This window comes from Chitinophaga rhizosphaerae (assembly GCF_003958645.1).
GTDB lineage: Bacteria > Bacteroidota > Bacteroidia > Chitinophagales > Chitinophagaceae > Chitinophaga > Chitinophaga rhizosphaerae.
The window spans coordinates 1-230,686 of the sequence record NZ_RXLO01000008.1; the positions used below are offsets into that span (position 1 = coordinate 1).

At 54.4% G+C, this 230,686-nt stretch carries 186 protein-coding genes and 1 other RNA gene (1 of these 187 cut by a window edge); 88 read left to right on the forward strand and 99 right to left on the reverse strand.

The window, feature by feature from the left end:
- Positions 1-172 precede the first annotated feature (172 nt).
- Both EJ361_RS18135 and EJ361_RS18140 read right to left on the reverse strand, forming a co-directional pair.
- Positions 173-604 (reverse strand): hypothetical protein, encoded by a 432-nt coding sequence (locus tag EJ361_RS18135; protein WP_126247064.1) that lies wholly within the window; start codon positions 602-604, stop codon positions 173-175.
- A gap of 136 nt (positions 605-740) precedes the next feature.
- Positions 741-1,208, reverse strand: coding sequence for a MauE/DoxX family redox-associated membrane protein (locus EJ361_RS18140; RefSeq protein WP_126247065.1), 468 nt, complete (start codon positions 1,206-1,208; stop codon positions 741-743).
- A gap of 387 nt (positions 1,209-1,595) precedes the next feature.
- Between EJ361_RS18140 and EJ361_RS18145 the strand changes: the two genes are divergently transcribed.
- Positions 1,596-2,774: a TlpA family protein disulfide reductase gene (locus EJ361_RS18145; protein ID WP_164714312.1), complete on the forward strand. Its 1,179-nt coding sequence runs from the start codon at positions 1,596-1,598 to the stop codon at positions 2,772-2,774.
- 56 nt (positions 2,775-2,830) lie between these two features.
- Here EJ361_RS18145 and EJ361_RS18150 read toward each other — a convergent pair whose 3' ends face one another.
- The 4 genes from EJ361_RS18150 to EJ361_RS18160 form a co-directional block, all read right to left on the reverse strand.
- Positions 2,831-3,736 carry an IS256 family transposase gene (locus tag EJ361_RS18150; protein ID WP_240646670.1) on the reverse strand — a complete coding sequence of 302 codons (906 nt, stop codon included), beginning with the start codon at positions 3,734-3,736 and terminating at the stop codon, positions 2,831-2,833.
- Positions 3,712-4,065 (reverse strand): transposase, encoded by a 354-nt coding sequence (locus EJ361_RS25900; RefSeq protein WP_240646671.1) that lies wholly within the window; start codon positions 4,063-4,065, stop codon positions 3,712-3,714. The genes EJ361_RS18150 and EJ361_RS25900 overlap by 25 nt, the downstream gene beginning before the upstream one ends.
- Positions 4,066-4,207: 142 nt before the next feature.
- Positions 4,208-5,044 carry a sugar phosphate isomerase/epimerase family protein gene (locus EJ361_RS18155; protein ID WP_126247067.1) on the reverse strand — a complete coding sequence of 279 codons (837 nt, stop codon included), beginning with the start codon at positions 5,042-5,044 and terminating at the stop codon, positions 4,208-4,210.
- Between the two features lie 224 nt (positions 5,045-5,268).
- The gene (locus tag EJ361_RS18160; RefSeq protein ID WP_126247068.1) at positions 5,269-5,715 is read right to left on the reverse strand and encodes a MarR family winged helix-turn-helix transcriptional regulator; all 447 of its coding nucleotides are present in this window, start codon (positions 5,713-5,715) and stop codon (positions 5,269-5,271) included.
- A gap of 473 nt (positions 5,716-6,188) precedes the next feature.
- Between EJ361_RS18160 and EJ361_RS18165 the strand changes: the two genes are divergently transcribed.
- The 3 genes from EJ361_RS18165 (at position 6,189) to EJ361_RS18175 (ending at position 12,932) form a co-directional block, all read left to right on the forward strand.
- Complete coding sequence (locus EJ361_RS18165) at positions 6,189-9,287, forward strand: SusC/RagA family TonB-linked outer membrane protein (protein ID WP_126247069.1); 3,099 nt, start codon at positions 6,189-6,191, stop codon at positions 9,285-9,287.
- Between the two features lie 11 nt (positions 9,288-9,298).
- On the forward strand, positions 9,299-10,909 hold the full coding sequence (locus tag EJ361_RS18170; RefSeq protein WP_126247070.1) for a SusD/RagB family nutrient-binding outer membrane lipoprotein: 1,611 nt from the start codon (positions 9,299-9,301) through the stop codon (positions 10,907-10,909).
- 76 nt (positions 10,910-10,985) lie between these two features.
- Positions 10,986-12,932: an AAA domain-containing protein gene (locus tag EJ361_RS18175; RefSeq protein ID WP_240646672.1), complete on the forward strand. Its 1,947-nt coding sequence runs from the start codon at positions 10,986-10,988 to the stop codon at positions 12,930-12,932.
- 200 nt (positions 12,933-13,132) lie between these two features.
- On the opposite strand, the gene EJ361_RS18180 is transcribed toward EJ361_RS18175, so the two are convergent.
- The gene (locus EJ361_RS18180) at positions 13,133-15,175 is read right to left on the reverse strand and encodes a TonB-dependent receptor family protein (RefSeq protein WP_126247071.1); all 2,043 of its coding nucleotides are present in this window, start codon (positions 15,173-15,175) and stop codon (positions 13,133-13,135) included.
- A 77-nt stretch (positions 15,176-15,252) separates the two neighbouring features.
- Between EJ361_RS18180 and EJ361_RS18185 the strand changes: the two genes are divergently transcribed.
- A complete protein-coding gene (locus EJ361_RS18185; RefSeq protein ID WP_126247072.1) occupies positions 15,253-17,448 on the forward strand; it encodes a B12-binding domain-containing radical SAM protein in 2,196 nt (731 codons plus the stop codon).
- Positions 17,449-17,450: 2 nt separating this feature from the next.
- Here the strand turns inward: EJ361_RS18185 and EJ361_RS18190 are convergent, their stop codons facing one another.
- Positions 17,451-18,779, reverse strand: coding sequence for a DEAD/DEAH box helicase (locus EJ361_RS18190; RefSeq protein WP_126247073.1), 1,329 nt, complete (start codon positions 18,777-18,779; stop codon positions 17,451-17,453).
- A gap of 323 nt (positions 18,780-19,102) precedes the next feature.
- Here EJ361_RS18190 and EJ361_RS18195 point away from each other — a divergent pair, with 323 nt between their 5' ends.
- Positions 19,103-21,055, forward strand: coding sequence for an LTA synthase family protein (locus EJ361_RS18195; RefSeq protein WP_126247074.1), 1,953 nt, complete (start codon positions 19,103-19,105; stop codon positions 21,053-21,055).
- 141 nt (positions 21,056-21,196) lie between these two features.
- Here EJ361_RS18195 and EJ361_RS18200 read toward each other — a convergent pair whose 3' ends face one another.
- The 3 genes from EJ361_RS18200 to EJ361_RS18210 form a co-directional block, all read right to left on the reverse strand.
- Positions 21,197-21,823, reverse strand: a complete 627-nt coding sequence (locus EJ361_RS18200) for a YceI family protein (RefSeq protein ID WP_126247075.1) — start codon at positions 21,821-21,823, stop codon at positions 21,197-21,199.
- A gap of 288 nt (positions 21,824-22,111) precedes the next feature.
- On the reverse strand, positions 22,112-22,924 hold the full coding sequence (locus EJ361_RS18205; protein WP_126247076.1) for a hypothetical protein: 813 nt from the start codon (positions 22,922-22,924) through the stop codon (positions 22,112-22,114).
- A gap of 52 nt (positions 22,925-22,976) precedes the next feature.
- Positions 22,977-23,954, reverse strand: coding sequence for a long-chain-fatty-acid--protein ligase (locus EJ361_RS18210; protein ID WP_126247077.1), 978 nt, complete (start codon positions 23,952-23,954; stop codon positions 22,977-22,979).
- 109 nt (positions 23,955-24,063) lie between these two features.
- Between EJ361_RS18210 and EJ361_RS18215 the strand changes: the two genes are divergently transcribed.
- The 5 genes from EJ361_RS18215 (at position 24,064) to bioB (ending at position 29,411) form a co-directional block, all read left to right on the forward strand.
- Positions 24,064-24,519, forward strand: coding sequence for a hypothetical protein (locus EJ361_RS18215; RefSeq protein WP_126247078.1), 456 nt, complete (start codon positions 24,064-24,066; stop codon positions 24,517-24,519).
- Positions 24,520-24,561: 42 nt separating this feature from the next.
- Positions 24,562-26,100: an acyl-CoA carboxylase subunit beta gene (locus EJ361_RS18220; RefSeq protein ID WP_126247079.1), complete on the forward strand. Its 1,539-nt coding sequence runs from the start codon at positions 24,562-24,564 to the stop codon at positions 26,098-26,100.
- Positions 26,101-26,340: 240 nt separating this feature from the next.
- Complete coding sequence (locus EJ361_RS18225; protein WP_126247080.1) at positions 26,341-27,195, forward strand: UbiA family prenyltransferase; 855 nt, start codon at positions 26,341-26,343, stop codon at positions 27,193-27,195.
- Between the two features lie 42 nt (positions 27,196-27,237).
- Positions 27,238-28,338, forward strand: coding sequence for a M42 family metallopeptidase (locus EJ361_RS18230; protein WP_126247081.1), 1,101 nt, complete (start codon positions 27,238-27,240; stop codon positions 28,336-28,338).
- Positions 28,339-28,397: 59 nt separating this feature from the next.
- Positions 28,398-29,411 carry a biotin synthase BioB gene (bioB, locus tag EJ361_RS18235; RefSeq protein WP_126247082.1) on the forward strand — a complete coding sequence of 338 codons (1,014 nt, stop codon included), beginning with the start codon at positions 28,398-28,400 and terminating at the stop codon, positions 29,409-29,411.
- 137 nt (positions 29,412-29,548) lie between these two features.
- Here the strand turns inward: bioB and EJ361_RS18240 are convergent, their stop codons facing one another.
- The 11 genes from EJ361_RS18240 to EJ361_RS25655 all read right to left on the reverse strand — a co-directional run bounded on the left by EJ361_RS18240 (position 29,549) and on the right by EJ361_RS25655 (position 41,487).
- Positions 29,549-30,709: a TlpA disulfide reductase family protein gene (locus EJ361_RS18240; protein WP_126247083.1), complete on the reverse strand. Its 1,161-nt coding sequence runs from the start codon at positions 30,707-30,709 to the stop codon at positions 29,549-29,551.
- Between the two features lie 30 nt (positions 30,710-30,739).
- Positions 30,740-32,158 (reverse strand): PKD-like family lipoprotein, encoded by a 1,419-nt coding sequence (locus tag EJ361_RS18245; RefSeq protein ID WP_126247084.1) that lies wholly within the window; start codon positions 32,156-32,158, stop codon positions 30,740-30,742.
- Between the two features lie 12 nt (positions 32,159-32,170).
- On the reverse strand, positions 32,171-33,013 hold the full coding sequence (locus EJ361_RS18250) for a DUF4843 domain-containing protein (RefSeq protein ID WP_126247085.1): 843 nt from the start codon (positions 33,011-33,013) through the stop codon (positions 32,171-32,173).
- 12 nt (positions 33,014-33,025) lie between these two features.
- Positions 33,026-34,486, reverse strand: coding sequence for a RagB/SusD family nutrient uptake outer membrane protein (locus EJ361_RS18255; protein WP_126247086.1), 1,461 nt, complete (start codon positions 34,484-34,486; stop codon positions 33,026-33,028).
- 12 nt (positions 34,487-34,498) lie between these two features.
- Positions 34,499-37,975, reverse strand: coding sequence for a SusC/RagA family TonB-linked outer membrane protein (locus EJ361_RS18260; protein WP_126247087.1), 3,477 nt, complete (start codon positions 37,973-37,975; stop codon positions 34,499-34,501).
- A 147-nt stretch (positions 37,976-38,122) separates the two neighbouring features.
- Complete coding sequence (locus EJ361_RS18265; protein ID WP_126247088.1) at positions 38,123-39,124, reverse strand: FecR family protein; 1,002 nt, start codon at positions 39,122-39,124, stop codon at positions 38,123-38,125.
- A gap of 77 nt (positions 39,125-39,201) precedes the next feature.
- Positions 39,202-39,828 carry an RNA polymerase sigma factor gene (locus EJ361_RS18270; RefSeq protein ID WP_126247089.1) on the reverse strand — a complete coding sequence of 209 codons (627 nt, stop codon included), beginning with the start codon at positions 39,826-39,828 and terminating at the stop codon, positions 39,202-39,204.
- 94 nt (positions 39,829-39,922) lie between these two features.
- The gene (aroQ, locus tag EJ361_RS18275; RefSeq protein WP_126247090.1) at positions 39,923-40,342 is read right to left on the reverse strand and encodes a type II 3-dehydroquinate dehydratase; all 420 of its coding nucleotides are present in this window, start codon (positions 40,340-40,342) and stop codon (positions 39,923-39,925) included.
- 16 nt (positions 40,343-40,358) lie between these two features.
- Entirely contained in the window at positions 40,359-40,919 is a 561-nt protein-coding gene (locus EJ361_RS18280) for a UbiX family flavin prenyltransferase (RefSeq protein ID WP_126247091.1), read from the reverse strand.
- 82 nt (positions 40,920-41,001) lie between these two features.
- Positions 41,002-41,325 (reverse strand): bacillithiol system redox-active protein YtxJ, encoded by a 324-nt coding sequence (ytxJ, locus tag EJ361_RS18285; RefSeq protein ID WP_126247092.1) that lies wholly within the window; start codon positions 41,323-41,325, stop codon positions 41,002-41,004.
- Between the two features lie 21 nt (positions 41,326-41,346).
- The gene (locus EJ361_RS25655) at positions 41,347-41,487 is read right to left on the reverse strand and encodes a hypothetical protein (RefSeq protein WP_164714313.1); all 141 of its coding nucleotides are present in this window, start codon (positions 41,485-41,487) and stop codon (positions 41,347-41,349) included.
- Between the two features lie 174 nt (positions 41,488-41,661).
- Here EJ361_RS25655 and EJ361_RS18290 point away from each other — a divergent pair, with 174 nt between their 5' ends.
- The 8 genes from EJ361_RS18290 to EJ361_RS18325 all read left to right on the forward strand — a co-directional run bounded on the left by EJ361_RS18290 (position 41,662) and on the right by EJ361_RS18325 (position 50,494).
- A complete protein-coding gene (locus tag EJ361_RS18290) occupies positions 41,662-43,035 on the forward strand; it encodes a UDP-N-acetylmuramate--L-alanine ligase (protein ID WP_126247093.1) in 1,374 nt (457 codons plus the stop codon).
- A 2-nt stretch (positions 43,036-43,037) separates the two neighbouring features.
- Positions 43,038-43,814, forward strand: a complete 777-nt coding sequence (locus tag EJ361_RS18295; RefSeq protein WP_126247094.1) for a 3'-5' exonuclease — start codon at positions 43,038-43,040, stop codon at positions 43,812-43,814.
- 71 nt (positions 43,815-43,885) lie between these two features.
- Complete coding sequence (locus EJ361_RS18300; protein WP_126247095.1) at positions 43,886-44,611, forward strand: polyprenol monophosphomannose synthase; 726 nt, start codon at positions 43,886-43,888, stop codon at positions 44,609-44,611.
- A gap of 9 nt (positions 44,612-44,620) precedes the next feature.
- Positions 44,621-45,508, forward strand: coding sequence for a DMT family transporter (locus EJ361_RS18305; RefSeq protein WP_126247096.1), 888 nt, complete (start codon positions 44,621-44,623; stop codon positions 45,506-45,508).
- Between the two features lie 95 nt (positions 45,509-45,603).
- The gene (locus EJ361_RS18310; protein ID WP_240646673.1) at positions 45,604-48,438 is read left to right on the forward strand and encodes a S9 family peptidase; all 2,835 of its coding nucleotides are present in this window, start codon (positions 45,604-45,606) and stop codon (positions 48,436-48,438) included.
- 228 nt (positions 48,439-48,666) lie between these two features.
- Complete coding sequence (locus EJ361_RS18315) at positions 48,667-49,314, forward strand: DUF6597 domain-containing transcriptional factor (protein WP_126247097.1); 648 nt, start codon at positions 48,667-48,669, stop codon at positions 49,312-49,314.
- A 92-nt stretch (positions 49,315-49,406) separates the two neighbouring features.
- Positions 49,407-49,874 (forward strand): GNAT family N-acetyltransferase, encoded by a 468-nt coding sequence (locus EJ361_RS18320; protein ID WP_126247098.1) that lies wholly within the window; start codon positions 49,407-49,409, stop codon positions 49,872-49,874.
- Positions 49,871-50,494: a DUF4230 domain-containing protein gene (locus tag EJ361_RS18325; RefSeq protein ID WP_126247099.1), complete on the forward strand. Its 624-nt coding sequence runs from the start codon at positions 49,871-49,873 to the stop codon at positions 50,492-50,494. The genes EJ361_RS18320 and EJ361_RS18325 overlap by 4 nt, the downstream gene beginning before the upstream one ends.
- Before the next feature lie 5 nt (positions 50,495-50,499).
- Here EJ361_RS18325 and EJ361_RS18330 read toward each other — a convergent pair whose 3' ends face one another.
- Entirely contained in the window at positions 50,500-51,219 is a 720-nt protein-coding gene (locus EJ361_RS18330) for a hypothetical protein (RefSeq protein ID WP_126247100.1), read from the reverse strand.
- 250 nt (positions 51,220-51,469) lie between these two features.
- Between EJ361_RS18330 and EJ361_RS18335 the strand changes: the two genes are divergently transcribed.
- Positions 51,470-51,799: an RNA recognition motif domain-containing protein gene (locus EJ361_RS18335; RefSeq protein ID WP_126247101.1), complete on the forward strand. Its 330-nt coding sequence runs from the start codon at positions 51,470-51,472 to the stop codon at positions 51,797-51,799.
- Positions 51,800-52,283: 484 nt separating this feature from the next.
- Here EJ361_RS18335 and EJ361_RS18340 read toward each other — a convergent pair whose 3' ends face one another.
- The 4 genes from EJ361_RS18340 to EJ361_RS18355 all read right to left on the reverse strand — a co-directional run bounded on the left by EJ361_RS18340 (position 52,284) and on the right by EJ361_RS18355 (position 55,851).
- Positions 52,284-53,609: a dihydrolipoamide acetyltransferase family protein gene (locus EJ361_RS18340; RefSeq protein ID WP_126247102.1), complete on the reverse strand. Its 1,326-nt coding sequence runs from the start codon at positions 53,607-53,609 to the stop codon at positions 52,284-52,286.
- Positions 53,610-53,648: 39 nt separating this feature from the next.
- The gene (locus EJ361_RS18345) at positions 53,649-54,896 is read right to left on the reverse strand and encodes a CinA family nicotinamide mononucleotide deamidase-related protein (RefSeq protein WP_126247103.1); all 1,248 of its coding nucleotides are present in this window, start codon (positions 54,894-54,896) and stop codon (positions 53,649-53,651) included.
- A complete protein-coding gene (locus EJ361_RS18350) occupies positions 54,893-55,327 on the reverse strand; it encodes an acyl-CoA thioesterase (protein ID WP_126247104.1) in 435 nt (144 codons plus the stop codon). Before EJ361_RS18350 ends, EJ361_RS18345 begins: the two co-directional genes overlap by 4 nt.
- 116 nt (positions 55,328-55,443) lie before the next feature.
- Positions 55,444-55,851, reverse strand: a complete 408-nt coding sequence (locus tag EJ361_RS18355) for a DoxX family protein (RefSeq protein WP_126247105.1) — start codon at positions 55,849-55,851, stop codon at positions 55,444-55,446.
- A gap of 349 nt (positions 55,852-56,200) precedes the next feature.
- Between EJ361_RS18355 and EJ361_RS18360 the strand changes: the two genes are divergently transcribed.
- The 4 genes from EJ361_RS18360 to EJ361_RS18375 all read left to right on the forward strand — a co-directional run bounded on the left by EJ361_RS18360 (position 56,201) and on the right by EJ361_RS18375 (position 63,403).
- Complete coding sequence (locus EJ361_RS18360; protein WP_126247106.1) at positions 56,201-59,269, forward strand: tetratricopeptide repeat protein; 3,069 nt, start codon at positions 56,201-56,203, stop codon at positions 59,267-59,269.
- Positions 59,270-59,277: 8 nt separating this feature from the next.
- Positions 59,278-60,903: a TonB-dependent receptor gene (locus tag EJ361_RS18365; RefSeq protein ID WP_126247107.1), complete on the forward strand. Its 1,626-nt coding sequence runs from the start codon at positions 59,278-59,280 to the stop codon at positions 60,901-60,903.
- Between the two features lie 35 nt (positions 60,904-60,938).
- Positions 60,939-61,856, forward strand: coding sequence for an HU domain-containing protein (locus tag EJ361_RS18370; RefSeq protein WP_126247108.1), 918 nt, complete (start codon positions 60,939-60,941; stop codon positions 61,854-61,856).
- A gap of 233 nt (positions 61,857-62,089) precedes the next feature.
- On the forward strand, positions 62,090-63,403 hold the full coding sequence (locus EJ361_RS18375; protein WP_126247109.1) for a hypothetical protein: 1,314 nt from the start codon (positions 62,090-62,092) through the stop codon (positions 63,401-63,403).
- 249 nt (positions 63,404-63,652) lie between these two features.
- On the opposite strand, the gene EJ361_RS18380 is transcribed toward EJ361_RS18375, so the two are convergent.
- Positions 63,653-64,555, reverse strand: a complete 903-nt coding sequence (locus tag EJ361_RS18380) for an SDR family oxidoreductase (protein WP_126247110.1) — start codon at positions 64,553-64,555, stop codon at positions 63,653-63,655.
- A 67-nt stretch (positions 64,556-64,622) separates the two neighbouring features.
- A complete protein-coding gene (locus EJ361_RS18385; protein WP_126247111.1) occupies positions 64,623-66,746 on the reverse strand; it encodes a prolyl oligopeptidase family serine peptidase in 2,124 nt (707 codons plus the stop codon).
- Between the two features lie 313 nt (positions 66,747-67,059).
- Here EJ361_RS18385 and pfkA point away from each other — a divergent pair, with 313 nt between their 5' ends.
- Both pfkA and pyk read left to right on the forward strand, forming a co-directional pair.
- Complete coding sequence (gene pfkA / locus EJ361_RS18390; RefSeq protein ID WP_126247112.1) at positions 67,060-68,040, forward strand: 6-phosphofructokinase; 981 nt, start codon at positions 67,060-67,062, stop codon at positions 68,038-68,040.
- Between the two features lie 10 nt (positions 68,041-68,050).
- Positions 68,051-69,544 (forward strand): pyruvate kinase, encoded by a 1,494-nt coding sequence (gene pyk, locus EJ361_RS18395; RefSeq protein WP_126247113.1) that lies wholly within the window; start codon positions 68,051-68,053, stop codon positions 69,542-69,544.
- Between the two features lie 75 nt (positions 69,545-69,619).
- Here pyk and EJ361_RS18400 read toward each other — a convergent pair whose 3' ends face one another.
- Positions 69,620-70,795, reverse strand: coding sequence for an MFS transporter (locus tag EJ361_RS18400; protein ID WP_126247114.1), 1,176 nt, complete (start codon positions 70,793-70,795; stop codon positions 69,620-69,622).
- Positions 70,796-70,872: 77 nt separating this feature from the next.
- Here EJ361_RS18400 and EJ361_RS18405 point away from each other — a divergent pair, with 77 nt between their 5' ends.
- From EJ361_RS18405 to EJ361_RS18415, 3 genes are all read left to right on the forward strand, one after another.
- Positions 70,873-72,228: an NAD-dependent succinate-semialdehyde dehydrogenase gene (locus EJ361_RS18405; protein WP_126247115.1), complete on the forward strand. Its 1,356-nt coding sequence runs from the start codon at positions 70,873-70,875 to the stop codon at positions 72,226-72,228.
- Positions 72,229-72,604: 376 nt separating this feature from the next.
- A complete protein-coding gene (locus EJ361_RS18410) occupies positions 72,605-73,381 on the forward strand; it encodes a glycosyltransferase (protein ID WP_126247116.1) in 777 nt (258 codons plus the stop codon).
- Positions 73,378-74,184 carry a polysaccharide deacetylase family protein gene (locus tag EJ361_RS18415; protein ID WP_126247117.1) on the forward strand — a complete coding sequence of 269 codons (807 nt, stop codon included), beginning with the start codon at positions 73,378-73,380 and terminating at the stop codon, positions 74,182-74,184. Before EJ361_RS18410 ends, EJ361_RS18415 begins: the two co-directional genes overlap by 4 nt.
- On the opposite strand, the gene EJ361_RS18420 is transcribed toward EJ361_RS18415, so the two are convergent.
- On the reverse strand, positions 74,124-75,350 hold the full coding sequence (locus EJ361_RS18420) for a DUF6807 domain-containing protein (protein ID WP_164714314.1): 1,227 nt from the start codon (positions 75,348-75,350) through the stop codon (positions 74,124-74,126). The two genes, EJ361_RS18415 and EJ361_RS18420, sit on opposite strands and share 61 nt — an antisense overlap.
- A gap of 137 nt (positions 75,351-75,487) precedes the next feature.
- Between EJ361_RS18420 and EJ361_RS18425 the strand changes: the two genes are divergently transcribed.
- The 3 genes from EJ361_RS18425 to EJ361_RS18435 all read left to right on the forward strand — a co-directional run bounded on the left by EJ361_RS18425 (position 75,488) and on the right by EJ361_RS18435 (position 77,838).
- A complete protein-coding gene (locus EJ361_RS18425) occupies positions 75,488-76,972 on the forward strand; it encodes a hypothetical protein (RefSeq protein ID WP_126247119.1) in 1,485 nt (494 codons plus the stop codon).
- Complete coding sequence (locus EJ361_RS18430) at positions 76,959-77,219, forward strand: hypothetical protein (protein ID WP_126247120.1); 261 nt, start codon at positions 76,959-76,961, stop codon at positions 77,217-77,219. The genes EJ361_RS18425 and EJ361_RS18430 overlap by 14 nt, the downstream gene beginning before the upstream one ends.
- A gap of 196 nt (positions 77,220-77,415) precedes the next feature.
- Positions 77,416-77,838, forward strand: coding sequence for a hypothetical protein (locus tag EJ361_RS18435; RefSeq protein ID WP_126247121.1), 423 nt, complete (start codon positions 77,416-77,418; stop codon positions 77,836-77,838).
- Here EJ361_RS18435 and EJ361_RS18440 read toward each other — a convergent pair.
- The 4 genes from EJ361_RS18440 to EJ361_RS18455 all read right to left on the reverse strand — a co-directional run bounded on the left by EJ361_RS18440 (position 77,835) and on the right by EJ361_RS18455 (position 82,904).
- Positions 77,835-78,854 (reverse strand): dipeptide epimerase, encoded by a 1,020-nt coding sequence (locus EJ361_RS18440; RefSeq protein WP_126247122.1) that lies wholly within the window; start codon positions 78,852-78,854, stop codon positions 77,835-77,837. The genes EJ361_RS18435 and EJ361_RS18440 overlap by 4 nt on opposite strands.
- 669 nt (positions 78,855-79,523) lie before the next feature.
- Complete coding sequence (locus EJ361_RS18445) at positions 79,524-81,902, reverse strand: 4-alpha-glucanotransferase (protein WP_126247123.1); 2,379 nt, start codon at positions 81,900-81,902, stop codon at positions 79,524-79,526.
- A 32-nt stretch (positions 81,903-81,934) separates the two neighbouring features.
- Complete coding sequence (locus EJ361_RS18450) at positions 81,935-82,549, reverse strand: hypothetical protein (RefSeq protein ID WP_205687042.1); 615 nt, start codon at positions 82,547-82,549, stop codon at positions 81,935-81,937.
- Positions 82,550-82,562: 13 nt separating this feature from the next.
- The gene (locus EJ361_RS18455) at positions 82,563-82,904 is read right to left on the reverse strand and encodes a hypothetical protein (RefSeq protein ID WP_126247124.1); all 342 of its coding nucleotides are present in this window, start codon (positions 82,902-82,904) and stop codon (positions 82,563-82,565) included.
- A gap of 205 nt (positions 82,905-83,109) precedes the next feature.
- Here EJ361_RS18455 and EJ361_RS18460 point away from each other — a divergent pair, with 205 nt between their 5' ends.
- Positions 83,110-84,024 carry a BPSS1187 family protein gene (locus EJ361_RS18460; protein WP_126247125.1) on the forward strand — a complete coding sequence of 305 codons (915 nt, stop codon included), beginning with the start codon at positions 83,110-83,112 and terminating at the stop codon, positions 84,022-84,024.
- Positions 84,025-84,092: 68 nt separating this feature from the next.
- On the opposite strand, the gene dnaK is transcribed toward EJ361_RS18460, so the two are convergent.
- The gene (dnaK, locus tag EJ361_RS18465) at positions 84,093-85,955 is read right to left on the reverse strand and encodes a molecular chaperone DnaK (RefSeq protein WP_449384906.1); all 1,863 of its coding nucleotides are present in this window, start codon (positions 85,953-85,955) and stop codon (positions 84,093-84,095) included.
- 259 nt (positions 85,956-86,214) lie between these two features.
- On the opposite strand from dnaK, the gene EJ361_RS18470 reads away from it, so the two are divergent.
- The 3 genes from EJ361_RS18470 to argS all read left to right on the forward strand — a co-directional run bounded on the left by EJ361_RS18470 (position 86,215) and on the right by argS (position 90,484).
- Positions 86,215-87,567 carry an OmpA family protein gene (locus tag EJ361_RS18470; RefSeq protein ID WP_240646674.1) on the forward strand — a complete coding sequence of 451 codons (1,353 nt, stop codon included), beginning with the start codon at positions 86,215-86,217 and terminating at the stop codon, positions 87,565-87,567.
- 117 nt (positions 87,568-87,684) lie between these two features.
- Positions 87,685-88,269 carry a porin family protein gene (locus EJ361_RS18475; protein ID WP_126247127.1) on the forward strand — a complete coding sequence of 195 codons (585 nt, stop codon included), beginning with the start codon at positions 87,685-87,687 and terminating at the stop codon, positions 88,267-88,269.
- Positions 88,270-88,375: 106 nt separating this feature from the next.
- A complete protein-coding gene (gene argS, locus EJ361_RS18480) occupies positions 88,376-90,484 on the forward strand; it encodes an arginine--tRNA ligase (RefSeq protein ID WP_126247128.1) in 2,109 nt (702 codons plus the stop codon).
- A 57-nt stretch (positions 90,485-90,541) separates the two neighbouring features.
- On the opposite strand, the gene EJ361_RS18485 is transcribed toward argS, so the two are convergent.
- From EJ361_RS18485 to lepB, 3 genes are all read right to left on the reverse strand, one after another.
- Entirely contained in the window at positions 90,542-91,417 is an 876-nt protein-coding gene (locus tag EJ361_RS18485; protein WP_164714315.1) for a tetratricopeptide repeat protein, read from the reverse strand.
- 165 nt (positions 91,418-91,582) lie between these two features.
- Complete coding sequence (locus EJ361_RS18490; RefSeq protein WP_126247130.1) at positions 91,583-92,068, reverse strand: cytidine deaminase; 486 nt, start codon at positions 92,066-92,068, stop codon at positions 91,583-91,585.
- Positions 92,069-92,175: 107 nt separating this feature from the next.
- Positions 92,176-93,345, reverse strand: a complete 1,170-nt coding sequence (gene lepB, locus EJ361_RS18495; protein WP_126247131.1) for a signal peptidase I — start codon at positions 93,343-93,345, stop codon at positions 92,176-92,178.
- Positions 93,346-93,511: 166 nt separating this feature from the next.
- On the opposite strand from lepB, the gene EJ361_RS18500 reads away from it, so the two are divergent.
- The gene (locus tag EJ361_RS18500) at positions 93,512-94,414 is read left to right on the forward strand and encodes a MerR family transcriptional regulator (RefSeq protein ID WP_164714316.1); all 903 of its coding nucleotides are present in this window, start codon (positions 93,512-93,514) and stop codon (positions 94,412-94,414) included.
- A 4-nt stretch (positions 94,415-94,418) separates the two neighbouring features.
- On the opposite strand, the gene EJ361_RS18505 is transcribed toward EJ361_RS18500, so the two are convergent.
- Genes EJ361_RS18505 through EJ361_RS18515 form a run of 3 tightly spaced genes read right to left on the reverse strand, consistent with a single transcriptional unit; the run spans position 94,419 to position 96,443 of the window.
- Positions 94,419-95,072 carry an alpha/beta hydrolase gene (locus tag EJ361_RS18505; protein ID WP_126247133.1) on the reverse strand — a complete coding sequence of 218 codons (654 nt, stop codon included), beginning with the start codon at positions 95,070-95,072 and terminating at the stop codon, positions 94,419-94,421.
- Positions 95,065-95,211 (reverse strand): helix-turn-helix domain-containing protein, encoded by a 147-nt coding sequence (locus EJ361_RS18510; protein WP_126247134.1) that lies wholly within the window; start codon positions 95,209-95,211, stop codon positions 95,065-95,067. Before EJ361_RS18510 ends, EJ361_RS18505 begins: the two co-directional genes overlap by 8 nt.
- A gap of 47 nt (positions 95,212-95,258) precedes the next feature.
- Positions 95,259-96,443 carry a sigma-54-dependent transcriptional regulator gene (locus EJ361_RS18515; protein WP_126247135.1) on the reverse strand — a complete coding sequence of 395 codons (1,185 nt, stop codon included), beginning with the start codon at positions 96,441-96,443 and terminating at the stop codon, positions 95,259-95,261.
- Positions 96,444-96,626: 183 nt separating this feature from the next.
- Between EJ361_RS18515 and EJ361_RS18520 the strand changes: the two genes are divergently transcribed.
- Both EJ361_RS18520 and cysM read left to right on the forward strand, forming a co-directional pair.
- Positions 96,627-97,436 carry a serine O-acetyltransferase gene (locus EJ361_RS18520; RefSeq protein ID WP_240646675.1) on the forward strand — a complete coding sequence of 270 codons (810 nt, stop codon included), beginning with the start codon at positions 96,627-96,629 and terminating at the stop codon, positions 97,434-97,436.
- Positions 97,433-98,317: a cysteine synthase CysM gene (cysM, locus tag EJ361_RS18525; RefSeq protein ID WP_126247136.1), complete on the forward strand. Its 885-nt coding sequence runs from the start codon at positions 97,433-97,435 to the stop codon at positions 98,315-98,317. The genes EJ361_RS18520 and cysM overlap by 4 nt, the downstream gene beginning before the upstream one ends.
- Before the next feature lie 143 nt (positions 98,318-98,460).
- Here the strand turns inward: cysM and EJ361_RS18530 are convergent, their stop codons facing one another.
- Both EJ361_RS18530 and EJ361_RS18535 read right to left on the reverse strand, forming a co-directional pair.
- Positions 98,461-99,444, reverse strand: coding sequence for a pyruvate dehydrogenase complex E1 component subunit beta (locus EJ361_RS18530; protein ID WP_126247137.1), 984 nt, complete (start codon positions 99,442-99,444; stop codon positions 98,461-98,463).
- A gap of 84 nt (positions 99,445-99,528) precedes the next feature.
- The gene (locus EJ361_RS18535) at positions 99,529-100,701 is read right to left on the reverse strand and encodes an acetyl-CoA C-acyltransferase (protein WP_126247138.1); all 1,173 of its coding nucleotides are present in this window, start codon (positions 100,699-100,701) and stop codon (positions 99,529-99,531) included.
- A 228-nt stretch (positions 100,702-100,929) separates the two neighbouring features.
- Between EJ361_RS18535 and dnaG the strand changes: the two genes are divergently transcribed.
- Complete coding sequence (dnaG, locus tag EJ361_RS18540; protein WP_126247139.1) at positions 100,930-102,933, forward strand: DNA primase; 2,004 nt, start codon at positions 100,930-100,932, stop codon at positions 102,931-102,933.
- A 47-nt stretch (positions 102,934-102,980) separates the two neighbouring features.
- On the opposite strand, the gene EJ361_RS18545 is transcribed toward dnaG, so the two are convergent.
- Together EJ361_RS18545 and EJ361_RS18550 are read right to left on the reverse strand one after the other, a co-directional pair.
- Positions 102,981-103,472: a dihydrofolate reductase gene (locus tag EJ361_RS18545; protein WP_126247140.1), complete on the reverse strand. Its 492-nt coding sequence runs from the start codon at positions 103,470-103,472 to the stop codon at positions 102,981-102,983.
- The gene (locus EJ361_RS18550; protein WP_126247141.1) at positions 103,469-104,263 is read right to left on the reverse strand and encodes a thymidylate synthase; all 795 of its coding nucleotides are present in this window, start codon (positions 104,261-104,263) and stop codon (positions 103,469-103,471) included. Before EJ361_RS18550 ends, EJ361_RS18545 begins: the two co-directional genes overlap by 4 nt.
- A 695-nt stretch (positions 104,264-104,958) precedes the next feature.
- Here EJ361_RS18550 and EJ361_RS18555 point away from each other — a divergent pair.
- Positions 104,959-107,922 carry a SusC/RagA family TonB-linked outer membrane protein gene (locus EJ361_RS18555; RefSeq protein ID WP_126247142.1) on the forward strand — a complete coding sequence of 988 codons (2,964 nt, stop codon included), beginning with the start codon at positions 104,959-104,961 and terminating at the stop codon, positions 107,920-107,922.
- A gap of 25 nt (positions 107,923-107,947) precedes the next feature.
- Entirely contained in the window at positions 107,948-109,237 is a 1,290-nt protein-coding gene (locus EJ361_RS18560; RefSeq protein ID WP_126247143.1) for a RagB/SusD family nutrient uptake outer membrane protein, read from the forward strand.
- A 219-nt stretch (positions 109,238-109,456) separates the two neighbouring features.
- Here the strand turns inward: EJ361_RS18560 and EJ361_RS18565 are convergent, their stop codons facing one another.
- The gene (locus EJ361_RS18565; RefSeq protein ID WP_126247144.1) at positions 109,457-110,635 is read right to left on the reverse strand and encodes a proline dehydrogenase family protein; all 1,179 of its coding nucleotides are present in this window, start codon (positions 110,633-110,635) and stop codon (positions 109,457-109,459) included.
- A 203-nt stretch (positions 110,636-110,838) separates the two neighbouring features.
- Between EJ361_RS18565 and EJ361_RS18570 the strand changes: the two genes are divergently transcribed.
- A complete protein-coding gene (locus tag EJ361_RS18570) occupies positions 110,839-111,615 on the forward strand; it encodes a FecR family protein (RefSeq protein ID WP_164714317.1) in 777 nt (258 codons plus the stop codon).
- 97 nt (positions 111,616-111,712) lie between these two features.
- Here EJ361_RS18570 and EJ361_RS18575 read toward each other — a convergent pair whose 3' ends face one another.
- The 3 genes from EJ361_RS18575 to recQ form a co-directional block, all read right to left on the reverse strand.
- Positions 111,713-112,027 carry a hypothetical protein gene (locus EJ361_RS18575; protein WP_205687043.1) on the reverse strand — a complete coding sequence of 105 codons (315 nt, stop codon included), beginning with the start codon at positions 112,025-112,027 and terminating at the stop codon, positions 111,713-111,715.
- A 78-nt stretch (positions 112,028-112,105) separates the two neighbouring features.
- On the reverse strand, positions 112,106-113,134 hold the full coding sequence (locus tag EJ361_RS18580; protein ID WP_126247147.1) for a sugar phosphate isomerase/epimerase family protein: 1,029 nt from the start codon (positions 113,132-113,134) through the stop codon (positions 112,106-112,108).
- A gap of 115 nt (positions 113,135-113,249) precedes the next feature.
- Positions 113,250-115,418: a DNA helicase RecQ gene (gene recQ, locus EJ361_RS18585; protein ID WP_126247148.1), complete on the reverse strand. Its 2,169-nt coding sequence runs from the start codon at positions 115,416-115,418 to the stop codon at positions 113,250-113,252.
- Between the two features lie 201 nt (positions 115,419-115,619).
- Between recQ and EJ361_RS18590 the strand changes: the two genes are divergently transcribed.
- Positions 115,620-116,003, forward strand: coding sequence for a VOC family protein (locus EJ361_RS18590; protein WP_126247149.1), 384 nt, complete (start codon positions 115,620-115,622; stop codon positions 116,001-116,003).
- Between the two features lie 237 nt (positions 116,004-116,240).
- The gene (locus EJ361_RS18595) at positions 116,241-116,933 is read left to right on the forward strand and encodes an alpha/beta fold hydrolase (protein WP_126247150.1); all 693 of its coding nucleotides are present in this window, start codon (positions 116,241-116,243) and stop codon (positions 116,931-116,933) included.
- Between the two features lie 68 nt (positions 116,934-117,001).
- On the opposite strand, the gene EJ361_RS18600 is transcribed toward EJ361_RS18595, so the two are convergent.
- From EJ361_RS18600 to EJ361_RS18615, 4 genes are all read right to left on the reverse strand, one after another.
- Positions 117,002-117,478 (reverse strand): DUF4920 domain-containing protein, encoded by a 477-nt coding sequence (locus EJ361_RS18600; protein ID WP_126247151.1) that lies wholly within the window; start codon positions 117,476-117,478, stop codon positions 117,002-117,004.
- Positions 117,479-117,643: 165 nt separating this feature from the next.
- Complete coding sequence (locus EJ361_RS18605) at positions 117,644-118,348, reverse strand: LytR/AlgR family response regulator transcription factor (protein ID WP_205687044.1); 705 nt, start codon at positions 118,346-118,348, stop codon at positions 117,644-117,646.
- A gap of 17 nt (positions 118,349-118,365) precedes the next feature.
- Positions 118,366-119,568 (reverse strand): DUF4407 domain-containing protein, encoded by a 1,203-nt coding sequence (locus tag EJ361_RS18610; protein ID WP_126247152.1) that lies wholly within the window; start codon positions 119,566-119,568, stop codon positions 118,366-118,368.
- Positions 119,565-121,079, reverse strand: coding sequence for a sensor histidine kinase (locus EJ361_RS18615; protein WP_205687045.1), 1,515 nt, complete (start codon positions 121,077-121,079; stop codon positions 119,565-119,567). The genes EJ361_RS18610 and EJ361_RS18615 overlap by 4 nt, the downstream gene beginning before the upstream one ends.
- Before the next feature lie 109 nt (positions 121,080-121,188).
- On the opposite strand from EJ361_RS18615, the gene EJ361_RS18620 reads away from it, so the two are divergent.
- Entirely contained in the window at positions 121,189-122,067 is an 879-nt protein-coding gene (locus tag EJ361_RS18620) for a carbon-nitrogen hydrolase (RefSeq protein WP_126247153.1), read from the forward strand.
- Positions 122,064-123,110, forward strand: a complete 1,047-nt coding sequence (locus tag EJ361_RS18625; RefSeq protein WP_126247154.1) for an agmatine deiminase family protein — start codon at positions 122,064-122,066, stop codon at positions 123,108-123,110. Before EJ361_RS18620 ends, EJ361_RS18625 begins: the two co-directional genes overlap by 4 nt.
- A 74-nt stretch (positions 123,111-123,184) precedes the next feature.
- On the opposite strand, the gene EJ361_RS18630 is transcribed toward EJ361_RS18625, so the two are convergent.
- A complete protein-coding gene (locus EJ361_RS18630; protein ID WP_240646676.1) occupies positions 123,185-125,665 on the reverse strand; it encodes a TonB-dependent receptor in 2,481 nt (826 codons plus the stop codon).
- Between the two features lie 522 nt (positions 125,666-126,187).
- Between EJ361_RS18630 and EJ361_RS18635 the strand changes: the two genes are divergently transcribed.
- The gene (locus EJ361_RS18635) at positions 126,188-126,388 is read left to right on the forward strand and encodes a hypothetical protein (RefSeq protein WP_126247155.1); all 201 of its coding nucleotides are present in this window, start codon (positions 126,188-126,190) and stop codon (positions 126,386-126,388) included.
- 63 nt (positions 126,389-126,451) lie between these two features.
- Here EJ361_RS18635 and EJ361_RS18640 read toward each other — a convergent pair whose 3' ends face one another.
- Complete coding sequence (locus EJ361_RS18640; RefSeq protein WP_126247156.1) at positions 126,452-127,753, reverse strand: hypothetical protein; 1,302 nt, start codon at positions 127,751-127,753, stop codon at positions 126,452-126,454.
- A 301-nt stretch (positions 127,754-128,054) separates the two neighbouring features.
- Between EJ361_RS18640 and EJ361_RS18645 the strand changes: the two genes are divergently transcribed.
- The 6 genes from EJ361_RS18645 to EJ361_RS18670 all read left to right on the forward strand — a co-directional run bounded on the left by EJ361_RS18645 (position 128,055) and on the right by EJ361_RS18670 (position 133,595).
- Positions 128,055-128,933: an acyl-CoA desaturase gene (locus EJ361_RS18645; protein WP_126247157.1), complete on the forward strand. Its 879-nt coding sequence runs from the start codon at positions 128,055-128,057 to the stop codon at positions 128,931-128,933.
- A gap of 416 nt (positions 128,934-129,349) precedes the next feature.
- Positions 129,350-131,239: a gamma-glutamyltransferase family protein gene (locus tag EJ361_RS18650; RefSeq protein ID WP_126247158.1), complete on the forward strand. Its 1,890-nt coding sequence runs from the start codon at positions 129,350-129,352 to the stop codon at positions 131,237-131,239.
- Between the two features lie 122 nt (positions 131,240-131,361).
- Positions 131,362-131,829 (forward strand): redoxin domain-containing protein, encoded by a 468-nt coding sequence (locus EJ361_RS18655; RefSeq protein WP_126247159.1) that lies wholly within the window; start codon positions 131,362-131,364, stop codon positions 131,827-131,829.
- 7 nt (positions 131,830-131,836) lie between these two features.
- Positions 131,837-132,352, forward strand: coding sequence for a DsbA family protein (locus EJ361_RS18660; protein ID WP_126247160.1), 516 nt, complete (start codon positions 131,837-131,839; stop codon positions 132,350-132,352).
- Between the two features lie 9 nt (positions 132,353-132,361).
- A complete protein-coding gene (gene trxA, locus EJ361_RS18665) occupies positions 132,362-132,661 on the forward strand; it encodes a thioredoxin (RefSeq protein ID WP_126247161.1) in 300 nt (99 codons plus the stop codon).
- 46 nt (positions 132,662-132,707) lie between these two features.
- Positions 132,708-133,595 carry an SMP-30/gluconolactonase/LRE family protein gene (locus EJ361_RS18670; protein WP_126247162.1) on the forward strand — a complete coding sequence of 296 codons (888 nt, stop codon included), beginning with the start codon at positions 132,708-132,710 and terminating at the stop codon, positions 133,593-133,595.
- 2 nt (positions 133,596-133,597) lie between these two features.
- Here EJ361_RS18670 and EJ361_RS18675 read toward each other — a convergent pair whose 3' ends face one another.
- Entirely contained in the window at positions 133,598-134,587 is a 990-nt protein-coding gene (locus tag EJ361_RS18675; protein WP_126247163.1) for an ABC transporter ATP-binding protein, read from the reverse strand.
- A 328-nt stretch (positions 134,588-134,915) separates the two neighbouring features.
- Here EJ361_RS18675 and EJ361_RS18680 point away from each other — a divergent pair, with 328 nt between their 5' ends.
- Positions 134,916-140,210: a glycoside hydrolase family 44 protein gene (locus tag EJ361_RS18680; protein ID WP_126247164.1), complete on the forward strand. Its 5,295-nt coding sequence runs from the start codon at positions 134,916-134,918 to the stop codon at positions 140,208-140,210.
- 157 nt (positions 140,211-140,367) lie between these two features.
- Here the strand turns inward: EJ361_RS18680 and EJ361_RS18685 are convergent, their stop codons facing one another.
- Positions 140,368-141,147, reverse strand: coding sequence for a hypothetical protein (locus EJ361_RS18685; protein ID WP_126247165.1), 780 nt, complete (start codon positions 141,145-141,147; stop codon positions 140,368-140,370).
- Between the two features lie 174 nt (positions 141,148-141,321).
- On the opposite strand from EJ361_RS18685, the gene EJ361_RS18690 reads away from it, so the two are divergent.
- The 4 genes from EJ361_RS18690 (at position 141,322) to EJ361_RS18705 (ending at position 144,718) form a co-directional block, all read left to right on the forward strand.
- Positions 141,322-141,960: a response regulator gene (locus tag EJ361_RS18690; RefSeq protein ID WP_126247166.1), complete on the forward strand. Its 639-nt coding sequence runs from the start codon at positions 141,322-141,324 to the stop codon at positions 141,958-141,960.
- Between the two features lie 127 nt (positions 141,961-142,087).
- Positions 142,088-142,921, forward strand: a complete 834-nt coding sequence (locus tag EJ361_RS18695; RefSeq protein WP_164714318.1) for a sensor histidine kinase — start codon at positions 142,088-142,090, stop codon at positions 142,919-142,921.
- Positions 142,922-143,014: 93 nt separating this feature from the next.
- The gene (locus EJ361_RS18700; protein WP_126247168.1) at positions 143,015-143,788 is read left to right on the forward strand and encodes a helix-turn-helix transcriptional regulator; all 774 of its coding nucleotides are present in this window, start codon (positions 143,015-143,017) and stop codon (positions 143,786-143,788) included.
- Between the two features lie 63 nt (positions 143,789-143,851).
- Positions 143,852-144,718, forward strand: coding sequence for an ester cyclase (locus tag EJ361_RS18705; protein ID WP_164714319.1), 867 nt, complete (start codon positions 143,852-143,854; stop codon positions 144,716-144,718).
- Between the two features lie 66 nt (positions 144,719-144,784).
- On the opposite strand, the gene EJ361_RS18710 is transcribed toward EJ361_RS18705, so the two are convergent.
- On the reverse strand, positions 144,785-147,898 hold the full coding sequence (locus EJ361_RS18710; RefSeq protein ID WP_126247170.1) for a chondroitinase-B domain-containing protein: 3,114 nt from the start codon (positions 147,896-147,898) through the stop codon (positions 144,785-144,787).
- Positions 147,899-148,099: 201 nt separating this feature from the next.
- Here EJ361_RS18710 and EJ361_RS18715 point away from each other — a divergent pair, with 201 nt between their 5' ends.
- Entirely contained in the window at positions 148,100-148,669 is a 570-nt protein-coding gene (locus tag EJ361_RS18715) for a pentapeptide repeat-containing protein (RefSeq protein ID WP_126247171.1), read from the forward strand.
- 30 nt (positions 148,670-148,699) lie between these two features.
- Here the strand turns inward: EJ361_RS18715 and EJ361_RS18720 are convergent, their stop codons facing one another.
- Positions 148,700-149,233 (reverse strand): OmpA family protein, encoded by a 534-nt coding sequence (locus tag EJ361_RS18720; protein WP_126247172.1) that lies wholly within the window; start codon positions 149,231-149,233, stop codon positions 148,700-148,702.
- Between the two features lie 566 nt (positions 149,234-149,799).
- Between EJ361_RS18720 and EJ361_RS18725 the strand changes: the two genes are divergently transcribed.
- A complete protein-coding gene (locus EJ361_RS18725; protein WP_126247173.1) occupies positions 149,800-150,567 on the forward strand; it encodes a MerR family transcriptional regulator in 768 nt (255 codons plus the stop codon).
- Positions 150,568-150,694: 127 nt separating this feature from the next.
- On the forward strand, positions 150,695-151,036 hold the full coding sequence (locus EJ361_RS18730) for a HopJ type III effector protein (RefSeq protein WP_126247174.1): 342 nt from the start codon (positions 150,695-150,697) through the stop codon (positions 151,034-151,036).
- Between the two features lie 2 nt (positions 151,037-151,038).
- On the opposite strand, the gene EJ361_RS18735 is transcribed toward EJ361_RS18730, so the two are convergent.
- The gene (locus EJ361_RS18735; RefSeq protein ID WP_126247175.1) at positions 151,039-151,953 is read right to left on the reverse strand and encodes a ketopantoate reductase family protein; all 915 of its coding nucleotides are present in this window, start codon (positions 151,951-151,953) and stop codon (positions 151,039-151,041) included.
- Positions 151,954-152,296: 343 nt separating this feature from the next.
- On the opposite strand from EJ361_RS18735, the gene EJ361_RS18740 reads away from it, so the two are divergent.
- Positions 152,297-153,403: an epoxide hydrolase family protein gene (locus tag EJ361_RS18740; protein ID WP_126247176.1), complete on the forward strand. Its 1,107-nt coding sequence runs from the start codon at positions 152,297-152,299 to the stop codon at positions 153,401-153,403.
- Between the two features lie 308 nt (positions 153,404-153,711).
- Here EJ361_RS18740 and EJ361_RS18745 read toward each other — a convergent pair whose 3' ends face one another.
- The 9 genes from EJ361_RS18745 to EJ361_RS18780 form a co-directional block, all read right to left on the reverse strand.
- Positions 153,712-153,933, reverse strand: a complete 222-nt coding sequence (locus EJ361_RS18745; protein ID WP_126247177.1) for a TlpA family protein disulfide reductase — start codon at positions 153,931-153,933, stop codon at positions 153,712-153,714.
- Positions 153,934-154,128: 195 nt separating this feature from the next.
- Positions 154,129-154,278 carry a redoxin domain-containing protein gene (locus tag EJ361_RS18750; protein ID WP_126247178.1) on the reverse strand — a complete coding sequence of 50 codons (150 nt, stop codon included), beginning with the start codon at positions 154,276-154,278 and terminating at the stop codon, positions 154,129-154,131.
- Between the two features lie 152 nt (positions 154,279-154,430).
- Positions 154,431-154,760 (reverse strand): nucleotide pyrophosphohydrolase, encoded by a 330-nt coding sequence (locus tag EJ361_RS18755; RefSeq protein WP_126247179.1) that lies wholly within the window; start codon positions 154,758-154,760, stop codon positions 154,431-154,433.
- A gap of 64 nt (positions 154,761-154,824) precedes the next feature.
- Entirely contained in the window at positions 154,825-155,823 is a 999-nt protein-coding gene (locus tag EJ361_RS18760) for a hypothetical protein (RefSeq protein WP_126247180.1), read from the reverse strand.
- A 457-nt stretch (positions 155,824-156,280) separates the two neighbouring features.
- The gene (locus tag EJ361_RS18765; RefSeq protein ID WP_126247181.1) at positions 156,281-157,147 is read right to left on the reverse strand and encodes a hypothetical protein; all 867 of its coding nucleotides are present in this window, start codon (positions 157,145-157,147) and stop codon (positions 156,281-156,283) included.
- Positions 157,144-158,109: a hypothetical protein gene (locus tag EJ361_RS18770; RefSeq protein WP_126247182.1), complete on the reverse strand. Its 966-nt coding sequence runs from the start codon at positions 158,107-158,109 to the stop codon at positions 157,144-157,146. Before EJ361_RS18770 ends, EJ361_RS18765 begins: the two co-directional genes overlap by 4 nt.
- Positions 158,110-158,342: 233 nt before the next feature.
- Complete coding sequence (locus EJ361_RS18775; RefSeq protein WP_126247183.1) at positions 158,343-158,897, reverse strand: SLATT domain-containing protein; 555 nt, start codon at positions 158,895-158,897, stop codon at positions 158,343-158,345.
- Between the two features lie 18 nt (positions 158,898-158,915).
- The gene (locus EJ361_RS26180) at positions 158,916-159,077 is read right to left on the reverse strand and encodes a nucleotide-binding domain-containing protein (protein ID WP_205687052.1); all 162 of its coding nucleotides are present in this window, start codon (positions 159,075-159,077) and stop codon (positions 158,916-158,918) included.
- Entirely contained in the window at positions 159,043-160,218 is a 1,176-nt protein-coding gene (locus EJ361_RS18780; protein ID WP_205687046.1) for an SMODS domain-containing nucleotidyltransferase, read from the reverse strand. Before EJ361_RS18780 ends, EJ361_RS26180 begins: the two co-directional genes overlap by 35 nt.
- A 425-nt stretch (positions 160,219-160,643) precedes the next feature.
- Here EJ361_RS18780 and EJ361_RS18785 point away from each other — a divergent pair, with 425 nt between their 5' ends.
- Positions 160,644-162,227 (forward strand): ISL3 family transposase, encoded by a 1,584-nt coding sequence (locus EJ361_RS18785; RefSeq protein WP_126247184.1) that lies wholly within the window; start codon positions 160,644-160,646, stop codon positions 162,225-162,227.
- A gap of 522 nt (positions 162,228-162,749) precedes the next feature.
- Positions 162,750-164,393 carry a recombinase family protein gene (locus EJ361_RS18790; protein ID WP_126247185.1) on the forward strand — a complete coding sequence of 548 codons (1,644 nt, stop codon included), beginning with the start codon at positions 162,750-162,752 and terminating at the stop codon, positions 164,391-164,393.
- Between the two features lie 243 nt (positions 164,394-164,636).
- Here the strand turns inward: EJ361_RS18790 and ssrA are convergent.
- The 4 genes from ssrA to EJ361_RS18810 form a co-directional block, all read right to left on the reverse strand.
- Positions 164,637-165,008: a transfer-messenger RNA gene (gene ssrA, locus EJ361_RS18795) on the reverse strand.
- Between the two features lie 38 nt (positions 165,009-165,046).
- The gene (gene rseP / locus EJ361_RS18800; protein ID WP_126247186.1) at positions 165,047-166,396 is read right to left on the reverse strand and encodes an RIP metalloprotease RseP; all 1,350 of its coding nucleotides are present in this window, start codon (positions 166,394-166,396) and stop codon (positions 165,047-165,049) included.
- 44 nt (positions 166,397-166,440) lie between these two features.
- Positions 166,441-167,604, reverse strand: coding sequence for a 1-deoxy-D-xylulose-5-phosphate reductoisomerase (locus EJ361_RS18805; RefSeq protein WP_126247187.1), 1,164 nt, complete (start codon positions 167,602-167,604; stop codon positions 166,441-166,443).
- A gap of 113 nt (positions 167,605-167,717) precedes the next feature.
- Positions 167,718-169,217 (reverse strand): GH3 auxin-responsive promoter family protein, encoded by a 1,500-nt coding sequence (locus tag EJ361_RS18810; protein WP_126247188.1) that lies wholly within the window; start codon positions 169,215-169,217, stop codon positions 167,718-167,720.
- A gap of 293 nt (positions 169,218-169,510) precedes the next feature.
- Between EJ361_RS18810 and rplU the strand changes: the two genes are divergently transcribed.
- The 5 genes from rplU to EJ361_RS18835 all read left to right on the forward strand — a co-directional run bounded on the left by rplU (position 169,511) and on the right by EJ361_RS18835 (position 173,123).
- Positions 169,511-169,840 carry a 50S ribosomal protein L21 gene (rplU, locus tag EJ361_RS18815; RefSeq protein ID WP_240646677.1) on the forward strand — a complete coding sequence of 110 codons (330 nt, stop codon included), beginning with the start codon at positions 169,511-169,513 and terminating at the stop codon, positions 169,838-169,840.
- 37 nt (positions 169,841-169,877) lie between these two features.
- Positions 169,878-170,156: a 50S ribosomal protein L27 gene (gene rpmA, locus EJ361_RS18820; protein ID WP_109697096.1), complete on the forward strand. Its 279-nt coding sequence runs from the start codon at positions 169,878-169,880 to the stop codon at positions 170,154-170,156.
- Positions 170,157-170,227: 71 nt separating this feature from the next.
- Entirely contained in the window at positions 170,228-170,626 is a 399-nt protein-coding gene (locus tag EJ361_RS18825; RefSeq protein ID WP_126247189.1) for a histone H1-like repetitive region-containing protein, read from the forward strand.
- Positions 170,627-170,701: 75 nt separating this feature from the next.
- Positions 170,702-172,384, forward strand: a complete 1,683-nt coding sequence (locus EJ361_RS18830) for a DNA polymerase/3'-5' exonuclease PolX (RefSeq protein ID WP_126247190.1) — start codon at positions 170,702-170,704, stop codon at positions 172,382-172,384.
- A gap of 7 nt (positions 172,385-172,391) precedes the next feature.
- Complete coding sequence (locus EJ361_RS18835; RefSeq protein WP_164714320.1) at positions 172,392-173,123, forward strand: PrsW family intramembrane metalloprotease; 732 nt, start codon at positions 172,392-172,394, stop codon at positions 173,121-173,123.
- Positions 173,124-173,323: 200 nt separating this feature from the next.
- Here the strand turns inward: EJ361_RS18835 and EJ361_RS18840 are convergent, their stop codons facing one another.
- The 3 genes from EJ361_RS18840 to EJ361_RS18850 all read right to left on the reverse strand — a co-directional run bounded on the left by EJ361_RS18840 (position 173,324) and on the right by EJ361_RS18850 (position 187,890).
- Positions 173,324-173,545 carry a PLDc N-terminal domain-containing protein gene (locus tag EJ361_RS18840; RefSeq protein ID WP_126247192.1) on the reverse strand — a complete coding sequence of 74 codons (222 nt, stop codon included), beginning with the start codon at positions 173,543-173,545 and terminating at the stop codon, positions 173,324-173,326.
- Between the two features lie 797 nt (positions 173,546-174,342).
- Positions 174,343-175,257, reverse strand: a complete 915-nt coding sequence (locus EJ361_RS18845; RefSeq protein ID WP_126247193.1) for a PorP/SprF family type IX secretion system membrane protein — start codon at positions 175,255-175,257, stop codon at positions 174,343-174,345.
- 18 nt (positions 175,258-175,275) lie between these two features.
- Complete coding sequence (locus tag EJ361_RS18850; protein ID WP_164714321.1) at positions 175,276-187,890, reverse strand: Calx-beta domain-containing protein; 12,615 nt, start codon at positions 187,888-187,890, stop codon at positions 175,276-175,278.
- A 394-nt stretch (positions 187,891-188,284) separates the two neighbouring features.
- Between EJ361_RS18850 and ahcY the strand changes: the two genes are divergently transcribed.
- Both ahcY and EJ361_RS18860 read left to right on the forward strand, forming a co-directional pair.
- On the forward strand, positions 188,285-189,613 hold the full coding sequence (gene ahcY / locus EJ361_RS18855; RefSeq protein ID WP_126247195.1) for an adenosylhomocysteinase: 1,329 nt from the start codon (positions 188,285-188,287) through the stop codon (positions 189,611-189,613).
- Positions 189,614-189,703: 90 nt separating this feature from the next.
- Entirely contained in the window at positions 189,704-190,435 is a 732-nt protein-coding gene (locus EJ361_RS18860) for a pyridoxine 5'-phosphate synthase (protein WP_126247196.1), read from the forward strand.
- Positions 190,436-190,510: 75 nt separating this feature from the next.
- On the opposite strand, the gene EJ361_RS18865 is transcribed toward EJ361_RS18860, so the two are convergent.
- The 7 genes from EJ361_RS18865 to EJ361_RS18895 form a co-directional block, all read right to left on the reverse strand.
- Complete coding sequence (locus EJ361_RS18865; protein WP_126247197.1) at positions 190,511-192,220, reverse strand: hypothetical protein; 1,710 nt, start codon at positions 192,218-192,220, stop codon at positions 190,511-190,513.
- A 12-nt stretch (positions 192,221-192,232) separates the two neighbouring features.
- The gene (locus EJ361_RS18870) at positions 192,233-193,003 is read right to left on the reverse strand and encodes an ABC transporter ATP-binding protein (RefSeq protein WP_126247198.1); all 771 of its coding nucleotides are present in this window, start codon (positions 193,001-193,003) and stop codon (positions 192,233-192,235) included.
- Positions 193,004-193,043: 40 nt separating this feature from the next.
- Positions 193,044-194,111, reverse strand: coding sequence for a type IX secretion system protein PorQ (gene porQ / locus EJ361_RS18875; protein WP_164714322.1), 1,068 nt, complete (start codon positions 194,109-194,111; stop codon positions 193,044-193,046).
- A gap of 172 nt (positions 194,112-194,283) precedes the next feature.
- On the reverse strand, positions 194,284-196,686 hold the full coding sequence (lon, locus tag EJ361_RS18880) for an endopeptidase La (RefSeq protein WP_126247200.1): 2,403 nt from the start codon (positions 196,684-196,686) through the stop codon (positions 194,284-194,286).
- Between the two features lie 205 nt (positions 196,687-196,891).
- On the reverse strand, positions 196,892-197,506 hold the full coding sequence (locus tag EJ361_RS18885) for a porin family protein (protein ID WP_126247201.1): 615 nt from the start codon (positions 197,504-197,506) through the stop codon (positions 196,892-196,894).
- A gap of 143 nt (positions 197,507-197,649) precedes the next feature.
- Entirely contained in the window at positions 197,650-198,615 is a 966-nt protein-coding gene (locus tag EJ361_RS18890; protein ID WP_126247202.1) for a hypothetical protein, read from the reverse strand.
- Positions 198,616-198,634: 19 nt separating this feature from the next.
- The gene (locus EJ361_RS18895; protein ID WP_126247203.1) at positions 198,635-199,930 is read right to left on the reverse strand and encodes a metallophosphoesterase; all 1,296 of its coding nucleotides are present in this window, start codon (positions 199,928-199,930) and stop codon (positions 198,635-198,637) included.
- Positions 199,931-200,176: 246 nt separating this feature from the next.
- Between EJ361_RS18895 and EJ361_RS18900 the strand changes: the two genes are divergently transcribed.
- The 9 genes from EJ361_RS18900 (at position 200,177) to EJ361_RS18940 (ending at position 207,869) form a co-directional block, all read left to right on the forward strand.
- Positions 200,177-200,863: a metal-dependent hydrolase gene (locus tag EJ361_RS18900; protein ID WP_126247204.1), complete on the forward strand. Its 687-nt coding sequence runs from the start codon at positions 200,177-200,179 to the stop codon at positions 200,861-200,863.
- Between the two features lie 43 nt (positions 200,864-200,906).
- Positions 200,907-201,728 (forward strand): ParA family protein, encoded by an 822-nt coding sequence (locus EJ361_RS18905; RefSeq protein ID WP_126247205.1) that lies wholly within the window; start codon positions 200,907-200,909, stop codon positions 201,726-201,728.
- Positions 201,712-202,617, forward strand: coding sequence for a ParB/RepB/Spo0J family partition protein (locus tag EJ361_RS18910; protein WP_126247206.1), 906 nt, complete (start codon positions 201,712-201,714; stop codon positions 202,615-202,617). Before EJ361_RS18905 ends, EJ361_RS18910 begins: the two co-directional genes overlap by 17 nt.
- The gene (locus EJ361_RS18915; protein ID WP_126247207.1) at positions 202,618-203,292 is read left to right on the forward strand and encodes a DUF5683 domain-containing protein; all 675 of its coding nucleotides are present in this window, start codon (positions 202,618-202,620) and stop codon (positions 203,290-203,292) included.
- Between the two features lie 21 nt (positions 203,293-203,313).
- Positions 203,314-204,030: a 4-hydroxy-tetrahydrodipicolinate reductase gene (gene dapB / locus EJ361_RS18920; protein WP_126247208.1), complete on the forward strand. Its 717-nt coding sequence runs from the start codon at positions 203,314-203,316 to the stop codon at positions 204,028-204,030.
- Positions 204,031-204,111: 81 nt separating this feature from the next.
- On the forward strand, positions 204,112-204,528 hold the full coding sequence (locus EJ361_RS18925; protein WP_109697139.1) for an RrF2 family transcriptional regulator: 417 nt from the start codon (positions 204,112-204,114) through the stop codon (positions 204,526-204,528).
- 455 nt (positions 204,529-204,983) lie between these two features.
- Positions 204,984-205,670, forward strand: coding sequence for a phosphoadenylyl-sulfate reductase (locus tag EJ361_RS18930; RefSeq protein ID WP_126247209.1), 687 nt, complete (start codon positions 204,984-204,986; stop codon positions 205,668-205,670).
- Positions 205,671-205,688: 18 nt separating this feature from the next.
- Complete coding sequence (cysD, locus tag EJ361_RS18935) at positions 205,689-206,594, forward strand: sulfate adenylyltransferase subunit CysD (RefSeq protein WP_126247210.1); 906 nt, start codon at positions 205,689-205,691, stop codon at positions 206,592-206,594.
- Between the two features lie 27 nt (positions 206,595-206,621).
- Positions 206,622-207,869, forward strand: coding sequence for a sulfate adenylyltransferase subunit 1 (locus EJ361_RS18940; RefSeq protein ID WP_126247211.1), 1,248 nt, complete (start codon positions 206,622-206,624; stop codon positions 207,867-207,869).
- A 77-nt stretch (positions 207,870-207,946) separates the two neighbouring features.
- Here EJ361_RS18940 and EJ361_RS18945 read toward each other — a convergent pair whose 3' ends face one another.
- The 4 genes from EJ361_RS18945 to EJ361_RS18960 all read right to left on the reverse strand — a co-directional run bounded on the left by EJ361_RS18945 (position 207,947) and on the right by EJ361_RS18960 (position 211,634).
- Positions 207,947-209,560, reverse strand: a complete 1,614-nt coding sequence (locus tag EJ361_RS18945; RefSeq protein ID WP_126247212.1) for a hypothetical protein — start codon at positions 209,558-209,560, stop codon at positions 207,947-207,949.
- A gap of 103 nt (positions 209,561-209,663) precedes the next feature.
- Positions 209,664-210,086, reverse strand: a complete 423-nt coding sequence (locus EJ361_RS18950) for a hypothetical protein (protein ID WP_126247213.1) — start codon at positions 210,084-210,086, stop codon at positions 209,664-209,666.
- A gap of 16 nt (positions 210,087-210,102) precedes the next feature.
- Positions 210,103-210,522, reverse strand: coding sequence for a hypothetical protein (locus EJ361_RS18955; protein WP_126247214.1), 420 nt, complete (start codon positions 210,520-210,522; stop codon positions 210,103-210,105).
- 155 nt (positions 210,523-210,677) lie between these two features.
- Complete coding sequence (locus EJ361_RS18960) at positions 210,678-211,634, reverse strand: NAD-dependent epimerase/dehydratase family protein (RefSeq protein WP_126247215.1); 957 nt, start codon at positions 211,632-211,634, stop codon at positions 210,678-210,680.
- A 218-nt stretch (positions 211,635-211,852) separates the two neighbouring features.
- On the opposite strand from EJ361_RS18960, the gene kdsA reads away from it, so the two are divergent.
- Entirely contained in the window at positions 211,853-212,674 is an 822-nt protein-coding gene (kdsA, locus tag EJ361_RS18965; RefSeq protein WP_126247216.1) for a 3-deoxy-8-phosphooctulonate synthase, read from the forward strand.
- Positions 212,675-212,798: 124 nt separating this feature from the next.
- Positions 212,799-213,197, forward strand: a complete 399-nt coding sequence (locus EJ361_RS18970) for a hypothetical protein (protein WP_126247217.1) — start codon at positions 212,799-212,801, stop codon at positions 213,195-213,197.
- Between the two features lie 93 nt (positions 213,198-213,290).
- Here EJ361_RS18970 and EJ361_RS18975 read toward each other — a convergent pair whose 3' ends face one another.
- Complete coding sequence (locus EJ361_RS18975; protein WP_240646678.1) at positions 213,291-214,100, reverse strand: DUF4382 domain-containing protein; 810 nt, start codon at positions 214,098-214,100, stop codon at positions 213,291-213,293.
- 131 nt (positions 214,101-214,231) lie between these two features.
- Positions 214,232-214,453, reverse strand: coding sequence for a PspC domain-containing protein (locus EJ361_RS18980; protein WP_126247218.1), 222 nt, complete (start codon positions 214,451-214,453; stop codon positions 214,232-214,234).
- 159 nt (positions 214,454-214,612) lie between these two features.
- Between EJ361_RS18980 and EJ361_RS18985 the strand changes: the two genes are divergently transcribed.
- Complete coding sequence (locus EJ361_RS18985) at positions 214,613-216,868, forward strand: aconitate hydratase (protein WP_262707080.1); 2,256 nt, start codon at positions 214,613-214,615, stop codon at positions 216,866-216,868.
- Positions 216,869-216,952: 84 nt separating this feature from the next.
- Positions 216,953-217,582, forward strand: a complete 630-nt coding sequence (locus EJ361_RS18990; protein WP_126247220.1) for an HD domain-containing protein — start codon at positions 216,953-216,955, stop codon at positions 217,580-217,582.
- Here the strand turns inward: EJ361_RS18990 and EJ361_RS18995 are convergent, their stop codons facing one another.
- The 8 genes from EJ361_RS18995 to EJ361_RS19030 all read right to left on the reverse strand — a co-directional run bounded on the left by EJ361_RS18995 (position 217,583) and on the right by EJ361_RS19030 (position 225,668).
- A complete protein-coding gene (locus tag EJ361_RS18995; protein WP_126247221.1) occupies positions 217,583-218,623 on the reverse strand; it encodes a DUF4421 domain-containing protein in 1,041 nt (346 codons plus the stop codon).
- Between the two features lie 33 nt (positions 218,624-218,656).
- Positions 218,657-219,145 carry a metallophosphoesterase family protein gene (locus EJ361_RS19000; protein ID WP_126247222.1) on the reverse strand — a complete coding sequence of 163 codons (489 nt, stop codon included), beginning with the start codon at positions 219,143-219,145 and terminating at the stop codon, positions 218,657-218,659.
- A gap of 18 nt (positions 219,146-219,163) precedes the next feature.
- Positions 219,164-220,162, reverse strand: coding sequence for a formimidoylglutamase (gene hutG / locus EJ361_RS19005; protein ID WP_126247223.1), 999 nt, complete (start codon positions 220,160-220,162; stop codon positions 219,164-219,166).
- Between the two features lie 44 nt (positions 220,163-220,206).
- The gene (gene hutI, locus EJ361_RS19010) at positions 220,207-221,409 is read right to left on the reverse strand and encodes an imidazolonepropionase (RefSeq protein WP_126247224.1); all 1,203 of its coding nucleotides are present in this window, start codon (positions 221,407-221,409) and stop codon (positions 220,207-220,209) included.
- A gap of 19 nt (positions 221,410-221,428) precedes the next feature.
- A complete protein-coding gene (gene hutU / locus EJ361_RS19015; protein ID WP_126247225.1) occupies positions 221,429-223,102 on the reverse strand; it encodes a urocanate hydratase in 1,674 nt (557 codons plus the stop codon).
- A gap of 26 nt (positions 223,103-223,128) precedes the next feature.
- A complete protein-coding gene (hutH, locus tag EJ361_RS19020) occupies positions 223,129-224,697 on the reverse strand; it encodes a histidine ammonia-lyase (RefSeq protein WP_126247226.1) in 1,569 nt (522 codons plus the stop codon).
- Complete coding sequence (locus EJ361_RS19025; RefSeq protein WP_126247227.1) at positions 224,694-225,200, reverse strand: MarR family winged helix-turn-helix transcriptional regulator; 507 nt, start codon at positions 225,198-225,200, stop codon at positions 224,694-224,696. The genes hutH and EJ361_RS19025 overlap by 4 nt, the downstream gene beginning before the upstream one ends.
- A gap of 78 nt (positions 225,201-225,278) precedes the next feature.
- Complete coding sequence (locus EJ361_RS19030; RefSeq protein WP_126247228.1) at positions 225,279-225,668, reverse strand: SET domain-containing protein; 390 nt, start codon at positions 225,666-225,668, stop codon at positions 225,279-225,281.
- Between the two features lie 89 nt (positions 225,669-225,757).
- On the opposite strand from EJ361_RS19030, the gene EJ361_RS19035 reads away from it, so the two are divergent.
- Entirely contained in the window at positions 225,758-226,639 is an 882-nt protein-coding gene (locus tag EJ361_RS19035) for a bestrophin family protein (protein WP_126247229.1), read from the forward strand.
- Between the two features lie 30 nt (positions 226,640-226,669).
- Positions 226,670-228,046 carry a magnesium transporter gene (mgtE, locus tag EJ361_RS19040; protein WP_126247230.1) on the forward strand — a complete coding sequence of 459 codons (1,377 nt, stop codon included), beginning with the start codon at positions 226,670-226,672 and terminating at the stop codon, positions 228,044-228,046.
- Between the two features lies 1 nt (position 228,047).
- Here the strand turns inward: mgtE and EJ361_RS19045 are convergent, their stop codons facing one another.
- A complete protein-coding gene (locus EJ361_RS19045; RefSeq protein WP_126247231.1) occupies positions 228,048-228,590 on the reverse strand; it encodes a histidine phosphatase family protein in 543 nt (180 codons plus the stop codon).
- An 84-nt stretch (positions 228,591-228,674) separates the two neighbouring features.
- Between EJ361_RS19045 and EJ361_RS19050 the strand changes: the two genes are divergently transcribed.
- Positions 228,675-230,686, forward strand: partial view of a S9 family peptidase gene (locus tag EJ361_RS19050; protein ID WP_126247232.1) — the 5' portion only. Its footprint extends 361 nt past the window's final position; the window shows 2,012 of its 2,373 coding nt (coding positions 1-2,012); the start codon lies at positions 228,675-228,677; the stop codon falls past the right edge of the window.

Below are 230,686 nucleotides of genomic sequence, written 5' to 3' on the forward strand. Positions count from 1 at the left end.
CGTCAAGCGGCTTACTGTATGGCTACCATGGCGCATCATCTACCTAATTTAGACAGATTTTTTCGCATTACTAAAGCCCTCGCACTAAAGTGCGTAGTTTTCAACTAACGGCTGGGACCAATAAAAATAGTGTCCCGCCCTAAATGGCGAGACACTAAATACAGAATTAAACTCAGGAAGGTTTGCAGAATACGGCAAAAATCTGAGCTCTCTGACCAGTGCGGAGAACACCATCCTTATCGATAAAGGTAAATGCCGGTTGAGCCGGAGTTGCACTAGGACAGGGGGAAGGATCAACGATAAGTTGAGCACAGCAGAAAACTTGGTTAAGTTCACCGCAGTTCAGACTAGCTGTATAAGACGAAGTAGTCAGACCAAGCAGCCCCTTGTTAACCTGAGAAGTCACATCAGCGTCGCAAACTTCCTGCTGGTTAAGCACGAAAGAATTAATTGCGCAAGTGGTCGGATCATAAGCAGGATTCAATTGGCTATAGCAGTGGGAAATAACTGCACGTTTAGCCACGGGTTCAGCCTTGGTAAAGGCGGTCAGACCGATTGCCAATACAGCAACAACAGCAAGAATGCTAACATTAAAGCGTTTCATAATGTTAATTTTTTTTAAAGGATTAAGAAATGATTATTGTCTGCCACGATTTAGGCTGTGGCAAGGCGCATCTAACGCCAGCCTTTGATGTACATCAGAAAATTTATTAGGAGAATATCGTAGATTGTAGATCGTATTAAATCGGCTGCTTGGTATATTCAGTATTCGCCGTACTCTTTCCCTTTTTGAGAATGCTCTCCATCCAAATCGCCAAGGCTGCCAATAAAGTGAAAACAGCATTAAAAACTAAGTGTACTTCCCAAGTCATCGCGGCCAATATACCGCCACAACTACAAGGCAAGTCATTTGCGTAGGTTAACATTATCCAAATATACCCTGTAAACATCGCCATTAGAAAAAAAGAACCCATCAAGGCAATCATTCTTGTTTTCCGAATAATCAAGCCAAGGGCAAGCAAAAGCTCTCCAACAGGAATAGCATAAGAAACGAATCCTGGCCCCCATTGCATAAATGGTGATTTATGTAGTTGGGAAAGAAATGTTTCATGATCCATTAACTTGTTCAATCCAGTATAAACAAAAAGAATAATAAATAGGGAACAAATAAACTGCTGAGCGATGTAAATGCGCCGTGTCTTAACCATAAATTGTTTTTTTGAACAAACGATGGGAATTGCTAAAAATATCTATTTATCACTAATGGTCAACTATCTCTTTTAGGTTCTCAATAATTGCGTACTCTTTCAATGATTATACCAGCAAATTAAAACAACATACGGCAACCCAATCGCAGTGTGGCTATTTTTTCAATTTTGTATCAAAAAAAATAAAATTTAATCCTCCATTATGCTCTCCTCAATTTCACCTGACACTTCCAATCTCCAAATTATAGATTAAAATATTCCCCCTTTTTTCAAATATCACATCTTAATATAAAGATTGGATAATCTTAATTTTACTACCCATTCAATCTGCAAAGATGTTTGGGTGTCATGAATTCCATTAAAAGTATAACTACAGCAAATCGTACCATGAAAATTAGAATTTTCTCCATGCTTTTTGTGACAACAATGTTTATAAGCATTAACCCTGTTTTGGCTCAAAAAATTTCAAATATCAATAGCCCATACTCGATTATATGCAAATTTTCAGGTCTTGCGAATAAGTCCAGCGTATTTTTAGTTTCGTCTGAAAATGATACATTAGGAAAAGCAACTTCAAAATTTGACTCAGTTTACTTCCATGGCACTTTGGAGCCTGGCGGGAGAATATTAAGAATCACTTTTGATTCATATACCTCTGCCAGCCCTACTGAGTATTTCTTTATTGACAACGATACAATCACGATTGAAGGTACGATGGGGGTCACATCTCCCATGTCTTCAAGTCCCATGCTACAACACATCGATATTTACGTTACGGGGAGCAACACCAATAAAGAATACAATAGCTATTTACGCGCAATTAATTCAACAAAACAACAATATCTCCAATTAAGATATAAGCGTAACAAAAGTAAAGATACCCTTGACATACTAAGCTTCGCCAGAAATAAATACTATGACGCAATCAGAAATTGGGCTAAGGGGAATCCACATTCAAAAATCATACCCTATATTTTACTAACAGCTCTGCGAGAAAATGATCAAGAAATTTATGCACAATTAGAAAACGATCTCCCTGACACCCAAAACATAAGTTATTATGAAAAACAAGCTTTAATGTTATTGAATGAATTGCACCGTGATTCAAAATTCAAGGATGGTTCAATATTAAGAGAGTTAGGTTTAAGGGATGTTCAAAACAATACATTTAACATTCTTCAATTAATCAATTCCCATGAATTCACACTAATTGACTTTTGGGCGTCATGGTGTGCTCCATGCCGAGAAGAAATACCAAATTTAAAAAAGGCATATCATGAATTAAAATATGCCGGTTTCAATATTGTAGGGATCTCTATTGATAAATCAGAAGAGAAATGGGTAAATGCCGTTAAACAAGACGGCACCCCTTGGCCTCACTTAATTTCAACAGACAATAAAAACTTAGTCGCCATTTTAGGCATAAATAGTATTCCAGCCTATTTACTAGTTGACAAAAAAGGGAGAATCATTGCTTACGATTGCCAAAATTGTCGCATACAGTCATTTGGGGGTAGCCTCAGGGGTGATAGTTTAATTAACAAAGTAAAACAGTTGCTTAACTAAAAGGCACTATCTCATTAACTGTGTAAGTTTCAAAAATCGGAGTTCTGTATTAGTACCTATAACTTGATTCTATTTTCAAAAATAGTTAAAAACTGATGGAGGACCACACCCCAGTTTCTTATTGGCATAGTCCATTTCTTTGTCACCTCTCTTAGCGCCAGGTACACCGATTTGAGCACAGCGTCATCCGTAGTGAAAGAGAGCTTGTTCTTAGTATATTTCCTAATCTTTCCGTTAAGGTTTTCAATCAGGTTAGTCGTATAGTTGATTTGACGGATCTCAATGGGGAAATCGAAGAAAACGGTCAGTTCTTCCCAGTTTTCCTTCCAGCTTTTGATTGCATAGCCGTATTTGCTGCCCCATTTAGCCTCAAAGCTCTCCAGAGCAGCCTCAGCTGCCTGGCGGGTATGCGCCGCGTAAATATCCCTCATATCCTGGGTGAACGCCTTTTTGTCTTTCCAGACCACATAGCGACAGCTATTGCGAATTTGGTGAACTACACAAATCTGGGTGGAAGACTGCGGGAATACTGCCCGGATGGTCTGGGTAAAGCCATTAAGGTTGTCGGTTGCCGTGATAAGGATATCCTCCACTCCACGAGCCTTCATATCCATTAATACGGACATCCAGTACGCCGCTGACTCATTCTTGCCCAGCCACATCCCCAGCACTTCCTTATAACCGTCTTTACGCAGCCCCACGGCTATGTAAATTGTCTTATTGATTACTTTACTATTCTCTCGAACCTTGAATACGATGCCGTCCATCCAAACGATCAGGCAAACGGGCTCCAAAGGGCGATTCTGCCAGGCTACGATGTCCTCCGCCACCCGGGAGGTGATCCGGCTGATGGTGGCCGTGGATAATTCGAACTTATAGACATCCTTAATCTGTTCCTCAATATCGCTTACAGTCATGCCTTCATATAAGGACACGATTACCTCCTCAATACCTTCCACCATGCTTTCCCGCTTGGGGACAACCGAGGAAAAGCGAAGCTTTGACGTAGGTTGCGAGCGAAGCTCAAAGGGTTAAAACTGGCGCCCCGGTCACGCGGAACTTTTATCTCTGCTTCCCAAAAACTGGTCCTAATCTTCTTCTTTCCATACCCATTTCGGGCATTAGAACTATCGGACTGCTCATTCTTTCCGTACCCTAAATGTACATCCAGCTCGCCTTCCAGCATTTTTTCAATAGCCCTTTTCTGGGTCTTGCCCAGGAAGTCATTGAGTTGCTCTCCGGTCTTAAATTGCTTCAAAAAATCGTCTGATAAAAAATCCTCTGCTTTCATTATTCTGTGTAAAGTTTAAAAGTAAAAAAATCGGAGCTCTTACGAACTCCGATTTTATATGTTTACACAGTTTTTGTTATAGTGTCTGCAAAGACAATTACACCTGTAAAAAAAGGCAGTGCAACCGCACTGCCCTTCACAATCATTTCACCAAACTCCTCACCACCCCCTCAAAAAACCCTTTCCCCTCCGCGATCCCCGGCAACGGGTCCGCCATGTTCTTCTCATACTCTATACTGCAAATACCCTTATAATTAATCTTTGCCATCGATTGCACGAAACCGGGGAAATTGATCACCCCGCGGCCGATCTCCGTAGGTTTCCCCTGGTTGGACGCCACCGTCACATCTTTGAGGTGCAGGTCGAAAATACGATCCTTATACAGCTTCATCGCCTGACCAGGCTCCTCTCCCGCCCGCATCGCATGCCCGATGTCCAGGCAAATGCCCATCCGCGCATCACGGTGCTTGATGAGGTCGTACACGTTCTTCGGGCCGGGGTACAGCTTGTCTTCCGGACCATGGTTGTGGATCGCCAGGCGGATGTTCGTCGCCTTGATCTTCGCCTCGGTGTAATCAAGCAGTTCGGGATTGGGAACGCCCACGATCAAAGGAACACCCACCTTCGCAGCATACGCGAATGCCTCATCCACCGCCTTTTCGGTTTTCATGTAAATCACACCCACGGCGTACACCTTGATGTCTGCCGCTTTGAACTTGCCCAGCACTTCGGCGATCTTCTCTTCCGAACTGTTCAGGGGCAGGTGGATGTCTTTCACGGAAATGTATTCGATCCCGGCGCGCTTCATCTGGGCGATCGCTTCATCCACACTGAACTTGGCGAAGGTATAACCCGCCATGCCCATGGGGAAACGCTGGCCTGCCGGCTTCGGCGCCGCCGCTACCGCTGCCAGGGGCCCCGCCGCCGTGGCGGCCAGTCCCAATGCGGTTTGCAACAGGAAGTTTCTTCTTGTAGACATATGTTTTGTTTGATTATTTTAACCCAATATGGGGATTTTCCGGGAATATTTCCGGGAGAAATGCGCTGGCAGGGCTTCCGGCGGCATTTCCATCGTTGTAAATGATTTTGAGGATTGTGTTTCCGGCAGGCTTTTACTGCCGGGGACCCAGGCGCTCACGTAAGAAACCGATCCCATGTACCGTACTTTCGCTCCAACGAAACACCTGGTTATTTATTTATCCCTCAAGCCAGGAGGTTCCGGCGCATTTTCATAAGCAAATCTCCCACCCGCTCCAGCTCCGACTTCGAAATATCCTTCTCGATCAGGCGGAAGAAATCGTCGAGCACCGGGTTAAACGCCTCCACATACTCCCGGCCGGCCTTCGTGAGCGCGATGATCTTGTTGCGCCGGTCAGACGGGTCCTCCCTCCGCACCACGAGCTTGCGCTTGCTGAGGTTGTCGATCAGCGGCGTGATGCTCGCCTTGTTCTTGATAAGCAAATTGGCGATCTCCTGCTGGTTCACTTCCTGCCCCCGCCAGAGCACCAGCAACAATTGTAACATCTCATACGTGATGTCATAATTCCCTTCCTTGATCTTTTTGGAAATGAACTGCCGCATGGCCGAACGAAGACTCGTGATCGCATCGAGCGCATTGCGGATGTGCTCAAATTCTTTCGATGGTATCATATCAAATTAAAGATAAGGACAAACTAGTTAAACATTAAACCGTCTCTGCTATTTCACTCCCACCTTACATCCTCGCACGTTAACAATCAATATTTTATACAATTCAGGGTTGAACGGATGGGTTTTCAAAGCCTAAAAGTAAACAGCGCGAAAGCAATTCGCAAGCATATGAAATAAAAAATAATCCACATTCATTGATTTCACCGGGTTTTGCGCTTATATTGGTATCGGAATCGCAATTCCGATAAGGAAAACGCTTTTCAACGGAAAATCATTCAGGTACGACAGCATTATTATCAAAATCAAATCGCTATTCCTTAACACATTGTAAAACAAACGGGAAACCCACGTCTGGATAACCCTTTGCCCAAAAAACGCGGGAACGGCAACCAATATAAATCGTGCAGCGAGCATGCAGTTCAGCTATGTCACTATTTGTCAACCAGTTATATCCTCTCACAAAATCAGCTACCATGAGAAAAATGCTCAGGCTATTAACGGCATTGTCGTTAATACTGTTTTTGCTGCCTGCCATCTCCCCGGCGCAGCAAAAAGCCATCACCGGCACCGTGCAGGGAGACGACGGCACACCCATGCCCGGCGTCTCCATTCGCATTAAAGGCACCACGCGCTATGCGCAAACCAATCCATCCGGCCAGTTCACCATCCAGGCGGCGCCCGGCGAAATGCTGGAATTCTCCTTCATCGGCTATGTCACCAAAGACGTGCTGATCGGGGACAACGCCACCCTCCGCATCATCATGGAAACCAGTTCCAGCGCTCTCGGCGAAGTGGTGGTCACGGCCATGGGCATTAAAAAGGAACGAAAGGCACTGGGGTATTCCGTGCAAGACATCAAGGCCGATGAACTGATGAAAAACAAAGACCCCAACCTCATCAATTCCCTCAACGGCAAGATCGCGGGCCTTAACATCACCAACTCCGGCGGCGCGCCCGGCTCATCCGCCTCCATCGTTATTCGCGGCGGCACCTCGCTCGAGCGCGACAACCAGCCCTTGTTCGTGGTAGACGGCATGCCGATCGATAACTCCACCGGCCAGGGAGACAACAGCGCCTTCGACGGGATGATCAACCGTTCCACCACCAACTCCAACCGCGCAATGGACCTCAACCCGGAAGACATCGAAAGCATTTCGGTGCTGAAAGGCCCCGCCGCCGCGGCCCTCTACGGCATCCGCGCCGCCAACGGCGCCATCGTCATCACCACCAAAAAAGGCAAAGACGGCGCCACGAGCGCATCCATCACTTCCCGGTACACCAACAGCTGGGTGAACAAACTGCCGAAACAGCAAAGCACCTTCAAGCAAGGCTCTTCGCTGAACGGCACGTTCACCGACCAGACCACCGTTTCCTGGGGCAAACGCTTCGAAGCGGGCGAAGAAGTGTACGACAACGTCCGCAACTTCTTCCAGCACGGCCAGGCGTTCGATAACAGCTTCACCGTTACCGGCGGCAACAAGAACGGCAACTTCTTCCTTTCCGGCTCCGCCCTCCGCCAAACGGGCATCGTGCCAACCACGGGCTTTAACCGCTCCACGGTCCGCTTTAACGGCGAACAGAAGATAGGACGGTTCACCTTCGGCATCAATTCCTCCTTCTCGCACGCCAACACCACCAAAACCCTCACGGCCAACGGGCTCTGGGACGCCCAAACCAACGGTGCGCTGGAAGGCGCGCTGGTATGGCCCCGTAACCGCGACATGCGGTACTGGCTCGATCCCAACGGCGCCAAGGTCCGCCTCCTGCCCGCCATCAGCCTCGATGCGAACGGCGACCTCGAAAACCCGAACTGGATCCTGCACCGCAACCCCCAGGGCGATAAAACCAACCGCTGGCTGGGAACGGCCTATGCCAACGTGAAAATCACCGACTGGCTGGATGCTACCTATCGCCTCGGTATCGATAATTACGTGACCCAGTTCTCCACCATCATTTCCCCCGGCTCTTCCGTGAAGGAAGCCTGGCTGAAAGGGATGATTTCCGAAACGGACAGGAACTATCAATACATCAATTCCAACTTCATGCTGAATTTCCACAAGAACATCGGCAGGGATTGGGACCTGAACTTCCTGCTGGGTACCACGGCGGAGGATTTCAAAACGAAATCCAATTCCCTTCGCGCCGAAAACCTCCTGCTGCCCAACAAATGGACCATCAACAACGCCGACCGCCGCGACCGCTACGCCCTGCAGAAGCTCGACCGCTCCAGGCTCGTGGGCGCTTACGGCGATCTCCGCGTTTCGTATAAAAACATGGTGTTCCTCAGCGCCACGGGCCGCAACGACTGGACGTCCACCCTCACGCAAGACAACTGGTCGTTCTTCTACCCCGCCGTGAGCGGCAGCTTCGTGTTCACAGAACTGATGGAAAAGAACAGCATCCTCAGCTACGGCAAGGTGCGCGCTTCCTGGGCCCAGGTGGGCAAAGTGGCGCCGGCTTACCAGACAGCCACTTACCTGAAAACCCCGGAACTGACCATCGGCGGCGGTTTCCGGAATGAATGGACGCGCGGCAACCCGAACATGAAACCCGAAACCACTACATCCACCGAAGTGGGTACGGAACTGCGCTTCCTCGGCAACCGCCTCGGCCTGGACGTAACGTATTACGTCAACAACAGCCGCGACCAGATCCTCCAGCCCCGCGTTTCCAATGCTACCGGCTACATCCTCAGCTATGTGAACACCGGCGAGATCGAGAACCGGGGGATTGAAGTATCCATCAACGCCAACCCTATCCGCAAAAAGGATTTCAACTGGGACGTGGCGCTGAATTTCTCCAAAAACAAAGGCACCGTGAAATCGCTCCCCGCCGCGCTCCCCATCCTTTACGTGACAGACGTGCAGGTCGGCAATGCGAAAGCCGCCTCGTTCGACGGCGGTAACTTCATGGGCCTCAGCGGCTCGCGCTGGCAGCACGACGAGAACGGCAACACCATCCTCGACTGGGATACCGGCCTGCCGAAAATCTCCGGCAATACCACCGAAAACGTGGGCAACCGCGAGCCCAACCTGCTGGGCGGTATCAACAACAGCTTCACTTACAAAAACTGGAACCTTTCCTTCCTGTGGGATTTCCGGCTGGGTGGAGATGTGTTCAACGGCACGGAATACATGCTCGTGAGCAACGGCCTCAGCACCATCACCGAAAACCGCGACCAGAACATCACCCTCACCGGCGTTTCCATGAACCCCGGCACCAACAAGTACGAGGCCAAAACCGCCACCGTAAAGGCTACGGAGAAGTTCTACCGCGAAATGTACCTGAACCATATCCCTTTCTTCGTGGAAAAAGTAAACTGGATGCGGCTGCGCTCGCTATCGCTCACCTATAACCTGCCGCAGGGCATGTTCTCCAACATGAAATGGGTGAAAAACGCATCGTTGAGCCTCAACGGCAACAACCTGCTGCTGTTCACGAACTACACCGGCATGGACCCCGAGACCAGCGCCGCCGGCGCGGGTGTGATCGGTTCCGGGTCTGTAGGCATCGATTACGGCGGGATCCCTTCCACTTCCGGACTGGGTGTTAGTTTACATGTTAAATTCTAAATCTGAGGGACATGAAAAAGATCATTTGCATTCTCACCATAGCCGCCGTTTCCTTCACCTCCTGTAAGAAATGGCTGGACATCAATCAAAACCCGAACGTTGGCCAGGAAGCGGACCCTACGCCCGAGCAGCGCCTTCCACCCATCCTGGCGCAGTTCGTAGACGGATATGAAAGCGCCGGCACCCGCGCCGCGCTCATCACCCAGCAGCTCGCCACCATTTACGTTAACAGCCTCGGCGCATACCAGATGAGCCGCTGGAACACTACCACCACCACCTCCATCGCCGGATGGCCCTGGCAGAGCTGGTACGTGAACACGGCCGTGAACATCCAGCCCATGATCGTAGCCGCGCAGAAAGTGGACGCCTGGCATTATGTAGGCGTAGGCAAGATCATCAAAGCCTGGGGATTCGGGTACATGGCCGATTATTACGGCATGCTGCCTTATGATGAGTTCGACGACCCGAAAGTGCTCACGCCCAAATTCGACGACGGCGCTTACGTACAAACGAAAGTGCTGGCCTTACTGGACGAAGCCATCGCCGACCTCCAGAAAACCCAGGGCGCCATCGCCCCCGCCCTTTCCAAAGGCGACTACCTGCATGGCGGCAACGCGGCCGACTGGATCAAGACGGCCTATGCGCTGAAGGCCCGCTTCCTGCTGCATACCTCCAAGAAAGCGGGCTTCAACCCGCAAGCCGTGCTCGACCTGCTCGACAAGGCCCCTAAAGCCGACGACGAGGGCGCCATCATGCAGTACGTAGACGAGTCGCCCGCCACTACCACCGTTCAGGCCGCGCTGCAATACGTGAACATCAACAACAACTATCGCCCTACGAAGCTGTTCATCGATTATCTCACCAACAATTACACCGGAGCACCAACCGGCGCCAACAACATCGAGGACCCGCGCGCCGCGCTCATGATCCCCAGTGCTTCGGACGTTAACGGTGTGCTGGTGCGCTCCGAAGGCGTGGATATGGCTTCCGATATGCCCAAATCCGGTCCTGCGGCGAGCGATGCCCGCTTCATCACCTTGCGGAAAAACCCCGCGGCCCCGAAGCCCGGCGATAAGATCGTGTCTACCGGCTCCTGGTACACCCAACGCGGCGGCAAAGGCCTGCTGATCACCAACGCCGAAATGCGCTTCATCGAAGCGGAAATGCTGTTCCGACAAGACAAGCGCGCGGAAGCGCTGGCTGCCTACAAGGCCGGCATCCGCTCGCACATGAATACCATGGGCATTGCCGGCACCACGATCGATAACTTCCTCGCCAGCACTTCCGTCGTGCAAAACGCGCAGGATATCACGATGAGCCACATCATGATCCAGAAATGGATCGCGCTGAGCTATTCCCCCGAAGCCTGGATGGACATGCGCCGCATGAATTTCTGCGCAGACGCCGGCGGCAATTACAACGAAGCCATGGGTGTATACAAAGGGTTCAAACGCCCGTCGCACGTCATGTCCGAAGGGTATCCCAACCCTACCGACTGGCCGCGCCGGTGCGCCGTTCCGTCGTATGAGATCAACTACAACATGGTCGAAGTGCTGGAAGCCAATCCCAATGCAGGCAACCCGACCTATATGGCGGAACCTGTGTGGTGGGATAAACCCTGACGCACGATGCTCCGCAATAGCAAAACGGCGCTCCCGGGACCGGGAGCGCCGTTTTGCTATTGCGAAAATGTTATGAATGGCTGATGGGTGGCCTTCGGGGATTGATTACCTTTGCGGGATGGATTATTTCAGCAGGCTCCGGCAGTTGTTGCAGCAGGAGAAGTCGGACGACAGGGAAAATTACCGTAAACTCACAGAAAGCGTATCCGTGGCCGAAAGGCGCGCTAACGGCCTTTCCTGGTACCCCGTGGCCATCCGCGGGTCCGAAATGAGCCGGGGCGATTACCTGACGGTGGAGATCGAGCGCACCACGCATCACGATGTGCCGCACCAGTTGCGTTTCGGCGCATCCGCCGTGCTGTTTTCGCAGCATGACCCGAAGGAATATCGTGCCGAGGGCACCATCGCCTGGCAAAGCGGCAACCGCCTGAAAATCACCCTGAAATCCGACGAACTGCCGGAATGGGCAGACAGCGGCAAACTGGGCATCGATCTGCTGTTCGACAATACCAGCTACGAAGAAATGTTCTCCGCTCTGCAGAAAGCGGAATCCCTCCTCGAAAAATCCACCGAAGGCCGCCTCGTGCGCGTGCTCACCGGCGCGGAAACACCCGCATTCGACGCATATCATCCACCGTTCACCTCCCAAACCCTCAACCCTTCCCAACAGGAAGCCGTTAATAAAATATTGTCCGCCAACGATGTGGCCGTGGTGCACGGCCCTCCCGGCACCGGTAAAACCACCACCATCGTACAGGCCATCAAGGCGCTCCTTTCCAACGACGATAAAAAGATCCTCGTAGTGGCGCCCAGCAATGCCGCGGTAGACCTGCTCAGCGAGAAACTCTTCGCCGAAGGCCTCCGCGTACTCCGTGTAGGCAATCCCGTTAAGGTCTCTGAAAAGCTGACGGACATTACGCTGGACGCACAGGTGAGCAATCATTCGTCTGTCAAGGAAATCCGCCGCCTCCGCAAGCAAGCCAACGAGTTCCGCAATATGGCGCATAAATACAAACGTAATTTCGGTAAGTCGGAGCGCGAGCAGCGGAAAGCCCTTTTCGCGGAAGCCCGCAACATCATGCAAAGCGTCGAAAAGATGGAACAGTACATCGTTTCGGACATTCTCGACAAAGCGCAGGTAGTGACCGCCACGCCGGTTGGCGCGCAGCATTACACCGTTCGCCACCTGCAATACGATACCGTGGTGATCGACGAAGCCGGCCAGGCCCTGGAGCCCGCCTGCTGGATCGCCGCGCTGAAAGGGAAAAAAGTGGTGCTCGCCGGCGACCATTGCCAACTGCCGCCCACCATCAAATCGGCAGACGCCGCGCGCGACGGCCTCGCCGAAACCCTGCTCGAAAAACTTGCCATCCGCCATCCGGGATCGGTGACCATGCTCGAAGAGCAATACCGCATGCACAATACCATCATGGGATATGCTTCCACCGCGTTTTACGACAGCCGGCTGAAAGCGCATCCTTCCGTGGCGGGGCACCTGCTGTTCGGCGAAGATGCGCCCCTGGCGTTCGTGGACACGGCGGGCTGCGGGTTCGATGAAAAGCAGGAAGGCACCAGCACCTCCAACCCCGAAGAAGCGGCGTTCCTGTTCCGACACCTGGCGGGCTTCGTGGAAACGTTGCTGCCGCATTATCAACCCGGCAACTTCCCCACAATCGCAGTGATTGCGCCATACAAGGAACAGATCGGTTTGCTGCGCGAACAGCTCGACCATCATCCCGGCCTCAAAATTTTCGGCGACCGGATTTCCGTCAATACGATCGACAGCTTCCAGGGGCAGGAGCGCGACGTGGTGTACATCAGCATAACGCGCAGCAATTCCGATAACAAGATCGGCTTCCTGTCAGACATCCGGCGGATGAACGTGGCCATGACGCGCGCGCGCAAAAAACTCGTGGTCATCGGCGACAGCGCAACGTTATCGAGACTGCCGTACTACGCGGGTTTCATCGCATACGCCGAAGCGAACGATGCATACAAAAGTGCGTGGGAATATATGGTATAAAAAAGTACCCGCCATGCTGCGGTGTAAACCTGGGCAGGGCGGGCGGTATATGTTGAGGCGGCCGGAGCCGCCGGGAGGTACCTGTGGGGATTGGCCCCAATCAAGTACAAGGCAAAGATACAGGCAAGTTGGATGCAACCATTGCAGCGACGCACTTTTTTAGGCACAACTTATCCAGCATATTTCCCGCCAAACGGCATTTACCTGAATATGCCGGGGTATTTTCCGGCAGGCGCTTTCCACCCATTCAATTTCACGGTAAAACCTGCGTAGAACGATCGTCCGGGAGCGGCGTTGTAGTACCGGCCGGCGGCGGCGTTGATGTCGTTGCCGAGGCTGTAGGTTTCGTTGAGGAGATTTTCACTTCCGGCGAAGAGGCGCCCCTCCCATCCCCGGCGCTTCAGCTTGTATTCGGCTTTGAGGCCGAGCAGGTTGAAGGCGGCGGATTTATCGGTATTGGCGTCGTTCATAAAGATATCATCGTTGTACAGCCAGGTGGCGAATACCGAGCACGCAGGACTGATGCGCACATCCGCCGAAGCGGTGAGCGCGTGCTGTGGCGTTCCGGGAAGGCGGTTGCCATTGAACGATTTGCCGGCCTGGGAAAATTCTTCGTACCGGAAATGATGGAAAGTCCACCCGCCACGAATCCCCAACACATCCAGCGGCTGATACGCAACGGCCACTTCCGCACCCTGTTGCACGGTGGCGCCGGCATTCACGAAGTAATCGGCGCCGGAGGCGTCTCGCCGCTGCACGATGGCGTCTTTCAACTGGAACCGGAACAGGCTCACGTCGTACCGGAAACGACTGTTGCCGCCGCGCGCCCCGGCTTCGTAATTCCATCCTTTTTCCGCCTGCAGATCGGTATTGATGACGCTGGTAGACGGCAGCAGTTCGGCTACCGCCGGCGGCGAGAAACCTTTAGACACTACGGCATACACGCTGGCCCAGGCGTTGAATCGTTTCAGGACGGCCAGTCGCGGCGCCCATTCCTTGTCGTATTGCGTGGTGAACCGGAACACCGGCGATTCCGAGACCCTGCGGATCGTAGTATTGGCGCTGTTCATGCTCAGGCCGGCGGTGAATACCCATCCGTCATCGAGCACCAGTTCGGACTGCGCGAAAAGGGACAGGAGGCCGTTGCGGATGCGATCGTCTGTCTGGAGGATGCCCGCTTCGCCGTTCTTATTCGCAGACACCCGTGTCCGGAAGTTCCCTGTTTGTCCTTCCGCGCCCGCCAGCACGCGCCAGGGCCCTTTTTTCCAGGTCACCACCGTGCGCGCCCCGGCGTGGGGCTCGTTGCGTTGTTCGTAATTCCGGATGGATGGGTTGCACAGCCCGCTCCAGGCGCCATACACGCCCACGGAGTGCTCCCAATGCTCGTTCCAGCGGTAAGCCCATTTCAAGCCGCCCCACAGCGTTTGCTGGTAAATAGCGGCATGTGCGCCTGCTGCGGATGGGAAAGCCCCTGCGGCAGGGCGCGCCTGCTTCGGATCGGCGAGAAACTGCGCCAGCGTAAGGCCGCCGGGCGTTTCGTAATAGAGATCGCCGGCCAGCAAATGTGCTTCTACGACAGCGCGTTCGCTCGCCTCCCATTTACCGCTCCAGCCCGCCACATAGCGGCGCATGTAGGTCCGGTCGCGGTACCCGCCCGCTTCCTGCCACGATGCCATGGCCTGCTGGCGGAACTTCGCACTGCCGAAAGCGGCGCTGGCCACTGCCTGTTGACTACCGAAACTGCCGGCCGAATACCCGGCGCTGAAGCTGTTTTCAGGGTCGAAGCGGCGGTCTCCCAGGAGAACGCCCCCTGTTCCGGCGCCGTACAGGCTGCTTCCCGGGCCTTTCAGCACTTCGAGGGAGGAAAATATGACAGGAGAAAACTGGTTAAGGTAAGTGTTACCGCCAGGATCGGTGAACGGCAGGCCATTATAATACATTTTGACGTTGCGGACGCCGAAGGGCGACCGCAGGGAGCTGCCGCGGATGTTCAACCGGTAACTCCCCGGCGAACGTTCCTCCATGCGCACGCCCGGCGCCGCGTTGAGCGCGGGCACGAGAGACCCGGGGGCCATCCGCTGCAAATCGGGTTCCCTGATCACGCTCACCGCCCCGGGAACGGTGGAAAGGTCACGCTGCTGGGCGTACCCCTGCACGGTATAACCGGGAAGCACCGTGGTATCCGTTTGTGCAGCGGCCGGTAGACCGAAGGCCATGGCCGCTATGATCATTTTTCTTTTCATAACTCGCAGCGCGTAAAATAGGAAAAATCCGGGTTTAATTATTTCGGGTTAATTTTGCCTTTTAAACGAATCCGAATTTGAGCGCACCCGTATTCCTTATAACGCCGCCTTTTACACAGCTGAACACGCCATACCCGGCCACGGCCTACCTGAAAGGTTTCCTCAATACCAGGGGCATCCCGTCCGTACAGGCAGACCTGGGCATCGAAGCCACCGTGGCGTTGTTTTCCAAAAGCGGCCTTTCCACCCTCTTCGCCCGCATTCCGGCCGATAGGGAACTGAGCCCCAATGCGGCGCGCATCCTCGCCCTGCAAGACGATTACGTGCATACCATCGACGACGTGATCTCTTTCCTGCAAGGCCACAACCCTACCCTGGCGCACCGGATCTGCAAGCGCGACTTCCTCCCCGAAGCCTCCCGCTTCTCCCAGCTCGAAGACCTCGGCTGGGCATTCGGCTCCATGGGCACGCAAGACAAAGCCAAACACCTCGCCACCATGTACCTCGAAGATCTGTCCGATCTTATCCAGGAATGCGTGGACGAGCACTTCGGATTCAGCCGCTACGCCGAAAAACTCGGCCGATCGGCCAACAGCTTCGATGAATTATACGAAGCCCTCCGCCAACCCCTCACTTACGTCGACGAAATCCTGATCAGCCTCCTGGAAGAACGGATGAAAACCATACAACCTTCCATGGTGGCTATTTCCGTGCCTTTCCCCGGCAACCTCTACGCATCCCTTCGCTGCGCACAATATATCAAACAACATTACCCGCAGGTGAAAGTGTGCATGGGCGGCGGATTCGCGAACACCGAACTGCGCTCCGTTTCCGACCCGCGCGTCTTCGAATTCTACGATTACATCACGCTCGACGACGGCGAAGCGCCCATCGAAAACCTCTACCGCCACATCACCGGCGAACTGCCGGAAAGCGACCTGAAAAGGACTTTCCTGCTGAAAGACGGGCAGGTCACCTATATCAACAACGCGTCCTGCAAGGATTATAAACAGGGCCAGGTAGGAACGCCCGACTACAGCGATTTCCATCTCGGCAAATACATTTCCGCCATCGAAGTCGTAAACCCCATGCACCGCATGTGGAGCGACGGCCGGTGGAACAAGCTCACCATGGCCCACGGCTGCTACTGGGGCAAATGCACTTTCTGCGACATTTCGCTCGATTACATCCGGCTGTACGAGCCCGTGGCCGCAGCCATGTTGGTAGACAGGATGGAAGAACTGATCGCGCAAACGGGCGAAACGGGATTCCATTTCGTGGACGAAGCCGCACCGCCTGCGCTCATGCGCGCGCTGGCGCTCGAGATCATCAAAAGGAAACTCACCGTGAGCTGGTGGACCAACATCCGCTTCGAGAAAAGCTTCACCCGCGACCTTTGCCTGCTGCTGAAAGCCAGTGGCTGCATAGCCGTGTCTGGCGGGCTGGAAGTGGCGTCTGACCGGCTTTTGGAACTTATTCAGAAAGGTATTACCGTGGCGCAGGTAGCGCAGGTGAACCGCAACTTTACCGAGGCGGGCATCATGGTACACGCCTATCTCATGTACGGCTTCCCCACGCAAACCGCCCAGGAAACCATCGACTCCCTGGAAATGGTGCGCCAGCTGTTCAAAACGGGCATCCTCCAATCCGCCTTCTGGCACCTGTTTACCATGACGGCGCATAGTCCGGTAGGCCTGAACCCCGAAAAATACCAGGTTAAACGTGTATCCGACACCGTTGGCGCCTTCGCCAATAACGACCTCGAGCATATCGACGACTCCGGCGCCGACCACGAACAGTTCGCGTTCGGGTTGAAGAAATCGCTCTTCAATTTCATGCACGGCATTTGCCTCGACGATCCTTTGCAGCATTGGTTCGAGATGAAAATCCCCCGCACCAAGATCCCGCCCGATTACATAGAAAAAGCCCTCCAGGAAGATGCGCTCGGCGCCCGCAAACCCACGGCCAAAGTGGTTTGGCTGGGCAAAAAACCGCAGGTGCAGACACTTACCAAATCGAAAAAAGGCAGTACCTGGGAAGTGACCTCCCTCACGTTCCAGACGCGCAAGGAACCGCTGAGCATCAGCGTGGGCAAGGAACAGGGGATCTGGCTGGCCGATATGCTGGAAAAGCTTTCGGTACAGGCCGCCACGCCCCTCACGCTAAAAGATGTGGAAGCGAGCTATAGTGCCGCAGGTTTGGAAGACTTCGAACTGTTCTGGGACAATAAACCCGTGAACACGCTGCATAAAGCGGGATTACTGCAGTTGTAGGATCAGCGTTTCTTCGGCCGTTTTTTCGGTTTGCCGTATTTCAGCTGCATTTTTTCCTTGTGGCTGACTTTCACGTTCACCTTTTTGTTCTTTTCCAGCTTTTCGTGGAACGCGCCGCCGCCTTCGGTGGTGCTGCGCAGTTTCAGCTTGATGTTGGGAACGATGACTTCCGGGATTTCGGATTTGATGAGGACCGTCGAAATCTCCACTTCGGCGGGGATCGCCTCCACCGGAACTTCGAACTTCATAAGCGTTTCGGCTTGCTGAAGCAGGGGCAATTCCTTTTCCGTCACGAAGGTAAGGGCATTGCCTTCCGCGTCTTTACGGCCCGTACGGCCAATGCGGTGGATGTAGTTTTCGGGGGATTCGGGCATGTCGAAGTTGATGACATGAGACACCTCGGCGATGTCGAGCCCGCGGGCCATGATATCGGTCGCAATCAGCACCCGGAACACGCCTTCGCGGAACTGGCGGACGCTGTTGAAACGGAAATTCTGGTCTTTGTTGGAGTGGATCACCCCCACTGCGCCCGGCATGTGCTCCGCCATTTTTTCGTAGAGTTCATCGGCCAGGGCTTTGGTAGACGCGAAAACGAGCACCTTGCTCATATCCGGCCGGTTCAGCAGCAGGTATTCCAGCAAATTGACTTTCGTATTGAAATTGGGGACGTGATAAACGGTTTGCCGGATGTTGGCCAGCGGCGTTCCTGCCGGTGCCGCCTCTATCACGGTGGGGTTATGGAAGAAATCGTGGATGATGGCGTCTACCTCGGGCGTCATGGTGGCGGAAAACATAAGGTTCTGCCGGCGAACGGGCAGCATGTCGAGCACACGGGTGAGCTGGGGGCGGAATCCGAGGTTCAGCATTTCGTCGACCTCATCGATCACGAGCCGCTTGATGCTTTTCATCTTGAGGGCGCCGCTGAGGATCAGGTCTACCAGCCTTCCCGGTGTTGCCACCACGATGTCGATTTTGCCGTCGGCCGCTGCCATCTGGCCTTTCATGTTCACGCCGCCGTAAAAACCGGCGGTTTCGACAGACATGTATTTGGTGAGTTGTTTCACGGCCGTGGTCACCTGTTCCACGAGCTCGCGGGTGGGAACGAGGATCAGCACCTGGGGATAGCGTTCCCGGGCGAACGACCACAGCCTCAGGCAGGGCAGCAGATAGGCGAAAGTCTTACCCGTGCCCGTTTGCGCGATGCCGCACACGTCCTGACCGGACATCACCACGGAGAATGCTTTTTCCTGGATGGTGGTGGGCGTGGTAACGCCCAGGTCTTCCAGGGCGTTCAGCAAAGGCTTGTTCAGATTTAAATCCTCGAATGTCATAGCCGGCAAAATTACGCCGATTCCTGCTGAAATCGGCATCCATCCGCGAAAAACACAATTCCTGCGGTGGAAATAGAAGGTATTACAATATTGAATTTCAATACTTTAACTATCTCAAACTGCATTCCGGAAAAAAAATCCGCCGTCCCGCATGATAAAAATATTACATTCGCCCACCCTCAGCGCGGCCGGCGAAGGCGAAAGCGTATCCGGGCGTGCGGGGAACAACTGTTTACATTTACAATCAACCTACAACTGACGTCTAAAACGCGCCACAGGAGCGCATATGCCATACTTTCAACCAAACTGATCCTTATTCCGCTATGAAATTACCAGGTAAAAACACATTTGGTTTATTGCTGCGCTTTGGCGGCATGATGTTATTACTTTCCTTTATCGTCCGGATGGCGCTGCTGATATGGTCGTGGCAGGATGCAGCCATCGGTTTCGCATCGTTTTTCCGCGTGCTGGGTTACGGGCTGCTGTTCGACATCGGGGTGGCGGTCTTTTTCAGCCTGCCATACGCGTTGTACCTCGTGCTGATGCCAGCGAAATGGAACGATACGTTCGTGAACCGGGCCTTTACGTATGTGGGGTTCTTCCTCACCACGCTCATCCTCATGTTCTCGTTTTTCGCGGAGTTCACGTTCTGGGAGGAGTTCGGGAGCCGTTTCAATTTCATTGCGGTGGATTACCTGATCTACACGTACGAGGTGATCAACAACATCAACGAATCGTACCCGCTGCCGGTCCTTATCGGCTCCATGCTGGCGATCACGGCGGTGCTGATGTGGACCTTCGTGCGGCGGGGCTGGTTCCGGATGGCGTTCAGGGGCCAATCGGCTTTCCTGCAGCGGGTCTCCGTGCTGGCGACCCTCGTGATCATTGCGGCGGTCTATGCTTTGTGGGTGCCCAATGCGCTCGCTGAAAACGGCAAGAACCGGTACCAGGACGAGCTTGCCAAAGCGGGTGTATATTCCTTCTTCTCCGCCTTCAAAAACAACGAACTGAATTACGAACATTTTTACCGGCTCATCGATAATAAGGAAGCCTTCGCCACGATGCGCCACCAGCTCGGCGATAGCCTTTCCACCTTCGACAGGAAGGATTTCTCCATCCGCCGGAGCATCAACGATAGCGGAGACGCCGTTCGCCCGAACGTCATCCTCGTGACCATCGAAAGCCTCAGCGCCGATTTCCTGGGCAGGTTCGGCAATACCAACGGCTTAACCCCCGTGCTCGATTCCCTGGCCAGGGAAAGCATCGTTTTCACGAACATGTACGCCACCGGAACGCGGACCGTCCGCGGGATGGAAGCCCTCACGCTCGCGGTGCCGCCAACACCCGGCAGCAGCATCGTGCGGAGGCCCGGTAACGAAAACCTCAGTACCGTAGGCGCCATTTTCCGCCAGCAGGGCTACGCCACCGGGTTCTTTTACGGTGGAGACGGGTTCTTCGACAACATGAACAAATTCTTCGGCAGCAACGGCTACGCCATTACGGATAAAGGGCGGAACATGCTGGTAGACGATGAGATCGATTCCGCCCGCACCACCATCCCCGATTCCCTCATCCACTTCCGCAACGCCTGGGGCATCTGCGACGAAGACCTCTATCACACCGTCATCCGCGACGCAGACGCCAGGCACGCCGCCGGCAAACCATTCTTCGATTTCGTGATGACCACCTCCAACCACCGGCCCTTCACTTACCCGGAAGGGAAAATCGATATCCCTTCGGGATCGGGGCGCGATGGCGCGGTGAAATATACCGACTATGCGATCGGGCAATTCCTCAAAACGGCCCGCACGAAACCCTGGTTCAACAATACCGTCATCATTTTCGTGGCCGATCATTGCGCCAGCAGCGCAGGCAAAAACGAAATCGACATCTCGAAATACCACATTCCCGCCATCGTCTGCAACCTTCCCGGCACAGGCGCCATGGAAATCGGGAAAATGTGTTCCCAGATCGATCTGTTCCCGACCCTGTTCTGTATGCTGAACTGGGATTATTCCAGCAATTTATACGGACAGAACGTCCTCAGCCCGAATTATACGGAACGGATCATGCTCGGCACTTACCAGAAGCTGGCGTATATGAAAAACGACCGCCTGGTGATCCTGAGCCCGCAACAGGTAGTGGAAACTTTCCGGTACAACAAGGCGTCCAACGAACAGGTGCCCGTGCCGGCCGACCAGCCGCTGGTGAAGGAAGCCATCGCCAATTACCAGACGGCCTACTACCTTTTCAAACACGGAGGTATGAAATTATAATACACCCAACCTACCACTGTTGCACCTTGGCCCGAACGCTTTATTTGGCGGTTCGGGCCTTTTAACTGCCCGTCTGATGCAATGCAAAGGCCCGGACCTCATCGGTCCGGGCCTTTGCCGTATGGGAATGTTTCCCGGAAATTATTTATTGGCTACCAGCTCCACGTCGATGGTGAAATCGTCGTAGATCGTTTTGTCGCCCAGGTTCTCGAAGAAGCTCTTGGAGCGGTACTTGATGTCGAATTTGGTACGGTCGATGGTGATGGTGGCTTTGGCGTTCAGCTGGCTGCCGTTCACGACTACGGTAGCGGGGAAGCTGATGGGCTGCGTGATGCCCTTGATGGTGAGGTTGCCGGTGATATCGTACGCATTGCCGGATTTCTTGTTGGCGGAAGTGATGGTGAACGTGGCGTTCGGGTGTTTTTCCACGGAGAAGAAATCATCGCTTTTCAGGTGATTGAGCAGGCGGGCGTTACCGTTGGCGTCTTTGATATCTTCCACGGTCATGCTGCGGGTATCGATGGTGAAGGAGCCGCCTTTCAGGGTGGAGCCGTCTACCTGCAGATCGCCGCCGGAGATGGAAATGGAACCGTTATGGGAGCCGGTCACTTTTTTGGCGAGCCAGGCAACTTTACTTTTGGGACCGTCTACCTTGAAGGCAACGGGGGCGGCTTCGTTTTTGAAGGCAGGAGCGTTGGACACGGGAGCGTTGAACGACATCAGCACGGCCGCGCCGCTGATAAAGAGGATGGTAGTAAGTTTACGCATGTGATGGTTTGATTTGTATGATCCAATATACTGCAGGATCGATAACTTTCACATTTGTTTTACAAACATTTCACATAAGTTTTACATTCTGACGGGTACTTTAGCGGCATGATCGTTCGCAGGTCTCCTCCGCCATTCTAAGGCCTGGCAATTTGCCGGTCTTTCATCCGCCCAAAAAAGCCCCTGAACGAACGGTCCTGTAAAACCCATTGCAACGCCTGACCCAGTGCAAAAGATATTCGAACCGTGGCGTACGAGCCGGTTCCCTCTCCCGGGGAACCGGTTTTTTTATGGCTGGTTGATATCGCCCAGGTTCACTTTCCGCCTTTCCTTGACGATGATATGCGTGGTATGGGTAAACACCTTGTCGCCGTTCCCGTATTCCAGGAGCATTTCCAGGGGCATCACCACCGGCGGGTACGATCCTTCGCGCCGCATCCGTTCGATCTGTAATTTGAAATGATCGGGCATGAGGGAATAACCGGGGAAAACGGAATGCGGATCGAGGGGGATCCATACGTAAGCCGTCACTTTCATATGCGAGGTGTTCACCACCCGCGGGTCGTGGCGCAGGTTCTGTGCTACATACTCCTCACAGGCCACGCCGGCGATCACTTTTTTGGACCCCGTGCGCAGGAGCTCGCTCAGATAGCCGATCTCTCCGGGGTAAACGGGCTCCATCCCCTCCAGCTCCAGCCTCGACTTGTCTCCACTCGCTACACCCGCCACACCGGCCAGTTTCAGCTGTGATTCCTTTTCAAAATCCCCGAAAAAATAATACTTCGTTCCCGTACTGCGGCTTTTGAGCTGGATGTTGAACGCCGCCTGGGTGCTGCTGTAATAAATGACGATGTCTTCCCCGCCATCTATCACCCGCTGGTTCCCCTGGAAAGCCTCGCTTTCCTGGTACACGGCCCAGTCGTATTCGTAAGCGGAATCGATGCTAACGGCCTCGTCGCCCCCGATGATCAGCGTGGGATCGGGCGTTGCGGGCACTTCCTCCGCGGCTTTCTTCTTTCCCGTAATTTTCTTCAAAAGCTGTGCGTGCGCGGAAAACGCGAGCAGCGAAACGAGCGCCGCCGTAATAATAGGTATTTTCATAGGTCCAGCGTAAGGCGCCGGAAAAATACTCATATTATTTTAAATCGCAATACTAACTCACCATGAGGCTGCAGCCGCGCAGGGCAGACCGGTCTAGCCGGCCGAGCACTTCAAAGCTGCCGTCTGCATGGATTTTGCCGATATCGTCGGTGGCGATGAAGGAGCAGGAATGGATATTGGCGAGATCGACGACGTTGATGACGCCGGCGGCGGATGCGGAACTGAGCTGGAAGGGATCGTTTTCGTCGCGCACGAGCACTTTCATCCACGGCGGGCAATTGAACACGCCGTTGCCTTTGGAATAGGCCTGGGACAGGAGCTCCGTCATACCATATTCCGCGTGGATGGCCGGGGTGCCGAGGCGTTCCTGCAGAAAGGCGTGCAGTTCCTGGCGGGTCCATTCTTCGCGGCGGCCTTTCATGCCGCCGGTTTCCATGACGATGGTATGGCGCAGGTCCATCCGGTGGTCCTCCGCGAAATCGAGCAATCCGAACGTGACGCCGATGAGCAGGGTGGGTTGCCGGCGGGCTTCGAGGGCCAGCAGGGTATCGGCGAGCTTTTCGTGCTCATAAAGGTAAAACCCGCTTTCGGGGCGGCGGCTGCGGCGGATCATGTCTTCCACCATATAAACCAGCGACGAATTTTTCCTTTCGAGGTAGGACGGCAGGAGGCCCAGTACTACGAAGTCTTCCACCGGCCCGTAAAACCTGCGGAAAGCGTCGAGAAAACTGCGTGTATAGAGGTCCGTATCCTTTACTTCGTGGCGGCTGTTGACGGTCTGGGTAGTGCCGCTGCTTTCGAAGGTGACGGCCGGTTCGAATTCGCCGGTCACGATGCGGTGGGTCTTGAAGAACGAAATGGGGAGATACGGTACCTGTTCGGGGGTGCTGACGGTGGAGGGGTCTACCTTCAGCAAGTCCACATAAGCCCTGTACAGCGCGTTACCGGCGTATTGGTGCCTGAAAATAGCAGGCACGAGGGCCATCGGGTCCTTTTCCGTAAATATCCTGGCGGCAAGTTCGTCCTTCATAGCGACGGCAAATTTACGAATCCCGGGCGTTTATGTAACAAACCATGCTGCCGCAGCGTTAAATAACCGGGCACTTTGCCTTTTGCCTAATTTAATGTACGTTTGTCATATGAAGAAAATCCTCATTCTCTCTGCGTTATCGCTCGTGGCATTCCTGGGATGTAAAAAGGATAAGGACGGCGGCACCAAGCCCATCCTCACCTTTAAATCCGCCACCACTCTCGACGTTCCCAAGGAGATGGAAGAGGTTTTGCTTTACTTCAATGTGAAAGACGGCGACGGCGACCTCGAAGGCAACTGGCACGTGGTGGAACTTTTCCATTATCCGGACCCCGAAAAGTTCGACGTCATGCCGCTTCCCAAACTGGAATCCCATAAAGGCACGAAGATCGATGCCGAAATGATCCTTATCCTGAGCGACGTGCGCCAGGGCAACTTTCTGCCTCTCCACTGGCCCGATCCGGTATATAATCCCGACACCGTTCAATACAAGATATTCGTGACCGATAACGCAGGTAATTCCAGCGATACGATTGTCACTCCCAAGATCGTTCTCCGCCGCTAAAACGTTGCTCGTGAATGACCGGCTTTCCGTACATTTACATTTATGAGCAAGATCCAGGAACTGCAATCCAAGATCGCCGAAGCACAACTCGGCGGAGGACAGGTACGAATCGATTCCCAACACAAGAAAGGCAAGCTGACCGCCCGCGAAAGGCTCACGCTCCTGCTCGACGAAGGCTCCTTCGAAGAGATCGGCATGTTCGTCCATAACCGTAACCGCGGCATGACCACCGACCAGGAACAGTTTCCCGGCGACGGCGTTGTAACGGGATATGGGACCGTCAACGGCCGGCTCGTGTACGTTTTTTCCCAGGACTTTACCGTATATGGCGGCAGCCTCTCCGAGCCGCATGCCCGCAAGATTTGCCGCGTGATGGACCTTGCGATGGAAAACGGCGCTCCCCTCATCGGTTTGAACGATAGTGGCGGCGCGCGCATCCAGGAAGGTGTGGTGAGCCTGGCGGGATATGCCGATATCTTTTACCGCAACACCCGCGCCTCCGGCGTCATCCCGCAGATCTCCGCGATCATGGGCCCCTGCGCCGGCGGAGCCGTATATTCCCCCGCCATTACCGACTTCATCCTCATGGTGGAAAACACTTCCTATATGTTTGTGACGGGCCCCAACGTCGTGAAGACCGTGACACATGAAGAAGTGACCAGCGAAGCGCTCGGCGGCGCACAAACGCACGCCACCAAAAGCGGCGTTACGCATTTCGCGTGCGCCAACGAAGTAGCGTGCATCCAGACGATCCGCGAGATGCTGTCTTACATCCCCCAGAACTGCGAAGAAACCGCGCCGTCGCTGCCATACGAACCCGGCAACGAATCGCGGCCAACACTCAATAATATCATCCCCGAAAATCCGAACCAGCCGTACGACATGAAAGACGTCATCGCCGAGCTCACGGACGCCGATTCTTTCCTGGAAGTGCACAAGGATTTCGCGGACAACATCATCGTCGGCTTCGCACGCATCGCGGGGCGCAGCATCGGCATCGTGGCCAACCAGCCCGCCGTGCTGGCCGGTGTACTCGACATTCACGCTTCCGTGAAAGGCGCGCGCTTCACCCGCTTCTGCGACGCTTTCAATATTCCGTTACTTGTACTGGTAGACGTTCCCGGCTTCCTGCCCGGTACCGACCAGGAATGGAACGGCATCATCACCAACGGCGCAAAACTGCTCTTCGCGCTGAGCGAAGCCACCGTTCCCAAGATCACCGTTACCACCCGCAAAGCTTACGGCGGCGCGTATTGCGTGATGAACTCCAAACACATCGGCGCAGACTTGAATTTCGCGTTCCCGCAGGCCGAAATCGCCGTGATGGGCCCGAAAGGAGCCGTGGAGATCATCTACAAAAGGGAAATCGACGCAGCGGCCGATCCGGAAGCGCGCATGAACGAACTGGTGGCCGAATACACCGAACGCTTCGCCAATCCCTACCTCGCCGCCGAGAAGGGATATATCGACGAAGTGGTGATCCCCGAAACCACCCGCGAAAAACTTATGAAAGGGTACGCCATGCTGGAAAATAAAGTGGCAGACATGCCGCGGAAAAAGCATGGGAATATTCCGTTGTAACGGAACCGGCCAAACGATATCTCCATCGCTCCCAAACCCGGGAGCGATGTGCTTTTCCACCCTACCCGGCCAAAATCCCATACTATGGAATTTAATCGGGGGAAGCATTTTGAAGGTTTGCCTGACGATACGGAATGGTTAAGTAAACGATTCCCTGCGATAATCATCGCCGTGACCGTTTTGCCGATTGGGAAATGCTCCGCATCGGAATTCTAACCCCGATTCCCTATTTTAGCGGCTATGTTTCGCGGATTTTTCAATTTCCTGTTGTTTAGCTCGATCTATATCGCCGGCGTGGCGCTGCTGATGGTTTGGGAAACGGAGGAAATTGCAGGCCTTTCCCTCGACCGCGGCAATTACTTCGGCTTTGTTTTCTTCTCCACCATTTGCAGTTACAATTTTCACTGGTACCTCACCCCCGGGTCCGAAAAGTATTCGGAACGGATCCTCTGGGGCCGGCGGAGGCGGCGGCTGCAGCTCATGGGCTGCTTGACCGGCCTGCTGGGCGCCGCCTGGTATGGGCTGCCCCTGCTGCATCACTGGCTGCCCGTCAGCGGCGCGGTGTTGCTCACTTTCCTGTATTCCGCGCCAAAAGTGCCCCACGCCACGTTCAGATGGCTGAAAAAGATCGCCGTGGGCAAAACCATTTTCCTCGCGTTCGTTTGGATGTACGTCACCACCCTCCTGCCCTATCTCATCGCCGACGCGGCCAAGCTGGACTTCTGGCAGGTGGCGCTGCTCTGCGTCTACCGATTTTTCATCATCTACGCCATCTGCATCCTGTTCGACCATCGCGACCGGGAGGAAGACCGGGCCGAAGGGATCCGCAGTCTCATCACCAGTCTCGAAGAACCCCATCTCGATAAGTTGTACTACGCTTCGCTCATCGTATCGGCCATCTGCGCCGTGGCGCTGGCGCCTGCGCTGCCGCTGTTCGTGCTGTTCAGTCTCCTGGCTGCCGTGGCCGTGGTATGGGGCGTGAAGCGATATGCGCAGACGCATCATTCCGATTACGTCTATTATTTCCAGCTGGACGGGCTCATGGCATTATCCGCCCTCATCCACGCCATGTGGCTGCTGGCAGGCGGCATTTGACGCGGATTGCTTACATTTGAAGGATATTTAACCTGAACAACAATGGCTAAAAAAACGAAATCGATACTTACGAAGGAATCTATGAACTTTCTGCGCACTTACCTCAACAACCCCTCTCCCACCGGGTTCGAGAAGGAAGGACAGAAACTCTGGCTGGAATACCTGAAACCTTATATTGATGATACCATCGTAGACGCGTACGGCTCGGCTGTAGGGGTGATCAATCCCGAAGCGGCTTTCAAGGTGGTGATCGAGGCGCATGCCGACGAAATTTCCTGGTTCGTGAATTATATTTCGCCCGAAGGGCTCATTTACGTGATCCGCAACGGCGGGTCGGACCAGGCCATCGCGCCCAGCAAACGCGTGAACATCCATACCGAAAAAGGCATCGTGAAGGCGGTGTTCGGCTGGCCGGCCATCCATACGCGCCTGCGCAGCGGCGACGGCAAGGAGCCCCAGCCCAAGGTAGACAACATTTTCCTCGACTGCGGCGCCCGCTCCCGGAAGGAAGTGGAAGAACTGGGTATCCATGTTGGTTGCGTGGTAACTTTTGATGATATGTTCGAGGAACTGAACTACGATTACTTCATCTGCCGCGCGCTCGACAACCGCATCGGCGGGTTCATGATCGCAGAAGTGGCCCGCCTGCTGAAGGAAAACAAGCAGCGCCTGCCGTTCGGCCTCTATATCGTGAACGCCGTACAGGAAGAAGTAGGCCTGCGCGGGGCGGAAATGATCGCCAAGCGCATCAAACCCAATGTAGCCATCATCACCGACGTAACGCACGACACCACCACGCCGATGATCAACAAGAACATCGAAGGCGAAATCAAATGCGGCGCCGGCCCCAGCATCACTTACGGGCCCGCGGTACACAACATCCTGCGCGACCTGATCATCAAAACGGCCAAAAAGGAAGACATCCCCCACCAGCTGCACGCCGTTAGCCGCAGCACGGGCACCGATACCGACGCCTTCGCCTATTCGAACGACGGTACTCCTTCGGCCCTCATCAGCATTCCCCTGCGCTATATGCACACTACCGTGGAAATGATCAAAAAGGACGACGTGGAGAACACCATCCGCCTCATTTACCAAACCCTGCTGAACATCACGCCGAAAACCAACTTCCAGTACCTGTAAGAAATTGGTGCTGGATATTTCATAATTGTTTCATAGGTTTGCCGCTAAATCCGACTAGTATGATCCGTCACGATTGGACAATCGAAGAGATAAAGGATATTTATAATACGCCGCTGCTGGAGCTGATGTTCCGTGCCGCCACCGTGCATCGCGAACACCAGGATACCGCGGAAGTGCAGGTTTGCACCCTGCTTTCCATCAAGACCGGCGGATGTTCCGAAGATTGCTCTTACTGCCCCCAGGCAGCCCGCTATAACACAGGTGTAGACGTTCAGGCGCTGATGCAGAAAGATAAAGTGCTGGAATACGCCCAGAAAGCCAAAGACGCAGGTTCTACCCGCTTCTGCATGGGCGCCGCCTGGCGCGAAGTGCGCGACAACCGCGATTTCGACCGCGTGCTCGATATGGTAAAAGGCGTGAACGAGATCGGCATGGAAGTATGCTGCACCCTCGGCATGCTCACCGAATCGCAGGCCCAGAAGCTGGCAGACGCCGGCCTCTACTCCTACAACCACAACCTGGACACCTCCAGCGAATATTACGGAGAGATCATCACCACCCGTACGTACGACGACCGTCTCAATACGCTCAACAATGTGCGTAAAGCCGGCGTAACCGTATGCTGCGGCGGTATCATCGGCCTGGGCGAGAGCCACGACGACCGTATCAACATGCTCTACACCCTGTCTTCCATGCCCGAGCACCCGGATTCCGTACCCATCAACGCCCTCACCCGCGTAGCCGGTACCCCGCTGGCGCACCTGCCCAAAGTGGAATTCTGGGACATGGTACGCATGATCGCCACCGCCCGCATCCTCATGCCCAAATCCATGGTCCGCCTCAGCGCCGGCCGTGCCGAAATGAGCGTTTCCGAACAGGCGATGTGCTTCATGGCAGGCGCCAACTCCATCTTCACCGGCGAAAAGCTCCTCACCACCAAGAACCCTTCCTTCGAGGAAGACAGTCTGATGTTCGAACTGCTGGGCCTCAAGCCCCGCCAAGCCTTCAAAGAGGAAAAAGCCGCCGGTTGCTGCGATCACGATCATCAGCACGCACACGCACATGCACACTAAGCATATCTATTAAATTTTGGAGAAGAGCCGCCCGCACAGGGCGGCTTTTTTTATGCCCGGAAAACAAAAAACCCGTTCCGGATAAACCGGAACGGGAAACTGAATGGACATCGTAGGGTTTCAATCAGCTGTATGACTCAAGGTAGCTGTTTGGTGAGTGCTTCCTCCAGTGCCGCGCCCCGAAGGTCTTTGGCGACGATCTTCCCCTGCGGGTCGATGAGGAAGTTGGCCGGAACGCCCCGGATGCCGTATAGCTTCACAGCCGCGTTGTTCCAGAATTTGAGGTCGGACACATGCACGAAATCCTGCAATCCGTCCTTTTTGATGGCCTCCTCCCAGAGGTCCTTGCGGCCCGGCTGGTCGAGGGAAACGCTGAGTACCACGAAGTTGCGGTCCCTGAACTTCTTAAAAGCCGCCACCACGTGCGGGTTTTCTGCCCGGCAGGGGCCGCACCAGCTGGCCCAGAAGTCCAGGAACACGTATTTACCCCGGAAATCCGTCAGGCTGACGGGTTTGCCGTTCAGGTCGTTCTGCGTGAAATCGGGTGCCAGTGCGCCCACAACAATGGTCTTTTTCTTGTACATGTTGCCGGCCATGCGCTTTCCGGCGGGGGAATTGCGCTGGGTTACGGGGAGACTGGCGAACAGGGGCTCCAGTTCCGCCAGGTCCATGTTATTGTGGACAGACAGCTCCTGCATGGCGAACATGGTGACGGGGGAATTCGGGTTCTTTTTGATGAAATCCCGGATGAGCCCCTTCTTGTCGTCGAGCGCCTTGCGGAACTTCACGTTCAGGGAATTCGCCAGTGCGGTGTCTCGCCGCTGCTCGTCGGTGGCGCCGCCCCAGATGCTGTTGATTTCCGCCATCTGGTCTTCGTAGGGCTGGAGGTGCTTTTTGTACGCCAGGTCCGCATCGTTCAGTTTCGAGCCTTTCACTTTGGCCGAAGCCATGTCGGACCCGGACGTAACGGTAATGGTGCCGGGCTCCAGGTACATGATCTTGCGGTCCATGCCCTGGCCCATGTTCTCAAGCCGCTGGCCGTCTTTGCTCAATGCGAGCATCATCAGTGCGGGTTCCATGGTGGTGCCTTTGAAGGAGAATTCCCCGTTCTTCAGCACCGCAGAATCGAGGAAACGCTCATCGCCTTCGGTGCGGTCGAAATACACGATGGCCGGGGCATTCAGCTTGCCGATCCTGCCTTTCAGCACAAATTTGCCATCTTGCGCCTGTACAACGGCGGGAATCAACGCCGCAGCGAGGATGGCCCAGGTTTTTGATCTTACGGTAATCAGGTCCATATTGTCGGTTTACTGTTTCGGTAATTGGTTTTATTCGCGGATGAGGATGTCGCGCGGAGCGCCGGGAACGCCGGTCACTTTTTTGATTAGTTCCCCGAACTGCCCAACGGCGGTGTTCAGGAAATGCACCTCCCCTTCTATCCCCGCTACCAGCAGGTTCCCGTTTTGCTCCACTTTCAGCATCGTGATGTCCTTGCCGCCAAACGTCGCGCTCAGCTCACGGATCTCTTCATTGAGCGGATTGTAGCGGTAAATCTTCCCGTTCCCGCTGAAGAAGAACACGCCCACGGGAGACACCGCCCATTTCGTGGTGGCCGTCACCAGGCTGTCTCCCCTGAATTTCTTCATTTCGCGGGCGTTGAAACGCTGCCTGCCGTCGCGCCAGTCGATCCCGAAACGCAATTGCATCGTTTTGCCGAGGGAGTCGCAGAAGGCGAAGATGTCGTTGTCACTGAATTTCTCCATGTAGATCAAATCCATCTTGAGGTTTTTGGGCACGAAAGCGGAGTCGAACACGGTGTAGGTGGTATCGAGATAAATGCCGGGCATGAAGCGCAGGAAACATTTCTTCTCCTTGTCGAACGCCAGGAAGTGAGACACCGCCTGCCCGCTTTCCGCCAGCTCCTGGAGCATTTGCGGCGCCAGTTTGTACCCGCCCGTCACCGGCACGCCGAAATACCCGTAATAGGTCCCGAAAGGCGCCGTTTCGAAGGTGCCCATGAACAGCTGATCGTTGATGATAGCCGTGGTAGTACCGTTGAGGTTGCGGAGGAAGTAATTCGATTTGGCCGTGGCCATGGGATCGTAGAAATTCTCCTTGAGCGTGCGCACCTGTTGCAGGGTGCTGGCATCAAGCAAAACGCCTCCATCGTCGCTGCCGGAGAAAGTGAGCCAGTACTGCGTGATCTGGTTCATGTAGAACTGGTTGCGCACGTATACGAGCTGCTGCGGCCCGCCGGGCAGGGTTTTCTTGTTGATGGCTTCGTACACGTCTGCCTGCAGGGAATTGTCGGGCTTGATGAACGACAGCGAAGAGGAATTCGCATCGCCGCTGAGCACGAGGGCGCCGCGCGTAAAGGCCGTCTGCCCGCTGATCACGAAATCGTAAAAGTATTTCTGCCCGGTATTGTTATCGGTCACTTTCAGCAACACCGTGTACCGCGCGGCGCCGAGGCCGTAAACGATCCGGAGTTCCCTGGTGAAATAATCGTCGGTCATGGCACGTTCGGGAATGTTGATCTTCCATTCGCAGGAATAATCGTTGGCACCGCTTTTCAGCGTGATCTTCGGCGCCACGATGAGGCTGTCGCCCGACATCACGTGGTACACCGAATCCAGCCCCGACATGAGGGGAGCCGGCACTTCCATATAATCGTAGTTGCCTTTATCCTTGTAACAGCCTGCGAAAACGGCTGCCACGCTGAGTATGAACAGGTATATCTTTTTCATGGCATTGCAGGGTTAGATGACCGGGTCTCCGTCTTCATCGGTGAAATAATAACGGCCGTCGGCCGGGTTGAGGGTGAGCACGAACTTTTTGGCGGTGTTGCCGCTGTGGTAGAATTCCAGCGTACCATTGGCGCCGGGTGTGATCACGTACCCTTCCGCCGGGTTCTCCGCCACCCAGGTTTGCGGGTTGGTGAGGAAGGAGCGGAAACGCCGGGTATGATATAGCACTTTCGGCGTCGCCTGCCAGTCTGCCCGGTCTTCGGTTAATTTGTTAGTACCGGAAACGCGGATGAACAGTTCATGTTTCACGCGGGAATATTCCCCCAGTTCGCCCTGCCAGATTTCCCACCACAGCGGTTTTTCCAGCCGGTTGGAGAAAATGATCTTGGCCGTGTCCAGCTTGGGGATGGTAGTCCCGAAATCGGCGGAAGGCTTCAGCTGGAGCATGAGCTTCACCGCTTTTTCGGCCAGCAGCGGATCGGTATTGTACATTACCACCGGGATGTCGAGCCGTCCGGAATCCGCCGGCAGCACATATTCCGCGGCCAGCGCCTTATAGTGGAGGCCCGCCTGGGCGGTGGTTTTATCGGCGATCAGCGCCACTTTCACCTTGCGCGCCGCACCGGTTCGGTTACCGGAAACGCGCACGGGTAAAAGGACCGTATCCGTCGCCAATTCGGGGAATAGCGCGAAGGAATAAATGACGCTGTCGATGCGCTGATGCGTAAGGTCGCTTTCCGCGAAATCGAAATAGACGCCATCGGCTGACTGGTACACCAGTTCCTCTTTTTTATCGCATCCTGCCAGCCATCCTGCAGCCAGCAGCCATATCGTGATGTTGGTTATTCTTTTCATACTTGTGCAGGTTTAACGGTTACCGTATGCAAGCTCATCGTCCGGCCAGGGGAAGACGAAAATCTGGGGAGAAGGCTGTATCGTATTGCCGCCCATGCCGGGCCAGGCGCGGTTCAGCCGTTTGTACATGTAGAAGATCTGTCCTTCGCCGAAGAACTCTTTCCTGGCGTCTTTCACAAGCTCGCCGAGGAACACGCTTTTCGCCGGATCGTTCAGCGGAACGCCCATCCCGCGCTGTTTCCGAACGGCATTGAGGTAATCCCATGCCTTGGCGGGATCGGTGTCGTAAATACTTTCCGCGGCGATGTAAAACATTTCGCTGAAGCGCAGCATGGGGATCATGAGCTCGTGGAGGTTCTTGTCGGCATTGCGGCTATATTTCTCCAGGCGCATGTAGCCGCCTGTTGAGCTGCTTTGCTGGCTGAACCATTGTTTGAAACGGAAATCTTCCGCGCCGGGGCCTCCCACTTCAAAGATCGTCCGCAACTCGCCGGGAGGCGTGTTGAGCGTGGTTTCGCCGTTACGCAGGCGGTCGAACAGCGGGTTGGTCATATTCGGTGCATACAGCCCGAAGAGCAATTCCTTGTACAAAATCCGGTCTTTCTGCTGATCGTCCGGGTTGAGGAAATCGGTCTGCCGCGTCCAGGGGAATTTATTCGATTCGATCACTTCCTTCGCCAGCGCCAGCGCCGCGGCATGATTGCCGGCGTAGAGCTGCACCCGCGCCAAAGTCCCCGTCACGGCGAAATAATTCAACCGGTGGCGGCGCTGCTGCAGGAACATCGGGCCGGAAACTTCCGTGGAAGAATCGGGCGTGGTATACCCGACTTTGTAACCGGGCTTCATGATGGGGTCTGCGGACCTGAGCAATTCCCGCGCCTGCGACAGGTCGCGGACCAAGGAATCCAGCGCCTGGCGGAGCGTATACACCGGCGTCGTGCTTTTGGAGAACGTCGTCACATACGGAATACCTTTCGCCGCAGGGCCCGCCACCGGTGCGGCCGCAAACTGGCGCAGCACGTCGAAGTGGCACCAGGCGCGCATCGCCAGCGCTTCCCCTTTGATAAGATCGCGCTCACCGGCGTCTAGCAACCCGCCGGAGCCATCGATGTGCTCCAGGATAAGGTTGGCATTGGCGATCACGTTATACAAGCCCGACCACACGCTCTTCTGGCGGTTGATGAAGTTGTTGTCCTTGTAATTGAAAAGCATCGTCTGGCGGAAACCAATCCGGTCTACCACGTCTACGAGGTAGTTCTGCGCTAGCACGTCGAGCGTACCAGCCGTCAGTTCCCTGCCGTACAATTCTTCCTTCACGCTGCGGCTATACAATCCGTTCAATGCATCCTGGTACCCTTCGCGGGTGGTAAACAGCAGGTCCATCGATACTTCCGACTTGGGCGACACGTCCAGCCATTTGCTGCAGGATGCGAGCGCCAGCATGCTACAAATCAGTATGATACTATATCTCATTGGGCGCATTTTTTAGAATCTGGTAGAAAGGGTGAATGTAATGCTCCGGGCAAACGGGTAATCGATCCCGCGTTCGGCCTTTACGGTAGACCAGTACGCCAGGTCGTTCATATTGGCCGACAGGCGCAGGTAATGCATCCGCAGTTTCTTGTAAAAGCCTGCCGGAAAATCGTACGACAGGAAAATGGATTTCAGCTCGAGGCGGTTCTCTTCCTGCACGAATCTCGACGAAGTCTGCGTGCTGCCCTGGTCGGCGATATTTTTGAAAAACGCGATATCCCCTGGCTTGATCCAGCGTTCCGACAACACGCGGCTGTCTACGTTGTAGCGCGGATCCGCATTCTCCACGCGGTCTACCAGGGTCTGGTTGTAGATATCACCGCCGAGCCGCGTCCAGAAGCGCACTTCCACCATAAACCCGCCGTAAACGATGCTGGTACCGAAGTTGCCTTCGAGCAGGGGCGTTTCGTCGCCTACGGGCATGATGTCTTTCACGTTGTAGTCGTAGGTACGGGTGCCGTCGGCGCGCAGGTAAATTTCCTTGCCCGTTTCCGGATCGATGCCGAGGGAGCGGACGGCGTAGATCGTGCTCATCGACTGCCCTTCCCTGAACCGCAGCAGCGGCACGGAGCGCAGTTCCGGTTTTTCCTGTTGCTGCTTGTCGATCTCGTCGTTGAAGCTCTTCAGCGCATTGGAAATCTTCGTGATCTCGTTGGTGTTGTGAACGAGGTTGAAGTTGAAGTTGACAGACCATTTGCGGCTGCGGAACGCGTTCATGCGGAGGAACACTTCGTAGCCCTTGTTCACCATCTCGCCGAGGTTCTCCTTGTATTTCGGGAAGCCGGTGCTGAGGGGAACGTTCACGTCGGCCAGCAGGTCGCGGGTATGTTTGAAATAGTATCGGGGCGCAAAGTAAATCCGGTCGTTCCACAGCGATGCTTCCATCCCCAGGTCGTAATTCTGCGTCCGCTGCCATTTCAGGCCGCTGTTGCCGTATTCCTTGAAAGTGGCGCCCACGCCGGTAGAATACCAGTCGCCGCCGTAATATTGATAAGTGGTGTTGGACAGGTAAGACGGGAAAGATACATCGCCCGTAAGACCGGTGGTGGCCCGCAGTTTCAGCTGGTTGATGAACGAATGGCCCTGCAGGAACGCCTCCTGGTGGAGGTTCCAGCCTACCCCCATCGACCAGAACGGTGCCATGCGCGAATCTGCGCCGAATTTGCTGGAGCCGTCCACACGGAACGTGGCATCGAGCAGATAACGGTTTTTGTAGGCGTAGTTGATCGTAGCGAATCCGCCCGCAAGCCTTTGCTGGCGCGACTCTCCTTCCGGATGCGCGTTCGCCTTGTACCGCCGTGCGAAGTTGATATCGTTGAAGCGGTCGTTCACGAACCCTTCGCCCACGGCTTCCTTCCTCCAGTAATCGACCGTCTGCATATTGAACCCGCCCGTTGCGGTGAAATAATTGCCGCCGATCTGCTTGTTGTAATTGAGGGTCACGTTACCGTCCCAATGCGATTCCTTGTCGGCCGCGTACGTGTATTGTCCCCTGTTTTTCAGATCGTCGCCCTTGTAGTCGTAATAATCATTGCTGAAAGGAGAAACGAACTGGTCGATGGATGATCCGCGGCGGATGAAGCTGATCTCCGAACGCACGCGCCAGTTGGGATTGAAGTTGTATTCCAGCGCCAGGATGTCCGTGAATTCGAGGTATTCGCTCTTGTCGAAATTACCGATGGTGGATTCGTACATCGGGTTGAGGACGGTAGAACTGATGACGCTGTTGGTTTCTCCGCCACGCGAATTCCACAGGTCGATCTCGCGGATGAGGCGGCCCAGGCTGTCGGTTTTCGGGTAGTAGGGATTCATGCGCACGTATTTCGAGAAGCTGCCGTACGGACTGTTCCGCTGGTTCACCTGTGTGATGGTAAACATGTTGCGGGCCATGAATTTATTGTTGCCCAGGTTGTAGCTCAGGGTGTTGGACAGGCTGTACCGGTCGCGCCCGGAACCTTTCATCACGCCGCCGTTGTTCTGGTAGCGCGCGTCCACCCCGTATTTCACGGTTTTGGTGCCGCCCTGGACGGATACGGAATGGCGCTGGCCCAGTTCCGTCTGGATGGGTTGCGACAGCCAGTAGGTATTTACGCCGGCCAGCACGTTGTTCCTTTTCCGGTAGTACTGTTTTTCCAGTTCGTCGGGAGCGTCTACGTCGTTGTTGGCGTACAGCCCTGCGAGGCGTTCGTATTCCAGTTTGTCTTTCGCGCCGAGCACGTTATAGGCCGTGAGATCGGGCGCCTGGATGTTGAGTTCGTAATTGTAGTGCAGCTCGAGCTTCCCTTCTTTCGGCGCTTTGGTGTAGATCACCACCACGCCGTTGGATGCACGGGAGCCGTAAATGGCCGTGGCAGCAGCGTCTTTGAGGAGCGTGATCGTTTCCACACGGTTCATGTCGAGGTCGAAAATGGCCTGTATGTTGGTCGGGTAACCGTCGAGGATGAAGAGCGGCAGATTGGTAACGCTGGCCAGCTGGTTGCGGCTGAGCACGTTGTCCGTATTGGCCGGAAGCGCGGTGGTGCCGCGGATGGAAATGTTCGGCAACGCGTTCGGGTTGGAGCCCGCCAGGTTGTTTTCGGCGATGCGGAACGACGGGTCGTACGCCTGTATGCTGGACAGGATGTTCTGCGGATTGAAACGCTTCAGTTCTTCGCCCGTGATCGTAACGGCGGAACCGGTGTAGTTGTCGCGCTTGATGCGCTGGTATCCCGTGATCACGACGTCTTTCATGGACTGCACGTCTGTGAGCAGTTTCATGTCTATCTGTGTGCGCTTGCCCACTTTCACTTCCTGTGCCTTGTACCCGATGAAGCTGTACACAAGCGTAGCGTTGGGCGGCACGTTGCGGATTTCGTACCGGCCGTCGTCGTTGGTTTTGGTACCGTTCACGGTGCCTTTAACGAGTACGGTCACCCCGGGCAAAGCGAGCCCCTGTTCGTCGGTCACCAGGCCGTGAACGGACGCCTGTTGCTGCGGGATGGCGTTGAGGCCTTGCAGCGCAGCGGCCCTGTCCGCCGAAGCAGCGGGCTGCGCGGCGGTAGTGGCGGGCGTTGCGGCGGGCGCGGGTCTGTCTTTCCGGTAAATGATGAAATCATTGCCCTGCGCCTGTTCCGCTTCGAGGCCGAAAGCGGCGAGGTAGCGGTTGATGTATGCGCTCACGGATTCACCGTTGTGCTGGGGCGGCGGCGGGTCGGCGAGTTGACTGCCGACGGTGTTGCCCATGTAATTGAGGCGCACATGAAGCTGCTTCTCCAGATTGGCCAGTACGCGCTTCAGCGGCTGTTTTCGGCTCCCCGTCTCCTGTTGGGGCTCCTGGTACGCAGGAGCGGGCTCCCTTTGCGGCAAGGTAAGTCGGGTGGCGGCCTGTGCGGCTACTGCCGTCAGGCACATCGCCAGCGTCAGGCATCGGCCGGCGTTGAATTGTCCCATAGCAATGTAGATTTAGGTTGGTTGTTTGTCCAATGTCGATTTCGGTCCATATCTCATCAGGCAAAAAAATCCCTGCTGCGCACCGCTGCATGCCGCGGGCGTAGTCCGGTTGCCCGGCGTTTTATATGTTCTGCTGATAATTTTCTTTTACTGTCCCCCTTTCCGGATCACGTAACTGTTTTTACCGTTTTCCGTGATGGTAATGTCGAACGACCGCGACAGCGTTTTGAAAAACACGTCGATATGATCGGTCGGGATGGTGCCGGTGAATGTTTCCTGCAGCATGGCGCTATCTTCCAGCTGTACCTTGATGCCGGTATTTTCTTCCAGTGCGAGCAAAACATCGGCCAGGGTTGCGTCCTGGAAGATGAGGCGTTGCTGCTGCCAGGCGGCGTAATGCCCGGGGTCTACCCGGTTGTTGGTCAGCTCCTTGCGCTCGGCAGACCAGGTGACCATATCTCCCGGCCGCATGGCGATGAGGGAGGTATCTTTCCGGTTGAGCTTCAGGTTTACCTTTCCGTTTTGCAGTACGACCTGTGTTTGCACGCGGCGGGTGTTGACGTTGAACGCCGTTCCCACCACCTGGATGTCTACATCATTTGTATGCACGATGAATTTCCGGTTGCCGGATTCATGTTTCACTTCGAAAAAAGCCTCTCCGCCCAGCCAAACTTCGCGGGCCGAATCGCCATCCCAGGAAACGGCATATTTAACTGTGGAATTTACATTGAGGCGGATCTCCGACCCATCGGGAAGCGAAATCGTCTTCACTTCGCCGAAAGCCGTGGATACGGTGTTGAACGCTTCTTTTTCCTTCCCGGGCAGCCATACGATGGCCATGATGCCGATCACCACGGCTGCGGCGGCCCAGGGCATCCAGCGCAAAAGGTTGTGGCGGCGCGGCGCTTCGTCTATCGAAGCCACGATCCTTTCCCAGGTTGCTTCCTGCAGATGGGCGGGCGGCGCGGCCTGTTGAGCGGCCGTTGTCAGCAGCCAGTCTGCCGCGGCCTGCATGGTAGCCGCGTGTTCCGGATGCCGGCGTGCCCAGGCTTCCCAAAGCTCCGTGGCGCGGGGGTCTTTTTCCAACACCCACTCCCGGAAGCCGGGCTGCGATAAGAAGTGTTCCAACGTGAAAGTCTGGTCGGCCATGATAATTACTTAACAGGTAAAGCAGGGATCGAACGAATTCTTAGCGCCGTTTCCCATCATTTTTCAAAAATTTTATGTCATCCCGTTCCGCCGTTCCCGAAAAAGGCCAATGCAAAAACGATTTTGTCGCTGTTATCTTTTAAATATTTCAGTGCTTTTGACAGCAATACGTAAGCGGAATTCACGGAAAGCGACATGATATCGGCCGTTTCGCGGGTATCGAGGCCATGATAATACCGGAGGTACAAAACTTCCTGCTGGCGCGGGGGCAGTTCCGCCATCACGCCCGCCAGGCGCGCACGGCGCTGCTGGTCGCTCTGTTTGCCGATAAGCTCGTCTTCGGGGGATGCGGACGGCGCGTCGTAGAACGCACCATCGTCGTCGGGCAGTACGAACTGTTTGCCGATGTGGCGGAGGATGCGCCGTTTGAGGCTGGAAAGCAGGTAGAACCGGATGGAGTCCGTGGCCGAAAGGCCGTTCCTCCCCTGCCAGATGCTCACGAATACGTCGTGGATGGCGTCTTGCACGAGGGTTTCATCCGCATGCACCTTCATCCCGTACCCGTAAAGCGGGCGGAAGTGCTGCCGGTAAATGTAATCCAGCGCAGCACGGTCGCCCTCCTTCACTTTATTCCACAGGTCCCGGTCTGGCAACCCGGCGTAAATACCGCCCGCCCCGATCATATGTTCGATACCATTGCTCAATGCCGTTAAAGATAAAAAGGGGATCGCTGGAATGCAAAAGAAAAGGCTCCCCTTTTGGTAAGAGAGCCCCTATATTACCCGAAATCAACTATTTTCAACGCTCCAGCAAAAACCGGAGCGCCAATTCATACCCTTTCATGCCCAAACCGGTGATCACGCCAACGGCCTGGCCGCCCGTTACCGACTTGTGGCGGAATTCTTCCCGGGCATAAATATTACTGATATGCACCTCCACCACCGGTGTATTGATGGCGGCGATGGCGTCGCGGATCGCGTACGAATAATGCGTGTATGCCGCGCCATTGAGGATGATCCCGTCGTATTCGAACCCGATCGCCTGCAACTGGTTAACGATCTCCCCTTCCACATTGCTCTGGAAGTAGGAAATATCTACCTGCGGGAATTTGGCTTTCAGGGTTACCAGGTATTCGTCGAACGAAAGCTTTCCGTAAATCTCCGGTTCGCGCTTGCCCAACAGGTTGAGGTTGGGGCCGTTGATGATGGCTATTTTCATGTGATGGTTTGATGCGTTATTCTCCCCAGCGGAACGTGTCCTGCTCCAGCCCGGCCAGGTCAATCACCCGGTCTACCACGGTAGCGGCCACGTCTTCGATGGACTGTGGTTTGGAATAGAACGAAGGCGTGGCAGGGCAAATGATCCCGCCGGCTTCGGTTACGGTCTGCATATTGCGGATGTGCACCAGGTTGTAGGGCGTATCTCTCAGCACGCAGATGAGTTTCCTGCGTTCTTTCAACACCACGTCTGCCGCGCGGGTGATGAGGTCGTTGGAGATGCCGCCGGCTATCCGGCCCAGGGTGCCCATCGAACAGGGGCAGATGATCATGGTATCGAAACGCCCGCTGCCACTGGCGAACGGTGCGTAAAAATCTTTCTGCGAATAAAACGGGAATGGCAACTGCTCGTACCCTTTTTCGTCCAGCTCGGTTTCCCAAACCGTTTTCGCGTTGTCGGTCATCACGATGGCCACCTGGTCTACCTGGTCTTTCATCACAGCCAGCTTCCGCAGGAGCTGCCGTGCGTAAACAGACCCGCTGGCCCCGGTAACCGCCACAACTATACGATGCTTCATGCAGCAAATCTACAAAAAACAAGGTCCTGTTAAAAAGCAATTACACTTTTCAACAGGACCATGGCGGTAAAAAATATTTTCTTTAGCTCATCTCTGCCAGTTCTTCCATGCGGATGGCCATATGGCTTTCGTCGTACACACATTCACCGTTGCGGATCAGCAACACCTGGGGCGATTCGTGCTCCACGCCGAACAGCTCGGCGATGCGGTTGCTGACGGGGCGGTAACGGATGAGGTCCAGGTAATAAAACTCCCACCCTTCGGGTGATACGGATCTTTCCAGCCGCGATTTTACCATACCACTGGTAGGGCAGCGCGTGCTGTGCTTGAATATCACCACGGGGTGGTCGAAAGACCGGTGCCGGATAGCTGCCAGCTGTTCTTCACTTTCCAACGTTGTCCACATAGCCCACAAAGATAAGGCTTACTAGCAATGCTTGCTTTGCTCGTGCTGCACTTTCGTGATTTTCATGGGGCAACCCAGCTTCTGGGAGGCACAGGAAGAAAACACGGCAGCCACCACTGCCATCACACAAAATATACCGAACATACGGCGTGCTGAACTCATAGTCTGCGTTTTAGTAATTAAACGAAATTTCATAGGCCTGGATTGTAGAACTTTGTGATGTGTATTTTGTAACGTTATTTTGCAAATATATACATTATATTAAAAAAAACAATCCTATGTGTTGCCGGCGGCATGGAAAGGATGACGAACGGCCCGGCACATGCACCTGAAATTATGGCAAATGTACATTTTATAGCAATAGGAGGCAGCGTGATGCATCAACTGGCGATTGCGCTGAAGACCAAAGGGTACCGGGTTACGGGGAGCGACGACGAGATTTTCGAGCCTTCGCGCACCAATCTCCGGCAGGCAGGCATCCTGCCCGATGCATTGGGATGGGACCCCGCCCGCGTAACGGCCGACCTCAGCGCCGTGATCCTCGGCATGCACGCACGGGCCGATAATCCCGAACTGCTGCGCGCCCAGGAGCTGAAACTGCCCATCTACTCCTTTCCCGAGTACATTTACCAGGAAAGCCGCAATAAAACCCGCGTAGCCATCGGCGGCAGCCACGGCAAAACCACCATCACCTCCATGGTCATGCACGTGCTCCAGCAATGCCGCCTCCAGTTCGATTACCTGGTAGGCGCCCGGCTGGAAGGGTTCGATCAGTCGGTCAACATCACCGATGCGCCGCTGATCGTTTGCGAGGCAGACGAATACCCGGCTTCCGTCATCGAAAAAAGGCCAAAATTCCACTTCCTGCACCCGCAGATAGCAGTTTTGAGCGGCATCGCCTGGGACCATATCAACGTTTTTCCCACTTTCGACAATTACCTCGAGCAGTTCGCCATTTTCATCCGGACGATGGAGCCCGGCGGACGGCTGATCTATAACGAAACCGACGATACCCTCCGCCGGCTGGTGGAAAAAGAAGGCCGGCACCTCGTGCTGGAGCCCTACGGCATGCCGGAACACGTCATCCGCAACGGCATTACCCGCGTACGGTTCGGCAACGCCTCCACCGACCTCATGGTGTTCGGCGGGCATAACCTCCTCAACATCCACGCCGCCCTGCTCGCTTGCCGGGCCCTCGGCATCGGGGATATCGACTTCCTCGCCGCCATCGCCACGTTCAAGGGCGCGGCAAAACGGCTGGAGCTCATCGGGAAAAGCGGGGAAACCGCCATCTACCGCGATTTCGCGCACGCCCCCTCCAAGGTAAAAGCCACCATCCATGCTGTGAAGGCCCAATACCCGGAACGCAAACTCATCGCCGTACTGGAACTGCATACCTACAGCAGCCTCAGCGCAGGTTTCATGAAAGAATACACCGGCGCCCTCGACCCGGCAGACGAAGCCGCCGTTTTCTACAGCGGCCATGCCCTAGAGATCAAACGCATGCCGTATCTTGCGCCAGATGTGATCCGCGAAGGGTTCGGAAGGAAAGACCTGCAGGTCTTCACCAACCGTGCCGACCTCGAGCAATGGCTCGACGGAAGGCAATATCCCAACGCTAACCTGCTGATGATGAGCTCCGGAGATTACGAAGGGCTCGACCTCGCAGGACTGAAAAAATATTTACCGGTTCAGAAACCTCAATCTTAATAATGTCTGCTTTACAACTTACCCGTCCCCTCGCCGTGATCGACCTGGAGACTACCGGCACCAACGTTGCCACCGACCGAATCATTGAAATCGCTGTCATCAAGGTGATGCCCGACCGCTCCGTGCAGCGCAAGGTAAAGCGGATCAACCCCCAGATGCCCATCCCCGCGGCCAGCACGGCCATTCACGGGATCAGGGACGAAGACGTGGCCGATGCGCCCACCTGGAAGCAGGCCGCCAACGAATTCCGCCAGTTCCTGGAACAGTGCGACATCGCCGGATACAACTCCAACAGGTTTGACATCCCGATGCTGGTGGAGGAATTCCTGCGCGTAGGGCTTACTTTCGATGTGAAAGACCGTCGCTTCGTAGACGTTCAGAAGATTTTCCACCTGATGGAAAAGCGGACCCTCAGCGCCGCGTACAAATTCTACTGCGATAAGGACCTTACCAACGCGCACAGCGCCGAGGCCGATGCCGTGGCCACTTTCGAGATCCTGGAAGCACAGCTGGAGCGGTACGCCTCCCTCCTGAAAGCCGACGTGGACGCCCTGGCACAGTTTACCAAGGAAGACGAGTACGTGGATTTCGCCCGCAGGATCGTGCGGCAAAATGGTATGGAAATATTCAATTTCGGAAAGTATAAAGGCCGGGCCGTTCGCGATGTCCTGAAATCCGAACCCCAGTATTACGACTGGATGATGAAAGCCGAATTCCCCCTCAACACGAAGGAGAAGCTGACCGAGATCTATCACGACATGATGCTAAAAAAACCATAAAAGTTTAGTTCGTACGGTAAAAAACCGGCGGATATTAACTATTTTCGCCATCCTTAAATCATTTCAGCTAATTGGAAAAATTAGTTATCATACCCACATACAACGAAAAAGACAACATCGCGCGCATGATCGAGACGGTCTTTTCGTTGCAGCAAGGGTTCCATATCCTTATTGTTGACGATGGCTCGCCGGATGGCACGGGCGCGATCGTCAAAGGTTTGCAACGGCAGTATCCGGGTCAGTTGTTCATCGAAGAACGGAGCGGAAAGCAGGGCCTCGGCACGGCTTATATCCACGGCTTCAGATGGGCGCTGCAACGCGGTTACCAGTTCATCTTCGAGATGGACGCCGATTTTTCGCATAACCCGAAAGACCTGGACCGGCTCTACGAGGCTTGCGCCAAAGGCGGGGCCGACGTGTCTGTAGGCTCGCGGTACGTGCCGGGCGGCAAAACGGAGAACTGGCCGTGGAACCGGGCGGTGCTGTCTTACGGCGCTTCGGTGTACGTTCGCCTCATTACCTGGATGCCCGTGAAAGACGCTACCGCAGGGTTTGTGTGCTACACCCGTAAAGTGCTGGAAACCATGGACCTGGGGGATATCCGGTTCGTCGGCTACGCGTTCCAGATCGAAATGAAATTTACCGCATGGAAGCTCGGTTTCCGGATCGCCGAAGTTCCCATCACCTTTATCGACCGGAAAGAAGGCTACTCCAAGATGAGCAAGGGCATAGTGAAAGAAGGTATTTTCGGAGTGCTGAAGATACAGTGGCACAGCCTCTTCGGAAAGCGCCGCTAATTTTGTGCAGTGAAGAAAGCGTTTTTAGAGTTACATCTCTCCGTATTCCTCGCCGGGTTTACGGGCATCCTCGGCAAACTGATCACCCTCAACGAGGGCATGCTGGTCTGGTACCGGCTGCTGATCACCGCCGTAACCATGTACGTCCTCTTCCGCTGGCAGGGGAAATTGAAAAAACTGCCGCTCCGCGACGTGGTGCGGATCGGCGGCGTCGGCTGCATCGTGGCCCTTCACTGGATTTTCTTCTACGGCAGCATTAAATACGCCAACGTCTCCATCGGCGTAGTCTGCTTCTCCCTCACCAGTCTTTTCACCGCTATTTTCGACCCGCTGATCAGCCGGCGGCGGTTCGACAAGATGGAGATGATCCTCAGCATGCTCACCCTCGCAGGCATCCTCCTCATCTTCCATTTCGATACGCAATACCGGACGGGCATCGTCCTCGGCATCATTTCCAGCATGTTCGCGGCACTGTTCACCGTGCTGAACAAAAAGCTGGTCGTGAAATACGACACCGCCAACATCACGTTTTACGAGCTGGGCGTAGGCTTCCTCGCACTCACGGCCGCCATGCCGTTCTACCTCCACGCCTTCCCCGTGGAAAGCCTGGTGCCCGGCCTCACCGATACCGTATACCTCCTGGCCCTGTCGTGGTTCTGTACGGTTTGGATGTACACACTGTCCATGAACGCGCTGAAAAAGATCTCCCCTTTCACCGTGAACCTCTGCTTCAACCTGGAGCCGCTGTACAGTATCCTCCTCGCCTTCATCCTGTTCCACGAAAACAAGCTGCTCCATGGCGGGTTTTACTATGGCCTGGGGCTGATCCTCCTTTCCGTGGTGCTCCAGATGCTCCGCGTGGCGCGCCAGGCAAAGCGGGCGCCGGCCGCACATTGACCGCTTATCATCATAGACGGGGAAACTTTCCCTGAAAGGCTTATTTTGCGGAAATCCTAACCAACTTTACGAACTAAAAAATACTGAACTGGCTTATGACCCGATCTGCAATGTGGCTCGTATCCCTCGGCCTATGGTGCACCGGCGCGATGGCGCAATCTAAAAAACCGCTGGACCACAGCGTGTACGACAGCTGGCAAAATATCGGCGTGAAACTCGTGAGCCCCGACGGGCGCTGGGCCGTTTACACCGTTACGCCCCAGGAAGGCGATGCCACCCTTTACATCCGCAACCTGCAAACCAACCGGCAATTCGCCATCGAGCGGGGCGCGGCGCCAGTGATCACCGAAGACTCCCGGTACGTGGTGTTCTCCATCAAACCACGGTTCCAGGAAACCCGGCAGGCACGCATCAAAAAAGCGAAGCCCGACGATATGCCCAAGGATTCCCTCGCAATGTTCGACCTCGAGACCGGCAAAACCATCCTCCAGGCCGCCAAAGTCAAATCCTTCAAAACACCCGAAAAAGGCAGCGGCCTCCTCGCTTACCTCGTTGAGCCCGCCAAAGACACGGCTTCGAAGAAAACACCCGCCAAACCGGCTCCCGCAGCAGATTTCGCGGATGCGGACGACGACGGGCCCGGTAAATCCGGCGGCGCCTCCACCGGCGATCTCATCATCGTTCAAACCGGCAAATCCCTCGTGCTCGATACCATCAAACATGTCACTTCCTACACTGTTTCCAAACCCGGCAACGCAATAACCGCAGTCGTAAACCCGGGAAAAAAGGACAGCCTCGCCCAACCCGGCATCCTGCTCTGGAACCCCGCCAAAAGGGAAAGGAAATTCATCTCCAAAGGGCATGGACAGTTCGCTCAGTTCGCGTTCGACGAAAAAGGCGAACAACTCGCCTGGACGGTGAGCCGCGACAGCGCCAAAGCCCCGGTGACGGTATACGCACTGGCCTTCTACGGTCCGGGCATGGACACGGCAAAGCTCGCCATCACCCGCGCCAGCAACGGCATGCGCGACAAATGGAGCGTTTCCGGGAACGGCAACATCGCGTTTTCCCGCAACGGACAGCGCATCTTCTTCGGCACCGCCCCCATCCCCAAGCCGAAAGACACGACTATCGTGGATTTCGAAGTAGCGAAAGTGGACGTGTGGCATTACCTCGACGATTACCTGCAACCCATGCAGCTCAAAAACCTCGACCGCGAACTGAAACGCAACTACACTGCCGTTTACTTCCCCGCAGAAAACCGTATGGTGCAGCTGGGAGACGATAGCATGGAGGATTTCAGATATGGTGACGAAGGAAATTCCGAATACGGGCTCGGTACCAGCGACAGCCACTCCCGCGTGGCGATGCAATGGACGGGCAAAACGAACAAAAACGCCTGGATGGTTCACATCCCCAGCGGCCGCAGGATGTCTGTCAAACAGGACCTGAACGGACAGATCTCTATTTCCCCCTCCGGGAAATACATCATCTGGTTCGATAACATGAACAGTCAATATTCCACCTACGATTTCCTCACCGGTTCCACCCGCATCATCAGCGCGGCGATTCCCGAGAAACTGACGGATGAAGAAAACGACGTGCCCGATTTCCCCTCGCCCTACGGCACTACCGGCTGGATGGAGAACGATAAATACGTGTATATCAATGACCGGTACGACATCTGGCAGGTAGATCCTTCCGGCAAGGAAGCCCCTGTCATGATCACGCAAGGCATCGGCCGCGCCAAGAAAACGGTGCTGAGAAACGTGAAACTCAATATGCACGAACGTTTCTTCGTACCGAAACAAACCCTCTTGCTGGAAAGCCAGGCGGATTCCACGAAGCATGGCGGTTTCTGGACGGTTCGCCTGCTCGACAAGGCTGCGCCCAAACCCGCAGTGAGCGGTCCTTACGCATTTACAGCCCCCATCAAGGCGAAAAACGCCAGCATGGTGTTGTACCAGCGCTCCTCCTACCAGGAATCCCCCGATGTTTTTGCGGGCGAGGAGCTGTCGACCGCCAAACGCATCAGCCGGCTCAATCCCCAGCAGCAGCAATACAACTGGGGCACGGCGGAGCTGTTTAAATGGAAGACTTTCAACGGACAGGAAACCGAAGGCATCGTGTACAAACCCGAAGACTTCGATCCTGCCAAAAAATACCCGGTGCTGATCTATTTCTATGAGAAGCTGACAGATGGATTGTATAGCTACCAGCCGCCGGCGCCCACGCCTTCGCGCCTGAACATCACGTTCTTCGTGAGCCGCGGCTATGTGGTGCTGGCGCCGGATATCCGGTACGAGAACGGGCATCCCGGGAAAAGCGCGTATGACTACATCGTTAGCGGCGCGGAAGCGCTGGCGAAAAATTCCTGGATCGACCGTTCCAATATGGCCATCCAGGGCCAGAGCTGGGGCGGGTACCAGGTTTGCTATCTCATAACGGCCACCCCCCTGTTCAAGGCGGCCTGGGCCGGTGCGCCCGTGGCGAACATGACGAGTGCGTACGGCGGCATCCGCTGGGAAAGCGGGATGAACCGGCAATTCCAGTACGAGCACACGCAAAGCCGCATCGGTGCTACGTTGTGGGACAAGCCCGAGCTGTACATCGAAAATTCTCCCCTCTTCCACCTCCCGAAAGTGACCACGCCGCTGGTGATCATGCACAACGATGCAGACGGGGCCGTGCCCTGGTACCAGGGGATCGAGATGTTCACGGGGCTCCGCCGCCTGGGGAAACCCGTGTGGATGCTCAATTATAATGGCGATGCGCATAACCTTATGCAGCGCCAGAACCGGAAAGACATCCAGATGCGCCAGCAACAGTTCTTCGACCACTATCTCAAAGGCGCCCCCGCTCCCAAATGGCTGAGCAAGGGCGTTCCCGCTACCGATAAGGGCCGCGATTGGGGGTTTGATGTAGAATAAAAACCCATTTTCATGAAGAAAGGGTGACCGGGCCGTGGGCCGGGGTCACCCTTTCTTCATTGATAGCAATACCCTTCAATTGTTATCGCCTCGTTAACTCGAAGATTTTCAATCTTTTCGACAAATAATAGAAAAATATCGAATTAAAACGCTTTTACATGTTGTTATTTATCTATATTTACATCGGTTGAAGTACCTACGGATGATTGAAAAATCGCAATTAGTCCTATGAACACCTATATCCTTAGTCCTAAAGACAGCCTCCATCCTTTCGTTCAGCGTTACATTGTGCTGGAGAACATCAGCTCCGCTACGGAGATCGCGAAAGCCAAACTATTTTCGGCCGGCAAACAGTACCTGGTATTTATCCGCCAGGGCGGGCTTGCTTTCAAACCGAACGACCATGCCGCTTTTGATTTGCCGGCAGCGGCCGTGACGGGGCCTTTTACCTGTGTGGTGAACGCACGGGTGACGGGGCCGCTGAGCGCCGTGATCGTGCAGCTCAATGCTTACGCCAGCCATCGTTTGATGGGCATCAGCATGGAATCCGTGACGAATTATTTCCGCGACCTGACACGTATCCCCGGCAATTGGGCACAGGTAACGGAAGACATCCGCCAGGCAACAGACATCCATACAATTCATCATATCCTGGACCAGGCGCTGGAAGGCCTGATCCCGCACCAGCAGTCTTCCTTGAAACAGGTGGATGAAATGGTGGATTACCTAATCGAACAAAAGGGAAAAGTCGCCATGATCGACCTCGCCCTTCGTTTCAAGACCAGCCGGCATACACTCGAGCGCCAGTTCATGGAAGTGACCGGGCTCACGCCTCAATTGTACAACCGCATTCTGCGCAGACAACGGTTTGCGTAACGTTTTTGACTTGTACGGAATATACAAATCGCCGGAGCGGACGCATCCGGCGTTTTTGTTTTATTTTAGTGCACCAAAAAACATCATAACCCATGCTACAACCTTTGGAAGCCACGAAAGGAAGTTACCGGATCAGTACAGATAAAGCACAGCTGCAATTGCCCGTTATCCACCGCTACCTCAGCGAAGACAGTTACTGGGCCAAAGACATTCCTGAAAACCTGGTGGCGACTTCCATCGAGAACTCGCTCTGCTTCGGCATTTACCGGCAAAATGAACAGGTGGGCTTTGCGCGGGTGATCACCGATTACGCTACCTTCGGTTACCTGGCAGACGTGTTCGTCTTGCCGGACCACCGCGGGAAAGGGCTTTCGAAATGGTTGATGGAAGTGATCGGCGCTCACCCCGGCCTGCAGCAACTCCGCCGCATGATGCTCATGACGCAGGACGCGCACGGGCTGTACGAACAATACGGCTATGCGCCGCTGGAACATCCGGGCTACGCCATGAGCAAAAGAGTGGGCGTTCCTTACACTGAATTGAAAAACAAAACGGCATGAAAAAAATCCTGACCTGGGCGGTCATCATCCTCTTCATCATCGGCATCTTCCTGCTGGGACGTTGCACCGGTTCCGGCAGCACCGTGAACGAGAAAGCGGTCAACAATGTGCTGTTGATCCGGGAGATCGCGGAACTGGCCAGCCTCGAGGTACAGGGGAACGCTTCTTTCAAGCAAAGCAATGTCGATAACAGCGGGGAATGGAGCGATAACCTCAAACGCGTGTTCGCCGAAAACACGGCCTGGGTTTCCGTTCCATATACTGCCAAATATGGCGTGGATACGGACAGTACCAACTTCAGCCTCACCGTTTCCGGGAAAACCGTCACCATCCGGCTGCCGCCGCCCAAACTGCTGAGTTTCGAGCTGCGGATGAACCAGATGGAGACATCGTCCCGCAAAGGCTGGTTCACGTTTTCGAATGATGAAACCTACACCGAAGTCCAGAAAAAACTCTACGATACCAACCGTTCGCAGCTCGAAGAAAACGTCATGTACCAGAAGCAAAGCATGAACAAAATCATCGCCATCCTTCGCAACTATTATACGCCGCTGGGGTACGAATTGAAAGTCAATTTCACGAACAGCTTAACGGACCTGGATACACCCGGACTGAAGTGAACGGACTATGCCGCGTGCTGCATGATATACTTTACCAGCAAGCGTTTGGCCACAGGCAGCAACGTTTCTTCCAGCGGGAATGTCATCCCGGTCTCCACCGTGTATACGGCAGGGTTAGGCAGCTCGCGGCGGTGGCGGATGAGGTCGGATTTGATGCTTTGCTGCGAGTTGGCGAGGCTGCGTGCATAGGTGCTGATAAACTGGGTGTGGATACCGCGGTATTTTTCGTCGGCCCGCTCGAAAATCGTTAAGCGGTACTGGTACACGTTGGTATGGCCGGCCCCTCCGTCCAGCAGCAGCATGTACCCTTCATGGCTATCGAGCGGAACAATGCCTACGGGCGCGATGTTCAACTGTACTTCCACGAATTCGTAGATTTCCGTTCCGCCCTGGATCACGGTGTTGATTTCGGGAACGGCGAATTGGATGATATTTTCCAGTTCTTCCATCAGTTCATCGTCTGCCACCAGTTGTTCGTACAGGACCTGGAGGCGCTGCATGTCTACCGCGGTGATGCGTTTGGGGAAGTGTTGCTGAAGGAACTGTTTGGTGTCTCTGAAGGCGACGAGGTTGTTGTAGTGGAAGATGACGTCGCCCAATTGCGGGTATAATCTGTTCTGGTCGAAACAACGGTTGATTTCCTGTAAATAAGCCAGCAAGGTATATTTTTTCAGCTCGAAATCGATGTATCCGTCGGCAAACCACGTTTCGCTCAATACTTTCATAGCCTTGACGATTAGATCCGTCCTACCTGAATTTACGGATTTTTTTTGGTCGGGGGGCGAAGTGCCCACGGAATAACTATTTTTTAACTAATATGTATATAATTCGATTTCTTACTAATATAAGTATCGCTTTTTCCACCTCCTCCATTGGGCCCGCTCTTGAAAATTAATTCCGGGTTCGTCGCTCAGAATATTGAGTTAATTACTTATCTTCATTCAGTATTATTTTTCATTTTTTAATTTTTTTATCATGAACATCTACGTAGCCAACCTCCACTACAGGTTGAACGATGAGGACCTTCACCAAATCTTTAGCGAATTCGGGCAAGTGACCTCTGCTAAAATCATTAAGGATCACGAAACCGGTCGTTCACGTGGTTTTGGTTTTGTCGAGATGCCGAATCAAGAGGAAGGCACTCAGGCAATGGAGCGTCTGAACGGTAGTGAAGTAGAAGGCAAACAACTGATGGTCAATGAAGCACGCCCGAAACAACCCTCCAATGGTGGTGGTGGTTTCCGCAACAACCGTCCTGGTGGCGGTGGTGGATACGGCGGTGGCGGACGCGATCGTCGTTATTAATAGGCTGATTAGTTTCTTATCGATCCTATACAAGGCTTCCCGGACGGGAAGCCTTTTCTTTTGTGCCCTATCCGGGAAGGCAATGCAGGTATGACAAGATTGCGCGACTTCTTCTGCTCCTGCCCGGTAAAATGCTCGCTGCATAAGGCTTTCAGCGCGTAAAAAATAAACGGGGCCCGTTCTTCCGGCGCTACCGCTGACTGCCAATCGTCATCCGTTTTCACGACGGCAACTTGCCCAACCATTCCTGCAAATGCCTTCTAACATCGAACATACCTCATCATAAAAAAGCGCGGAACATCCTTCCACCGTCCCAACTCCCCACCAATAAAAATACCATGACGAACGCTGTCAACCGTTCGCATTGACCACAAGCCACTATTATAAAAATGCGGGAAAGCCCGCCGATCCTTTGAACTGAACCCAAACAAAAAAGCGCGGCAGAAACAACGTTCCACCGCGCTTTCGCATGCTTTTTTCCTTATCAGAAACCCCTGGAGGGGTCGAAGTTTTCGAGTTCCGTAGCTACGGCGCTGAGGAAGGTAGAGCCCAGCGAACCGTCTACGATCCGGTGATCGTAAGACATCGACAGGTACATCATATGCCGGATGGCGATAGAATCGCCCTGTTCCGTTTCCACCACCACGGGGCGCTTCTTGATAGCGCCAACGGCCAGGATGGCCACCTGGGGCTGGTTGATGATCGGTGTGCCGGTAAGGCTGCCGAACGTTCCTACGTTGGTAATGGTAAAAGTACCGTCTTGCGTGTTTTCCGGTTTCAGGCGGTTCTGACGCGCGGCATTGGCGAGGCTGTTCACCTGTTTGGTGAGGCCTACCAGGTTCAGCGTGTCGGCATTGCGGATCACGGGAACGATGAGGTTTCCGGAAGGCAATGCGGTGGCCATGCCGATGTTAATATCTTTCTTCAGGATGATCTTGTCGCCATCCAGCGAGCAGTTCACCAGCGGGAATTTCTTGATGCATTTCACCACGGCTTCCACGAAAAGCGGCATGAAGGTGATTTTTTCCCCTTCGCGTTTTTCGAAGTCCTTCTTCACATTATCGCGCCAGCGTACCATGTTGGTAACGTCGCATTCAGCGAAGCTGGTTACGTGGGGGCTGGTGTGTTTGCTCCGTACCATATGGTCCGCGATGAGTTTGCGCATGCGGTCCATTTCGATGATTTCCACGTTTCCGCCGTAGCTGTTGGTGGCGGCCACGGTGGTGATTTCGCGGGAAGCGGGCGCCGGAGCGGCGGGGGCTTCGCGGATCACTTCGGGTTCCTGTACGTGGTTGCCGCGGTTGGCGATATAATCGAGGATGTCTCTTTTGGTAACGCGGCCTTCCGTGCCGGAGCCGGGGATTTTTTCCAGTTCCGCGAATGAAACGCCTTCCTGCTGAGCGATGTTGAGCACGAGCGGGGAATAGAAGCGGGCTTCGCCGGAAGCGGGTATAGCGGCGGGAGCGGGCTGCGGACGGGGTGGCGCGGTCTGGTACTGGGGCTCTGCGGGGCGGGGCGCTTCCGGCGCTGGCGCAGCGGCGGCAGGAGAAGGCGCAACCGTTGCACCTGCAGCGGTTTCCACCCTGGCGATCACCGTACCAACGGGCACCACGTCGTTTTCATTATAAAGGATCTCCGTGATCACGCCGTCCGCGATGGAGGGCACTTCACTGTCCACTTTGTCCGTAGCGATCTCCAGCACCGTATCGTCCACTTTCACCGCATCGCCCGGCTTCTTGTGCCAGCGAAGAATGGTGGCTTCCATGATGCTTTCTCCCATCTTGGGCATCACCAGTTCGACAATTGCCATATAAGTGATTGTTTTAGTAGATGACAAAAATAAGGGAATTTAACCTACCAGCCATTTTCGCAGTTCGTTCATAGCCGCCACGGTCGTCATCTCCGTATTGCGCGGCCGGTCGTACCGGAATTTATACAGCATGGTGCGGATGTCCCCCTTCCCTCCCACTGCGATCCAGACGCTGCCCACGGGCTTTTCGCCGGTTCCGCCATCGGGGCCCATGATGCCGGATACGGCCATTACGCAATCCACTTTGAGTACGTCGAGCGCTCCTTCCGCCATTTCGCGGACGGTTTGTTCGCTCACGGCGCCGTGTTGCCGGAGGGTTTCGGGGTTTACCTGTAACAGGTTGATTTTGGTTTCGTTGGCGTAGCTCACCACGCTGCCCTTGAAGTACCGCGAGCTGCCGGGAACGGCGGTGATCTGGCTGGCGATGCGGCCACCGGTGCAGCTTTCCGCCGTGCCGGCCGTAAGGCCTTTTTCGAGGAGGATGTTGCCGAGGATCTCGCCCATGGGCAGGTCCTGATCGGCCACGAGAATGTCTGCCACCCCTTTTTTCAGCGCCTGGAAGGCGTCTTTCATTTCCGCCGCGGCGGTTATTTTATCGGGTGCTTCGGTGGTGAGGCGTAATTTGAGCAGACCATAGCTCGGTAAGTATGCGAGTTTGATATGCGGGGGAAGCGCGGATTCGAAATCGCGGATCCTTTCTGCCACGAACGATTCGCCCATGCCGGAGGTGATGAGCGTATGGTGCAGCAACGCCGGTGTTTCGAAGCGTTCCTGCAACCTGGGGATCACTTCGTTCTCCATGATCCCTTTCATTTCGTGCGGCACGCCGGGCATGGACACGAAGATGCAATCGTTTTTCTCGAACCACATGCCGGGCGCGGTGCCCCGCGCGTTGGGCAGTACGGTGCAACTGTCGGGCACGAGCGCTTGCGCAACGTTGCGTTCCAGCACGGGCAATCCGCGGCTTTCGAAGATGCCCATTACATGCCGCAACGTCCCTTCATCCTGTACCATCTTTCCGCCGAAATATTCCAGCAGTACGGGTTTGGTGATATCGTCGGCCGTGGGGCCCAAACCGCCTGTGATCAGTACGACTTTCGATTTGGCGGATTCCTCTTCCAGCGCGGAAAGAATGGCGGGGCGATCGTCTCCCACGGCAACGCGCCGCTGTACCCAGATACCGGCATCGTTGAGACGCGTGCCCATCCAGGCGGAGTTGGTGTCAACTGTTTGCCCGATCAGCAGTTCGTCGCCGATGGTGATGATACTGGCCCTGATCCTGTTCATGAGCGGGATTCGTTTGCGTTGTTTTCGAAATAGGGTACGAGTTTTTCCCGGAGGATGTCGGGCATGTTCATGCGTTTTTTCGACTTCGCGTCGATGAACGCCAGTGTAACGGTGCCTACGTTCAGCAGTTCGCCGGCCTGGTTATAGAGCTCGGAATGGAACTGGATCTTATGATTGGGCGGGAGTTCTTTCAGTATAGTCTTAACCGTTATGACATCGTCGTAATACGCGGGCCGGAGGTATTTGACCTGGAGCTCGGCTACGGGCATGATGACGCCCTGTTCTTCGAGTTCGCGGTAGGTGAATCCCAGCTGGCGGATGGCGTCTGTACGGCCTACTTCGTAATAGAGGGCGTAGTTGCCGTAATAGAGGTAGCCCATCTGGTCGGTTTCTCCGTATCTCACGCGTATGTCTATCGTTGTGCTGTACATGATCCGTTGTTAAAAATCCCTGTAAATGTAGGGGATTTACGGTGGTAAAAAAAAGAGTTCCATGCGCCGGGGGCGCAGGAACTCTTGCGGATAAAGAACTTTCCGGGTAGGCGGGATCAATTGCCCAGCGCGCCGTCCAGCGAATATTTTCCGGGCCCGGCGATGAGCAGGGCGGTGAAACCGGTGAGGAACATGATGGCGAGCTCTCTTTTACCGACGGGGTCTCCGCCGTGGATCATGAAAACGATCACCACGAAGCAGATGATGAGGGGTACGGTGGCGAAGCGGGTGAGGAGGCCTACCAGCACGAGGGCGCCACAGAAAAACTCCGCGAAGATGGTGAGCCCGAGGGAAGCGGTTTTACCGATGCCGAAGGGGTCCGCGAATTTCTGCGCGTACGTCGAAAAGTTGACCAGCTTGGGCCAGCCATGTGTCATGATCAGCCCGCCGAAGAGCAATCGGAGCAACAACAGCGTCAAACTGATGCCGGAGTTGCTGTACTTGGTGGATAGCAGTTTTGCCATAGTTTTTGGTTTGATTCTTGATAAGAGTTCCCCTCGAAGAGAATTCGCTCAAATTTAGATAATCTTAATGTATATAACAATAAATGTCAAATTTAGCAGTCTCGCTCCTGCCGGGCAACTCGCATCCGGAATAGTTATCCACATCCGGCAGCTTATCCACATGCGGTAGATAACCTGCAAGAGGGAAAGTAAGCGCGATCCGGTATATTTGTCCCGTTTGTTTCCCTCATGACGTTGCCAACATCAGCCGGCCTCCCGAACCTTCCAGCGCAGTGCATTTTGCCACTCCTGTAATAATTCGCGGCCGGTGCCGTTTTTTCTAAAAATTGTCGACAATAATATCAAAAGCATGAAGCTATTCACCAGACAAAACTGCGCTTTTCCGGGCCTCCGCGTATTCCTGCTGGCCGCAGGACTTACCGGCGCCATCCCGGCCGGAGCGCAGCAAACCCGCATTCATACGGAACCGGATAAAACTTTCCGGGAAGCGCAGCAACTCTATCGGGACGGTAAATATGCCCTCTCTCTCCAGCTGTTCCGTAAAACCATCGACGGGATCGGCTATTTCTCCGAAACCAACCGCTCCCTGGTGAATACGGACGCACATTTCTATTACGCCATGTGCGCTCTGAAACTGCAGAACGAAGACGCGGAAAAGAAAGCCCTCGATTTCATCGACCGCTTCAACAATTCGCCCCGCGAACAAATGATCAGCTTCCAGCTGGCGCGGTACTATTTCCACCGCAACAAACTCCAGGAAGCCATCCCCTACTACGAAAAAGCTTCCATCGATAACCTTTCCAACGAAGAAATAGCCGACGCCAAATTCGAACTGGCCTATTGCTACTTCAACCTGAAAGATTTCGCGAAAGCCCAGCCCCTTTTCGCTTCCATCAAGGAAATCCAGGGCAAATACTACATTCCCGCCAATTACTATTACGGCTTCATCTCCTACTATAACAAACAGTATGGAGACGCCCTCACCAGCTTCCAGCGCGTGCAGCAGGAACCGAAATACGCCGCCGTTGTACCATATTACATCGCGGAGATTTACTATTTCCAGGGCAAGCGCGACCAGCTCATCAAATACGCCGAACCGCTCATCAAGAAAGGCGACATGTATTACGACGCGGAATTGAAACAGCTGGTTGGACAGGCCTGGTTCGAAAAGAAAGATTACGCCAAAGCCCTCCCTTACCTCGAAGAATATCACGAGAACGCGGAAGAAGTAAGGAAAGAAGATGTATACCAGCTTTCCTACGCCTATTATCAAACCGCCAACCTCGAAAAAGCCATCAAAGGCTTCAAACAACTGAGCAGCTCCAAAGACTCCCTCGGCCAGAACTCCATGTACCTGCTGGGCGATTGCTACCTGCGGACCGGCGACAAGCCCAACGCCCGCAACGCCTTCGCATTCAGCGCGCGCAACAGCTCCAACCCCAAACAGCAGGAAATCTCCCGCTTCAATTACGGCAAGCTGTCGTTCGAACTGGGATACCAGGACGCCGCCATCACCGAGCTCACCAACTACATCAATAAATACCCGAACGGCGAATACACCCGCGAATCCCGCGAGATACTCGTGCAGCTCTTCGCCAACACGAATAATTACAAAGACGCCATCACCCTGCTCGATGCGCTCCCGGAAAAAAGCCCGGCCGTGCTGAAGGCTTACCAGAAAGTTTCCTACGGCCGCGCCACCCAGCTCGTGAACGACGGCCAGCTCGCAGAAGCCGACCGTCTCCTCGGCATTTCGCTCCAACATAATTACGACCCGCAGATCACGCGGCTGGCGCAGTTCTGGAAAGCGGAAATCGCGCTCCGGCAAGGGCAGACCGACAAGGCCATCCCCGCGCTCCAGGCTTACCTCGGCAGCAGCGGCGCGCCCGTTTCCGGCGAGGCCAACGTGCAAACCGCCAGCTACAACATGGGGTACAGCCTGCTGAAAAAGGAACAGTACGCCAACGCGCTGCCCTATTTCGAAGCGGCACAGCGGACCAGCGGCCCCAACGCAGGGCGCATCACCAACGACGCGCTGCTCCGTGCGGCCGACTGCCACTACATGCTGCGCGACTTTCCCAAAGCCACCGCGCTGTACGAACAGGCGATCAGCCAGAACCAGCCCGGCGCGGATTACGCCACCTACCAGAAGAGCATCATCCTCGGTATCCAGGGCAAGCACGCCGAAAAACTGAACACCCTTCGCCAGCTTTCGTCCAAATATCCCGGATCCAGCTTCAATAACGATGCGGAAATGGAGATCGCGGATACCTACCTGAGCGACGAGCGATTCACAGATGCCATCCCCCACCTCAAAAATATCCTCCAACAGCACCCAGACGGGCCCAATGCCCCGAAAGCCTTGCTGAAACTGGGGCTCGCCTATTTCAACACCGACCAGGAAAAGACCGCCATGCAGTATTTCCGGGACGTGGTAGAGAAATTCCCCGCCTCCAGCGAAGCGAATTCCGCATTGCAGAACCTGCGCACCATTTATGTGGGCCAGGGTAAAACGGACGACTACCTCGCGCTCCTGAAAGCCGCCGGCAAATCGGTTAGCGCCTCGGCGGAAGATTCCCTCAGCTATGCTGCCGCCGAAACCCGCTTCAGCAACGGCGACTACACCGGCGCAGTTTCCGCCTTCAGCAATTACCTCCAGAAATACCCGAACGGCCAATTCGCGCTGCAGGCCAGCTTCTATAAAGCCGAATGCCTCTACAACGCGAAAGATTACACCAACGCTTTGCCCGCATATGAGTTTGTGTTAGGCCGCGGGAACAGTCCGTTTGCCGAACGATCCGCCCTGCAATCCGCTTACATGAATTATTACCAGGTGAAGGATTATAACAAGGCGAAGCAATACTACGCGCAACTGAAGAGCCTGTCCACCACCAAAGACAATACCCTGGCCGCTACCCGCGGATTGCTCCGCAGCAATTACCAGTTGGGGGCATGGGAAGAAGTGGCGCCGCTGGCCGAAGCGCTGCTGAGCGCACAGAACATTTCGACGGACGATCAGATCATCGGCCATTTCTACCTCGGCAAATCGATGCAGCAGCGCGGCCAGTTCGACGAAGCCATCAGCGAGTACAAGTTCGTGACGGGCCTTACCAAATCTGAAGTGGGCGCCGAAGCGCGGTATAACATCGCCAAATGCCATTTCGATAAAAACGACCTGGCGGCCGCTGAGAAAGCCGGGTTCGACGTGATCAAGATTACCTCCTCCTACGAGGTTTGGGTAGCGAAAGCCTACCTTCTCCTCGGTGACATATACCATCGCCAGAAGGATTATTTCAACGCCAAAGCCACTTACCAGAGCATCGCCGAAAACTGTCCCATCCCGGAACTGAAGGCCGAAGCCAGGGAAAAGCTGGCCAAATCGGAAGCGGAAGAAAAAGCAGGCTCTAAAATTAAATGAGGAAACACATGAAGCGCATATATATCGCACTCGCACTCGCCTTCCCGCTCAGCGCCGTTGCCCAGAAAGACACGCTGAAGCAGGAAACGATCGACATCATCTCGAAATACCAGCCCAAGCTGCCTAACGCAGCCAAGCTGAACCTGACGGCATCGCTGCCCAATGTGGACACGAGCCGCCCGCGCCTCGGGTACCAGGTACCGGCGCTGAACCTCTATTTCATGTACCAGCCCGTGCCCATCCGGCCGCTGGCGCTGGGAAAAGATACTTCGTCGCTCCAGCTCCAGAACAATTACGTGAAGCTCGGGTACGGCAACTACAACACCCCGCTCATCCATGCCGGGTTCGGGAGCGGCCGGAAAGACAAGTACAATTTCGGCGTACTGTTCAATTATACTTCGTCGAAGGGCGATATCCAGTACCAGGACGTGTCGCAGATGAACATCCTCGGTTCCGGTACCTATTTCACGCCGCTGTTCGAAGTGAACGCCAGCCTGGGGTACAACCGCAACCAGGTGTATTATTTCGGGTACGACCATGCCGTTCACCAGTACGACAAAAGCGATGTGAAGCAGGCGTTCAACGAAGTGGTGGCCAAAGTAGGACTGAAGAACAGGCCGCAGAACGATTGGGGCTTCCAGTTCCAGCCGCAGGCAGAATTCACCGTGTTCGGCGACAAGTACAAGCGGATGGAGAACACCTTTGTACTGAAGGCACCGATCCGCAAGCAGATCTTCGAAGATATCTGGCTGAAAGCCGAAGGATTGGTGGACCTGAGCGTGTTCAAGGAAGACAACAACGAGCAGATCAATAACAACATCGCCGCCATCCACCCCGCGGTGGAAATCACCAAACCCGGGTTCGTGCTGCATGCCGGCGCCAATCCTACCTGGACGAACGGCAAGTTCCACCTCCTCCCGGACATCGTGAACGAGTCGCACCTCATCCGCGAGAAACTCATCCTCAGCAGCGGCTGGATTTCCTACTTCCAGAAGAACAACTTCCGGAACCTCGCCTCGGAGAACCCCTGGTTCAATTCCTACGGTCCGGATATGCGCAATACCCGCATCGAAGAGAAATATACCGGCATCAAAGGCACGCTGGGCAATCATTTCAATTACAACACCAAATTCGGCGCCATATCCTGGTACAACCGGCAGCTGTTCGTGAACGACAGCACCGACGGCAAGAGCTTCTACACCCGCAACGAGGAAGAACTGCGCGCCTTCCAGCTGCATGCGGAAGTGGGTTATATCCAGGAAGAGAAGTTCCAGGCACGGGTGAGCATCGACTGGTATGATTTTAACAAACAGAAGACCGAGCTGAAGCCCTGGCACGTGCAGCCTTTCCGCGCCAGCCTGTTCGCCCAGTATACGTTCGGGAAGAAATTCCACCTGAACGCCAATCTTTATACCCTGAGCAGCACCTATTACGTGATGCGCAAGGAAGGGATGGACGCCATGGGCAAAACCAGGGCGGTGCAGGATTTGAACGCCGGAGCGGAATATAACGTGACGAAGAATTTCAACCTCTGGTTCAACGTCAATAATATGTTCAGTTCCAAGTACGAACGCTGGCATGGTTACCCCTCCTACGGGCTGAACGTGCTCGGCGGGGTGACCGTTAAGTTTTAATTGCGTAAACTTGCACTCAAAAGTTACCGGCCGCAATGCTCAAGCAATATATCACGGAAGTCCTTTTCAGGCAGCAAACCTGCACCGTTCCGCAGGTGGGCACCTTTACCATCCAGCACATCCCCGCGCAGTTCAGCATGGTGGACCAGACGCTGACGCCGCCCCGGCAGCAGGTGCAGTTCGACACCCGGTGGGACGATGACGGCTCGCTGCTCCGCTGGATCTCGCGGAAGGAAAACCTGCTGGAGCCGGTAGCGGCGCTGAAGCTGGACAAATACCTCCAGCAGTTCCGCGAATCGCTGCAGGCCGGCGACCCGCTCGACCTTCCCGGCATCGGCAACCTCCGGATCGACCCGCTGGGCCAGATCCGGTTTACCCCGCAGGAGATGCCCGACGCCTGGCAGCCCATCGGGCTGGAACAGGTGATCCGTTCGGAATCGGCGCCCCGCGTATTGCAGGGCACTACCGAAGTGGAGAACAACCAGGTGGTGGAACATATGTCTGCCGTGTACGAAGAACCCGAAAGCCAGGGACGCTTCCGGTGGTGGTGGGTGGTTTTGCCCCTGGTGCTCATCGGCGCCGGCGTGGCCGCCTGGCTGCTGAAAGACCAGTTCATGCCCCCGGCTCCCCAGCCCGAAGCGCCCAAAGCCGCCGTAGTTCCGGCCCCTGTGCCCGACAGCGTGGCCGCGGTGCCCGAGGAGCCTGTGGTTCCGGTTAACGATAGTATCTCGTATTATGTGGTGTTCCAGACTTACAAGGTCAAGCAGAACGCCGAGACCAACCTTAAACGGCGGCATAATTGGGGGTATAGCGACGTGGTACTTTTCTCTTCCGCAGATTCTACCCTCTATAAACTGGCCGTTCCCTACCGCTCGTTAAGGGCGGATACCACCGCGGCGATGGACTCCGTGGCCAGGCGGTTCCAGTCGAAAGATGTGCATATCGTTTATTAAAAAGCGTTTTTTGCGAATAAAAAAAGCGCCTCCGAAGGGGGCGCTTTTTTTGTGCCATAAGCAATAGTCACTAAACACTACTGCTCACTCCGCGCCGCCAATCCGGCATTTCAGGGATTTCTATTCTCACTACAGCCCCCCCTTCCATTCCCAAAATGATGCGGAGCGATACTTTTGCATAAACGTAAGTAATTACGTAATTACTTTCCAACAAGTCACCAACACCCCTCAAAATGAAGCTATTTCCAACATTCCTGCTCTGCTGCGCCATTTTCCTGGCGGGCTGTTCCAAGAGCAACAAATCCGGAGGCGAACCAGCGCCTTCAGAACCTCCTGCCGTTCGCGCACAGGGAACGCCGGTGGGGGATCCCGTCAAAAAAAATATCGGCGCCGCAGGCGGTACGCTCTTGTCGAAAGACAATACCCTGCGCATCGACATCCCCGCCGGCGCGCTGGCCGCCAACACCGAGATCAGCGTGCAGGCCGTGACGAACACCCTGCCCGGGAGCCCCGGCCCCGCCTACCGCCTCCTGCCCGAAAATGTCAAGTTCGCCAAACCGGTCAAACTAACTTTTCATTACACAGACCGGCATCTCGATAGCACTGGCGTAGATGCCCTGTTCATGGCCTTCCAGTCGGCCGACGGCATATGGCGGTTTATCCCTACAACCACGCTCAACACCACCGCCAAAACACTCTCCGTCGAAACCACGCATTTCTCCAGCTGGGCACCCTTTGCCATGTACTGGCTCCGCCCGGACCAGTCCAGCGTGGAAATTTCCAAATCAACCGGCGTATTTATCTACACATCCGTCGACAAGTATAAAGCCGGTTCAGAAAGTGCGCCCATCGCCATCATCCGTGAACGCGTGCTCGAAAATTCCAACAATATCCGGAACTGGCGGCTTACCGGCGCCGGCGTCCTCACTCCGGAAGACAGACATGCGTTTTACCGCGCGCCTGCTAAAGTACCCACGCCCAGTACCGTCACCGTTGCCGTTGATATCCACAATTTCATCCCGCCCAACTTCGCCCCCAACCGCGGCGCGGCGGGTAAACTCATCCTGCTTGCACGGATCAAGGTGGTAGACGATGTATACTTCTCCGGGACCGTGAACGGCTTGGAAATTTTCTGTATCGACCAGCACCATAAATACATTCCCGGCGGCTGGATCAACATTTCCGGATTGATCCGCACTAACCATGGGTTCTCCATCAACATCGAAAACGTTTCCCGCCCCATTGCAAAGGGGCAATACCAATGGTTTGCGCCAGACAAAGGCGGGACGGTCATGGGCGTCTGGGGCACCATCGCCGAACCCGTAACCATTACGGGCAAAACGTTCTACAATAAATGCGACGAAAACGGGACTGTAGAAGAATACATTAAATCACCAGGGTTACTGGTCATTCACGAAGTGGAAAACATCGGCGGCGTGGAATACATCAGGGGCGAATTGCGGGGCGAATTTTACCCGCAGATCAATTGCGGGCCAGGCACGCCACAACCTTTTGAACTAAGCTTCCGCACCAAAAATATACAATGAAATCAAACGCGCTGAATGATGGGGTATATACGCGATGGCGGCAGTAACGCTTCCATCGCTCAATTCAGAAGATGATAATTCCAAAACATCGAAGAGATGATCTACAGCCGGGCGATGTCCATCTTCCGGATTTTTCCTCCGAATTCTCCCCATCATATTCCGCCGCAGGAGCCTTTGCAGACACTGCGATGGAATCAACGAAAAACGAAGGGATGGCGCTTTGCCATCCCTTTTACTATCTGCGACTTTCTATTTCGATCTGATCTGCTCCACCACCACTTTCAATCCTTCTTCGAAACTATGCGGGGCATACCCCAGTTCCTTCACCGCTTTGTCGATCACGAAGCCTGTTTTGGCCGGTCGCGGTGCGGGTTGTTTGAAGGTGGATGCGTCCACTTTTTCGAGAAGACGCGTGTCCAGTCCAAGGTATCCTGCCACCTGCGTGGCCATATCGAACGGCGTGAGCATGTCTTTGCCGGACAGGTGGAAAACGCCTTCCGCCTTCTTATCGAGCATGAGCCGGATCCCTTCCGCCAGGTCTTGCACGAGCGTGGGCGTGCGCCACTGGTCGTTCACCACTTTCAGTTTTTTCTGCTGCTCGAGGTTGGATTTCACCCAGGTGATGATATTGCTGCGCCGCGGATCGTCTGCCAATCCATATACCAGCACCGTCCGCGCGATGCCCCATGGTGTTTTGGACTGTTTCACGATCCTTTCCGCCGCTACTTTGCTGGCGCCGTAATAGTTGATGGGATTGACGGGGTCTTCTTCGCTGTAAGGCCCCCCGAGCCCGTCGAACACGAAGTCGGTGGATACGAACAGGAAATACGATCCTGCCTTTTCCGCGCCCTGCAACAGGTAGCGCGTGGCGGTGACGTTCACCATCCAGCAGGCGTCTTTGTTGCGCTCACAATCGTCTGCCTGCGTCATGGCGGCGGCGTGCACGATCACATCGGGCTGATGCCGCTCTACCAGGCCTTTTACCGCCGATTCGTTGGCCAGGTTCACCGATTCGTAGGTGTATCCCGATTGCATGCGGAGGCGGTTGGGCCCGCGGCCGGTGGCGATCACTTCGTATTCCGGATGGCCGGCCAGCCGTTGAACCAGGTATTGTCCGAGGAGCCCATTGCTCCCAGTTATGAGCACTTTCATAATTCCAATATACAAAAACGCCGCGTAATGCGGTATTACGCGGCGTTTATTGATGAATGTGAATTGGTTACATTTTCTTCCCGGTGTTCACGTTGGAGAAATTCATCCCCAGGTTGTACATGGTGAACGACCAGATGTCGGTAGCCTCGTCGATGAGCTTGGACGTGGGTTTCCCCGCGCCGTGGCCCGCCTGTTTCTCGATACGGATCAGCACCGGGTTGGGCCCGCGATGGGCTGCCTGCAGCGCGGCCGCAAACTTGAAGGAGTGCGCCGGTACCACACGGTCGTCATGGTCGGCCGTGGTCACCATCGTAGCCGGATACGCCGTTCCCGCTTTCAGGTTGTGGAGCGGGGAGTATTTCAGGAGGTAGGGGAACTGGTCCGCCTTTTCGCTGGTACCATATTCGGTTACCCAGGCCCAGCCGATGGTAAATTTCTGGAAACGGAGCATGTCCATCACGCCCACGGCGGGAAGCGCTACCTTGAACAGGTCCGGACGTTGCGTCATGGCCGCGCCAACGAGCAGGCCACCGTTAGAACCGCCACGGATAGCGATCTTCGACGGGTTGGTATATTTTTCCTTCACGAGGAATTCTGCCGCGCCGATGAAATCGTCGAACACGTTCTGTTTCTTTTCCATCATACCGGCTTTGTGCCATGCCTCCCCGTATTCGCTGCCGCCGCGGAGGTTCACCACTGCGTAAATGCCGCCCTGTTCCATGAAGAAGAGGTTGGATACGGAGAACGCGGGCGTCATCGGGATGTTGAACCCGCCGTAGCCGTAGAGCAGCACGGGATTTTGCCCGTTCATTTTCAGGCCTTTGCGGTAAGAGAGGAACACGGGCACCTTGGTACCGTCTTTACTGCTGAAAAACACCTGTTTGGTTTCGTATTCGTCCTGGTTGAACTTCACTTCCGACTTACGGTACAGGTCGGATTTGCCGGATTTGATATCATATTTATAGATGGTCGGCGGCGCAACGAAAGAGGAGAAGGAGTAGAAGAACTGGCCGTCTTCCTTCTTCCCGCCGAATCCGCCGGCCGTGCCGATGCCCGGCAGTTTGATCTCGCGGTCTTTCTTGCCGGAGGGGTCGTACTGTACGATGCGGGTAGACGCGTCTTTCAGGTAGCTGGCGAACAGTTTGCCGCCGGCGGTGCCCACGCCCTGGAGCACTTCGGGTTGCTCGGGGATGATCAGCTTCCAGTTTTCCTTGCCGGGGTTCTTCGGGTCTACGAGCACCAGTTTGTAATTGGGCGCATCGTGGTTGGTGAGCAGCAGCAGTTTGTCGCCCACATTATCGATCACGCTGGGCTCATATTCGAACCCTTTTACCAGGAGCTTGAAATCGGTCTGCGAAGCGTCTTGCAGATCGCGGTACCAGACTTCGTTGCCGCTCGTGCCTTCGGAGGTGCTGAGGATGAGGAAACGCTCGTCTTCCGTAAGCCCTACGCCCGCGTTGCGGAGCGGATGTGCTTTATCGACGTACACCAGTTGGTCCTGGTCTTGCGTGGTGCCTACTTTATGGAAGTATACTTTATGGAATTCGTTCTTTTTTGACAGTTTGCTTTGCTCGTCGGGCGCGTCGTAGCGGCTGTAATAGAAGCCGTCGCCTTTCCAGGACAGGCCGGAAAACTTGATCCAGTCGAGTTTGTCGGACAGCAGTTGTTTGCTGGCCACGTCCATCACGAACGCTTCCTGCCAGTCAGACCCCGCTTTGGCGATGAGGTAGGCGGCGTATTTGCCGTCTTTCGAGAAAGAGAGGGCGCCGAGGGCGGCGGTGCCTTTGTCAGACAGTTTATTGGGGTCGATGAACACTTCGGGCGTGCCGTTCAGGCCTTCCTGGCGATAGAGCACGGCCTGGTTCTGGAGGCCGTCGTTCTTATAGAAATAATAATACTTGCCTTCGTGGAAGGGGGCGCCGAAGCGGGGATAATTCCAGAGGGCTTCGAGGCGCTGTTTGACCTGGCCGCGGAAGGGGATGGAGGCGAGGTAGTCCTGGGTGACGGAATTCTCCGCGTCTACCCATGCCTTGGTATCGTCTGCATGATCGTCTTCCAGCCAGCGATACGGGTCGGCGATAATGGTACCGTGGTAATTGTCTGTCGTGTCTACTTTGCGGGTTTCGGGATATTTGAGCGGTTGGTGCTGCGCCAGGGCGGTCCCTGCTCCCATCAACATCATCATACTCATGGCAACATGCTTATGGTTTAAATTTGTCATACGTATATTTTTATAAAATTCCTTCGTGTTTGTTTGATGGAAATTAAAAATTTAGTTATTTCATCGAATATCTGATAGGAAACTATTAAAAAATGTTAATTTCGTGCGCCCTTTATCGGGACCCACGTCTGGCAAAATACTATGAAATAACCATTACGCATGTGCCAGTGGTGTAAAAATTTGGATGGGTGATTGGAAAAACGATTTAGTAGGCGTAAAAAAAATTTATCAGGCGGCACGAGAATAGCAATTCGGGTGGCCAGGACAATATAGAAGATCACACATGAAAAAAGTGAACAACATCGCAGTTCTTACTTCCGGGGGCGACGCTCCGGGGATGAACGCAGCCATCCGGGCCGTAGTAAGGACGGGCATCTATCATCATTTGAATGTCTACGGGGTGATGTATGGCTACAAAGGGATGTTGACCGGGGAGATTTTTCCCATGGAAGGCAAATCTGTCGCCAATATCATCCAGCGCGGGGGCACCGTGCTGAAAACCGCGCGTTGCATGGAATTCTATCAGCCCGAAGGCCGCAAAAAAGCTTACGAGAACCTGAAGAAATTCGGGATCGACGGGCTGGTGGTGATCGGGGGCGACGGATCCTTCAAAGGCGCCCAGAAATTCAGCCAGGAGTTCGACATCCCCTGCATCGGTCTTCCCGGAACGATCGATAAGGACATCGCCGGTACCGATTTCACGATCGGGTTCGACACGGCGGTGAATACGGCCGTGGAAGCGATCGACAAGATCCGCGACACCGCCGATGCGCACGATCGCCTTTTCATCATCGAAGTGATGGGCCGCGACGCCGGGTACATCGCCCTTCACAGCGGCATCGCCACGGGTGCGGAGCACATCCTCATCCCCGAGCATAAAACCAATATCGACGACGTGATCGACAGCCTCACGGCCAACGAGCGCCGCTCCAAAATGGTGAACCTCATCGTGGTAGCCGAGGGCGACGAATTCGGCGGGGCAGACGAAGTGGCCCGTCACGTCAAGGAAAGAATGCCACAGCTGGACACGCGCGTGACCGTTCTCGGGCACATCCAGCGCGGGGGCTCCCCCACCTGCCTCGACCGCCTGGTGGCCAGCCGCATGGGCTACGCAGCGGTAGACGCCCTCATGAACGGCATCACCAACGTCATGGTCGGCATCGTCAACAACGAAATTCAATTCACCCCGCTCGATAAAGCCGTAAAAGCAAAACAGCAGATCGATCCGGAATGGTTAAAGATTGTCAAAATTCTCGCGAGTTAAATAAACGTCTATGAGTACAAAAGATCTGTCCAAATACTATCACAAGGAAATGGACAACCAGGCAGGTGCTTCGCATGCCAAACAAAAAACGAAGATTGTTGCGACCGTTGGTCCGGCCAGCGACACCTATGAGAAGTTGTTGGAACTTGTACAGGCAGGCGTCAATGTGTTCCGTCTGAACTTTTCCCACGGCAGCCACGAAGACAAACTGCGGATCATCAACTACATCCGCCAGATCAATAAAACCGAACCCTACAACGTTGCCATCCTCGCCGACCTGCAAGGTCCGAAACTGCGCGTTGGAGAGATCGAAAACAACGCCCTTCCCCTCAAAACGGGCGATATCCTCACCTTCACCACCGAAAAATGCGTGGGCACCATGGAAAGGATTTATGTTTCCTACCATGACCTCCCCCGCGACGTTCGCCCCGGCCAGAAAATCCTCCTGGACGACGGCAAGATCGAAACCGTGGTGAAAGAAATCACGCCCGACAACCTCATCAAAGCCGAAGTGCTGCTCGGCGGCATATTGTCCTCCAAAAAAGGCTTCAACCTTCCCGATACGAAAGTTTCCCTCCCCGCCCTCACCGATAAAGACGAAGTGGACCTCCAGTTCATCATCGACCATGAGTGCGATTGGGTGGCACTGTCTTTCGTACGCAACGTGAAAGACCTCGCCCTGCTGCGCAAGCGCCTGGCCGAGCGTAATTCCAAGATCAAGATCATTTCCAAGATCGAGAAACCGGAAGCGATCCAGAACCTGAAAGAAATTATCTGGGAAAGCGACGGCGTGATGATCGCCCGTGGCGACCTCGGTGTGGAATTGCCCGTTGAGCAGGTGCCCATGATCCAGAAAGACATTATCCGCAAGTGCATCCACCGTGCAAAACCGGTGATCGTGGCTACGCAGATGATGGAATCCATGATCGACCGCACCCGTCCCAACCGTTCCGAGATCACCGACGTGGCCAATGCCGTACTGGAAGGGGCAGACGCCGTGATGCTCTCCGGCGAGACCGCTACCGGCAACTATCCTACGCTCGTGATCGAGACGATGCGCAAGATCATCGGCGAGGTGGAAAAAGAAGCGATTATCTACAACCGCAACCTCATCCCTCACCGCCACTCCCCCACCTTCCTCAGCGACGCGCTGTGCTACAATGCCTGCAAAATCGCGGAAGACCTGGAGGCAGACGCGCTGATCGGCATGACGCAATCCGGCTACACCGGCTTCATGCTGTCTAGCTACCGCCCGAAATCCCCCCTGTTCGTCTTCACCAAAGAGCGCACGCTGGTAAACCAGCTGAGCCTCAGCTGGGGCGTTCGCGCATTCTATTATGGCGAAGAGGAAAGCCTGGACGATATCATCACCGACCAGATCAACATCCTGAAAGAGCGTGGATTCATCAAGGCAAACGATGTGGTGGTGAACACCGGCAGCACGCCCGTTAAGCAGCACCTGCCCACCAACATCCTCAAGATCACGAGAGTGCCCGAGCAGTAACCGGACACTTCACATAAAGAAAAATCCCGTTCCATACCGGAACGGGATTTTTTAATGCATTTTATTTTCTGCGGATCAGGCCCGCTGCAGCGAGGATTCCCGGTTATAGGTCAGCATATATACTAGGATGCCGATGCCGGTGAGCGCCAGGCCGGCGATACAGACACCCGTCCATTTCCCGATGCCCCACACCCAGAGCCCGATGCCGGAGCCGAGGGACGTGCCGAGGAAAGACGCCGTCATGAAAACGGTGTTCATGCGGTTGCGGGCTTCCGGCAACAGCGCGTAGATACGGGTTTGATTGGAGACGTGCACGCCCTGGAGCCCCAGGTCGAGCAGCACGATCCCCGCTACGATGCCCGCAATCGAATTGCTGAAAACCCAGCATACGATATAGGAAATAAATACCAGCGAAATACCGTAACCAATGGCGATGCGCGGGTTCTTCCGGTCGGCCACCCGCCCGATCAGCGGCGCTCCCAGCGCACCCGTGGCGGCTGCCAGGCCGAGGAGGCCGATCACGTCGCTCCCGTAATTGAACGGCGGGTTGCTCAGCAGAAACACCGACGTGGTCCAGAAAAGCCCGAAAACCCCGAAACAGCACGCGTTGATCACGGATGCTTCGCGTAATAAAGGCTGCTCTTTCATGAGCTGCCACACGCTTTTCATCAGCGCGCCATAAGTGCCCGTAAAGGCCGGACGGCTTTTCGGGAAAGAGCTCATCATCACCACCATCATCCCTACAGACAATGCCGCCGCGATCCAGAACATGGCGCGCCATCCGAGATGCTGCCCCACGAACCCGCTGATCGTCCGCGACAATAATATCCCGATCAGCAACCCGCTCATGATCACCCCGATCACTTTCCCCCGCTTCTGCGGCTCGGCCAGCGATGCGGCCATGGGGAGGATCAGTTGGGGCACGATGGAGGTGAAACCGATGATGAAACCCGTTATTTTCAGCATGGTGATGTTCATCGAAAGCGCCGCGGCGCCGAGGGCAGCAACGGCACAACCCGTCATGGCGAGGATCTGGCTGCGGCGCTCGAGCTTGTCGCCCAAAGGCACGCAGAACAGCAGGCCGAGGGCATAGCCCATCTGGGTGAAGAAAGTGACCTGCCCGGCGTTGGACTCGGTGACGTTGAATTCCCGCGCGATGAGGACCAGCAGGGGTTGTGCGTAGTAAATGTTCGCAACGATCAGGCCGGTGCAGATGGCCATGACCGTAATATTCCATTTGCTCAAAGACATGTTCCGTACGTTCAGGGCGCAAAGGTACGGCATTCGCACAAAACCGGCCGCCGGGCAAAAATTCTTATCTTTAAAGTATGAGTTTCGAGAGCAAATACCCCTACAACGGAGAAACCATCGCGAGCTATCCGGCGCATACGCCCGAACAACTGCAAGACAAACTGAAGGCCGGCCATCGTGCTTTCCAGGCGTTGCGGCAGGCCGGTGTGGCGAAGCGGGCGGAATGGATGCGGAAGGTGGCGGAATTACTGAACGAACAAGCCGACCGGCACGCTGAGCTCATCACCCGTGAAATGGGGAAAACACTCAAAGAAGCAAAGGCCGAAGTGTTGAAATGCGCATCCACGGCCGAATATTACGCGGGTAACATCGAAAATATGCTGGAGCCGAGGATCATAGCGTCCAATGCGCGCAAGAGCTACGTGGCTTTTGAGCCGAAAGGGATCATCCTCGCCATCATGCCCTGGAATTTCCCGTACTGGCAGGTGTTCCGGTTTGCCATTCCCAACCTGCTGGCGGGCAATGCCGCCGTGCTGAAACATGCCAGCAACGTAAGCGGCTGCAGCCTGGCGATTGCCGGGGTGTTCCTGGAAGCGGGGTTCCCGGAAGGCGCGTTCCAGTCGTTACTGGTAGCTTCCAAAGATATCGGGCCCATCATCGCCGATCCCCGCGTACAGGGCGTTACGCTGACGGGCAGCACGCCCGCGGGCATGAGCGTGGCCTCCCTGGCCGGGAAACACCTCAAGAAAACCGTGCTCGAGCTCGGCGGCAGCGATCCGTTCATCGTCCTCAATGACGCCGACCTCAACACCGCCGCCACCACCGCCGTGAAAGCCCGCATGCAGAACGCCGGCCAATCGTGCATCGCCGCCAAACGCTGGATCGTCGATAAAAGCATCGCGGAAGATTTCACACAGCAAGTACAAAGTCTTATCACCTCCCTGCGCCAGGGCGACCCCTTCCTCCCCGAAACCGACCTCGGCCCCATGGCCCGCCCCGACCTCGCCAAAGCGCTCAACGGCCAATTGCAAAGCACCCTCTGGCAGGGCGCGGAATTACTCGCAGGCGGCGAGCAACATAATGCCAATTTCGCGGCCACGCTCCTTTCCGGCGTAAAACCGGGTATGACGGCCTTCGACGAAGAAACCTTCGGTCCGCTGGCGGTGGTGATCACCGCTAACGACGAGCAGGATGCCATCCGCCTCGCCAATAATACCCCCTTCGGCCTGGGTGCCTCCATTTGGACGAAAGACCTCGAAAAAGCGGCCCGCCTCGCTCCGCTCATCGAAAGCGGGAACGTGTTCGTCAATGCCATGGTGCGGTCAGACGCGCGGCTGCCTTTCGGCGGTATCAAGCATTCCGGCTACGGGCGCGAGCTTTCCATCGAAGGGGTGCATGAGTTCCTCAATATCAAGACGGTTTATATCCAATGATCCGTCAACAGGACTGACTTTTCGACTTCCCACATTCGTAGTATTTCGTTTAATATTATCTAGTTCCGCTATTAAAGAATAGGGGTACTTCCTATATTTGAACGTCTTAGAGACAGAACCTAACATTATGCATTCGATCGATGTAACGGCACGGGCCAACACATCAATTTTACAGGGCCAATTTCCCCCAGGCCATGCCAACACCGGAAGCCTTGGTTACACGGGCTTTCGCGAAATCAACGGGCACGGATGCCCGGTGGAGTTCTCATGCTGTCAATCTGTTCGGTGAACTAAAACTTGATCCCGCGCGCGAAAGGCCCGCGGAAGAAACACACATTTATTATTTGGACCTGACGATCGAGCTGTGAATAAAAACATGGAAACAGACATGCTGGAACTGACCAGGTTACCGTCCCATTTGAACCTAACTATTGCTGGAAACACGGTAACCTCAAAATTTGACCTCATCATTCCCTGCTGCAATCCGCCGGAAGGCTGGGTAGGGCAAATGACAAAAGATTTCCGGGAACTGCAGGGGCTGATGCCCGGCACGGAAATCAGGCTGATACTGGTGAACGACGGGTCAGTCCGCAACATGCATACCGCGCTGTTGCAGGAACTGGCACTCCGGATTCCCGGCGTCCGCATCATCGACCACCCCGTCAACCGCGGAAAAGGCTACGCATGCCGATTAGGCGTTGCCGTTAGCGACGCGTCGTACATCGTTTGTACCGACTTCGATTTTCCGTTTGGTGTAGAGGCGGTGAAACGGGCTTTCGAACAATTGCTCGAAGGTGCCGACGTGGTAGCCGGCGCGCGCGGAAGCCAGTACGTGGCCATGCTGCCGCCCGCGCGGAAAATGATCACGCGGGTAAACCGGCTCATGAACCGCTGGCTGTTGCAGCTGCCTGTTTCCGACGCGCAGGCCGGCCTGAAAGCTTTCAATAGCCGCGGCAGGATGGAGTTTCTGTCTACCCGCATCGACGGCTTCCTGTACGACAGCGAGTTCGTCAAGCGCGCAGGCCGCAACAAAACGCTGAACATCCGTTCCATTCCCATTTCCTGCCGGCCAGACATTCAGTTCTCCGATTTCCGGAGTACCGTGTTGCTGCGCGAATTCGTTAACTTCATGGGCCTGCTTGTAAAAAGATGAAAAAGATCCTGATCAGTGTAGACGTCGAGGAATTCGATATTCCCGAGGAGTATGGCCAGCGCATCCCGCTGGAAGAGAAGCTGCGCGTGAGTGAAGCCGGTGTGAGAAAAACGCTGGACCTCTTCGCGGAGTGCGGTGTGCGGGGAACTTTTTTCATCACCGCTTTCTGGGCGAAGCATTTCCCCGAACTGGTCCGCGCAATCGCGGAACGCCACGAGATCGCATCGCACGCCTACTATCACGACCGTTTCGAAAACCCCGACCTGCTGGCCTCAAAGCTTGAACTGGAAAGGATTTCGGGCCGGCCGGCAATCGGTTTCCGGATGCCGCGGCTCCAACCTGTAGACCTCGACGCGCTGTATGCCGCCGGTTACCTGTACGACGCCTCGGTGAACCCCACCTGGCTGCCCGGGCGGTACGATAACCGGCATGTTCCCCGGCAGGTGCATGCCCTGGGGCCGATCTGGGAAATGCCGACTTCGGTGACGCCGCGGATGCGCATCCCGGTTTTCTGGCTTAGCGTCAAAAACATGCCGCTGTGGTTCTCGCAAACCTGTGCCGCCAGTATTCTCAAAAAAGAGGATTATTTCAGCTGCTACTTCCACCCCTGGGAGCTGGAAGATATCGGCCGGTACAAACTGCCCGTGTACGTGAAACGCGCACGCGGTCCGCATTTGGTAGAAAAGATGCGCCGGTGGCTGATCTGGCTGGGCACGAAAGGAACTTTCGTTTCTCACACGGATTACCTCCGCGAAACGGGCCTGCTCACGGGCACTACCGTAACTTCCGGCGGAAAGGCATAATCGTTCCAGTACGCTTCGGCCTGTTCGGCCGTCAACTCGCCATCGAACGTAACGATGCGGTAGCGCTGTGTATAGGATTGCCCGGGCACGAGGGGCCAGGGTTTGTTTTTCGTGGGACTGAAGTTCGCGAATACCTGTCCGCCCTGGTCGTTTTCCGGCCAAACACGGAGGGGTTGCGGGGAATTGAAGTTCTGCGGACAGGAGAGCACGAGCAGTCCCCCGTTCCCGGCTTTCAGCGCGCCCTGAACGATGAACCAACGCGCCAGCGAGCCATCTGCCTGCTTGCGGTCTTTCCCTTCAGACGTCAGCACTGTACTGTTCGCAGGATTCCATTCTTCTGCTCCGCGGATAGCAAATCCGCCGCCATAGCGGTATTCGTTGAGCGTGACCGGCGCGGCGGAGGCACATTGGAGGGTGGAATTATAGTCCCACACGAAATGTTCGTCTGCCGTGTTGTAGACTTTTATTTCCAGCAGCTCCGTCATGGCCGTCCGATCGGGGCTTCCGATCACGACGTGGTCCTGCATTTGCCGGAATCCGCCGAATACGTTGCCGGCAGTCAGGGAATTCTGCGGGGAAGACACAGGGCGCACGGTACCGGAGCGTTTTTTCAGGTTCCAGAAATCGACCGTTTGGCCTTCGAATTCAGTGTCTGTCCAGGGGCTCCAGATGCCGAGGTGATGGTAATGATCTTTGGGATGGATGTTGGTGAGCGATTTGCCTTGCGGCGTGAAGGCGGGATGGATGAAGCCTCCGCGGCGGAAAGCCGTATCGGCGCCGGCTGGCGGTTCCATGATGGCGGCGCGGTAATGCAGGACGGGATGCCCGCCACGGGAAATGGTATATCCGCCGTCTTCTTCCTTATATGTGATTTGACGCTTGTTTACAGGCACGTCCACTTTGCTTTTCAGCAACACGAGATCGAAAGTGCGCTCCGCACCCGCAGGCAGATCGTTCCGCAGTTGCCAGGCGATCTGGCCATCTTCCTGCTGAACGTTTTGCTCCACCTTCTTCCCGTTTTCCACGCTCACCAGGCGGTACGCCTTCCCCGGCTCCGCCTCAAACGGCACCTGGATGATCGTCTGGTGACGGTTTACGGCCCCCGCTTTTACGGTGATGCGCGCCACCACTTGCGAAGAAGCCCTGTGGCCGAATAAAAAGGCCATGCAGCATAGGACATAATACGGTTTCGCCATATTACAAATGATTATTATAAGATAAAAATACACATTCCGCCCGACAATCACAATAACTGGAATTAGTGTAAATTCGGAGTGCAATTGAACCCCAAAACCCCTCATCCATGAAAAAGGATAAAATCATCGTTTCCAATCGGAAGGCGCTGGAAAAGAAGTACGGCGCCAAGCTTCCTGCTTTTCTGCAAGACCTGGAAGACCTGAAAGCCGCTGACAAAGCGCGTGGCCTGAGCACCGAGATCGTGTTCGTGGACGACGCCAGGGTCATGAAAACCTACAAGGTCACGGCCGTGAAGAACGAGGCAGACGCACGGCAGAACAAACGGGCCATAGACGGGCTGTACAAACACTTCCAGCCCGATTACATCCTCATTGCCGGCGCGCAGGACGTAATCCCGTTCCAGCCGCTGAAGAATCTCGTCCACAGTCAGGACGACGAAGACGCCATCGTTCCCAGCGATCTGCCGTATGCCTGCGACAAACCCTGGTCAGACGATCCCGGAAAATTCGTGAGCCCCACGCGGGTGGTGGGCCGCCTGCCCGACCTTCCCCGCGGGAAGGACCCTAAATATTTCCATTCGCTCGTCCGCGATGCTATTACCAGTAAGCCCGGCAACCATAAAGATTATCTTAACTACCTGGCCATCAGCGTGTACGAATGGCGCCTGTCTACCGAAGAAAGCGTGCAGAACATCTTCGGCAACACCGAAAAACTGCACCTCTCCCCTACAAAAGGCCCCCGCTGGACACCTACGCAGCTCAAGGCCAAAACGCATTTCATCAACTGCCACGGCGCCCTGGAAGACGGGAATTATTACGGTCAGAAAGGCAGTAATTATCCCATTTCCCATACATCGGGATGGCTGGAGAAAAAAATCGCGAAAGGCACGGTGATGGCGGCTGAATGCTGTTATGGCGCGCAGTTGTACGATCCGGGCCTCACGGATTCCGGTTACCCGAGCATGGCGTCGCAATACCTCCTGCAACACGCCGTTGCGGTGGCGGGCAGCTCTACCATCGCGTACGGGCCAACGGAAGGCCAGGGGCTGGCGGACCTTATCACGCAATATTTCATTATTAACGTACTGCGCGGCGCTTCCACAGGGCGCGCGTTCCTGGAGGCGCGACAGCGTTTCCTCGATGAAATGGGCCCTACGCTCGATCCGTACGAGATCAAAACTTTGTCGCAATTCTATCTTTTGGGCGATCCGTCGCTCGTACCGGTAAACGTTCCTGCTAAAACGTGCGATGTGCGGGAGAACCGGCGGGAAGGTCTGCAGGCCAAAGGCCTCATGCTCGCACAGTTCCTCGCCGTGCCGAAAGCGCTGCCGGTTACTGAAGAGCCCGCCAGCATCAAGGCGCTCGTCAAGGCACATAAATTTCCCGGAAAAGCCACCAAGAAAGTTTTCGTGATGGAAGGCGGCCCTGCTCCCCTGGCCCGCGGACTACACGCCAAGGGGATGGGCGCACCCGTGAAATTTCACGTATATTCGGCTTCGAAGTTTCACGGCAAGTTCAAGGAAACCAATGTGTTGGTGGTAAAAGAAAGGGCCGGACAAATCCTTGGAGAAAGAACATATGTCAGAAGATAAACGTGAAAAACAGCAAAAGGTAAAAGGGAGATTAACGCTCCGGACCTTTGCAAGGAATACCAAAAGCGAAAGCCTGGGCGTGTACCTGGAAACGGCAGACGACTGTTTCCTCATACGCCCGGCTTCCGGCAATCCGTTTGAAAACCCCCTCGCCAAGCTGGCCGGCAAGTACATCGAAGCCACCGGGCGAAGGAGCGCTTATGTCTTTTTCGCGTCCAAATGGCGCGAAATCCCCGATCCGGACTGATGCCTCTCCAACTAATCCTGTTATTTCCGCTGGTGTAATCGCATGCAACCAAAAGGGCAAAACGGGTGTCCTTTATATAAACAAATCTGTCGCCATGATCCGCCATTCTAACTCCTGGTCGACTGTTTGTTTACTTGCAGTGCTTTTTCTGTGCACAGCGCCCCTGCAGGCAAACAGTCAGCAAATCAATCGCCTCATGCAGCAAAAAACCGCTGCATTGCCCGGCACTTATTGTATCTCGTTCAAATCTTCCCTCGGAACGCTTCGCTACATGCTGCATATCGACAGTACGAGCGGGATGTTTTTTTACGGGAAGATGGAAAGTGATCCGCGGTATATCACGAAGCGCCGGGACTTCTGTTACATCAAGGGGATCGTGACGCCTGGAAAGCGGTACGATTTCATCATGAAACCCGATCTGCAAAACGGCTTGCCGTACGAGCTTCCGTGTAGCCCGTACGAGTGGCTGCTGAACAACAAGGTGTATTTCTCGTTCCGTGAAGAGGGGATCATCAGCGGCTACATGGTGGTGCGCAATGAATTCAGTACGCCCAATTTCAGTTTTTCGGGCATGAAACAGGCGTTGCCGCAAGACGGTAATCTTACGAGGAGAGACTAACGGGTGCGGGTAAGCACAGCGCCCGTTCCGTTTCGGTCTGCATAGTAGATGACGCCGTTTTCGATGCGGACGCCGGTAGCGATATCTTCCGCGAGGAGGAGCGGCCCGTCCATGTCCACAAAATCGAGATAAGGGAGAAGGTGCGCAACGGCGGAAGTGCCTACGGTGCTTTCGTTCATGCTGCCGGTCATGACTTTCATGCCGCGTTGTTTGGCTTCGAGGATCATCCTGCGGGCGGGCGTGATGCCACCGCATTTGGTGAGTTTGATATTGATGCCGTGGAAATAGCCATGGCACCGGGCTACGTCTTGCTCCACGATGCAGCTTTCGTCTGCGATCAGGGGCAGGGCGGATTTTTCGAATACTTTCATCATACCGTCCCAATCGGCCGCGGGCATGGGTTGTTCGATAAACTCGACGCCCAGGCTGCGGAAGGCTTCCGCGTTCCGGAGGGTTTCATCCACGCCCCAGGCGCAGTTCGCGTCTACCCTGAAAACGGCACCGGTGTGCCGGCGCAGTTCCCGGATGATGGCGATATCGTCTTTCGTTCCCAGTTTGATTTTATAGATCGGCCAGGGGAATTCCTGCAGCTTGCGGACCATATTTTCCACCGTATCGATGCCGATAGTATAGTCGGTCATGGGGTTGAAGGAAGGGTCGAGATGCCAGACTTCGTACAGTTTCTTGCCGAGTTGCTGGGCGTGAAGATCATGCGCGGCGAGGTCGAGGGCGCAGAGGGCGAACATGTTGTTTTTGAGCCGGGGGAACATTTCGTCCCAGAAATCTTCCGGTGTATCCAGGGTGTAGCTTTCGATGAAGGGGCGATGGGCGTTGAGGGCGTCCATCAACATAGGTACGGTGATGTTGTAATAGGAATTGTCGGCTGTTTCGCCGAGGCCACTGAAGCCATTCTGCGAGAGTTTGGCCACGAGGAGCGGTTGAACGTCTTTGCTTTTCCGGGAGATGGTAAATGTATGCCGGAATTTGAGTTCAAAGGGATATAATGTCAATTCCATAGGATAAATATACGGCGGAAAGTTTCATTTTTTCATCCATTCTGGAAGGGCTTGAAAGGGTGGTTGAAATAATGCGAAAGTGGGAACGGACAAGCGGAAAACCGCTCCCCATTTCTTCGAACCCTGCTTTGGACGGGAGTTTCCGGTACTCAGACCGATAAACAATTGCTGATGACCGATGCTGTTTCGGCGTGTATGAGGCAGGGTTGTAGAAAAAATTCCACTATTCGGTATTCGGAATGTTGGGGCTGATCCCTGGTTGATGTGAAATGGGTCAACGACTGGCAATGCGGTATTATCGTTTTTTTGCGATCAAAAAGCGATTATCATATCCCGCGTTCCAGAGGCAATCGCCTGAAGTTATCTTATGGCCTTCGGGATGGAAATAATCATCGCTTCAGGTACTACTTTACCAATCATTACAATCGCGTTCGCTAAGCAACTCCAGGCTTTGTTGCCAGGGCGATTATTTGCCGATTCAGCGAACCGGTCGCATAGATCCTTCATATTACATCGATTGATTAATGGGAAAGGATGGCTTGCTGGCGATTATGACAGGTAAAAATCCGGATATCCCGCAGTTGTGTAGAGAAGGTCATTATGCTGGCTTCATCGAAGAAGTTCATTTTCCTGTTCTTAAAGTCAGTTGCGGTGCTCGCGGCCATGGGGTCACACCGCACGCCCCGCTTCGCTGATGAGGCGATGCACCCTGCCGCGGAGGGACGTTGCTTCCAGCAGGGATTCCAGGGGCAGGGGCATCCGGTAGCGCCAGTACCAGGGAAGGATGGCGGGAACATTGATCCGCTCCTGCGACGGGTCCTCCGGGTGCGGCAGTGAATCGTCGAGCGAAAGCCAGTCCTGCAGTTGCAGGATGCACCACATCGCGGGCGACTGCAATTGCCTGCGGATGGAGGGCTCCCGGTCGGTGGGGATTTCGCTTCGTAGCGTGCCCATATCATGCGTGGACGGCGTAACGACCGATAAATAAGGCGCGTCTGACGGTGTCCGGCCGGGATATCGGGGCATGCGGTCAACCTCCAGCCCCAGGATACCCAATGCAGACATTACTTCCGGAACACTGTGAGGGATCAGTCCCAGGTCTTCGCCGCACACCAACATATCTGTGGCGCTGGTTAATACCGGCAATTTATGCAGGGCGGATTGCTTCCAAAGTTCATCGTGACGATGGAAAAAGAAATCGTCCGACAACCGGCGCAAACTGGTTTGCTCCGATTCCGGTAGTGCCTGGAACGAAAGCGTGTCGGCCATCCCGAACCGGGGATGGAATTTATCAGGTTCCGGCTCCAGGAAAAGTACGTTGGCGGCTAACTGGCGAAGCGCGGCGGCGAACGTTGGTTTTTCCCCGGCAAAAGGTTGCGCCTGTTTCAGGCGGTAGAATCCCGGGGACTGAGGCTCGAGATATTCGGATTTCAGCCGGTCTGCCTCATGTCCAAACAGGGCAGAAATGACGCCGTCCGTGATATACGGCCTGCAATATCTTTCCCGCGAAAACGGAATACCCAGGTCCGTGATTTCGGACGCCGTCAACGGAAGGGACGGTTCGAAATATCCCAGCAGGGGGCTTGCGGCATTGCGGGGCACCTGCCAGAGGCGGAAGAACCCCAGCACATGGTCTATCCGGAAGGCGGAAAAGTATTGGGCCATGTGTTGCAGGCGGCGTTTCCACCAGTTAAAGCCGTCGGCTTCCATCTGCTCCCAGTTGTAAGTGGGGAATCCCCAGTTTTGCCCTTCGGTTGCGAATTCATCGGGCGGTGCGCCTGCCTGAACGGCGGTATTGAACAAACCGGGCTGCTCGAGCACGTCTGCGCTATGTAAAAACATACCGATGGGGAGGTCTCCCTTCAGCGCAATCCCTTTCGATCGTAATATGGCTACCGCGGTGGTGAGCTGCTTGTGGAGATGGTATTGCACGAAGCGGTAATACCCCTGATCGCTCGTTCCATCGCGCCGGCAGCAAAAATTCGCGTATGCCGGTAGCCAATGTTCCTGCGTTCGTTCCCAGTCAAGATAGGCCGCGTCCGGTGTGAACATGCGGTAGAATCCACGCAATGCGGCTTCCTTAAAGGCAAGCGTGGCTTCGTAATCCATTTCGGGAAGATCGAGTCGCTTTTGCTGCTCCGCATAGCCCCTCACCTTCCCGATCGCCGGGAGGTGCATATAAATGGGATGAAGGGCGAAGGCGGATACGGCGGCATAGGGATATGAATCCTGCCAGGTTTTGCTCCAGGTGGTATCATTGACCGGAAGCAATTGAATCATCCGGATACCTGCCGCTGCGGCCCACTCCGCCAGCAATGGCAGATCGGCGAATTCCCCGCAGCCCAGGCTCTTCCCCGAACGGAGCGAGAACACAGGCACCGCAACACCCGCACCTTTCCATGGCTGGAGCGGGAAGCGGGCGAACCCATCATCTATCGAAGCAGCGCCTTCAGAATAATACGTCCTGTTTTCACCGGGCTCCCATTCCCAATCGTCTTCCGACCCGGAAACACAATATTTATAAGCAATTGCCATCTGGACCGGCAATTCCACTTCCACCGAGAAAACCCCGTCGTTGCCTGCGAACATCTCCACCGCGAAATCAGGAGCCCAATTGCCGAGGGGCGACACATTCCCGATCAGCCAAACTTTCTTTTCAACCGGCAATAACGGCGCCCGTACCCGGAACCGATGCGAGCCGTTTCTACCTGGATTTGCCGCTACAAGCCCCTGCCTCGAAAAAAAAACATCCCTGAATGGCGCGCGCATCCACGATTCCGCCTCATTACCGGGGAAATGGAAGGTGTCGTGGATCGAGTAGGTATTTAGGTCTTGCGGAAAATTAATCTCCCGCAATGATGTTTCCTCCAGCCTTCCGTTCGAAAGGATGGCATAACGATATGTTATAAACAGGCCTTCCCATTCCAGGGTTAATGCCCACGTTTGCGGATCAACGTAATCCATGACCAACCGCTGCCCGTTTTCCAGGCAGAGGACCAATTGCTGCCCCCAGGAGGAAGCGAAGCGGACATAGAAACGCAGGGTCATGCCCGGAAATTACAAAAAAACGGTCATTCCTCTCACGGCCAATCCGCCCGCTCCCGCGGCAGGAAGAAACCGAGAATGCAATTCGGATTGCGGATACAGATTTGCGCATGGGTCTTATCGTAAATTCCGGCGCCCTCGAAAATTGGTTTTCCTTCCACGAAAACGCCCCGAACGGAATCATAAGGAGGGGATCTTTCTCCTTCCATTGCAGTGTGCAGGTACTCCAGCACATCACAATCGAGATTCCGAATTAAAAGATCCCGCGTAGCACCTACCGATTTATTTGTAGAAAGCAATTTACCAGAAAGCTGGTTGTCTACATGTAATTCTTTATGTGCCTCTGCTACAACCCTGAGGCATTTCTTATCAGTTAAATCCAGGCAATTACCTAACCGCAACACGGCGCCCAGCACGGCTGGATTTTCACAAACCGCTTTCCCAGGCGGATGCCGGGCAAATTCAAGCGCCCGCTCGAAGTTGTTTTGCCAGAAGTAATAGCCATGCCCCAGCCAGTCATAATCATTCTCACTTTTCCACAACATTTCACGACCAGAAATCACCGCGTCGCAAACAAGCTGACTACAACCATGAAAACCAATAATGAGGCCCGGTTCGGCCGTATATAATTCCCGAAGCGTCACAAACAATGGATTAATTTAATTATACCTGAGCGCCGTTTCCCGAAATCCTGTTCATTCGCTGAGAATACCGGCTGCCTTTCTTCAAAGCTTCCTTTAACCACTTGCGGTGATAAGCCCTTAGTTTTTTACCCCGGACAGGGTCATATGCTTCGTTGGCTGTATATTCTTTCAGCCCTTGTTCCAATTTCTGTCTTATCTCAAGACGTTTCCGTTTATCTTCCGCGGTTGCGATTGTGCCGTCGATATAACACCAGTATTCCTGGTGCATCTTTAAATAAGCCCGGTCATACAATAACAATCGGCGCCTTTCCATCATCGAAGCCCACAAAAAATTAAAATTTTCATCGTTCGAATAATACATCGTTCAAAGTTTTAAATGTTAACAATAGCCGATCAGATCGAAGCTTTGAAAACTTCAACCCGAATCGCGTCATGAATCATTAACCATTGGGAAGCGGGGAACAGCAGCAGCGTGGGTTACAATACAATTATAATACTCAATATAGGGAGTTTTGTGACACAAAACTTTTCTAAAACAAAATTCTCTTTTTGTCGTTCTTAGGAACATGATCCGACCCCTCACCTTCTGCGTCCTGCTCGCTTTCGGCTGCTCCAAACCTGCCGACCGCGCCACGCCTCCCGGCCTCCGCGAACACATCGTTCTGCCATCCGCTGCCAATTCAAATATCAACGCTTACAACGATCCGAACTACGCGTATGTTGTCCCCGACAACATACGCCGCAACCAACTCCTCGTCTTCCTCCCCGGCACCGGCGCCGAGCCTAAAAACTACCGGAAATTCATCCGCCTCGCCGCCGAAAAAGGATATCACGCCATCGGCCTCATGTATCCCAACGAACCCGCCGTCAACGAGCTCTGCGCCGGCTCTGCCGACATCACCGCCCATTCCCGGGCACGACTCGAAATCATCGACGGCACCGACCGCCACCCCGGCGTATCCGTCGATCGCACCAACTCCATCATCCAGCGGCTGACCGATCTCCTGCATTACCTCGACCAATCATTTCCCGGCGAAAACTGGGCGCAATTCCTCAACGGCAATCAGCCCGCCTGGGAAAAGATCCTCGCCGCCGGGCACTCCCAGGGCGCCGGCCATGCAGGCGTGATGGGAAAGCAATATCCCCTCCGCCGGGTAATCCTCTTTTCCGGCATAGACTACCTCTCCAACGGACTAATCCCCGACTGGGTGCAAAACACCACCCGCCATAATATTTACTATGCGCTACATCATGAAAAAGACGAGCTTCTCGACATCTCCATCGTAAAATCCGGCTGGGCGCACCTCGGCATGGCGCCACCCGTTTCCGCCGACGCAAGCATCCCGCCCACGGCGCACACCCTCACTACCACCGCTACACCCGCGCTCCTGCTGCCTTTGCGCTTCCACAACATGACCGCCGTGGATGTTTTCGCGCCCGCCTCCATTGCAGATAACGCCTGGTTGCATTTCCTGCAATAAAAACTTCCCAACATAAAAAAAGCCCGGACGCTTTCGCATCCGGGCTTTTCTGTTATTCGTAATAGTCTTTATTTCACTTCTTCGAATTCCGCGTCGGTCACAGTATCACCATTGGTCCCTTGCTGACCGCCCTGCTGTTGCTGGCCTCCCTGCTCAGGTCCGCCATTGGCGCCACCCTGTGCCTGGGATGCCTTGTACATTTCTTCGGAAGCGGCCGTCCATGCAGCATTCAGCTCGGCGGAAGCAGCGTCGATCTGGGCGATGTCCTGGGTTTTGTTTGCGGTACGCAGTTTCTCCAGGGCAGCTTCGATCGGGGCTTTTTTATCGGCCGGGATCTTGTCGCCATACTCCTTCAGCTGTTTTTCGGTCTGGAACACGAGGCTGTCTGCCTGGTTGATCTTCTCGATCTTCTCGCGTGCCGCCTTATCTTCCGCTTCGTTGGCCTTGGCTTCGGCTTTCATCTTTTCGATCTCATCCTTGTTCAGGCCGCTGCCGGCTTCGATACGGATGTTCTGGGATTTGCCGGTGCCCTGGTCTTTCGCAGTTACGTGCAGGATACCGTTGGCGTCGATGTCGAACACCACTTCGATCTTGGGCACGCCGCGGGGAGCTGGCGGGATATCGTTGAGGATGAAGCGGCCCAGCGTCCTGTTCTGGCTGGCCATGGGGCGCTCGCCTTGCAGTACGTGGATTTCTACGCTCGGCTGGCTATCGGCCGCGGTAGAGAACACTTCGCTCTTTTTCGTGGGGATGGTCGTATTGGCCTCGATCAGCTTGGTCATAACGCCGCCCATGGTCTCGATACCGAGGGAAAGCGGGGTCACGTCCAGCAGCAGCACGTCTTTCACCTCACCGGTGAGAACGCCGCCCTGGATAGCCGCACCTACTGCCACTACTTCGTCGGGGTTTACGCCCCTGTTCGGCTTTTTGCCGAAGAATTTCTCTACTACTTCCTGGATGCGGGGGATACGGGTAGAGCCGCCCACCAGGATCACTTCGTCGATCTTGCTGATCTCGATACCTGCGTCGGCCAATGCTTTGCGGCAAGGCTCCAGGGTCCTTTCCACGAGGCTGTCACTCAACTGTTCGAATTTGGCGCGGGTGAGTTTTTTCACCAGGTGTTTCGGCACACCGTCTACCGCAGTGATGTAAGGCAGGTTGATCTCGGTCTCCTGGGAAGAAGACAGTTCGATCTTCGCCTTTTCAGCAGCTTCTTTCAGACGCTGCCAGGCCATCGGGTCCTTATGCAGGTCTACGGCTTCGTCTTTCTTGAATTCGTCTGCCAGCCAGTCCATGATCACTTTATCGAAGTCATCGCCACCGAGGTGGGTATCGCCATTGGTGGATTTCACTTCGAACACGCCGTCGCCCAGTTCAAGGATAGACACGTCGAAGGTACCGCCACCGAGGTCGAACACGGCGATCATGCTGTCGTGATGTTTCTTGTCCATACCATACGCCAGTGCGGCGGCGGTAGGTTCGTTGATGATACGGCGAACGGTGAGGCCCGCGATCTCGCCGGCTTCTTTGGTTGCCTGGCGCTGTGCGTCGTTAAAGTAAGCCGGAACGGTGATCACCGCTTCGGTCACTTCCTGGCCGAGGTAATCTTCAGCCGTTTTCTTCATTTTCTGAAGGATCATGGCCGAGATCTCCTGGGGAGTGTACAGCCGTCCATCTATATCGATGCGGGTAGTGTTATTGTCGCCCTTTACCACTTTGTAGCTCACGTGGCTCAGTTCATTGGACACTTCGTCGAAATGACGGCCCATGAAACGCTTCACCGACATGATGGTGTTAACGGGGTTGGTGATCGCCTGGCGTTTGGCGGGATCGCCCACCTTTCTTTCTCCGTTCTTTAAAAAAGCAACGACGGACGGGGTGGTACGGCGCCCTTCGTCATTTGCGATAACTACCGGTTCGTTGCCTTCCATTACAGCAACACAAGAGTTGGTAGTTCCTAAGTCAATACCTATGATTTTTCCCATAATGATAATATTCTCCTTTGTGAAACAGTGTATCCCGGAAAACCGGGCTTGTCTTCCCTGGACAATGATTATGCCAACGGCAGGCAATATGAAAATATGTCAGTTTCCGTCCAACAGCTTTGTATAACGAATAAAAAGATGTCTTCCCTAATAGAACACAGTCAGGTGTTTTTTGTTTTCAAATACGTACACAACCGACATTCATATGAAAAAAACCATGTTCCGGTGGGTCATTTGCGTCATGACCGCCCTGCCCCTCGTTAGTGTTGCCCAGCAATCCGACCCTCCCCCTAACCCGCATGGCAGCCTTTTCGGCGGCGGCGGTATGAACTACAGGACCTTCTCCGTCGGCATCAACGGCGGCATCACCGCCCCTTCCGTCCTCATCGGCGGCAGCAACGATTTCACCAAATCGCTCATCAGCTACGGCTATGGCGCTTATGCCAAATGGCAGCTCCTCCATTTCTTCAGCCTCCGGGCCGATTATATGGGCGGCCGGCTCAAGGGCGACCAGAGCCGCGAGCTCGGCAACGGCGCCAATCCCAACCGGGCGTTCTCGTCTTTCGAAACCCGCCTGAAATGGACCGCCAGCCTCAGCGGCGTATTCAACTTCGCCTCCATCAACTGGGCCTATAAAAAGCCCATCGCACAATTATACGCCTCCGTTGGCGGCGGCCTCGCCGGCTACAGCCCCCGCGTTACCCCCGGCGGCGGCACGGAGATGGAATACAAGACAGACGGTAATATCAAGGAGCTCATCATTCCCGTGGGCGCCGGTATCAAGTTCAGGCTCAATGACTTCATGAACCTCGATCTCGGTTATACCATGAACTTCCTCGATGCCGACAACCTGGACGGCTATAAATACGGCCCCTCCAAAGACCGCTTCTCCTACGGATACGCCGGCCTCGAATTCGCCATCGGTTCGCGCACCAAACCGCAACTGCAGTGGCATAACGGGCCCGCCGTCATGTACGACGACCTTGTGGGCCAACGCGACCAGCTCCGCCGCGAGCTCGAAGCAGAAAAAGCCAACAATGAAAAACTGGCCGCCGACCTGGCGCAATTGCAGAAAGACAGCGACGGCGACGGCGTTTCGGACGTATTCGACAAATGCCCGAACACGCCATCGGGCGACAAGGTAGACGGCGCCGGCTGCTCACTGCCAAAACCGGACACCGCACGGCCCGTTCAGGTCATAATTACAGACGACGATCGCCGGCTCGTGAAAAACGCCATCGACAACCTAGAATTCGCCACGGGAAAATCGGATATCAGTCCTAAATCCTTTACTTCGCTGGACCAGGTAGCGTCGCTGCTGGTGCGTAAAAACCTTAGCCTCAAACTGGCAGGCCATACGGACAATACCGGTAACCGCACCAAAAACATGGCACTTTCGAAAGACCGTGCCGAATCGGTAAAATCCTACCTGGTGTCCAAAGGCGTAAACCCCAGCCGCATCGAAGCCACAGGTTACGGCCAGGATCAGCCCATCGCTTCCAATAAAACCGCCGCGGGCCGCCAGGCGAACCGCCGCGTAGAATTCACCATCTATTAAAAAACAGGTTTCTAATATAGTGACGTCCTGACAAAAGCCCTTCCGGTAACTCCGGAAGGGCTTTTTTTCGCTCCGGCATGTATTTTGTTACACCAATCCTGCCAATTTTGACATATTATGAAAAAATCCATTTTCTTATTCCTGACCATATGCCTGCTTAGTGTTGCGGCGCAAGCGCAACAAGTGAAATTTGGTATGAAAGGCGGTTTAAACGTCGCCAAAATCACCAACATCGACAATCGCAAATCACGTCCTTCCATCTATGTCGGCGGTTTTGCCCGGGTAGGGATCAACGAGCAGTGGAGCATTCAGCCAGAACTGGTATACTCCGGCCAGGGATTCAAGATCGACCCTCCCTTCTTTGATACCTACACGGAAGCCGTTAACTACATTAACCTGCCTGTCATGGCGCAGTATCACATCATCCCCGAATTTTACCTCGAAGCCGGTCCGCAGATCGGATTCAAAGTAGCGGCGAAAATTAAGAACGACGGCAATTCCCACGACGTCGGCGATGCGTATAAAGGCGTCGATTTCGGACTGGGGTTCGGTCTCGGCTATGATTTCGACTTCGGCCTTGGTGTGGGTGCGCGCTACAACTTCGGCCTCACCAACGCAGCCGACACCGACAAAAAACATGCGAACTCCGTTGCGCAGTTCGGCGTAACGTACACGTTCGGCAATTTCCGCATTAAAAAATAGTAAAGGCATTAGCCTGTAAAACCCGAAGCAGCGTGCCGCAAGGCCGCTGCTCTTTTTTTTGCCCTTCCGAACCGTTACCTTTGCCCTCTACCATCAATTGATATTCATGAGCGTAGTTGCTTCCATTAAACAGGCCGCCGCAGAAGCGGTACAGGCGCTGTACCAACAGCCTTTCACCGCGGCCGACGTTTCTGTCAACACCACCAAGCCCGAATTCGAAGGCGAGTATACCATCGTCGTGTTCCCTTTTACCAAGTTCAGCCGGCAAAAACCTGAAGAAACCGCCGGGGCCATCGGCACCTGGCTGGCGGAGCACCATCCTGCGCTCGTGGCCGGTTTCAACGTTGTCAAAGGCTTTCTCAACCTCTCCGTTCACGACCAGTTCTGGACCAGTTTCGTGCAGAACGCGCATCATAATACCAACGTGGGCCAGCAGCCTGCCAACGGTAAAAAGGTGATGGTGGAATATTCCTCCCCCAACACCAACAAACCCCTTCACCTGGGGCACCTCCGTAATAACTTCCTCGGTTTTTCCGTGTCTGAGATCCTCAAGGCCAACGGCTTCGAAGTGGTCAAAGCCAACCTCGTGAACGACCGCGGTATCCATATCTGCAAATCCATGCTCGCATGGCAGCTCTTCGCACATGGCGATACGCCGGAATCCACCGGCAAAAAGGGCGACCATCTCGTGGGCGATTATTACGTCCATTTCGAATCCATCCTCCGCGACCAGGCCGAGCCGATCATTTCGCGCGTGCTGGAAGGGAATTTCGGGGATTTCGAAGGCGAACAGGTGGAAAAGCTCATCAAACTGCACGCCGCACTAAACAAACCTGAATTTAAAGCCAATGTGGAAAAGGCGGAAAAACTCAGGCATGACATCAAAGCCCTCGCCCGCACTGCTTCCGCAGAAACCAAAGAAGTTGTATCAAGGATAGAAAAAGGCGATTTTTCCGATTTTGAAGGGGAAGACAAGGCCCGCGCCAAATCCCTCCACCAGGAACTGACACCCGCCATCAAAAGCGACGAAGAAAAAGCGGACAAAATCCATGACGACATCAAGGAACTGTCCCGCAACCGGACCGAGATCATGCAGCAGGCCAAGATCATGCTCCAGCAATGGGAAGCCGGCAACCCGGAAGTGCGCGCCCTCTGGCAAACGATGAACAGCTGGGTGTACGAAGGTTTCGAAAAAACCTACAAACGCCTCGGCATCGATTTCGACAAAATGTATTTCGAAAGCAATACGTACCTGCTGGGGAAAGACGTGGTGGAAGAAGGCCTCCGCAAAGGCGTGTTCTTCAAAAAAGCCGATAACTCCGTGTGGATCGACCTTACCGCCGACGGGCTCGACGAGAAACTCGTACTCCGCGGCGACGGCACATCCGTTTACATCACGCAGGACATCGGCACCGCGCGCCTCAAGTACGACGATTACCACATGGACCAAAGCATCTACGTGGTGGCCGACGAGCAGAATTACCACTTCAAGGTGCTGAAACTCATCATGCAGAAACTCGGCGAACCCTCCGCCGACGGCATCGCTCACCTTTCCTACGGCATGGTGGAACTGCCGCACGGGCGGATGAAAAGCCGCGAAGGCACGGTGGTAGATGCAGACGATCTCGTGGAGGAAATGGTGAGCACCGCCGCCAAATACACCGAAGAGCTCGGCAAAGTGAAAGATTTTACGGAAGAAGAACTGCGCGAACTCTACGAAACGATCGGCCTGGGCGCCATGAAATTCTTCCTGCTGAAAGTGGACCCGAAAAAGAAAATGGTATTCAACCCGGAAGAGTCCATCGATATCCATGGCTTTACCGGTCCGTTCATTCAATACAGCCACGCCCGTATCCGGTCGATCCTGCGCGAGTTTTCCGCGGAAGACCTCGCTGCATTGGCTTCCTATCGCCATAACGATGCGCTGCTCCCCATGGAAAAAGAGCTCATCAAGATCAACGAGCAGTTCGGTGAAGTACTGGCGGAAGCCGGCCGCGAAATGAGCCCTTCGGTGATCGCGAACTACGCGTTCCTCCTGGCGCAAACTTTCAACTCGTTCTACGCGAAAAAGGAAAGCGGAAAATACACCTATTCCGTCCGGGACGCGGAAAACGAAGACAAGCGCAAGCTGCGCCTGCAGATCGCTTCCCTCACGGCCAATACCATCCGGCAGGCCATGAAGCTCCTCGGCATCCGGGTACCGGAAAGAATGTAGGAAAAGAAACTGACGAAATGTCAATGACGCAACTGTCATTGACATTTCGTTCCCCCGTTAATGTAACTGAAGCGCCTGGTCGCAGATGCGTTGCCCCTTCACCACTTCCCCCGAACAGATATAGGATTTACCGAGCATGAACATCGCGAAGGCGTTCTGCGGCTGGAGCACGAGAATACGGTTCCATTGCATGGCAGCTTCCGCGTAGCTTTGCTTTTTGAAGTAGGCATGGGCCAGCTGCTGCATGATGCGGATATCTGCGCTGCGCAACTGGAGGGCTTTTTGAAGATTTTGAATGGCGTCGTCGTAAGCTGCCTGTTGAAGGTAGGCGATACCCAGGTTTGCATAAAGGTCCGCATCGCCGGAAGCTCCGTACCTGGCTGCCATTTCAAATGCGCCGGCGGCGTTTTTGTAGTTTTCCATATTAAAATGCATCATTCCTGATTCCAAATATAAATCGGCAGACGTACTGTCTGTCTTCAGTGCTTTTTCGTAAATTCTGAGGGCCGCGGCGTAATTTTCTTCCTGCGCGTACAGTCTTGCCAACCGGCGGCTGAGGGCGGGTTGACGGGGATCTTCCGCCAGCGACCGTTCCATGGCCCGGATGGCTTCCCTGGCATGATCGAGCGCGGCGTAGCTCATCCCGATGATAGCATACATGCCCGGCGCGCCCTGCTCCTGCGCGCGCATGGCCCAGGTAAGCGCATCTTCCCAGGCCCCCTGCTCGAAACTCACTTCCGCCATTCCCGCCAGCGCCGAAGGCTCTTCCGGCACCTCTTTCAACAAATCGAGATACCGCTGCCGCGCCAGCTCGCCATCACGCCGCAGCCGGTACAGTACCGCCAGCTGAAGGTAAGGTGCCGCATACTTCCGGTTGGCCCCGATCGCCGCGGCAAAACATTGCTCAGCTTCGTCCAGCCTGCCTTCCAGCATGCATTGCTCGCCTTTTCTGTATAATTCCGAAGCGCGGTCGCCCCCGGACGGAGGCACCGAAGCGGCCACTGGCTGAAACGCCGGGCCGGACAGGCATAGGATAAGGATACAGCGGTATAGGAACATGGTTCAATGTGCTTAGGCACTGAACCAAATATATATAAATTATTTCATACTTTTTGCAGAAAATGATAAAGGCATGAGGTCGGCGCTGTCTGCCACTACAATTACCTTTCCGGAAAGCCCGCCGAGGATGAGTTTGATGGGTTGGTGGAACCGGGCCTGGTATTCCATGAGCGTTTGCCGGCAGATGCCGCAGGGCGCGATGGGCTCCACCGAGGGCGCCAGCTCGTTGTCGTAGCTCACGGCAATCACCAACACGGGCACGTTGGGATGCAGGCCCGAAGCCACGGAAAGCACCGTCCGCTCCGCACAGATACCCACGGGATAGCTGGCGTTTTCCTGGTTGGTGCCGGTCAGCACTTCCCCATTCTCCAGCAAGGCGGCCGCCCCCACCCGGAAGCGGGAATAGGGCGCCCAGGCATCTTTCGTGGCGGTACGTGCCTGCCGCAACAACGCGGCATCTTCGGGCGGAAGCGCGCTGATGTCTGGATATGTTTCAAATTCTATGATGTGCCGGGTCGGTTCCATGATCGGGAGTTTGCGTAAAAAAGGCAGTCGCGCTGCCGGCTCCGAAAGTACATTTTTTTCGGGACGGTGGCGCGACTGCCGTTATAATCAACTGTGTATGAACGTTTTTATTTAATGGTACGGAACAGGCGGCTCCAGCGTATGCCGTTTTTGCCGTAGCTCATCCAGATCATCCAGGCTTTGCCCACGATATGATCTTCCGGAACGAAGCCCCAGTAGCGGGAATCGAGGGAACGATGGCGGTTGTCGCCCATCATCCAGTAATAGTCCATTTTGAAGGTGTAGTTGCTGGCGGCCTGACCGTTGATATAGAACTGGTTGGGGCCTCTTTCTTCCAGCTTGTTGCCTTCATAAACCGCAATAATACGGCGGTACATCTCGATGGAAGCGCTGTCCAGCTTCACCGTGGCACCTTTCTTCGGGATGTAGATGGGGCCGAAATTATCGATGGTATACTTGAAATTCGAGGTATCGTGCGGCCATACGTCGGGAGAAGCTTCTTCGTACACGTAAGGCGTAACGCCGGTAACGGCGGAGCCGAGGTTTTCGACGGATTTGGCTTCGGAGGGCGTCATGTTAAGCACGTTCCCGGCCGGCGATTCTTCGATCCCCAGTTCTTCGAGGCGCATGGGGTTGATGTTGCTGCCGTCCCGCGTTTGCACGGTGTAATACCGTTCGCCTGCGGGCGGCGGGGTTTCGGCTACGCCGTTAACGACGATAACGCCGTTGCGAATGGCGAGGCTGTCTCCCGGAATACCCACACACCTTTTTATATAATTCTCACGTTTATCTACTGGCCGGGAAATGATGTGATAGGAATTCCACACGAAATCGCGGCCGTTTTTGCGCACTTCGTCCGAATAGAACCCGCTTTCCTGGATTTCCAGCGCCACGGTGTCTCCTTCGGGGAAGTTGAATACCACAACGTCGTTACGTTTGATATCGCTGAAACCGGGCAGGCGGCGGTATTTCCACTGAACGGCCTCGGAATAGGCCTTGGTATATTTCGTGAAAGGAAGGGTATGATGGGTGAAGGGTACCGCCAGCGGTGTCATGGGGATGCGCGGGCCGTAGCTAACTTTACTTACGAAAAGGAAGTCGTTGACCAGCAAGGTCTTCTCCATGGAAGGCGTAGGGATGGTGTAGGCTTCGAAAATGAAGGTACGGATCAACGTTGCCGCGATAATGGCGAAGATAGCCGCATCCAGCCATTCCCGCACTGCAGACTTCTTTTTCTTCGGCTGGCCGTCCTTCTTCTTCCAAAATACCAGGTTCATGCGTAGTGTTTTAGTTTATTTTATCAACAAATATAATATTCTGTTAATTGTCAGCTGTTTTTTCTGAAGATAAAGTTTTCTTAAAAAAATACCACGTAAGTTTCGGTTTCAAAACAACGGTTGAACCACTTTATTTCTATTTTTGTTTAATTCTATATCCAGAACCTTGAACAGCTTCACGATAAAAGACATTGAAAGCCTCACCGGCATCAAGGCGCATACCATTCGAATATGGGAACAGCGCTACAATGTGCTTCGTCCCAAGCGGAAAGACACGAACCATCGCGTCTACGACAACGGCGACCTGAAGCACATCATGCGTATCGCTTACCTGTACCGGCATGGTTACAAGATATCGAAGATCGTGGGAATGTCGGAGGAAGAGATCAGGCAGCTTTCGCTGGAGGAGACCGGGCATAAGGGCAACCACCTGCACCAGGTCTACATCAACCAGCTCGTGGAAGCGATGATCGACTTCGACCAGATCCGTTTCGAAAAAATCTTCCACAACGTCTTGCTCCGCATGGGCTTCGAACAGTGCATCCTGAAGGTAATTTATCCTTACCTGGAGCGCATCGGGCTGCTATGGCTCGTGGATTGCGTGATCCCCGCACAGGAACATTTCGCCGCCAATATCATCCGGAAAAAGCTGATGGTCGCCATCGACGGGCTCGATATCCCGCAATCCTCCGCAGAATGCTTCATGGTGTTCCTCCCCGAAGGTGAATGGCACGAAATCCCGCTGCTGTTCATGCAATACCTGCTGAAGAAAAACGGCTGCACGGTCGTGAATTTCGGTGCAAACGTACCCCTGGAGGATCTTTGCTTCTATACCGACCGCAAGCAGGTAGACCAGATCTATACCCACATCATCACCAATTTCCCGCAGCGCGCGCTCGATAATTTCGTGAAAGACCTCGGCCGCCTGTTCCCCACTATCCCCGTCACGATTTCCGGCCCGCAGATCGCACGCATCTCCGTTCCCTTGCCCGAAAACGTGAAAACGCTGCTTTCGATGGACGAAGTGCTGCAATACGCCCGCCGAAAGCCCGTAACTACTTCGTCCTGAGGCTTTACAACAGATTTTTTTCCAGAATGTTACTGATTTCCTGCGCGCGGTTCATAATCATGAAATGCCCGCCCTTGACGATCGTGTGCGTAGGGGTAACGTAGCGCCGCGGGAACGGCCTGTCCGAACTGCCATGGATATGGACGATACCGGGCGGCATCCATTCGTTGTTCCACTGCAGGATGGAATTCAGCGCCCAGCGCATGTACCGGAGGTCTTTTTTGCCGAGGTAATCATTGAGCAGCAACCGCTCTTCCGTGCTCTGGCACTGCATGAATAGCTGTACGATGAAGCGGCGGTTGGTGAAAAGCAGCCTGTCGGGCAGGCTGTGCAAAACTTTCCGCGCGAAGTTGTTGTAGTATGGCGGCAATTCCTGCCGGTTTTTGACGCTGGAGATGAGCACTACCTGCCGCACCGGCAGCTGCCGGGCGATCTCGATGCTCATCATGCCGCCGAAAGAAAGTCCGACGAGGATGGGTTCCGGGTGCAGGATCCTCCGGGCCATGCGCCCGGCATATTCGCCGATGGGCTCATCGGCGTTGAGGGGCGGGATCCACGGAAGGTAATGCACATCGTAATCGGCCGGGAACACCAGCCGTTCGAACACCCTTTCGTCGGCGCCCAGGCCACTGATCAGGTATATGTGTCTTTTACTCATCCCCGTCGGCAGTTTTGCGGATGCCGTAACGTTCCATCTTGTTGTAAAGATGGCTCCGCTGAATGTCTAGCGCATGTGCGGTTTTCGTCACGTTCCATCCGTTCTTTTGCAACATGAATTCGATGAATATCTTTTCCACTTCGTCCCGGAAATCGTGCAGCTTCGTTAAAACGAGCAGCTCGTCATTCAGGTAGTGGCTTTTTTTTTGTCGTGATTAGGCACTACGTAATTTTCTACATCGTCTGCCGTGATCGTTTTCCCGGAGAGGATCACCAGTCTTTCCACCACGTTCCGCAGTTCGCGGATGTTACCCGTCCACTGATGGTGCTGGAGCGCCTTCATCGCGTCTTTGTCTGCCGTTTTGCGGGCGATGCCATATTCGGCGCAAACGAGGTCGAGGAAATGGTCTACCAGCAGGGGTATATCGTCGCGGCGGTCGTTGAGCGAGGGTACATGGATCAGGATCACGCTGAGGCGGTGGTAGAGGTCGAGGCGGAAGTTCTTGTCTTCCACTTCCTTCAGCAAATCCTTATTGGTGGCTGCAACTACACGAACATCCACGCTGATCTCCTTATCCCCGCCCACTCTTGTGATCTTACCTTCCTGCAAGGCGCGCAGCACTTTGGCTTGTGCGCTGAGGCTCATATCGCCGATCTCGTCGAGGAAAAGCGTTCCGCCGCTGGCTTGTTCGAATTTACCGATACGTTGCTTCACGGCGGAGGTGAACGAGCCTTTTTCGTGGCCGAACAGTTCGGATTCGATGAGCTCCGACGGGATGGCGGCGCAGTTTACTTCTACGAGCGGGCCGTTGGCGCGGTTGCTGTATGCATGGATCCAGCGGGCTACGAGCTCCTTGCCGGCGCCGTTTTCGCCGGTCACGAGCACGCGCGCATCCGTGGGCGCCACTTTATGGATGGTTTCCTTGATTTTGGAGATGGGCCCCGATTCGCCGATCATTTCCTGGGTCTTGTTCACTTTCTTGCGCAGCGTTTTCGTTTCGGCCACCAGGGTGGTTTTGTCGAGCGCGTTGCGCAGCGTGATCAGCAAACGGTTCAGGTCGGGTGGTTTGGAGATATAGTCGAACGCGCCTTTCTTCACCGCGTCTACCGCCGTATCGATATTCCCGTGGCCGGACACCATGATGATGGGAACGTCGGCGTTGGTTTCGCGGGCTTTTTCGAGGAATTCGAGCCCGTCCATTTTCGGCATTTTGATATCGCACAGCACGGCGTCGTAGGTTTTGGCCTGGAACATCTTGAAGCCTTCGGCTCCGTCGGCGGCTTCGTCGATTTTATATCCTTCGTAGCTGAGTATCTCGGTGAGCGTTTTGCGGATGCTCTTTTCGTCGTCGATGATCAGAATGTTGGCCATAAGATTGTCTATATTTTTGAACAGGGCAAAAATAACGGAAAACGGCCGATGTAGCACAATTCACTTACTTTAAACGGCAGCGGAACAAAAAAATGTACCCTGACGGGCGTTTTAGGCAAATAAAGTCTACCAATCTTGTCGGTTTTATCAGTAATTTTAGCCCGACACAGGTAACAAAACGTTATGATGCACCAACTACTCGAATTATTGAAACAGCGGCACGCTGCGGCCGGCGCTGTGCCATATCCCAGTTCGGAAGCCGTCTGGCAGTTTTGCAGCGACCTGATCAGCTGGATGTTTCCGGAGCATACCGGCCGGGTGCTGGACGATGCCGCCATCGAGCAGTACGCGGTGCGGCTGGAAACGCAATTGAACGATCTGCTGCAGCATATTTCGGCGCAATTGCCCGAAGCGCCGCCCGCAGTGGGCCGACAGTTCATGGAAATGGTGCCGGGCATATATGCGGATTTGACGAAGGATGCCGAGGCCATTCTCCAGGGAGACCCCGCCGCTACGTGCCTCTACGAAGTGATCCGGGCGTACCCCGGCTTCTCGGCGATTGCGGCATACCGCGTGGCGCATGCGCTCCACCTGCTGGAAGTGCCCCTCCTGCCCCGCGTCATCACCGAATACGCGCACGCACGTACGGGTGTCGACATCCACCCGGCGGCGGAGATCGCGCCGTATTTCTGCATAGACCATGGCACGGGGATCGTGATCGGTGAAACCACCGTCATCGGCCCCCATGTTAAAATATACCAGGGCGTTACGCTCGGCGCATTGAGCATCGACAAATCGATGGCACGCGCCAAGCGCCACCCCACCATCGAAGAAGGCGTGGTGATCTACGCAGGCGCCACCATTTTGGGTGGAGACACCATCATCGGCCACCACAGCGTCATCGGCGGTAACGTGTGGCTCATCAAGTCGGTGGACCCTCATTCCAGGATTTATTACAAAGCAGACGGCAGTATTAAAGTAATCGAACAATGAGCACAGTACTGGATTTAGTGGGCAACACACCCATGGTTGCCCTGCAGCGCATCCCTGAAAACCCGGACGTTACGATCTACGCCAAGCTGGAAGGCACCAATCCCGGCGGCAGCGTGAAAGACAGGGCGGCCTTCGGCATGATCAAGGGGGCGCTCGACCGCGGCGAGATCCGCCCGGGCATCAAACTCATCGAAGCCACCAGCGGCAATACCGGCATCGCGCTGGCCATGATCGCGAACCTTTTCAACGTGGAAATAGAGATCGTCATGCCCGAAGACGCCACCCGGGAGCGCGTGCTTACCATGGAAGCCTTCGGCGCAAAGGTCACCCTCACCCCGAAAGAGCAAAGCATGGAAGGCGCCATCGATTATGCGCACGCACAGGTGGCGAAAGGCGGCTATCACATGCTGAACCAATTCGCCAATCCCGATAATTACGGCATGCACTACCGCACCACCGGCCCCGAAATCTGGCGGGACACCCATCACGGCATCACCCATTTCGTGTCGGCCATGGGCACCACAGGCACGATCATGGGCGTTTCCAGGTTCCTCAAGGAAGTGAACCCGGCGGTGCAGATCGTGGGTTGCCAACCAACCGACGGGAGCAAGATCCCCGGCATCCGCAAATGGCCGGAAGCTTACCTGCCCAAGATTTTCGAGCGGCAGCGGGTAGACCGGACCATGGATATTTCAGAAGCGGAAGCCCGCGAAATGACCAACCGCCTGGCGAAAGAGGAAGCCATTTTCTGCGGCATGAGCAGCGGCGGAGCGGTAGCGGCGGCGGTAAGGCTCGCGGGCGAACTGACCAGCGGCGTGATCGTGGCAATTATCTGCGATCGCGGCGACCGTTACCTCAGTACCGACCTTTTCGGCAAATAATTCAGCTTTCTATATCATCAACCATCAATCTCAATCCGGCCGCGCCTCATACCGGGGGCGCGGTCTGCGTTTCCGGGCGGGGTAAAAAAAAGCTGCGCCCCGGTGTGGAGCGCAGCTATGATTATGCACTGTAAAGTTGACTTTTACTTTTTCATGTACATCACTTCCTTCACCAGCTTCACGGTACGCTCCACGTCGGGGAGGTACAGTTTCACGAGGTTGGGCGCGTAGTGCATGGGAGCGTCTTGCGCGGTGATGCGGCGGATGGGCGCGTCCAGGTAGTCGAAACCTTCTTTCTGGATGCGGTAGGAAATCTCGGAAGAAATGCTGGAAAACGGCCACTGCTCTTCCACGATCACCAGGCGGTTGGTTTTCTTAACCGATTCCAGGATGGTGAACCAGTCGAGCGGACGGATGGTGCGAAGGTCGATCACTTCGGCCTCGATACCTTCTTTGGCCAGTTCTTCGGCGGCGCCGAGGGCTACTTTCATCATTTTGTTGAAGGAAACGATGGTCACGTCCTTACCGGCGCGTTTGATATCCGCTTTACCGATGGGGATGATGTATTCTTCTTCCGGAACTTCGCCCATATCGCCGTACATCTGCTCGGATTCCATGAAAACCACGGGATCTTCGTCGCGGATAGCGGCTTTGAGGAGGCCTTTCGCGTCGTAAGGGTTAGACACGGACACCACTTTCAGGCCGGGGATGTTAGCGTAATAATTTTCAAATGCGGTGGAGTGTTGCGCACCCAGCTGACCTGCGGAACCGTTGGGGCCGCGGAAAACGATGGGGCAGCCAACCTGTCCGCCAGACATGGCCAGCATTTTGGAGGCGGTGTTGAGGATCTGGTCCAGCGCCAGTACGGCGAAGTTCCAGGTCATGAATTCCACGATCGGGCGGAGGCCGTTCTGCGCGGCGCCTACGCCGATGGCGGTGAATCCCAGCTCGGCGATCGGCGTGTCGATCACGCGGCGGGCGCCGAATTCATCGAGCATTCCCTGGCTAACTTTATAGGCACCGTTGTATTCTGCCACTTCCTCTCCCATCAGGAACACCCGTTCGTCACGGCGCATTTCTTCCTGCATGGCTTCTCTTAAGGCTTGTCTGAAGGCTATCTGACGCATTTGATTCTTTACTATATGTTTAATGATGTTCCTTTTTGAAAAGGCAGGGCAAATTTATCGTTTGTTTCCCAAAAAGCAAAGGAATTAGATTTTCTCTATGACCATTGCGCTGGCGCCGCCGCCTCCGTTGCAGATCCCGGCTACGCCGTAACGGCCGTTTTTTTGCTGAAGGATGGACGTGAGCGTGACCATGATACGGGCGCCGGAGCAGCCGATGGGGTGCCCCAGGGCAACGGCGCCGCCCCAAACGTTGAGCTTCTCGTTGGGAATGCCCAGGTCTTTTTCATTGGCCAGCGCCACGCAGGAAAACGCTTCGTTGATCTCCACGAAATCCATCTGCCCGATGTCCAGCTTCGCCTTGGCTAGGGCTTTATTTACGGCTTTCACGGGCGTGGTGGTGAACCATTCCGGCGCCTGGCTGGCGTCGGCGAAGCTCACGATGCGCGCTAACGGCTTGAGGCCCAGCTCTTTCACCTTTTCCCCGCTCACCAATACCACGGCGGCGGCCCCGTCGTTGATGGCGGAGGCATTGGCCGCCGTCACCGTCCCGTCTTTCTGGAAAACCGGCTTCAGGGTAGGGATTTTATCGTAGTTCACTTTTTTATACTCCTCGTCCTCGCTTACGGTCACCGGCGATTTGCCGCCTGTTGTCACGGGAACGATTTCCCCGGCGAAATACCCTTTCTCCCAGGCTTCCGCGGCGCGTTTATAGCTTTGGATGGCGTATGCGTCCTGGTCTTCGCGGGAGATTTTATACTCCGTGGCGCAGATTTCGGCGGCGTTGCCCATGTGGAAATCCTTGTAGGGGTCCCACAGGCCATCGCGCAGGATACCGTCGATCACGGAACCATGCCCGAGGCGGTAGCCGTTGCGGGCTTTATCGAGATAATACGGGATGTTGCTCATGGATTCCATGCCGCCGGCCACTACGATGTCGTTATCGCCGAGCAGGATGCTTTGGGCCCCGAGCATGATGGCTTTCATCCCCGAAGCGCATACCTTGTTAATGGTGGTGCAAGGAACGGTATTGGGGAGCCCTGCGTAGAGGCTCGCCTGGTTGGCGGGCGCCTGGCCGGTATTGGCGCTGATCACATTGCCCATATATACTTCCTGCACCTGTTCTTTTGCGACGCCGGCACGCTCCAGTGCAGCTGTTATGACCGTAGCACCCAAAGTAGTGGCGGGAACGGACGCCAATGCGCCGTTGAATGCCCCGATGGGGGTCCTGGCTACGGATACGATAAATACTTCTTTCATAACTTGATTTTCCGAATGTTTTGGTGGAATCTGACAAATATACCGATTTACGCCACCGCCGCCAAAAGGCGGACCGTCCCGAAAAATTGCGTTAAGTTTGCATTTGGTTCATTGCTGAAAATTTTGCCCGGCCGCCTGAAAAACTTTCAAAAATCGAAAGGCCATTTTGACGATTCCGTAGCAAAATCTTTAGTAATTTGATAGACGTTCGATAACAGCAGACCGGCATTGATCTCCCAAAACACCATACAAACCATCCTCCACCGCATCGATATCATCGATGTGGTAGGCGCATTCGTGAAACTGAAGAAAAGAGGCGCCAACTACATGGGCCTCTGTCCTTTCCACAACGAAAAATCGCCCTCATTCACGGTTTCCGGCACCAAGGAAATCTATAAATGCTTCGGCTGCGGCAAAAGCGGGAACGCCATCAACTTCGTCATGGAGCACGAAAAGTACTCCTATGTGGAAGCCATCCGGTGGCTGGGGCAGCGCTACCAGGTGGATATCGAGGAAACGGAGGTCAGCCCCGAAGTCAAGGCCCGGCAGCAAATGGCCGACAGCCTCTTCATTATCAACAACTTCGCGCGGGATTATTTCGTCAAAACCCTTTTCGAGACCGATGAAGGCCAGAACGTAGGCCTTTCCTATTTCGAAGAACGCGGGTTTTCGGAAGAGATCGTCCGCAAATTCCAGCTGGGGTATGCGCTGAACCTGCGGGAGGCTTTCGTCCGCGAGGCGCAGCACAAAGGCTATAACCTGGAATACCTCCAGAAAACGGGCCTCGTGACCGTCCGCAACGATCAGCCGATCGACAACTACCGCGGCCGCGTCATCTTCCCCATCCACAACCAGAGCGGGAAAGTGCTCGGGTTCGGCGCGCGCATCCTCGTCAAATCCGACCGCGCCCCCAAATACATCAACTCCCCGGAAAACGATATTTACGTCAAAAGCAAGGTGCTGTACGGCACCTACTTCGCCCGGCACGCCATCGACAAGCTCGATGAATGCCTGCTGGTGGAAGGCTATACCGACGTCATCTCCCTGCACCAGGCCGGTATTGAAAACGTGGTGGCCTCTTCCGGTACATCGCTCACTACCGACCAGCTGCGGCTCATCAAGAAATACACCAACAACCTCACCATCCTCTACGATGGCGACAACGCCGGTGTGAAAGCCGCCCTCCGCGGGCTGGACATGGCCATCGAAGAAGGCCTGAACGTGAAACTCGCGCTTATTCCCGATAACGAAGACCCCGACAGCTACGTCCGAAAGATCGGCGCGGAAGGCTTCCGGCAGTTCATCGCGGATAACAAGCAGGATTTCATCCTCTTCAAACTGCACGTTTCCATGAAGGAAGCGGGCAACGACACCACGCGCAAATCGCAACTCGTGAACGAGATCGCGGAAACGATCGCGCGGATCGATAAAGTCGAGGATTTCACCCGCCAGCAGGATTACATCCGCCAGTGCAGCCAGTTGCTGAAGATCGACGAAGAAAGGCTGGTAGACCTGGTGAACAAATTCATCCGCGAACGCCTCTCCAAACAGGCGCTCAACGAACAGAACGGCAACAGGAAAAAAGGCGGGTTCGATGCGCCGCCGCCGGAAGGCGACGGTCCATCCCTGGCCGAAATGTACCCCGAATACTTCCCCGACGGAGCGGAAGCCCCGGCCGCGTCTACCGAAAATATTTTCAATACCTCCGAACGCCAGGAGCGCGAGCTCATCAAGATCCTGCTGCGGTTCGGCGACAAAATGTTTGACGAAGAACAGCATACCACCGTGGCGGATTACATCTTCCACCTTCCCTACGATTTCGAATCACTGTCCGAAAACGAAATCGTGAAACGCATCCTGCGGGAATACAAGGAACATTACGACCAGGGCTCCATCCCTGACAAGAAACTATTCCTTTACCACCCAGACAACGATGTGGCGCGCAACGTGGCCATCATCCTGGAAGACAAGGAAGCCGAGCTGAGCGCCGCCTGGAGAGAACGTTTCGAGATCAAGACCGTCTATGGCGACGATGCTTTCCGGCGCGATACCGTGAGCACCACCAATTACCTCATCATCCGCAAAATCCAGAAGCTGATCGCGGAAAACCAGGAGGAAATGCAGACGGCGACCGACTTCGAGGCGCAGATCCGTTGCCTGGAGATGGACAAACATCTCAAGCAGATCATGAAGGAACTGACGGAAACGGTTGGCACGGTGATCTTCAAATAAAAAATGCAGCCTTTTCCGGCTGCACTTTCCCATTATTTTTCAAGGAATTATTTCCGTTCCCAGGTTTCGAACGTGAAGGCGTAGGCATGCTTTTCGTCGGCCGGGTGTTCCTGCGCATGCACGCGCTTCCATTCCATCGGGTTGATGTCGGGGAAATACGCGTCGCCCTCTACCGTGGTGTGGACGCGGGTGAGGTAGATGCGCTGGATCTGGGGCCAGGCCTGGTTAATGACTTCCATCCCCCCGATCACGAAGTACTCTTTCGCATCGTCCTGCCTCGCCAGCGCGAGGGCGTCGGCCAGCGAATGCACGACAGACACCCCGCTGGGCGCGTAGTCCGTTTGCCGGGTGATGACGATGTTGTGGCGGCCCTTGAGGGTGGCGCCGCCGAGGGATTCGAAGGTTTTACGGCCCATGATGACCGGGAAACCGTAGGTGGTATTTTTGAAGAACTTGAAATCGTCGGGCAGTTTCCAGGGAAGCTGGTTGTTGATTCCGATGACGTTATTCTCGGAAGCGGCTACTATTACGGAAATCATACGGCTACCGGGGCTTTGATGTGAGGGTGCGACTGGTAATTTTCCAGGGTGAAGTCTTCGAATTGGAAGGAGAAAATGTCTTTCACTTCCGGGTTGATTTTCATCGACGGCAGGGGGAACGGTTCGCGTTCGAGCTGGAGGCGGGCCTGATCGAAGTGGTTGTTGTACAGGTGAACGTCTCCGAAGCTGTGCACGAATTCGCCCGGCTGGAGACCGCATACCTGTGCGATCATGAGCGTCAGCAGCGCGTAAGACGCGATATTGAAGGGAACGCCGAGGAAAACGTCGGCGCTGCGCTGGTAAAGCTGGCAGCTCAGTTTGCCGTCGGCCACGTAGAACTGGAACAGGCAATGGCAGGGACTGAGGGCCATATCCGGCAGGTCGGCCACGTTCCAGGCGTTGACGATGAGGCGGCGGGAGTCGGGGTTCTTTTTGATCTGGGCGATGACGTCGCTGATCTGGTCGAACGTTTTACCATTGGCGCCTTCCCAGCTGCGCCATTGTTTGCCGTAAACCGGGCCGAGGTCCCCTTCCGCGTTGGCCCATTCGTCCCAGATTCTGACCCCATGCTCCTGGAGGTAGCGGACGTTCGTATCGCCCTGAAGGAACCATAAAAGTTCGTAAATAATGGATTTGAGGTGCAGTTTCTTGGTGGTGAGCATCGGGAAACCGGCCTGCAGATCGAACCGCATCTGGTAACCGAATACACTCCGGGTGCCGGTGCCGGTACGGTCCGTTTTGTCTGCCCCGTGATCGAGAATATGTTGAAGAAGGTCTTTGTACTGTTGCATAGCTTCTGCAAACTTAATGGTAAATGGAGAATTAACGGCCAGTTTTCTCCTGACATATGTGGATAAATGGCTGAAGCAGGACAGCAGGGCGATACAAATAGCGGGATGGAATAATATAACGGAATCCTCCCACATAAACAAATCTCGTTTTTCATAAATTTCGTTAATCTGCGAAGGTGCGACTTGCCCCGTCGTGTTACAACAGATCGAACCGAAAAACTAGCAGTGATTCCGACATTTAACCAGTTGAAAAACAGCACTTGGAACTGAACCCGAATATGAGCATCACCATGTAATGAAAAACAGGACCTGACAAGCAGCTGAATCGAGCCAGGGGCAAGACAATTACAGCACCGATGTATGTAGAAGAAAGGCCATATCACGTGAAGCGGGCAGATTCCCGCGCACTGTAGACGCAGGTACGCAATGATCAAACATGCAAAAGCATCCGGACCGGAAAACAGCCGACGTTAACCCGCCGGCATCGCGCCATTAAGTTCCGCGATTTTATCGCGCGTGCGAACGCGTGCGGAAAACTGTTTGCCCTATCGCCTGCCTGCCCCGAAATCGTTTTTATCAACCTCTAAATCTATCGAATCATGCTTCAACGCGCCACTGATCCTTAGCAGCAACGCCAAGTAACGTACGACCTTATCAACCTCCCATCATTTCTCTAACCTCTAAATCGCCAGAACATGCATTTCCTTAAACAATGTACCTGGCTGCTCCTCCTGCTTTGCAGCGCGGTTTCCGCGTACGCCCAGCAGCGTGTAAGCGGCCGCGTTACGGACAATGCGGGCAATGGACTGCCCGGTGTTACCGTCCGTATCCAGCATACCAACCGCGGGACCGTTTCCGATGTACAAGGCCGCTTCGCCATCGATGCGCCCGCCGGCAGCACGCTCGTATTTTCCTTCACGGGATACAAAACCGTTTCGCAGGCAGCTTCCGGCAGCGCCATGGCCATTACGCTCGAAGAAGACTTCGCCAATCTCGATGAAGTCGTGATCACCGGCCTGGCCACCAGCGTGAAGCGCAGCAACCTCGCCAATGCCGTGGCCACCATTTCCGCGAAAGAACTATACGGCATGGCGCCCGCCCAGACTTTCGACGCCGCGTTGAGCGGCAAGATCCCCGGGGCGCTCATCACCGCCAACTCCGGCGCGCCCGGCGGCGGGATGTCCGTTAAAATGCGCGGGGTAACGTCTATCTTCTCCAACAGCCAGCCGCTGTACGTGGTAGACGGGATTTTCATCAGCAACGTCTCCGTTCCCGCAAGCCTCAATATCATTACCGCCGCTTCCCGCGCCGGGAACGAGCAATACCAGGATAACCCCTCCAGCCGCGTGGCCGACATCAACCCGGACGATATCGAAAATATCGAAATACTCAAAGGCGCTTCGGCCGCCGCCATTTACGGCTCCAAAGCCGCCGCGGGCGTGATCATCATCACCACCAAAAAAGGCCAGGCCGGCCGGACCATCGTGAAGGCGCGGCAGGACGTGGGGTGGACGCAGGCCCGGAAGCTCCTCGGCATGCGGCACTTCACCGAACAGACCGCTTTCGATAAAGGCGGCGCGGCGGCCAGGGACGCCTTCATCGCCGCGAGGAACGCCGGCAAGCTGTACGATCATGAAAAAGAAATGTACGGCGAAAAAGGCCTCCTGCTCAATACGAACGTGAGCGTTTCCGGTGGGGACGAACGCACCGGGGTTTTCTTCTCCGCCAACCGGAAAGACGAAGACGGCATCATCAAAAACACCGGCTATTCCAACAACTCGCTGCGCCTGAACGTAGACCACAAGCTCAACAACCGCATCTCCGTAGGGTTGCGCGCCACGTATATGAAAACCTCGGCCGACCGCGGGCTTACCAATAACGACAACAACTCCGTCAGCTACGGCGTTGCCCTGTCCGCCGCGCCGGAATACGTGCCGCTCCTGCCCGATGCGAACGGTAATTACCCCATTCTCGTGGGCGCACAAAACCCCATCGAAACACGCGACAAAATGCGGAACAACGAAACCGTGAACCGCGTGATCACCGGCGGCGAAATCAAAGTGCAGCTCCAGGAAAGCCAAAAAAGCAACACCCGGCTCATCGTTCGCGGCGGGGTCGATTTCTTCCATCTGAAAACGGAAGCCATCTTCCCCCGTTCCCTTCCGTTTATGAAAGACAACCTGGAAGGCGCGTCGATCCAGGGGAATACGAGCAACCTCAACTCCAACCTCGCCGGCATCCTCGTGAACCAGTTCGCCGCCAACAACAAACTGAACTTCACGACGTCGCTGGGCGCTACGCTGGAAACCAATTACCTCGACCTGATCATCGCCACGGCCACCAACACCACGCCGCTGCAGACCAACGTAGACATGGCCGCCAACGCCGCGTTGCAGCAGTTCCGCACCAAGTACCGCGACAACGGTATTTTCATCCAGGAAGATGTGCTGATCATGGACGCCATCACGCTGGGCGTGGGTTTGCGGTTAGACCGTTCTACCAACAACGGCGACTGGAAGAAATACTTCGCGTTGCCCAAGGCTTCCGCTTCGTGGAACATCGCCAAGATGCCATTCTGGAAGATGCAGCTCATCAACAGTTTGAAACTCCGCGCCGCATATGGCCAATCGGGTAACGTGGCGCCCTATGGCGCGCGGTTCCTGGCAGCGCTTCCCAACAACATCGGCGGGAACGGCGGTGTGCTGGTGGATAACCAGCTGGGGAATCCCGACATCAAGCAGGAAAAACAGACCGAATTCGAAGCGGGGCTGGACGTGAGCTTCCTGAACGGCAGACTGACGCTGGAGGCAACTTATTATAACAAAAACATCTTCGACCTCCTTATCCGCCGGAACCTCCAGCCATCCACGGGCTTTACGGCACAGTGGCTGAATGCGGGAGACCTCAAGAACACGGGTATCGAGATCGGGATCGGCGCCCTGCCCGTCAACAAGAAAAATTTCCGCTGGAACACCCATGTCAATTTCTGGAAAAACAAATCGAAGATCACCAAGCTGCTGATCCCGCCCTTCCCCATGGGCGCATTCGGCAACTCGCTAGGCAACTTCTATATCGAAGAAGGCAAATCCGCCACCCAGATCATCGGTACGCTGGGCGCCACGCCAGGCATCGGGGTACTGGGGAATTCGGAGCCCGACTTCCAGCTGAGCACGCTCAACGAAATCAATTTCCTCCAGCGTTTCAACCTGCGGTTCATGCTGCATTGGAAAAAAGGCGGCGACAACATCAACCTCACCCAGCTGCTGAACGATCTGAACCAGACTTCGCCGGATTATGACGACGACAAGAACGGCAATGGTATCAAGGACGGAGACGACCGCAACACCGCATTCGGAAAGGGTGAAGCGGCAGGTTTCGTGCAGGACGCGTCTTACGTGCGGGTCCGCGAGATCGGGTTGTATTACGAACTGCCCATCCCGCGCAACAAATACATTACCGGCGTGAACATCGGGGCGTCGCTGAACAACTGGATCACCTGGACGAAGTACAACAGCTACGATCCGGAATCCTCCAACTTCGGCTCCAACACCCTTTCCACCGCCACTTCGAGAGGAAGCAACGGCCTTTCTTCCGGCGTGGAAGTAATGCCCTACCCCGCCTCGAAACGCGCCACTTTCCACGTGAACGTAACGTTCTGATTGTTTCATCCGAAAAGAATTCAACATGAAAAAGCATCTGATCATAATGTTGGGATCGCTCATCGGCCTGGCCGCCTGCCAGAAAGGAGAAATCCCCAACCTCAACAGTCCCATCGTGGACGACGCCATCCGCAACGGCACCAAGGTCAAACTCGACAACCTCATGGTGGGGCTGGAATCCGGCACGCGCAACAGTCTTGCCACCTATTACGACGCCATTGGCCTCATCGGCCGGGAAATCTACCGGATGTCTGCCTCCGAGCCCCGGTATACCAAAGAGCTCATGGGCGATGGTGCGCTCGACAACAATACGTTCTACATCACCAATCCCTGGGCCGCGCGCTACCGTGTGGTACGCCAGGGAAACATCATCCAGGAAGTGATCGCCAACGCCACTTACCTTTCCGACGCGCAGAAAAAAGGCTATACCGGTTACACCAAAACCATCATGGCTTACCAGTTGCTCATGAACCTGAACATGACGTATACGAACGGGATCCGCACGGACGTGAAAGATCCGAACAACATCGGGCCCATTAAGGGTTACGCGGAATCGCTGGCGGATATTGCGGCGTTGCTCGACCAGGGCAAGGCAGAACTGACCGGCGCGGAAATCGCGTTCCCGGTTACGATCGGCACCAACATCAACGCCGCGAGCCTCGTCAGGTTCAATCGGGGTATTGCGGCCAGGGTGGCTATTTACAGGCAACAGTGGGCGGCGGCGCTGACCGCGCTGAACGAGTCGTTTTTCGATCTGAACGGTGATTTCTACATCGGATATTACCATTCCTTCAGCAACAAATCCGGTGACCAGCTCAACCCGCTCTTCCTGCCGCAGAACACGACTTCCGGCGAGTTCAGGGTGGCAACGCCGTATTATGCCGCTGAAATCAAGGCCGGCGATGACCGGATCGGCAAAGCCACGCTGCGCACGGAGCCCGCGTCTCAGCTGGGGCTTGTCAGCAACCGCGATGTGTGGATCCATAAAGGCAACGAAGCGCCGGTGTACATCATCCGGAACGAGGAACTGATCCTGATCTACGCCGAAGCGAAAATTCAGCTGAACCAGATCCCCGATGCCATCGTGGCCCTGAACCGCCTTCGCGTCGACCATAACCTGACGCCATATGCAGGCAGCATTACCCAGGCCGCGCTCATCACCGAAATGCTGTATCATCGCCGGTATTCGCTCTTCGCCGAAGGCCACCGGTGGATAGACATGCGCCGGTACAACAAACTGGGCGAACTGCCCAATCCCCGGCCGAACGATAAAGTGTGGGACAAATTTCCCGTTCCGCTGACGGAAGGGAACTGATTTGAGGGAAACAGTGAAAAATAAAGAGGGCGCCCTTGCTAGGCGCCCTCCCTTCTTTTACATGGCAAAAGAATATAAGTATGGTTTCCGTTTAACGCCGCCTGGGTACGGGCGGTCAGTTATGTGTAAGACGTACCATATCTCCCGAATGTTACAGGTGGAGCGGAAATAAAAAAACCGCTACCCGGAGGAAGCGGTTGTCTTTTCACGACAAATATTTTATAACCCCCTGCGTTTCATCTCTTTACGGATCAAACCCAGCTCGCGGCCCATTTGCCCGGCGATGGAAGTGTTTTCCTGTGCGCGGCGGATGAGGTACGGCATTACGTCTTTCACCGGGCCGTAAGGCAGGTATTTGGAGACGCGGTAGCCGGCATGGGCGAGGTTGAAAGTGATGTTGTCGCTCATCCCGTAGAGTTGGGAGAAGCTCACGCGGGGCGAATGATGCGGGATTTTCTTTTCGTCCATCAGGCGGGCGGCCAGCATACAGCTGTCTTCGTTATGCGTGCCGATGAACAGGCCCAGCGAATCGACGCGGTCCAGGCAGAAGGTCAGCGCTTCGTTGTAATCTTCGTCTGCGGAAGGTTTGTTGGGCTGGATGGGCGATTCGTAGCTCAGTTCTTCCGCGCGTTTGCGTTCTTTTTCCATGTAAGCGCCGCGCACGAGCTTGGCGCCGAGGAGGTAACCATTGGCTTTGGCGAGATCGAACGATTTTTTGAGGTATTCCAGCCTGTCGTGCCGGTACAGCTGGAAAGTATTGTAAACGAATACGTTATCTTTATTGAAGCGGCTCATCATTTCATCCGTGAGATCATCAACCGGCTGCTGGACCCATGATTCTTCGGCGTCTACGAGCACGGCGATTTTCGCTTTGGCGGCGGCGGCGCAGATGGTGCGGATGCGTTCGCGGACGCGGTCGAATTCGGCTTGTTCGTCGGCCGTGAGGGTTTCATCCGCATGGATTTTTTCGAGCAGGCTGAACCGTGCGAAACCGGTGACTTTGATGGGGAGGAACGGGATGTAGGGTTTGCCGGCGGCATATTGGATGGCGCGCAGGAATTCGGGGACCGCCTTATCGTAGTTTTCTTCGCCTTCGAGGGCTTCCACGCCATAATCGAGCGCAACGCCGACGCCGAAACGGCCGAGGGCTTCTGCGGCGTGAACGGCTTCCTCGAGGGATTCGCCTCCGCAGAAATGGTTGAAGATGGTGCGCTTGATGAGGCCTTTCACAGGCAGGTGGAGCTTGAAGGCCAGCGGTGTGGCGAAGGCGCCGAATTTCACCAGCCAGGGCTTGCCGATATTGCTGAACAGAAAATTCGCTCTTTTCAATTCCTTGTCCGACATATGCTCGAAAGCAATGGCTGTATTCTCAAACGATAAGGGTAGCTGTTGTTCCATGGCCCGCAAAGTTAAGGGGAACGATCCCTTCTAAAAAAATCCGTTTTTTCTTATGATCAATTTCTGACATACAAGAACGGGAGCCAGCAAGGGTTCAGCCGAATTTTTTACTATATTGTAGCCGGGACGTACACCAAATCTTTTTATTCCCAACCATGAGTGCACGAATCAAGCAAAACAGACGGCCACGATTTCCACTGTATATGAAAAGGCGGCGCAACTGGCAACCTGTTGCCCTCGCGCTGATACTCGTCATGCTCATAACCGGAGGCGTGTTTTATTACCTGGCCGGCCGCCACCAGCGGAGTTCCGCCATGTTGCAGGCCGGCATCCGGTATACGCTCTACCAAAGCCGCTACGGGGAAAGGAAAGCGATCCGCCTGCCAGACAGTACGTTGGTCATCCTCAATTCCCGTTCCCGCCTCTACATGCCATCCGATTATCCCGGCCGCCGAGAGCTGGTGCTCGACGGGGAGGCGTTTTTCTCCGTGCCCCAGGGCCCGCAGCTCACGGTTTGGACAGACAAACTCAAGACCATAACGCCCGGCGCCACTTTCCGCCTGCATAGCCTCGAATCCCAACAGGGCGCCTTCTGCTATGTGCTCAGCGGCTCCGCCCATGTCCGCAAATCGTACCACTCCCCTTCCGACAACCAGCCGGAAGACCTGGTAGCGGGCCAAAGCGTGCTCGCCAACAAGATGATCGACCTGATGGAAAAGGAGACTTTCGAGCTGGAAGAGCAGAAAGACTGTCTCAATAATCGCCTCGTGTTCCACAATACACCACTGCCTGCGGCGTTAAAGAAGATGGAAGACTGGTATGGCGTGGAAATGGAAGTGAAAGGCAATCGCGGCGAGCCATCCCGCAACATCACCGGCGAGTACAGCAAAGAAACCCTCCGGGAAATGCTGGAAGCCCTGCAAGACAGTATGGGCTTCACTTACCGGATCACGCGTGACAAAGTCGTGATTAAATTCTGACAAAATCCATATCCTCTGGAAAAAAGCCCCGGTATAAGGGGCCATAAAAAAGGGTGACGATGCAGATCGTCACCCTTTGTATTTTTTATGACCGGTACTACCATTCGCGCTCCTCGACCGGCAGGTTGCGGATAAAATTATCGAACATATCGCCGTCGTAGTCGCTATATGCGCCATAAGCGTTAATGATATAACCCTGGATACCGTCCGTGTTTTCCAGCAGGTACAACACCGCCGCATCGTCCGGGTTGGATTCGCCTTCGAACCGGTAGGTGCGGATGATCTTCACCCCTTCTGCGCTGAAGGTGCGCCCGGAATCCGTGTCCAGCAGCTTCCCGTCTTCCATGAGCCGCAGTTCATGGTCTACGCCTCTTTCCTTCAGCACTTCCATTACGTCTGATAGCGTTGTCATGTTTTGTCCTGGATTTGTGATCATATTGCGATGGATTTGTAACGCTTATAAAAAACAAAGGGCCGGTCCAATTGTTCGTCAGCTCAGTTCCATACCCACACGTTTCAGCAGTTCGAGCGTTTTGCGCACGCCTGCGTCTTCCGCGTCTTTCATCCCTTCGTATTCGATGCCGATGTATCCGGTATATCCCGCCGCTTTGACAATTTGCAGCATTTTTCTGTAATCCGTTTCCGTTTCGTTGCCATTGGCATCAAAATCATGGCTTTTGGCGCTTACGCCTTTGGCGAACGGCATCAGTTCCGTTACGCCCATGTAACGGTCGTATTCTTCGATGCACTTGGTGGCGTGCCATGCTTCGGGGGTATTGTCTTTCGGTTGGGACCGCTCGATGCAGAAGTTGCCGAAGTCGGGCAACGTGCCGCAACCCGGTTTGTTCACGCCTTTCATTACATCCGACAGCCAGCTGCCGTTGGAGGAGAATCCGCCATGGTTTTCCACGATCACGCCGATGTTGAAATCTTTCGCGAAATCGGTGAGTCGGTCGAGGCCGTCGATGGCGGCTTTCTTCACTTCTTCCGCCGTGCCGTGGCCAGCTGCGTTAACGCGGATGGAGTGGCAACCGAGGAACTGTGCGGCTTCCACCCATTTGTAGTGGTTTTCCACGGCTTGCGTGCGCTTTTTGGGATCGAGATCGCCGAGTTCGCCTTCGCCGTCGCACATGATGAGCACGGAGGTAACGCCGTTATCGTCTGCCCGTTTCTTCAAATCGGCCAGGTAGTTTTTGTCTTTGGCTTTGTCTTTAAAGAACTGGTTCACGTATTCCACGCCGGTGATGCCGTAATCTTTTTTCGCTTTTTCGGCGAAGTCGAGGTTGGACATTTTACCGGAAAACAGGGCGTTATGGAAGCTCCATTCTGCGAGGGAAATCTTGAAGAAGAGGTCTTTCGCCGTGCCGGTGGCGCCGGTGCTGTCTGCCTTTGCGGAGTCTGCGTTGCCGGAGGTGCCGCCGCTGTTGCAGGCGGTGAGGAAAGCGGGCCCGAGGGTAACGCCGGCCGTGAACATACCGATCTGGCGTAAGAAATGTCTGCGGTTCGTGGATGATGACATGGGTGTTAAGATTTGAAGTATTGAAACAGTAAAGACTACACGTTAAACTCCGTGAACGTGGAAGTATCAAACAAATTAAGCAAAAAAAACAGTAAATCAAACCGTCTTTCGGGGATCAGGCCTGTTCCTGGAGCCAGTAGTAATAATTGACGACGGCGCGGATTTCGCCGTACCCCACTTCATCGCCCAATTGTTCCCTGATGCGGGTAAGCCCCTGCGCGCCGGCGTTTTCGACGGCCCGCAGGATCCAGGCGAGGCGGCCGCTGTCGGGCACCATTTCCCGGATGTCCAGCTCCCCTTTCCGGATAAAATCGGCGAGGTGGCTTTCTACGGTGGAAACCGCGAGCCCCCTGCGCGCGGCGATCTCTTCCACCGCCATGCCTTCCTGGAACAACTGCAGGCTCGCGCGCTGGCTGTTGCCCGTCTCGGGCTTCGGTTTGCGGGGCTTGACGGCCTTTCCGGCCTTGAGGTGCATCTGGCTCTGGAGGCCGTGGCGCTGGCAATATTGCATCATGGCATCGAGGAAAGGTCCACCGTATTTGGCGAGCTTCACTTCCCCGAAACCCGAGATCCGCGCCAGTTCCCCCATGCTCTGGGGCAGCCAGGAACATAGTTCCGCCAACGTAGCGTCGGAGAAAATGATATATGGCGGCACACGCTCCTTTTCCGCCAGGCTCCGGCGCAACTGCTTCAGTTCCGCCAGCAGCAGGGGTTGCGGAATGTCGCCGGCATTGCGGGAAGCCCCGGATTGCAATGCATTCCCCTGCGGAGCGGCCACCTGGGCCGTCAGTTGCACCTGCACTTCGCCGCGGAGCACGCTCCAGCTGGTATCGGTGAGGCGGAGGAGCGGATATTCTCCGGTCGACTGCCCCAGGAACCCCAGCTGCATCAGCTCGCGGGCATATTGTTTCCATTGGTCTTTCCCGATGTCTTTCCCGATGCCGTAGGTTTTGATTTCCTGGTGCGCTTCGCGGACGCCGGCGCCGCCGCGCAGGAAATCCACGACGTAATTCAGCCCGAACCGTTCCTGGAGGCGGTATACGGCGCTCAGCAGCTTTTGTGCGGCTACCGTGCCGTCGGCCTTTTCGTACTGGCCCTGGCAGATATCGCAATTACCGCATGCGTCGGGGGATTCTTCACCGAAATAGCGCAGGAGGTATTGCCGGCGGCAGGTGATCGTTTCACAAAGACCGGCCATTTGTTCCAGTTTGCGGAGCATGACGGCGGATTGTTCTTCGTTACCGTCCACGCTGGCAAACCGCTTCATCTTGAAAACGTCTCCCGCGCTGTAGAACAGCACGGCTTCGGAAGGGAGGCCGTCGCGCCCTGCGCGGCCGGTTTCCTGGTAATATCCTTCGATGTTTTTAGGCAGGTCTACATGCACTACGAACCGTACGTTGCTTTTGTTGATCCCCATGCCGAAGGCGATGGTGGCCACCATGATGCGGATATCGTCGCGCAGGAACCTGTCCTGCCGCTCTTCGCGCACGGCCCGTTCGAGGCCGGCGTGATAGGCGGCGGCGGAGAAGCCTTCGGCCTGAAGGTCTTCCGCGAGCGATTCGGTGCCGGAGCGCGACAGGCAATAAATAATACCGCTATCGTCCGGGTGCTGCCGGAGATATTCCACCAATTGCTGGTAATGGTCTTTTTTCGGGCGAACGCTGTAATGAATGTTCGGCCGGTTGAAGGAATTTTCGAATACGGCGGGGTTGCGGAGCCGGAGTTTGTCGAGGATGTCCTGCTTCGTGATCCCGTCTGCCGTGGCGGTCAGCGCGATCACGGGTACGCCGGGGAATTTGTCTTTCAGTTGCCCCAACGCCAGGTATTCCTGCCGGAAATCGTGGCCCCAATGGCTGATACAGTGCGCTTCGTCGATGGCGAACAGCGCTACTTTCAGCGTGGCGAGCCATTGCATGAAATTGGCTTCGCCGATCAGCCGTTCCGGCGCCAGGTACAACAGTTTTATCTGTCCGAGCTGCATCATCTGCATCACGGTTTGCTGTTCTGACATGGACTGGGTGGAGTTGAGATAGGCAGCGGTGATCCCGTTCTGCCGCAGCGCGTCTACCTGGTCTTTCATCAGGGCGATGAGCGGGGAAACGACGATGGTGACGCCTTCCAGCGCCAAAGCAGGCAATTGGTAGCAAATGGATTTACCACCGCCCGTAGGCATTAATACCATCGTATCTCCCCCATTCAGCACGTGCTCGATGATAGCCTGCTGATTATGACGGAATTGCGTATAACCGAAATGTTGTTTCAGAAGCGCGAACAAAGACTGCATACCCGACTAAAATTTAGCTTCCGGGCAAATATAGGATAAAAGGATGTGCATAAATTTAACATCAACAACCATACACGGAAAGAAAAATTCTTTATATTTAGAACGAGAGTCGAAGCTACTTCAATACTAAATCGAAAAGCAAGAAAGCAAGACTGATACAACTAATACAACTGTCGCACTAATTACCCAAACAGAGAACTTATGGAACTGCTGGCACCCATTCCTACACTGGCTACACCATCACTCCAGGAAACGGTAGACTTTTATGTTACCGTGCTGGATTTTACCTGTAAGGCGCTGGACGAACAATGGAAGTTCGCGTCTATCCAGAAAGACAAGGTCACCATGCAACTGGTGCATCCGCAGGCGAAATATCCTTTCGGCAGCTCTACACCTTTCGAAGAGCCCGTTTTCACCGGTGAAATCTATATTCATATGGATGGGATCGATGAATTGTGGGAGAAGGTGAAAGACCGTGCGGAGATTTGCTTCCCTGTTCAGAATTTCGATTACGGCATGCGCGAGTTCGGGATTTACGACAATAATGGTTACCTGATCCAGTTCGGACAGCAGATCAGCGCGTAAAATCCATGATGGAAGCGGCGAAAAAAAACCGCAGCGGATCCGCTGCGGATATTATCCATTAAGACTCACATTCCTTCTGCTCCGTAGGGTTTTCGAAAGGACAATGCGTTTTTTAGATGGAAAATAATGTATGTTAAGCGACGATAATCAATGTGTTGAGGAAGACAGATTCAGATTTACATAAATATAGTTAAATTCGTTGACTCGCATACATTTTTTTTAAAACCCCGCTTCCGCATGAAACCTGCCCTCATCTTACTACATGGCGCACTGGGCGCTGTACGGCATTTCGACAATATCGCATCTGTATTGGAAGACCAGTACACTGTTTACCGTTTCAACCTGTACGGGCACGGTGGTACGCCGTTGCCGGAAGCCCCCCTCCGCATAGAAGCCCTCACGGGCCAGCTGATCGACTACATCCGGAGCCAAAACATCGGCCCCGCGGCAGTTTTCGGCTACAGTATGGGCGGCTACATCGCCCTGCAGGCCGCCATCCAGGCACCTGACACCATTTCGCGCATCCTTACGCTCGGCACCAAGTTCGACTGGACGCCCGAGGTGGCCGCCAAAGAAGCCCGGACGCTCAACGCCGACTTCCTCCGCGAAAAAGCCCCCGCGTTCGTCAGCCAGCTCGCCGAATTCCACGGCCCCTCGGCCTGGGAACCGCTGCTGCCCGCCACCGTAGGCCTCATGGAAGCCCTGGCCCAACACCCCCTCCTCACCCCGGAAACCGTTACCATGGCAGACATTCCGGTGCGCCTCATGGTGGGCGACCGCGACCATATGGTGAGCGTGGAAGAAACATTAGGCATCTTCCGCAGCCTGCCCAACGGCTCCATGGTGGTGCTACCCGACACGAAGCACCCCATCGAAAAAGTGAACAAAGCCGTGCTGATCTGGGAAATCAGGTCTTTCATGACACTGTAACGGCGGCGCAGGGGTAAAAAAAAGGCGCTCCCGGCCGGGAACGCCCTGTGCATCCGCCGGCACGGCATTTATTTTACGACCACCACCCCGTCGGCGATGATCACGATGTCTTTCTTCGGTGCATTGATCTTTTCGATCTCGGCTTTGCTTTTGCCCGCGTCTTCCGCGTAATGGCGCAGTCTTTCCACGGAAGTTTCCGTCACTTTCGCGTTGCCTTCCAGCACCACCGTTTTGCCTACGATGTTCTGCGGCATGAAAAACGCATAATCCGTGAATTTCACCATCACGGCTTCACCGTTTTCGCGCTCCAGTTTCATGAAGCAGCCTTTCTTTTTGCACACTTCCACCACTTTGCCTTCGATCTTGCCGGTGTAGGAAGTGTCTGACCCGATCTGCTTTTCGAGATCGTTCAGCGCCACAGCGCCCTGTGCGTCAATGGATTTGCCGTAGGTAACGCCGGGTGCGGCAGGTGCGATCCGGGTTTGGGCCTGTGCCCCGCCGGCGGCCATGAGCGCCGCGGCTAACAGGAAAAGGACTTTTCTCATAAGGAAGCTGATTTACGGTCCTCAAATATACGGTACAAAATCCGCGCCCGAGACATGGTTATTTTTTAATTTATGAACGGTTATAATATATATTTGTAACGTGGGAACCGACCCACCGGATACACCATCTGAAACGGGCGTTCGCTTTGTCGGCGCCCGTATTTTTTACGCCTCCCCGCTGATCTTCCCTACCGCTTCGGCAAAGGCCGCGCCGATGGGAATGTCTGTATTGCCCACATAGACGCAGTTCCGGTCGATGCGGTCTACCCGCGCATTGGCCACAATGTAAGACCGGTGTACCCGGGTGAACTGGCCTGCGGGCAAAAGGTCCAGCGCGTCTTGCATGGAAAGGCGGCTCAGCAGCTTGCGATCGCCCAACACGAATTGCACGTAATTGCCGGCGCTTTCCACGTAATGGATGTCCTGGAACGCGACTTTGCATTGCTCGTACCCGCTTTTTACGAAAATGTAATCCTGCGGTTGGGAAACGGCGGACGGTTTGTCCTGCTTCAGCAGCAACAGGCTGTGCGCTTTATTGCAGGCTTTCAGGAAACGTGCGAGGGAAAAGGGTTTCAGGAGATAATCGATTGCGTCCAGTTCAAAACTTTGCACGGCATGTTCGGAATACGCCGTCGTGAAAATGGTCATGGGCGGCTCGTGGAGGCCCGACAGGAAATCGAGCCCGGAAATATCCGGCATTTTGATATCGAGGAACAGCAGGTCGATTTTCTCGCGGCGCAGGTAATCCATGGCTTCGAAAGCGTTGGTGAACGAACGTTTCAGTTCCATGAAAGGGACCTTCTCCGCGTGCGCGGTGATCACCGAAAGCGCCACGGGCTCATCGTCTATCGCTATGGCTGTCATTTTCATATGCACAATTTACGATTTCAGGCTTTATGGAGTAACAGCAGCCTCCGCGCGGAAGCCCAGAGTTTGCGGAAGCTCCGTCCATCGGCCCGTTCCCACTCCTCCACCAGTTTTTCCGATTCCCGGCGCCGGGCGAATGCCGTCAACCCGAAAATATGGTCCATCACTTCCTTGTCTGCCGCTGCCGCGCCTTCCGTAAAATGCTGTTGCAATTGCTTTTGCTGTGTGGCCGACAGTTCGGATTCGTTGATACTGGACGCCGTGATAGCCGCCAGACGGGCGTCGTACTCGCCTTTGGGCATCATGAGCTTGGTTAACAGCGGCATGATCTCGATGAGGGTAATGATGAACACGATGAGGCGGTACCGCTGTCTGAGCGGCGGTTTTTCTTCCGTGAGCGTATTGAGCGCCTCCACCTGCGCAAGAAACCCGTCTGTCAACGTAGCGCGGTAAGCGGATTCGCGGGTGCTGTCGTCTGCCTGGATGACCGCCAGTGCTGCCAGCGGACCTTCGCGGAGGGTAGCGGTCTCGGACCTCAATTGCCGCAATTCGTCTTCGGCTTTCAGGTATTCGTTCCGTTTCACTTTCGCGATGGCGTATTCGCCGATTTTCCCGGAGCCGCCGGTGCCGTCGGTTTCGCGGATGTAGGCGTCTTTGTAATCCTTCACCTGCTTTTCTCGGTCGGCCAAGGTTTTGTCGAGCCCCGCCAGCTGCGTGCGCAGCCGCGTGGTACGTTCCGAATTATAGGCGGTTTGCTGTTTGCGGAAATCTTCCATCTTCTTTTGCCGGTCTACCACCATCTGCGCCTGCACGTCTTTCTGGAAAAGCATCAGCACAACGGGTTGGGAGATGAACAGGCCGATGGTGATGGCGAGGATGAGGCGGAAGGCCACGGGCAGTACCTGCACTTTCCCGTTGCGCTGCATGGCGGCGATGAGGCTCCTGTCGATACACAGTACGGCGAACCCGAAAAACAGGGCCAGTCCGTAATTGAGCAGGTCGTCTTTCACGACGGTGGAGAAAAAATACCCCCAGGCCAGGGTGGCGAAAAGGGCGGTCACGAGCACCGCCAGGCCGATGATGCGGTACCTTTCGCGGTCTGCACGGCAATCTGCCAGCACGTCGGGGTCTGCGGCGGCGAGCCACCACAGGAAGCGGCTCCATCCATCGGGTTCTTTGCTTTTCACCGGCCGGTGATCTTGTTGTTGCGTGGTGTCGGTCATGCTGATGGAGCTATTTTTTCGGATTTGAGGGTCAGGTGAACGAAGAATTCCGACGCTGTTTCGCGGATAGACAGTTCATGCCTGCCGGGATAAACATGCTCCAGCCGTTGGCGGACGTTATTGAGCCCGATGCCGAGGCTGTTGCGTTCCGGATCGTTTTCCCTTTTGGGATGGAGGCTGTTGTAGGCATCGAAATAGATGTGATGATCGTCGCACGAGAGCGACACCACGATCCACGACCTGTTTCGCAGGCTTATGCCGTGTTTGAAGGCGTTTTCCACGAACGGGATGAGGAGCATGGGTGCGATGGCGTGCTCGCAGTTGGCGTCCTGGATATTGACTTCGATCTTGATGTCGGGCGATTCCTGCGTGCGCAGTCGTTGCAGGGCGATGTAGTTCTGGAGGTAGCCTACTTCCTTGCTGAGGTGGATTTTCTCTACCGTGTTTTCGTGGAGCATGAAGCGCATCATGTCTCCCAGCCGCTGAATCCCTTCGCTGGTGCGGCCCGCCTGTTCCTGGAGGGCGGTGCCGTAGAGGGTGTTGAGGGCGTTGAAAAGGAAATGAGGGTTGATCTGGGAGCGCAAAAAGTCCAGATTGGCGGAAGAGCGACCCAGTGCTTTCTCCAGGGTCAACACCTCATTTTTTTGGCTGAGCGTGGCCCAGGTGAGCCACCAGGCCAACGGCGGCACAATCAGCAGCTGGCAAACAAATATCAGGAAATAGAATGCCGACATGTTACTGATATTGGTGGACGCGTCTGCCAGTACGCAGGCCAAAACATAAGTAACGAGAAATACCATGATGGCATTGGGAAGCAGCTCTTTCCAGTGGCGCTCCTTGCGCAGCAGGGGGCCGAAAAAGCGGCGGCTGATAAAGTAATAGGCGATAATATAACAGCCTCCTGACCAGAAAATGAGATTGGTGCGGGCGGGGCGCCTGTCGAGAATGAAAAAGAAGGTAGCTGCGAGCCAGATGATGATGAGGATGATCATGTCGACCGGAATTTTGATACCGGCGATGCGGCGGCCGAGGCCGTTTTCGGCGCCCGCTAGCACGAGGGATTTTATCCCGCTATAAACGGCAAACACGACGAGGCAGACGAAAACGATGATCATGGCACGGCCGGCGCACCAGTTATGAAAAGCCCGGACGCTGGAGAAATCTGTACGGTAACCGAATTTCCAGCTTTCCGCGACCATCAGCAACAGGAAGCCGCCAACGGCCGTCCCCCCCGCAATGGCAATTCCCCTCCAGTACCGGTGATGTTCCAGGAACTGGGGCATGGCCCTGAAATTCAGGAGCAGGAATCCGCCGTACAGGGCGGTATAGGTGAGCAGTCCCGGCCAAACCGAATGCAGGAAATGATCATAGGGTACACCATTCTCGTTATATAACCAGGAAAGCCCGGAATGCCGCCCGTCGTAAGAAAGTACAGGGAAAAGGATCGTGAGCAATGCCAGGAGGTAAATGCCCGTGGCCACCCATATTTCCACCTTTTGTAACTTATTCATGCAAGATTTCTTTGATGCAATATTAACAAAGCCGCGCCGTCCCATTTCGTAAATGGGATGAAAAGTTGGGATTATGGGACGAACCTGTCTTTTTTATAACTTTGCGCCCATGTCTAAAGTAAAAGTCGGCTACGTTCAGATGAGCTGTTCCGCCAACAAGGCGGACAATCTTGCCAAAGCCATCGAAAAGGTCCGGGAAACCGCGGCCAGCGGGGCGCAGATTATCTGCCTCCAGGAACTGTTCACTTCGCTGTATTTCTGCGATGTGGAAGATTACGGGAATTTCAAACTGGCAGAGCCCATCCCCGGCCCTTCCACCGAATCCCTCGGCGCGGTGGCCAAAGAGCTGGGCGTGGTGATCATCGCATCGCTGTTCGAAAAACGGACGGAAGGCCTCTACCACAACACCACCGCCGTGCTGGACGCCGATGGTTCCTATCTCGGCAAATACCGCAAAATGCACATCCCCGACGATCCGGCGTATTACGAGAAGTTTTACTTCACCCCCGGCGATCTCGGCTATAAAGTCTTCAAAACCAAATTCGCCACCATCGGCGTGCTCATCTGTTGGGACCAATGGTACCCCGAAGCCGCGCGCATCACGGCGCTCATGGGCGCGCAGATCCTTTTCTACCCCACCGCCATCGGCTGGGCCACGAACCAGGACGAAGCCACCAATACCGAGCAATACAACGCCTGGCAAACCATCCAGCGCAGCCATGCCGTCGCCAACGGCATTCACGTGGTGAGCGTGAACAGGACCGGTTTCGAGCAAGACGGGCTTATGAAATTCTGGGGCGGCTCGTTCGTAGCCAACCCCTTCGGCACGGTGCTCCACCAAAGCTCGCACACCGATGAAGAAAACGTGGTGCTGGAGCTCGACCTTTCCAAAACAGACCGCTACCGCACGCATTGGCCTTTCCTGCGCGACCGCCGCATCGACTCCTACCAACCGATCACCAAACGCTATATAGACGACGAACAATGATACAACCTACGCCCCGGGAACTGGGTTACTACTTCCCGGCTGAGTTCCATCCGCATACCGCCACCTGGCTGAGCTGGCCCCACAAGGAAGCCAGCTGGCCCGGAAAGATCGATACCATCTTCCCGCATTACAGCCGTTTCATCAAATACCTGGCAGACAGTGAACTGGTGCGCATCAATGTCCACGGCAGCGCCATGACCGCCTTCGCTGCAGATCACCTGCTCCGCGCCGGCGTGAATATGGATAACGTGGAGTTTTTCCAGCATCCCACAAACGACGCCTGGTGCCGCGACCATGGCCCCGCGTTCCTCATCAACCCCAACGCCGAAAAGAAAAAGGCGGTAGTAGACTGGAACTATAACGCCTGGGGCGGGAAATATCCTCCCTTCGACCTCGACGATGTGATCCCCACCCGCATCGCCCGCCATTTCGACCTGCCGCTTTTTGAGCCGGGTATCATCATGGAAGGCGGATCGGTGGAATTCAACGGGAAAGGGACCATCCTCACCAGCACCTGCTGCCTGCTCAACGAAAACCGTAACCCGCACCTCAACCGCGAACAGGTCGAAAAGTACCTGCACGATTTCTACGGCGCCGACCAGGTGCTTTGGGTGGACGAGGGCATCGTGGGCGACGATACCGACGGGCATATCGACGATACCATCCGTTTCGTGAACGAAGACACGGTGCTGACCGTCATCGAATCCGATAAAAACGACGAGAACTACGAAATCCTCCAGCAGAACCGGCGCCAACTCAAAGCCATGCGCCTGCTGAACGGCAAGCCCCTCAACATCGTGGGACTCCCCATGCCGGACGCGGTGATCTGGGAAGACCAGCGCCTGCCCGCCTCCTACGCCAATTTCTACATCGCCAACAAATACGTTATTGTTCCCACTTTCCAGTGCAACAAAGACGAGCAGGCCCTGCGCATCATCGCCGACTGCTTCCGCGACCGTGAAGTGGTGGGGGTAGATTCTACAGACATCATCTGGGGCCTCGGCAGTTTCCATTGCCTGAGCCAGCAGGAACCTGCGATTTAACGCGCTTAATTATTCCCAATAGAAAAGGGCTGTATCATCCTCTGATACAGCCCTTTTCCTTTATTCGAACATGCTTATCTGTATTTGAAGCGGTACGCAACGGTAGCGGTGAATTGCCGCGGCGGGATCGGGTTGATGCTGTAGTTTTCATGCACCAGGAAGTTGTATTCGTTGGTGATGTTGGACAGCTTCGCCATTACGGAGAATTGTTTCCAGCTGTAGCCGATGTTCAGATCGAGCGTGGTGTAGCCGTCGACATTGAACATACGGTCGGGTTGCGCCGTGGTATTGTTCCAGCCCACGTTGCGATCGCCGGTGTAGAACGCCATCACACCGAATTTCAGGCCTTTCGCGGCGCCGTTCTGCAATGTGTAGAAAACGCTGGCGTTGGCGGTATGATGCGGATTGTTCACGAGGCGGTCGCCTTTCAGGAGGTTGCCGTTGGTTTTGCCTTCGGCGGGAGAAATGGCTTTGGACACGAAGATGTCATTATAGCTGTAACCTGCCACGATATCGAGCCCTGCAACGGGATGGCCCGCTAAATCAATTTCAACTCCATTGCTGGTGGTACCGCCGATGAGCTCCTTCATATTGGCGTCTCCGTTGATTTGTCCGTCGCGGGTATAAGTGGCCACCTGTGCGAGGTTGCTGTTCCTGATTTTGTAAACGGTCAGGTTGGCAGACAGTTTGCCGGCAAAGAAATCGTTCTTCACGCCCGCTTCGTACTGATCGATGATCGAAGGTTTGAGGGCCTCTTTATTCAGGTCGTACCCGGAGTTGGTGGAGAAGGAATTGCTGTAGCTAACGAACAGCGCCGTGGTGGGGATAGGTTTATACACCACACCGAAACGGGGCGAGAAAGCGTTGCTGTATTGGCCTTTGGTGAAGGTTTCCGCGCCGGTCTTGTACACTGTTTTCCTTTTTGCCTCGTTGCCGATATAGCTCCAGCGGATGCCGGCGAGCACTTTCAGTTTTTCGGAAATGCTCACCAGGTCTTGCACGTACCCACCGAACCGGGAAACGGGCAGCCTGTCGCTCTCTCTGGCCGTAGCCATCGGCATGTCCTGGCGGCCGGGCTTTTGACCGAGGTCGCGGAAGCTGATTTTGTCGTACAGGTTTTTGTTGGTGCCGTAAGCGCCTTCGTAATCCCAGGCAGTGGTATTGTCAGTCGTATATTTATCTGCATCTACGCCTGCAAGTACGGTATGTTCAACGGAACCTGTTTTGAACTTACCGGTGAGGTCGATCGTTGCGCTCACATATCTTTCGTCGTTAAGTGCTTTACCGAGGGGGCGGTTCAGCGAATCATTCGCGAACTGCAGTCTTTCGATGGAGTAATAATCCCTTTTATATTGTTGGAAAGCCACGTTGCCGTTGATGCTCCAGTTGCTGTTCAGCTGATGCCTTACGGTAACGCCCGCGGTGGCCTGCTGTACTTTGGAATACTGCCAGGACGTGCCGAAGAAGGTGTTCCGCGGAACGTCTACGATGGATTTGCCATTGTTGGTACCGATCCCGAAGTCGGGCGTGTAATCGTGTTTCAGGTAATCGCCCTGCACGATGATTTCCGTGCGGGGAGCCACTTTGAAGAGCAGGGAGGGGTTCACGTAGTAGCGTTTGCTGCTGACGTGGTCTCGGAAGCTGCCGGCGGATTCGTAGGTGCCGTTAACGCGGTAGGCTACTTTGCCGCTAATGGGGCCGTAGATATCGAAAGCAGGTTTGTAGAGGTCGTAGCTGCCTACGCGCATGCTCACTTCGCCACCGCCTTCGAATTTGGGCTGTTTGGTGACGAGGTTCATCACGGCGCCGGGGGCCACCTGTCCGTAGAGGATAGCGGCGCTGCCTTTGAGCACTTCCACGCGCTCGAGGGAGCTCATTTCCGGGAAAGTGCCGGAGTTGACACGTGCGCCGTTTTTGAACATATTGTAGCTACCGAAACCGTAACCGCGGGCGGAGAAGGTTTCCTGGGTGCCGGCGCGCGTGGCGGCGAGGTACACGCCGTTCACGTTTTTCACCACATCGCTGAGGCGCTGGGCCTGCTGTTCGCGGATGGTAGCCTGGCCGATCACGGTTACCGCCTGGGGAAGGTCCATCACGGGGATGGGCAGTTTGCTCAGGTTAACGGGACGGTCGTTCTGGGTGCGTTTGTCGGAAATCACCACTTCGGAAAGCTGGTGGGCCGTTTCTTCCAGCGAAATGCTGATTTCTGTGCCCTGTTCACCGGTGATGGTGATCTGTTTTTCAACAGGCTTGAGGCCGACAGACGATATGAAGAGGGTGTAAGTTCCGGGTTTGAGGTTGCGGAGGGAGAAGGACCCGTCTTCGCCGGTGGTGGTGCCGCGGTTGAGTTCGCGCACCACAACGGTTACGAAGCCGGCGGGCTTGCCGTCTGCGGTGGATACATGTCCTTTGAGGGAACCTTTGGCGGGGTTTTCTTCTTCAGATAAAGTGGCTGCCGTGTCGGAAACCGCTGCTGCCATATAGTAGGTTGATCGTGCTGCCGCCGTGTGTGCCCCAAGGGCGCCGGCGAGCATCAGGAGGTAAACTTGCTTCATTTGCTCACGCTGAATTTTTGCAAAGAACAGCCGTTTTAACGGTTATACCCGATCGGATCGGGAAATCCATTTACGCGATCGGGAAAAACTTTGCTTGTGAGCGCATTTCAAATAACCCGCTGAATTTCAAACATCCACATCCGTAAAATCGTTGTTGCCCAATACTTCATTCCCGATTCGAAATTTTCTATCATATTGACTATCAATTAGTTACCGTTTTTACTATTCATGGGTCCTACAGCGGGAGAACGCCTTTCCGGGGAAAATGGGTGTTCCCGTTTGGGCCGGAATCCGGCAGGAGATGACACACTTGCCCGGAGCTCATGTCAAAATTTCCCCATCCGTTCCCGTTCGTCAAATCCTCTTTTCCCAAATCGGATACTGATCGGGAAAGACAATTTCCCCGGATGAACGTCTTTTTTCAACCGATGTAAAAAAGTGCCGGCAACTGATTTTTAAAATTCTTTGGGATTTTTTGGCACGCCCATTGTTTGTATTTCCATGAACCAAACACAAAGAGTCATGAACAAGATCATCATCGCAGCTTCCGTTTTGGGCACCGCCGCCGCCGGCATTTACTGGTATATGAAAAACCGCCAGCGCGCAGACGCCGCCATCGACGATATGAAGAAAGCTGCCCGCAATGCATACGACCGCGTCAGCAGGAAAGCGGCAGAGGCCAGCCATAAGGCAGACCGTAAGGTTAGGGAGCAACTTGCATAATTCTCTCAACACCATTATATACCAAAAGGGCCGTCATTTTTAAAATGACGGCCCTTTTGCTTTTTAAAGCGATCCATAGCTTCTTCTGTCTCGCACCCGGAATTCCCCGGTGACTTTTTTCACCGGAGGGCTGCAGCTCGTGAACCTGAACATGCCCACGCTGAAGTTGCCTTCGATGTATTTCACGCCATTCAGCGTTTCGATCTTCGTGATCCGGATGCTGCCGGCGGCGTTGATATCGTCCCCGGAAATGCAATGGGTATACACCGTATTGTAGAGCAGCTTCCCGGCTTGGGAATAATCTTCTATATAGACATATCCTTGCATGTTCATATTGTATGTACCGACGCCGGCGCCTTTCGGCAGGTAAAGCCCGAAGTGGGCCGCCGTACCCGTAAAGCCGCCGATCAGCATAATATCTTCCCCGTCTTCTTCGAAAAACCAGTGCTGTAGCGTATTATAATCGGCACCACCATTGGTTCCGTAGAAATAGGTATCCTCGTAAATCCGTATTTTTTTGAAAAGGATCGCTTTGCCGGTGGCGCCCCTGCCGGGGATCATACCGGCGGGGATGAAATTGTGGATTTCCACGCTAACGGTCACGGGGTTCGGATCGGGCACTTTCGCGGGAGCGTTGTAATTGGCCAGGAATGGCTTGGCATCGGGCGTAATCGTTCCGCCGCTATTGACTTTCCAGTTCCTGACGTTTTCCGTGCTTTGCAGCACTTTTTCCCGTGCGATCTCCACTTCGTCCTGGTTCAGGCTACTGAGTAAAAAATCTTCCGTGACATGGACAGACAGCAGGGTCGATTCTTTGGGTTTGAGTGCATTCTTGATCGCCGTGAGCCAGAACATGGCGAAGGGCGCCCAGTCGGAGAAGTGACCGGTCTGAATGGTGAGTTTTTTGGCCGTTCTGTCCAGTTGCGTTTTGGGCAACATGCGCCAGATGCCGTCTTTGGCCTGATAGGCCATGAACAGCGCTTCTTCGCTGGTGCTGTCGAGGTCGGAGGCGTTGTAGGTAAATTCCAGCGTCAGGGGTTTGGCGAATTTGACGCCTTCGGGCCGGAGCCTGTAGGCGATACCCGGGCTACCTGGCAGGGTGTTGGAAATGGGTTCGACGGAAAACTGCGTATTGGCGGCGAGAGCGCCGGCGGGCACGGTAACTTTCAGTTTGCCGTCGGCCGAGACGATGTTCCCGCCTGCGGCGCCGATGTCTTTAGTGACGGGAGCGCCGAGCGAGGTGCCGGCGGGGCGGACTTCACCTTTTGGCGCCTGGGGCTGAGGGGTTACATTATCTTTATTTTTTTCTGAAGTGCAGGCATACAGGAAAAGTATGGCCAGCATGGGAACGATGATCCGTTTCATGTCGGGGTAAAATAGTTATGAGCTGTGATGATGATGAATTCCAATGCAAAGGTACTTTTGCGGTACATGACCGGCAATCGGCGATGGTACGTAAATTCAGCGATTCAGTAATTCTACTGATCTGCAGTTCTTGCCATTTGCTTATGGTAAAAATGGAATGATGCCCGGTTGATCGGAATCAACAACTCTTTATAAGATTTCCATCCTACACCGCCCAAAAAAGTTAAGACAATGTTAAATTCACCTACCTCCGTTGACCGAAATCATTGCGGATTAATAAATCACCCCGTACTTTTGACAGATGAATACCACCATTGCTCCGAATAAGAAAGCGGGGACCAACTGGCTGCACGAGATGGACTTCATTGGGATGCACCTCGTGCCCTTTCTCGCTTTCTTCACGCATGTAACTGCTTTCGACTGGATTTTGTGCGCAGTGCTCTATTTCGTGCGCATGTTCTTCGTAACCGGCGGATATCACCGATACTTCTCGCACCGATCGTATAAAACTTCCCGTTTCTTCCAATTCCTGCTGGCCTGCGGCGCGCAGAGCAGCTTCCAGAAAGGGGTGTTATGGTGGGCCGCCAATCACCGCGTCCATCACAAACATTCCGATACCCCGGAAGACCCCCACTCCGCCAAGATCTACGGCTTCTGGCATGCCCATATCGGCTGGATCATGGACAAGGAACACAAGGAAACCCGTTATGACCTCATCAAGGATATGAAGCATAAAGAACTGTTCTGGCTGAATAAATACCACTTCGTTCCACCGCTGATCCTCGCCGTTGTCGTGTACTTCATCGGCAACAAAGTGAATGGTGCGGGTTGGTTCGACTGGTCGGCCGGGCTATCCACGCTTTTCATCGGGTTCTTCCTCAGCACGATCCTGCTGTTCCACGGTACCTTCACCATCAACTCGCTCATGCACAAATGGGGCAAGCCCCGCTATAAAACCGGCGACGAATCCAAAAACAGCCTGATCCTCGCACTCGTTACGCTCGGCGAAGGCTGGCACAACAACCACCACTATTACCAGCGCGCTACGCGGCAGGGTTTCTATTGGTGGGAGATAGACATCACGTTTTATATCATCAAGATGCTCGGCTGGTTCGGCCTGGTGTGGGATATTCACGGCGTGCCGGAAAAGGTCAGGGAAAACAATAAAGTTTCGGTATAAAAACGCTTTGCAAAATAATGAAGCCCCTCCGGCCGGAGGGGCTTCATTATTTTAATCCGTTTCATCCGGCAGATCGAAAAAGCGGATCGTTCCATCTATGAACATGCCGGCGAACCGGCCGAAACTTCCGCTGGGCGGGCGGCTGGTACATTTGGCATGGAGCGATCAGCAAACAGCCCCTATCTGCAATGAAGTAGCTATACTGTCACCTGAAAATCCATGAATTCCTTCCGAAATTTTTGCTTCATAAATAATTTACCGAATTGAATTGTCAGACGGTGACGGAAGCAGTGGAGAGATCGCATCCATCCCTTCAATATCATTCGCCAAACGATCAATAGTCCCATCCGAACGCCCCATAAATTCCTACGCAACTTATCCTCCATATTCCCTTCCCTTTGATTAAATTAGCCTATATGCAACGTTTCCTGATCCTGCTTTTGCTGATAGCCGCCACCGGCAAGGCGCAGCAAACCCAAAAGCCACCGCTCCACGGCCGCCACTGGATGGCCATTACGGGTAAACCCCTCGCCGCCACCGCCGGCGCCGCGCTGTTCCAACAGGGCGGCAATGCCGTAGATGCCGCCTGTGCCATGCTGGCGGCAACCTGCACCATGTGGGACGTGCTGAGCTGGGGCGGTGAAACGCAGGCGCTCATCTATCATCCCAAAACTGGGAAAGTGATCGCCATCAATGCCCTGGGCGTGGCGCCCACCGGGGCTACCGCAGCGTTTTACAAAGGAAAGGGATACGCCTTTCCGCCGGAATACGGCCCCCTTTCCGCCGTAACTCCCGGAACCCCCGGCGGTATCTGTCATATGCTGTCTTACTACGGCACCAAAAGCCTCCGGGAAGTACTGCGCCCCGCCATGGAAATGGCCGCAGGATACCCCATGGAAGCACAAACGGCCAACAGCATCGAACGCGGGAAATCGTGGATCAGGCAATGGCCCTACAGCGAAAAGGTTTTCCTCACCCATCCCGGCCAACCCCGCGAGGCGCCGGAAGCGGGTGAGATTTTCGTGCAGGCCGACCTCCTGGCCACCCTTCAAAAAATGGTGGATGCGGAAACCGCGGCGCTGCGTGCAGGTAAATCCCGGAAAGAAGCCATCATGGCCGCCTTCAACAGGTTCTACAAGGGAGATATTGCGCAGGAATTCGTTCGGGGTGCCCGCGAACAGGGAGGCCTCATCACGATGCAGGACCTCGCCAACTGGAAAGTGATCGAAGAAGAACCCGTCCACATCAACTACAAAGGCATCGACGTCTACAAACTCCGCGAATGGACGCAGGGCCCCACGATGCTGCAAGCCCTCAACATCCTCGAAAACTTCGATCTCAAGGCGATGGGATACAATTCCCCGCAATACATCCACACGGTCTACCAGGCCATGAACCTCAGTTTCGCCGACCGCGATTTCTATTACGGCGACCCGTACGGAACGCTGAAGCCCCCCATCCGCGGGCTCCTCAGCAAAGCCTATGCCCGCCAGCGCGCCGGCACGATCGATCCGCGGCAGAACGCTACGAACGTCATGCCCGGAGACCCCTACCCTTTCCAGAACGAACGCAATCCCTGGAAACGCTTCCTCGACCTTCGGCCCGCATTGTCTGACACCACACGACAAAACCCGCCGGGGCACTTCGTCCCGAAACACGACGCCGTCGCCCATCAGCCATGGGACAGTGCGTACCACCACCGTCTCTGGCGCGGCACTACCAGCGTGGAAGCCGCCGACGCGGAAGGATGGGTGGTCAGCATCACGCCCAGCGGCGGCTGGCTGCCCGCCTGCATCGCGGGCCGCACGGGAATAGGCATGAGCCAGCGCGCACAAAGCTTCGTACTCGATTCGGCCATGAACCCTTTCAACGTGATCGCTCCCGGCAAAAGGCCGCGCGTCACGCTCACGCCTTCCATGGCGTTGAAAGACGGGAAACCGTTCCTTTCCTTCGCCGTGCAGGGCGGCGATACGCAAGACCAGAACCTGTTGCAATTCTTCCTCAATGTGGTGGAATTCGGGATGACGGTGCAGCAGGCCACGGAAGCGGCGAACGTTAACAGTAACCAGCTGTGGCTGTCGCTGGGCGGAACGGCGGTGAAAGACAGGGTCCCCCGGGCCGGGAGCATCCTCGTTGCCAGCGCCACGCCAGACAGTACGCGCCGCGCGCTCGAAAGCATGGGCTACGTACTTAGTTTCGCGGCGCGCACCAGCGGCCCCATCAACGCCATATTCTTCGATACGCTGCACCGTTCCATATGGGGCGGCAGCAGCAATCATGGCGAGGATTACGGTATCGGATGGTAGTTTCAGGCGGCGGGAACGGACAGCACGCTCCCACCGTCCGGAAAACACACCGGTATGCTTTTTGGGCGTACCTTTGCAGGGATTTGTAAAACCCGATTTCCTGTCACAAAAAACCACGCGGTATGTTATCGATCGGCACCCCGGCACCGGATTTTAATTTGTATTCAACACCCGGCCAGCGGTATACACTGCAAGACTTCCAGGGAAAGAACCTCATCATGGCCTTCTACCCGGCAGACTGGAGCCCGGTTTGCGGCGACCAGATGTCGCTCTACAACGAAATGCTCCAGTTATTCCGTAAACAGAACGCAGCGATCGTGGGGGTTTCGGTAGACAGCAAATGGTGCCACCAGGCCTACACGCAGGCGCGCAACCTGCACTTCCCGCTGCTGGCGGATTTTGAGCCGAAGGGAGCCGTCGCCCAAGCGTATGAGGCGTACGACGATAAGGAAGGCCAATGCCATCGGGCATTGTACGTGATCGACGGCAACGGCATCATACGCTGGAACTTTTTGTCGCCCCCTGCTGTTAATCCAGGAGCAGACGGGATTCTCGATGCACTGGAAAAAATTCAGGCTAAAAAAATATAAACTGTCTATGGCAAAACTCACACCACCGGCCGGCCCGCAAGATCATGCACGGGGTAAGGAAGGAGCGCCTGTTACGCTCGTGGAGTATGGCGATTTTCAATGTCCGCATTGCGGAAAGGCTTTTCCCGCAGTGGAAGACATCGTTAAAAAAATAGGGCCCGGATTGCGGTTCATCTTCCGTCATTTCCCCCTTTCCGAATCCCACGCCATGGCCAAACCCGCAGCCATCGCCGCGGAAGCCGCCGCCCGGCAGGGAAAGTTCTGGGAAATGCATCACGGCATCTTCCAGAACCAGGCCATACTGTCCGCCGAAACCCTCTTCGCCATCGCGCAACATATCGGCCTCGACCTCGAACAATTCCGGAACGACATACAGGATACGGCATTGGAAGACAAGGTGGACGCGGATTTCGAAAGCGGCGTAAGGAGCGGCGTGAACGGTACGCCTTCATTTTTCATCAATGGACAAAAATACAACGGCAGCTATGACGAAGAATCGCTCATGGCTTCCCTCACTTTTTAAACGCAGGTTATGAGCGCATTTAATGATCTGATCCAATCCGAACAACCCGTACTGGTAGATTTCTATGCAGACTGGTGCCAGCCCTGCCACGCCATGACGCCCGTTATCAAGGAAGTAGCGCAGGCGGTGGAAGGCAAAGCGCGGGTAGTGAAAGTGAATATCGACAAGAACCAGCAGGCCGCCAGCCATTTCAACGTAAGCGCCGTGCCCACTTTCATCATTTTCCGGAAAGGGGAAGTGGTGTGGCGGCATGCGGGGATGATCGACAAAGGGAGCCTGCTCCGCCAGTTGCAGGCCGCGTCTGCATAGGAAAGGTTTCCGGTTTTTCGTATCTTGACGGAAATACGGATTCCACATGAAACTAGCCGCCTTTTTCTTACTGGCAGCCCTGTCTGCCAATGCCCAGTCCGACTCACTGCACCTGCTCGTGGCAGACGGCGCCAAACCCGTGCTCATATCCCATCAGTTCAAATTCACGGAAGGCCCCGCGCCCGACCGGAAAGGCAATATCTACTTCACCGACCAGCCGAATAATTCCATCTGGAAATACGACACCAAAGGCAGGCTCAGCCTCTTTTCCGGCAATAGCGGCCGCGCCAACGGGTTGTACGTCGATAAAAAAGGGAACATCCTCGCCTGTGCAGACGCAGATAACGAGCTCTGGTCGTTTTCCCCTAAAGGCGTGCATACCGTGTTGATGGATAACTTCGAAGGGAAAAAACTGAACGGCCCCAACGATCTCTGGATCCATCCCAACGGCGACATCTACTTCACCGACCCTTACTATCAACGCAGCTACTGGACGCGCCAAAAGCCCGAGATCGACGCCATGCGCGTGTACCGGCTGCCCAAAGGCGCCAGCGCACCGGTAATCGTGGCAGACGATATCGTGAAACCCAACGGCATCGTGGGCACGCCAGACGGAAAGTACCTCTATATAGCCGATATCGGCGGGGATAAAATTTACAGGTATGAAATTTCGGGGGACGGAACACTCGCCAACCGCATACTTTTCACCCATAAAGGCGGTGACGGCATTACGCTCGACGAGCGCGGGAACCTTTACCTCTGCGGCAACGGCGTATTCATTTATAACCCGCAGGGCCAGCAGATCGGGCATATCGACGTCCCCGAAAAATGGACCGCCAACGCCTGCTTCGGCGGCAAAAAAAGGAACATACTTTTCCTCACCGCATCCACAGCGGTATATACCGTTGCAATGAAAGTAAAGGGAGCGGAATAAATTTAGGACGGCAGGAACCAGATCCCCTTCGACGGCAATGCCACGAAAACGGCATCGCCCTTCTGGTATTTCGGCGCAGTGGTGCGAACGGTGAGCAGGTTGCCCGGCACTTCCACCACCACATCGTGATAGCTGCCGCCGAACATTACATCCTTCACCACACCTTTGATGGCCTCGCTGCCGTCTTTCGCGAAACGGAACTGCTCCGGCCGCACCACCAGGCTGCGCCCGTTCACGACGATCCCGGGCATGAGGGCAAACACTTTCGCCTTGTCGGGCGGAAAGAGTTGAAAATCGCCCAGGAGCCCCGCAGCATAAGCATCTGCGGGCTTGCTGTACACCTCCGCCGGACTGCCCTGCTGTACGAACTGCCCGTCGCGGAGGATAATGAGATGGTCTGCCCAGGGCAGTACATCGTCCGGGTCGTGGGAAACGAGGAGGCTCGTGATGCCGAATGCTTCGCCCAGGTCGCGGATCACGGATTTGAGGATGTGAGTATGAATGAGGTCGAGGTTGGAATAGGGCTCGTCCAGCAACAAAAGCTTCGGCTTGGTGACGAGCAGCCGCGCGAGGGAAATACGCTGCTTCTCCCCGCCGGAAAGCTGGTCGGTCTTCCGTTTGAGGAGATGGCTGATCCGGCAGATGTCGAACAGCCGGGTGGCCTCGTCGTCGGTCAGCTGGTTGGCATACGCGAGCAGTTCTTCCACCCTGTAATTATTCCGTAGCTCGTAATGTTGCGAGAGGTATGCGATGCCGGGGTGGCCGGGAATCAATTTCCAGTCCGGCCCCAGTACTTTCTCCCCTTCGAACAGGATGGTGCCGCCATCCGGCTGCACCCATCCCGCGATCATCCGCAGCAATGTGCTTTTTCCCGATCCGGAAGCGCCCATCACGGCTACTTTCTGTCCACGCTCCACTTGGAAAGACAAAGGCTGCAATTCGAATCCCAGCTTGTCTTTCCTCGATATATCAGAAACTTGTAAAAACGTCATAATCCCTAAAATTGCCGGCCGGTTACTGCAAAGCGCGTTCCATTTCCGGAACATAAAGAAAAAACATTTCCGCGAATTGGTCTGACCGGCTTTTGGGAAGAACGCTAACGAATGGAGGATCAATCCATTACGAATAACGGATACCTTCAACCGCAACATCCTTCGCTTCAGGACTATCTGCATATGTTTCAGACATGAATATCGACACCCCGGCGGAAGCCCCTGAATTGCCCCCTTCAATCCCCGTAATTTGCATTCGACTTTTTTATTATACCTAACGAGATCCGTGCCGTTCCGCGGAACGATTTATTGACCTCAACCATCTCTCATGAAACCATTCTGCTCAATTGTGGCGTGCGCCGCCATGATGCTGCTTTCCAGCGTACGATCATCCGCCCAGGCCACGCGAAACGTCCGTTTCACCATCGATGCATCCGCTCCCAACAGGAAAGCCATCAGTCCGCTGGTGTACGGCACCAACGACCATTATCCCTATGCACCCGCCAAACGGATGGGCGGCAACCGCATCACCGGCTATAACTGGGAAAACAATGCCAGCAACGCCGGCGAAGATTGGGTGCATCATAGCGACGACTGGGTGCCGGCACAATGGAACACACCCGGGAACCAGTACGATGTGCCCGGTTCGGCGCTCAAGGCCTTCCACAACCAATCGCTCCAGCAAGGCGCCTATTCCCTGGCCACCTTGCCCATGGCGGGTTACGTGGCGAGAGACAAAAACGGCACGGTCAGCGAAAACGAAACTGCACCGTCTAACCGCTGGGTACCGGTAGTAGCCCGCAAACCCGGCGGGAACCTGTCGCTCACGCCCGATGTGAATGACAATGCGGTGTATGTGGACGAGGAGCTGCATTTCCTCCTCGATGCTTATGGCCGCAGCAATACCGCCACCGGCATCAAAGGCTATTCGCTCGACAATGAGCCCTGCCTCTGGACCAGCACCCATCCCCGGCTGTTCGGCACCACCGGCGTGTCTGTCAATTACCTCATGAACAAATCTTACGAAACGGCGGAACTGATCAAGGAAATGGACCCCTCGGCAGAAGTGTTCGGCCCTTCGCTCTGGGGCTACACCGCTTATCAGAACCTCCAGTTCGCGCCAGATTGGGACCAGGTACGGGGCAATTATGAACTGTTCGTGCATTATTACCTCGCCAACATGCGCGCCCGCAGCCAGGCAGCGGGGAAACGCCTGCTCGATGTGCTCGACCTGCACTGGTACCCGCAGCAAAACCGCGACTTCGGCAACATGAGCCCGTTCGACGACGAAAACGACGATAATTCCGTACTGGGCCGCATTTCCATGTCGCGCGGACTGTGGGACGATACCTACCAGGAAAATTCCTGGGTGAACGACGCCTCCAACGGACAGATTTTCCCCGTGCTGCCCAAACTGAAGCAAATGATCGCCGACTTCTATCCCGGTACCCGGCTCGGGATCACGGAATACAGTTACGGGGGAACGAGCCATGTTTCCGGCACCGTTGCGCAGGCCGATGCGCTGGGCGCTTTCGGGACGGAACAGATCTATTTCGCTTCGTATTGGGGCGCGGTGATCGGCTATATCAAAAGCGGGTTCGACCTGTATTGCAACTACGACGGCAATGGCGGAAAATTCGGCAACACTTCCGTCAAAGCGCAAACAGACAATCGCGCGGTGAGCGCGGTGTACGCTTCCGTGAACGCCTCCGGCGACGAGTTTCTTCATACCATCGCCATCAATCGCAGCATGACCGATACCGTGGTGGCGACCGTGGCTTTTTCGGGAGCGCGCCAGTACAGGAGCGCGTCGGTATATGTGGTAGACAGGAATAGTCCCGTGGTGCGCAGGATGGAAGATATCCGTACCGTGGAGAACAATTCCTTCCAGCTGAAAATGCCGCCCATGACGGTGTACCACCTGGTGTTGTCAGAAACCGATCTTACGGTGTACCCCTACATTACGGACCTTACCATTGCGCCGGCCATCGGTTATTCTGACGGGAACGCCCGGTTTACCGTATCCGCCACCATTACCGATTCCGATAACGATATGCGCCCGCCGACGATCGACCTGAGCTCTCTGGGAGGCAGTGCTACAACCCCGCTCGTGCGCAACGGCGATCAGTATTCCATCCAGTATACCGTACCCGCCAATACCGCTTCCGGCATGAAAATGCTGACCGTTTCCGCCGCAGATGCTGCGGGGCATAGCGTATCCGGGAATGTCACCTACCGCGTGATCCGCGAACTGCCGTCTACCGACATCTGGAACGGTGACGCGATCCGCGGCGGCGAGGGCGAACGCTTCAACGACGGCAGCGATCAGACGGCCGGAACGCAAATCATCGAAAGGCGGGCCACGGGCGGCAATACCGGTCCCGGCAGTTTGTACATGCGGTTCAAGCACGATCCCAATTACTGGGGGCTCATGACCTGGCGCATCGATCCCAATGCCGGCGGTGCAAGGGATGTGAGCGAATTCGGGTATCTCGAATTTTACATCCGTTCCAACGCTCCGGAATATGCAGACATAACATTCAGCGTGAGAGACGCCAGCGCCAACATGAACGTTTCCAACAGCGTGAACCTCAAGGCCAACGGCTACATTTCCTCCTTCCACCCCACTCAATTCACGAAAGTAAAAATCCCCTTCTCCGACCTGTTCACCGGCTCCGGATTCGACCTCACCCGGCTGTGGCAGTTCAATTTCCTTGTCAATTCCGCGCAGGATGGTTTTGATGTATGGATAGACGATGTGCGCGCCCTGCCGTACGACAACCCCACGGTACAACCGGTCCTCAGCGATGTGCGGATCAACCCTGCTGCGGGTTTCGCGGATGGCATCACCCCGGTCCAGCTCAGCGTGCTGGCCAGCGATCCGAACAACGACCTGGCCTCCGTCACCGTCGATCTTTCCCCGGTCGGCGGCGCCAACAACCAACCGCTCCTGCTGGTGAACGGAAGATACACGGCGAGTTTTACCGTGCCGGCCACAACGCCTCCCGGCCCCCGTTCCTTCCACATCACGGCAACCGACCAGAAAGGGAACACGGCGCAGATTAAGGTGGATTATCTCGTATGGGGCCGCGCCTCGTCTGACGTGATCTGGGATGGCGACACCAAAAATCCCGGCATCGTCCACAGCACCAGTAACAACGCTTCGCTGCTCGTGGTACGGCCCACCGGCGGGAACAAAGGCCCGATCAACATGTCCGCGCATATCGAGCCGAACCCGGAACCCTTTGCCTATGTATTCTGGGACCTGGCGCAGGACGTAGACGCCCGGATGGTCGACCTTCGCCAGAAAAGATACCTCAACTTCAGCATCCGCTTCCCCAATACCGCCGGCCTCGGCAATTTCGATCTGCAGATTTTCCTGAAAGACCGCTTCGGCGGCGGATCGAATGCCGCATTCCTGCTGCGCGACAAGTACCTCACACAATTGTCGGGCAATTATCAGCAGGTCCGCATCCCGCTCGCCGATATGGTGAATGGCGCTGAGATCGATCCGTCGAAAGTTGCGCTCATCGGATTCTTGTCGGAACAGATGCCCAACAGCGGCGTGGATTTCCAGGTAGACGATATTTACCTGAGCGGCAGTCCCGTAGCGGATGTAGAAATCGTAACGCAGCCTTCCGCATGCGGTAACAACGGCCGGATCGAAGTGAAGAAGGTGGTACCCCCATCCGGTAATTACCAGTATTCCATCGGCGGCGCGGCGCAAGCCAGCCCTGTTTTCGAAAACCTCCAACCCGGGCAGTTCGACCTGCGGATCACCGGGCCGGATAATTTCGTGTACGTGGAAACGGTGGTAATCAGCGGTGGACAAGGTTTGCAGGGAAATATCCAGGTAAATGACCAGGCCGGCGATATCGATCTGACCATCACCGGCGGAAGCGGGAATTACATCTTCGCCTGGTCGAACAACGCTACTACAGAAGACCTGACAAACGTACCTTCCGGCGATTATACGGTGAATGTGAAGGATAACGTTAGCGGATGTACGTATCATGGAACGGCGAAGGTTACGCGCCAGCAGGTTGTACTGTTCACCGTGAAGAACGCGCAATGTTTTCCCAACGGCATCATTACCGCCACAGTAAGCAACGGTAGCGGCGTATATCAATATTACATCAACGGGAAAGCCAATCCGAACGGCATCAACAGTAACATTTTCGGACAACTGGAGCCCGGTGTTTATACCATTCGCGTCACGAATGCGAATGGATTCGATTATTCCCAGGCTGTGACGATGGGCGGAACGCTGAACGACCTCCTGATCACCCAAACCATCGATCACCGCTACGGCAATATCGATATTACGATTACCGGCGGCAGCGGGAGTTACCGGATCAATTGGGCGCATGGGTCTACGGTGGCCGACCAGTCCGGCCTGGCGTCCGGGCAATATCATATCGAGGTGACCGACCGTACCACGCAATGCGCGACGGCCATGACGCTTACCGTAACGCGTACCGGCCCGGACGTGACTTTCACCGCTACCGGCGCCTCCTGCAACACAGGCGGTACCATTACCGTCAGCACCACCGGGGCCAGCGCGGCGCCGTACCAGTATTTTATCAATGGGCAAGCCAATCCTGCCGGCATCAACCAGCCTGTTTTCCGCAATTTGCAGGCGGATTTCTATGAAGTCAGGATCACGGGGGCGAATGGTTTCGAGAAGAATGAACGGGTGGAGGTAGACGGATGGATGAACGATATGGATGTGACATCGCAGATCGATCAGACTACCGGCGCGATCGATGTGACCGTGACGGGTGGCAGCGGCAATTATACCTATCGCTGGTCTACCGGCGCCACCACGCAGGATGTTAGCAACCTCGCTACCGGCGATTACTGGATGGAAGTGACCGATGCATCGGCTGGATGCGTGACCAGGAAAGATTTCCGGGTGACGCGGCCCGTCCATCCCACGATCACCTTTACCGTTACCAACGCCAACTGTGGCGCGAACGGCGTGATACTCGTGAACCTCAGCGCCGGAACTCCTTCCGATTTCCGGTATTTCATCGACAACAGGGAAAACCCCGCGGGCCCCGCCAACCGGGAATTCCGCCACCTCGCACCGGGCAACTATGCCATCCGGGTGACCGGCAGCGGCGGATTCTCGAACACGCAAACCGTTACGGTAGCCGGTACGGTTAACCGGCTGGTGATCATCGGCACGGCGGACGAAGACGGCAATATCAACATCAGCGTGAACGGCGGCAGCGGGAATTACCAGTACTTATGGTCCGATAAATCCACCACCGAAGACCTCGAGCAACGGGCGCCCGGTTTATATACCGTGAACGTCACCGACAAGGCAACCGGCTGCACGGCACAATTCAGCATCCTGGTGGCTGCGAGCCGGGAGTCTCTGTGGATTTACCCGAACCCTGCCCTGGAGGGTTTCCGTGTCAAATACGTGATCCCCGAATCCAGTAAAATGGAATTGACCGTAACGGACCTTTTCGGCCGCGTGACGTACCGGCAGGTACTCACCGAATCGCAGGGGAATATCTATGTTCCGGCAACGAAACTGCGCTCCGGTATGTATTTCGTGCAAGTGAAATCCGGGAAGCATAAACAGACAAGGCCTGTTATCATCGCCAAATAAATGGATAGCGTAAAAAGTAAAAGGCCGGTGCAAATACCGGCCTTTTTTTGTGGGGCAATGAACGGATTTATGAGAGGTTGCGGCATAAAAAAAACCGCCGTTGCCGGCGGTTTTTCTCACACACTACAGGTTTAATTCCTGATTACCCCTGATATTGTTAACCGCGCTCGCGGCCACGGCTATTCTCGCTTCCACGGCTGCCGGGCTCTGTTCTGCGGTCGTTTCCACGGTTCCCGTTATTATTGTTCCACTGGCGTTCTGCAGGGCGGTTCGGCGTTACTTCCCGGCGTTGTTCGGCGGGGCGGTTTGGTGTTACCCGGCGTTCCGGGCGATTGTTGTTTTGATTCCATTCGCGGCGTTCTGCAGGACGGTTGTTATTATTATTCTGGTTCCATTCGCGGCGGTTATTGTCGCGATCGTTGTTTCGTTCGTTGTCGCGTGTCCATTCGCGGCGGTTGTCGTTATCTACCCGGCGCTGTACGGGGCGGCTGTTCCATTCGCGGCGTTCTTCCGGGCGGTTGTTCCAGCGGTTGTTCCATTCGCGGCGATCGCCGGGCCGGTCTCGCCAAACGATCTGCGTATAGTTGTTCCGGTAATGTGAATACTCCCTGCGGTAGCGTTTATGGAATCTCCAGGGATCGCGCTGGTTGATCACCACCTTGTAACCCCGGTAGAAGTCGTAATATCCATAACGGGCCGGCAGATAGCGGGTATGGACCCATCGGCCGAAGTCGAAATAGATGTACGTTTGCGTCGGGATGTAATAGTAAATGTCGATATCAGGAAGGTAATAGTACTCCGCGTAGTCGTAACCCACGGGGCCCCAGGCGGGCTGAATACCAAGGTTGATACTCACGTTCACCTGTGCCGAGGCGGGAGACGGGGTAGAGGCCGTAAAAGCGGTCATCACAGCCAGGATGAGAAAAATCCGTTTCATACATGCTGGTTTTAGTTCTTGTTAATTAGACGTTGTAAATGCGATCAGGTTTACGCGTTACAACAGGTTTAACATATTGTATGGTAATGCATATTTGATGCCAGAACAGCTGTAAACGGGAATTCTTTCATATCTCCCGGGAAACCATTAATATTACATATCTAATCGATTCGCATGAACCGCATTACTATCGCACTGGTAGACGATCATCCGGCCATTCTCAATGGTTTGCAAATGATTTTGCAGGGTTTCCCGGACGTTTCCGTGTCGGGGGCCTGGCAGAACGGCGACCAGTTGCTGGACGGTTTGCAGGCCGGTGCACCGGAGGTCCTTTTCCTGGACATCCAGTTGCCGGGGCAAGACGGGTTGGCGCTGTGCCGGCGGGTTTCGGCCGATTTTCCGGATACGCGGGTCATCATTTTCACGAATGTGGAAGATAAGCATACCATCCGTACCGCATTTCAGAACGGTGCGGCAGGATACCTGCTCAAAACGGCCGGCAGCCGCGAGATCCGCGAAGCGATCGATGCCGTGCACGCGGGCGATCAGTATGTACATGGAGAATTGAAAGACCAGATGTTCCAGCAGATCATCCAGCGGAAACCGAGCCGCTACGCACCTTCCCTCACGCGGCGCGAAAAGGAAATACTGGGGTTCATCGCCCAGGGAAGCAGCAACCAGGACATCGCCGACAAGCTGTCTCTCAGCGTGCGCACTATCGAAAACCATCGCTATAACCTCATGCAAAAGCTGGATGTAAAAAATACCGCCGCCCTGGTAAGAAAAGCCATGGATCTGGGGCTCGCCAGCTAGTACATCTTCCTGTTTCCGGTTCCTCTCCTCCATCCCGGGTAAGTAAAACTACTCAGTTTTAAATACGAGTAATACATCGCAAAAATCCGTTTGCGTTGTCAGGTAGTTTTGAGGAAACTTCATGACCATGTTGCTTGTAGAAAAGAAAGCTCCCCTTCTCTTACAAACCATGATCGCCGGACTGCTGGCGGCATCGCTGCTATTGCTGGCCTTCACCGTTCACCCAAACGGCGCATCCGGCGGAATGGCCGTCCTGCTCGCGCTGGCAGCCGTGACCATTACCGTTCTGTTGCTCCGCATGCCGGGTGAAAAACAGCCCGTTGCCGCGGTTCCCGACCGGGAAGCGGAAGTCCGCTTATTGCAGGAGCAGGCTTTGCAGGCGGAATTACAGGCCCTGAAAGCGCAGATACAGCCTCATTTCCTCTTTAATGCCCTCAACCGGGTAAACGCCAGCCTTCCTGCCGAGCAGGAGGCGGCCAGGGAGCTCATCGCGCAGCTGGCCGATACGTTCCGGTATGCGCTGAACTCCACCCGGACGGATCTGGTGCCCCTGGGCCAGGAGCTTTCCTTCCTCCGCGACTACCTCCAAATCGAACAACACCGCTTTTCCTCCCGCCTGCAGGTTGAAATAGACGCGGCGGCATCGGTTCAGGGAATGCGCATCCCCCCGATGCTACTGCAACCGCTGGTAGAAAACGCCGTAAAACACGGGATCGGCCCCTGTATCAACGGCGGCGCCATCACCATCCGATGCGCCCGGTATAAAAACAAACTTCGCTGTACCGTCAGCGATACTGGTGCCGGCTTCTGCGGCCCGCTCGATCAAATCATGCTCGGCTCCGGCATAGGGCTCCGCAACACCGCCCTGAGGCTGGAGAAACTCTATAACACCCCGCTGCAGGTAGAACGTAACTCCGGCGGCGGTCTCCAGTTCATGTTTGATATCCCCATTCAACCCTGACATGTAAGCAGACATCGTGCTTCCGGCGACCGAACGGCTATACTCCGTACGGTCGCGTTGTTTTTAACCGACCGGATTCCGTACTTTTAAGGCATGACCATCCGGAAGTTCCAGCCCTCGGGCACCCTTGCGCCTTACATCAGCGAGTACCTCCTGATCGAAAGCGACGCGGACATCCTCAACCAGACGATCCCCGGCACTTCGCTGGTGCTTTCGTTCCGGTTCAGCGGCCGGATCGTACAGGAATCGGACGGTAAATCGGAGGTTTTGCCCGGTTCCGTTATCAGCGGATTGCGAAAGAACGCGCGGGGTTTCCGGTACGAAAAAGGAACGTTCAACCTCCTGGCCGTTTTCCGCGAAGGCGCTATTCATGCTTTTACCCGGGTGCCGGCGCATGAGCTGTTCGGGCTGAGCGTAGATACGCAGGATATTTTCCCTTCCGCCGAAATCAGCGCGTTGCAGGAACGGCTGGCCGAAGCGCCCGGGCATCCGCAGCGGCTCTTGCTGCTGGAAGCATTCCTCCTCCGCCAACTCACCCCAATCCCGCAAGACGGATTGATCCTGGAAGCGGCGTCCCTGATCAAGCGGCAAAACGGCAACCTGCGCATCAAATCGCTGGCGGAAGCCCTGCACATCAGTCAGGACCCGCTGGAGAAGCGGTTCCGCGCCAGAATCGGCGCTACACCCAAGCAATACGCGGCGCTTGTGCGGCTCAACGCGCTCGTCGGGCGTTACCACGACACCGAATCGCTCACACAGGCCGCCTACGAAGCGGGGTATTTCGACCAGTCGCACTTTATCCGCGATTTCAGGCAGTTCACCGGCCAAACCCCGAAAGCATATTTCAGCGTTGCCCGCGGTTGGTAAATCAATGATTTTTTACAATTTCTCCCGCGGCGCCGCAGGTAGTTTTGTGAAAAATTCAAGATGATGACTACCATACTTTCCGCAGCCAGCCTGGCCCTATCAGTTTCCCTCAGCCCGGAAACCGCTCCCATACAACATTTCCCGTCCCCCGCCATCGAACAAACAGATAATGGCACCGCACAGCGCAACAAGCAGGCAGTACGCCAGCTCTTCGAGCGGGTGATCAATGAGCGGCATTTCGCCGACATGCCGAAATACGTGGCGGACGAATACACCGGCCCTTCCGGACTGAAAGGCCCTGCAGCCTTTGAAGCCGCCATCGCAGGGCTGATCCGTTCCTTCCCCGACATCCGGTGGCAACTGCTGGAATTTATCGCGGAAGGTGATAAAGTGATGGTGAAATGGCAATGGGAAGGCACGCACCAGGGCGATTTCCAGGACATTTCCGCCACCGGCCTCCACATCCTCCACAACGCCATTGCCATATTTACGCTTAAACATGAAAAAATCGTTGATGGATTTTTGTTCAACGACAGGTTGGGATTCCTGCAGCAGCTCCGGCAACTGCCCGCCGATGAATCGCAGATCCGTGCGAAAAACCAGCCGGGGGAAGTGCGCTTCGTTGACCATTTTACCGTGCCCGCAGCAGCGAAAAAGGCGTTCCTGGAGCGTGTCCGCATTAACCGGGATTTCATCAAAACCCTGCCGGGATTTTTGGAAGATGAGCTGCTCGGCCATACCGCCGCCAATGGCGATCTCATTTGCTTCACCACCGCGAGGTGGAAAAACGCGGAAGCCCTGCAGGCCGCTAAAACCGCCGTTCAGCAAGCTTATCAGCAAGAAGGTTTCGATCCGGCGGCCTTCATGCAAAAACTGGGGATCAGGATGGAAAGAGGCGTTTTCGAACCGATAGCTAACACCGCCCGATAAACTTTCCCAAAACAGGACAGGCGGCCCGGAAAGAGCCGCCTGTCCCATATTCCATCGATCTCAACATCAATACTTCATGATCGCGCGAACGGTTTTTACCACACCGTCAGACACATGCAGGAAATAGATGCCATCGATCTGTGAAGAGAGGTCCAGCTGCACCTGCGTGGCGCCCTGGCCCTGGGGGATCACCGTTCTGGCCACCTGGTTGCCCATCCGGTCGATGACCTGGAACACATAGCCCCGGTCCTTTTTGTTTTCCAGTTTCACGGTAACGGGGCCGCGTGTAGGATTGGGGAAGATCGTGATACCGATAGGGTCTGCGATCAACCCGATCCCCAGTACGAGAATCCCCTGTTCCGCCGAGGCGGATTCATACAGTGCGGAACTATCTGCCAATGCGCGCACCGTCACGATCCCCGTGGTCGTGAGTTTCAGGGAGTTTCCGTTCAGTATCCCACCGCCATCTACCAGCGCAAAACGCACCGGCATACCGATGGAGCTGGAGGCCTGCAGTTGCACGGTCTCGTATTTCAGGCGGGGAGCGATAGGCGGGAAATGGAGGGTTTGTATGCCTTTGAGAACGGTAAACGTCTGCACCGTGTCTGCCGGGAAATAATTGTCGGACCCGGCTGCGGAGGCTTTCACCGTCACCGTTCCAGGCCCCGTGAAAGTGAGCTGCGAGCCCTCCAGCACCGCGGGCCCTTCCACCAGCGAGAAGGTAACCGGCAGCCCGACCGTAGATTCGGCCACCAGTTGCAAGGGCGCAGTTCCGTACCGGCGCTCGCCGATGCTGTCGAATACGATAGCCTGCATCCGCCGTTCGAACAGCTCCCATTCCGCAAACTGCGTGTTGCCTTCTCCGTTATTTGCCGTCATGTTGAAGCGATAGTAAACATAGGCTTTCGTATTGCCCGGAACATCGAAGGAGCGCAACTGTCCGCGGCCGGAGAATGTTTCGCCGGCACGAACGTCGAGCGTATCCCAGTTCAGGGAATCGTTGGAGCCGAGGAGCGACCAGTCGCGGGGATCGCGGGCGGGGCGGTCGTTCCCGGAAGTGATCGTGTAACGCACAACGATGGCGGGTTCCGTTGATTTGTACTGTACCCAGAGTGCCGTGCGGCCGCTGCGGTAGTATTTGGTGCCGGGATTGTTGTCGATGAGCGAAGGCAGGTCTTCCGTGGGTTTGGAGGTATTCGGGTACTGACCGGAGATCGTTCCGCCGTTGTCGGTAATGTCGATATTACCGATCCTTACCTTGATGGCGGACGCGCCGGAAATGGCTATCTCGCCCGATGCGTTGAGGGCTTTGGCCGTTATGGAATAATTACCCGCGGCCGGCCCGTACCACCGCAATGCGTATGGCGCCGTGCTGTCTGTCCCGATCAGCGTCGTATCTGCGTAGAACGACACCGACATAATGCCGCCCAGGCTATCGGAAGCCGTAGCCGCCAGCTGGATATATACCGGCGAAACGAACACCGTTCCTGCCGCCGGTGAAATCAGTGAAACATCGGTACCGCGCGGGTTCACCGTCACCAGGGATTGCGCAACGGCGGACTCACGGCCCTTCCGGTCGAATGCCTTCACCGAAATGCTGTGTTGGCCGTAAACTGCCGTCCAGGCGAATGCAAAAGGCGCCGATGTATCCTCCCCTATCTTCACCCCATCCACAAAAAACGCGACTTTATCGATCGTATCGGAAAATGAAATCGCGGTCGCCTCGATGGAAACAGTATCGCCGGCTTTGATCAGCGCACCGTTAACAGGAGCCGTAATGCCGGCACGCGGCCCGTCGCCGCCGGCGAGATAGCCGACCATGGTGCTATCCAGCGGAATGGCTTTCACCGGCGCAATGGAAAACTGATCGGCGCCCGCGTCCATAGGGGATGTACGGGGCTGACCGTCCAGATCTACCGTCACCAGCGGATAACCGGCGCCACCTTTCCCGATGGCAGGACTATTCTGCACCAGGTGCCAGATGCCGTTCGCATCCCGCTCCAGTAGCGGATTTTCAACGGTATACGAAGTATCCGGGAAAATACCGGCCGGCACGTTGTACAGGATGTTCCCCAGCCAAACCGAGCCCGTACTGGGACCGGCGATCTGCAACGCATCGAAAGTACTGTGCTGAATGATATTGTAAGCGCCGGTGATGTAAGTAGAGCCCAAACCATCCGTGCGCGCGGCCTGGCGGATATTCTGCGCGTTGCCGTTGAGCGTGTTGAACGCGATCAGGACCCGGTCTGGCCGGTCGTGAGAGGTCAGCGCCCCGCCTTCCGACACTTCCGCACTGCCGTTCCCGATATTGATGGCGATGCTGCAACTGTCGAAATAATTGGAATGGATGGTATGATCGTCCCCGAAAATGCGGATGCCCGGCGTTTTGATGAAATAGTTGCCGTACACCTGGCAGAAATTCCCGTGCCGAAGCGTAAACTGCGCGGGATTGTTGCGGATGGTATTGTAGCGCAGCGTTACGTGCGACGCCTTCACCGAAATCCCCTCATTTTCCCCATCGCATTCTTCGAAAAGATTGTACTCCACCACGCTGTGGCTCGAAGAAAGGCTATACCCGCTCAACCCGAACTGGATCGTTTCGGAACCGTTGCCACCCCCGGGATATTGCTTGTAGAAATAGTTGTGATGCACCCAGATCCGTTGCGCCACCTGGCTGCCGCCGTTGCCCGAACCATGGATCGATACGTATTGGCCCAGGCCGCGCTTGTTGCGGAACGTGCAATACGACAGCTCATGATCGTTCCCCTGGATATTCAGGTTATCGCCTTCGCCGGGCGTCTCGTAGACATTGTGCATGAGGCGGACGAAACCGGTCCCCTGTGCGGTAGACGATTTTCCCGCCGCATGGCGGAATATAAACCCGGTGATGGTAATGTAACGGGCAGGGCTCAATACCTGGAACCCGCCGGCACCATTGATCTCCACACCACCCACGGTTTCCGCCGCGATAATGATGGGCTGCGCTGCTGTGCCCTGGCGTTTGACGGTAATCGTACCGGTTGTGGTGTATACACCGTTTGCCAGCACGATCACGTCGCCGGGAACAGCAGCGTTGATGGCGGACTGCAAAGCGGAAATAGACGTCACGCGAATAATGGCAGCGTGCAATACCGTGTGCGCCCATAAAAACAGGACGACGAGGGGTAAAATTCTTTTCATAAGTGGAAGTTTTCAATAACGTGAATCAATGCAATCGTTTGCAATTGTAAATAACAGTAAAAAATGGAGGTGAAGTGATAGTTTTTTCACAGGAATTGACGGTGAATTGACGGAATTAATGGGAGGATTTGCCGGCCGGCAAGCGCAATGCGTAAGAAATTCCACTACATGATGAGGTGGAAATGATTAATTTTCAGGGATATGGAAACCGAATTTTACGATCAGGCTTTCGAGCGGCAGGACTATCGCGCGCAACCGCTCCCGCCCGGTGAATACGAGGCATGTACCTTCCGGAGTTGCGATTTTTCCGAGAGTTCGCTCATCGATGTCATTTTTATCGACTGTACCTTTTCCGGCTGCAACCTTACCCTGGCGAAGATCAAGGGAACGGCGCTGCGTGGTGTGAAGTTCCAGGACTGCAAACTCCTGGGTCTCCGGTTCGACGAATGCAATTCCTTCAACCTGTCGTTCACATTCGAGCGATGCACGCTCACCAGTGCCTCCTTCTTCGGCCTGAAAATCAAAAAAACGACGTTCGCCCATTGCCAGTTGCGTGAAACGGATTTCACGAACGCCGATCTCACGGGGTCCGCATTCCCGCATTGCGACCTGCTGAACGCGGTTTTCAGCAATACGATACTGGAGCAGGCAGACTTCCGCACGGCAGAGCATTACCTTATCGATCCGGAGCGGAACAAAATCAAAAAAGCGAAGTTCTCCGTGCCGGGTGTACTGGGGTTATTGGGGAAATACGATATTCATATCTCATAAAAAAGCAGTCCCGCGGGACTGCTTTTTCATTTATTTGCTTTCAGGTTTGACGTCGTATAGGATCACGAATTCGATGCGCCTGTTTTTGGAGCGGCCGTCTTCCGAATCGTTCGTTGCGATGGGGTGGCGCGATCCCAGGCCCCAGGTTAGCAGCCTGTCGGCCGAAACGCCGTCTGCGGTGAGCTGGTTCTTTCCGCTCACGGCCCGTTTTTCGGACAGGTCGTTATTGATCTGGTCGGTGCCGGTATTGTCTGTATAGCCCGTTACCAGGATCTTCGTTTTGTCGAACTTGTTCAGTACTTCCGCAAACCGGCCAAAGGTGGGCTTGATTTCATCTTTCAACTGGTCGGAGTTGGTGGCGAACATCACGTTGTTGGGGAAGATGACTTTCAGGCTGTCGTTCAGGATGGAAACATCCGCTTCGTTCAATACTTTCTTCAGCTCCTTGTACTGCTTGGTCATATAAGCATGGGAAGTCCCTTTCTTGGACGCCGCACAGGAGGTTAACAGTGCCGCCGCTACGAAGAACAGGAGGCTTCTGAGATTAAAAGCAGGTAAGGTCATATGCTTGCGATTTTGGGCACAAATTTATGTAAATCCCCAATAATCAATCAGTTATAGCAATAAACAACCATATGACGAGGTAATTACATAGGTTTCCTTTTCAATACCAGATCTTCGTTTCCGGCCCATCCGCCGAAGACTTGCCGGCTGGGGGAGGCGGCCATGAGGTTGGGGCTTTTATCCTGCGTGCAGGCGATCACGGGGATGCCGGGGCCGGGAAATATTGCGCATTTTCGTGACCGCATGACGGGGCGCCTTCATCATCGAGGCCGGTAACGAGCACCAGCACCGTATCCATCGGGCGGGTGATGACCGGCCGGCAATAGGTGAGCGCGGCAAAGTTGTTGGTATGTCAGCTCTTCGGTAAGATGCGCGACGGCGGCGGCGAACACGACCATCTTCGTACTGATGACGGGGCAATGGGAAGGCCATCGGCGAAAAATTATGTCCGCCTCGCGCAGGGTATCAGCCTATCGAAAAAAGTTTTTTTAAAAAAACCGGCGCCGGGGCTTGACTCTCCCCTTACGTCATACCCTATATTTGCCCGAAAGGTATAAATCCAAACGATGGACAAATATTCCGTAAAAAAGCTCTCCAGGCTTGCGGGCGTAAGCGTGCGCACCTTGCACCTGTACGACAGGATGGGCTTGCTCGAACCATCGGTCCGTACCGAGGCCAGGTACAGATTGTATGGTGAAAAGGAATTGTTGCGATTGCAGCAGATCCTTTTCTACCGGGAGCTCGACTTTCCGCTTAAAGACATCCTTGCGATCCTGGAAGACCCCGCGTTCGACCTGGAACAGGCGTTGGAAGACCACCGCAAGGCGCTTTTGGCGAAAAAGGAAAGGATAGACACATTGGTTGGTACCATCGACAAAACATTGGTAACACTTAAAAACAAATCCATGTTACAAGTAGAAGATTTATACGATGGCATCCCCAACGAAAAGATGGAAGCATACCGGGCCGAGGCCATGGCAAAATGGGGGAAAGACACGGTCCTTTCCGCCGAAGAAACGCTGCGCGGCTTCAGTAAGGATGAGATGAAAGTCCTCCAGCGCGAGCTCACCCGCATCAACGACCGCCTTGCCGAACTGATGGGCACCGATCCGAAAAGCGCTCCCGTGCAGGAATGCATCGCCCGCCGATTTGCGATCATCCTGAAACTGAGCGGCGGCAAGATCGAAATGGAGAAACTGGAATACTTCCGCAAACTCGGCGAACTGTATGTGCAAGACAACCGCTATACTCCGGTGAACGGCATGCCCAGCATGGAGCTGGCACAGTTCATGAAGGAAGCGATGGACCATTATATTGCGCAGCAATCTGCCTGATCGTTACATCCGAAAGCCGCAAACGAATGTTTGCGGCTTTTCAAATTTATTACGGCAAGGTTCGGTTATTCCAGCATATTTCCTCAATTTTCTATTTTTGCGATCCAACTCATGTAAACTGATCATCATGAAACAACAAACCGATACATTGCTCCAACAGCTGAAATCCAATGCCCTTGCGTTTAAGGACGTGATCGCATTCATCGAATCGCATTACCTGCACCAGCCTACCGCTTTCAAAAACGGCGAAGCTTCTAACGAAGCTACCCAGAACCAGGGCAGCGCCAAAGTATTTTCATTCGCAAAAATAAACGGACTCGGGAAGGAAGATACCCTGCAGTTGTTCGCGGAACATTACCAGGCGGTGCTCAGCACGCCCGGCGGTACCGATCACCAGAACATCCGGCAGTTCATGCAGCACGGATGGGCAGGAATCGTGTTTGAGGGAGAAGCGCTGACCGCGAAATAAGCTTAAAGATTGATCTCGGATTTCAACCGGGTGAGTTCGCCCAGCAACCGCGTGGCGCTTACTTCGCCGGCCTTTTGCATATCGTCCGCCATCTTTGCGATGGCGAGGTTCAGGGTGTCGATTTCGGTGGGCCGGTGATGCCGGATATCCTGTAAGGTGGAGATCAATTGTCCGTCAGACATTTGGCTGATGGTGACCACGCTATCCACCACTTCTTCCTCCCCGATCTCCACACCTTTCGCCCGGGCAACGCCAACGCACTCCCCGATCACGCGGCGGGCCAGCGCCATCGCTTTCTCATTTCGGTGAAAAAGCCCGTTATCTGTTTCCAGCAAAGGGCAGATAGAATTGAAAACGCAATTGGCGATGGCCTTTTTCCAGATGATCGGCTGCATGTTGCGCTCGGCGCGGAAAGGAAAAACAGGTGTATCCAACTGCGCCGTCAAATCCGCCAGCCTTGCCCCGCTTCCCCGGATCGCCCCCACCGGCGATGGCGCCACCGGTTTGAAACGGAGCCCCCCATCGTCCGCAAACTGGCTTGTAGCAAATAAAACGCACCGGTACAAATCCGTAAACCCTTCCTGCAGAAACGGCATTTCCACTTCCAGCCCGTTTTGCAGCAGCACCACCGGCGAATCCCCTGTCTTACACTTCAAAGCCCTGGCCAGCGCAGCATTGCCGAACGATTTGTTCGTCAGCACCACGATCCCGTCGAGTACGGGATGGTTCTCGAGCGAGTCGATGACCACGGGATATTCCAGTTGCGCTCCCGGCGTTTTCACCCGGATAAGCCGTGTTTCCCGCTGCTGATCCGGGGTACTTCCCCGCAGGAGCACTACGTTCCTTTGATGAATCCCGAGCGCCACGGCCAGTACCCGTCCGATGGCGCCAGCCCCGATGATGAATATGTTTTGCATGATCCGGTGTTTTGATGCCTCAAATGTCAGCCGTTATCTTCAACCCGAAGGATGGCAGATGCAACAATTTCCGGCAGATCAGTTGGCCTTTCTCCACTTATCCCCACTTAGCTGTTACAACATCAATCCCACCATGAACTAACCGTAAATCAATGTTTTAATCGATTCCATAAAAAGTGTACTTTTATTTATAAACCTAATTATACTGCTGACATACTGCTGTCATAACCCGATCTGAAATTTGTTTCATCAAACAGAAAAACCCATGAAACAGACTGTTCTTTTCCTGACGATTGCTGTTTTTGCCCTTTGCGCAAAGGCACAAACCCAAAAATCCGACAATATGTTTACTGTAAAGCCCTTCAAGGTAAATGTCCCGCAGCCGGTGCTGGACGATCTCCAACAACGCCTCCGCCAGACCCGCTGGCCCGATGCACCCGAAAACATCGGGTGGAATTACGGAACGGACCCCGTTTTCCTCCAAAACCTCGTGAAATACTGGCAAAACGGGTATGATTGGCGCAAACACGAAGCTGCCATCAATGCCATCCCCCAGTTTACCGTGGAAATCGACAGCATGACGATCCATTTCCAGCACATCAAAAGCAAAAACCCCAACGCCAGGCCCCTCCTGCTCGTACACGGGTGGCCCGATTGCTTCTACCGCTTCCACAAAGTGATACCGCTGCTGACCGACGATTACCATCTCATCATCCCATCCATCCCCGGGTTCGGATTCTCCGGGCACGCGGCCAAAACGGACGACGGATCGGCGAAGATTTTTGCTACGCTGATGAACGAGGTGCTGGGTTACAAAACCTACTTCGTAGCGGGTGGGGATGTGGGGCAAGGGATCGCCAAATCGCTTGCCAACCTGTACCCGGACAATGTTGCGGCCATCCACCTGTCAGACGTTGGGTATCCGAACGGTTCGGAAGACTGGAGCCAGATGTCGCCGGCAGAACAGCAATTTGGCCAGTTCATCCAGGGCTGGTGGTACCGGGAAGGCGCCTATGCCATGTTGCACGCCACCAAGCCGCAAACGCAGGCTTACGGGCTGAACGATTCCCCCGCCGGGCTCGCCGCCTGGATCACGGAGAAGTTCAATACCTGGCGCACGCCGGACGGCTCCATCGAAGATCATTATTCGAAAGACGATCTGCTTACCAACATCATGATTTATTGGGTGACGCAAACGATCAATTCTTCGATGCGCACGTATGCGGTCGACAATCCACAAGGGCTCGCCTCCAATAATAAAGTGAATGTGCCTACCGGCGTGGCGATTTTCCCGGGAGACGCACCCACGCCGAAGGAATGGGCGGAACGGAGGGTCAACCTCAAACGGTTCACCAAAATGGATAAAGGCGGCCACTTCGCCGCGTTGGAAGTACCGGAACTGTGGGCCAATGAGCTGAAAGCATTTTTCAATAGTACCGGCGGAAAATAAATCATTAAAAAAGCAGGCCCGTGCAGCGGGCCTGCTTTCTACTTTTCTTCCTTCAAGAAGCGTCCCTCCAACCGGAGTTCCGGCGGCGGGACGCTTTTATTACTACACAACCGGCATAACGGTTACAGCAATTTCCCGAGATATTCTTCCAGTTCAGCACCGCGCCATCCAATTTTCAGGAGACTGCCCTGCTTATCGATCAACATCGTGGCCGGGATGGCTTCCACGTTGTAATCTTTCGCTACCTGGCTTGTGGGGCCGCTTTCGCCGGTCAGCTGCGGCCAGGTCAGCTTGTCTTCCGCAACGGCTTACAGCCATTTGGCATTGTTTTCGTCGATGGAAATGGAAACGATCGAGAGGCCCTTATCTTTGCATTGCTCGTTGAGTCTGGCCATACGCGGGTTTTCCTCGCGGCAGGGTTTGCACCAGCTGGCCCAGAAATCGATCGGCACATATTTGCCTTTGAAGTCGGCGAGGTTGTGGAAATTGCCGTTTTTGTCGATAACAACGTAGCGGGGCGCCTGCGTAATGCGATAGCCATCCTAGAAAAGCGTTTTGGAAAGTTTGTCTTCATCACTCACGATCACCGTCAGGTTGTTAGGGCCCGTAATGCCGGCCTTCTTCGCCAGCTACATCCACAGCTTTTCAAAGCCCGGGGTATGCCAGGCGATCGTAGCGCGGCAAGTTGGCAATGCAGTAGGAGCACCAGTGCGCCCAAATATCGATCACCACCATTTTCCCTTTATATCGGACAGGCGGACGGTTTTGAATTTTTCGTTCTTCGCCGCAAAGTCAGGTGCGGGCTTACCTTTATCCAGCACTTCGTAACGGGCGTACAAAGAATCGATATACTGGCGGGCTGCCGGGGATTTCACGGCACTCTGGAATAAGAAGTGAAGTAGTCTACCATTACAATCACTGCAACTTCACCAATCCTAAATAGAAAATCTTCAGGAACAGGCAAATTATACAACAAAATGGACCTATAATATTGAAGTCGAACGAGTTGACCGCAAATCGCAAATATTCAAAGGTCGTCGTACTTTTTGGCGTTCCCCTTTGCCCTTTCGACTGGATACTTCAGAGCGTTTTTTCTAATTTTTCCGATTACGATTTCGTTAATGTCAAAATCGTATTTATCTGCTAGTTGCAGAGCGTAAGTAAGAATATCAGCTAGTTCCTCTTTTACTTTTTCACGGTCTGCATCCTCAGCATTCTTCCAGAGAAATAATTCATTGAGTTCACCCGCTTCAATGCTTAACGCAAGTGCAAGATCTTTTGCATTGTGAAACTGGCTCCAATCACGCTCCTGATTGAACTGTCTGATTAGATTTATTAACGAATGCCAATCACTCATAGCTAAGACTTTAATTTATATGTCATTAAAAAGATTCCAAAAGTCACCTCACAGCCTTACCATCCTATCGAAATTCCAAAAAATATCTCCTCTTGTGATGAGCATAATGCCATGCAAAATAGTCTTGTGTAATTTCATTGTAGTATGCACAGGTATTTTGATCGATTCCCTCAATGTATTGTCTGACTGTTTCAGTAAGCGGGCTTTTTCGGACAGACACTACCTTTCCATTGACAATACTTATATATCCCCTTTCATACAGTTCATCGCAGCCCAATTTACACAAAGGCATAACGATAAACCTGTTGATACGCTCTTCGTGCGAACAATTCGCACGTCTTTTAATATGCGCCGTCACAAGCAATGAAACCGGAAAGATTTTATGGCAAATTGCACATGTATTTTCGATACGGTTGTAATGTAAAAGATAAGTAAGTAAATCATGTTCCTTTCTAGCAACAACGGTGGTAATACGATCTGTTTTGGGTAAACGCTTCAACTTATCCTCAGCTTGCGACTCACTGCCTGAAACTTCATCTGTTCCTCCGTTAAGTTCCTCCAGGCCCAACTGCTCGAGGATGAGCCTGCTTTCTTCCTCATATAATACGTTGAAACCCTGGATATTTGCGTTGGGTTTATTCCCTTTAATCATATTAAAATCCTCAACACTTATATCCAGTTCATTAACATCGGTGAGAAAATACATACATTCCCAGGTAGATGGCACATCTTCCCCATTGTCTTTCCATAACTGAAATGCAGCCTTCTTATTACGGATGGTTAAGGTAACGGTCCCGGAATAAAAAATACGTCTTTCCTTAGCAAAAAAAGCGATATCTCCCGGCATGATCCGTTCCCATTTTCCTACATTGATATCCTTGCTTTTAGGCTCCACGCCCCAAACACGACATTTGCCGTCCGGGTAAATCTGCGCCAATTCAAATTGCTGATCCGGTGTCAGGAACCGATTGATGCTCGAAAGCGGTACGTCCTTAAGTACCGTATCCCGAAAATGTTCATAAGCCAAGGCATCACGGCATGGCTGCAGAATAATCTTGGTCATCCTTTCTGTTGATTTTGATGCGCTAAAAATAGGCAGGTCAATAGGAAATCCGGTCGCCTGTTTTGGGGATCCAATATTTGAGATCGCTTAGGGGAGGTACCGGTTTACCGATTCGTTGATCAATAATAAAGTTAAGCAAATAATCGGATTGCAACCTCTCGGGCGACATAAGTAAAACAGAAAAGGCAGTCCTCAACGAACTGCCTTTAATTTTTTGATTCCATCAAGTTTGGGATCAGGTGGAGCTGAGGAGCAGCCAATCGAACTCTTGGTTGAATTATTAAAGTTATTTAAAAGTATTAAATACTGATTTTCAGATATTATCTGGTTTATGTGCCTAAACCTGATCAACTTTGGATCACTTCTATTATAAAAGCTTTTATTGAAGTGGGATATGTTTAACTTTTTATTGACGGTCATGTGTTACTTAGTGTTGATGTGTTTTGCCATTATAGATCTATTTTGTATGCTTTTTCATATACTCCTCCTCAAATCCCTCAACTATCTGTGTTGCAGGCAAGTTTTTGGGCAATGAAAAGTTTGAATGCTGCATGGTTACACGCGAAAGGCTAAATCGATACCTCCCAACATTTAGAGAAGGCTTAAAACGTTTGAAATCAGTACTAAGGTCAATATCCGAAGTTATTTGGAGCTTACTTAGAATATCACTAATCGATGGGATCATTATCTTTTTTACCAATACATCAACAAATTCGAAATATATTTCAGGCCACATATAAACCTCTACCGAGGGCATTATATCTACTCCTGGGATACAATTCCTGAAAAGTTCAAATACCTCACTGGCTATCAACATAGCTTGTATTCCATCTGATTGATTTATGGCGTAGATACCATTTGAAAAACTGTAAGTAGAAGAAAGGGCAGCTTTTTGTTTTGAACAACCGGTCATTTGCTGATGTAAAACATCAAATGCAGATAACTTCTCCGATAGTACTTCTAAGGGAAACCCTTTTTGATCGAGAGATAACAAATCAGCTATTAGTTTAGGTTTATGTTGTATTTTGTGAGAAACCAAGTTTTCATAATCTTGTCCATATATTTGTGAGCAAATCTGTAAGATTTTGTCCATGTATGAATCTACTGCCAGATACCACATCAAAACCGATGAATACCTTTTAATACCATTCAAAACAACAGTTTCTGATTTTTCTAGCACCTGCAAGTTTTGGAGCGTATTATAGTATGCATCCGTGGCAAGTAAATCATGAACGATCAATAGAGGGAGTGAGCGGTCACCATCTATAATATGGAGCATCGCCCTCATGTAATCATTTTTCCTAAAATTTTCCAGCGTTCTCATTTTCCTCTCGGTTTTTGTTTTTCATAACTGAATATTTTCAAGATTACCATCATTTTTCGGTATGCGTTATGATTTAACCTTGATAGCGGTTTAAAATTATCCTTTACCAGTTTGTCAATATGCTGCAAATCCGGATAGGCACGATAACAATTATCAACGTCAACATATAAACTATCCAATGATCTCTCCCCCGGATATTTGTCTAATGTTTCCTTTAGGGGAACAATGAGGTTAGAATATACATTTGAGAAGAACGTAACATTACTGTGCGGTTTCCATTTTTTGTAGACATTGATACACTCGTGTTTTACGCTATAATCAACTACCTGTAAAGTCATCAGACTTCTTTCTAAAAAACGTTCTATTTCAAATTGGCTGTTTCTGAATACTTCTTGTCTATCGTTCAGTAAATTTGTAAAAAGCTCCATGTTTTTTATCGCCCCTTCTTCCATATCTTTGATACTACCAATGATTTCAAAGACTTTGGTCACTGCTTTAGTTTTTAACCTCTTTTTGCCACACCTGACATAGTGGTTAAGAAATACCGAGTAATCGATTTTTTCCAGAAAATAAAGATGTGCAATTATCTTTAGCTGGAATCCCGCTGAATGTATTTCCACAATAGACGGGGCCTCAATTGACTCTTTCACTACTTCATAATTTTTTCTGCACTCCTGGGCGAAGTTGTACAATAGGAGGTTTACTGATTGCCGGTAAGTTTTTCTTACTCGCCAGGCATTGATCCGATTGATTGTCCAATTGGTTAAGATACCAGCGCCAAAAATCAAAATGGTTATGATAATGGTATATGAAGTGTTTGCATCTACTCCTGTATAGTCCTGCATTGACTTAAAAAACAAACGAATGTGATTGCTTGGAAGGTTATCAGTTGATGTCGGAGGTTTTGCAGAAACCATGATTTTATGTAAGGTATCGGCAATAGGCTTTTGGGGGAAATTCATAGATGCTGTTTAATTGTTGTATATTTCTTCTAACTGTTTAATTCTATCTTCAGAGCCTTGCGTATTATATTAATTTTATAAATTCGTGTTGAAAGCATTAGAATTGGGGTGGCTGTCTGACCTCCTCTTTTCTCTTAACTTATACATATATCTACCGAACAAAACAAGAGGTCTATATACGCGTAGATAATAGTACAATAAAAGAAATTCGCTCTGGTCGTAACAAAGGAGATCTATGATTTTCTCAATTGCTCAGGCAAAAACTTATCGATTTCCTCATCCGAAAATGTAAATTCTTCCTGTTTTTGAAGAGCGATCGAAGCCTCATTGTATGCTTTGCTAATAGTTTTCGGAGCCCCCCGGTATGTGTTTACAAGTTGTTCATTCAGCTCGTCCCTTCTTTGTTGAAGTAATGGAATGTCCTTGTACCCGACTTTAATGTCTACCAATAAAGAGAGGAATTTTTCCCTAATTTCGAGTATGTTCAACGCGGCTTGTTTGTGTTTCTCCGCTAAGGCTAGTAAGTTAAAATCTTTTGAATATAATGTTAGCCCGAGCAGAATTGTTGAAAACAATGCAGCAAGGAATTGAAATATCTTTCCGTCTCCGAATACTAATACCAGGATACTCGTTGTTGTTGCGGCGGATAGTATAATCTCTGCAAGTTTGAAACAATCACTTCTGGTTTTAAGAAGGTCAGCGCATTTCTCATGTGTTTTATGGGCGTAAACAACTCTCCCATATACTTCTCTTATTTGGGATTCAAGAATATCATACTGTTCTTTCATAGTATTGTGTGTATATAGTTATTCGGAAATTGGTACATCAATTGTGTCTCGAGCCACTACTACGTCATCCTTGATGATATAACATTCGACAAAATGGCTTCCCCTAAATGTAGTGGTTTCAATCCTTGTGAATGAACCGTTGTCATCAATAATCTGGCCCCTGATATTGTTTCGTTTTATTGCTTGCCCCCCCCCTGTTGGTCACTTTCCATTTGACGGTATAAGGATGCGGAACATCTATTCTTTCAATGTAGAATTTTAGTGACTTGTTTGGCATTAATCTTATCTTTTTAAAAAGATATTCCCGCAGCAACCCATCACGATATCCATCTTGTTTGATTTCACAGTCGATTTTAAGATCGTAACGAATATCTACAGGGTAATATGCTTCGATGAACTCTTCGGTATCAGTGTAATGCAAATTAATTGCTCTTGCCTCTTTTTCTTCATCTTGATATTTAGGAAAGTCGTTCCCAAAAATATCCCGCCATTTATTGTGTTTTGTTTTATCAGAAGCTGCTTCAATGGCTTGATCTGCCAGATCAAGTGCCATTTTTGCTTTCTTTTTAAATGACTTTCTTACTTTAACACGTTGCTTACTGCCAAGTGCGCCATATTCCTTTTGGTCCTTGGGTTGATCATGCAAGAACTTAAAAAAGTTACGGCACATTTCATCATAATAATCATAACTCTTTTCATCGAAATACGCCGTGGATTTTAGAAAATTATATGCCAGAGTATCGATCAAAAGTCCACCCATGTTAACTCCATGCTTATTTTTCCAAGACCTGGCCATTTTACAAAGTCTGCGAAGATTTCGATTCTTATTAGAGTCGAATTCGACCATCGCATCTATTTCTTTTCGTGGTTTCGTAACTTTCCAAGTACCATCCCCATATGTATCCGGATACGTGTAATCTTGATCTTCTTCAATAAAAACGGGTTGAACATCTATATGGGCATCCTTGAAATTTACAGTTACGACGCACCTGTCCACTTTAATGTCAGAGGAGGCATATGTATTAGAAATGGCGGATTTGGTATCTTGAAGTAACTTGACTTGCCCTCCCGCTTTGTTATAAGTTGCCCATTTTGACGCGGGAATAAAATAAAGCATATCTAGATCCGAAATGCCATTGATACCTGTATATCTACCATAAGAGCCAACTTGCAGACTATTTGCCGTTTTGGAATCTGTGTCGCGAAAACATTCATTAAGTGCTTTGGTAATCCGTCCGTAACGATAGGAGATATTTTCGGCTTTTATTTCTTCGATTTTAATATTTGATAGGAAACTTTTAAATACTTCGGATGTTTTCATTCTTGAGAGGTTAATTCATTCCACCAATGGTTTGCCTTGTAAGGTGTATTTTTGGACGGCTCAATGTAATGAAAAAGTTTCACCTACCTAAATTTAGTCGCTTATTTTATAGGTCTTTCTGCAATCTGCATCTGCCAGATGGCACCAGGTGCCTTGAAACCACATTTCGCACCATTCACCCGGAGACAATAGCAATATTTCATCAGGGTGAAGTGTAATTGCCAGGTTTGGTGGTGAGATAGGTTTTGGATAGATCAGGAACCGGGAAGTAATTCGCACCGTAACCCGCAAATGCTTTCCACGGCGTACCGCGCGGTAAACCCATTTTTTGGGGTCGTTATGCTGGAAATTTCGGAGAAAGTGGTTCTTCTTCAATTTTGGTGGTAAATAAACGATAGAAGTCCCTGGTATTCGTTATCCGTATAATGAATGCCACAAAAATAATCTTCAATCCTAAGGATCCCTTTCGGGTTATTTCTGTAGATAACCAAATCGATAGGTTAAATATTTATGTTCAGAGTAAACGGAAAAGCAGCCACTGTCCCAATTGCCTGGAGGCTTCTTCTAGGACCCACAGTTATTATACCAGAAAGTTTATGGATTTACCTTCCTTTGGGAAGTCCACTACAATATTCTTGAGGGCACGTAAATTTTACTGTCGTACTGATGAATGTCCATTCAAGGTATTTACAGAAAGATTTAACGATCATTTCGAACCATATAAGCGATTAACAAATCGGCTTAGTGAAACTTTATTGAAAATTGCCCTGGAAGCTGGTGGAAAGTCAGGAGAACGCATTTGCAGACAGTGTTCGATCGGTATCAGTGACAGCACACTGTTACGCATTATTTATAATGCAGATTTACCGAATTGCAAAGAAGTTATTGCGCTGGGAGTTGATGACTGGGCGATAAAAAAGCGTGACCGTTACGGTAGTATCCTGGTAGATCTCACCACAAATAAACCTATCGCACTACTTGCCGACAGAGAAGAAAATACGCTTACAGCTTGGTTAAAAGATAGACCGGAAATACAGATCGTATCCAGGGACAGGTATGGTAATTATCAGCGGGCAGCGAGTAAAGGTGCTCCACAGGCTGTTCAGGTAACCGACAGATGGCATCTTTTAAAAAATCTGGGAGAAGCTGTCCGAAAAGTCATCGATCGTGAGCATGCTTCCATGAAAAAAGTTCGTACAGTGTATAAGGAAACAAGACAGGCCAAGATTGAACCACCAAAGAGTCTTGCTTCTGAACGCCAGCATGAAAAGTTCAGGGAGGTCAAAAAAATGCTCAATGAAGGTGTTTCTATCAAGGAAATCGCCAGAACTTTTAAAATGAGCCGTATAACAATAAGGAAATACAGGTATTGTGAGGAACTTCCAAGGAGAAATTACCCCAGTCCTTCTGGATTGGAAAAGCATCTGACCTACATAAAAGAAAGGTTAAAAGAAGTGCCTGAACTTCAACTGAAACAGTTACTTGCTGAATTGACAGACAGAGGATATCCTGGTGCATATAGCACACTTTCAGACGGACTAGCCAGATATGGCTTTGCGCTAGGTAAGAAAAGGGGCAGAAAAACAATACTACCGTCCAATTTGGCACTATGGAGGCCATCAAAGACATCAATGCTATTTTTCGGAGATAAGCAAAAATTGACCACGCAAGAACAGGATATACTTGAGGGATTGTGTAAACAGTCAGTGACACTGAACCAAACCAGAGAGATAGTAGTACAATTTCGCCAAATGATGCTGAAGGAGCGCACTAGTGCTGGATTGAAAGAATGGATATGGAAGGTAGAAAACTCGGCTATACCAGAGCTAAGAGGATTTGCTAATGGACTACTGCAGGATTTTGAACCTGTAAAAAATGCATTCGATTATCCATGGAGCAACGGACCGGTTGAAGGGAACGTAAACAAGCTCAAAACTATTAAACGACAGATGTATGGCCGCTCATCACTGAATCTCCTAGAGAGAAGGCTAGTGTTGACACCATCATAACCACCAAAATTGAAGAAGAACCAGAAAGTAGCCCCCTTATTACGGGGCAAAGTGGCCACCAGAATGGCTACCGGATGCGGTGATATTATTCCTTTCCCCTGAACAAATATACCTAAAATCACTGACTACCTCTGGCTACCGGTTAGCACATTCCAAAAACCTGCAGCATTTCCTATACAAACCAATTTTTGCTGGCAAAAGCCCTTTTTTGATCAGTATTGTCAGAGAAATTTGCCCCGGCCTCAAATAAAGCGCTATAAGCACATGCAAAAACCCCAAAGCCCCTTGGTGTCAGCCCCTGTGACTTCGTGATTCTGGCAGGCTTATTTTGGCTTTATTTCAAAACATCGAAGCTTGACACTACAAGTAGAAATCGTGCTCAAATGGTAATTAATGGCCACTTTGCTCCGTAATTGGTGATCAGTTTAAACCGAAGAGGGGTGTAAGGTAACGCTAACAAAAAATGGCGAATGTGGCGAACTAAATTCGTAGCTTTAAGTATGCTATTAATCTGTAAAGAATATGGTAGCAGATTTATATATTCGGGTCAGCACTGAAGAGCAAAAACTTACTGGTTTCTCCCAACGTTACCAGGAGGAAATACTAAAATCCTATTGTGCAATTCATTTCCTAACTATTGGTCGAGTTATTTTCGAAGATTACTCAGCAAAAACTTTTGACCGCCCGGCCTGGAAAGCACTTCTCAACGCCTATCGCACCTACAAGCTGCCGACACCCCGCTTATTACTAGTCACCAAATGGGATAGATTTAGCCGCAACACTGCCGAAGCCTACCAAATGCTGGGGAAATTATCCAAGCTTGGCGTGGAAGTCCGCGCTATTGAACAGCCCGTGGATATGACTATTCCTGAAAACCAAATGATGCTGGCGTTTTTTCTTGCCGTACCTGAGGTGGAAAATGCTCGCCGATCGCTCGAAATAAGAAAGGGGCAACAAAGAGGCATAACAGAGGGTCGATGGATGGGCCTGGCGCCGTATGGTTACGTCAACAAGTTGGATACTAAAGGCACTAAATACATAGAACTGATAGAAATGCCATCTCAGATCATACGCTTCGCTTTTCAACAGCTATCTACGGGAATCTATTCTGTAACCGAAGTCTTCCACCATGCAGTGGATTATGGTTTTAACAAAAGCATTAATTGTTTTTGGAGGGTTATTCGCAATCCGGTGTACTGCGGTAAAATAGCGGTTCATAAAAGTGGCCTGGCCTATACAGTTCCCGGGCAACACGAAGCTGTTATTTCCGAAGAATTATTTCTAAAAGTGCAGCAGATCTTAAACCGAAAAAAGTTAGTGACTAGAAATACTATTACAAAAGATCTACTACCATTCCGAGGTTTACTACTTTGCCCTGTATGTAACCGGATTTTGACAGGAAGTGGATCAACTGGAAAAAGTGGAAAAGTTTACTATTACTATCACTGCCATTCGCTGTGCCATGTGCGATTCAAGGCACAACAAGTCCACGAACATTTGGAAATGTTTATAGGCACCTTACATCCTACCTCAATATTTAACCAACAATACAAAGATTTAGAAAAGCAACTATCAGCCCTGCAGTTAGAGAAACATCTTCTCGCCAATGGTAAAGCCCTGAAAAAGGTCGAAGCATTTAAACAAAAGCTTCAACGCCTCGACAAACTTCTGCTGGAAGGAGCAATTGAACTGACTCACTATAAAATATTAAAGCAGGAATGTGAAGCTGAGTTTGCGATTGTAAAAGATGCGTTTGCGATATCGTCTTCGAATCTGGAACATATGCGTCAGTTACAAAATCAAAGCACTCCTGGTTTAGGCAGACTAGGTGAACTTTACACCAGTTTAAATGCCGAAAAGAAAAAGAGGCTGGTTTCCTGCTTATTCCCCTTTGGATTAACATATACACCGAACTACTTGGTCTTAGGAGAAATAGCTGAAAGTCTTCAAATCATCTTCGAAAAAAATGGATCATCAGGGCAAAGTACTCAGCATCATCAAATTATAAACCCATCAATTTTTGAAGTGGAAGATGCAATAGATAGCACTATACTCAGCAAATTAATAACGGCAATTCAAGAAAGCGACTCCCATATACAACTTAAACAATCAAGGGAAATTGCTTCATTTTTTCTAACCATCGCGCAAATGACGTTAGATCTATGATACATTAGTGGTGTTCGAATCCACTATTGATGGTAGTTCGACTTTCCCTTCAAGTCCCAATCATAACACCCATATAATACCATTATGAATATATAATTACCATTCTTCGGAATTTACATATTACAATACTAATCTGTATAATAGATTAATTACCAGTTACATTTGGTGGAATCTCAAGCATTATTGGGCAAAAAAAATATCTATCCCGTTAAGAGATAGATATTTAAAGGAAATTATATTTCCAGGTGGAGCTGGCGGGAGTCGAACCCGCGTCCAAACATATTCCCGGAAAGCTTTCTACATGCTTATTTCCTTATTGCTTTTTCGAGGCCTGGCAGGAACGGAACAAACCAACCTTGCCCTTATCCGTTAAGTTTTTCGTTGCACACTCACAGAAACCATGTGCACTTATCCATCTGTGGTTTTGATTCAGCGGCGGGAGTCGCAGTAGGACACAATTCCGGCGGCTATAATGGGTACCTAATCTGATTAGGCAGCCATGGCGTAGTTAGATTCGCCAATTAAAGTTTGGGTATTCAGATTTACGTGCTAATTATCCAACGCACGACATGCTTACACTTTCAAAGACCTATGCTGTCAAAACCGGTCAGCCCCGGTATTTTTGCTCTGCAAAGATACGAATAATTCCTGATTTATTTTCCGGTGATCGCTCGCCAGATATCCAAACCGTTCGCATACAACAGCAAACCGAACAATAACACCATCCCCACGATCTGCGCATACTCCATGAACTTCTCGCTCGGCTTGCGGCCCGTAATGATCTCATAGATGAGGAACAACACATGCCCCCCGTCCAGCGCGGGTATCGGGAGAATGTTCATGAACGCCAGGATGATGCTCAACAGCGCCGTCAGCGTCCAGAAACTCTGCCAGTCCCACTCGGACGGGAACAGGTTCCCGATGCTCATGAACCCGCCCAGCGACTCACTGGCCTTCACTTCCTTGGAAACGAAAATCAAACGCAATTGCTTCACATAGTCTACCAGCGTTTCGATGGCCGTTGTAAAACCTGCCGGGATCGCCTCGCCGAATGTATAATGCTTCGTTACGAATGTAAGATGCCTGTCAGGGAAAACATTCACGCCCAGGTACCCCGCAGCCGGGATCTTAGCACTTTTCACGAGCGTATCCGCCCCACGTTTCACTGTTACGGTCACCGTTTTACCGGAGTCCTTCACCACCAATTTCGATATCTCGTGGAAATAATGCACCGGCTGGTCATTGATCGCCAGAACGGTATCCCCGGCCTGCAATCCCGCCTTGAATGCGGGCGTCTCCTCCTTTTTCACTTTCGAAATAACGGTATCGATCACCGCCGGCAGGCGGACTGCCGCGATGGCCCCTTTCTTCTTGATCGTACCGCCCACAAATCCGGCTTTAATGTGCAAGTCGATCTGCTTTCCGTCGCGGATCACCTGGATGGTTTTGGCTTCGTCGAGGATGACGCCTTTGGTGATATCGCGAAAATCTTCCTTCTTTTCGCCATCCACTGCAATGATCATGTCGCCTTCCTTCAGCCCGATGCTGTAACCCACCGAATCCGTATGGATACCGTATTTCACATTGTCGACCGGCAGGATCTGCTCGCCCCAATGCCAAAGGATCATCGTATAAATCAGAAAACCCAGTACCAGGTTCACCGTCACCCCGCCGATCATGATGATCAGGCGCTGCCAGGCCGGTTTGGACCGGAACTCCCAGGGTTCCGGTGGCCGGTTCATCTGCTCCTTGTCCATACTCTCGTCGATCATCCCGGCGATCTTCACGTAGCCGCCCAGCGGCAACCAGCCGATGCCGTATTCCGTATCGCCTTTCTTGAATTTGAAAAGGGAAAACCAGGGATCGAAAAAGAGGTAGAATTTCTCCACTTTCGTTTTAAACAGTTTGGCCGGGATAAAGTGCCCAAGTTCATGCAGGACCACGAGGATCGATAAAGAAAGGAGCAACTGGCCTGCCTTGACTAATATTGCGGTTGTTTCCATGTATTTGCTTGAAAAACCAGGTATTTTTTTGCGAATGTAAGTAATTAGGTCAGGCTATGTATCAATTCTGCGGCATGATCGCGGGCAGCTGTGTCGGCCTGGTAATATTGCTGTAAAGTCGGCTTCTCGACGAAGGGCACCTTTGCCATCGTTTCCTCGATCACCTCCGTCATTTGCAGGAACCCGATCCTGTTTTTCAGGAAAGCGTTCACCACTTCTTCGTTGGCAGCGTTCATAACGCAGGCGGCATTACCGCCCTTGCGCAGCGCCTCCATGGCGATCGCCAGGTTGCGGAACGTTTTTACGTCGGGCTGTTCGAAGGTCAGGGAAGGATAATTCTTGAAGGAAAACCGCGGGAATTCGTTGACCAGCCTGTCCGGATACCCCATGGCATACTGGATGGGCAGTTTCATGTCTGGCAATCCCATCTGTGCTTTGATGGACCCGTCGGCGAATTGCACCATGGAATGGATGATAGACTGCGCATGGATGATCACCTCGATCTGGTCTGCATGCAAACCAAACAGCCATTTGGCCTCGATCATCTCCAAGCCTTTATTCATGAGGGTGGCCGAATCGATGCTTATCTTGGCGCCCATGCTCCAGTTGGGATGCTGCAGGGCGTGGTCTTTCTTTACGTTGATGAGGAAATTCGTCTTTTTGCCGAGGAACGGTCCGCCGGAAGCCGTCAGGATCACCTTTTCCACTTTGGAAAGCGGTTCGCCCTGCAGGCATTGGAAAATGGCGGAATGTTCGGAATCCACCGGGATGAGGGGAACGTTTTTCTTGCGGGCGGTTGCCATGACGATGTCTCCCGCCACCACAAGGGTTTCCTTGTTGGCGAGGGCCACGGGCGTGCCCTGCTCCAGGGCGCTCAGCGTAGGCGCCAGTCCGGCGAAGCCTACAACGGCAGACAGCATCAGGTCGATGGAATCCCATGCGGCCACTTCCACCATGGCGGAAGGGCCCGCAAACACTTTGATCCCCTGGTCGAATAAAACGTCCTTCACTGCGGCGTACTTGGTTTCATCGCCGATCACTACGGCATTGGGCCGGTGCTTCAGCGCCTGCTCGATCAGCAGCGCGTCGTTCGATTGTGCCGTCAGCACTTCCACTTCGAACAGGGCCGGGTGGGCTTCGATCACTTCCAGCGCCTGGCGGCCGATGGAGCCCGTAGACCCGAAAATGCCTATACGTTTTTTACTCATGATCAGATTGAATCTCTCCTTGCGTTTAAATTTAAAGGTTTTTTCAATTGCGGCGTGCGAAAAGGGCCGCCCCGCCTGTTCGGCGGGGAAATTAACCTGGGAAATGCCGTTTGTCAGCGGCCTTCCAGGTATTTGCCCAGCTCGTCCGCGATGGTACGGTCGTTGCTGAGGCGGGGCACTTTGTTCTGCCCCCCCAGTTTTCCGATGGATTTCATATAGTCGATAAACCCGTTCTTGCGTACCGGCCTGATTTTCAGGGTTTGCAGGATATTGCCGGTCAACAGGTCGTTATAATAAATATTCTGCTCCTGCATCGCCGCGTCTACCTCCTGCGCAAAGCCGTCGAGGTTGCCGGGCACGTCTTCGAACTCCACGAACCACTCGTGGTAAGGCAGTTCACCGTTCACCTGGATTTTGGGCGCAACGGTGAATTCGGTGATGCGGACGCCGTGGCGGCCGGCCACGCCCATAAGGCTGTGCTCCACTTCCTCGCCGATGACGTGTTCGCCGAAGGCGGAAATGAAATGCTTGGTACGGCCGGTTACGACGATACGGTAAGGGTTGCGGGACACGAACTTCACGGTGTCTCCTATATTATATGCCCACAATCCGGCATTGGTGCTCACGATCATGGCATAATTCACCCCTGTTTCCACGTCTTTGAGGGAAATACGGGTGGGATTGGGCGAAAAAATCTCCGCCGCAGGCACGAATTCGAAGAAGATGCCGGCGTTGGTGTTGAGGAGAAGGCCCTCCTGCTGCTGGGTGTCCTGGTAGGCGAAAAAGCCTTCGGACGCGGGAAAAGTTTCGATGGTGGTCACTTTCCGGCCGATGGAATCCATCAGTTTGGCGCGGTACGGCTCGAAGTTGACGCCGCCGTGCACGAGGAGGTTGAAGTTGGGGAACAGTTCGCCGACAGGCTTGCCGCTCCGGGCGATCAGTTCGTCGAAATACATCTGCATCCACGGCGGAATGCCGGAAATGAGGCGCATATCCTGGTGGATGGTCTCGTCCACGATCTTGCCCAGCTTGGTTTCCCAGTCTTCGATACAATTGGTTTCGTAGGTGGGGAGCTGGTTGGTACGGAGGTACCGGGGGATCTGGTGGTTGGCGATGCCGCTGAGCCGGCCGGTGGGGATGCCCGCGATCCTTTCCAGTTCGGGGGAGCCGGAAAGGAAGATGAGCTTGCCGTCGAACGCCGACGCATCGCCCGTTTCCACGACGTTGCAGAAAACGGCGTTACGGGATGTATTAAAGTGGTGATCGATCGATTCCTTGGAGATCGGGATGTATTTAACGCCGCTGGTGGTGCCCGACGTCTTGGCGAAGTACATGGGCAGGCCTTTCCAGAGGATGTTGTGGCGCCCTTCCTTGATTTTCTCGATCCAGGGCCGGAACTGCTCGTAGTCGCGGATGGGAACGGCCTGTTTATATTCCTGATAGGTGTGAATATTGTCGAATGTATGCTCTTTCCCGAACTCTGTTTTCCTGCCCGTCTTCAGCAAATCCTGGAGGATGGCCTCCTGGTCTTCCGCCGCCCGCATCATTTCCTTCTTCACCTTTCCGGCGATAATGGAAGCAAATGGTTTGGCCAGCAGTGATTTAAACTTCATGCCCCGTTATTTTAATGATCAACGTAAGTAACAAATGTATAAAAATTGTCCGCAAGTTAAGCGTTTTTAGAACCGGCCACTGGCGGGGCTTGCGGGGTGTAAAGCGGCAGGTGGCCTGCGGGTGCGGGGGAAGGGGGATATGTATACAATTGTTAAAAAAAACTAAAATTGTAAAAAGTGCGTATCTTTGATATGTAATCTACTATTTTTCAAGCCTGTAAAAACCCATGCCGGGTGAACAGGCACTAAAATTGCAGGAATTGTTTTGTTGATTAAAAAACAAAGTAATACCTTTGCAGGAAATTATTTTTGGAAATACTATGTTCGCAGTTGTAACAATCGCAGGTCAGCAGTTCAAGGTGCAAAAAGATCAGGAGATCTTCGTTCACCAACTGGCTGGTAACGTCGGAGATAAAGTAGAATTTGCAGAAGTTCTGCTGACTGACAACGACGGTAAGATTACCGTAGGTACTGATGTAAAATCAGTGATCAAGGCTGAAATTCTGGGCCATGTGCAAGGTGATAAGGTGATCGCCTTCAAAATGAAGCGCAGAAAAGGCTTCCGGAAGAAAGTGGGCCACCGTACCCATTTCACCAAGATCAAGATCAACGAAATTGCTTAAATTCATATTGACTAAAAGTTTCTAAAGTTATAATACAATGGCACACAAAAAAGGTGAAGGTAGTGTAAAGAACGGCCGGGATTCCCAAAGCAAAAGGCTCGGGGTTAAAATCTTCGGCGGTCAGGCAGCTGTAGCCGGTAACATCATCATCCGTCAGAGAGGCACCGTGTACCATGCTGGTTCCAACGTAGGTATCGGCAAGGACTTCACGATCTATGCGCTGACCGACGGTGTGGTGGAATTCAGGAAAGGTCGCGAAAACCGCACTTTCGTTTCCGTTAAATCATTTGACACCACTGCGCAGGCGGAAGCCTAATTCAGCGTAGTGTTTGCCATAAAGTTTTTTTAATACCCAATTTTAATTACTAACCCAAAATTCAAAAAACAATGGCAACAATTAAGAAAGCCGCTGCTAAAAAAGCTGCTCCGAAAAAAGCTGCTGCTAAGAAAGCCGCTCCTAAAAAAGCTGCTGCTAAGAAAGCTGCTCCTAAAAAAGCCGCCGCCAAGAAAGCCGCTCCTAAAAAAGCCGCTGCCAAGAAAGCTGCTCCGAAAAAAGCTGCTGCTAAGAAAGCTGCTCCTAAAAAAGCCGCTGCTAAGAAAGCCGCTCCTAAGAAAGCCGCTGCCAAGAAAGCTGCTCCTAAGAAAGCCGCTGCCAAGAAAGCTGCTCCTAAAAAAGCCGCTGCCAAGAAAGCTGCTCCTAAGAAAGCCGCTGCCAAGAAAGCTGCTCCGAAAAAGAAAGCTGCTAAGAAAGCTGCTCCCTCTGCTCCTGCAGCTCCGGCCATGTAAGATCGGATTTACAAACTGTAGCATAAAGAACCTCGATGAAAATCGAGGTTCTTTTTTTTGCTAACTTACACCCCTATGGATAACTACGTCATCGCCGATAACTTCTCCCTGCTCGCCAAACTCATGGACATCCACGGAGACAATCCCTTTAAAGCCAAATCCTTCGCCAACGCGGCATTCCAGATAGAAAAACTCACCGTTCCCCTCCAGGAAACTCCCAGAGACGCTATCTTCCGCATTAAAGGCATCGGCGAATCCACCGGCAAATCCGTTTGCGAAATGCTCGACACCGGCGCTTTCCCCCTCCTCGAAGTATACCTCGCCAAAACGCCCGCAGGCATCCTCGATATGATGCGCATCAAAGGCATCGGGCCCAAAAAGATCGCCACCATCTGGAAAGAACTCGAAATCGAAACCCTCGGCGAACTCCTCTACGCCTGCAACGAAAACCGGCTCACCCTCCTCAAAGGGTTCGGCGCCAAAACGCAGGAATCCATCCGCCAAAGCATCGAATTCTTCCTCTCCAACCGCGAAAGATTCCTCTTCGCCGAAGTAGAACCCTTCGCCAAAGAACTCCTCGCACTCCTGGAGAAATCCTTCCCCGGAACGCCCATATCCCCCACCGGCGCCTACCGCCGCCAGCAACCCGTTATCGATGAACTGGAATTCGTTGTAGGCACGCCCATCGACCACGTCTCCGAAACCTTCCATGCGCTGGACGGATTCGAAAGACTCGGCAATTCCGACGATTCCATCCTCGTTCAATTCCGTGAACAGGTCAAAATACGCCTCTTCGGCACCGCACCCGAACATTTCGCCACCAAACTCTTCACCACCACGGGTACCGACGCCTTCCTGACCGCGTTCTTCGCACGAGAAGGCGCTGCCAACGGCGGCACCGAATCCACCGAAACCGAAATTTTCACCCGCGCCGGCCTCCCGGATATCGCGCCCGCCCTCCGCGAAACACCCGATATCCTCCTCAAAGCCGCCGCCGGCAAACTCCCCCAACTCATCCAGGCCAGCGATATCAAAGGTATCATTCACTCCCACTCCCAATGGAGCGATGGCGCCAGTTCGCTGGAAGATATGGCCAAAGCCGCCAGGGATAAAGGTTTCGAATATCTCGTCATTTCCGATCACTCCCGCTCCGCGTTCTATGCCAACGGCCTGCAGCCCGACCGCATCCTGGCGCAACATGCGCAGATCGACGAACTGAACAAAAAACTCGCGCCCTTCAAAATCTTCAAAAGCATCGAAGCGGATATATTGAACGACGGTAGCCTGGATTACCCGGACGACATCCTCCGCAGCTTCGACCTGGTGATCGCCTCCGTGCACTCCAACCTCAAGATGCCGGAAGAAAAAGCCATGGCCCGCCTGCTGGCAGCCATCGCAAACCCTTACACGACGATCCTCGGGCATATGACCGGCCGCCTCCTGCTGAGCCGCAACGGTTATCCAGTCAACCATCCCGCCATTATCGACGCCTGCGTGGCCAACCAGGTAGTGATCGAACTGAACGCGCACCCGCGGCGGCTCGACATCGACTGGGAATGGATCTCCCTGGCCATCGACAAAGGCGCGATGCTCTCCATCGACCCGGACGCGCACACGATCGAGGGGTTTGCCGACATCCGCTACGGCACGCTCGCCGCGCAAAAAGGCGGCCTTACCGCAGACAAAAACCTGAGCAGCTTCAGCCTTTCCGAACTGGAAGCCTGGCTGGCGGCCCGGAAACAATCCAAAGGAATCTGACATGTTAATGAACGCATTCGCCCTGGCCGTTGCGCCAGGGATCGCCATCATGCTGGCCATTTATGCGCTCGACCAGCGTAACCGCGAGCCCCTGGGCCTGCTGATCCGCTGTTTCCTGCTGGGCGTCCTCTGTGTGGCTCTGCCGCTGTTCGTGCAGACGGTGGCGGCTATCCGCGGCTGGCAGCCTTCCGGCGACGGTTTGCTCAGCAGCGCGATCTATGCCTTCCTCATCGTGGGGCTCAGTGAAGAGGGCGGAAAATACCTCGTACTACGGTACTTCACTTACCCGAAAAAAGCATTCGACGAGCCGTTCGACGGTATCGTGTATTCCGTGATGATCGGGATGGGATTCGCAACGGTGGAAAACATCAGTTATGTATACCAATACGGAATGGCCACGGGTTGGGCGCGGATGTTCATTTCCGTGCCGGCGCATGCCTGTTTTGCGATTTTGATGGGTTATTATACGGGGTTGGCGAAGTTTATCCCCCAGCACAGGGGCACGTTGCTGTTCACGGGGCTTTTCTGGGCGGTGGTGTTCCATGGCGCGTTCGATTTCTTCCTCTTTATCGGCGACAGCATCTTCCAGGTACTGGCGTCGCTGGTGTGCCTTTTCATCGCCGTTCGCCTGTCTATCCGCGCGATCCGGCTGCACAGGGCTACTTCCCGCGAGTGGGAAAGGCTGCGGCAGGAAAATGAAAACACGGTAAAAATGGAAAAAGAGCGGGATCCGGATTGACGGGCGCCATTTATTTGCTATTCACAGGTTAATAACGGTATCGAAGCCGGGCCTTCGCACCACCCGCCGTCGGCCGGAACAAAGACCGGAAACCGGACAACACTAGTTGAATTTTCACTATAAAGGGGGATATCAGGCGAATTACCGGCATTAATCCGCTGTAAGCAACATCAGACAAGTTTGACGTTACTAACGCCGGATCAGGATTGGTTTTCGGAAATGCTTTTCCGGGTTAACCAGAAATAGAGCCCGTATCCCAGGAAGGGCACAAAAAATACCAGCATGAGCCATTTCAGGTGGTAAGGGCGGTTATTATCGGTCCTTTTAAAAGTATGAAGCACCACAAAACGGACCACCAGCCACAGGTGGGCAAGAAACAGTATCATGAGCAACACTTCCTCATTCATGGTCATCCGGTGCATTGGTATGTTTTAAATCTAGCAATTTTTCGGAAGAATGCATAAAAAAAGAGGCCCGACTTGACAATCAGGCCCATCCTCCAAATTAACTAGTAATGCAAAGTGGATATAAAAAGTTTGTGAAAGCAGATGTCATTGATTTTCAGGAAAGGGCCATGGCGAAGCGTTTTCCTTCTCTGTAAATCTACAAAAAATTAATTATATAGTTAGGATTGCTAAACTATTTCTGTAAGCCCGGCAGAAAATTTTCCGGTGGATGATAGTTTGAGTGGAGCAGTCGGAAAGGGGGTAAAATGAAAAGAGCCCGATAAGACAACCAGGCTCGTTTTTCTCCAATTTAGCTTAAGACAAAAATCCCTTATTCCCTAATAAGACTCTTTGAAATGCTTTTTGTAAGATCGCCGAAAGAAAAACTGAAAATAGAGCCCGACACGAACATCAGGCTCGAATTTTTCTCCAATTTAGCTTAAGACAACTCTTACTGCCATGCGTTGCCGCATCGGCAAATATCTTTGATGTTTAAAATCGGAATCGTGTTGGAAAGAACTTTGGTTGATCACTTTTACAACAGCCTCACTTATGGTGTCAATCTTTAAATCAAATCTAATTTAAAAAAATGAAGATTCAAAACCTTCACGTTAGGATAACTAACTATTAACCAAAATAAACCCGGATAAACAACTATGAAAGGCGAGGCGAAACATGTCGTGTATGCTTGTTCGGGAGTATATACGTAGCTGGATAAATTTCAGATGCAATTATCTGGATATTTATTTCACTAATGTATAAAATTTTATCCGTTAAAGCAATCGGGGAGCCGGTTTTTTATCTTTCTGGAGGCTGAACCGATAATTCAGCATCAGTTCGTGCGATCCGCCCTGCATGCCCTTCAAATGCGTGTTCGATGCAAAATCATACGAATACCCGAACTGGAAGTTCTTCGACACCTGCACCTGCACCGTTGCACAGGCGGATTTCTCCGTTCTCCAGGTTGCTCCCGCCCATAACACGTCCTTCAAAATGAACATCGCATTGATATCAGCCTGTACACCGGTCCCGCTCACCTGGCGCAAAACCACCCCCGGCTTAAATTTCAGGAAATCATTGATCTTGGTGATATAAGCCCCGTGCAGGTACATATGCCGCTTGAACTCCACCTTGTTCACCGATCCGCCCAGGTCGAAATTGTGGAAAGAGGGGGCGGAAAAGCCAATGAACCACTTGTCGGAAAATAACACGAAGCCGAAACCCACGTCGGTTTTCCAGTACGACTGGTTATTGGCGAACACCGGATCGTCAGGACTCCCAAGATGTTCGTTGTTCTCCCGGTACTGTTCCATCCCACCCTTCAGGCCCATCGCCAGGTAGAGTTTGTCATCCAGCTTGACCTTCTGGGAGATGTTCAAATGGTACCCCGTTTGGGAATACACCGTGATCTCGTCTTTCAGCGCCATAAACCCGACGCTGGTGCCCGTGGACCGGATAGGTGAATAGAAGGAAAACGTCGCAGTTTTGGGCGCGCCTTCCATCCCCACCCATTGGTTGCGCATCACCACGGTGGCGCTGCCGAACTCGTCCATGGAAGGATATCCGGGATTGATCACCATCCCGTTATACTGGTACTGCGCATACAGCGGCTGTTGCTGGGCGGCAGCTTCCCCGGCCACGAAGAGCGCGGCCAGGGAAAGGAAAATCTTTTGAATGCCTGTTTTCATCTGAAAAACATTTAAAGCTTATTGGGCGGATTTCAGTACGATATAGCCGGTGAAACGCGTCATCTTACCGTCTGCGTCCCACACCTGGAGCACGTAGAAATAAGACCCGTCGGGCAGCCGGCTGCCATTGCCACCGCCCCGGTTGGCGATGCCTTTGAACGCGTTGTTCTGATTATGATAATTCGTGGTCTGGAAAATGGTACCTCCCCAACGGTTCACGATCACGATCTCGTTGCGGACATACTTTTCGACGTTCTCGATCACCAGCGCATCGTTCTTCCCGTCACCATTGGGCGACAGCCCCTTGTGCACCCGGATCTCCATATCGGGGATCACATCGTCGTTCAAGATGACACCCACCGCTACGGCGGCCGTCCCCATCGTGGGCACGTTCTGCGAAGAAGCCACCACGGCTGCTGTCAGCTTCACGGCGAAGAATTCGTCTTCTTCCACGTTCACATCGCCGATCACCGGCACTTCGATCACTCCTTCTACTTCTCCTGCCGCGATCACGATCTTGCGCGTGGCGTCCTGGAAGTCTTCGGCAGACTTCGCCCGCTGGGGGTCCTTACCGGCTCCCTGGCCTTCGAACGCGTCTGCGAACGCATATTGCAACTCGATCGGGCGCGTGCTCTTCCGGCTCAGCGTCACTTTGAACGCCAGCATGGCCATTCCGGAATTGCCTTCGCCGATGCGCGCACTGTCCGATGCGAAACCGATCACCAGTGCATCGTTGTCTTTCACCACGGTGCCCGATCTATCGGCCGCTCCCACGCCGTAAGGCTGGCCCGCGCCGCTGTGGGGCAGAATGGCGAGGTTGATGTACCCGTCGTCATCGTTCGTATCGTTTTCGTCGGACGTGAGCTGGAAGGTAACTTCCGTCTGGTTGGCCGGCATGGTCACGGTGAGCGTGGTGCCCGTCCGCGGCGTGGCTGTGCTCACGGAACGCACAGCGTCGTGCGTGAGCGTGATCTTCACGGGAATGGCAGTGGGGAAGGCTTCCGACGAACGGAGCGTGGCCGTCATATTACCGCCTTCGGTAATTTCCACCGGCGCGGTTACTTCCATTTTGATCTGGTCGTCGTCGTGCAGGTTCACTGTGGCGGTATTTTGTGCGGCGATGGGCCAGGTGTAGCTGCCGATCGGTGCGGAGGCAGCCGACAGCGTGATCACGATGGTTTCCGAGCCTTCCAATATGAGGTCGTTGACGGGCTGGATCGTGATGATGGCTTCTTTCTGTCCGGCCGGGATGTCTATTGAACCGGTGAGCACCTGGTAATCCGCGCCTGCGGATGCGGTGCCGCCGATGTTATAGGTCACGTTCACCGGCACCACCGTCGTTAAGTCGGTATTTGCGAAGCGTACGCGCACGCGGCCCTGTGTGGCCGGTTCTGCGGCATCGGCGATCTTTTCGATGAGGATGCTCCGGTCTATGCTCGCATCGTCGTCTGCCAGGGTCATGGACATGGCGCCGGCGGTGGCGATGTTTACGGGAACGGAGGCGCCCAGGTAATCGAAGCTGCCGGACACCAGCGTCATCGTTATGGTTTCATTGTTTTCGAGGATTTTATCGTCCAGCACGTTCACGTTTACGTTCACACCTGCATCGCCTGCTTTGATGACGGCGGTGCCGGATAATGCGGTGTAATCTTTCGTGGAAGTGGCGGTGCCGCCGGTCGTGTACAACACGGTGATATCCGCAGGCGCCGTGCCGGAGGCCAGCTGGATGCGGAAGGTACCGTTGGACGAGGGTTCCGCCGCATCGGCGGTTTTCGTCAACGTTACACTCAATCCGGGCGCGGGCTCACCGGGAATGGTGATAGTGGAAGCCGGCGCGAATGTAAACCCGGTAGCGGCGGCGGTGATTTGCAGCACTTCGGCCACTTCGGCGATCATATCCTGTACGGCGGTAAGCTGTACTGTTACGTCCTGCTGGCCCGCACCGATGGCCACGGGAAGCGGAGAGATGGAGAAATCAGCCGCTGTGGCGGTTTGTGCGGCGTTCGCTCCTACCGTGATCGTAATGGGCAGGGCCGTGGTGATACCTGCGGGCAGGGAGAACTTCACTTTCGCGGTATTCCCTTCATGCAGGGTGGTAGAATCGATGGTGATGGTAATGAGGCGGTTGGCAGGGATGAGGCCCGTTCCGTCCGCGATTTCGATCACACCTTCTTCAAAGCTGAAACCTGCGGGCGGATTGCCGCCGATGCGCAATACTTCAACGGGTTCCAGGATGCCATCCGCAGCGGCGGTGATCGCGAAATCCGCGCTGGAAGCAGCCAACGCAGGGATGGTCACAAGTGCGGGAATCGCACCGTGATCGGTGTCTGCCGCGGTGGACGTTGCGTCTACCTTGGCCAGCTGCACCGCGATGTCGGTGCTGGAAGTGATGCCCGCGGGCAGGCTGAGCCTGAACTGGCCCACCGTTCCTTCCGTGATCCGCGCACCGGCAGGCAGCAACGAAATCTTCGTGTTGGCGGGATCGAGGCTGGTTGCGTCTTCCAGGCTGATACTGATACCGTCTACCGTAAATCCGGCAGCGGTACCTTCCAGTTGCAGCGATTCGAGTTGTTCGAGAATATTATCTGTTGCCGCGCTGACCGTAAACGTTGCGGAATGTTGTCCGTCGCCGATGGTCACGGAAGCGGGCAATGCCGAATGATCAATATTGGCAGCGGAGGAAAGGGCGTTTCTGGTGATGTTCACGACGATGTTGCTGCCTGCGATATAGCTGCCCGGCAGCGCAACGGTGATCGTTGTGCCGGAAGCGCCTTCGCGGATGGTAGCTGCCGATGCCGTCATCGAGATGTTGCCGGTTACGGGCGCATCATGGATATCGATCTGGACAGACTTGTTGAAGGTGAAGCCTCCCGCTGCAGAGGGCACCAGTTCCAGCTTCTCGACCGTTTCGATGCGGTCGTCCGTTTTTGTTTCGATGTCCAGCGTCATGGAAGGCGAACCTGCCGGGATGGTCACAGAAACGGGGAACCCTCCTTCCAGGTCGGCCGCAGCCGCCGCCGGGGTAGAGGTACCTTGCGCCAGGTTGATGACTACGGGTTGTTCGGAGGTTACGCCCGCCGGCAGGCTGAACGTCCACGTCACGGTATTCCCTTCCACCACCGTAGCCGGACCGGCCACTGTGATGAGCTTATTGGAAACATCGGTGATCGTGATGTCTGCCGATTTGGTGGTCGCAAAACCGAATACGTTCGCAGATGCGTTGATCTGCAACAGTTCCGCGCTTTCGATAATATCGTCCGTTGCCGCTTCCACTTCGAAAGTCTGGCTGTTAGCACCTGCAGCGATCGTTACGGTAGCCGGGAAATCATAATCGCCGGCCATCAATGTTGCCGCGCTTCCGGCGCTTTTGGCGAGCGTCACGCTAATGGGCTGCGTGGTAATAATATTGGCAGGCAGCGCCACCGTCATCACCACTTTATTGCCTTCCGCAACTGATGTTACGGCCGGCGTGAATTGCAACGTTTTGTTGGCATTGGTACCGGTTGCGTCGGTCACGGTGAGCGTAGTGCCGGTTACGGGGATATTCGGATTGGCCGTGCCGCCGATCACGAGCGTTTCCGACGGTTCGAGCAACAGATCGGTGTTGGTTGAAAGCGTGAACGTTCCTTCCGTGGCTCCCGCCGGAACCGTGATTACGCCCAGCGCGCTATGTTCCGTATCAGACAGGGTAGACGCCCCTCCTTTCGCCAGCGTTACCGTAATACCGGCGGTAGCCGTTACGCCGCCGGTGAGGGTGGCTTTCACTACCGTGCTGCCGCCTTCCGCCAGGCTGGCGGGCGCCACCGAAAGCGTGATGCCTGCAGCGGCGAGGTCGCTGTCTGTGATGGTAAACGATGCAGGTTGGGAGAAAGTGAACGTGGCGGCCGAGGGGTTCAGGATCAGCGTTTCGCCCGGTTCGATGAGCCCGTCTGCCTTCGCGGTAAAGGTGATGTCTACAAAAGGCTGTCCTGCCGGGATTTTCACTACGGGCAGACCGGTCAGATCGCCGAGCGTTGCCGTAGCGGCCGCATCCACGGCCAGGTTGATAATAATATCGCTGGAAGCGGTTACACCAGTCGGCAGACCGAAGCGGTAGGTGATGCTGCTGCCTTCCGCCACGGTGGCAGGACCGGTTACTGTGATGTGTTTGTTGGAAACATCGGTGATCGTGATAGCGGATTTGTCGGTCGATGCAAATCCGGATACCGTTCCGCTGCCTACCAGTTCGAGCTGCTCGGGGCTTTCGATATTGCCGTCTGCGATCGCCTCCACATCGAATGTGGCGCTGTTCGTCAGCGGATCGATGGTGACCGTTGCCGGGAAACTGTATTCACCCGCCGCGAGCGATGCGGAGCTGCCAGCGCCTCTTGTCAGCGCAACTACGATCGCCTGGGTGGACAGAATGCCCGCAGGCAGGGCAACCGTCATCGTTACTTTTCCACCTTCCATGATGGTAGCGGTGGCGGGTGTAAGTTGCAGTGTTTTGTTGGCGTTGGAGCCGGTGGCGTCTGTCACGGAAACCGTTACCGGCGAAACCGGGATGGCCGGACTCGCCGTGCCGCCGAGCACCAGTGTTTCGGTGGGTTCCAGCAGCAGGTCGGCGTTGGTCGTTAATGTGAAAGTTCCTTCCGTATCGCCGCCGTTGATCTCGATGGTGCCCAGGCTGCTGTGCTCGCTGTTCCCGAGGGTGGAAGCGCCGTCTTTTGTGAGGGTGATGACGATCTTGTCTTTCGCGGTAACGCCGCCTGTGAGCGTGGCTTTGATCACCGTTCCCGCACCTTCCGCGATTGTGGCGGGCGCTGCGGAAAGCTGGATGCCTGCGGCTGCGAGGTCGCCGTCGGTGATGGTGAAGGTAACGGGTTGGGCGAAGGTGAATCCTGCGGCCGAGGGGTTCAGCGTGAGCGTTTCCGTCGGTTCGATCTGCAGATCGGCCTTCGCGGCGAAGGTGACGTCTACGAACGGTTGGCCGGCCGGTATCTTCACAGCGGGTAACGCCGTGAGATCCGCCAGGGTTGCGGTAGATGCCGCATCCGCCGTCAATGCAATATTAATATCGGTAGCTGCCGTCACGCCGGAAGGCAGGCCGAAGCGGTACACGATATTGCTGCCTTCGGCAACCGTCGCCGGACCGCTTACCGAGATGGTCTTGTTGGAAACATCGGTGATCGTAATGTTGGAAACCGCCGTGGATGCGAACCCGAATACCGTGCCGGCCACGTTGAGCCCGAGGGTTTCGTTCGTTTCGATATTGCCGTCTGTCAGTGCGGACACGTCAAACGTCTTGCTGTTGCTGTTCGCGTCGATGGTAACGGTGGCGGGGAAACTGTAATCGGAAGCCGTCAGCGAAGCGGAACTGCCCGCGCCTTTCGTCAGGGTAACGGTGATGGCTTGCGTGGTGATAATGTTGGTCGGCAGTGCGATCGTCATCGTCACCTTCCCTCCTTCCGCCACGGTGGCGGTGGCAGGCGTGAGCTGGAGGGTTTTATTGGCGGCGCTGCCGGTAGCGTCCGTCACCGTAACGGTAATGCCGGTTACGGGGATGGAATTGGTGGCCGTACCCGCGAGCACCAGCGTTTCGGTGGTTTCGAGGAGCAGGTCGGTGTTGGTCGTAAGTGTGAAGGTGCCTTCGGTGGAACCCGCAGGAATGGTGATCGTGCCCAGGGTGCCGTGCTCGGTGTTACCGAGGGTCGATGCGCCGTCTTTCGACAAGGTCACTATCACATCGTCCGCCGCTTTCACGCCGCCGGTGAGGATGGCTTTGATCACGGTGCTGCCGCCTTCCGCTACGCCCGACGGCGTGGCCGAAAGGGTGATGCCCGCGGCAGAAAGGTCGCCGTCGGAAATGGAGAAAGTAACGGGCTGGCTGAACGTGAACCCTGAAATGGTGGACGGGTTCAGTACGAGTGTTTCCGCCGACTCGATCAGCTGATCGGCTTTCGCGGTGAAAGTAATGTCGGCAAAAGGCGCGCCGGCGAGGATCTTCAGGGAAGGAATGCCCGTCAGATCCGCCAGGGAAGCCGTAGCGCCCGGGTCTGCCGTCAGCGAAATATTAATATCGCTGGTGGCGGTAACGCCCGCAGGCAGCTCGAAACGCCAGGTGATGGTGCTGCCTTCGGCCCCGGTAGCCGGACCGCTCACGGTGATGTGTTTATTCGAAACGTCGGTAATGGTGATATTAGATACGTCGGACGATGTATATCCGTACACGGTGGCGGTAGCCGTCAGTTCCAGGAGCTCCGGCGCTTCGATGAGCGCGTCGGCCACGGCGGTTACGTCGAACGACTTGCTGTCGCCGCCCGCGTCGATGGTGACCGTGGCGGGGAAACTGTAATCGGAAGCCGTCAGCGAAGCGGCGCTACCCGCGCCTTTCGCCAGGTTAATGGTGATGGGGCCTGCCGTGGTGATGCCCGCGGGCAGGGAAACCGTCATCGTTACTTTGCCGCTTTCCACGATGGTGGCGGTGGCAGGCGTGAGCGAAATCGTTTTGTTGGCGTTGGTGCCGGTTGCGTCGGTTACGCTGAGGGTGGTGCCGGTTACGGGGATAGACGAAGTTGCCGATCCGCCGATCACGAGTGTTTCCGTGGGTTCCAGTACCGCGTCGGTGTTTGTGGTCACGGTCACCGTTCCTTCCGTTGCGCCCGCTGCGATGGTGATATTGCCCAGCGCGCCGTGCTCGGCACCGCCGAGCGTAGACGCGCCGTCCTTAGCCAGTGCAACAGTGATGCTGCCTGCGGAAGTGACGCCACCGGTCAGCGTTGCCTTGATCACCGAACTGCCGCCTTCGGCCACGGTGGCCGGAGTGGCAGACAGCGTGATGCCCGCCGCAGCCAGGTCGCTATCGGTAATAGTGAAAGTTACGGGTTGGGAGAATGTAAATCCTGTTGCGGCTGCATCAAAGATCATCGTTTCTCCGGCCTCGATCAGCTGGTCGGCCGGAGCGGCGAAAATGATTTCTCCGAAAGGTTGTCCTGCCGCGATCTTCAATGCGGGCAAGGCGCCAAGGTCGGCCATGACAGCCGTGGAGGCGGAATTCCGCGTCAAGGCGATATTGATGTCGCTGGTAGCGGTTACCCCTGCAGGCAGCGCGAAGCGCCAGGTAATATTGTTCCCTTCCGCAACGGTAGCCGGCCCTGATACCGTGATATGTTTATTGGATACGTCGGTAATAGTGATTTGCGAGGTGGCGGTGCTGTTGTTGCCGAATACGGAAGCGTTTGCTTTCAGTTCCAGCAGTTCCGCCGCTTCGATCTGTCCGTCGGATTTGGCTTGCAGGATGAATTTCGCGTTGTTCTGTCCGGCTTCGATGAGCGCGGTGGCCGGGAAACCGTAATCGGTGGCTGTGAGCGAAGCCGCGCTGCCAGCGCCTTTCGTCAATGTCACGGTGATATCCTGCGTGGTGATGATGTTCGCCGGCAGGCCAACGGTAATTTCCAGGTCGCTGCCTTCCAGGAGGGTAGCGGTAAGCGGGGAAATCTGGAGGGTTTTGTTGGCGAGGGTGCCGGTAGCGTCGGTTACGTTAAGGGTAGCACCGGTAACGGGGATGGCGGAAGTCGCAGTTCCCGTGACCACCAGCGTTTCCGTCGGCTCGAGCAACAGGTCGGTGGTGGTGGTCAGCGTGAGCGTACCTTCCGTATCACCTGCTGCAATGACGATGTTGCCGGGTGTGCCATGCTCCCCGTCGCTGAGGGTCGACGTGGCGCTTTTCGCCAGCGTAACCGTAATATCTCCGGCAGATTTCACACCACCGGTGAGGGTAGCCTTGATCACCGTACTACCGCCTTCTGCCACGGGGTTCGGGGCAAACGACAGTGCGATGCCCGCTGCAGCGAGGTCGTTGTCCGTAATGGTAAAGGAAACCGGTTGCGTGAAAGTGAACCCTGCGCTGGCGGAGGGCGTGAACTTGAGCGTCTCGGTGCTTTCGATCAACTGGTCGGCCTTCGCGTTAAAAATAATTTCACCGAAAGGCTGGCCTGCTGTTATCTTCAGCGCAGGCATGGCGGTAAGATCGGCCAGGGTGGCGGTGGATGTGGGATCGTGCGCCAATGCGATATTGATGTCGCTGGTGGAAGTTACGCCCGACGGCAGCGCGAAGCGCCAGGTGATATCGCCGCCTTCCGCTACGGTTGCCGGACCGGTCACCGTAATTTGTTTATTGGAAACGTCGTTGATGGTGATATCCGACACATCCGAAGATGCGAATCCGAATACCGTCCCCGAAACGCTTACCTGCAGCAATTCTGCCGGTTCGATGATGCCGTCGGTATTGGCATCCAGGTCAAACTGCACCTCATTGCCCATCGCCGGGATCACAACCGTGGCCGGCATTGTGTAGTCGGAAGCGGTGATGGTGGCTGCGCTGCCCGCGCCTTTCGTGATAGTTACGGTGATCGCCTGTGTGGTTTTAATACCAGCCGGCAGGCTCACTGTCATTTTCTGCTGGCTGCCTTCGTTCACGGAAGCGGTTACCGGCGTGAGGGAAAGCGTTTTGTTGGCGTTGGTGCCGGTTACATCTTTAACGGTAATATCTTCTCCAACAACGGTATAGGTGGAAGCTCCGCGCACGGCGATCAGTTCATCGGGTTCCAGCAACAGGTCGGATTTGGTTTGCAGCGTGAAGGTGCCGGAATTTGCGCCGGCGTTGATGTGTATCGTGCCGAGGGGATCGTAGTCGTCGGTTACCGTTGCGGTCGATGCGCTATGCGCGCTCAGCACTACATCAATGTCGGAAGTGGCGGTGAAGCCGTCGAGCGTAGCGGTGATCACGGTGGCGGCGCCTTCGTTCAGGGTGGTGGCCCCGGCCGTCAGCCGGATCTGGAGGCCCGCGGGGTCGGTGTCTTTCACGTTCATGCCGATTTGCTGCGTGAAGGTGAAACCGTCGGTGGAGGAAAGCGTCATCTCCAGTCTTTCCATCCCTTCCACAATATTATCCGCTTTCGCAACGAAAGGCACATCGATATGAGGTTGTCCTTTTGGAATGGTGGCAGAAACCGGGTATCCGCCGGTAAAATCCGCGCCGGTGGTCGTGTTGCCAACCGTTGCCACGGCGATGTTCACAGTGATGGGTGTTTCCGACGTAACGCCTGCCGGCAGTGCGATGCGCCAGTTCCCGGTGAACCCTTCCGTTACTTCGGTGGGGCCGGTCACCACCAGTTGCTTCATGGCAGTGGTGCGCACATCCTTAATCGTTACATTGCCTTTGCCGGTTTGAGCGGTCCCCCAAACGGTGGCGGAGCCTTCGATCTCGAGCAGTTCATCCGCTTCGAGCACATTATCGGCATTGGCATGCAGCGTGAAACTGATCTCGCTGCCCATGGCGGGGATGATCACGCTGGCCGGCATGGTGTATTCCAAAGTCTGCAGATCCGCGCTGCTGGCCGCGCCCCTTCCCAGGTTCACGGTGATGGCTTCGGAAGTTTTGATGCCGGAAGGCAGGCGCACCCAAACGGTGAGGTCGCCGTTTTCGTTCAGCGTGGCCGCCTGCGGCTGGATGCTGATCTTCTTATTATTAACGTTGCTGTTTTGCAGATCGGTGATCTGGAACGTCAGTCCTTCGAAAGTATAGCCGGTGGATTGGCCGCTCAGTTCCAGGGATTCCTGGATTTCGAGGAGCTGATCGTCGGTGGCGTAAATCGTGAATGTGCCCGATTGGCTACCGGCCGGGATCTTGATGGATGCCGGCGTGGTGGTGAAGTCGGCGGCTTCGGCCGTGGAGCCGCTGCCGATATTGAGCGTGATGGGAATATCCGCGGCCGCGGTGCCGTATTCCAGCGATGCGGTGACGGTGACGCCGCCGGGCCCTTCCGTGAGGGTGAGCGGCGTGGCGGTGAATTTGATTTTGGTGGACGGGGGGGCGAGGATGGCGATCTTCGCCGTGTCAGACACAGCGGGCGTGAGGGCCAATGTGGCACTGCCCACTACCTTGAGCGTATCCTCCGGTTCGATGAGCGCGTCTGTAACGGCGGTCAGCGTGATGGAGGCGCTGTTGTCGCCCTGGGGAATGATGATTTTCGTATCCGGCAGCGTGTAATCTGCCGGGATGGCGGTGGAGTTGTCGAACGTGAGGTCTACCTGCACCGCGCCTTTATGTTTCAGCGCCGGTTTGGCGAGCCTTGCGGTGATGGTGCCGGTGTTGCCTTCTTCCACATTCGCCGGGCCTTCCACGATGAGGCGGAGATTGTCGGGGTCACCTGCGGTATTGTCCACGATCTTCACCATCACATCGTTCAGGAAAGTGAAGCCCAGCTTGGAACCGGACAGGTGCAGCTTTTCCATGCCCTCGAGCCAAACCGGATCGTTGGGGATCGTAAAAGTGTATTCACCATACGATTCATTTTCCAGTATCTCCACTTCAAAATTCCCCGTATAGGCGATATCGTTAATATCCGCATCGGTTGCGGGGTCAACGGTTTTGATCTGGATGGGGAACCTGATGCCGCCGGGAGGTGCAATCCCGAAACCGGTCATCTCGAACATAATGGTTACCTGGCTGCCGTTTTCATAGGCGGTGGGGCCAGACATTAACAATACGTTGAGCTCCCTGCCCACCGGACTGTCTTCTATTATTAACGTACCCGGCATCACGGTGAAGGCGCCGTCGTGGTCGGAGGCCGATCCGTCGAAATTCCAGTATTCGTAGAACTCTTCCATCACAAAATCTTCTTCGAGGAACATGCTGTGTTCTTCTGAATTCCCGTATGCGGGGATCGTGATGGAATTGGGCATGGTACTTACGTCAGACGCATCGGCTGTATTGCTCGGGTCTGCCAGGTCGATATTGACGGTGATGGGTTTTTCTGTGGTTACGCCGTCGGGCAGACTGGCTTTCACGGCCACCGTTTCGCCCTCTTTGCCCTGGGGCACGGAGAGGGTGATGACGCGGTTGTCAGGATTGAGGCCGGTCGTGTCTACAATGGTGACGGTCACTTTGTGCGTGCTCGTTTTAGTGGGGAACACGGCGGTGGCCTCGATATCGATTTTTTCGTTTTCTTCCAGGATGCGGTCTGCCGTGGCCGTCATATCGAAGAAGGCTTCCCATTGGCCGGCCGGGATGGTCACGGAATTGGGGATGCCGGAGTAATCCGTTGTTTCGGCGGCAGGCTCCCCTACCGCGGGTTTGGTCAGCGTTACCGTGAGGTCGCTGGCGAGGGGGGTGATGCCGGTCACTTTTACTTTCACTCTTACATTTTCTCCTTCACGAACGGCTGTGGATACGGGCTCGAGGAAAATGCGGTTCTCATCGTCATCTATTATCGTGTATTCGACCACGTTATTTGTCCCGAGCAGCAGGTGCGGCGAACAGGTGAGCGGCCGCAGTTCCACACGGAACTTGCGGTCGTTGTCGACGATCGTATTCCCCTTGATTTTAATAGGATCGATGGCTACGACCGAATCCCAGTACCTGCCCGGTTCGATGATGATCTTTTGACGGATCACTTCATAGTCGGTCCCGGGAACGGCATGGCCGGCCCCGGCTCCGAGGGGAGTGGCCACCACTTCGAGAATTTGCGGCAGGTTGAACTGCCCCCTTCCGATCATCAGTTCGAGCCCGGTGATGGCATGGTCGCTGTTCCCCTCCACCCCTTCCGGAGCTGCGGAAGCGAAGTTGACCGTAGCATTGAAGATCCGCATGGGATCGTCTTCCACGCCCGGCGCAGGTACCGGCGGATCTACGGGCGTGACGCCGTTGATTTCCGCCCGGTCGAAACCGACTACGAATTGCTTGGAAGCGTGCCGGTAGGTAGTTAAATCCAGATGAGGGACGATCTCTACTGCCTTGTGAACGGTGATCCCCATGTCGAGCGGCGCATTGTCGGTCATGACGTTGGTAAGCAGGAAATCGCCGTTCCTGTCGTCGCGGCTGATGAACGGGCGCGATGCGAACGAAGAAAACGGCGCTTCCGTCTTAAAAACGTGCGTGGTGGTTGAAGTGGCTCCGCATTCGCCGGTGGTGCGCGTCACTCCTATCGTACTGTAAAAATCGACCACGGCCCCGCTGGAGCTCGTCATGGAATAATAATGGTCCATGGTGCTGGGGGTAACGCCGTCCTTGAACCCTTTCGCACAGGCGCTCCCACCCATGAAAGACGCTTCCGACAGGTAAAAGTGCAGCCAATAAGTTCCTCCGTTGGTACCATCGTGCGCGGTTTCGCTGGAGGTTACCATGAAATCGATGGTGTAATATTTGTTCCCGGCTATGTATTTATAGGTGGTGCTGATGAAATAGTCGTATCCCCGCTTATTATGGATGCTCGATTGCGCCACTACCTTCCAGGGGTTGGCGGCAGAACCGTCTCCGGAAACTTCGGAGATTTCACAATGTTTCAGGTATTGGGGATTTATGTCGGCCGGAACCTTGGGCCCCAACTCCTGTTCGAGGGAGAAATAGGTCCGCAACCCGCCCCTGGCGTACCGGTCCAGCATCGGGTCGAGGGAAAACTGGTCGGCGCCGTTATGCCTCACCTGCACGCTGGTGTCGGTGATGGTGATCCTCAGGTCGTTACCGCCTGCGTTGCCGCCCGTGGGATTGATGGTGACAGGGGTAACCTGCGCCATGGCCCCGCCGGAAAGAAAGAGGAGGGTAAGCACGATCGCGATGCACCGGGATGCATTGGCGAAACGGATGACCGCTTTCATAGGATAGGATAGGACTAACATAAAAAACTTTAAAATTTCTTTACATACATACTTTTTCGCCTGAAACTGGCGTTTTTTTTTGACTCCGGAGCTAAGGACCGCATCCCCGGCGGGAACTGTCGGCACGATACCCAATGCCACCACGGGCGCCCCTGGGAAGGCGCCTCGCTCCTACTTCAATGACTCCGGATACTGAACAGATAACTGGACGGAATCCACCTATCAGAGCAAATGTATAATAATTATAATATTAAAACAAGTAATAATTATAGTTATTTATCTATATATAATTACGAAAAGCAGGTAAATAACTATTCAAACTGATGTAGATATGAAGGGATTTTAGTTTATGGGAATAGGTAAAATAAAGGTAGATTTGCAAAAAATTATTGGAATGTCAACGATAACGAAATCCAAGATTGATTTGAGCCTCAAGTACAAGGTCGCAGATATGTCACTGGCTGATTGGGGACGTAAGGAAATCCAGTTAGCGGAAGCTGAAATGCCCGGCCTCATGGCCCTGCGGGAAGAATACGGTAAAACCCAGCCCCTCAAAGGCGCCCGCATCGCCGGCTGCCTGCATATGACCATTCAAACGGCCGTGCTGATCGAGACCCTCGTAGCCCTCGGCGCTGAAGTACAATGGTCTTCCTGCAACATCTTCTCCACGCAAGACCATGCCGCCGCCGCCATCGCTGCCGCCGGTATCCCGGTTTACGCCTGGAAAGGTATGAACGAAGAAGAATTCAACTGGTGCATCGAGCAGACGCTGTTCTTCGGCTCCACCGACCGCCCCCTGAACATGATCCTCGACGACGGTGGCGACCTCACCAACATGGTGTTCGACGTATATCCCGAGCTGATCCAGCACATCAAGGGCCTCAGCGAAGAAACCACAACCGGCGTTCACCGCCTGTACGAGCGCATGAAAGCAGGCACCCTGCCCATGCCCGCCATCAATATCAACGACTCCGTTACCAAATCCAAATTCGATAACAAATATGGCTGCCGCGAATCCTGCGTAGATGCGATCCGTCGCGCTACGGACGTGATGATCGCCGGTAAAGTGGCTGTTGTGGCTGGTTTTGGCGACGTAGGCAAAGGCTCCGCAGAATCCCTCTCCGGTGCAGGCGCCCGCGTGATCGTTACCGAAATCGACCCCATCTGCGCCCTCCAGGCCGCTATGGAAGGTTATGAAGTGAAGAAAATGGCTGACGCCGTGAAAGAAGCCGATATCATCGTAACCACCACCGGTTGCCGCGATATCATCACCGGCGAACATTTCAAAGCCATGAAAGACAAAACCATCGTCTGCAACATCGGCCACTTCGATATCGAGATCGACGTTTCCTGGCTGAACAAGAACTACGGCAATACCAAAGTGGTGATCAAACCGCAGGTAGACAAATACACCATCGACGGGAAAGATATCATCCTCCTCGCCGAAGGCCGCCTCGTGAACCTGGGCTGCGCCACCGGCCACCCGTCTTTCGTTATGTCGAACTCCTTCACCAACCAAACCCTCGCCCAGCTGGAGCTTTGGACGAACACCGAGAAATACGAAAACAAAGTGTACGTTCTTCCCAAGCACCTCGACGAAAAGGTTGCCCGCCTCCACCTGAAAAAAATCGGTGTGGAACTGGACGAGCTCACCGCCGTTCAATCCGAATACCTCGGCATCCCCGTTGCAGGTCCCTTCAAACCGGAATACTATCGCTACTAACAGCGGTTTTACCGATATCACGAAGCAGCCTCCGAAAGGGGGCTGCTTTTTTTCGCCGCGTTCCTTCCCTATAAATCGTAATTTTGCGGCATGACTAAGCTGAGTGTTAACATCAACAAGTTTGCGACGCTGCGCAATGCCCGCGGCGGCAATCTTCCGGATATTTTGAAAGTAGCGCAGGATTGCGAAGCATTCGGCGCAGACGGGATCACTGTTCACCCGCGGCCAGACGAGCGCCACATCCGCTACCAGGACGTCCGCGACCTGAAACCGCTCGTCACCACCGAATTCAACATCGAAGGCTACCCCTCCCCCGATTTCATGGACCTCGTGCTGGACGTAAAACCCCACCAATGCACCCTCGTCCCCGATCCGCCGGGCGTCCTCACTTCCAATAACGGGTGGGACACCGTCACTCACCAGTCGTTCCTCAAAGACGTCATCGGCACCCTCAAAGCCGCCGGCATCCGGGTTTCCATCTTCCTCAACGCAGACGTCAGCAAAGTGGAAGGCGCCAAATCCGCCGGTGCAGACCGCATCGAGCTGTACACCGGCCCCTACGCCGAAGAATACGCCAACGCCCGCACGCAACCGCAGAATTTCAGGCTCTTCAACGATTATAAGGACACGGCCCGCGCCGCCACCGAAATCGGGCTGGACATCAACGCCGGTCACGATCTCAACCTCGATAACCTGCGCTTCTTCAAACTGCACATCCCGCAACTGAAAGAGGTTTCCATCGGCCACGCCCTCGTTTGCGACGCGCTGTACTTCGGACTGGAAAACACCATCCAGCTGTACAAACGCCAGCTGCAGGACTAACCCCCTCCCATCAACGAAAACAGGCAGCGCCCGCGCACTGCCTGTAACAATATCCAGAAAGCTGACGGCCGCCCGTCAGCTTTTTACGTCTTTCCAACCCGATTTCCGGTAAGAACCGTACAACAGGTAGCACAAAGCGGCCGAAACACACGCAAAAAGCGCCACGCTGCCGTAATACAGCACCGGCGTCCCCTTCCCCACGAACCCCAGCAGGAAATGCGCCAGGCCGATGATCCCGGGAATGGTCATCACCAGTAAGTTGCGCATCAGCTTCCCGGTACCTCCCGCCAGGTCGGGCGCGGCGGAAAACGGCAGCTCCCGCAGCACGATGAGCGCATACAGCAGGCTGATCACCAATACATTGATGAAACCCAGGATGAGGTCTGGCAGGATCTTCAGCCCCCATATCGCCGCCGCGAACACGGAAACGCCCGCGTACACCGGCAGCAAAAACTTCACCAGCGCCGCTTTCCAGGCGCCCACGAGAATGGGGCCCGGTGCTTCCAGCGGTGAAGTAAAATACACCCAGGCAGCCTTGTATCTTTCGGAATACACCAGTTGGGAAATGGCGGTGATGAATATGAAACTGCTCATGTAGATGAGGAACAAATAAATCGGCGTATCCCTTATCTGCCCCCATTTCTGCTGGAACGATCCACGATCGGAGAAGAAAACGATCCCTACGGTGATCACGAACACATACGCGACCGATGGATATACTTTCAGCTTGAATTCGCGCGTGCGGGCCGTCAGCAGCCAAACCAGCTCGAACGACAATTGTTCCTGCCCACCTTTTGCGAAAAGACGCGACATTTTCCTGTAAAACGGTTCCTTTCCGTCCACGGTCTTAACCGGTTTCAAGACCTGTGGCGCCGGGTCGCCGGCACCCATTCCCGCGATTTTCCGGTTGAAGCTCGGTGCGAGGAAGCGCACCACCACCCAAAGGCACACCATGGGCGCCAGGAAAGCCAAAGCAATGTTGAGCGCGGTGTTCGCCCTCCATCCGTCCACCAGCCAGCTGAACGCTCCCGCAAACCACCACGTAGGCGCAAATGGCAGCCAGGGAAAATCTTCGCTCCTGAATACCCCTTCTACCTGGATGTTCCGCAACACGCGCGGCCCCAGGAAGTACACGCCGAACATCACGATCGAAAACACGATCTGCATGGAGTTGATCACTTCCTTGAACCTTTCGGCCGACGTGATCCGCAGCACCAGCAAATAAGCGAGATTGATGAAGAATATCGCCAGGAACGTCAGCATGAGCGCCAGCAGCGCAAACCACAGCCCTGGCAACACGCCGTATAAATAACAGATATACAGGAACGGCGACAATCCCATCGGCACCGCGAGCTTCGAAATATGCAGCGCAATATGCAGCAGCCGGCTTACCACCAGCGTGCGGTCGCTCACGGGCCGCGGCAGCAGGATGTGGTTGTCGCGCGGGTCGATCAGCACGTACGAAAAATCCGTGATGAGCGTGATGCACATCGTGAGCAAATACGCGGAAAACCAGAGGAACGATTGCAACCGGATATCCGTCCCCACCGTAAAAACCGACAGGTAGATCATCCCGATGAAAAACGAGAGCACCATCGTAAGTATGGCGCTATTGCGGACCGGTTTCGTTGAGCCCTGGCGCGAGCCGCGGTTGTAGACGTTGGGCCGGCGGTCGTCTATGCGCAGCTTGGTGTCGAGGATGGTGCGGAGTTGCATGACATCCACGCCCAGCACGCGCCACAGCGGATTGAAAAGCGATACCATCGCCAGCATTATTGTATTCATGGGCGCGGTATTTTATTGGCCGAGGGCGTTGATGAACTGATCCGCCTGTTCGCTGAGGCGCTGCTTGCCGGTGAGCCGGGCAAACACCTGCTCGAGGGTTTCCGATCCGGATTGCTGCAGTTCCCGGAAGGTGCCGTCGGCCACGATGCGGCCTTCGTCTATCAGCACGATGCGGTCTGCCACTTTCTCCACCACGTCCATCATATGCGAGCAATAGAAAATGGTTTTGTTCTCTTTCTTGAGCAGGGTGATGATTTCCTTCACGATGATCACGGCATTGGCGTCCAGCCCGGAAAGCGGCTCGTCGAGGATGACGATCTGCGGATTGTGGAGCAGGCCGGAAATGATGAGGACTTTCTGCCGCATGCCCTTGGAGAACGTATCCATACGCTGGTCTTTGTTCTCCTGCAGCCCGAACGCCTGGAGCATGCGCTGGGCGCGCTCCGCGATGGTATCTTCATCAAGCCCGTACAGTTTGCCAGTGAACGACAGGTATTCCATGGGCGTGAGCACTTCGTAGATTTCCGCGTTTTCGGGGACGTATCCGGTGAGGGCTTTTACAGCCAGGGTGTTCTCGCGCAAATCGTGCCCCATCACGCTTACATCGCCTTCGTAATCGCCCAACAATCCGATGAGGATTTTCACGGTGGTGGATTTACCGGCGCCGTTGGGGCCGATATAGCCGATCACTTCACCCGGACGAACTTCCAGGTTGATGTCCATCAATACCTGTTTCTTTCCGAAGTGCTTGTTTAAATGCCGTATGGCGATAACTGGTTGCATATGTATGTTGATGAAAGATAATGCGGCGGGATAATCCGGGTCAACGCCCCGCGCGCCCATCGAAAATACCGATTCCTGCCCATTGTTGCAAAGGAATACTGCAACCGATATGATGAAAGCCCACAGCCCGCTGGTACCAGCTTCTCGCATACCGCAGCTGGAACTTCTTCACCACCACGCCCACGCCCAGCGAAAAGCCGCTCATGCCGCGGCGCTCCGGCAGCGAAAGCTCCCGCCGCCGCAAATGGTTATAGGCGCCGGTGATCTCGAGATATTTCCCGATGTTCCATTGCGCGGCGAGCACAAAATGCCGGAAAAGGTTGTCGATACCGGAACCCTTCGTGCGCAGGGTATCGCCGTTCCCGATGCGGATATCGTCGCGCAGGTCGGGGCCGCTGTAGCGGATGTCGAACTGGTGGAGATGATGGATAGTGGCGGATAGCTGGATCGGTACGTGCGCCAGTTTCTTCGAAATCCCGACCTGGAGGTCGAAAGGCAGGGTCGCATTTTCGTCTGAAACGTATTTGGTGAACTGCGTGCCCATCTTCATGGCCACGAGCCCTGCCTGCCAGCCGCGCGCGGAATCGGTGAACGTGATGCCGACATCGGCTGCAAGGCCGGTGGAGCTGTAGTCGAAATATTCGGAGCGGATGTATTTCAGCGTGAGGCCGTAATGCCATTTTTCGAGGTAGCGGCGGGAGGCGGTCAGCTGGAAGGAAAAATCCACCGGCCGGAAGGTCCCTATCACATTCCCGGTTACATCGGTATGCTGCATCTGCCCGTACCCCACATACTGGAGGCTCGCGGCGAAAGAAGTCCGGATCCCGGGAGCGTAGGCGCCGAAGGCGGCGTGCCCGTACTTGATGCCGCCGTTGTACCCGGCCATGTTCACCTGCAATTGCCCGCCCATTTCCGGCCGGAGCAACGCGGGGTTGAGAAGCGCCGTGCTCACGTCGTTCCCCAGGATGGCTACATTTGCGCCTCCCAGCGCGGTGATCTGCGGTGAGGGCGGCAGTTCCAGGAAAGCGTACGAGCTCCGGCCTCCCAGCAACTGGGCGGCAGCGGCGAACGGCAGAAACAGCCATATGAGGAGGAAACGGATCTTCACAGGGAAATGGCAAAGGATTACGGCCGTTAAGTTACAACTTGGACGGAATAAAAAAGAATAAAGCCACCCTTCCTGGATGGCTCTATTCAAACCCTTAAACAATCAACATGCGCTCACTTTTTTCAAGTGAACATGGTGGCACGGTTGCGTCAGGAGTAACGGACCGTGCGTCCTACCTCTTTAATAACGCAGTTTCGAGCACTTGGTTCATTTCGCGCACATAATGGAACTTCAGCCCCTTGATATAGTCGGGGTTGATGTCCTGGATATCTTTTTCGTTCTGCCAGCAAAGGATGATCTCCTTGATGCCGGCGCGCTTGGCGGCGAGGATCTTTTCCTTGATACCGCCCACGGGCAACACCTGTCCGCGGAGCGTGATCTCGCCCGTCATAGCCAGGTAAGGTTTCACGCGGCGGCCGGTATACACCGAGGCCAGCGCCGTGAGCATGGTCACACCCGCACTGGGACCATCTTTCGGTACCGCTCCTTCCGGAACGTGGATATGGATGGTCTTTTGCTGGAACACTTTCGGATCGATCCTGAAATTGAGGGCGTTGGCTTGCAGCCAGCTGAGCGCCGTTACGGCCGATTCTTTCATCACATTGCCCAGGTTCCCGGTCAGCTTCAGCTCTCCTTTCCCGTCTGACAGGCTGGATTCGATGAAGAGGATGTCTCCGCCTACATACGTCCAGGCCAGGCCCACGGCTACGCCGGGAGGGTTGCCCGTTTTGTACATTTCGTTGCTGTACTTGGGCTTGCCCAGCGCCTGCGCGATCCTTTCTTCGGAGACGGCTTCTTTCGGCGTTTTGCCGAGTGCCACATCTTTGGCGAGAGAGCGCATGATGGCCGCAAACTGGCGGTCCAGCTCACGGACGCCGCTTTCGCGGGTATAATTGGCGATTACTTTTTCGATCACTTTATTGGCGAACGATAACTTCACGTTTTCGAGCCCGTGCATTTCCTTCTGTTTCGGCAGGAGGTGGCGCTTGGCGATCTCCACTTTCTCTTCGATGGAATAACCGCTCAGGTCGATGATCTCCAGGCGGTCGCGCAGGGCGTGCGGGATGGCGCTGAGGTTGTTGGCCGTGGCGATGAACAATACCTTGCTCAGGTCGTATTCCAGTTCCAGGTAGTTATCGTAGAACGTGCTGTTCTGTTCGGGATCAAGCACTTCGAGCAGCGCCGATCCCGGATCGCCACGGAAATCGTTGCCGATCTTGTCGATCTCGTCGAGGATCATCACCGGGTTGGAGGATTTCACCTTGCGGATCGTTTGCAGGATACGGCCGGCCATGGCGCCGATATAGGTTTTACGGTGACCGCGGATCTCGCTTTCGTCGTGCAGCCCGCCGAGGCTGAGGCGCGCGTACTTACGGCCGATCGCGTTGGCGATGGAGCGCCCGAGCGAGGTTTTACCGATGCCCGGAGGGCCCACGAAGCAAAGGATCGGCGATTTCATGTCGCCTTTCAGTTTCAGCACGGCCAGGTATTCGAGGATGCGGTCCTTGATCCGGTCCATCCCGTAATGATCGTGATCGAGCACTTTCTTGGCCTTCTTCAGGTCGTAACTGTCTTTGGTATATTCCTGCCAGGGCAGGTCGAGCATCAGATCGAGGTGATTGTACACCACGGAGTAATCGGGCGTGCTGGGATGCATGCGCTCCAGCTTCTCGATGCCTTTGGTGAACAGGTCGCGCGCGGCATCGGGCCATTTCTTGGCTTCCGACTTGCGAATCATTTCCTTGATCTCGCGGTCGTTACTGTCTCCGCCCAGTTCTTCCTTGATGGATTTCATCTGTTGCTGGAGGAAGTAATCGCGCTGCTGCTTGTCGAGGTCCTGCTTGGTTTTATTATTGATCTTGTTCTTCAGTTCCGCGAGCTGCAATTCCAGCTGCAGGAGCTTCATGAGCACTTCTGCACGCTGGCGGAGGTTGCTGATCTCGAGGATGCGCTGTTTTTCCTTAACGTCGCTGTTCAGGTTGCTGGACACGAAGTGGATGAGGAAAGGCGCGTTTTCGATGTTTTTGAGGATGATGCTGGCTTCCGACGGGAGGTGCGGGCTGAGGGCGATGATCTGCCCTGCCAGGTCTTTGATGGAAGAAACATAGGCGTCGAACTCCGAATCGCCTTCTTCCACTTCATCGCTGAGGATGTCGTATTTCGCCTTGAAATAAGGGTCTTCCGTCACGATTTCCTTGATACGGAAGCGTTTGCGGCCCTGGATGATGATGGTGGTGCCACCATCGGGCATTTTGATCAGCTTCACGATTTTGGCGACGGTCCCCACTTCGTTGAGGTCTGTCACCGCAGGTTCTTCGACATTGCTGTCTTTTTGTGCGACTACACCGATCATTTTGTCAGTCTTGTACGCATCGTTCACCGCCTTGATCGACTTGTCGCGCCCAACGGTGATGGGGAGCACCACGCCGGGGAACAGTACGGTATTGCGGAGGGGTAAAATTGCCAGTTCTTCGGGAATTAGGTCTTCTTCCTGCCCTTCTCCGTCTTCATTAAGCGGGATGATGGGCATAAACTCCATCTCTTCCTCTGTATTGCCCAAGAAAAATGTATTCATCTGTCAGTTTTAAGTATCGGGACAGAATGTCAGGATTCCCCTTACAAAAGTCCCTGAAAATAGAACAAGCCTATATAGTCAACTTTAGTGCCATTGCTGCGCGCATGCCAAAATAGGAAACGCGGGAAGGCGGCCGGAGGTTGCCCGGGGGCAAAAAAAGACCGCCCCGTTTCCGGAAGCGGTCATCGCTCAGTTGTAGGTATACTTAGAGGGTAATACCTACGCCTAATTGAATAGATTGATTCTTCCACTTTTCGGGATTGGTACCGTTGGCGAAAGTAATGTCGTTGACGTTGGACAGGCCTATCACGTAGCGGGCGCTGATGTTCACGATCGGGAGCTGGAGCCAGAGGCCGCCAACAGCGCCGAAGTCGCCGCTTTTAAATGCTTCCTTTCCTTCCTGGAACACGTTCCTTTTCTTGCTCGTCATGATGCTGAACTGTGGGCCTACCTGCAGTTTGAAGCGGGGAGAACCCAGGTCGATGTTGGCGAGCACCGGGATGGAAAGATAATCCAATTTCGGCTTATTCTCTTTTACCTGGTTCAGTTCGTATTCGGTTTGGAATTCGCCGGTGTTTTTAATTTCGGTTTTGGAGCTGGAATAGATCAGTTCGGGCTGGATGCCGAAACCTTTCACCAGGTTGATCTGCGCGAAACCGCCCAGGTGCCACCCGAGTTTGAAGGCGTCGTCATACCCCGTTCCGTCGATCTTCCCCAGGTTGGCGCCACCTTTGAAACCGAAACGGATCATTTTCTGGGCTTTTGCGGAGGATACGGTCAGGCCCGAGATTACAGCAAGGGCCAAAAACAGTTTTTTCATATTCGATATTGATTTAGTGTTAAGCAGCAAATTTATCTTGATGGACTTGATTGCGAACCACTTCCGTCCTTAAAGACGAACCCCGGGCCCGCATCCCCTACGCTCGTCGCAAATTCCGTGCTAAAAGAGGGCTTGATCAGTTTTCAAAATGTAACGCTCACGTTGGCAGTAAAGTATCCCGATACGGAAGTGTCCGGGCCTTGCAACATTTTGAACAAAGTGAAAGACGGGGATATCGCAAACTTGCCGATGATGTAAGACACCCGCAGCCCCAGGTCCACCGCCCGCGGCTTGAACGCGCTTCCGTCGGATAAAATGGTTTCCGTTTCCTCAGTAACGGGTCCACCGCCATTCCCATTCCCTCTTCCGCGGCCATTATTCTTCTTTTCGCTGAATTTCCTGATAGCATTCCCCCGCGTCGCGTACCGGAAACTTCTCATGCTCGAAAAATATTTCGCGGTGCCGGTCGTCAATCCCGCGATGGGCATGATCAGCAGGCCATCGTCGGCCTTCAGTACGTCCATAAACAAAAACGGATGGCGGACGTCTGCGATCACGTTGAAATCATTCCCTTGTTCTTTCAACGAACCGGCAGCCCCGTCCCGCACATAGCTCCCCCAGCCAAAATCGAGGCTCAGCCCGGGTTGCAGCCACCATTTGCGGTAAATGAAATAGGCGTACAATTCGTTTTTGACGGGTGTTTGCGGCACGTCGGAACTATCGGCGTAGAAATACCGCGTGTAGGAAATCCCCGTCATCAAATCCCGGTTGCGGGTATAGTCGTACCCGCCGCCCAGGTCGAATTCGAACCAGGGTTTGTTGCCGCCGCTCAACAGGTAGTACGCCGCGGCGTTGGCGAACAGGCCGCTTTTATGCGTGTAGGTGACCGAAGGGGACAGAAAAGGTTTCATGTTTATGGGCCGGAAAGCATCCGCCGCTTTGCCGCCGTACGCGGGGTTGTTGCCGAACCCCACCGCCAGGGTCACCTCGCTTTTGTAACGGCTGTCCAGCAGCGAATCCAGCTGTCTTTCCAGCTCGGCGAGATTTTGCGCCCGGGCGAACGAAACCGGCAGTATAAAAACAAGGAAGATGACGGCGAGGTTTTTCATCGCCCGCAAAATACAGAACTTATACGAGTTCGATCACGGTGATCTCCGGCAGGATGCCCACGCGGCCGGGATATCCCAGGAAACCGAAGCCCCTGTTCACGTACAGCCGTTGCTTGCCCTCCTCGTACAGGCCGGCCCATTGCCGGTAGATGTATTGTGCCGGGCTCCATTTGAAGAACGGGATTTCCACGCCGAACTGCATGCCGTGCGTATGGCCGGCCAACATGAGGTCGATGTCGGGATATTCGTTGCGGATTTGTCCGTCCCAATGCGTGGGGTCGTGGGAAAGGAGGATTTTGAAGGGAACGTCTTTGGTGCCTTCGTACGCCGCTTTCATATCGCCGAGCCGCGGGAACCGGGGGTTCATGCTCCAGTTCTCGACGCCCAGCAGCGCGATCTGCTGGCCGTCTTTTTCGAGGATTTTATTTTCGTTCATCAGCAGGCGCCACCCCATTTTGGCGTGGATGCCCTTGAGGGTTTCGAGGTTCTGGGCCTTGAGGCGCGAGCGGCGGTTGTTATCGTAATCCGGCCAGGGGTAATAATCGCCGTAGTCGTGGTTGCCGAGGGTGGAAAACACGCCCATCGGGGCGTTGATCTTATCGAACACGTCCGTGTAATCATCCATTTCGAGGGAGCGGTCGTTCACCAGATCGCCCGTAAACAGCACAAGATCAGGCTTTTGCGCCTGGATGAGCTCTACGCCGCGCTTCACGGCTTCCTTGTCGTTGAAGGAGCCGGAATGGATGTCGGATATCTGCACGATTTTCAGTCCTTTGAAAGCCGAAGGTAAATTGGGGTAAGCCAGCCGCAGTTTGCGGACGTGGTAATTGTATTTATTGGAAAGTCCGTACAACAGGGTTCCCATGAGGGTGCCCCCGACGAGGAATCCCGATTTGAGGAGGAAGCGGGAGCGCGACATGCCTTCGGTTTCGCGGTTGCCTTCTTCCCTGGCCTGAACGGCGGCGGCAACGGCCGGGGCGGAGCGGACTTTTTCCACGACCCACATTACGGCGCGGCGGCCATCGTCGATGAAGAGGAAAAGCGCCACCATGAGTTTGGAGAAGGAGAAAGAAAAGGCGAAGGTGAGGTAATAGGCCCTGGCCTGCATGAATTTGGCCCAGGGGATCTTGCCGTAAAAGACGATGGAGGCCATCACAATAGCGGAAAGCACCCAATAAAGGGAGAATACGACACCTCGGAGCCTGGGGGCGGCGTTGGCCATCAGGGAACGGAGGGCGTAAAAGACGTAGGCGTCGAGCGCCAGCATGATGATGACGAGGAGTATGGTGGAGAGTAAATTGGGTCCGGCTCGCATAATATCGTATGGATCAATGATTTAATTATCGAAGCGATCCTGTAAAATTAGCACAATCGGGCTGATCGGGATGGCTTCCGTGGTAAGGTAGACGAATATCTGACCAAAAAATTGCAAAGTAAAACCTAAAAAAATGTGATTTTTCCCCAGCCGGAGGTGTGAATAAATAAATAGGGAGCATGGCCCGTTATTAGGTGATTCGTTGTATTTTTGTCCGATTAGGTCATATTATTATATCATTGCAATATGAAATTCACCTATTACGGGCATTCCAGTTTTGCGGTGGAAGTGAAGGGAAAAAAGATCGTGTTCGACCCGTTCATTACGCACAACGAGTTGGCAAAATCCATTGACGTTGAACGTATTGAGGCGGATTACATATTCGTTTCGCATGGTCATTCCGACCATGTGGCCGACCTGATGGCGCTGGCGAAGCGCACGGGCGCCATGGTGGTGGGGGCCTACGAGCTGACGGAGTGGGTGCAGCGGCAGGGGCATGAAAAAGTGCACCCGATGAATACGGGCGGCAAGTGGCATTTTGACTTTGGTACGGTGAAATGTACCATTGCGCATCATTCCAGCGGTTTGCCCGACGGCAATTACGGGGGTAACCCGATGGGTTTCCTGTTCATGACCGGTGAGGGGAATTTCTACTATTCGGGGGATACGGCTTTGACGTTTGATATGGAGCTGATCCCGCGGTGGGCGAAGCTGGACTTTGCGGTGCTGCCGGTGGGCGACAATTTCACGATGGGGGCAGACGATGCCGTGATCGCAGCGGAATTCATTGAATGCCAGCGCATTATCGGAGTACATTACGACACATTCGGATATATCAAGATCGACAAGGCTGTTGCACAGCAGTTGTTCGAAGAAGCGGGGCTGACCCTGCTGCTGCCGGGGATCGGTGAAACCATCGATGCCATCGGCTGATATCCTATTTTATCCTATTAAACCTGGAATTTAAGACAAGACAATGGCAAGAATCATCGCAATCGCCAATCAGAAAGGGGGCGTGGGGAAAACGACCAGCGCCATCAACCTCGCCAGCAGCCTGGCGGTACTGGAGTACAAAACGCTGCTCGTGGACGCTGACCCCCAGGCCAACAGCACCACCGGGCTGGGCTTCGACCTGCGTAACATACAGCAGAGCCTGTACGACTGTATGGTGAACGACGTGCAGGCCCGGGACGTGATCCTGGAATCCGACACGCCGAACCTGAAAGTGTTGCCTTCGCACATCGACCTGGTGGGCGCGGAGCTGGAACTGATCAACCATCCCAACCGGGAGCGGGTGATGAAGCAGGTGATTGACACTGTCAAAGATGAATACGACTTTATTATCGTAGACTGCTCCCCTTCGCTGGGCCTGATCACGGTGAACGCCCTGGTGGCTTCCCATTCGGTGATCATCCCGGTGCAGTGCGAGTTCTTCGCGCTGGAGGGCCTGGGCAAGCTGCTCAATACGATCAAGATCGTGCAAAGCAGGCTGAATACGGAACTGGAGATCGAGGGTATCCTCATGACCATGTACGACGGCCGCCTCCGCCTCAGCAACCAGGTGGTAGACGAAGTGAAACAACACTTCGAGGAAAGCGTGTTCAACACCATCATCCATCGTAATACCAAACTGGGCGAAGCCCCGAGCTTCGGCAAGTCCGTTATCATGTACGATGCCATGAGCACCGGCGCCATCAACTACCTGAACCTGGCGAAGGAGATCCTGCAAAAGCATAACTTTACCAAGATCAATCAAGAAGACAAAATACTAGCAATTAACGATGACCAATCCGAGTAAGAAAGAGGCGTTGGGCAAAGGCATCCGCTCGCTGTTACAGAATATCGACACAGACCTGAAGCAAACCACCGGTGCGCTTGCCGAACAAGTGGTAGCCCAGGCAACCGGCATCGAGCGGATCGCGCTGGAGCTGATTGAGATCAACCCCAAGCAGCCCCGCCGCGATTTCGACGAGCAGGCGCTGCAGGAGCTGAGCCAATCCATCAAGCTGCACGACATCATTCAGCCCGTAACCGTTTCCCGCATCGGCAAGAAATACCAGCTGATCGCCGGGGAACGCCGTTTCCGTGCCAGTAAAATGGCCGGACTGAAGGATATTCCCGCGTATGTAAGGCAAGCCAACGACCAGGAGCTCCTGGAACTGGCGCTGCTGGAAAACCTGCAACGCGAGAACCTCAACGCCATCGAAATCGCCCTCAGCTACAAACGCCTCATGGAAGAGATCGACCTCACCCAGGAGCAGGTAGCCGAAAGAATGGGCAAGGAAAGGAGCACCGTTACCAACTACATCCGGCTGCTGAAACTGCCCCCCGATATCCAGGTGGCCGTTCGCAACAATAAACTTAGCATGGGCCACGCCCGCACGATCATCAGCATCGAAGACGTGGACAAACAACTGTTCGTTTTCGGCGAGATCATGAAAAATGGCTTGTCGGTCCGCCAAACGGAAGAACTTGTCCGTAAGGTGAACGCCAACGACAAGGCCAATGCGAAAAAACCGGCCAAAAACCTCCTGCCGCCGGCTTACCAGAAAATCCAGGACAACCTGTCGTCCCACTTCTCCACCAAGGTCAACCTGGCCCGTGGCAAGAACGGGAAAGGCAACATCCAGATCGAATTCTATTCGGACGAAGAGCTGGACGCCATCCTGGAAAAATTATCATTGTAAGTGAAAAACAGCGCCTGTTTCCTGCTTTGCTGCCTGCTGCTCCTCCCCTTTTCGGGGCTCCTGGCGCAGACGGATACTGCCAATGGCAACCGTATGATGATGGACTCGCTCAAACGCAGGCCCACCACCACCGAACTTGGCGTAGACACCGTGTATGCCAGCCCGGCAGACAGTATCGTGGCCAATTACAAGCCACTGCACAGTCCAAGGAAAGCGGCGTTTTACTCCGCCGTGCTCCCGGGCCTGGGGCAGGTATATAACCGCCAATACTGGAAAGTGCCCATCGTGTATGCCGCTATCGGTGTCAGCACGGGCGTTTTCCTTTTCAATATCGATAAATACCGGGAGTTCCGCGGCGCATATCGCACCCGCGTTGCTAACCGCGATAATCCTGACTGGGCAGACCCGTATAAGCGGTACGTAGACGCAGACCTGATCTACCTCCGCGATGCCTACCGCCAGTACGTGGATTATTCGGTGCTCGTGTTCGTGGCCGCTTACGCGCTCAATATCGTGGACGCCACGGTGTTCGCGCATTTACGGCAGTTCGACATCTCCAACGACCTGAGCATCCGCATATCGCCCAAAATGTTCGACAAACGGACCATCGGCGTGGGGCTCACCATCACCCTCAACCCGAAGCAGCAACGCTCCGGAGGGTTTTCATTCAAATAATCACAGTATCCTCTTACAGATATGAAAATCGCACTCATCGGGTACGGCAAAATGGGCAAAGCCATTGAAGCCATCGCCACCAGCCGCGGGCACGAAGTAATTCACCGCATAGACATCAACAGCAGCCACCTCCTGGAGAAGGAAAACCTCTCCCAGGCAGACGTTGCCATTGAATTCACCACCCCCGAAACCGCTTACCACAACATCCTGAAATGCTTCGAAGCAGGCGTTCCCGTGGTGTGCGGCACCACCGGCTGGCTCGAAAAGCTGCCCGAAGTGAAAGCCATCTGCCTCGAAAAGCACCAGGCATTCCTGTACGCCAGCAATTTCAGCATCGGCGTAAATATCTTTTTCGCGCTGAACCAGCGGCTGGCCGAACTGATGGCGGGCCAAACCTCCTATTCCGTTCGGATGGAGGAAATCCACCATACCCAGAAGAAAGACGCACCTTCGGGCACGGCTATCACCCTGGCGGAGCAGATCATCGACAAGCTGCCCGGCAAGAAAGGATGGGTGAACGATGCCACGCAAGACGCTTCGCAGCTGTACATCCATTCCAAAAGGATCGACCCCGCAGCCGGCACGCATATCGTTGATTATCATTCCGCTATCGATGATATTACCATTACACACACGGCGCATTCCCGGGAAGGTTTTGCCGCCGGGGCGGTAACCGCGGCTGAATGGCTGAAAGGCAAGAAAGGCATCTTCAATATGAGCGACGTCCTCAACCTCTGATCTTCCCCTCCCGGCGAAAGCTGCCGTTTTTTGTTATATTTGTACAATTGAGAGTGCAAAAATTACTGGAGACTAAGGAATATGCTGTCTAAAAAAACACAATATGCGTTCCATGCCTTGATCTACCTGGCAGAGAATGTGGATAAAGGTCCTATACTGATTTCTGAAATCGCTTCGGAAAAAAGCATCTCCATCAAGTTCTTGGAGAACATCCTGCTGGAGCTGAAGAATGCCGGTATCTTAGGCAGCAAGAAGGGAAAAGGCGGTGGCTATTATTTGATGCGGACGCCCAAGGAAATTCCGCTGGCGCGCATTATCCGCCTGCTGGACGGGCCTATCGCCCTGCTTCCCTGCGTGAGCCTCAATTATTACGAGCGCTGCGAAAACTGCAAGGACGAAGCGATCTGCGGGCTGCACGAAGTGATGAGCAAAGTCCGCGATGCCACGCTTAAATTGCTGGAAAACAAATCTTTGAAAGATATTCTTACAAGGGAATAAGAAATTCTCAGGGTTATAAGTACAGAGGCTGTATCGATGCGATACAGCCTCTTTTGTATTGGCGCAATTACCACCTCATACTGAAATAATACCAATTGAGCGGGGAATTCTACGGGCTGAATGGACGGATTTTCACCCAAACCCATAGAAAATACTCAGAAGTGAGTATTGTCAGAAGTTTCGGGGGCCGGTACCTTTGTTGCAACGGATATTTCTCCGTCAATGTATACCTGTTGTCATGGAAACAGCGCAATGCCGGCTACCCTATTCAACGTGTATACTTTTGATTTCCAACCCGCTTACATTGCTTTCGCAGCGTTTTTTCCAGATATGACGTTCCCCAGAAAAGTCGCCGAAGGGCTCCGCAGGACGGGGCTCTTCCCTTTTCACGAAAATTAGTCTATATTTTTTATAGACTTTATGTATTTTTGTTGAACGGACACTCAGATAAGGATATGAAAGATTTAACGGGCATCATTGCCCAGCAAACGGACATCGCCACGGGAATACGCATATTGACGGAGGAATTTCCGGGAGCTGTGGTTTTTTCCACCTCTTTTGGGCAGGAAGACCAGGTGCTGGCAGACATCATCTGGCGCAACGCCCTGCCGGTACGCGTTTTCACGTTAGACACCGGCCGGCTTTTCCAGGAAACGTACGACCTGATGGACATCACCAGGGCACGTTACAAGCAGCCGTTCGATATCTATTTCCCTCAAACCGCGGCAGTGGAAAACCTGCTGAAGGAAAAGGGCACCAACAGTTTTTACGATTCCGTCGAGAACCGTAAAGAGTGTTGTCATATACGGAAAGTGGAGCCACTGGGCAGGGCGCTCCAGGGCGCCAAAGTCTGGATCACCGGGCTGCGGGCCGAACAAAGCGAAAACAGGACGGATATGCCCGTGCTGGAGTGGGACGATCATCGCGGACTGTACAAGTACAATCCCCTCATCCACTGGAGCTACGAGCAGATGATCGCCTATCTGAAAGACAATAACGTGCCGTACAACAAACTGCACGACAAAGGATTCATCTCCATCGGCTGCGCGCCCTGCACCCGCGCCATCGAACCGGGAGAACATCCCCGCGCCGGCCGCTGGTGGTGGGAGCTGTCCAAAAAAGAATGCGGATTACACAGTTAAGACTTATAACAGCAAGATATGAGTAGCATACAATGGCAATTTCCAAGGGCCCTCGAGGACGAAGCGATTTACATCCTCCGGGAAACCGCCGCGCAATTCGAACGCCCGGCGATCCTATTTTCCGGCGGTAAAGACTCCATCACCCTCGTGCGCCTCGCACAGAAAGCCTTCTATCCAGGAAAGATCCCCTTCCCCCTCCTCCACGTAGACACCGGTCATAACTTCCCCGAAACCATCGAATTCCGCGACTGGCTCGTGGAATCGCTTGGGCTCGAACTGATCGTCCGCAATGTGCAGGACTCCATCAACCAGGGCAAGGCGAAGGAAGAAACCGGCAAATACGCATCCCGCAACGCTCTTCAAACCGTAACCCTCCTCGATGCCATCGAAGAACTGAAGTTCGACGCCTGCATCGGCGGCGCCCGCAGAGACGAAGAGAAAGCCCGCGCCAAAGAGCGCATCTTCTCCGTCCGCGACGAATTCGGCCAGTGGAACGCCAAAATGCAACGCCCCGAGCTGTTCGACATGCTCAACGGCAAAATCAACATCGGCGAAAACGTACGCGTGTTCCCCATTTCCAACTGGACGGAGCTCGATGTATGGAATTATATCCGCGAAGAAGAACTCGCCATCCCGTCGATCTACTTCTCGCACGAACGCGAGATCATCGAGCGCGACGGCATGTACTGGCCCTTCTCGCCCTATCTCAACACCACCGAAGAAGAGGTTCCTTTCCGCTCGAAAGTACGCTTCCGCACGGTAGGCGATATGACCTGCACCGCCGCTGTATTGTCTGAAGCCGACAAGCTGGAAGACATCATCGAGGAAATCCTCGCAGCGAAAATTTCCGAGCGTGGCGCCCGGATCGACGATAAACGGTCGGAAGCCGCCATGGAAAAACGCAAACAGGCAGGCTATTTCTAACAATCACCGATAACCGCAACGCAACATATGGACGTTTTACGTATCACCACATCCGGCAGTGTAGACGACGGCAAAAGCACCCTCATCGGGCGGCTCCTGTACGATACCAAATCCATCACGCAGGACAAAATGGAAGCCCTCCAGGCGGCCAGCAAAAGAAAGGGGCTCGACTTCACCGACCTCTCGCTCCTCACAGACGGGCTCATCGCCGAGCGCGAGCAGGGTATCACCATCGATGTGGCGCACATCTACTTCAGCACCCCCAACCGCAAATACATCATCGCCGATACACCGGGGCACTTCGAGTACACCCGCAACATGGTGACCGGCGCATCCACCGCGCAGGTTTCGCTCATCCTCATCGACGCCCGCAAAGGCATCGTGGAGCAGACTTACCGCCACTTCTTCATCGCCTGCATGCTGCGCATCCCGCACCTCGTGGTCTGCATCAACAAGATGGACCTCGTGGAATACGACGAAGCGCGCTACAACCAGATCGTGGAAGATTTCCAGCAGCTGTTGCCGGGTTCTTTATACGAAGGCAAAGAAGTGAAATGCATCCCCATTTCCTCGCTGTACGGCGAAAACGTGGTGACGCGCACCGAAAAGATCAGCTGGTACAAAGGGCTCCCCTTGCTGGAGTTCCTGGAAGAAATCCAGTTCGACCGGAACGATCGCAACCATCCCGCCCGCTTCCCCATCCAGTACGTGATCCGCCCCAAAACAGAGCAGTTCCACGACTTCCGGGGTTTTGCCGGCAAGATCGCCAGCGGCAGTTTTTCGGTGGGAGACACCATCGTATCACTCCCCAACGAGCAGAAAAGCAAAATCAAATCCATCGAGAAATTCGGTGAGCAACTGCAGGATGCGCATGCCGGTGAAAGTGTGGTGATTACGCTGGAAGACGAGATCGACATCAGCCGGGGCAACCTGCTGGTGAAGGAAGGGCAATCGCAACCCGAAGGCCTCCGCGAAGTGAAAGCGCAGATTTGCTGGATGGACCAGAACAAACTCACACCCGGCAAGACGTACCTCCTGCAGCATGGTCCTACCCGCATCAAATCCAAGGTGCAGCAGATCACCAGCGTAACGGAAGTAACGACCAACCGGATCGAGGAGAAAACGGAAATGGGACTGAACGATATCGGCCGCATTGTGCTGAAAACCGCCCAGCCCGTGTTCGCCGACAAATACGGGACCAATCCCGCCAACGGCACGTTCATACTCGTCGACGAGTTTTCGAACGCCACGGTGGCCGTGGGTTTCATTGAATAACTCGCACCATCTGTCAACTAAAATATAAAGCCGGGGACCATTGCCCCGGCTTTCCTGTTTTATCGCATTTTAGTGTCTCATTTCATGTTGTTGGAAGCGGCGCCGGCCATATCGTGACCGGCCGTTTTGCGTTCCGGCACCTGCAGCCATACCAGTTTGATTTCCCTTTTGTTGTCGGGATTGCGTTTCAGGGTTACGAGCGTCCGTTTCACGGGGTCGTAGTCGCTGAACGCGAAGAGCGCCACCTGGCGGTCGGTTTCCGTGCTGAAAACGAAATCGCGCTGCGGCACGGGGTCTTCCCCTTCGAGGGTGTAATAGAAACCGTGGCAGTTGCTGATGTCGCGGATGGCGGCCTGGCGCGAGGGATCGGTGGCTTTTCGGCGGGCGTCGAGGTCGTTGATAAGGATATACCCGGGTATGTAGGTGAACAGTTTGTACTGGTCTTCCCATTGGAAGGGCGCGTTCACGTTTTCGCGGGCTTTGAGGTAGAAGGGTTTCATGACCACGCCCTGGTTGATGTGCCTGCGCGGGATGATCCAGCTGTTAATTTCCTTGCCGGTGCTGTCGTAATTCACGACCGCCACGTTGGCCAGCACGGTGCTCACTACGGTGGGCGTATTGTTCATCATGCGGATGTGATTGTCCAGTTCCTCGAACACGATGCTGTAGCCGCCGTCTGCCCGGAAGAACACGTTCTGCGGAACGCCGTTGTATTCCGTTTCGGAACCGAATGCTTCCTGCTGCTTCTGGTTGACGCCCCGGAAATAAATGTCTTTGGCGAAGGAAATATTCAATGCAGGAAGTTGTACCACGGAACTGCGCGTCAGGATGCGTTCGGTTTTCTTTTCCATTTTCTTCACGGCCTGGAGCAGGAGCAGTTGTCGGGTTTGGGGGTTGTATTTGACGAAAGCTCCTGTCACTGCGTCTTCTGCGGGGAAGCGGAGATCGTGGAATTTAAAGAAGACCATACCGCTGTCGAGCGTAGCAAGTTTCATGACGAGGCTGTCGCCCGATTGGCCTTTATTTTCTTCCATGCCGAGGATGCAGAGTTTTTCTTCGCCGATGACGGCCATGTCCCAATACCGGAAGGGGGCGCTGTGATCGAAGTTTTTAAAACGGGCGCGGCTGATTTCCCGGTGATTGGCGGAGAAGTGGACGATCTGGTATCCGGCGTCGGATGCATCGTCGGTGTTGAAATACATCCAAACGGCGTAGCTACCGGAGTGGGGATCGCGGATGATGAGAAAGTCCGAACTGGCGAGGGATTTCTTCCGCAGGTCTACTTTATCCTGTTCGGCGATAACGCTGTCTTCGGTAAGGAGCCCGTTTTCTGCGCTGATGGTGAGCCGGCGGAGGAGGGGATGCCTTTTGGAGCGATCGCTGAGGAAGATGGTGGCGTTGCCGTTGCCGGATTCGAAGGCGGCGTCGAGCTGGGCGTTTTTATAGGCTTTCCAGTCGGTAACGGGGGGCAGGGTGTCGATGCGGTGGTGCTGGCGGTCGAACAATTGCAGCTGGATACCCTGCTTCGGGGTGAAGTGGATGAAGAGGGTGTTGCCGTTCGTGAGCTGGAGGATGCGCGCGTTGCCGTCTCCCGGCTCCTGGAACGCGGGACTTTCGGCGATGGTGGTAAATTGCGCGCGGGCCTTACCGGCACCAAGGGCCAGCAGGCAGAGGATCAAGGTTTTCTTCATAGGATCGGGTGGCGCAGGGCCGATACAAATATAACTAATTTATAATAAGAAACCGCCATCGGGGCATTCTGCCTGAATGATATGGATGTTCGACCCGGCGCAATTAAAATGCATGGGTTGGCAGGAAGGAATTGGAAATATCATGACGGCACAATCGTCCACCAGCTTTTTCCAGCTTATACTCCGAAATGATCTGTTTATATTCGGTATTTGAGATATCGTCTTTCCCATACGTTCCTGTTTTGGGATAAAAACCGATCACGGTCACGGCAGCATGTTCCACCTCCACGACATAATAGATCCGGTAGCCGTTGGATTTTCCTTTAGCTGAGTTGGAAGACGCAAACCTGGATTTTTGGAAATGCACTTTCCCACTTGCACCCAACAGTTTGGGTTGCATGGAAATCGCTTCTATATCCTTATTGGCAAAAAATGCGCAAAGATCTTCGCAACAACGGCTATAACTGTCTTTCTTCCTGTATTTTTCGATGTCGTTGCGAACGCTTGAAGTGGTATAAAACTTCATTTTGGGGCCGGTTCATTTAGTCCTTGAAAATATCATCCCATTCCGATGTATCGTTCGCTTTGAAGCGGGAGAGATCGTGCACCATTTCACGTAATTCGCTAAACTCGGCTTGAAAGTCTGTCAGTAATTGGGGCAAGTCCGCATCCAGACCAGTTTTGGCGATGGTAGCGAGCAACTTGTCGGCAACGGGAAAAATAGGGAAGATATTACTGATCACTTCCCGCGCCTGTTCCTGTGTAAACAGGTTGAAGTTTTCCTCGATATCGTCTGTCAACACCTTGAAAGCGTCACCAACGACTTTTAGTATTCCGGATAATTTAATGATCGCATCCAGATGCTGGTCAGATCCACGAACGATCTCTTCCTGTCCGGATTCGAGCGTAATGATCGCATTGTTTATTCTTTCGTGGTAGTCCATTGTCGTGATATGTGCCATTAGCATTGATTTTTGGGGCATTCAAAAAAGGACGATACAAAGTGTAATTTAAATGATTAAATGATTCGCCGACATTATCACCCATTTTTTTTAGCGCCATTGAAAAACCCCGGCAAAAATGCCGGGGTACAACCTATAGTAGTGTTAAAATGAGATTACATGCCTTTCTGAACCCTGAGGTTTTTGAGCATATCCGCCGTCATTTTCTCCAGGTCGAATTCGGGTTTCCAGCCCCAGTCTTTGCGGGCCAGTTCGTCGTCGATGCTTTGCGGCCAGCCGTCGGCGATGTGCTGGCGGTAATCGGGCTCGTAGCTGATGGAGAAAGTGGGGATATGTTCGCGGATGGCGCCGGCGATCTCTTTCGGCGAGAAGCTCATGCCAGTCAGGTTGTAGCCTGAGCGGACGGAGATTTTCGCACTGTCTGCCTCCATCAGTTCGATGGTGGCGCGGATGGCATCGGGCATATACATCATGGGCAGGTACGTATCTTCCGACAGGAAGCATTTGTAGCTGCCTTCCTCGAGGGCTTCGTGGTAAATTTCCACCGCGTAATCGGTGGTACCGCCACCGGGGGCGGATTTATAGCTGATAAGGCCCGGGTAGCGCAGGCTGCGCACGTCGATGCCATACCGGGTATTGTAGTATTCGCACCAGCGCTCGCCGGCGAATTTGGAAATACCGTAAATGGTAGTGGGTTCGATGATGGTGTGCTGCGGCGTTTCCTGTTTGGGGGAATTGGGGCCGAACACGGCGATGGAGCTGGGCCAGTAGATTTTATCGAGCCCTTCTTCCTTCGCGATATCGAGCACGTTGAGCAGGCTCGCCATATTGATATGCCAGGCCAGCAGCGGATTCTTCTCGCCGGTGGCGCTGAGGATCGCTGCCAGCAGGTAGACCTGGGTGATGTTATGACGGATCACCAGTACGTGCAGCATCTCCTTGTTCATCACGTCCAGCGAAACATAGGGGCCGGTTCCCTTCAGCAGATCGTGCTCTTCGCGCAGGTCGGATGCGATCACGTTGGAATCCCCATACATCTTGCGCAGGGCCAGTGTCAGTTCCACACCGATCTGGCCGCAGGCGCCGATAACCAGAATCTTGTCTTTCTTCATATAGCGATTAATAAAAATGAGTGGCCAAATTTAGCTTCTAGTCGCAATATTACCCGAATTACCCATCCAAACAATGACAATACCATAACAATTTGAACGAACGCCTGTTGCCCTTCGTAACGCGGGCATCAGCCATATCGAAAATTAGGCCTAATTTTGCGCCGTGCAACCCCGGGCGGTAGCACACCGATATTGAATAAACAGTCTAACAGATAGCAATGAAAACTTTACAATCGCTCTTCAAAGAGCAATATCATCCTGAAAACTTTTTCCTCATCGCAGGCCCCTGCGTGATCGAAGACGAAGACCTGGTAATGGGCGTGGCCGAAAAAGTGTCCGCCATCTGCAAAAAACTGAATATCTCCTACGTCTTCAAAGCCTCCTATCGCAAGGCCAACCGCACTTCCATCAATTCCTTCACCGGGATCGGCGACGTGGAAGGGCTCGACCTCCTGCAGAAAGTAGGCAAAACTTTTAACGTACCCGTTACTTCCGATATCCACTCCGCCGCCGAAGCCGCCATGGCCGCAGCTTATGTGGATGTGCTCCAGATCCCGGCGTTCCTTTGCCGGCAGACAGACATCCTCCTGGCAGCCGCCGACACCGGTAAATTCGTGAACGTGAAAAAAGGACAGTTCCTCAGCGGCGAATCCATGAAATTCGCCGTGGAAAAAATCCAGCAGGCCGGTAATGACCGCATCCTCCTCACCGAGCGCGGCACTACCTTCGGGTACCAGGACCTCGTGGTGGATTACCGCAACATCCCCGTCATGAAAGGCCTCGGCGCACCGGTGGTGATGGACTGCACGCATTCCCTGCAGCAGCCCAACCAGCCCGGCGGCGTAACCGGCGGCAACCCGCAGATGATCGGCACCATCGCCAAAGCGGCCATCGCCACGGGGGCAGACGGGCTTTTCATCGAAACCCATCCAGACCCCGCCTGCGCGAAGTCCGACGGCGCCAACATGCTCCGCCTCGACCTCCTGGAGCCCCTGCTCGAAGAGCTGGTACGCCTCCGCGAAGCGGTGTACAAAAAGTAGCTAAAACAAGGCAGCGCCCCCACGGTTCTGCCTTTTTTACTTTTTAGTTCCCCGGATTTCCATTAAATTCATAGCAATACTGAATTCGATTAGCAAAGTTTTCAAACCCAAAAAACACTGCACTATGATTCATTTGCATGATTTAAAGACAGGCGATCTTGTGCTGGCAAAATTCGAGGAACAGTTATCGGAAGGGCCGGTCCTGCAGATAGACCGCGAGCTGGGCCAGGCCTGCGTGCTGGTCGGGGAGCAGGAAAACTGGTATGAGCCGGCGGATTTATTTCCCATTCCATTGACGGTGGAACAGTTGCTGAAACTGAAATTCAAGAAATCGGAAGAAACCACCATTAACGGCGCGCCCGACACATACGTCCGCGGCCCCTTCACCATTACCCTCCACAGCGGCTCCGATCCCCGCACCATCCTGCATTACCGCGATGAAACGCGGAACATCGCCGGGCACCTCATGGTCCATCAGTTGCAGAACCACTACCACGGGATGACGCTTTTCCATCTCGAATAATACGGATGCAAACATCACCACATAAAAAAGAGGTTGCCCGTCGGCAACCTCTTCGTATTTAAGCATCACTCGCGGCGGAAACCACTTATATCCTTATTTCAATTGCAGCCGGACGGTGTCTACCGTCGTAATCTGCCCCAGCACTACCGGCACTGCGTTCTTCACGGCCGGCAGGAAGTTCGTGTCGGTCGGGATGAAATGCAGGCTGTAGGCACCGGCGGGGATGCCGCGGAGCAGGTAGCCGCCGTTCAGCGAATACGTGCTGGCAACGGTGTCTGCGCCCTGGATGGCGAGCACGGCCGTTTGTACGGAATCGGGCAATACACCGCCCCTGATATTACCGCCAACGGCTTCGAGCACGGTGCGGATCACGGGTTTGAGGATGTATTTACCGCTGTTGCCGGCTTTTACGATGGATTTGGCAACGTCGAAATCAAGGGTGAGCTTGTTGATGATGCCGCCGATAACGGCCTGGTGGATGTTCAGCTTGAGGCCCGATTGCTGCGCGCTGGGCGTGGTGAGGGCGATGCGTTCGCCTTCGTTGGTAACGAGGTAATTGTCATCGCCGAGCACGAGGCGGATCTGGGAAATTTTGCCGGTGGGGATTTCCGCGTCGGCCAGGATGGTATCCCTGTCGTTCACGAGGTCCAGCAGATTATAGGCGCCAGCCTTCACCCCCGGCAGGGGCACCCAGTTTTGGTCGTCCGCATCCGAACTGTTGATCCGGATCTCTTTCACATCGATCCAGACTTGCGCATAATCTCCGGGGTCGTCTGTGAGGGCGATCTGGAGGCGTGTTTTTTCGGGCCCGCCGTTGGAATCGGTGTTGGAACAGGCTGTCAAGGTTGCGATACCGCCCAGCATAAAGGTGCCGAGGGCCAGGTTTTTCCATGTGTTTTTCATCAAAAGACGGTTTAAGTTGAGCATGTTGTTAGGTAACTCAAAGTCATTTGATCCATTCCGACAGGAAAAGTTTAAAGGAAGGTTAATTTTTTTTCCGGGGGATGACGGACGGGGTTGTGAAAACTGTTGGATTACAGGTAACGGAGGGGGTTGCGGCGGGCGTTGGTGATATAATTTTTGATGTTCATCCAGAATGCGAGGATCATGTACACGATCAGGGGGGAGCCCATCGTGAGGAAAGTAGCATAGATGAAGAACAGACGGATGCGGGACGTGGCGATGCCGAGCTTCTCCCCGATGGCGGTACAAACGCCAAAGGTCTTCCACTCCACAAAATCTTTGACCTTATTCATATATCAAATTTATTGCAATCCAGCAAATTTAACAAATGAAATTGCGCCCATTAACAAGAGTTTTAACTTTAAAAAAAGTACGGAAATGATTAACTTCGCCGTGCAAATTTTAATGTAACCGCTCTTAAATTATTTATTTCCATGGTGTTTGATATTGACATGATTAAAAAATTGTATGCGGCACTCCCGGGTAAAGTGGAAGCTACCCGTAAGATGTTGGGCCGGCCGCTTACACTGGCAGAAAAGATCCTTTACGCGCACCTGTACGAACCGACGACCACACCGTACGAAAGAGGGAAATCCTATGTGGAATTTGCTCCTGACCGTGTGGCCATGCAAGACGCTACCGCGCAAATGGCTCTGCTGCAATTCATGACCTGCGGCCGCGACCAGGTTGCCGTTCCGTCCACCGTTCACTGCGATCACCTGATCCAGGCGAAAACGGGCGCAGCGCAAGACCTTGCCACCGCGATCGACACCAATAAGGAAGTATACGAATTCCTGTCTTCTATCTCCGACAAATACGGTATCGGTTTCTGGAAACCCGGCGCCGGTATCATCCACCAGGTTGTGCTGGAAAACTACGCCTTCCCCGGCGGCATGATGATCGGTACCGACTCCCACACCCCTAACGCAGGCGGTCTGGGCATGCTGGCCATCGGCGTTGGCGGTGCAGATGCCGTAGACGTGATGGCGGGCCTGGCCTGGGAACTGAAAATGCCGAAACTCATCGGTGTGAAACTCACCGGCAAACTGAGCGGCTGGGCTTCCCCGAAAGACGTGATCCTCCGCGTTGCCGGCATTCTCACCGTAAAAGGCGGCACCGGCTGCATCGTGGAATACTTCGGCGAAGGCGCCGACTCCATGAGCGCCACCGGTAAAGGCACCATCTGTAACATGGGTGCGGAAATCGGCGCCACCTGCTCCGTTTTCGCTTACGACAAAGGAATGGCCGAATACCTGAAAGCCACCTCCCGCGCCGAAGTAGCCGCCCTGGCAGACGGCGTTCGAGAACACCTCCGTCCGGACGACGCCGTGTACGCAGACCCCGCCAAATTCTACGACCAGGTGATCGAGATCAACCTCGACGAACTGGAGCCCTATGTAAACGGTCCTTTCACACCGGACCTGGCATGGCCCATCTCCAAATTCGCACAGGCCGTTAAGGAAAACAACTGGCCCGAAAAACTGGAAGTCGCCCTCATCGGTTCCTGCACCAACTCTTCCTACGAAGACATCTCCCGTTCCGCATCCCTCGCGAAACAGGCTATCGATAAAAACCTGGAAGTGCATTCCGAATTCACCATCACCCCCGGTTCCGAACTCGTTCGCTACACCATCGAAAGAGATGGCCTGCTCGATACGTTCGACCAGATCGGCGGCGTAGTGCTGGCGAATGCCTGCGGTCCCTGCATCGGCCAATGGGCCCGTCATATCGACGATCCCAACCGCAAAAACTCCATCATCACCTCCTTCAACCGCAACTTCGCCAAACGTAACGACGGCCTCGCTTCCACCCACGCTTTCGTGGCCAGCCCCGAAATCGTTACTGCACTGGCTATCGCGGGAGACCTCACCTTCAACCCCCTCACGGACACACTGAAAAACCGCGACGGGCAGGAAGTGAAGCTCGACGAGCCCAAAGGCTTCGAACTGCCTCCCCAAGGCTTCGACGTGAAAGACGCCGGCTACCAGGCGCCTGCAGCAGACGGCTCCGGCGTTCAGGTGATCGTATCCCCCACCTCCGACCGTCTCCAGCTCCTGGAAGCGTTCAAGGCATGGGAAGGCACCGACCTGAAAGGACTGAAACTCCTCATCAAGGCGAAAGGTAAATGTACGACCGACCATATCTCCATGGCAGGCCCCTGGTTGAAATACCGCGGCCACCTGGACAATATCTCCAACAACATGCTCATCGGCGCGGTAAATGCGTATAACGACAAAACCGACACCGTGAAGAACCAGCTGACCGGCGAATATGGCGCCGTTCCGGCCACCCAGCGCGCCTACAAAGCCGCTAACATCGGTTCCGTTGTTGTGGGCGACGAAAACTACGGCGAAGGTTCCAGCCGCGAACACGCTGCCATGGAGCCCCGTCACCTCGGCGTTCGTGCGATCCTCGTGAAATCCTTCGCGCGTATCCACGAAACCAACCTGAAAAAACAGGGCATGCTCGCATTGACCTTCAACGACAAGGACGATTACGAAAAAATCCAGGAAGACGATACGTTCGATATCGACGGCCTGACCACTTTCGCGCCCGGCACTCCGCTGACCGTTGTACTGAACCACAAAGACGGATCGAAAGATTCCATCACCGTGAACCACACCTACAACCAGCAGCAGATCGAATGGTTTAAAGCTGGCGGTGCGCTCAACGTGATCCGCGCCCAGTTCGCAGCGGCGAAAAAATAAAATCACTGAAAAGCATATATTACAGGCCGTTCCCCACCGGGAACGGCCTGTTTTTTGTTCCAATCACCCCAAAATCCCGAGGCTATGCAACCCGATGCGATCAGGAAATACTGGATGGACCTTAACCAGCGATGCGGCAGCCCGCCCCAGGCGGCCTGGCACGAAATCGACCGGATCACCTTCCAATATTCCACCCATGGCCGGCATTATCATAACCTCGATCATCTCGCCGAGCTCGTCAAGCTGCAACGGCAATACGCACCCCTGTTGCTGGACAATGACTCCGTGCTCTACGCCATTTATTTTCACGATTTTATCTATCAGCCGAAACGGAAAGACAATGAGCTGAAAAGCGCCGAGGAAGCCATCTTTTATCTCCGGAAAGTAGGCGCACCGGTGGAGCGGCAAGATAAAGTTTACCGTTACATCCTGGCCACGGCAGGCCATCAGCCGGAATTATCCGACCCCGACCTCGATTATTTCCTGGATTTCGACCTGTCCATCCTTTCCGCTCCGGAAGAACGCTATAAAGTGTATGCGAAAAACATCCGCCGGGAATACCGGATGTATTCCTGGCTGGATTACCGGAATGGCCGTGTGAAGGTGTTGCAACACTTTCTGGCGATGCCGCACATTTACCGCACGGAACTTTTCCGCGAGAAATACGAGCGCCGCGCACGGCTGAACCTGGAAAGGGAACTGGAAAAACTGTGATCAGAAAAGCGGCTTCCGCAGCCCGAACCGGCGTACGATGCTGAAGCGGAGATTGCCCGCGCCGAAGGTCTGGTAAGCCCTGTCTACCGGCGCATCGCCGCGCGTGGAGATATCTACGTAATGAACGCCCACATAGAATTTGCTGGAATTATACCCCGCCGCGAAACGGAACGTGCTGTTCAACTGCCATCCGAAACCATGCACTTTGCCTGAACCGTCGTTGAAGGCCAGCACCGTGCGGTTCACGCCCGCGGCCACCGCCAGCGAGCCCGTGAGGAAGAAATGCTTCGCGATGACGAGCGTGTACGCGTATCCCCCGTTCAGGGCGAAACTGACATTACTGCTCCGCGTAAACGGCATGCCGCCGTAAAAGCCGTCGTTACGAAGGTCTAACGGCACCAGCGCCGAATCTCCCCGCATCTGCCAGGCAAAAATCTCCGCGCCCACCAATGGCGTGCCTGCGCTTTTCTGCTGGTATTCGTTCTGGAGGAATGCCGCGCGGTAGGAGAACCGCCTGTCGTTGAAGATATACTGCGCGTGGAGGCCGATATTGGTATTGATGATATCCGGCCGGATGCCATTGGCCTTCACCGAAAGGGCGTTATCGAAAAAACGCTTGGCAGTGCCGATGTAATAACCCTGGTAATATTGCCCATAAAAATCCACAACCAGCTTGCGGGTGTATAAATGCGTCTGCAAATCGAGGTATTTCGTCTTGCCGTAACGGTCATTGTCGTTATTGATGAAGGGCAGGTTGAAGCCGAGATTGAGGCCGATGAACTTGTAATTGGCGCCGAAACCCACGTTGTTATTGGCGTTGGGCCGGTACAGCAGTTCTTCGTTGACCGACCGGTGATGCATGTCGTAATAATTGTACTTGCGGGAACCGTAGAGGCGTACGGTCAGGTCTTGCGTCAGGTCTTCGATGTAGGCCGTGTCGTTATCGGTGTGGAGCCAACGCAGGAAACGGCGCTCCTGTGCGCGGGAGAGCGCAGGACAGAGCAGGATGAGCCAGCAGATGGTGATGATCCGGAGTTTCATGCGTGTAACAGTCGTCTGGTATACAACAATCCTTTAATCAGGCAGTTCAATCACTTCGAGATTTTTAATCTCTCCGTTCAGGCATTCGAACCGCACGAGGGTTTTTACCTTGTGCCAACCCTGCTTACCGCAGGCGCCCGGATTGATATGAAGCAATTGCAATGCCGGATCGGGCACAACCTTCAGGATATGGGAGTGGCCGGTAATGAAAAGGTCCGGTCTTTTTTTGTGGATGTGCGGTTTGAGGGCGGGCGTGTATTTCGGGGGATAGCCGCCGATGTGGGTCATCCAGACCTTCACGCCTTCGCAGATGAAAAGATTGTGTTCCGGGTAACGGATACGGATATCCTGCCCGTCGATATTCCCGAACACGGCCTTCAGCGGCTTGAAAGCCTCCAGCTCGTCGGCCAGTTGCACGTTCCCGATATCTCCCGCATGCCAGATCTGGTCTACCTGTTCGAAATACTTGAATACCAGCGGGTGAAGGTACCCGTGCGTGTCTGACATCAATCCAATCTTCATGCCGCTAATATAGGAGAATTAATCGCCCTGCCGGAGGAAATAATTCATCACCGTTTCGAACACCAGCGATGCGGCCAGCTTGGCGGTGCGATTGTCGATATCGAGGGAAGGGTTCAATTCTGCGAAGTCGACACCGGCCAGTTTGCCGGTCCGCAATACGGTGCGGAAACAGTCGAGGAACAGCGCGTCCGGCACCAGGCCGTTATATGCCGTCGCGGAAACGCCCGGAGCGTATGCCGATGCGAATACGTCGAGGCAGGTGGTAAGGTATATTCTGTCTGTCCGCTGGATGAACGACCGGATGGCGCCAACCAGCTGATCGTGGTATTTCTGCTGGAAGAGGCTCGCCGGCAGGTAATCCGCCCCTGATTCCGCCGCGGTTTTAAACAACCGGGGCGTGTTGGAATTTTGCTGGATGCCGAGTACGAGATAATGGAATGGCTGCCCTTCCTGCTTCCTTTCCTGCGCGATCTGCCAGAACCCCGTTCCCGACGAAACCCCTTCCCCACCAGGCTCCCGGAGGTCGAAGTGCGCGTCGAAATTGACGATGCCTACCACTTCCTTCCCGAAATGCCTGCTGATGCCCCGTTCGTGGCCAAATGCCACTTCGTGCCCGCCGCCCAGCACCACCGGCAGGTAACCCGCCTGAAGTATATGCGCCACCGTGGCCGACAGCGCGTCTTGCGCCATTTCGAGCTGACGGCCGTCGCAAACGATGTTGCCGGCGTCTACCAGCAGCTGATTGCCGAAATGAACGGGAAAGGAAGCGCATGCCTTGCGCAGGGCTTCCGGACCGGCGGCGGCGCCGGTGCGGCCACCGTTGCGGCGAACACCTTCATCGCAGGCGAACCCCAGGAACGCGATACCCTTCTGGCCTTCCGGGATCGGCGGCAGCGGGGCCCGGCTCAGGTCTGCCAGTTGCACGCGCTGGTGCCAGCGTTGGAGATCGGGGTCGTTGCCGTCGTTCCGGCCCTGCCAGGCACCGGGAGACGCGGGTTGGTAACATACGAGGGTCATGGGTCTGCGATTGGGTCTGTTGAGATTGCTAATATCCTGAAAAATCAAATGCGCTCACCATTTTTCCACACAAACGAAGGTTTGAGTTTGCCCTGGTGGTACAATATTTCCCTGAAATCCGCGCAGGGATAGGCTTGCAGGTCGGCCGACGCGGATTGGATACCGAGCGCCTTTGCCGCGCGAAACGTGAGCCCGGCGAATACCTCCGCTGCCGACAGCCGTTCGGTTGCGCTCATGACGGCCGCCTGCATGAGGAGGTCGCCCATGGGCGCGGATCCGGGGTTCCAGTCGCTCGCGATGGCCACGCAGGCGCCGGCGTCGAGGAGCTTGCGGGCGGGGGCGTACCCCATGCCCAGGCCCATCGAGGCGCCGGGAAGCACCACCGCCACCGTATCCGAAGCTGCCAGCCGGCGGATGTCTTCCGCGTTAGACGCTTCGAGGTGGTCTGCGGAAAGGGCACCCACTTCCACCGCAAGGGCGGAACCGCCGCTGGTGAATTGGTCTGCGTGTACGGTGAGCTGGAATCCCATCGCTTTCGCGGCCTGTAAGAACGGGCGGGCCGCCGCCACGGAGAACGCCGTCTCTTCCACGAAAATATCGACGCGGTTGGTCAGGTGCTCATCTTTCAAAACGGGTAACAGTTCGTGCAGGATCCAGTGCAGGTAAGCTTTTTCGTCGCCATCGAAATCCTTCGGGCGGATGTGCGCCGCCAGGCAGGTGGAGACGAATTCGGCGGGCGTAAACTGGTCGGCCGTGCGGATGGCGCGCAGCATTTTCAGTTCGCCGGCCATGTCCAGGCCGTAGCCGCTTTTCACTTCCATGGTGGTCACGCCTTCGCGGAGGTGCCGGTTGGCGCGGGCTACCACATTCTCCATGAGCTCCGTATCAGTAGCCGCGCGGGTTTTGGTCACGGAATCCCAGATGCCGCCGCCGGCACGGGCGATGTCGAGGTACGACTTCCCTGCCGTTCGCATGGCGTAATCGCGGCTCCGCGATCCTGCGAAGCAGATATGTGTATGGCAATCGACGAAACCCGGTAACAATACCATGGGCTCGTCGATCTTTTCAATTTCAGCGGTGGGATGGGCTTTGCGCAGCGCATCGAAATTTCCGAACTGCAACGTCTGTCCATCTTCCACCAACACACCGCCGTCTTCGATGATCGCCAGCTGTTCGTCGGAGATGGGCCCTTTTTCCGGGAGACCGGTCAGCGGCAATATCTGTGAGAATGGTCCGATGATTTTCATATGGATGGATGTTGGAGGTTTATAATCCGAGGCCGAATTCGTCGCGCACTTCGATGGCTTTTTCATAACCCGCGTCTGCATGGCGGAAGATGCCCATGGCGGGATCGTTGAAGAGCACGCGCCTGAGGCATGCCTCCGCACGGTCTGTCCCGTCTGCCAGCACTACCATGCCCGCGTGTTGCGAATATCCCATGCCTACGCCGCCGCCGTGGTGGAAAGACACCCAGGTGGCGCCGCCGGCGGTATTGCTCATGAGGTTGAGGAGCGTCCAGTCGGAAACCGCGTCCGAACCGTCTTTCATCGCTTCCGTTTCGCGGTTGGGCGACGCTACGGAGCCACAATCGAGGTGATCGCGGCCGATGACGATGGGCGCTTTCACTTTACCGGTGCGCACCAAGTCGTTGAACAGCAATCCTGCTTTTTCCCTTTCTCCCATACCGAGCCAGCAAATGCGGGCGGGCAAACCCTGGAAGGCTACGCGTTCCTGTGCTTTGGTGAGCCAGTTGTGAAGGGGCTTGTTGTCGGGAAAAAGTTCCATCAGCGCGCGGTCTGTCGTATAAATATCTTCCGGGTCGCCGGAAAGCGCCACCCAGCGGAAGGGTCCTTTCCCTTCGCAAAAAAGCGGGCGGATGTAGGCCGGCGTGAATCCGGGGAAGTTGAACGCGTTCGCTTCGCCGCCTTCCTTGGCGAATTCGCGGAGGTTGTTGCCGTAATCGAAGGTGATGGCGCCCTGGCGCTGCATTTCCAGCATGAAACCCACGTGGCGCGCCATGCTTTTGAGCGCCAGCTGCTTGTAGGCGGCGGCGTCTTTGACGCGGAGTGCTGCGGCGGCTTCGAGGCTCAAATTGTTGGGCACATATCCGTTGATGGGATCGTGCGCGGAGGTTTGGTCGGTGAGGATATCTGGGATGATACCGTCTTTCAGCAAGCGTTCCAGCATATCGCCGGCGTCGCTGACGAGGCCGATGGAAATGGCTTCTCCATTCGCTTGCGCTTCGCGCACCCAGGCGATGGCTTCGTCGTAGGAATGCGTCATGCGGTCGAGGTACCTGGTCTCGATGCGTTTCTGCAGGCGGGTGGCGTCAACGTCTGCCCCGAGGAACACGGCGCCGGCCATGGTGGCTGCGAGCGGCTGAGCACCGCCCATACCGCCGATGCCTGCGGTCACGAGGAGTTTCCCCTTCAGATCGCCGTTAAAATGCTGGCGGCCGCACTCCACGAAGGTTTCATACGTTCCCTGGAGAATTCCCTGGGTGCCGATATAAATCCAGCTGCCGGCGGTCATCTGTCCGTACATCATCAGACCTTTCGCGCGGAGCTCGTTGAAATGCTCCCAGGTGGCCCATTTCGGAACGAGGTTGCTATTGGCCAGCAGTACGCGCGGCGCTTGCGGATGCGTGCGCACCACACCTACCGGCTTGCCCGACTGCACGAGCAGGGAATGCTCTTCGTCGAGCGTGAGCAGGGAACGGATGATCTGCTGCAGGGCTTCGCGGTTGCGCGCCGCCTGGCCGATGCCGCCGTATACCACGAGCTCGTCGGGGTTCTCGGCCACTTCGTGATCGAGGTTGTTGAGGAGCATGCGAAGCGGGGCTTCGGTTTGCCAGTTGCGTGCGTGCAGCTCTGTGCCGCGCGGGGCTTTGTAATGCGGATGTGCGGCGTATTGCCGGATAAAATCAGTTGTATTTTTCATGATAGCGGATCGTTTTGGTGGATGAATCAAGAAAGACGGAATGTATCGTTATAAGGCCCGTTGAGATCGATGCCGTTGGCTTTCGCCGCAGCGGTGGCCGTGGCTACGAAGGAACCGTCGGCGATGATGGTGTGCAATGCGGCGATGTCGTTGGCGAAGATGCGGTCCTTCTTCGCGAAAGTCACTTTCTCGCGGGTGTAGGCGTGCAATGCTTCGAGGACGGGCGTGGATTTGAGGGGTCTCCTGAAATCCACCGCCTGTGCGGCATACAGCAGTTCGATGGCGAGGATGTATTCTACGTTCCCGATCACCTGGTGCAATTTGCGGCCGGAAATGGAGCCCATGGACACGTGGTCTTCCTGCCCCAGCGAAGTCGGGACACTGTCGGCCGAAGCGGGGAAACAGAGGGTTTTGTTCTCCGTGACCAGCGCCGCGGTGGTGTATTGCGGGATCATGAACCCGGAATTGAGGCCGGCGTCTTCGATGAGCAGTTTCGGCAACCCGAACCTTCCTTCGATCATCATGTAACAGCGGCGGTCGGAAATATTGCCGATTTCCGCGGAAGCGAGGGTGGCGTAATCGAGCGGGAGCGCCATGGGCTGGCCGTGGAAGTTGCCGCCGGAAATGGTGTCGTCTGCGGCAAAAATGATGGGATTGTCCGTCACCGCGTTCAGTTCGATGGAAGTCAATTCTTCGAGGTGCTTCCACGCCGTGCGGGAAGCGCCGTGTACCTGCGGCATGCAGCGGAGGCTGTAGGGGTCCTGCACCCGGCCGCAGTCCATATGCGCGGCCATGATACCCGATCCGCTTAATAATGTGTTCAACCGGTGGGCTACGAGCTGGTTGCCGGCGTATGGGCGAATGGCGTGCAGCCTGGGATCGAAGGGTTTGTAGGTGCCCATGAGCCCTTCCAGCGACAGCGCGCCAGCCAGGTCGGCCGCCTCCAGGATATTATGCATCCGCGCTACGGCGCTCACGGCGAACGAAAGGATGAACTGCGTGCCGTTGATGAGGGCGAGCCCTTCCTTGGGGCCCAGTACCACCGGCTCCTTCCCTTCCAGCTGCAACGCTTCCGCAGCCGGCATCCGCTGTCCTTTCCGCCACACTTCACCGAGACCGATAAGCGGGAGGAAGAGGTGGCTCAGCGGGGCGAGGTCGCCCGAAGCGCCTACGCTCCCTTTTTCGGGAACGAGCGGTGTGATGCCTTTGTCGATATGCCAGACGATGCGCTCCAGCGTATCCGGCGCTACGCCCGAGAACCCCTGTGCGAGGGCCTGTACCTTGGTGACGAGCATGAGCCGCGAGATGGTTTCGGGGATGGGATTGCCCACGCCCACGCTATGGCTTTGCAGGATATTGTACTGCAGGGCGCGGGTGTCTTCTTCGGAAATCTTCGTGTCGCACAGCGGACCGAAGCCGGTATTAATTCCGTACACGGTACGGTGTTCCTTCACGATAGCTTGCACGTGCCCGTAGCTCTGGCGCACGCGGTCCATCACTTCGGGCAGCAACACGCCCCGAACGCGCCCTTCGGCGATATCGAGGGCCTTGCGGGCCGTCAGCTGGTCTTTTCCGTAATGAAAGTTTTGGCTCATGATGAGATGGTTTTGGCGTTGACGTCCATGGCGCGGAGAATGCGGGCGGAGAGCGGGTCTTCCGCTACCGAGCGTTCCACGGCGCCGATGGCTTCGAGTATTTTGCGGCTTTGCGGATCTTCCTGTACGAGGCCTTCCATCGATTCCCCGATGGCTGTCCAGACGGGCAATACCTGCTGCAGCAGCGCGGCACCTTTTTTGGTCAGCTCCACGAGCTGGCGGCGCCCGTCTTCGGCGCACCGCGTAGTAGTAACAAGTCCTTTGCCTTTCAGGTTGGCGATCAATTGGGAAACGGCGGAATGGGATACTTCCAGTTCCTGTGAAATATCCATCAGCGTGAGCTGCCGCCCTTCGGAAAGGAGGTAGAACAGGGGGAACCAGCTGGCGTCGAAGGCGATGGCGGCCTGTGCGTACACTTTGTTCACCTCCGCCAGGAAGTATTCGCTGAGGCGCCGGAGGCGGCTCCCGAATATCAGGTAACCGAGTTTGGGATAGAAGCTCATGTAAATTATATAAGTGCTTATATATTTTACAATATTAAAAAATCCTTCGCAATCGCGGAGAATTTTTTTGCGGGGGATTTATTTCCGCTTCACGTCGAACCAAACGGAGGAAACGTCTTCCGGATCGCCGTTGTAGTTGATCTGCAGTTCCTCGCCTTTTTTGATGGCGCGGCGGGTTTTGATGGCCATGGTTTCCGCATCGAAATCCATCTCGTACTCGCAGTTGGGATCGTAGGAGTGGTTATAGATGGAGCAGTAGCCAAGGGCCACGCAGGAGCGGGTTTCCCTCACTCCCCAAAGGAAGATGTAGTTATGCAGTTTGGTAGTGTCGGCGATCTGGGTATCGCTGTTGGACAGGACCAGTACGGGCGACACTTCGATGGTAGTACCTGCGGGAATGGCTTCTTTGGTGAAAACACCGCGGCCTTTTTCTTTCGTCTTCTGTATGTACAAATACGGCTTGATCATAAATGACTTGGGAATAGATAAGCAGGGCGTAAATTAACACTAATACCGACACTAATCAAAATAAGCGGGATGGTTATTATTTTTGCGGCATGATCAACTACAATCCTACAGACTGGTTTACCTTCATTTTCCGTATCCACCGGGCGGATACGGTGAAGAAGCTGTTCCCGATGTTCATCGCTATCGCCTTGTACAGCTGCGTTATCGCCTGGCTGGAGCTGACGTTCATCCGGGTGCAGGCGGAGCGGGACCATCTGAAGAACATTTCGGCCATGCACGGCCTGTTGGGTTTTGTGATCTCGATGCTGCTGGTTTTCCGCACCAACACGGCGTACGACCGTTGGTGGGAGGGCCGCAGGCAGTGGGGAGGATTGGTGAACAGCAGCCGCAACCTCGCCATGAAACTGAAGGCCATGCTGCCCACGGGGCACCCGGCGGTGGCCTGGTTCGCGCATATGGTCCCGAACTATGCCTTTGCCCTGAAAGACCATCTGCGCGGGGAGTTCCATCCAGACAAGCTGGAGAACATACCGGAAGCTGAACTGGAGCGCCTGGGCAAGGGGATCCACGTCCCCAACCGCATGGCCACCCTCATCCTGGAAAAAATCAACGAGCTCCACCGCCAGCAGGTCATCTCCGGCGACCAGCTCATCACCATCAACGCGCAACTGGAATCCTTTACGGATATCTGCGGCGCCTGCGAGCGCATCAAGAATACGCCCATCCCCTTCTCCTACAGCGTTTTCCTCAAGAAATTCATTTTCTTTTATGTGATGACCCTGCCCATGGGATACGTTTTCGGTTTAGGCTACCTCGTTGTGCCCATGGTCGTTTTCATTTTCTATGTACTGGCCAGCCTCGAACTGATCGCCGAAGAGATCGAAGACCCCTTCGGGAAAGACGCCAACGATCTCCCCACGGAAACCATCTCGGCCAATATCCGCCGGCACGTTCAGGAGATCATGCAGTAATTACCTATTTTCGCGCAAGAGTCAGGATTTATGGAAAATGAAGCTTTACTGGAAAAGTTCGAAAAATTGGCCCGCGAGCAGCAACCCCAGGAACTACGTTCGTTCCTGGACGATCAGCTTATAACGGACATCGCCGAGCTGATCTACGAAGACCCGGAGCAGGGGCCCCTCATCATCAACCACCTGACCCTAAGCCGCGCCGCCGCGGCCTTCCGCATCCTCGAATTCCCCACGCAGGAAGAGATCATCAAAGACCTCCCCGCCCACAAAACCGCAGAGCTCCTCAACGAGCTCCCGCCCGATGACCGCACCGCCTTCCTCGAAGAACTGCCCTCGCAGGCCGTGCAGGAACTCATCAAACTCCTCGACCCCGAAGAAAGGAAAGTAACCCTCTCCCTCCTCGGATACAAGGAAAACAGCGTGGGCCGCCTCATGACGCCCGATTACATCGCCGCCCGCTCCCACTGGACCGTCGCCAAAGTGCTGAACCACATCCGCATGTACGGTAAGGACTCCGAAACGATCGACGTAATATATGTCATCGACCGGCAGGGCAAACTGCTGGACGATTTCCGGATCCGCGAATTCCTACTCGTATCTCCCGAAACCGTTGTGGAAACCCTCATGGACGACCGCTTCGTGGCCCTCAATGTGAACGACGACCAGGAAGATGCCATCCAGACCTTCCGCCTGGAAAACCGTGTGGCCCTTCCCGTGCTCGACGATAAAGGCGTAATGCTCGGGATCGTGACGATCGACGACATCCTCTGGATCGCCAACGAAGAACATACCGAAGATATCCAGAAGATCGGTGGTACCGAAGCCCTGGACGAGCCCTACCTGGACATGCCGCTGCTCCGCCTCATCAAAAAGCGCGTAGGCTGGCTGGTCATATTATTCATAGGCGAAATGCTCACCGCCTCCGTGATGGCCTATTTCGAAGATGAGATCGCCAAGGCGGTGGTACTGGCCATGTTCATACCCCTCATCATTTCCAGCGGCGGCAACAGCGGATCGCAGGCGTCTACCCTCATCATCCAGGCCATGGCTTTGGGCGAGATCACGATCAAGGACTGGTGGCGCGTCATGCGCCGCGAAATCCTGTCGGGCCTCATGCTGGGCAGCGTGCTGGGCCTCATCGGCTTCGTCCGCATCCTCATCTGGAACCAGTTCTTCCATACTTACGGCGACCACACCATTCTCATCGCCGCTACCCTGGGCGTTTCGCTGATAGGCGTAGTGCTGTGGGGAACCTTCTCCGGCTCCATGCTGCCACTGTTACTGAAAAAAGCCGGCGCCGACCCCGCCAGCTCCAGCGCACCGTTCGTAGCCACACTGGTAGACGTGACGGGACTGCTGATCTACTTCTCGGTAGCGTATATGTTCCTCCAGGGAATTCTGTTGTAAATCAATACCGCTTGCGGATGTAACGGCTGTCTTTCCGTGTTTTCCGGATGATGAAGAGATTGCCGTAATCCTTATCGGCGATGCTGTCGATATCCGGTTTGGCGTTGAGGCTGCGCATGAGCGGCAGCAGGGTGTTGCTATGACCGATCACGAGGATACGCTTCCCCCAGTCGCCCCGGCGGGAAATCTCGTACAGCAGGGCTTCTCCGGTACTGTCTGCGGGGTAGGTCACCGTATCGATCCCCAGGCGGATGCGGAGAGAGTCGCCCGTTTGCATGGTACGGCGGAAGGGAGTGGAATAGATGCGCTGGATGGCGGAATCCTTCAGCAACTGGTACAGCTTTCCGGCCCGGCGCTCCCCGGCGGCGGTGAGCGTGGAATCCGCACCGGGATTTTTCTCGGCATGGCGGACGAGAAAGAAGGTACCCGTCAGGAACGTGGTATCTTCCGCCACAGGCGTGACGGCCCGCTCCTTTTGCTTCGCCGGCCCGCATCCCGCTGTAAGTGCCAACAGGAAAGCACCGGCCATCATTTTACGCATCATCGGGTTGTCTTGTTTAGTATCTTGTGCATCAAATTATAAAATATCTCCAAGCAAACCAATAATCAATCGCCTGTTTACGAGATTATGCCGACACACATCAAACGCCTCACGCTACTCGCAACCCTTTGCTGGCCCGTTACCACTTTTGCCCAGCAATTGCAGACCCTGACCGTGGAAAAGATCATGCGCGACCCGAAATGGATCGGCACTTCGCCCGATAACATTTTCTGGGGGCTGGACGGGAAAACCATTTATTTCAACTGGAACCCGGAAAAATCTCCGGCCGATTCCCTCCACGCCATCACCCTCGCTAACCACAAACCCGTGAAAACGGAGCCTGCAGACAGAACGCACATCCAGGCGCTCCAGTCCGGCGAGCTCAACCTCGCCCGCACGCGGCTCGTATACACCTGGCAGGGCGATGTCTGGCTGCGCGACATGCAATCCGGGAAAGACACGCGCGTTACGCAGACCAACGACCTCGAGACCGGCGCGGAGTTCGGGTTCCAGGAAAGCAAAATCCTCTATCGCCGCGACCGCAATATCTTCAGCTGGGACCCCGCTACCGGGGCCGTCGAACAGCTGACCGATTTCGTGACCGGCGCCAAACCCGCCAAACGCGGCGATTCCGCAGGCGAGCAGGAAAAGCACCTGAAAAACCAGCAGCAGGAACTGTTTGAAGTACTGCGCGACAAGAAAGCCACTTCCGACGCCGCTACCGCATTCAATGATAATCTCCTCAAATCCAAAACCCTGCGTTCCCTTTACCTGGACGACCGCTCGCTCAACGATGCAAGAATGAGCCCGGACGGGCGTTTCGTAGTGTACCGTGTTTTCCGGGAGAATATGTCGCGCGGAACCGAAGTACCCGAATTCGTGACTGAAACCGGTTACACCACCGGCATCCGGAGCCGTTCGAAAGTAGGCGGTGCGCAGCCGCAGTACGAATCGTTCGTGCACGACAGGGTGAAAGATACTTCGTTCGCCATCAAAACCACGCAAATCCCCGGCATCTACGACAAACCGGATTATTCGAAAGACTATCCCGGGCGCGAAACCGCCAAAGCCGCGCGGCCCGTCATCATCAACGGCCCCTACTGGTCGGAAAAAGGGACGCGCGCCATCGTGAACATCCGCTCGCAAGACAATAAAGACCGCTGGATCATGCTGCTCGACGCAGCTTCGGGGAAACTCACGCCCGTAGACCGCCAGCGCGACGAAGCCTGGATCGGCGGCCCGGGCATCGGCTGGGGCAGCCTCGGCTGGATCGACGAGCAAACCTGCTGGTTCCAGAGCGAAGCCACGGGATACAGTCATCTTTATACCGTGAACGTGCACACCGGCAAGCGGACCGCGCTGACGTCCGGGAATTTCGAAGTGCAGGAAGCACAACTGTCCATGGATAAAAAGCATTTTTATATTACGACCAACGAAGTGCATCCCGGCGAGAAGCAATTCTACAAACTGGCCGTCGCCGGCGGAAAGCCCGAGCGCATCACCGCCATGAGCGGCGCGCATACCGTAAGCATCAGTCCGGACGAAAAGTGGATCGCCTACCGGTATTCCAACTCCAACCACCCCTGGGAAATGTACCTCCAGGAAAACCGCGCCGGCGCGCCGGCAACGCAGATCACCCACCAGGCCATGAGCCCTGAGTTCCGCTCCTATCCCTGGCGCGAGGCCAACGTGATCACGTTCAACGCCCGCGACAACCAGCCCGTTTACGCCCGCCTGTATACCCCGGATGCAGCGAAGAAAAACGGTGCGGCCGTGGTGTTCGTACATGGCGCGGGATACCTGCAAAATGCACATAAATGGTGGAGCCAGTATTTCCGCGAGTACATGTTCCACAACCTCCTCACCGACCTCGGATACACCGTGCTCGATATCGATTACCGCGGCAGCGCGGGTTACGGCCGCAATTGCCGTACGGGCATCTATCGCCATATGGGCGGCAAAGACCTCACAGACCAGGTAGACGGCGCGAAATACCTCGTGCAACAGCTCGGCGTAGATCCCGGGCGTATCGGGATTTACGGCGGCAGTTACGGCGGGTTCATCACGCTGATGGCACTGTTTACCGAGCCCGACGCATT

Bases quoted from the DNA above. Each gene is read 5' to 3' on its own strand.
- EJ361_RS18685 (WP_126247165.1), bottom strand. From the start codon at position 141,147: ATGAAACGGATTTTTCTCATCCTGGCTGTGATGACCGCTTTTACGGCC.
- EJ361_RS18655 (WP_126247159.1), top strand. From the start codon at position 131,362: ATGTTATCGATCGGCACCCCGGCACCGGATTTTAATTTGTATTCAACA.
- EJ361_RS18735 (WP_126247175.1), bottom strand. From the start codon at position 151,953: ATGCAAAACATATTCATCATCGGGGCTGGCGCCATCGGACGGGTACTG.
- EJ361_RS18780 (WP_205687046.1), bottom strand. From the start codon at position 160,218: ATGAAAACATCCGAAGTATTTAAAAGTTTCCTATCAAATATTAAAATC.
- EJ361_RS18560 (WP_126247143.1), top strand. From the start codon at position 107,948: ATGAAAAAGCATCTGATCATAATGTTGGGATCGCTCATCGGCCTGGCC.
- EJ361_RS18845 (WP_126247193.1), bottom strand. From the start codon at position 175,257: ATGAAAACAGGCATTCAAAAGATTTTCCTTTCCCTGGCCGCGCTCTTC.
- EJ361_RS18565 (WP_126247144.1), bottom strand. From the start codon at position 110,635: ATGGAACAACAGCTACCCTTATCGTTTGAGAATACAGCCATTGCTTTC.
- EJ361_RS18765 (WP_126247181.1), bottom strand. From the start codon at position 157,147: ATGAGAACGCTGGAAAATTTTAGGAAAAATGATTACATGAGGGCGATG.
- cysD (WP_126247210.1), top strand. From the start codon at position 205,689: ATGAGTAGCATACAATGGCAATTTCCAAGGGCCCTCGAGGACGAAGCG.
- EJ361_RS18505 (WP_126247133.1), bottom strand. From the start codon at position 95,072: ATGAGTAAAAGACACATATACCTGATCAGTGGCCTGGGCGCCGACGAA.
- ytxJ (WP_126247092.1), bottom strand. From the start codon at position 41,325: ATGTGGACAACGTTGGAAAGTGAAGAACAGCTGGCAGCTATCCGGCAC.
- EJ361_RS18550 (WP_126247141.1), bottom strand. From the start codon at position 104,263: ATGCAACAGTACAAAGACCTTCTTCAACATATTCTCGATCACGGGGCA.
- bioB (WP_126247082.1), top strand. From the start codon at position 28,398: ATGATCCGTCACGATTGGACAATCGAAGAGATAAAGGATATTTATAAT.
- EJ361_RS18635 (WP_126247155.1), top strand. From the start codon at position 126,188: ATGAACAAGATCATCATCGCAGCTTCCGTTTTGGGCACCGCCGCCGCC.
- EJ361_RS18325 (WP_126247099.1), top strand. From the start codon at position 49,871: ATGAAAAAAATCCTGACCTGGGCGGTCATCATCCTCTTCATCATCGGC.
- EJ361_RS19035 (WP_126247229.1), top strand. From the start codon at position 225,758: ATGATCAACTACAATCCTACAGACTGGTTTACCTTCATTTTCCGTATC.
- lon (WP_126247200.1), bottom strand. From the start codon at position 196,686: ATGAATACATTTTTCTTGGGCAATACAGAGGAAGAGATGGAGTTTATG.
- EJ361_RS18225 (WP_126247080.1), top strand. From the start codon at position 26,341: ATGTTTCGCGGATTTTTCAATTTCCTGTTGTTTAGCTCGATCTATATC.
- EJ361_RS18265 (WP_126247088.1), bottom strand. From the start codon at position 39,124: ATGGCCGACCAGACTTTCACGTTGGAACACTTCTTATCGCAGCCCGGC.
- rpmA (WP_109697096.1), top strand. From the start codon at position 169,878: ATGGCACACAAAAAAGGTGAAGGTAGTGTAAAGAACGGCCGGGATTCC.
- pfkA (WP_126247112.1), top strand. From the start codon at position 67,060: ATGAAAAAAGTGAACAACATCGCAGTTCTTACTTCCGGGGGCGACGCT.
- EJ361_RS18960 (WP_126247215.1), bottom strand. From the start codon at position 211,634: ATGAAGAAAGACAAGATTCTGGTTATCGGCGCCTGCGGCCAGATCGGT.
- hutU (WP_126247225.1), bottom strand. From the start codon at position 223,102: ATGAAAAATACAACTGATTTTATCCGGCAATACGCCGCACATCCGCAT.
- EJ361_RS18210 (WP_126247077.1), bottom strand. From the start codon at position 23,954: ATGAAGGACGAACTTGCCGCCAGGATATTTACGGAAAAGGACCCGATG.
- EJ361_RS18535 (WP_126247138.1), bottom strand. From the start codon at position 100,701: ATGAAAGAAGTATTTATCGTATCCGTAGCCAGGACCCCCATCGGGGCA.
- EJ361_RS18995 (WP_126247221.1), bottom strand. From the start codon at position 218,623: ATGAAACTCCGGATCATCACCATCTGCTGGCTCATCCTGCTCTGTCCT.
- EJ361_RS18215 (WP_126247078.1), top strand. From the start codon at position 24,064: ATGAAGAAAATCCTCATTCTCTCTGCGTTATCGCTCGTGGCATTCCTG.
- EJ361_RS18545 (WP_126247140.1), bottom strand. From the start codon at position 103,472: ATGATTTCCGTAATAGTAGCCGCTTCCGAGAATAACGTCATCGGAATC.
- EJ361_RS18870 (WP_126247198.1), bottom strand. From the start codon at position 193,003: ATGCAACCAGTTATCGCCATACGGCATTTAAACAAGCACTTCGGAAAG.
- EJ361_RS18195 (WP_126247074.1), top strand. From the start codon at position 19,103: ATGAAATTACCAGGTAAAAACACATTTGGTTTATTGCTGCGCTTTGGC.
- EJ361_RS18160 (WP_126247068.1), bottom strand. From the start codon at position 5,715: ATGATACCATCGAAAGAATTTGAGCACATCCGCAATGCGCTCGATGCG.
- EJ361_RS18805 (WP_126247187.1), bottom strand. From the start codon at position 167,604: ATGAGTAAAAAACGTATAGGCATTTTCGGGTCTACGGGCTCCATCGGC.
- kdsA (WP_126247216.1), top strand. From the start codon at position 211,853: ATGAAAACTTTACAATCGCTCTTCAAAGAGCAATATCATCCTGAAAAC.
- EJ361_RS19025 (WP_126247227.1), bottom strand. From the start codon at position 225,200: ATGAGCTTCTATCCCAAACTCGGTTACCTGATATTCGGGAGCCGCCTC.
- EJ361_RS18165 (WP_126247069.1), top strand. From the start codon at position 6,189: ATGAGAAAAATGCTCAGGCTATTAACGGCATTGTCGTTAATACTGTTT.
- EJ361_RS18620 (WP_126247153.1), top strand. From the start codon at position 121,189: ATGTCTAAAGTAAAAGTCGGCTACGTTCAGATGAGCTGTTCCGCCAAC.
- hutH (WP_126247226.1), bottom strand. From the start codon at position 224,697: ATGAGCCAAAACTTTCATTACGGAAAAGACCAGCTGACGGCCCGCAAG.
- EJ361_RS18220 (WP_126247079.1), top strand. From the start codon at position 24,562: ATGAGCAAGATCCAGGAACTGCAATCCAAGATCGCCGAAGCACAACTC.
- trxA (WP_126247161.1), top strand. From the start codon at position 132,362: ATGAGCGCATTTAATGATCTGATCCAATCCGAACAACCCGTACTGGTA.
- EJ361_RS18900 (WP_126247204.1), top strand. From the start codon at position 200,177: ATGAAATTCACCTATTACGGGCATTCCAGTTTTGCGGTGGAAGTGAAG.
- EJ361_RS18320 (WP_126247098.1), top strand. From the start codon at position 49,407: ATGCTACAACCTTTGGAAGCCACGAAAGGAAGTTACCGGATCAGTACA.
- EJ361_RS18950 (WP_126247213.1), bottom strand. From the start codon at position 210,086: ATGAAGTTTTATACCACTTCAAGCGTTCGCAACGACATCGAAAAATAC.
- EJ361_RS18775 (WP_126247183.1), bottom strand. From the start codon at position 158,897: ATGAAAGAACAGTATGATATTCTTGAATCCCAAATAAGAGAAGTATAT.
- EJ361_RS18295 (WP_126247094.1), top strand. From the start codon at position 43,038: ATGTCTGCTTTACAACTTACCCGTCCCCTCGCCGTGATCGACCTGGAG.
- EJ361_RS18490 (WP_126247130.1), bottom strand. From the start codon at position 92,068: ATGGAACCGACCCGGCACATCATAGAATTTGAAACATATCCAGACATC.
- EJ361_RS18150 (WP_240646670.1), bottom strand. From the start codon at position 3,736: ATGGTGGAAGGTATTGAGGAGGTAATCGTGTCCTTATATGAAGGCATG.
- EJ361_RS18170 (WP_126247070.1), top strand. From the start codon at position 9,299: ATGAAAAAGATCATTTGCATTCTCACCATAGCCGCCGTTTCCTTCACC.
- EJ361_RS18140 (WP_126247065.1), bottom strand. From the start codon at position 1,208: ATGGTTAAGACACGGCGCATTTACATCGCTCAGCAGTTTATTTGTTCC.
- EJ361_RS18445 (WP_126247123.1), bottom strand. From the start codon at position 81,902: ATGACCCTGCGTTTCTATGTCCGCTTCGCTTCCTCCTGGGGGCAGCAA.
- EJ361_RS18475 (WP_126247127.1), top strand. From the start codon at position 87,685: ATGAAAAAATCCATTTTCTTATTCCTGACCATATGCCTGCTTAGTGTT.
- EJ361_RS18555 (WP_126247142.1), top strand. From the start codon at position 104,959: ATGCATTTCCTTAAACAATGTACCTGGCTGCTCCTCCTGCTTTGCAGC.
- EJ361_RS18280 (WP_126247091.1), bottom strand. From the start codon at position 40,919: ATGAAGCATCGTATAGTTGTGGCGGTTACCGGGGCCAGCGGGTCTGTT.
- EJ361_RS18240 (WP_126247083.1), bottom strand. From the start codon at position 30,709: ATGGACCTGATTACCGTAAGATCAAAAACCTGGGCCATCCTCGCTGCG.
- EJ361_RS18420 (WP_164714314.1), bottom strand. From the start codon at position 75,350: ATGGCCTTTTTATTCGGCCACAGGGCTTCTTCGCAAGTGGTGGCGCGC.
- EJ361_RS18970 (WP_126247217.1), top strand. From the start codon at position 212,799: ATGATTCATTTGCATGATTTAAAGACAGGCGATCTTGTGCTGGCAAAA.
- EJ361_RS18760 (WP_126247180.1), bottom strand. From the start codon at position 155,823: ATGACCAAGATTATTCTGCAGCCATGCCGTGATGCCTTGGCTTATGAA.
- EJ361_RS18255 (WP_126247086.1), bottom strand. From the start codon at position 34,486: ATGAGATATAGTATCATACTGATTTGTAGCATGCTGGCGCTCGCATCC.
- EJ361_RS18340 (WP_126247102.1), bottom strand. From the start codon at position 53,609: ATGGCAATTGTCGAACTGGTGATGCCCAAGATGGGAGAAAGCATCATG.
- EJ361_RS18930 (WP_126247209.1), top strand. From the start codon at position 204,984: ATGAAAGATTTAACGGGCATCATTGCCCAGCAAACGGACATCGCCACG.
- EJ361_RS18785 (WP_126247184.1), top strand. From the start codon at position 160,644: ATGAATGCCACAAAAATAATCTTCAATCCTAAGGATCCCTTTCGGGTT.
- EJ361_RS18625 (WP_126247154.1), top strand. From the start codon at position 122,064: ATGATACAACCTACGCCCCGGGAACTGGGTTACTACTTCCCGGCTGAG.
- EJ361_RS18580 (WP_126247147.1), bottom strand. From the start codon at position 113,134: ATGTCATCATCCACGAACCGCAGACATTTCTTACGCCAGATCGGTATG.
- EJ361_RS18720 (WP_126247172.1), bottom strand. From the start codon at position 149,233: ATGACCTTACCTGCTTTTAATCTCAGAAGCCTCCTGTTCTTCGTAGCG.
- EJ361_RS18375 (WP_126247109.1), top strand. From the start codon at position 62,090: ATGAAGCTATTTCCAACATTCCTGCTCTGCTGCGCCATTTTCCTGGCG.
- EJ361_RS18830 (WP_126247190.1), top strand. From the start codon at position 170,702: ATGGATAACTACGTCATCGCCGATAACTTCTCCCTGCTCGCCAAACTC.
- EJ361_RS18345 (WP_126247103.1), bottom strand. From the start codon at position 54,896: ATGAACAGGATCAGGGCCAGTATCATCACCATCGGCGACGAACTGCTG.
- EJ361_RS18980 (WP_126247218.1), bottom strand. From the start codon at position 214,453: ATGAATAAGGTCAAAGATTTTGTGGAGTGGAAGACCTTTGGCGTTTGT.
- EJ361_RS18405 (WP_126247115.1), top strand. From the start codon at position 70,873: ATGAGTTTCGAGAGCAAATACCCCTACAACGGAGAAACCATCGCGAGC.
- EJ361_RS18520 (WP_240646675.1), top strand. From the start codon at position 96,627: ATGATGCACCAACTACTCGAATTATTGAAACAGCGGCACGCTGCGGCC.
- mgtE (WP_126247230.1), top strand. From the start codon at position 226,670: ATGGAAAATGAAGCTTTACTGGAAAAGTTCGAAAAATTGGCCCGCGAG.
- EJ361_RS18385 (WP_126247111.1), bottom strand. From the start codon at position 66,746: ATGAGTATGATGATGTTGATGGGAGCAGGGACCGCCCTGGCGCAGCAC.
- EJ361_RS18725 (WP_126247173.1), top strand. From the start codon at position 149,800: ATGGACAAATATTCCGTAAAAAAGCTCTCCAGGCTTGCGGGCGTAAGC.
- EJ361_RS18370 (WP_126247108.1), top strand. From the start codon at position 60,939: ATGCTCAAGCAATATATCACGGAAGTCCTTTTCAGGCAGCAAACCTGC.
- EJ361_RS18985 (WP_262707080.1), top strand. From the start codon at position 214,613: ATGATTAAAAAATTGTATGCGGCACTCCCGGGTAAAGTGGAAGCTACC.
- dnaK (WP_449384906.1), bottom strand. From the start codon at position 85,955: ATGGAAGGCAACGAACCGGTAGTTATCGCAAATGACGAAGGGCGCCGT.
- EJ361_RS18700 (WP_126247168.1), top strand. From the start codon at position 143,015: ATGACCATCCGGAAGTTCCAGCCCTCGGGCACCCTTGCGCCTTACATC.
- EJ361_RS19000 (WP_126247222.1), bottom strand. From the start codon at position 219,145: ATGAAGATTGGATTGATGTCAGACACGCACGGGTACCTTCACCCGCTG.
- EJ361_RS18640 (WP_126247156.1), bottom strand. From the start codon at position 127,753: ATGAAACGGATCATCGTTCCCATGCTGGCCATACTTTTCCTGTATGCC.
- argS (WP_126247128.1), top strand. From the start codon at position 88,376: ATGAGCGTAGTTGCTTCCATTAAACAGGCCGCCGCAGAAGCGGTACAG.
- EJ361_RS18910 (WP_126247206.1), top strand. From the start codon at position 201,712: ATGACCAATCCGAGTAAGAAAGAGGCGTTGGGCAAAGGCATCCGCTCG.
- cysM (WP_126247136.1), top strand. From the start codon at position 97,433: ATGAGCACAGTACTGGATTTAGTGGGCAACACACCCATGGTTGCCCTG.
- EJ361_RS18290 (WP_126247093.1), top strand. From the start codon at position 41,662: ATGGCAAATGTACATTTTATAGCAATAGGAGGCAGCGTGATGCATCAA.
- EJ361_RS18425 (WP_126247119.1), top strand. From the start codon at position 75,488: ATGAAAAAGGATAAAATCATCGTTTCCAATCGGAAGGCGCTGGAAAAG.
- EJ361_RS19030 (WP_126247228.1), bottom strand. From the start codon at position 225,668: ATGATCAAGCCGTATTTGTACATACAGAAGACGAAAGAAAAAGGCCGC.
- EJ361_RS18605 (WP_205687044.1), bottom strand. From the start codon at position 118,348: ATGAAAATGACAGCCATAGCGATAGACGATGAGCCCGTGGCGCTTTCG.
- EJ361_RS18675 (WP_126247163.1), bottom strand. From the start codon at position 134,587: ATGACGTTTTTACAAGTTTCTGATATATCGAGGAAAGACAAGCTGGGA.
- EJ361_RS18865 (WP_126247197.1), bottom strand. From the start codon at position 192,220: ATGAATACAATAATGCTGGCGATGGTATCGCTTTTCAATCCGCTGTGG.
- EJ361_RS18400 (WP_126247114.1), bottom strand. From the start codon at position 70,795: ATGTCTTTGAGCAAATGGAATATTACGGTCATGGCCATCTGCACCGGC.
- EJ361_RS18835 (WP_164714320.1), top strand. From the start codon at position 172,392: ATGAACGCATTCGCCCTGGCCGTTGCGCCAGGGATCGCCATCATGCTG.
- EJ361_RS18575 (WP_205687043.1), bottom strand. From the start codon at position 112,027: ATGACAACGCTATCAGACGTAATGGAAGTGCTGAAGGAAAGAGGCGTA.
- EJ361_RS18955 (WP_126247214.1), bottom strand. From the start codon at position 210,522: ATGGCACATATCACGACAATGGACTACCACGAAAGAATAAACAATGCG.
- EJ361_RS18755 (WP_126247179.1), bottom strand. From the start codon at position 154,760: ATGAGTGATTGGCATTCGTTAATAAATCTAATCAGACAGTTCAATCAG.
- EJ361_RS18945 (WP_126247212.1), bottom strand. From the start codon at position 209,560: ATGAAGAAAACCTTGATCCTCTGCCTGCTGGCCCTTGGTGCCGGTAAG.
- EJ361_RS18230 (WP_126247081.1), top strand. From the start codon at position 27,238: ATGGCTAAAAAAACGAAATCGATACTTACGAAGGAATCTATGAACTTT.
- hutI (WP_126247224.1), bottom strand. From the start codon at position 221,409: ATGAAAATCATCGGACCATTCTCACAGATATTGCCGCTGACCGGTCTC.
- EJ361_RS18455 (WP_126247124.1), bottom strand. From the start codon at position 82,904: ATGTATTATTCGAACGATGAAAATTTTAATTTTTTGTGGGCTTCGATG.
- rseP (WP_126247186.1), bottom strand. From the start codon at position 166,396: ATGGAAACAACCGCAATATTAGTCAAGGCAGGCCAGTTGCTCCTTTCT.
- EJ361_RS18355 (WP_126247105.1), bottom strand. From the start codon at position 55,851: ATGGCAAAACTGCTATCCACCAAGTACAGCAACTCCGGCATCAGTTTG.
- EJ361_RS18840 (WP_126247192.1), bottom strand. From the start codon at position 173,545: ATGCACCGGATGACCATGAATGAGGAAGTGTTGCTCATGATACTGTTT.
- EJ361_RS18975 (WP_240646678.1), bottom strand. From the start codon at position 214,100: ATGAAAAACACATGGAAAAACCTGGCCCTCGGCACCTTTATGCTGGGC.
- EJ361_RS18940 (WP_126247211.1), top strand. From the start codon at position 206,622: ATGGACGTTTTACGTATCACCACATCCGGCAGTGTAGACGACGGCAAA.
- EJ361_RS18825 (WP_126247189.1), top strand. From the start codon at position 170,228: ATGGCAACAATTAAGAAAGCCGCTGCTAAAAAAGCTGCTCCGAAAAAA.
- EJ361_RS18335 (WP_126247101.1), top strand. From the start codon at position 51,470: ATGAACATCTACGTAGCCAACCTCCACTACAGGTTGAACGATGAGGAC.
- EJ361_RS18860 (WP_126247196.1), top strand. From the start codon at position 189,704: ATGACTAAGCTGAGTGTTAACATCAACAAGTTTGCGACGCTGCGCAAT.
- EJ361_RS18205 (WP_126247076.1), bottom strand. From the start codon at position 22,924: ATGAAAATACCTATTATTACGGCGGCGCTCGTTTCGCTGCTCGCGTTT.
- EJ361_RS18250 (WP_126247085.1), bottom strand. From the start codon at position 33,013: ATGAAAAGAATAACCAACATCACGATATGGCTGCTGGCTGCAGGATGG.
- EJ361_RS18925 (WP_109697139.1), top strand. From the start codon at position 204,112: ATGCTGTCTAAAAAAACACAATATGCGTTCCATGCCTTGATCTACCTG.
- EJ361_RS18790 (WP_126247185.1), top strand. From the start codon at position 162,750: ATGGTAGCAGATTTATATATTCGGGTCAGCACTGAAGAGCAAAAACTT.
- EJ361_RS18610 (WP_126247152.1), bottom strand. From the start codon at position 119,568: ATGACCGACACCACGCAACAACAAGATCACCGGCCGGTGAAAAGCAAA.
- EJ361_RS18595 (WP_126247150.1), top strand. From the start codon at position 116,241: ATGAAACCTGCCCTCATCTTACTACATGGCGCACTGGGCGCTGTACGG.
- EJ361_RS19045 (WP_126247231.1), bottom strand. From the start codon at position 228,590: ATGATGCGTAAAATGATGGCCGGTGCTTTCCTGTTGGCACTTACAGCG.
- recQ (WP_126247148.1), bottom strand. From the start codon at position 115,418: ATGCAGTCTTTGTTCGCGCTTCTGAAACAACATTTCGGTTATACGCAA.
- EJ361_RS18260 (WP_126247087.1), bottom strand. From the start codon at position 37,975: ATGGGACAATTCAACGCCGGCCGATGCCTGACGCTGGCGATGTGCCTG.
- EJ361_RS18645 (WP_126247157.1), top strand. From the start codon at position 128,055: ATGAATACCACCATTGCTCCGAATAAGAAAGCGGGGACCAACTGGCTG.
- EJ361_RS18515 (WP_126247135.1), bottom strand. From the start codon at position 96,443: ATGGCCAACATTCTGATCATCGACGACGAAAAGAGCATCCGCAAAACG.
- dapB (WP_126247208.1), top strand. From the start codon at position 203,314: ATGAAAATCGCACTCATCGGGTACGGCAAAATGGGCAAAGCCATTGAA.
- EJ361_RS25655 (WP_164714313.1), bottom strand. From the start codon at position 41,487: ATGAGTTCAGCACGCCGTATGTTCGGTATATTTTGTGTGATGGCAGTG.
- EJ361_RS18360 (WP_126247106.1), top strand. From the start codon at position 56,201: ATGAAGCTATTCACCAGACAAAACTGCGCTTTTCCGGGCCTCCGCGTA.
- EJ361_RS18460 (WP_126247125.1), top strand. From the start codon at position 83,110: ATGATCCGACCCCTCACCTTCTGCGTCCTGCTCGCTTTCGGCTGCTCC.
- EJ361_RS18155 (WP_126247067.1), bottom strand. From the start codon at position 5,044: ATGTCTACAAGAAGAAACTTCCTGTTGCAAACCGCATTGGGACTGGCC.
- pyk (WP_126247113.1), top strand. From the start codon at position 68,051: ATGAGTACAAAAGATCTGTCCAAATACTATCACAAGGAAATGGACAAC.
- EJ361_RS18630 (WP_240646676.1), bottom strand. From the start codon at position 125,665: ATGAAGCAAGTTTACCTCCTGATGCTCGCCGGCGCCCTTGGGGCACAC.
- EJ361_RS18740 (WP_126247176.1), top strand. From the start codon at position 152,297: ATGTTTACTGTAAAGCCCTTCAAGGTAAATGTCCCGCAGCCGGTGCTG.
- EJ361_RS18200 (WP_126247075.1), bottom strand. From the start codon at position 21,823: ATGCGTAAACTTACTACCATCCTCTTTATCAGCGGCGCGGCCGTGCTG.
- EJ361_RS18315 (WP_126247097.1), top strand. From the start codon at position 48,667: ATGAACACCTATATCCTTAGTCCTAAAGACAGCCTCCATCCTTTCGTT.
- EJ361_RS18470 (WP_240646674.1), top strand. From the start codon at position 86,215: ATGAAAAAAACCATGTTCCGGTGGGTCATTTGCGTCATGACCGCCCTG.
- EJ361_RS18650 (WP_126247158.1), top strand. From the start codon at position 129,350: ATGCAACGTTTCCTGATCCTGCTTTTGCTGATAGCCGCCACCGGCAAG.
- EJ361_RS18705 (WP_164714319.1), top strand. From the start codon at position 143,852: ATGACTACCATACTTTCCGCAGCCAGCCTGGCCCTATCAGTTTCCCTC.
- EJ361_RS18415 (WP_126247117.1), top strand. From the start codon at position 73,378: ATGAAAAAGATCCTGATCAGTGTAGACGTCGAGGAATTCGATATTCCC.
- EJ361_RS18990 (WP_126247220.1), top strand. From the start codon at position 216,953: ATGCAACCCGATGCGATCAGGAAATACTGGATGGACCTTAACCAGCGA.
- EJ361_RS18770 (WP_126247182.1), bottom strand. From the start codon at position 158,109: ATGAATTTCCCCCAAAAGCCTATTGCCGATACCTTACATAAAATCATG.
- ahcY (WP_126247195.1), top strand. From the start codon at position 188,285: ATGTCAACGATAACGAAATCCAAGATTGATTTGAGCCTCAAGTACAAG.
- EJ361_RS18695 (WP_164714318.1), top strand. From the start codon at position 142,088: ATGTTGCTTGTAGAAAAGAAAGCTCCCCTTCTCTTACAAACCATGATC.
- lepB (WP_126247131.1), bottom strand. From the start codon at position 93,345: ATGAACCTGGTATTTTGGAAGAAGAAGGACGGCCAGCCGAAGAAAAAG.
- EJ361_RS18710 (WP_126247170.1), bottom strand. From the start codon at position 147,898: ATGAAAAGAATTTTACCCCTCGTCGTCCTGTTTTTATGGGCGCACACG.
- EJ361_RS18895 (WP_126247203.1), bottom strand. From the start codon at position 199,930: ATGCGAGCCGGACCCAATTTACTCTCCACCATACTCCTCGTCATCATC.
- EJ361_RS18810 (WP_126247188.1), bottom strand. From the start codon at position 169,217: ATGAAGTTTAAATCACTGCTGGCCAAACCATTTGCTTCCATTATCGCC.
- EJ361_RS18440 (WP_126247122.1), bottom strand. From the start codon at position 78,854: ATGGAATTGACATTATATCCCTTTGAACTCAAATTCCGGCATACATTT.
- EJ361_RS18410 (WP_126247116.1), top strand. From the start codon at position 72,605: ATGGAAACAGACATGCTGGAACTGACCAGGTTACCGTCCCATTTGAAC.
- EJ361_RS18330 (WP_126247100.1), bottom strand. From the start codon at position 51,219: ATGAAAGTATTGAGCGAAACGTGGTTTGCCGACGGATACATCGATTTC.
- aroQ (WP_126247090.1), bottom strand. From the start codon at position 40,342: ATGAAAATAGCCATCATCAACGGCCCCAACCTCAACCTGTTGGGCAAG.
- EJ361_RS18670 (WP_126247162.1), top strand. From the start codon at position 132,708: ATGAAACTAGCCGCCTTTTTCTTACTGGCAGCCCTGTCTGCCAATGCC.
- EJ361_RS25900 (WP_240646671.1), bottom strand. From the start codon at position 4,065: ATGAAAGCAGAGGATTTTTTATCAGACGATTTTTTGAAGCAATTTAAG.
- EJ361_RS18890 (WP_126247202.1), bottom strand. From the start codon at position 198,615: ATGAAAAACCTCGCCGTCATCTTCCTTGTTTTTATACTGCCGGTTTCG.
- EJ361_RS18365 (WP_126247107.1), top strand. From the start codon at position 59,278: ATGAAGCGCATATATATCGCACTCGCACTCGCCTTCCCGCTCAGCGCC.
- EJ361_RS18350 (WP_126247104.1), bottom strand. From the start codon at position 55,327: ATGTACAGCACAACGATAGACATACGCGTGAGATACGGAGAAACCGAC.
- EJ361_RS18485 (WP_164714315.1), bottom strand. From the start codon at position 91,417: ATGCTGGAAGGCAGGCTGGACGAAGCTGAGCAATGTTTTGCCGCGGCG.
- EJ361_RS18530 (WP_126247137.1), bottom strand. From the start codon at position 99,444: ATGCGTCAGATAGCCTTCAGACAAGCCTTAAGAGAAGCCATGCAGGAA.
- EJ361_RS18905 (WP_126247205.1), top strand. From the start codon at position 200,907: ATGGCAAGAATCATCGCAATCGCCAATCAGAAAGGGGGCGTGGGGAAA.
- EJ361_RS18245 (WP_126247084.1), bottom strand. From the start codon at position 32,158: ATGAAAAAGATATACCTGTTCATACTCAGCGTGGCAGCCGTTTTCGCA.
- EJ361_RS18590 (WP_126247149.1), top strand. From the start codon at position 115,620: ATGGAACTGCTGGCACCCATTCCTACACTGGCTACACCATCACTCCAG.
- EJ361_RS18690 (WP_126247166.1), top strand. From the start codon at position 141,322: ATGAACCGCATTACTATCGCACTGGTAGACGATCATCCGGCCATTCTC.
- EJ361_RS18430 (WP_126247120.1), top strand. From the start codon at position 76,959: ATGTCAGAAGATAAACGTGAAAAACAGCAAAAGGTAAAAGGGAGATTA.
- EJ361_RS18190 (WP_126247073.1), bottom strand. From the start codon at position 18,779: ATGACATTCGAGGATTTAAATCTGAACAAGCCTTTGCTGAACGCCCTG.
- EJ361_RS18180 (WP_126247071.1), bottom strand. From the start codon at position 15,175: ATGAAAAGAAAAATGATCATAGCGGCCATGGCCTTCGGTCTACCGGCC.
- EJ361_RS18730 (WP_126247174.1), top strand. From the start codon at position 150,695: ATGAAACAACAAACCGATACATTGCTCCAACAGCTGAAATCCAATGCC.
- EJ361_RS18680 (WP_126247164.1), top strand. From the start codon at position 134,916: ATGAAACCATTCTGCTCAATTGTGGCGTGCGCCGCCATGATGCTGCTT.
- EJ361_RS18660 (WP_126247160.1), top strand. From the start codon at position 131,837: ATGGCAAAACTCACACCACCGGCCGGCCCGCAAGATCATGCACGGGGT.
- EJ361_RS18435 (WP_126247121.1), top strand. From the start codon at position 77,416: ATGCAGCAAAAAACCGCTGCATTGCCCGGCACTTATTGTATCTCGTTC.
- EJ361_RS18850 (WP_164714321.1), bottom strand. From the start codon at position 187,890: ATGAAAGCGGTCATCCGTTTCGCCAATGCATCCCGGTGCATCGCGATC.
- EJ361_RS18135 (WP_126247064.1), bottom strand. From the start codon at position 604: ATGAAACGCTTTAATGTTAGCATTCTTGCTGTTGTTGCTGTATTGGCA.
- hutG (WP_126247223.1), bottom strand. From the start codon at position 220,162: ATGACCCTCGTATGTTACCAACCCGCGTCTCCCGGTGCCTGGCAGGGC.
- EJ361_RS18570 (WP_164714317.1), top strand. From the start codon at position 110,839: ATGAAAAGGCGGCGCAACTGGCAACCTGTTGCCCTCGCGCTGATACTC.
- EJ361_RS18175 (WP_240646672.1), top strand. From the start codon at position 10,986: ATGGCTGATGGGTGGCCTTCGGGGATTGATTACCTTTGCGGGATGGAT.
- EJ361_RS18885 (WP_126247201.1), bottom strand. From the start codon at position 197,506: ATGAAAAAACTGTTTTTGGCCCTTGCTGTAATCTCGGGCCTGACCGTA.
- EJ361_RS18615 (WP_205687045.1), bottom strand. From the start codon at position 121,079: ATGAATAAGTTACAAAAGGTGGAAATATGGGTGGCCACGGGCATTTAC.
- EJ361_RS18145 (WP_164714312.1), top strand. From the start codon at position 1,596: ATGAAAATTAGAATTTTCTCCATGCTTTTTGTGACAACAATGTTTATA.
- EJ361_RS18310 (WP_240646673.1), top strand. From the start codon at position 45,604: ATGACCCGATCTGCAATGTGGCTCGTATCCCTCGGCCTATGGTGCACC.
- EJ361_RS18600 (WP_126247151.1), bottom strand. From the start codon at position 117,478: ATGAGAAAAGTCCTTTTCCTGTTAGCCGCGGCGCTCATGGCCGCCGGC.
- EJ361_RS18715 (WP_126247171.1), top strand. From the start codon at position 148,100: ATGGAAACCGAATTTTACGATCAGGCTTTCGAGCGGCAGGACTATCGC.
- EJ361_RS18380 (WP_126247110.1), bottom strand. From the start codon at position 64,555: ATGAAAGTGCTCATAACTGGGAGCAATGGGCTCCTCGGACAATACCTG.